We start from the raw sequence: 230,686 nt of genomic DNA, 5'->3' as shown, positions 1-230,686 counted from the left end.
GAGTGCTGGAAAAGATGGTCGGGCCCTTCGAACATCTGTTGCGCAACGCGGTTGTCCACGGCATTGAAGCGCGCGCTGAACGCAGCGCGGCAGGCAAAGCCGAGGTTGGCGAACTGCTGATCGATATTCGCCAGGAAGGCAATGAAGTCGTCATCCGCCTGTCCGACGACGGCCGTGGCCTCGATACCCGGCGCATCCTGCAGCGGGCGCGGCAGGCGGGTTTGTTGCACGACGGCGAGGAACTGTCTGATGCCGAGGTGCGCGAGCTGATCTTTCAACCCGGATTTTCCACCGCTGACGAAGTCACCGAGCTCGCCGGGCGCGGCGTAGGCATGGACGTGGTCCGTTCCGAAGCCGCATCGCTCGGCGGCCGCATCGATATCGAAACCGAAGCCGGCAAGGGCAGCTGCTTCATCGTGCGCCTGCCGCTGACGCTGGCGGTCACGCAGGTAGTGCTGCTTTCCACCGGTGGCAATGTCTACGCGCTGCCTTCGGTGCTGGTGGAGCAGGTCCAGCAGCTCAAGGCCGGCGCCCTGGCAACTGCCTATGCCGAGGGCGCGATCCAGTGGCAGGGCCAGCGTGTGCCGCTGTACTACCTGTCCGAGCTGCTCGGCATCGAGCATGCCGCGCCGCTGAGCCAGCAGTACTCGCCGGTGCTGATCCTGCGCCGCGGCGAGGAACGCCTGGCGGTGCATGTCGATGAAGTGCTCGGCAACCGCGAAGTCGTGGTCAAGAACATCGGGCCGCAACTGGCGCGCATGGCCGGCGTTGCCGGCGCCACCGTGCTCGGTTCGGGCGATATCGTGCTCATCATCGATCCCTTGCCTCTTGCCCAGCGTCTGGCCGGTGTGCAGCGGCGCATGCAGCTCCCGCCAGGCGCTGCTGATGCGCTGACGGCGCTGGCCGAAGCCGTGTCAGCCGAAGCAGCGCCGCGCAGCCAGCCGACTGTCATGGTCGTCGACGATTCGCTGACGGTGCGTCGCGTCACGCAACGCTTACTTGTCCGCGAAGGCTACCAGGTGCTGCTGGCCAAGGATGGCGTCGACGCGCTCGAGCAATTGCAGTCGGTGACGCCGGATGTGATGCTGGTCGATATCGAAATGCCGCGCATGGATGGTTTCGATCTGACCCGCAATGTGCGCAGCGATGCGCGTACCCGGCATGTTCCCATCATCATGATCACGTCGCGCACCGCGACCAAGCACCGCAGTCTGGCGATGGAGCTTGGCGTGAACGAGTATCTCGGCAAGCCGTATCAGGATCAGGAATTGCTGCGTCTTCTGTCGGGATTCGTCAGCGGCACGCGTTCCGTGACCTGAGTCCGGACACGAGGAAGTCGAACCGTCTTTCACCGGAAAGGGCACGGCCCGCGTTCAGAACCTATCGGTCTGAACGCGGGCCGTGCCCCTTATTCGCGCTGCACCGTCGCTAAGCGGAATTACGCTGTCTTTCTGATCACAAGATAACGCTGTTGCGTGCGCTCACGGGCTTCGTCATGCATGACGACCGGTTCCGGATAGTTTGCGCCCAGCACGATGCCCGCCTCACGCAGCCGCGTCTGCGGCGCCAGCCAGGGCGCGTGGATGTCCCTGGCCGACAGGCGCGACAGCTGCGGCAGCCAGCGGCGAATGAAGCTGCCGTCGGGGTCAAAGCGTTCCGACTGCGTCACCGGGTTGAAGATGCGGAAATAGGGTTGTGCATCGCAGCCGGACGACGCCGCCCACTGCCAGCCGCCATTGTTGGCCGCGAGGTCGAAATCGTTCAGGCGTTCGGCGAAATAACGCTCGCCCCAGCGGTAATCGATGCCCAGATCCTTGATCAGGAAACTCGCCGTCACCATGCGCAGGCGGTTGTGCATGAAGCCGGTTTCGTTCAGTTGCCGCATCGCTGCATCCACCAGCGGATAGCCGGTTGCGCCGCGGCACCATGCGTCGAACCTGTCCTCGGCCTGCTGGCCGCTTTCCCAGGCGATCCGGTCGTACTCCGGCTTGAAGGCGCGCTCGGCCACATGCGGATGGTGATGCAGGATCATGAAATAGAAATCGCGCCAGATGAGCTCGGACAGCCAGACCGCCGCGCCGCTGCCGCCGGTGCCGTTATGCATGGCCTCCAGCGCACGCCGCACCAGCGCGCGTACCGAGACCGTGCCGAAACGCAGGTGCACCGACATGTGCGAAGTGCCAGGGCGGCTGGGGAAGTTGCGTGCGACATCGTAATCGGCGATGCGGTCGAGAAAACCCTCGAGCAGCGCCTGCGCTCCCGACATGCCGGGCTCGATGCCGAGTTCGGTCAGCGGTGCCGGAACGAAGCCCATGTCCTCGAGGCTGGGCATGCCTTGCGGCGCCGGAGCGAGCCGCGCGTCGTCGACCGGGCTCAGATACGCCTGCAATGACGGATGTGCATTGACCGGATCCGCGACAGCCAGGATCGCCCGCATCCAGGCATTCTTGTAAGGCGTGAACACCGAGTAGGGTTTTCCTGCGCCGGTCAGCAACTCCGACTTCTCGAAAATTACCCCGTCCTTGAAGCTCAGCAGTTGCCTGCCATCGGCGGCGAGAGCGGCAGCGACGTCGGCATCACGGGAGGTGGCTGCCGGCTCGTAGTCGTGGTTAACGAATACCGTGTCGGCACCAAGCTCGGCGGCGAGCGCTGGAATTTCCGTTCTTGCATAGCCGTAGCGCACAATCAGGCCGCCGCCTCTTCTGCGCAATTCGGCATCGAGTTCCACCAGGCTGCGGTGAATGAAATGGACCCGACGGTCTGCGACGAGGCCGCGCTCCTGCAACGGATCCAGGATTTCACGGTCAAAAATGAATGCGCAATGCACGCGGCGTGCCCGTGTCAGCGCCTCGTACAGCGCAGCGTGGTCGTAAGAGCGCAGATCGCGCCGGAACCAGACGAGTGTGGTGTCGGTCATGTGAAAACGCGGCACGTGAGCGCGTGCCAGTCGCGGAAATTCAAAAAGTTGCCATGATGCCAGATCGGCATCTGGCTGGGACAAAACTGTTAGAATGCGCGGATTATGGCCAAGCAAAGCGACAAACCCGGCAGTTCCTCCCGAAGCAGCGCCCGTCGCGCTGCTTCCGGCGTGTCGGAACAAGGCGATAGCGGCCTGCATCTGGCGAACCACTTCCTGATTGCCATGCCATCGATGCTGGACCCGGTGTTCGGCGGCGCGGTGGTCTACATGTGCGAACACAATGCCGATGGCGCGCTAGGCGTGATCATCAACAAGCCCACCGACATGATGATGAACACGCTGTTCGAACGCATCGACCTCGATCTGGAAATCGATGCCGGACAGATGGCGAACCAGCCGGTGATGTTTGGCGGACCGGTGCAGGTTGAACGCGGATTCGTGCTGCATGCGCCCTACGGCGATTTTTCCTCGATGATGAAAGTGACCGAAGACATCGCGCTGACCACCTCGAAAGACGTGCTGGAAGCGGTGGCGGCGGGCGCCGGTCCGCGCCGCCTGCTGGTCACGCTGGGCTGCGCCGGCTGGAGCGCCGGGCAACTGGAAGAGGAAATCACCCACAACGGCTGGCTCACCGTGCAAGCCGATCCCGCGATCATTTTCGACATGCCGGTGGAAGAGCGCTTCGCCGCCGCCATCAAGCTGCTTGGCATCGATCCGATGATGCTGACGGGCGAAGCCGGTCACGCGTAGGAGGCCGGTCTCAGCGTGAGCACGATACTCGGCTTCGACTTCGGCCTGAAACGCATCGGAGTCGCGGTCGGCAACACGATACTGCGGCAGGCGCAGCCGCTGGCCATCCTCGGCGCAGAAAGCAATGACGCCAAATTCGCAGCGGTCGGCGAGCTGATCCGCGAATGGCAGCCGGCGCTGTGCGTGGTCGGGCTGCCGAGTCATCCGGACGGCGCGCCGCATGAAATGACGCAGCGCTGCCGGCGCTTCGCCAACCAGCTGCACGGCCGCTTTGGCGTGACCATCGCGCTGGTCGACGAACGCTATTCCTCGGCGGTGCTGGGAAAGCGGCAGGGCGAGCGCATCGACGACCGGGCCGCGGCCATCATTCTTCAACAATACTTCGACGAACATGCCCATTTCTGACCTGGATGCCGAGGCGCTGTACGCAGCGCTTGCCCGGCAAGTGAAAGATGCGCTGTCCGGTGCCGACCATGTGGCGCTGGTCGGCATCTATTCCGGCGGCGCCTGGCTGGCCGACCGGCTGGCGCAGGAATTGCCGGTGGAAGGACGCCTCGGCTACATCGACGTTTCCTTCTATCGCGACGACTATGCGGAAAAAGGCTTGCCGGCAGAAGTCAAGCCGAGCCAGATTCCGTTCGACGTCGAGGGTGCGACCATCCTGCTGGTGGACGACGTGCTCTACACCGGCCGCACCACGCGCGCCGCGATCAATGAATTGTTCGACTACGGCCGCCCGGCGCGCATCATGCTCGCTGCGCTGGTCGACCGCGGCGGACGCGAATTGCCAATCGCCGCCGATTTCGTCGCCGAAACCCTGACTTTGCCTCCCGGCGAGCGCCTCGTGCTGCAACGCGCCGAGGACGGCCGCCTTTCCTTCACCGTAGACCATGCATAATCCGCAACTCAACAAGAATGGCGAACTGCAGCACCTGCTGACCATCGAAGGTTTGCCCCGCGCCATCGTCACGCAGATTCTCGACACCGCATCCTCCTTCGTCGGCATCAGCGACCGCGAAGTGAAGAAAGTGCCGCTGATGCGCGGCAAGAGCGTCTTCAACCTGTTCTTCGAGAACTCCACGCGCACCCGCACCACCTTCGAGATCGCTTCCAAGCGCCTGTCTGCGGACGTGATCAACCTGAACATTTCCGCCTCCAGTACCAGCAAGGGCGAATCGCTGCTGGACACCATCGACAATCTCGCGGCCATGCATGCCGACATGTTCGTGGTGCGCCATGCGCAGTCCGGCGCGCCCTACCTGATCGCCAAGCATCTGATCGACACGCAGCGCTCGCATGTGCACGTGGTCAACGCTGGCGACGGTCGCCATGCGCATCCGACGCAGGGCCTCTTGGACATGTACACCATCCGGCACTACAAGCAGGACTTCAGCAACCTGACGGTGGCCATCGTCGGCGACATCCTGCACAGCCGCGTGGCGCGCTCGGACATCCATGCGCTGACCACGCTCGGCGTGCCCGAAGTGCGGGCGATCGGCCCGCGCACGCTGTTGCCGAGCGGCCTGGAGCAGATGGGCGTGCGCGTCTTCCACAACATGGAAGAGGGCCTGCGCGGCGTGGACGTGATCATCATGCTGCGCCTGCAGAACGAGCGCATGAGCGGCGCGCTGCTGCCTTCGGCGCAGGAATACTTCAAGAGCTATGGCCTGACCACCGAGCGCCTGGCGCTGGCCAAGCCGGATGCGATCGTCATGCACCCGGGTCCGATGAACCGCGGCGTGGAAATCGAATCCGCGGTCGCCGACGGCGCGCAAGCGGTGATCCTGCCGCAGGTGACTTTCGGCATCGCGGTGCGCATGGCGGTGATGAGCATCCTGGCAGGGAATTGATCGGCGACGAAGTCCCGGGAGGACGCTTAGCTGCCAACACATGGCACCGAGCTCGCATGCGCGTGAAGCGCACAGCGGATTCCCGGCATAAATCCAAGAAAACACCATGAACATCCACATTCAAAACGGTCGCGTGATCGACCCGGCCAAGGGCACGGACGCCAGGCAGGACTTGTACATCGTCGACGGCGCCATCGCCGCCATCGGCGCCGCGCCAGCCGGCTTTCGCGCCGACGAAACCATAGACGCGCAAGGCCTGGTGGTCGCGCCCGGACTGGTCGACCTGTCCGCGCGGCTGCGCGAGCCCGGCTATGAATACAAGGCCACGCTGGAATCGGAATTGCAGGCGGCGATCCAGGGCGGCGTCACCAGCCTCCTGTGTCCGCCGGACACCGACCCGGTGCTGGACGAGCCGGGCCTGGTGGAAATGCTGCGCCACCGCGCGCGCATGATGAACCAGGCGCATGTGTACCCGCTCGGCGCGCTGACCGTCGGCCTGAAAGGCCGTGCGCTGACCGAAATGGCCGAGCTGACCGATGCCGGCTGCGTCGGCTTCTCCCAGGCCGACGAACCGATCCTCGACACCACCGTGCTGCTGCGCGCGCTGCAGTATGCGCAAACTTTTGGCTACACCGTCTGGCTGCGGCCGCAGGATGCGCACCTGGGCCGCAGCGGCATTGCCCACAGCGGCCCGATCGCCTCGCGCCTGGGCCTGACCGGCGTGCCAGTGATGGCCGAGACCATCGCACTGCACACCATCTTCGAACTGATGCGCGCCACCGGCGCCCGGGTGCATCTGTGCCGGATGTCCTCGGGCGCCGGCATAGCCCTGGTGCGCGCGGCCAAGCGCGAAGGCTTGCAGGTTAGCTGCGATGTCAGCGCCAACCATGTGCACCTGACCGATGCCGACATCGGCTTCTTCGATCCCAACGCGCGCTTGACGCCGCCGCTGCGCTCGCAACGCGACCGCGACGCCATCCGCCAGGGCCTGCTGGACGGCACCATCGATGCAATCTGTTCGGACCACACCCCGGTCGACGACGATGAAAAGCTGCTGCCCTTCGGCGAAGCCTCGCCCGGCGCCACCGGACTGGAACTGCTGCTGTCGCTGGCCCTGCGCTGGATGGACGAGGGTGGACGCGATGTCGATCTCACGCGTGCGCTGGCCAAGATCACCGCCGAGCCGGCGCGCGTAGCCGGTGTGCCCGGTGGCAGCCTGGAAGTGGGCAGCCCGGCCGACATCTGTATCTTCGACCCCGATGCGCGCTGGACCGTCAACGCCCGAGCGCTGGCAAGCCAGGGCAAGCACACGCCTTTTCTCGGCTTTGATCTGCGCGGCCAGGTCAGGCATACCATCGTCGCCGGCAAGCCCGTCTACCGCCGCGCATGATGCCGTTGCACCTGGCGCGGGTGCTGCTGCATCTGCTGCGCGGCCTGGCTACCGCCGGCCTGCTGTTCCCGCTGGTGAGTGCGGCGCGGCGGGAACGGCTGATCCGGAACTGGTCGCGCGACCTGCTGGCGATCTGCGGCGTGCGGCTCGCGCTGCGCGGCACGATGCCGGACACGCCGGCGCTAATCGTCTGCAACCATGTGTCCTGGATGGACATCTTCGCCATCAATGCCTTCCGCCCATGCCGCTTCGTCGCCAAGTCCGATATCCGTGACTGGCCGGTGCTCGGCTGGCTGTGCGAGCGAGCCGGAACGATCTTCATCGCCCGCGGCCGGCAGCGTGACGTGCGGCGGATATTTCAGGGGCTGGTGGCGAGCATCCATGCCGGCGAGCGTGTCGCTTTCTTCCCCGAGGGCACGACCTCGGCGCAGGGCAAGGTGCTGCCCTTCCATGCCAATCTGTTCGAAGCCGCGATCGACGCCGGCGTGCCGGTGCAGCCGTATGCGCTGCAGTACCGAGACCGGGCAGGGCGGTTGCATCCGGCCGCGGATTTCATCGGCGAGACGACGTTCGTGGAAAGCATGCTAACGATCCTGCGGCATCGTGATCTGCGGGCGGAATTGATTGTGCTGCCGAAAATCGACAGTGCCGGCACGCACCGGCGCGAACTGGCGGCTGCCGCACGCGAGGCGATCGCGGCAGCGCTGGAGGTGCCGCTGGAAGCGGCTCAGCCGGACTAACGATACTGTGGGCAATAGGCCTGCAGCACCGCGCGGTCTTCCAGGCAGAAGCGGTGAATCCTCCGTCTCCAAAGCATCGGTTGTCGAGCGCGATCGGCTTGGGTCGCAGCGCGAGGCCGCATGATTACCCCTGACTGGAGAGGCTTTGGCGGCTCGCATGACGTTGCAAATTAACAGGAACCGAAGAGTAAGCGAACGCCGTAACTTTCCAATTGTGAGCAATGTTGTCGCTAAACCCGGCTAAAAAATCGGATCGCTGTCAACCTGGTTTGTGGGATGTGGTTTAAGCTATTGAAAAGTAACGACTTTTTTCTACTATTTGCGAAAGTGTACTGGTTGTCGGTCCTGAAAACAGGTTGACGGCGGAGCGGGACGTTAAGCGGGATAACCTCGGTTCTTATTAGGGTCCTATAAAAATTTTTCAAATAATCAAAAGGTTAGGATGAAATAGAGTGAAGGGGAAGATAGAATCAAGTTGTTGACGTTGACGAAGTCTTGTTGCACAAATATGCGAAAAATCTCAAATCCAGTTGTCGGTGCAGAAATGGACGTCTCGAGAATTTCCAAAAAACTTCTGTGAATTCATATGGTTAAAAGATGGCCAAACCAGGTCGACAAATGGCTTCCAGTTGTCGCTGGTTGTCGCTGACGTCAACTAAATGTGGGAAGCCGGAAAAAAGGTTGTCGATAGAAGCCCGGGTGTGTGTCCATCGCCAGTTCAGGAACACTGCAAAATGTCGGGCAGATGGGCTACTTGATTTATTGAGCAGGCTCGACATGCATGGCGACATAGGACTAGCTCGCCAATGCGCATATTTTGGACTTGATGATGCTTGTGCCGAGAGCGACCACATTCATCCGAGATTATTGGAAATTGCTACTGTATCCGCGCTGAGAAGCCGGTAGAACGATTTCGAGGGCTGCTGTTGCGCCCGCAATTCCCTGTTGCCGATTTTAGAATCGGAATTCTACTATCTCAGCTCGATAGCCACTTCCAGCTTTAGCCACTGGCGCCGATCGTTTCTGATTTCTGGTCTGATTTTCCATTCGCCTACGCTCATTATCTGGATGCCATAATCGTCGACGAGCAGGTGCCACCCTTTTCGGCTTATCCCATACCCGACTACCTCACGCAGCTGTTTCCGTCGACGGCTTACGGTGCTGAAGTCAGGCACGGCCCAGTTTAGGCCCATCCTGTAAAGCAGCTTCTCTGTCAGATCCATAGCTTGCCGTAGTGGAAGGTCAAACAGACCTTTGATAGCCAGACAGAACTGCACGGCTACATCGCTAAATGTCAGGGTGCGACCAGGTTTTCCATTAGCTCGACCGTACCAGTGCATATGCGGATCCAGCCAAATCAACAGTACCCCGTGCTTATTCAAGGCGCTGTCTGTTTGTTTCTCGATCCGCATACCGTTTTCTACAAGCCCTTTTTGAACAAGCCGTCAGCTTACTGCAGTATCCGCGCGTCGAGCGAACGAACACATTGAGAGCAATTTATAGAATTTTGGCTCTGCTCATCGCTCAGTCGAGCATCACTCGGTCGCTTGGGCTACACGCCTTGACCGACCAAGTGATGCTCGACCTTGTTCTAGTTCTACACTGTCGCTACGAGGTCCGCACGGAGCAGAGAAGCTCTATCGTACAAATAATCAACTGCTGCATTTTGGCAGTCGGCCCGGCCAGAATTTACCCTGGCCGCTGGAATTGCGGGCAGTCAACCTGAAGGACTTCGCGATTCTCTAAGCAGACCGCGGTAAGTTGGCCGCCCCAGACGCAGCCAGTGTCGAGCGCAATTAGGTTTGGCCGCATTACCAAGCCGAGTGTTGACCAGTGACCGCAAACAATGGTGGTATCGGCCGAGCGGCGGCCCGGCACGTCGAACCAAGGCATGAAGCCAGGCGGCGCATCTTCCAGTCCTTCTTTTGCTTTGAAGTCCATTGTTCCGTTGGCAGAGCAAAAGCGCAGGCGCGTCATCGCATTGACGATGCAGCGTAACCGCTCGGGTCCCGTGAGGCTATCGTCCCAGCGTGCGGGATCGTTGCCGTACATGCTGCGCAAAAAATCCCGCCAGTCGGGGCCGCGCAGCATGATCTCAACTTCATGCGCGAGCTCCATCGCTTGCTGTGCGGTCCACTGGGGTAGTAGGCCAGCATGGACCAGCAAGTGGCCTTGCTCCATCAAGGCAAGCGGCCGATGGCGCAGCCACGTCAGCAGCTCGTCGCAGTCGGGCGCTTCAAGAATGTCGGAAATGGTGTCGCCGCGGCCGGGCTTGCGGACCCCGATAGAAACTGCAAGAAGATGCAGGTCGTGGTTGCCGAGAACCATCTCGGCAGCGTCGCCAAGGTCGCGGATTTGGCGCAGCATTGTTAGCGATTCCGGGCCCCGATTGACGGCGTCGCCAGCGAAGAGCAGGCGGGGTTGCTGTGTGCGGGACCGAATATTGTTGAGCAGCTCACTGGCGCGGGCTTGGCAGCCTTGGATGTCGCCTATGGCGTAGGTCTTCGCGTCGGCGTCGAAAGAGGGAATGGGCATATTGGGGGATACGCTGAAGCATTCAAAAAGTGTCCGCTAAATAATATAAGGACCTTCTGGGTTGCAGTTTCGTTCAATAGCTTCACTAAGTTAAGAAAGGCGCGCTCTACTTCACATATGTTTCGCGCGAGCCCTGGCGAAAAACAAGGGCAATAGCTCGATTAGCAGCCATACTTGCTATTCCGCCTTTTCCGTGCACTGACCTGGTAAAACATATTAGCGATATATGCGTTACAGGGATTTTTTCGATAAAGTTCGGTCAGTTGTCGTGATTCATATTGTTCATATTTGACGGTAAAAGGTGAAAAGCGTTCGGGTGCCGTCAATACCATTGGGATCAAAAATTTCCTTCGAAAGACAAGGACTGTAATTGGAAGGAAAAATCACCAACAAAATACTTTTCATTCTCGTGATGTGCAGCGGATCCTCAGTCTTGAAATTGGGTTAATTGAATCTAAGTCGGCCCTATAGCATCAAGGGACGAGTTTTAGTGCATGAATTTATGCTCTGGGAAAAGTATGGATTCTGTTTTTATAAAGGAACATAAGTACTGTTCGGTGGAGTTTTTCTCAGTGTAGTAATAACTTCCACTCTACATGAGGTATTTCACCGCATATTGCTAGCCAGTTGGATAAGCTGGAATTATCGTTGATCTCTTCAAGCGTGCTTCGATTAAGTACCCCCGCGAGAACAGCGCCTCGAAAGAAGGGGTGCACTGTGAGCGGAAAAAAACAATGCCAACAGTACTCGTCGAGTAGAGATAACGCATCCTCCCAAGTGTACACGGGCTTGGAGCGATAGTGGACTCCTGGTTTGTCAATCAGTTCGGGTGTTTGATCGACAACGTCTTCGCTAAATATCCAACCTTTTTCATTATGCATGCCATAGAGCCTGATTGAGCCACCTTCTACTCCCGCCTCCAAAATGACTTCCCATCTTTCCATGCCATCCTCCTTTGTCTGCAACATTTGTTATTCAATACGGAAAAGCTCGATGCAAGCTACATCGCCTACTTTCGTTTTTAATACGCAGTCATATCTGGGCTCGAACAGCGGCTTTTCAGCGCTCGTGCGGCGTGAAGTGCTGCGGCTCGATTAGCTGTCGAGGTTGCGATCTTTGTGGATTCTTCCAGGTGTACTACTGTGGCCGGAGGAACATGTATTGGCATGCAATTACTACTGTTTTCGAGTGCTCGCTGGATTCTGTTTTTGAATGCTCCCATTGATTCTCCTGGTAGAGGCGCTATCCCGAGTTCGCTGCCTTTTGCAAGAACTGTGGCATCGTTCGTCCACCATTTGCATGGGCCTGCGGCCTTGTCGTCGTCAAGCGCGTGCTCGTTACGGCACCAGTTACGCCAAGTGGCTAACCAGTCTGTTTTGACCCCGCGCTGACCCGGTAATGCTGTCCAGTGATCCCGAAACTTGTCTGCCACAAAGTGGACATGCTCCGCTGTCCAGCTTGGTTGTTGCTGCAGAGCCCATTCTGCCCATGCTCTCGGAAGTTCCCAGGCGGGAGGCAAGCGCGTGCCGCGTAGCACTTGACGCTTACGGGATGAATCGTTTGACGGTTCATTGACGATTATGGGTGCGAGTTTTGCAGCAGTATCGCTGGGAATTTGCGGGGGCAAGGGCGCAGAAATCGTGCGAATGGAGCGAGCATCGTGCAGGACTGCAGGAGCTGCCGGGATGCAGAAATTGCGTGGCTCGACCTTGTATAACGTGCTGCGGCCGCTTCGGAAATGGCGGACCAGTATTCCCACCGCTTCAAGCTCGCCCAAATGCTGCTGAATTGTGCGCTGTCCCATGCTGCATTTGCGCGAAATCGCCTCAATCGAGGGATAGCACTGACCATGATTATTCGCATGGTCACAAAGCGCAAGCAGTACCAGTTTTCGTCCAGAAGGCAGGTCGGTCTTCCATGCCAGTGTCATCAGTTCAATGCTCATTATGGTGTCCGTGGATGTCGCTGGGTTTCGGGGAGCAGCTCGTAGTATTCAGAGATCAGCGCATCGACCGCTGCCAGATCGTTCGGGATGCGCTCCGAAGCAAAGAGCCCGATAGGCGTCTTCACCGTGTCACGGCCGTTGTTTCTTGTGCTGAAGAAGTAATCCTTGTCGGTGACGACGGTGCGCATGACAATGGTGAACAGTCCTTCTGGCGTGATTTTCTCGTCCAGTAGCTTGCCAATGGTTTTAATCCTGATGTCGCCCTGTTCGCTGGTTTGGGTATGGCTGAGCAGGTAGACCCGGACATCGTCCGCCAGGGTGTTAGCAGTGTTAAATAATTCCCAGGCATGCCTGGCGATTTCGGTGAATTTGTCGAAGCCGCGCTCGTCAGAACGGCGCATGAATTCATTGGCAAGTACGTACTGAAAGTCGTCTACGACAATTGCTTTACGCTTGGTCTTGCGCATGAGGGCGGCGATCGTATCCCAGGCGTCACTGACGAAGATGTTTCCCGTCGGGTTTTCTACATTGAAGTATGACCAGCCCCTAGACCGGAAGGGAAGAGGCTTCTTTACTACCTGAATCAGTAGCGTGTCGGCTGGATTCATGTTGCGTAGACTGGCTGTTTTGCCGCTGCCGGACTCGCCAAGGATGACTGTAGAAATGCTCATGCTCTTGGCCCTTCTGATTGTGTTGTTCGCTCCACTCGTGGTACTCCTGTTCTTCCAGTTCTTGTTGCTGCCTGAAATCCTGCTGTTCTTGAAAGAAATTTGCTACATCCCCCATGGCGTCCCCTATCGCTCGCCCTGATAAGGCGCGCGTGCGCCGACCAGGTGCTCGTCTGTTTGGTACATGACGTTTCTTCGTTTCATATTGCTATCCTTCCATGGTGAATACTTCCCATTTGGCGGAGTCCCGAAATTCGTCGATGACAGTCGGCGCGCTGAAAACCCGCTCGTCAGTGAGCTTTGATGCTTGAAACCTGTGCGGATACGTCGCCGCATCCGTGTTGTCCGAGCGGGCATGCGCCGACGTGTTCTGCGATCCAAAGTGGCTTTACCTCATAACAGAGTTCATGTGCACTGTGCCTTGCCGTAACCTCTGGCACCGCTTGTGGCTCGGTATGCGATGGTGCACAGAGCCATTAATTGGTGGGCTTGCAGTAGGTGTATTCATAATGGGCAAACCAGTATTCTCCTTTCCAGACCACTTCGGCAAAGTCGAATTCGGGCGGGCAGTCATGGACAGTCTTTCCCGACCGGACCGCTTCTTCAGCGGCTGCACGAATCCTTGCAATAGGGACAATCGGATTGCACATCTCACGTTGCCTAAAGGCTGAGATGGATCCAAACTGATCGGTGCGGCCAATGCCCAAGCTGCGAGTCGGAAGAAAAGGGACCGCTGCCTGCTGCAAAAAACGATGCTTGTTGGAATGACCCACTGCCACCATTGCCTGGTGTCTTGCCGCCGGCAGATTGATGATTAAAAGAGCGGACCGTATGAGGGCAGGCGCGCAAGCAATCGTACTTAGCGAGTAAAAATTTGGGTTCCCAGAAGGGTATAGCCGAAGAGATCTTCTCAGGTACAGGATGGTGTTGAAGATGATGCGAAATTTTCATAACTATATGTTTTTAAACGTTATTTATGAATCCTCACACTAAACGGTTTGCAGATTGATATCAATGCGAATATCGATAAATTTTTGCGGCAAGCGCCCCAGCGACCCTCAGCGTCGTTTGAATTTTCCCGAGCGAGCTTGCAGATTTCCGTGCAGCGCCTCTCCTCTGGTCTGCGCAATAATAGTGCGAAAGGCGATGCCACTGGTCTGGCAGATGCGCAAAGAATGGCTTTGCAAATCAACCGCCTGAACCAAGCAGTTCGTAGCGTCAATAATGACGTAAGAAGTGCAGTGCCTTTGCAAAGCAAGCGTTTCGTGTGCCATTTTTGAGATTAACTATTTACTTTAGGCAACTAAATGGACTAAGCTCTTTAACGTCCTGTTATGCAGTTTTGATTTGAACGTCCCCAATCAACGGGAAATGCGGACGGTGTTGCAGATTATTGTTTAAAAGAGGCAAAAATATGATTCTGGTAACAGGAGGTGCAGGCTTTATCGGCTCGAATTTTGTTCTGGATTGGTTAGATACCGAAGCTGAAGGCGTAGTCAATCTCGACAAACTGACTTATTCGGGAAACATGGCAAATCTCGCCTCGGTTGCCGATAATCCGCGGCACATATTCGTTCGCGGTGATATCTGCGACGGAGCTTTGGTGGCGGAACTGCTAAAGCAGCACAAGCCCCGCGCAATCGTCCACTTTGCAGCGGAAAGCCATGTCGACCGATCAATCCATGCGCCAGCGGCCTTTGTGCAAACCAATGTCAACGGCACTTTCACGCTGCTGGAAGCAGCCCGGGCGTATCAGTCCACGTTGACAGGAGCCGAACGCGACAATTTCCGTTTCCTTCACGTCTCCACGGACGAAGTCTATGGATCTCTTGGGCCAGGCGATCCTCCGTTTAGCGAAACTAAGGCTTATGAGCCAAATAGTCCGTATTCCGCGTCGAAAGCGGCATCCGACCACTTAGTGAGGGCGTATTTCCACACCTATGTATTGCCGACGTTGACGACGAATTGCTCGAACAATTACGGTCCTTTCCATTTTCCGGAAAAACTGATCCCGTTGATCATCGCCAATGCCCGTGCCGGCAAGCCATTGCCCATCTATGGCGACGGCCAGCAGATACGGGATTGGCTTTATGTCAGCGATCACTGTGCCGCGATACGAAGCGTGCTGGCGGCAGGCAGAGTGGGGGAGACCTATAACGTCGGTGGCTGGAATGAAAAGACCAATCTGGAAGTGGTGCACACCATCTGCGACCTGCTCGATGAAATCGATCCGCGCGCGCAAGGTGGAAGCTACCGCGAGCAGATTACCTATGTCACCGACCGCCCGGGCCATGATCGTCGCTATGCAATCGATGCTCGGAAGATCGAAAGGGAATTAGGTTGGCGCCCGAGGGAAACATTCCAGACCGGGCTGCGCAAAACGGTGCAATGGTATTTGGAAAACGAGGACTGGGTTCGCAATGTCCAGTCCGGCGAATATCAGAGCTGGATAGACAGAAATTATAACCAACGCAGCGTCTCGGAGGCCGTCGAATGAATTTGATATCGCAAACGCAGCGCAGGGGAATCATTCTGGCCGGCGGTTCTGGAACGCGCCTGTATCCGGTTACCACATCCGTTTCCAAGCAATTGCTGCCGGTTTACGACAAGCCGATGATTTACTATCCGCTGACCACGCTGATGCTCGCCGGAATCAGGGAAGTCCTCATCATTTCGACCCCTCAAGACTTGCCGCGATTCGCTGAGCTTCTTGGTGATGGCAGTCAGTGGGGAATCAATCTCCAGTATACGCAACAGCCATCGCCGGATGGTCTCGCGCAGGCTTTCATTATTGGTCGTGAATTCGTAGGCAATAATGCGTCGACCCTGATTCTTGGCGATAACATTTTTTATGGCCATGACTTGGAGCCGCAATTGCGCGAAGCCGATGCACGCGTGGATGGCTCGACCGTATTTGCCTATCATGTGCAAGACCCGGAACGATATGGCGTTGTCGGCTTCGACGACAAGAAGCGGGCCGTAAGCATTGAAGAAAAACCCGCACAGCCGAAATCCAATTATGCAGTGACAGGTTTGTATTTCTATGACAACCAGGTATGCGACGTTGCATCGGAAATTCGGCCATCTGCCCGCGGTGAACTTGAAATTACCGACGTCAATCGCTTCTATCTCGAGCACGGCACGCTGAACGTCGAACTGATGGGCCGAGGTATTGCATGGCTCGATACCGGCACGCATGAATCGCTGCTGGATGCATCGCATTTTATTGCAACGATAGAAAAAAGGCAGGGATTGAAGGTGGCATGTCCGGAGGAAATCGCTTATCGACGGCAGTATATCGATGCCGCGCAACTGGAACGCCTGGCACAGCCTTTGAAGAAAAACGGATATGGGCAATATCTGCTGCGTTTGTTGCACGAAAAAGTTTACTGATGTAAGGCGCACGGATTCGGATTAACCAAACTTATGCAAATTTTTTCTACAGCGATTCCCGAAGTGAAGATCATCGAGCCGACGGTCTTTGGCGATGACCGCGGGTTTTTTTTTGAAAGCTTCAATGAGCGGAAATTCCGGGAATTGACTGGAACTTCGGCATATTTTGTTCAGGACAACCATTCGCGCTCAGCGAAAAACGTATTGCGCGGACTGCATTACCAAGTTCAGCAGCCGCAGGGAAAACTCGTACGGGTCATCCTTGGCGAAGTTTACGACGTGGCGGTAGACATCAGAAAGGGCTCGCCGACTTTCGGCAAATGGGTTGGCGTCTACCTCTCTTCAGAAAACAAGCGCCAGTTGTGGATACCCGTCGGTTTTGCGCATGGATTTGTCGTCACCAGCGAATATGCGGAATTCCTGTACAAGACCACAGATTATTGGGCGCCTGAAAACGAGCGCTCGGTTGCCTGGAATGATCCGGAAATCGCCATCGAATGGCCATTTTCATCGCCGCCATTATTGTCCGCAAAGGACCAGAACGCGGTGTTGCTCCGCGATGCCGAGATTTATCAATGAAAATTTTATTGACGGGAAAAAACGGTCAAGTCGGATACGAGCTGGAGCGGAGTCTTCAACATCTCGGGACGATTGTCAGCCTTGATCGTGCGCAAATGGATCTGGCCAATCGTGACGAAATACGATCCGTGATTCGCGAGACACGGCCTGATATCATCATTAATCCGGCCGCATATACGACGGTGGACAAGGCGGAAAGCGAGCCCGATCTTGCCATGCTAATTAATGGGGTCGCTCCCGGAATCATGGCGGAGGAAGCGGAGAAAATCGGTGCAGCAATGATTCATTACTCGACCGATTATGTGTTTGACGGCACTAAGGACGGAGCTTACACCGAAAATGATGCGCCGAATCCGCTGAATGTGTATGGAAAGTCCAAATTGGCGGGGGAAGACGCGGTGAGGGTTGCTGGAAGTAATCACCTTATATTTCGTACTAGTTGGGTATACGGTGCAAGGGGAAAAAACTTTCTGCAAACTATCTTGCGTCTTGCGAAAGAGCGCGAGGAGATTCGTATTGTTAATGATCAATGCGGTGCACCTACTTGGAGTCGCTCAATTGCTGAGGCAACCGCCTATGTTGTTGCGCAGCATTTAAATAGAACTACTGGTAAAGTGGATTTTCGTGGAGCTGCGGGAGTTTATCATCTGACTGCACAGGGAGCCACTACTTGGTTCGGATTTGCAAAAACAATTTTCCAAAATTCTCAAGCTGAACAGCCACGTCTTCTGCCCATAACAACCGAGCAATATCCTGTCGCGGCACCAAGGCCAAAAAACTCGAAACTTTCCTGCGAATTGTTTATGAGAAAATTTTGTCACCTGCCTGATTGGGAGTCTGCTTTGCTGTTATGCCAGCAATAAGGAATGGAAGCTGTACGATTGCCTTAAACAATTCAGCAACGTGTACAGCCGGCGGCGGTATGCCTTTGGCAATGGTTGCTGTGCCTGCAAATTGAATCGACATGAAGTATTGCCTACAGGCGTACGATGCCCAAGAGCGGGTGGCTCATCTATTCATCACTGCGATGGACAAGCACGCTGCAATGAAAAAAGGTCCATATCTTGTTTAGGTGTTTAGTTATTTAGGTTAGGGATAACCGCCTACTTGTGGAAGCGGTTCTATACCATTAGGGGGCAGGCAGCCCGTGGCGCGATTTGCCGGAGCGGTTCGGCAATTTTCGCGTGATCCATAATATAAACTCGGTGGTGGCAAGTGGACAAACGGGAATTAAGCGACCTCCAGCCCACTAGTTTTTCTTTCTTCCGGCGGTGGCGGCGCCGGCATCGCTCTCGCCTTAAGTCGAAGTGCCGGTTTTTCCACAAAAATCCAAGGCAAATAGGCTACCGGGGTTGCAATTAATGCCGTGTAAATCGACAACGTTTTTGGATTTATGTGCGTACCGTATTTGGCTACCAATATCTGTTGGATCAAAAAGCTATAGATATAAATCCCGTAGGAAATATCGTATTTATTCAGAAACGCGAGTTTCGGCGTATTCTCCGCCGCAAAAATTAGGATAAAAGGGAAAAGAAGCTTTAGAGCCCATTCTTTTTCGTGCCAGTCTGGTGAATTCCCATATATGAAAAATGGCGCTATGGTGATAGCGCATGCGGCAGTCCATATAAGAATATTCCGGGGTAAAGTGATAAGTGCTAGGAATGCGCCGGACCAGAAAAAAAGGGACAAGCGTAAGAAATGGTGGGCTGTTATTCCTAAAAATTTCGCATCCGTGGCTATCATGTCATTCATGTGCATGACGTAAGAACCGGCCACAACCAGTAATAACGTGCGCCAATTCAAAGCGCCGGCCCAAGAGATGGCGAGGAGCAGTAAGTAGCACGTCGCCTCGTGCGCGAGCGTCCACAAGGAACCATTTACCACGGTAACTGGGTTTCCCTGAAAGACTCCTGGCAAGTAAGGCGACAGTAGGTAAAGCGAGAGGTTTTGGAAATACCACAGCGGGTCGTTGCTCCAGTATCCCTTAGGAGAGAGCTGGGGGCCCACAACGAAAATCGTAATGGCGAGAAGTACAAATAGTCCAGGGAATATGCGAAGTGCCCGGTTTCTCAAATACCCAATCGGGTTGGGGTTGCGCTGGAGCGCCTTGCAGATCAGATAGCCGCTTATAGAGAAAAATGCCGTGACACCCAAGTCGCTCCATTGAGGCAGCCCATGCTCGGCCAAATTGTCGGGGCCAGCGTGCAGTAACACGAAACTATGGGTAAGGATGACAAGGTATGCCGCCAGCAGACGAAGCGCTGTAAAACCGTTATTGTTCATTGATAGCACTTCCATGCGTCATCAATATTTTCCATTTTGGAAATGGTCTGGACATATAACAAGTATTCTATTTTTTCCGATCTAGAGCTGCTTTTTATTCTGGGTGGTGTATCTCGGCATTATGGTTGTTGGGAAGTTTTTTAATGATTTGTGGAGGCGGCTGGGAATCATTACCATTTTTTCTGTTGACCTCGGCCGTGCCTTTACTCAATCAAGTTCTTCTCCGCCCGCACTTTTTCATATAGCGTTGCATAACTTTCCGCCATCTTCTGCGCAGTGAAATATTCCCAATACCGTACCTCGCCGTTTTGGCCCATTGCCTGCGCATGTTGTGGGTCGTCCCACAGCTGCTTCATCGCCGCGCGCAACGCGGACGGGTCGCTGGGCGGAACCACGATGCCAGTTTGCCGATCGATATTTATATAGGTCGTTCCGGTGCCGATCTCACTTGAAATCAAAGGTTTGCCATACATTGCGCCTTCCAGCAGTGACACGCCGAACGCCTCAGAGCGAAGGTGAGATGGGAACACCAGCGCATAGCAAAGCTTGAGCAAGGCCACCTTGTCAGCTTCCGAGATCGTGCCGAGGAAATGCACGTTGGTCAGCCTAAGCTGACGCGCCTGCGCTTTAAGTTCATCTTCGACCGGCCCCGAGCCGACGATGACTACCGGAAAGGTCGTATCCCTCACCGCATCGAGCAAAATGTGCAAACCCTTGTAATAACGGATCATGCCGACGAATAGGAAGAAACGGTCGCCAACGCGTGCCCGCCATTGCTGGATCAGTTCGTCCGGCGGCGCAGGATAGGATCCTTTGTCTAAGCCAATGGGGATCACCGCGGTCTTGTCGCGGTAACGGTTCAACACATGGCTGGTTTCAAGGTAATTTGGTGAAGTTGCAACGATGCGGTCGACACTGGCGAGAAAGCGCTGCTTCAGCGGCTTGTAGATTTTGAACAGGTGCTTCTGCCGGATGATGTCCGAATGGTAGGTGACGACCGATGGCTTGCGTACCCTTGTTGCGAGATGGACCAAGTCCATGAACGGCCACGGGAAATGGTAGTGAACTACATCCACCTTGCGGGCCAGTTCAGAGAAGCGGGAAAAGGCAGAGATTGAAAAACCGGTAGAAGCGATCTGGAAATCCAGCTTGGCACTATGGGCAAGGTGGCCATCGATTTCGATCGTCTCTTGGTGGCGCTTACTGCTCAGCGACAGTACCTCGGTCTCAATGCCGAGGGCCGTAGTACCTCGAGCTAGTTGGTTGATGACTTGTTCGACGCCGCCAACAGTGTCGGGAAAGTAGGTACGGTAGAAGTGAAGAACGCGCATGGAGAGGTCTAGGAATTCAAACAGTGGCATGCAAGCGTAGGACCTACCTAGGCTAGACAAGCAACGCTGTTAAGAGCATGCCTTTGTAATTCTGTTCTGTATTTCTGTTAAGCTGAGCAAAACTAGTGACGTTTCCGTAGCAAAGCGTCCATTAACTGATTAGCACTTTGTTCCCATGTCAGCCAAGGCATCCTGCTAGAGTGAGGCGCTTTACCCTCTGCATTCAATCTTAGCCAGTCATCGACTGCGTGGGCGATGTCCTTAGGAGCAAACCCGGAAAAGTAAAATGCATGGTTGCCAGCAACCTCTTGAAATACCGGAATATCGCGCGCGATGATAGATAGCCCGTGCTGAGATGCTTCAATTAACGGCAATCCAAATCCCTCGTTTTCGCTCGCGGCAATCAAACAAGTACTTACTGCGTACACTTTTTCCAGATATTCATCGCTGATCCCTTCAAGCCAAAAAAGTCGTCGTCCCAGTTCTGAGTGTTTGCTAAGGTATTCAACTAATTTTTCCATCATCCAGCCATGCTTTCCAACGATAACCAAGTTGACATCAATACCTTTGTTCCACAGTTGTTCAAACCCTTCAATGACTTGGAGATGGCATTTACGAGGTTCAATTGTCCCTACCATTAGGAACGTTGGTCGACTGTTTAATTCCGATAAGACTTTATCTGCCTCTTTTGGCAAACCGAAGGATGGGCGCGATGCACCGATATCGGCGCCCAAGTGAAAGCAAGTGATTTCGCATGCTCGGCCTTCAGGTTGAATATGGGTCGTATACCAAGCCTTAAGCTCGTCAGCTACTGACTGAGAAATGCAGATTGCACTATCATTTTCCGTAACCACAGAAAGCCATTGGTGGTGTTGGACATCCGCGCCTTGAAAAAAGGCGTGAGGTAAGTTTATCGGCAGAAGATCATAGACTACAAAAGACGTTTTAACACCGTAGTTTCGCAGTTGCCTATAAAAATCCCGCTGCGATATTACGGTAGGCGGTTGCAAATCGAGGCCTAGGAAAATGTCGCCTTTATGAAACTCGATAACATCATCTTCTAAAAGCTGGTCCGTACATCCGAGGAACTGCATGGTGAATTTGCGAGCGTAGCGATAACCGTGTTCAGTAGTGGCGTAGACCGGTTCGATTCGATAATCAAGATGTTCGGAAGATAGTAGTTCATGCAGAATACTACGTACCACACGTTGTATGCCACTACGCGCATCTCGGTGCACCAGTTCTGAAATATCAACTAAAATCTGCGGTACAGTAACTCTACATGGAATAGATAGAGAGATCGCCCTTGCCGCAGCAATCCAATCATTGTCTTCAACCTGATTAGGCTCAATTTCCGCAATGGCGCGTGTGATTCCCGGTGTAGTGAGGTCGGCATATCGATAAGCGGCTTCGATTGCCTCGACATACTGGGCTGCGCAACGTCGTGGATTATGCTTATTGATAATAATGTCTTTGGCCTGTTGTCCCAGCTTTTCCCGAAATGATTGATTTTGCCAGAGGGTTTCAAGCGCGGTAATTAGTTCAGCATTTTCGAACTCATCTTGCATTTTCCACACGCCATCTTCTGACAAGTCTGCCATGCTGCCATTAGCATTGACGATAGTCGGCAACGCGTAATTCATGCAGTCAAGTACGGCGCCGGATGTTTCACCGCGGGACAGACTTCGCAACTGCACAGCAAGGTCGGCCGCTACCAAGTACTTTTTAAAAGTTTCCGAGTCGGTCCAGCCGGTGATGCGGATGCGATCGCCTTTCCCGCTTTTACGAATGGTGTTGACGAGGTCATTCCCGTAATCGTTATCCTGATTTGCGCCTACGAATACCAAAATGCACCGCGGGTCTTCGGCCAGTTTTGAACTAAGCCATGCATCAACCAGGCGCTTATTCAATTTCATGGGACCAAGCAGTCCGAAGCTGCATACGACGAAGTCGTGGTCGGTTAATCCGAGAGAATGCCGAGTTTCTGACCGAGCTAAACCATAATGGGGTACTCGCAGATGCGGAATAACGCACCAGTCTGAAGCACTCGACGGGCCGTACCACTTGCGCGCAAGCGTCCGTGACGCTTCGGAATGTACAATAACCCCTATTGCCGCACGTAGTACTCCAATGTTGCTAGGATAATGCCAGACGACATCTGCGCTATCGGCTGCAGTGAAACGATGTTGTACGGCAGGATAGCCGTGACTTTCATATAAGGAACGTCCCCAGAAGCCGGGCGCGTAGTCAGTCACATCCATATGCGCCACGACGCCCGACAAGAAAAAGTCATGCAGAACGACGATTCCAGAAATACGGTCCAGCAACCTGAACATATGCTGGTGAAATGCGGAATTTCCAAAGTGATAGATCACCCGCTCATATCGATCCGCATGGTTTTCCAGCCATTGCGTCGTATGGATTCCGCAGTTGGCCCTAATCCACGGGTCTGACACACTGTCCTGTTCGACGATCACATCAATATCGTAGTAGCGTGATAACTCGGGCAGGAGTTCCAAGCTGTAGTCGCTGATGCCGCTGCGTTGGGGGGGCAGGGGTGATACATATGCGAGCCTTGGCCTGCGGGCCGCGGTCACGAGTGACAGTTGATTTTGCGCCTTCTTTCGAATCAGCGTCTCAATGGCGTCAATGGCAAGGCGGGCACTGTTATGCCAGGAAAATTGCTTGGCCTGTTCGATCCCATGGCGTTCTAAATCTTTTCGGAAGTTCTCATCGGTGAGCACTTGGACAATCTTGTCTGTAATGGCTCGGGTGTCGAAAGGATCGAACAGTGCATCTGACCAGCCAATCACCTCGGGCAAGCTTGATTTGTTTGAGGCGATAACTGCTTTTCCGCACGACATGGCTTCAAGAGCAGGCAACCCAAATCCTTCATGCCACGAAGGAAAAACAAATGCCTTGCACAGGTTGTACAACGCAAGTAGGTCAGCCTCGGGTATAAAGCCTGTGAAGACGAGTTCATGCTTCTTTAGCCCGGCCTTACTGGCTAGCTTTTCCAGCACAGCCCGATCATTTGGCTGTACCGCGCAAACAATTGCCAGCTGATGTTGCTGTCGAATGTGTAGTGGAACTGAGGCATAGGCGGTTATCAGGCCTTCAATATTCTTTCGTAGGTCGATACCGCCGGTGTACATCAGAAAACCATTGCTAAGGCCGTAGCGATTACGCAATTCCCGTTTAGCGGCAGCGTCTAGCTGCAGAGGCCGGAACTGCGTGTCGGCAGCGGTGGAGATGTTAACGCACTCGTCGGCGTTGCACCCGAGGTATTGTATGCCTTCCTGCCGGGATGATTCAGAAATTGCCAACAGCAGGTCGGCACGGCGTAAATGACCGAGCATGCGTTCGTACCAACGTTCCATCAGCGGATTGTCGAGGTAGCGGTCACGCCAAATCAGTGGAATTAGGTCATACAGGATTGCGACCGTGGGTATTGCGCGACTCAAGGTGTGCACACTGAGCGCTGCGTCATCGACGAGTCCTTCGAATAGGCTGGTAATGAGCAACACATCTGGGCGCAGACTTGCGACAAAGCCTTCTCGTAACAATTCTGCAGATTTACGGCGCCAAGTATTAGCATCGTCCAAGCTGTTTATTGGGCCAGGGCATTGCCAAATTACGATGTTTTCTGGTGGCAGAAGCTCTTTGAATGCTAGGCGAATAGGCTCGATTGTTTCAGTAAATAAGCCATTCAAGGCGAGAATGACCTCATGCGAGCCGCGTTGCTCGACAATCGCTTTTGTCAGCGACAAGCTGTAACGCCCAATGCCGCGCTGACGATTGCTTGCCTGAACCCCCTGCATATCTATTACAATCCGCATTTTTAGCGCCTCACTTTATTGGCTTTTTGCAGATCGATAAGTATGCGATTGGCTCTTGCCGAAAGATCTTGCTGATGTGGTATTGAAATGGAAGACCGGTCTCCTTCATACTCTTGCATCATCGAGTGCGTGCCGGTGTAGATTTCCCCCCTTTGTTCGTTGATGAGACCTGCATAAACGGCGGATCGTCGCAACTTTTGCTTGAGTCTCGGCACCTTGTTGAGCGTCGTTAGAGCCTTTTTGGTCATGGCAGGATTGGCAAGTACTTTCCGTATGGCCATCAGCGCGACCGGCCTGACAACTGGCATGACAGCGCGAGCCGTAGAGCGCAGCAAATTTCCCGGCAGGGCTGGAACCGATTTGCCCAGTGTGGCAAGTCGGCGGAGTGGGGCTGTCACGCGCCAAGAGGAGCTGGCAAGCAACTGATCAAGCTCCTCAGAGCGGCTGCGTAAATCGAAAGTAAGATGGTGCATCTGAGCCTGTGATGCCTTCCATTCGTTTTCCAGCCATTGCGAGCGTTCTAACAAATCATCATTCTCGGCTTGCTTTTCTTGCAAGCGCTGCTCTGCTATGGCAAGGCTCTGCGTCAGCGTTTGCTTCTCTTGCAAGTGCTGTTCTGCCATGGCAAGGCTCTGCGTCAGTGAGTGTTGTTGTGTGGTCAATGCCCTCAGTTGCGCTTCGATTGCGTATAATTCGTCTTTCCCGGAACGTATTTCCGCGTCTTTGGCAATAAGTCGGCTTTCATACTGGTTTTTCACTAAATCGCATAGTTCCCCCGACAAGCCGCTTAGCTGGAAGTGATCGAACACATTGGGTGGGCATGAAAATGAATCCGCCAATTCAGCATGTTCTTTTGCTACATAGAAACGGTTCAGTCCGTCAAAGTAAACGAACTGGTAATTTGCATCCACCAAAATCCTATCCCAGCTCGAATAATTGAGTTCGATTGAATTGGGGATGGTGGCTTCGACTATCATGACCCAAGGACGCAGTAGCTCAGAGTCCCACCCCCGTAGAACTTTCTCTTCCAGTCCTTCCACATCTATCTTCAGCCAATGAATCTCTTTACCACAGTAGGCGCTGAACGCGCTTTTAAGGGTAAGGACAGGGACATGCAACTTTTCCGGCGTGAAACCGCGTTCCGACTTGTGACGTTCCGCATAATCATTGACCGCGGTGCTCAGGCCAGTTTCAGCAATCACATTTAGCTCGAGGATTCCTTCATTGTCGCCTAACGCAACCTGAAGCACTATTTCATCTGGGCGGTCTTTTCTCAGCAGATCGGCAAATTCTGGAACAGGTTCTACATGGATGCCGCGCCAGCCATGTTCATAGAAGGCCTTACTGACCGAGTCGATGACCGGATGCTGTGCTCCGATATCGATGTAAAAGCCATTTTTTATGTGGCCCAGCGCACGCCATAACATGACGTCCTCAAAATTCTGCGCATACGAGATGAAACTCATTCGGTACTTTCTTCAATTTTTCGGGAGATATTGAACTGGGCGTCAAGGTAATTGCTGCCGATAAAGTATTCCTTGCTTGCATTAATCACATCGAATACAAGTAGGTTGTCGACCCATTCATAGTTATCGGTCAGGTGGGTATCCGAACTGACTAAAGCAGGAGACACTGAATAGGAGCCCGGCCCGAGCGTGCATGTGAAAGGGAGCTCGAAAGTGACAATTTCTCCAGCCTTGATGTCTTGTTCAACCTGGCTGGTATGCCAAGTATTAGTGCCCCAGATAACATGGCCTTGTTTATCGCGAATCATGTAACCAAGAACCAACCTGTCAATATCCGCATGGATCGTTGCCTGCAGTTTTAACAGTACTCGCTGACCAACCTGCGCTACAGCTACATCGGTTCCTGTATTGGCGTCTAGCAGTTGGAGTGACTTTACGCGTGCTTCACCGCTACCGCTTCTGGTAAGCAGCCAGCCATTTTTTTCTCGGCGCTGTTCAACCGTAAGTTTAGTATTTTCCTTTTCTGCAATCAGCGCATTGTAGAAGTCCACTACTTCGTCCGGCGGGCCATCCTTTAGGGCGCGTCCGCCTTCGAGCAATATGACACGGTCGCAAAGGGTTCTGACATCATCCATGCCATGCGTGACGAACATGATGGAAACGCCCCTGTCACGGAACTGCCGTATCCGGTCGAAGCTTTTATGCTGAAAATAGCTGTCGCCTACAGACAAGGCTTCATCAATGATAAGCAAGTCCGGAAGAAAAGCTGTCGCTACACTGAACGCGACTCGCATCTGCATACCACTTGAATAGGTGCGAACGGGTTCATCAAAATATTTGCCAACTTCCGCAAACGTCTCGATTTCCGGCATCGCCTTTTCGATCTCAATCCGGCTGTATCCCATTAATCCGGCAGAGTGAAATGCATTTTCGCGGCCTGTCAGATCGGGATTAAATCCCATTCCCAGCTCTAGGATTGCCGCAACCCGTCCGGTTAGCTGAACTTCGCCGACAGTCGGTTGTGTGGTTCCAGTAATTATCTTGAGCAGAGTGCTTTTTCCAGCACCATTTTGCCCAATAATGCCGACTGCCTCGCCTGGGGATATTGAGAAACTAATACCTTTCAAAACCCAGTGTTCTTTCTGCGGTGAAATCGAAGGGAAAAACCATGAAGCAAACCGGCGTAATTCGCTACCCCAATGACGGTAGGATTTTCCTAGGTTGCTTACGTGCAATTTCCCGCTCATAATTGGTCTACCATTTCAGGATTGGCTTTCCGAAACAGAAATAGGGAAAATACCAATAGGAATAAAGCTAGGATAACAACCGGCCCGAGTGCAGTCCAATCAGGATGGCGGTTGTATAGAAGAATTTGCTGATATCCGGTAATAATGGGAATTAATGGATTAAGCGCCAGCCAACTCCGATATGCGACAGGAATGATATTAGCCATATAGACCACCGGCGTGAACCAATAAACAAACTGCAGTATGACCGGGACTACTTGGCCAATATCTCGCATGAAAACATTCAGAACCCCTAAGGTGAGTCCTAAGCCCAAGGCAAGCGCTATATTTACTATCATTAGCGCCGGTAGCCAGATCAGAGCTGTGCCGGGCGCGTGGCCGAGGAGGCTAAATATTGCCAAGATCGCTGCAAAAAGCAAAAGGTTATTGACTAGCGCACTGCCCGTCACAATGAGAGGCAAAGCAATTTTAGGGAACGCCAGTTTTTTAAGAATATTGCTGTTGTCAATAAAAATCGTTAGGCACCGGTTTATTATTTCGGAAAACAAAGACCATCCCAAGGTGCCTGACATCAAATAAATCGCATACGCATATCGATTGTCGATTCCCGGCAGTTTTGCGGACAAAACTGCGGAAAGGACGAAAGCGAATATAAGCACTTGAGAAAGCGGATTGAGGATCATCCACATTCCGCCCAACCGGCTGCGAACGAATTTCGTTCGTAATTCTGTCTTGACGGACGAAAAAATAAAGAAGCGATAACGCCAAGCACTCGATAACATTCCTAACATACAGTGTTCCTTGATAGTCCCAATACTTTTGATGCGTTTACAAGTGTGCTTTTATTTTCCACCGCGATGGGATTTCGAATGTTTTAGTTAAGTTCGTCTGCAAGAATTAAATGGTTATCTTATTCAGAGTAGAGGCAGGATGCGCGTCGATAGCTTGATAGTAGGATTGTATTGTGCGATCTATACATTTTTCCCAAGTAAAATCCCTACTTCGCTCCAGCGCTTTCAAAGCTAGTTTTTCTCTGAGATTGTCGTCATCTATAAGCGAACGCATTGCATCCGTGGCTGCTCCGACGTCCAGAGGGTCAATTAAAATACCAGTGTCGCCAACTACTTCCGGGATGGATGAAACATTGGATGCAATCACTGGTACCGCCGATGCCATTGCTTCCAGTGGTGGCAAGCCAAAGCCTTCATAGACGGAAGGGTAGACGAGAGAAGTAGCGCCCGCGATCACGTACGCAAGCTCTTCCCGAGTTAAGTATCCTAGTTGTTTGACTTCACCTGATTGCAGCATCGGCGCCAACTGTGTTTCAAGGCTGGAAGTAAGCCAGCCCTTCATTCCGACCAGTACTAGTGGAAAATGTTTTCTGACACGTTCTGGCAGGCGCGCGTACGATCGCAGCGCGAGAGATAAATTTTTGCGAGGTTCAAGAGTGCCGACCGCAAGAAGATATTTGCCATACGCAAGCCCGTTGCGCTCGAGAGTAGCGCGGATTTCGTGTGCTGACCTAGGACGAAACAGCGATTCGACACCGAGCGGAATGGGTTGAATACGCTCGGGGTCAATGCCGAACGTTTCGACCACTTCACGTTTGACGAATTCCGAGTCAGTCAACACCACAGTTGCACGATGAAGTCCGGGCTCGAAGTATTTATTCATTGCGCGAACCCGTTCCATCGGGTGCATTTCCGGAAAGCGTATCCAGGAAAGGTCATGAACCGTTACGACATTTGGGCCGTCGAACGGTAAAGGCAGAATATTCGGTTCGTGATAAACGTCGAATTTCTGAAGTCGTGTTCCTGCATCAAATCGGTGTTCCTGAATGAATCGACGCAGCGTATAGGATAGGGGAACGTGTTTCCTTATCCAGGGAAGCACTGTTGCCGCACCTGGCATCGCCTCGTTCCGTACTTCCTTTTGCCATGCCGCTCCATAGAAGAAACTGGCATCTATATCATTGCGGCGTTTCAGGCCCAGTGCGAGTTGTCTGCTGTATTGCCCTATGCCGGTGAGCGGCGACAATAGCGATGTAGCGTTGAAGGCAAGCCGCATCAGTGTTCAACGATCGTCGCTTGATCCAGCATCCAGGTCAACGTGTCGGCTAGGTCAGGTATCTCGATCGGTCCAGTCATGGCGAGTAGTCGTGAGGGATCTCCACACAGTCGATGAATTTCGTTTGCACGAACGAATGCAGGATTCACCTTCGTTTCGATTTTGTGGCCGCTAATGCTGCTCAAAAGGCTAATGACGGATGTGAGCGTGACAGGATTTCCTGAGCAGATATTGATTGTTTCGCCGACAATGTTCTTCTCCAATAGGCGTAGATACGATTCGCAAACGAACCGCACATCGTTGAATTCACGTTCAACATCCAGATTGCCGAGTTCGACAGTTGGTAAGCGTTGTGCGAAGTGCGAAACCAGCTTGGGAATAATGAAGGACAGGGATTGCCCAGGGCCTGTGTAGTTGAATGGGCGCGTAAAAAAGAGCGGCAGCCGGTCCAAGTAGGTATGGGCCATATATTCCATCGCAAGTTTACTCATTGCATAGTGATTCACCGGCGCTGGAGGCTGTGTTTCCGCAATAGGTGAGGCCGTGCAATTTCCGTAGATGTTTGCGCTGCTTGAAAGAAGCACGCTAACCGGCGGCTTATCGAGTCTAGTCAGTGCATCGAGTAAATTTAGCGTGCCGATTACATTGACTTCATAGAAAGCGTTGACATTGGCATGGCCCACAAAACTTATGGCGGCAAGGTGCGCGACCGCATCCGGTGCAGCTTGAAGGATTTCATCTTCAAGTTGCTTGCTTGCATTCAGATTGGCGCGTAGGGCAATTATTTCGTGGCCGGCGGCCTTCGCATGTTCAGCGAAATGTCTGCCGGTGAAACCATGGGCACCGGTAAGCAATATCTTCAAAATGAAAAACCCTTCTCATTACGCCGTAGGTCTGCTTCGACCATCATCTGGCACAACTGTTCCAAAGTCGTACGGGCTTCCCAATCCAGAATGGCTTTTGCTTTGGCTGGATTGCCGATCAGGAGGTCGACTTCCGCGGGACGGTAGAAGCGCGGGTTAATGCGCATGACGACATTGCCTGTTGCTATATCGGTGGCTATCTCGTTCTCGGCGCTGCCACTGAACTCGACTTGGATGCCGGCACCCTTGAACGCCATTTGCACAAAATCGCGAACGGTTTCAGTACGATTGGTCGCCAGCACAAATGTATCTGGCTCGCTAGCCTGCAGCATGCGCCACATGCCTTCAACGTATTCCTTGGCGAATCCCCAATCGCGTTTGGCGTCGATGTTCCCCAGTTCCAAGCAGTCGAGTTTCCCCAACTTAATCTTGGCAACGGAATCAGTAATTTTTCGTGTTACGAATTCGCGGCCACGAAGTGGACTTTCATGGTTGAATAAAATGCCGCTCGCGCCAAATATGCCATAGCTTTCGCGATAGTTGACTGTCATCCAGTGTGCATACAGCTTTGCGACTCCGTAGGGGCTACGGGGATAAAACGCTGTATCTTCGGTTTGCGGGATTGCTTGAACCTTACCGAACATTTCTGATGTCGATGCCTGATAAAACCGGATCCTAGGATTGAGCAGCCGAATAGCTTCGAGGATATGCAGTGCGCCGACGCCGGTAATTTGTGCTGTTGTGCTCGGTTGTTCAAAACTAACGCCGACAAAGCTTTGCGCGGCTAAGTTGTAAATCTCATCTGGCTCAACCTTCTGAACCAAAGCAATCGTTGAACCGAGATCAGTAAGGTCGTATTCTACAAGGTGAAGATTAGGGTGATCCTGCACCGCCTGTTCTTCTATTCGCCAGAAATTGACTGCACTCGTCCGGCGATACGTCCCATAAACTTCATAGCCCTTTTCCAGCAAAAGCTGGGCGAGATAAGCGCCATCTTGGCCAGTAATGCCGGTGACAATTGCTTTTTTCATACTCTGCTCACTCATGTACTTTTAGATAATCGCATTAATACGGTGAAATAGGGCCAATCCCGTCTATACCTCGCGGTCCTAGGAAAGCAGCAATAGCCGCTGGGATCAAGCCACAAGTCAGTTAACTGACCCGCCCATAAACATCCTCAAACCGCACGATATCGTCCTCTCCTAGATATTCACCGCTCTGCACCTCGATCATCACCAGATCCAGTACGCCCGGGTTCTCCAGTCGATGCTTGTGCGCCGCCGGAATAAACGTCGACTCGTTCGTATTAACGAACAACTCCTTATCGCCATTCACCACCTTGGCCATGCCACTGACCACAATCCAGTGCTCACTGCGGTGATGATGCATCTGCAGGCTCAGGCTCGCGCCCGGCTTGACCACGATACGCTTGATCTTGAAGCGCGGTCCGTCTTCCAGCACCGTATAGGTTCCCCATGGACGGTGCACCGTCCGGTGCAATTGGTGCGCTTCATGGCCGGAGGCTTTCAGCTTTGCATAGATGTGCTTGACGTCCTGCGCACGCAAGCGGTCAGCCACCAGCAACGCGTCCGGGGTGTCGATGATAACCAAGTTATCGACACCAACTGCGCCCACCAAGCGGTCACGGCTCTGGATATAGCAATTCGATACATCATGCAGCAGCACTTCGCCTTCGACTCGGTTGCCTTCGGCGTCGGCCTCGGTCAGATTGCCGATCGCGGTCCAGGAACCGATGTCGCTCCAGCCGATGCTGCAGGGAACGACCGCGACATTGGCGGCCTTTTCCATCACCGCGTAATCGATCGAGTCCTCGCGCACCTTTTCGAAATACTCCGCCGGCAATTCCATCTGCGTCAGGCACTTGCCTTCAGCGGTGCGCAGTTGACGCATGCAGGCCTGCGTGGCTTCAAGAATGTCCGGGCAGTGTTTCTCCATCGCGCGCAGAATCGCGCCTGCGGCAAAGCAGAACATACCGGAGTTCCAAAGGAAGCGGCCGGAATCCAGGTATTGCTGCGCCTTCTCGCGCGATGGCTTTTCGACGAAACGCAGCACGTCGTTGCCTTCGGCTTCGATGTAGCCGTAACCGGTTTCTGGTGCGTCCGGCCGGATACCGAAAGTCACCAGCTTTCCCCGTGCAGCGAGGGTTTTCGCCTCTTCCACCGCGTCGTTGAAGGCTCGCTGGTCGACAATCAGATGGTCTGCAGCCAGTACCAGCAGCAACGCATCTTCGTCATGCGAGGCGGCAACATGCAGTGCGGCAGACGCGATCGCCGCTGCGGTATTGCGGCCAAAGGGTTCAAGGATGTACGAGGTCGGCATCTTGTCCGCGTTGACTTCGCGGAAGTCGTCCTCAGTCTTGAAATACAGATCTCGGTTGGTGACGGTTAGGATCTCCTTCGCATCCGCAAGCGCCGCGCCGCGCAAGAACGCTTTTTGCAGCAGGCTCTGGCCATCCGCCAGACGAATGAAAGGCTTGGGATGCAATTCGCGGGAGACCGGCCAGAGCCGCGAGCCTGCGCCGCCGCAAAGGATGGTGGGGATGAGCGTCATGAAATTCCTTGTTCCGAACTGTAGTGATTTGTCACCGGAGAGAGCGAATACGGGAAGCATGGCGGCAAAGATAGCCGAAGAGGTATCCAACCCTGATGCCATGCCGCCGAGCCGCCGGCACTTTTAGGATTGCCTAGTGGTATTTTGTTCAGCGGCTGAAAAAGGCGGCATTATATCTCAACACTTTTGCAAGAGAGTGGTGGAATATCCGAGATTGGAGACGGGCATCTTACTTACCGGGCGGCAAGTAGGCGACAGAACCACGTGCCCAAGTCGCATGTTTTCTAGTTGGCACGGCCAACATTGTCGTCTTACTTTGCGTTTCCTTAGTAGCTCGTCGCTGCAGCCCATTATCAGGGCCGTTTTTAGGTAATCAGCCGGTTGACCGCAGCGGCAACAAGAATACCCACCAGCACGCCAGCCGCGATTTCAATACGGCTATGCCCCATGCGCTCGCGCAGCATGTCGTTTTTCGAGGACGCGGCATTGAGCCGGTTGATCGCGGCGGCATGCTTGCCAACCTGCCTGCGCAGGCTGTTCGCGTCGAGCATGACGATGAATGCCAGCGTCAGCGCCGCTCCGAAAGCGGGATCTCCAATGCCTTCGCGAAAGGCGATCAGGGCCGCCGTGCTGCTGACGATGGCACTGTGATTGCTCGGCAAACCGCCGTAGCCGACCAGACCGAAGGCCAGCTTGCCGGCCTTGATGCTGTTGATGATGAATTTCATGACGCCGGCCACGAACCAGGCGGCGAAGGGTGTGATGACATAGGCGAGCGTCATGCCGCACCCCGCGCCACCGGCCACAGCGCCCAGGCGCAGATTCCTATCCATAGCACGACCGTCATGAGCAACTGCCAGTCAGCGAGCAACGCATCGGTCGGCGATTCACCGCCTTGAAGTTTTTCAACGACATACCAATAGCGAAACAGGCCAAACAGCACGAGCGGCACGGTGATAATCAGTTGCGGCCGGGCCGACATGACGAACATGCTGTAGAAAAGCAGTGCGCCGGTGGCAGACATCTCGGCATAGCGATCCACCAGGGACAGGGAGTATTGCTCCAGAACCTTCCGCCCTTCCGTGCCGCTTTGATGCAATTCCTGGCGTCGCTTGACCGCCGCAAGGAACAATGCCAAGCACAAAGTCGTCACGAACATCCAGGAAGAGACGGGTACAGCAAGGGCGGTAGCGCCGGCGTAGACGCGCAGCACAAAGCCAATGGCGATCGTGAAGATGTCAATGACCGGTTGATGCTTCAACACGAAAGTATACGCAAGGTTCAGCGCCATGTAAGCCACGATGACCTGCACCGCCTTCGGTTCCAGGAACCAGCCCCAAACAAGTACGCCGTACAGCAGGGCAAGCAGCCCCATGGCCATTGGCACCGTGACAATGCCGGCTGCCAGCGGGCGCTTCTTGGACTTCGTCGGGTGTAACCGATCCCGCTCAATGTCGGCAGTGTCATTGATGATATAAGTTGCCGATGAGGCGGCGCAGAACAGCAGCGCGGTTACGATCGAGCGGCTGATCGAGTGTGAGTTGAGAAACTCGCCGGAGAAGATGAGTGGAGCTAAGACAAATCCATTTTTCACCCATTGTTTGGGCCGCATCAGCTTGATGAGGCCGGCAAGCTGAGCCAGGGAGGACCTCCGCGCTAAGGTATCATGCATGAAAAAAACCTATTGATTGATATGATTTCTGGAACATATTGCGTTTGCCAATGAAGCTAGCCATTACCTATGTGATTCTCGCATTAATCGCCACTATGGCAAACCTTGCAGCCCAAGACCTTGTGGTGCGTCTGTATTCCGGCGCTTTCAGCATATTTCTTTCCATCCTGTTCGGCACCGCCGTTGGCCTGGTCATGAAGTACGTGCTGGATAAACGTTATATTTTTTGTTTCCGTGCGCAAAATGCCGCGCATGACGGCCGCACTTTCATCCTCTACAGCGTGATGGGACTGGCGACGACCGTCATCTTCTGGGGCATGGAGTTCGCGTTCCAGCATGCGTTCGGCACCAAGGAAATGCGCTATCTCGGCGGCGTGATCGGGTTGGCGATCGGTTATCTGACCAAGTACCAGCTCGACAAGCGTTACGTCTTCAAGGTCGCGGCGTCATGAGGCCGGTGTCATCATGGGGCAGGCTGTCGGCCGATCCCCACCAGGTGGTCATGCTGCGCGAGCGCTCGGGCATCGCGGCTGCGCTGGCCGCGCATCGGCCGGGTCTGGCTCATGGCATGGGCCGCAGCTATGGCGATGCCTGCCTCAATCCCGGCGGCATTTTGTGGAACACCACGGCACTCGATCATCTCATCAGCTTCGATGAAGCTACAGGCATGCTGGTCTGCGAAGCGGGCGTGCTGTTGCGGGATATCCAGCGCCTGATGATTCCGCGCGGATGGACGCTGCCGGTTACTCCGGGCACGCAGCTGGTCACCGTGGGTGGCGCCATCGCCAATGATGTGCACGGCAAGAACCATCATGTGCACGGGTCTTTCGGTGACCATGTGTTGCGCCTGCGCTTGTTGCGTACCGACGGCGAAGTCATCGAGTGCGGCCCGGACCTGATGCCCGACTGGTTCGCGGCAACCGTGGGCGGGCTCGGGCTGACCGGGGTAGTTACCGAGGCGGCGATTCGCCTGCGCCGGATCAGCGGCCCGTGGCTGGATACCGAAACCCTGCCTTACGCCAACCTCGATGAATTCTTTCGTCTCGCCGACGATTCCGAAGCCGGCTGGGAACATACGGTCTCTTGGATCGATTGCATTGCCGGGGACGGCGGACGCGGCATATTCATGCGCGCCAACCCGGCAACCGGCGTCGATGCGCCCGCGCCGAAAGGCAAGGTGCGCACGATGCCCCTGGTGCCACCGATTTCCATGGTGAACCAGCTCACGCTGCGCCCATTCAACATGGCTTATTTCCACATGAAGAAATGGAAGGCGGGCCGGGGAGTCGCTCACTACGAGTCTTTCTTCTACCCGCTGGACAATCTGCTCGAATGGAACCGCATGTATGGTCCGCGCGGGTTCTTCCAGTATCAGAGCGTGGTGCCGCGCGAGAACGGCAGGGAAGCGACTGCGGCAATGCTGCGCGAGATTGCGCGCTCCGGCGATGGATCGTTCCTGGCGGTGCTCAAGACCTTTGGCGATCGACAGGCGCCGGGCATGCTGAGTTTTGCGCAACCGGGCGTGACGCTGGCGCTGGATTTCGCCAATCGCGGCGAACGCACCTTGAAGCTGTTCGAGCGCCTGGATGCGGTCGTGCGCGAGGCCGGCGGACGCCTTTATCCGGCCAAGGATGCGCGCATGCCGCGCGACCTCTTCGAAACAGGCTATCCGCGCCTGCATGAATTTTTGAATTACCGCGATCCCGGCATCAGCTCTGCCTTGTCGCGTCGTCTTATTGGAGTCTGAATTTGGCACTCAAGAAAATCGTGATCATCGGCGCGACGTCGGCCATCGCCGAACATTGCGCCCGGCTCTGGATAACAGCACAGGCCGTGGACCTGGTGCTGGTCGGTCGCAGCATCGCCCGCATGGACGCCATTGCCGCAGACCTGCGCGTCAGAAGCCCGCAGTCGACGGTGCGGCTGATGCAGGCCGACTTCCTCGATCCGGCAGCGATACAGGCGACGGTGGACCAGCTTCATGCCGACGGCGCCGTCGACGTGGCGCTGATTGCGCATGGATCCTTGCCGGAACAGCACGACTGCGAAGCCGACCTGTCACTGTGCCGTGAAGCGCTAGACATCAATGGCATATCGCCGGTGCTGTATGCCGAGGCATTCGCCATGCACATGGCGCAGCAGGGCAGGGGAACGCTCGCGCTGATCGGTTCGGTGGCGGGCGACCGTGGCCGCAAGTCCAACTATGTCTACGGCGCGGCCAAGGGCCTGGTCACGCGCTATGCCCAGGGCCTGCAGCATCGTTTCGCCGGCACCGGCGTGCGCATCGTGCTGATCAAGCCGGGTCCGACCGACACGCCGATGACGGCGCATCTGAAGGGCAAGGGAGCTAAGCTGGCCTCGGTGACGGATGTGGCCGCGAGCATCGTGCGCGGCGTGGACCAGGGGCGCACTGTGGTCTATGTGCCGGGCAAGTGGCGGCTGATCATGATGGTGATCATCCATATGCCGGGGTTTGTCTTCAACAAGTTGAATATCTAGGGCGAATACGCTGCGACTAATTCGCTGAACCTGACCTGATTCCCATCGCACGGCGGAACCGTGACGGGAACTGAGGCTTTTGCCACGGCGCCAGCATGTTTGTTGTTGCCCGGATGCAAATAGTACACCTGCCTCAGGCAGTATCCTGCTTTGTAATTGTGCTCGGTACCCGGTACAGTTCGCCTGGGCCGCAGTGCTGATATAGACTAGCCCGGCCAAGACCGAATCTCTTATCGCTTTCTGACAGGCACTCTTTCCTGAGGAGTCGCTCTAATGGAATGCTGATCTGGCTCGATCCCACAATGAACTGGCATGGCCGGGCTACCGGTAAGCGCGGGCGGAGTCCACGCTTCAGTGACGAAGCGATTCAGTGCTGCCTGAGCATCAAATGCCTGTTCAATTTGCCGTTGCGGCAGGCCATGGGGATGACGCAGAGCTTGCTGCAGCTGGCGGGCCTGGACTGGTCGGTTCCCGACTACAGCACCGTGAGCCGGCGGCAAAAGACATTACAAGTCACCATTGAAGTCGTCCCCACCACAACGGGCTTGCACCTGCTGGTCGACAGCACTGGTATCAAGATGCTCGGCGAAGGGGGAATGGAAGACCAAGAAGCTTGGTGCTGAATACCGGCGCCAATGGCGCAAGGTCCATCTGGGCATCGATGCCGCCACGCTGGAGATCCGGGCCATGAAAGTCACTGACAATAGCATTGGCTATGCGCCCGTACTGCCGGAGTTGCTGGACCGGATTCCTGTGCAAGAGCAGATTGCCAGTGTCGATGGCGCTTATGACACCAAGACCTGCCATGAGGCCATCGCGCTACGCCAGGCGCATGCCGTCATCCCTACGAGAAGAAACGCCAAGCCCTGGAAAACGAATCGCCCTAGTACACACAGGCGCGTAATGAGATTCTGCGAGCGACGCGCCGCCTGGGGCGCACGATTTGGAAAAACTGGAGCGGCTATCACCGACGTAGCTTGGTCGAGACCAAAATGCGCTGCTTCAAACTCCTCGGCGAGCGCATTCAAGCGCGTGACTTCGACCGTAAGGTCGCTGAACTACAGGTACGTGCTGCTTTGCTGAATCGCTTTACGCGCCTTGGCACGCCCATCACGGTCCCTACGCCATAAGTCCGCCTACACAAGGGAGAGACTCGTCCCTTAATCTATTTGCGCAACAAAGCCTCGCTGAATTACAAGTGCGCGCCGCCGGTGCCAAATCGCTCTACGCGTCTTGGCACGCCAATTACGGTCTTCATACCATAGATCTGCCTACAAAAGGGCAAACTCACCTTTTGGTCTATTTGCGCGACAAAGCCGACAACCGCGCTAGAGTCGAGCACGTCATTACGGTATGATGCAAAATTCTTGATCTTTGGCGCGACATTGAGCTCTCGCCTCAACAAAACTAACAGTTAATTTTGTTATTTTCGCTCTAATCGCGATTGTGGCAAGCTTCATCTCCAAGGATGTGCTCATCTGTACTTGCAGCGACACTTTCAATATTTTGCTCGCGTTGTTACGGCACCCTGCGTTAGGGGAGCGACGGTCAATAATGATGTTCGCATGCCATCTTCCTTCTTTCATTAGCAATAAAATAGACGTTCAATAATGAAGAAATACCCAATCTTAATAATTTTACTTATTTACAACTTCCTTGCTTTGGCGACATTCTTTTCATGGAATGCAAAAGGAATAAACACTGCCACTGGAGACGAGCCGCATTATCTGGTGATGTCCAGTGGAATTGTCAATTATGGGTCGCTAGAGCAGACGGCGCCATACAGAGACGAGTTCAGGTCAAGAGCAATATATAGGCATGGCCTCGCCGCCAAAGAAGCACAACCCTCGCCTGAAAATACCCACGCCGTTTTAGGCCCCCATGGATTATTCAATATTCACAATATTGGCCTTCCACTCTTATTGGCGCTGCCTTTTGTACTCGGTGGAGTTGTAGGTGCAAAATTGTTTATGGTGCTCTTTGGGGACATCATTGTAGTAATAGCTTGGGAGTTTTCATCACGATTTTCCAAAAACCAAACCCATAGACTCCTTGCTGTCATTGCTGCGGCGATCGCTTTCCCTATTATTCCGGCATCAAATTAAATATATCCAGAACTCGTCGCTGGCCTAATAACGCTTATTGGACTTTATTGGTTTTTCACTGCACATGAATGGAGAAGCAGAAGTTTAGAGATTACATTCGCCATCGCCATCTCTTTCTTGCCGTGGCTACAGATAAAGTTCGCAGCAACATGCGCAATACTAATAATTGCGATCTCAGCCAAAATTTATATTGACTCGAGGGATCGAAAAAGAGTTCTCCGAGTTTTGATTATTGCCGGCGCTTCATGTATTGCACTTATGCTTTATAATTATTATGCTTTCGGAAAGGTATCTGGGCCATACCAGTCAGGCGCGCTTGAAATAAGCAAAACAAGCTTAATGGTTTTTATGGGCCTTCACTTTGACCAGAACCAAGGGCTTTTAATTCTAAATCCAGTAAACCTAATTGGAGTGCTTGCTATTGGCTGGATTTGTAGAAAGCATCGCGCATTTTCTCTTATTTGGATTTTAACTTATCTATCATTAACCATTCCCAATGCTCTTCACCCAAACTGGTATGGAGGAGGGAGCTTTTCCGGCCGCTTCGGCTGGGCTGCTGCAATAACATTCGTTATTCCAACTATTTATGGATTGATCGAAATTGGTAAAAGTCGAGAGAGAGTATTTCAGGTGGTGACAGTAGGAGGGATGCTTCTCCAGATTTATTTCTTTTACCAATACACCGTTGTCGGCGCAAATCTTTACAATAAAGGCCCTGGAACGGAGGTTGATTCTTATTCGATATTTTATCAACCGATTCATTCATGGATGCCTATGCTGTATGACTCTAGTTGGGCGTATTCGTATGCGCCAAATTATGCATGGCTAATCTTTTTTTGTTCCCTCGTATTTATTGGATTTTTAAAAGCATTTAAGCTGGGATTTGTCCGCTTAGGCGACGTAACTGAGTGTGTCGGTCAAGCGTTCGAATAAAGTCCGCAGGATTTTTATTATCTCTGGTGCGCCATCTGACATCGATAAAGCTTGTTTAAACCAGAACCAACGACGTACCAAAGCGATCGTATCCGCTAATGTGGCTGCTCCCTTTGCATACCAGGCCGCATGTCGCAGGATGATCGGTTGTTTTTTGATGCGTTGCTTGGCCAGCGAGGCAACAATGGAATACAGCGCCAAGATCACCGGCGTTGCACGGGCAATGGCTCGCGCAGACCACTGGCGGTGTGTTTCCATGCCCAGTTGCGCTCGCGCTTCCTCAAAGGTCACTTTCACCTGCCAGCGCTTGCCGAACCAGTTCAGGATTTGTTCGGACTGAGTCGGCCCCGATTTTGCTGGACACGAATCTAGGGTAAAACCGTGTCAGAGAAACCTAGATGTTGGAGGTTTTGGGCTGCGTCAGCGCAGGGGCCTTTGTGCGTAAGGGCGCGTCGCCTCCCTATAATTCTCCAATGTTGTTCTTTTGGAACTAGTATGGTCCGCTGTCAGACGCGGGGCTCGGCTGGTCGTTTGGCACCGCAGCGTCCACTCGGTTTTTGTATGCCGCAAATGGTGACGATTCGCTACCGGATGTTCTTACGCTCAGAATCTTATTGGTGGGGGGCGGCGCCTCCACATCACTCTTAATTGTGTGCACATCTACAGCAGTAGAGCCGAGGGGCTGGAAACCGAATTGAGCATTCCCCTACCGCGAGGAAGCGACAAGCGAAAACATTCTCCATTTCGATACGCCCGATGCACGCGCACCCGCTAACGAGTTGCGCGTGCTGGCGCTAGCCTTCAAGTCGCTCGCACTGCACTGAACCGACTCGCCTTCCCCCGGCGCGGCTACAATGCCGTTCCCCGGAATAGATGGAAAGGCGGTGGCTTGAATTGGGCAAGGTGCTTGTTACTGGCGCGAACGGCTTTGTCGGATCGGCACTGTGCGCGGGCCTGGAGGCGCGCGGCATGCGCTATGTTGCGGCGGTGCGCAGGCGCATCGGCGCAGAGCAGTTCGAGGCAGGCGATATCGCCGGTCCGGTGGACTGGGCACCTGCGCTTGCGGGCTGCGACACCGTCATCCATCTCGCCGCGCGGGTGCACATGATGCGCGACGCATCGAGCGATCCGCTGGCTGCATACCGTGCCGTGAATGCCGATGCCACGCTCGCGCTGGCCCGGCAGGCGGCGCAGCAGGGCGTGCGCCGCTTTGTTTTTCTCAGCAGCGTCAAGGTCAATGGCGAGCGCAGTCCGGCGGGACGGCCGTTTTCAGCGCAGGACCGTCCGGCGCCGCAGGATCCGTACGGGATGTCGAAGCTGGAAGCCGAGCAGCGCCTGTCGGAATGGGCGCCGCGCGCCGGCCTGGAACTGGTTATCGTGCGCCCGCCGCTGGTCTACGGACCCGGCGTGCGCGCCAATTTCCTGCGACTCCTGGAACTGGTTCGCTCCGGAGTGCCGCTGCCCTTGGGGGCGGTGCGCAACCAACGCAGCATGGTCGGAATCGACAACCTGGTGGATTTCCTGCTGCTGTGCGCTGAACATCCGGATGCCGCGCATGCGACCTGGATGGTGTCGGACAATCACGATGTTAGCATCGCCGAGCTGATCGGCGCGATCGCCGCGGCCATGGGAAAACCGGCGCGGCTGTTGCGGGTGCCGCCGGCATTGCTGTCGGCGGCTGCTGCGCTCGTTGGAAAGCGCCCGGCAGCGGGCCGGCTGCTGGATACGCTGCAAGTCGATGTGACGCCGGCGCTGCAGCGGCTGGGCTGGCGGCCGCCGGTGGCATTCCAGGACGGCATCGCGAAGACCGTTGCCCATTTCCTGCAAGCGGGGGAAGCGCGATGAAACGCCTGTTCGATCTGTGCCTTGCAGCAGGCTTGGCCGTGTTTTTGTTGATTCCGAGTTTGGTGATCGCTCTGCTGGTGCGCCTTACCTCGCCGGGCCCGGCCCTGTACTGGTCTGATCGGGTGGGCCGCGACAATGCGATTTTCCGCATGCCGAAGTTCCGCACGATGCGCATCGACACGCCTGCGGTGGCGACGCACCTGCTCGGCGATCCGAAATCCTTCCTCACGCCGATCGGCTCCTTCCTGCGCAAGACCAGCCTGGACGAGCTGCCGCAGCTCTGGAGCATCCTGACAGGCGACATGAGCTTCGTCGGGCCGCGCCCGGCGCTATTCAATCAGCATGATCTGGTCGAGTTGCGCACGCGCTGCGGCGTGCACCGGTTGCCTCCGGGTTTAACCGGCTGGGCGCAGATCAATGGCCGGGACGAATTGCCAATCCCGGTGAAGGTGGAATTCGACCGGGAATACCTGGAGCGGCGCTCGTTTCTGTTCGATATCAGGATATTAAAATTGACCTTCATCAAGGTTGTGAGGCGAGAGGGTGTGACACATTGAACAATGCTTCCATGCGGGCGCAGGTAAAATACTGCTCCGCACAAAAAATGCTTCCGGCATGAAAGCCATCCTCGATCTTTCCCGTTTCAAGAAACAGCTGCTCGCAGCATGCATCGATTTCTGCATGCTGCCGCTGACCTTTTTCTTCTCGATCTGGCTGCGCTACGACCATGTCGACTTTTCGGTAGTCCAGCATTACTGGTGGCTGCTGCTGGCCGCGCCGCTGGTATCGATCCCGATCTTCATCCGCATCGGCCTGTACCGCGCGATGATCCGTTTCATCGACCAGAAAATCGTCTATGTCGTGGTGCTGGGCGTGTCGCTGTCTGTGCTGGTGCTGGTGACCCTGTCGGCCTTCTCGGTGCGCATGAGCGCGCTGTCGCGCAGCGTTTTCGCTATCTACTGGATCAGCGCGATCCTGTACATGGTCGCCGGGCGCTTCATCGCGCGCGGCTATTTCCTGCGCGCGATGGGCCCGGTCGGCGCGACTCGCGTGGCCATCTACGGCGCCGGTGACGCCGGCATACAGCTGGCCAGCGCGCTGCGCGTCACCCTGGACTATGCGCTGGTGGCCTTCATCGATGACAGCAGGGAAATGCGTGGCGCCACCATCGCCGGCACCAAGGTTTATCGCCCGGATGACCTGGAATGGCTGGTGGCGCGGCGCGGCATCAAGGAAGTGCTGCTGGCCATGCCGACGCTGACCCGCAGCCAGCAGAAACGCATCCTGAACCGGCTCGAGCCGCTGCAGGTGAAGACCCGGGTGACGCCGCCCATGGGCAGCCTCTTGAACGGCCAGCTGCGGCTGCAGGACGTGCGCGATATCGAGATCGAGGATCTGCTCGGCCGCGATCCGGTGGCGCCGGACATGAACCTGATTTCCAGTTGCATCACCGACAAGGCCGTGCTCATCAGCGGCGCCGGCGGCTCGATCGGATCGGAATTGTGCCGCCAGATCGTGCGCCTGAAGCCGGCGCGCATGCTGCTGCTGGAAAGCTCGGAATATGCGCTGTACGCCATCGAGCAGGAATTGCGCGCACTGTGCGCCGAAACCCGCGCCGAGGTCGAGCTGCTGCCCTTCCTGGGCTCGGTGCTCGACCAGGAGAAATGCCTGCGCATGCTGCAAACCTATGCGGTGGACACGGTGTATCACGCCGCCGCCTACAAGCATGTGCCGCTGGTCGAGCACAATCCGATCGAAGGCATACGCAACAATGTGTTCGGCACGCTGTCCCTGGCGCGCGCGGCGATGGACGCGAAGGTGCGCCGCTTCGTGCTGATCTCGACCGACAAGGCAGTGCGCCCGACCAATGTAATGGGTTGCACCAAGCGCCTGGCCGAGCTGATCCTGCAGGCTTTCGCACGCGAGCAGAAGCACACCCGCTTCTGCATGGTGCGCTTCGGCAATGTGCTCGGTTCTTCCGGTTCGGTGGTGCCGCTGTTTCGCAACCAGATCATGGCCGGCGGCCCGATCACCGTCACCCATCCCGAAATCACCCGGTATTTCATGACGATTTCCGAGGCGGCGCAGCTGGTGCTGCAGGCCGGCGCGATGGGCGAGGGCGGCGATGTGTTCGTGCTCGACATGGGCGAGCCGGTCCGGATCATGGACCTGGCCAAGCGCATGGTGCACCTGAGCGGCCTGGAGGTGAAGAGCGAAGCCACGCCGCACGGCACGATCGAGATCCGGCAGATCGGTCTGCGCCCCGGCGAGAAGTTGTACGAGGAATTGCTCATCGGCGCCAACGCCCAGGGCACCGAGCATCCGCTGATTCTGCGCGCGCAGGAAGCCGAGCTGCCGTGGTCGGCGCTGTCCGAGGCGCTGAATCGGCTCGCGCAGGCCAGCGAGCGTTTTGCCATGGACGAAGTGCGCGAACTGTTGCTGCAGACGGTGGTGGAATATGCGCCGCAGTGCGGCATCGAGGACTTCCTGTGGACCGCTGCCGGGCAGCATGTCGGCAGGACCGGCGCGGTGGTGCGGCCCTTGCGGCCGGATCATGCGGCACGAGGATAGGCGCCGGCCGGCATTGCAGCCGGCTTCGCGCAAAGCCTTCGTGCGCAATCGGAGGAACAATACGAGGTTGTTTCGCCGCGCGGTCACGCAAGCTTCACGTAGGGCCTGCTCCGCCCACCCTACGGCAATATTGCGGCCGCTTAGAGCAACGCGAACGCGAACCGGAACGAATCATTCAATCATGCAAACAGAAAGAAGACCATCATGCTGACTCTGTCCCCGACCATCTTCAAGGCTTATGACATCCGCGGCATCATCGGGAAGACGCTCGATGAATCGGTTGCCCGGCGCATCGGCCAGGCCTTTGGCACCGCGGTGCGCAACAAGGGCGAATCGCAGGTTGTCATCGGCCGCGACGGCAGGCTGTCCGGACCGGGCCTGTCCAAGGCACTGGCCGAGGGCTTGCAGGCCGCCGGCATCGACGTCATCGACATCGGCGTGGTGGTCACGCCGATGGTGTATTTCGCCACCAGCACGATGGATGCCAAGTCCGGCATCATGGTCACCGGCAGCCACAATCCGCCGGACTACAACGGCTTCAAGATGGTGCTTTCCGGCGAAGCGATCTATGGCGACGCCATCACCGGACTGTTGCGCATCATCGAGGGCAATGCCTATGCGCAAGGCCAGGGCAACTACCGCACCCATGACATCCGCAAGGAATACATGGACCGCATCGTCGGCGACGTGAAGCTGGCGCGGCCGATGAAGATCGTCGTTGACGCCGGCAACGGCGTGGCTGGCGCCTTCTGCGGCGAGCTGTACCGTGCCATGGGCGCGCAGGTGCAGGAGCTGTTCTGCGAAGTCGACGGCAATTTCCCGAATCACCACCCGGATCCGGCGCACCTGGAAAACCTGGAAGACCTGATCCATGCGCTGAAGACCACCGATGCCGAAATCGGCCTGGCCTTTGACGGCGACGGCGACCGCCTCGGCGTGGTCACCAAGGATGGCCAGGTGATCTTCCCCGATCGCCAGTTGATGCTGTTTGCGGAGGAAGTGCTGTCGCGCAACAAGGGCGAGAAGATTCTGTACGACGTGAAATGCACGCGCCACCTCGCCTCCTGGATCCGTGACGCCGGCGGCGAGCCGCTGATGTGGAAGACCGGCCACTCGCTGGTCAAGGCGAAGATGCGTGAAGTCGGCGCGCCGCTGGGCGGCGAGATGAGCGGCCACATCTTCTTCAAGGACCGCTGGTATGGCTTCGACGACGGCATGTATGCCGGCGCGCGCCTGCTGGAACTGCTGTCGAAGGAAGCCGATCCGTCGGCGGTGCTGAATGCGCTGCCGCAATCGATCAGCACGCCGGAGCTGCAACTGAAACTCAACGAAGGCGAGAACTTCGCGCTGATCGAGAAGCTGCAGAAGGAAGCGACATTCCCCGGCTCGGACGAGGTGATCACCATCGACGGCCTGCGCGTCGAGTATCCGGACGGTTTCGGCCTGGCGCGTTCGTCCAACACCACGCCGGTGGTGGTGATGCGTTTCGAAGCCGAATCGCAGGAAGCGCTGCAGCGCATCCAGGGCGAGTTCAAGCGCGTGATCCAGGCTGCCAAGCCGGACGCGGCGCTGCCTTACTGACGTGAGGCCCGGCATGGCGTCGCGGCGCAGTCTGCCCGGTGCGGAGGCGCGTTGAACATCCTGGTCGTTCGCGTTTCCTCGCTTGGCGACGTGGTGCACAACATGCCGATGGTGGCCGACCTGCGCCGCCATGTGCCTGGCGCGACCATCGACTGGGTGGTGGAGGAGTCCTATACCTCGCTGGTAAGGCTCAACGACAGCGTGCGCGACGTGATTCCGTTCGCATTGCGCCGCTGGCGCCGCAACATCGCCTCAGCCGCCACCCGCGCCGAAATGCGCGGCTTCTACCGTGCGCTGCGCGCGAAATCCTACGACCTGGTGCTTGATACCCAGGGCCTGTTCAAGACCGGCCTGGTCATGCGCATGGCGCGGCTGGCGCCGGGCGGGCGCCGCGTCGGTCTGGCCAACGCCACGGAAGGCTCGGGCTACGAAGCGATCTCGCGCATCTTCCACACGCAAAGCATTCCGGTGCCGCTGCGCGCGCATGCGGTGGAGCGCGCGCGGCTGGTCGCGGCCGGTGCGCTCGGCTATCGCATCGACAGCCCGGCCGACTTTCATCTCGCGCCGCCGCAGCTCGCGCCGGCCTGGTTGCCGCAAGAGCCGTACGCGGTGTTTTTCCATGGCACCGCGCGCGCGGCCAAGGGCTGGGCGCCGGCGCGCTGGATCGCACTGGGCCGGTCGCTGGCCGAGCGCGGCCTGATCGTGCTCCTGCCCTGGGGCAGCGCAGTGGAACGCGCGGCGGCCGAGGCGCTCGCCGTCGCCATTCCCGGCGCGCGGGTGCTGCCGTCGTTGCCGCTGATGGAAGCGGTGCTGCTGGCGCAGCGGGCCAGTCTCGCCGTCGGCGTGGACACCGGACTCACGCACATCGCCGCCGCCTACAACCGGCCGACGATCGAAATCTATTGCGATTCGCCGCGCTGGAAGACCGAAGGCAACTGGTCGAACGCCATCATCAATCTCGGCGAGATCGGCGCCCCGCCCGAGGTGCGCGAGGTGCAGGCCGCCGCGTTTTCGCTGCTTGACCGGCAACCGGCGTAATTTCCGGTTATCGACACGGGAGGGCATAATACGGCCGATGGAACAGCAAATCATCAACATCCCCCATCACGAGTGGCACATCGGGGCGCCCAACAACGCATGGATTTCCGCCCTGGAAGCGGGCAAGGTTCTGCATTTCCCGCAACTTCCGTTTGAATTCGAGGCACAGGAGCGCGCATTTCTTGCGCCCGAGGTGCGCGATCCCAAGGTGCGCAACATCAGTCTTGATGCCGCCGGCAAGCTCAAGGGCGCAGCGCTCGACGAGGCGCAGCAGGCGCGGCTCGCGGCCATGATCGGCCGTTTCCGCCAGCAGGCCACTACGCTCATCACGGGTTTGTTGCCGGCGTATGCGAGCGCTCTGCGCACCGCGCCGACCAGCTACCGTCCGAGCCGGGTCGAGACCCGCACGCAATCCTGGCGCGCCGACGACCGCCGGCTGCACGTGGATGCGTTTCCATCGCGGCCGAATTACGGCGAGCGCATCCTGCGCGTGTTTGCCAACGTCAATCCGCAAGACCAGCCGCGCGTCTGGCGTGTCGGCGAACCGTTCGACATGGTGGCCCAGCATTTCATGCCGCGCTTCAAGCACTATTCCCGCTTTCAGGCGCAGATGCTCAAGGCGCTGCATGTGACGAAGTCGCTGCGCAGCGAGTACGACCACATGATGCTGCAGCTGCACGACGCGATGAAAAAGGACATGGATTACCAGCAGGATGCGCAGCAGGTGACGATGCCCTTTGCGCCCGGCTCGGTCTGGGTCTGCTTTTCCGACCAGACCTCGCATGCGGTCATGTCCGGACAGTACATGATGGAGCAGACCTTCCATCTGCCGCCGGAAGCGCAATACGACCCGGGCGCCAGTCCGCTTGCCATCCTGACGCGGCTGTCCGGCCGCAAGTTGGTGTGACATGCGCTGGCTGTATTCCTTTCTGTGGTGGCTGTCGCTGCCTCTGGCGCTGCTGCGCTTGTGGTGGCGCGGTCGCAAGGAGCCGGGCTACCGGCAGCATATCGGCGAACGCCTCGGCTTTTACGACGGCATTGAGCCGGCATCCGGCGGCAAGCTGATCTGGCTGCATGCGGTCTCGGTCGGCGAGACGCGCGCGGCCGAACCGCTGATTGGCGCCTTGCTCGATGTCTACCCAGACCGCAGCCTGCTGTTGACGCACATGACGCCCACCGGCCGCGCGACCGGCGCCGAGCTGTACGCGAAATACGGCGATCGTCTGCGCCAGGTCTATCTGCCCTATGACATTCCGTGGATCGTGCGGCGTTTTCTGAAGCGCTTCCAGCCGCGGCTGTGCATCCTGATGGAAACCGAGGTGTGGCCGAATCTGATCGCCGGATGCAATCGCGAGGGTGTGCCGGTGGCGCTGGTGAATGCGCGCCTGTCCGAGCGCTCGCTGAAACGTTCGCGTCGCTTCGGCAACCTGCTGCGCGTAGCCGCAGAGGGCATTGCCTGCGTCGCTGCGCAAACCGAAGCGGATGCGGCGCGCCTGCGCGCTGCCGGCGGCAATGGTGTCGAGGTCACCGGCAATATCAAGTTCGACGTCAATCCGAAGCCGGCATTGCTGGATGCGGGCGCAGCGCTGAAGGCGCGCTTTGGCGGTCGCCCGGTGCTGCTCTGCGCAAGTACCCGTGAAGGCGAAGAGGCGCTGATCCTGGATGCGCTGGAGCGCGCGGTGCGGCAGGCGGAAGAAGAAACAGAGGCGCAGGCGGCTGCACAGCCGGCTGCGGTTGCCGAGCCTGTCGAGGCTGGCGAAATCGAGCAGGCGCAGCATTCGTCCGAGTCGCCCATTGCGAATCCGGAAGCGGAGCCGGGCGGGTCGCAGACGGAGGGGGTGGCGCTGCAAAGCGTGGTCGAGGCGTCGTCCTCCGCCCACGCGAGCGCACCGCGCCACCATCATCTGCCGGAAGATGCGCTGCTGGTAATCGTGCCGCGCCATCCGCAGCGCTTCAACGATGTCGCCGCGGCGCTGGAGGCGCGCGGCATCGGTTATTGCCGGCGTTCGACGCTGGTCGGCGATGTGCCGGCCGACATCCACGTCATGCTTGGCGATTCGATGGGCGAGATGTTCGCGTATTACGTCGCGTCCGATCTGGCTTTCATCGGCGGCAGCCTCATGCCGCTGGGCGGCCAGAACCTGATCGAAGCCTGCGCGGTCGGCACTCCGGTGCTGATTGGCCCGCACACCTTCAACTTCGCCGCGGTCAGCGACGACGCGGTGGCCGCTGGCGCGGCGCTGCGAGTGAAGGATGCGGACGACATGCTGCGCCAGGCGGCGCTGCTGTTGAACGATAAGGAGGCGCTGCGGCGCATGGCCCAGGAAGCGCAAGGCTATGCGTATCGCCATCGCGGCGCGACCGCGCGCACCGTATGGCTGTTGGCGCCGTTGCTGGGTTGAGGCTGATCTGTTCGCAATGAATCCTTCTTTTCCCACCGACCCCCGTCCCGAACCTCCCGAACGTCCGGACGACAGTGAATGCTGCCAGAGCGGCTGCGACCCTTGCATCTTCGATTGGTATTACCAGGAAATGGACCGGTATCGGGAAGAGCTGAAGGCCTGGGAGGAACGCCATCCGGAATTAATGGGCGGTTCCCGGTAACCCGACTGAGACGGTTTGCATTGCGCCAACCAAGTGACCATGAAAAAAGCCGCGCACCTCGCGGCACGCGGCTTGCACCTTGCTACATCCAAGCGCTTATTGCACCTTCAACCCACCGCCCAGCGAACGATAAACATCAATCGCATTCGTCAGCCGCAGCAGGCGCGTTTGCACCAGGGTCTGCTCGGCAGTGAACAGTTCGCGCTCCGCGTCCAGCACATCGAGCGAACTCGACACGCCGTTCTTGAAGCGCTGCTGCGCCAGGTTCAGGCGTTCGACTTCGGCCACCCGCACGCGGCGCTGCGCTTCGACCTGATCTTCGAGCGTGCCGCGCGCCACCAGCGCATCGGCGACTTCGCGGAATGCGGTCTGGATCGTCTTTTCGTAATCCGTCACCGTCAGGTCCCTGCGCACTTCGGCCAATTGCAGATTGCTGCGATTGCGGCCCCAGTCGAAGAGCGGCACCGTCAGCTGCGGCGTGAAATTCCAGGACGAGGAGCCGGCACTGAACAGATTGGACAGCTGGGTGCTGGCCGTGCCATAGCCGGCGGTCAGCGAAATGCGCGGGAAGAAGGCGGCGCGCGCGACGCCGATGTTCGCATAGCTGGCACGCAGCCTTTGCTCGGCGGCGCGGATGTCGGGACGATTGGTCAACAAGTCCGAAGGCAGACCGGCCGGGATATCGGTGATCAGCTGTTGCGACGACAGGTCATTGCCCGGCGCCAGTTCGCCGATCGGCGCGCCGACCAGAAGCACCAGCGCATTGTGCGCCTGCGCACGCTGGCGCTGCAGCTGCAGCACCGATACCCGCGCCGATTCCACCAGGGTCTCGGACAGCCGCAGATCAAGCGCCGAGGAGGCGCCGACATCGAAGCGCTGCTTGGCCAGCTCATAACCCTGTTGCCGGCCTGCGAGCGTGCGTTGTGCCAGCACCAGTTGTTCGGCCGCCGCCAGCTCGGCCAGGAAGGCCTTCGCGGTCTCGGACACCAGGCTGATCTGCGCCACGCGCTGTGCTTCCTCGGTGGCGAGATAGCTCGCCAGCGCGGCCTGGTTCAAGGCGCGCACCCGGCCGAAGAAGTCGAGCTCGAACGCGGAAATGCCGAGACCGACCTGGTAGACATCGGTCAACAGCGGCCTGCCGCTGGCGGACAGGGCGCCCGGCGTGCGGGCGCGGCTGGCGTTGGCAGTGCCATTGATCGTCGGCAGCACATCGGCGCGCTGCACGTTGTACAGCGCGCGCGCCTGCTCGATGTTCAGGGCGGCGGTGCGCAGGTCGCGGTTATTCGCCAGCGCGGTTTCGATCAGCTGCTGCAGGCGCGGATCGGTGAAGAATTCGCGCCAGCCGATATCGACCGCCGGGCGCTGCGACTGCGCCGCCGCATGCTGCGGGAATTGCTCAGCCACCGGCGGCTGCGGCTTGACGATTTCCGGCGTGAGCGAGCATCCGGCCAGCGCCGTGGCCGCCGCGGCTATGGCCAGCAAGCGGACAGGGGACTTCATCATATTTGTTCCTCTTGTTGATGGATGCGATTGGCGGCGTACATCTTGCGCTGGCGATCGCTGCCGCGGAACAGCTTGCGCACCACGACAAAGAACACCGGCACCAGGAAGACCGCGAGCACGGTGGCGGTGATCATGCCGCCCATGACGCCGGTGCCGATGGCGCGCTGGCTGGCAGCGCCGGCGCCGGAAGCGATCACCAGTGGCAGCACGCCCAGGATGAAGGCCAGCGAGGTCATGATGATCGGCCTGAAGCGCAGATGCACCGCTTCCAGCGTCGCATCGATCAGGCTCATGCCCTCGGCCTGCAAGTCCTTGGCGAACTCGATGATCAGAATCGCGTTCTTCGCCGACAGGCCGATGATCGCAATCAGGCCAACCTTGAAGTAGACGTCGTTCGGCATGCCGCGCAGCGAAGCGCCGAGCAGCGCGCCCAGGATGCCCAGCGGCACCACCAGGATCACCGCCAGCGGAATGCTGGTGCTTTCATACAGCGCCGCCAGCACCAGGAACACCGCCAGCAGCGACAGCGCGAACAGCGCCGGCGCCTGCGAGCCGGAAGTCTTTTCTTCCAGCGACTGGCCGGTCCATTCGTAGCCGAAGCCGGCCGGCAGCTGCGCGGCAAGCTTTTCCATCTCCTGCAGCGCTTCGCCAGTGCTCTTGCCCTTGGCCGCGTCGCCGGAGATGCGCATGGACGGATAACCGTTGTAGCGCACCAGCTGCACCGGGCCGGTGACCCAGCGCGGGCTGGAGAAGGCCGAGAAGGGCACCATGTCGCCGTTGGTATTGCGCGCATAGAGTTGCCCGATATCCGCAGGCTGCAGGCGATCGGCGCTGTCGGCCTGCACGATCACGCGCTGCATGCGGCCGGCGTTCGGGAAGTCGTTCACATAGGACGAACCGAAGGCGTTCGACAGCGTGCTGTTGATCTCGGTGAAGGTCACGCCCAGGGCCTGCGCCTTGTCGCGGTCCACGTCCAGCTGCAGCTGCGGCGTGTCTTCCAGGCCTTCCGGACGCACGCCGGCCAGCACCGGGCTCTTCGCCGCCATGCCCAGCAGCTGGTTGCGCGCCTGCAGCAGGGCCGCATGGCCGAGGCCGGCGCGGTCCTGCAGGCGGAAGGTGAAGCCGGTGGCATTGCCCAGCTCGCGGATCGGCGGCGGATTGACCGGGAAGATGATCGCATCCTTGATCTGCGACACCGCGCCGAAGGCCGCGCCGATCAATGCGGTCACGGACTGGTTGTCACCCTTGCGCTCCTTCCAGTCCTTCAGCGGCGTGAACACCAGGCCGGCGTTCTGGCCATTGCCGGAGAACGAGAAGCCGCGCACGGCCACCGTGTGCTCGATGTCCTTCTGCTTCAGGTAATAGCCTTCGACCTGGTGGATCACCTGTTCCGTGCGGGCCGCGGAAGCGCCCGGCGGCAACTGGATGTTGGTGATGAAGAAGCCCTGATCCTCATTCGGCAGGAACGACGTCGGCAGGCGCACGTACAGCAGCGCGACCACGCCGACGATCAGGCCGTAGATGATCATGTAGCGCCCGGCGCGGCTGATGATGCGCGCCACCAGGCTCTGGTAGTTGCCCGCGGTGCGCGAGAAGCCGCGGTTGAACCAGCCGAAGAAGCCGCGCTTCTCGTGATGGTGACCGGCCTCGACCGGTTTGAGCAGCGTGGCGCACAGCGCCGGCGTGAGCGTCAATGCCATCAGCGCCGAGAACAGCATGGATGCCACCATCGACAACGTGAACTGGCGGTAGATCGCGCCCACGGCGCCGCCGAAGAAGGCCATCGGAATGAACACCGCCACCAGCACCAGCGTGATGCCGACGATGGCGCCGGTGATCTGGCTCATGGCCTTGCGGGTCGCGTCGCGCGGCGACAGGCCTTCCTCGCTCATGATGCGTTCGACGTTTTCCACCACCACGATGGCGTCGTCGACCAGGATGCCGATGGCCAGCACCATGCCGAACATGGTCAGCACGTTGATCGAGTAACCGAAGGCCGCCATCGCGGCGAAGGTGCCCATCAGCGCCACCGGCACCACGATGGTCGGGATCAGCGTGTAGCGGATGTTCTGCAGGAACAGGTACATCACCAGGAACACCAGCACCACCGCTTCAAGCAGGGTCTTGACGACTTCCTCGATCGAGATCTGCACGAACAGCGAGGTGTCGTAGGGCACGTCGTACTTCACGCCCTGCGGGAAGTACTTCGACAGCTCGGCCATCTTGGCCTTGACCAGGTTGGCGGTCTGCAGCGCATTCGCGGTGGGGGAGAGCAGCACGCCGATGGCGGCGGTCGGCTTGCCGTCCAGGCGGGCCGCGGTGGAATAGGCCTGGCCGCCGATCTCGATCCTGGCCACGTCGCGCAGGCGCACGGTGGAGCCGTCCGGATTGGCGCGCAGGACGATGTTGCCGAACTGTTTGGGGTCGGTCAGCTGGCCATTGACCACGATCTGCGCGGCGATCTGCTGATTCGCCGGCTGCGGCAGATCGCCCAGGGTGCCCGAGGCCACCTGCGCGTTCTGCGCGCGGATGGCGTTCACGACATCGGTGGTCGACATCCTGTAGCCGACCAGTTTGGCCGGGTCGATCCAGATGCGCATCGCGCGCTCGGTGCCGAACAATTGCGCCTGGCCGACGCCGGGCACGCGCCGCACTTCATTCAGCACGTTGCGCGACAGATAGTCGCCGAGCGCGACCGGGTCGAGCCGGCCGTCGGTGGAGGACAGCGTGGTGAACAGCAGGAAGTTGCTGCGCGCCTTGTTCACCTGCAGGCCCTGCTGCGTCACCGCCTGCGGCAGGCGCGACTCCACCCGCTTCATGCGGTTCTGCACGTCCACTGCGGCGAGGTCCGGATTGGTGCCCGGCAGGAAGGTGGCGGTGATCTGCGTCTGGCCGCTGGCGTCGGACAGCGATTCGACGTATTGCAGGCCGTCGGCGCCGTTCAGCTCCTGTTCGATCAGGCTGGTCACGCTTTCGTCCAGGATTGCGGCCGAGGCGCCCGGATAGACGGCGGTGATCACGATGGACGGCGGCGCAATCGTCGGATACTGCGAAATCGGCAGTATCCGGATGCACAGCGCCCCGCCCAGCAGGATGAACAGCGCAATCACCCATGCGAAGACCGGTCGGTCAATGAAAAACTTTGCCATGAGAGGAATTCCTTATTTCTGCGGGTTCGCCTGGGCGACGCCGGCCGGCGCATTGCCGGCTGGCGCGTTGGCGTTCCACTGCGTGGTCTTCACCGGCGCGCCCGGCTTCACCTTTTGCAGTCCTTCGACGATGACGGTATCGCCGGCGTTCAGGCCGTCGGTGACGATCCAGTTGTTGCCCTGCGCGTCGCCGGTCTTGATGGGGCGCGGCGCGACCTTGCCATCGGCGCCGACCGTCATCACCGAGGCGCCGTTGTTGTCGCGCAGGACGGCCTGCTGCGGCACCATGATCGCGGACTGGTCCACCGCCTGCTCGAGCCGCGCGCGCACATACATGCCCGGCAGCAGCAGCCGCTTCGGATTCGGGAATTCGGCGCGCAAGGTGATCGCGCCCGAACTCGGGTCGACGGCCACGTCGGAGAACAGCAGCTTGCCAGTTTGCGCATAGACCTGGCCGTCGTCGGTGACGATGGAAATCTTCGCCTGGTTCGGGCCGACGCTCTGCAGCTTGCCGGCATCCATCGCGCGGCGCAGCGCCATCATCTCGGTGGCGGACTGGGTCAGGTTGACGTAGATCGGATCGATCTGCTGGATCATCGCCAGCGGCGTGGCTTCACCCTGGCCAACCAGCGCGCCCTCGGTCACCTGGGCGCGGCCGATGCGGCCCGAGATCGGCGCGGTCACCGTGGCATAGCCGAGGTTCAGGGTCGCGGTCTGGACGCTGGCCTTGGCCGACTGCAGATCGGCCTGGGTCTGCTTCTGCGCGGCCAGCGCGTCATCGTATTCCTGGCGGCTGATCGCATTGGTTTCCACCAGCGGCTTGTAGCGCTGCACTTTCAGGTTGGCCTGGGCCACGTTCGCCTCGGCGCGGGCGCGGGTCGCTTCTGCACTGGACAGCACCGCCTGCAGCGGCGCCGGGTCGATGCGGAACAGCACATCGCCGGCCTTGACTTCGGAGCCTTCGACGAAGACCCGCTTCTGCACGATGCCCGGCACCCGCGCCCGCACCTGGGCCACGCGCACTGCCTCGATGCGGCCCGGCAATTCGGAAGTGATGCCCACGCGCTGCGGCGCCACCTTCACCACCGCCACCTCCGGCGGCGGCGGCGCGGCCTGGGCCTGTGCGTCCGGTTTCTTGTCGCCGCATGCCGAAAGCGCCAACGCGGCCAGCACTGCGGCGAACAATGGAGTGGGATGGAATCTGCTCATGAATGGCTCGCAAAAAGAAGAGCCGTCCGCGCAGGCTACTGGACGCGGGCGGAGAGGTTGAATCGGTGGATCGACTTGGAAACTGTGCCGCGGAAAACGTTGCAAGAATTCGATTGCTTGAAACCGTATCGCGGCTTGCGAAAGTTCTGTAGTGTACATACATTCGTGAATGTATGTTTGCCGGCAATCCGTTTTCTGCCGTGACGTCCGGGATTTTGTTGCAAAAGAGAAAATATGGCACGAGCCACCAAGGAAGAAGCGCTGGAAACCCGCAACCGCATCCTCGATGCAGCCGAAGACATCTTTCACGCACAGGGCGTATCCCGCACTTCGCTGGCCGATGTGGCCGACCGCGCCAATGTCAGCCGCGGCGCGATCTACTGGCATTTCAAGAACAAGAGCGATCTGTTCGACGCGATGTGCGAGCGGGTGCGCCTGCCGATGGAGGAAATGGCGGCGCCGGCGCTGGACGAAAGGCAGGCCGATCCGCTTGGACAATTGCGCCGCACCTGCCTGTTCGTGCTGGAGCAGGTGATGCACAACTCGCATTCGCGCAAGGTGCTCGGCATCGTCTTTCACAAATGCGAATACGTGGAAGCCGCCGGGACGATCGTCGAGCGGCAGCAGGAAGTGTTCCTGCGCGGCCGCCGCCATATCGAGGGGAGCCTGCGCAACGCGGTGGCAAAGGGACAATTGCCATCCGACCTGGATACGGCGCTGGCCGCGCTGATGTTCCAGGCGCAATTGGACGGCCTGATCAACACCGCGCTCTTTACTCCCGATGGCGGCGGCGTGGAACGTCATGCCGAGCGCCTGATCGATGCCGCCATCGACACCTTGCGCAGTGCGCCATCGCTACGGTGCGAACGGCGCATACCGTAACTGAACCCTGCGCGCGGTTCGCCATCCCCGCTTGAGGCCTCACAAGGCAGGCCGGAAGGCCGCACCTTAAGGTCGCTCCACTTCTCACTTCTCACTGCGAACGGGAGCGAACATGCTGAGCGCGACAGCCTTTCTTGCCGATGGCCTGGACCTGGTGGTCGAATTCCTTGCGCGTGCCGAAGCCGACGCCGGCGCAATGCGCGCGCGCTATGCCAGCGTGGCAGCACTGGCGCAGGCCGCGCAGGAAATGACGCGCTGGGCGCAGGGCTCGACCCATGCCGGCACGCTGCGCGCCGATGCCGATGCGCTTGCCCTTGCCGTATCGCAGGACTTGTGGCAAGACCTGTATGCGCGCGTGCTCTTCGCCGGCAGGCCAGTTCCTCCCGATCGCATCGGTCTGAACGTGCGCGGCGCGGGCGGCATGCTGGCGGCGCTGGAGCTGGTGCTCGAATACGCCGGACATGCCTGTTCACATAGCGCGATGGCCTGGAAAGACCATCCTGCTCTGCGCGATGCGCAGGGCGCACCGATCGCCGTCGACCTGGCGCCGCAAGCCTTCGTCGCGGCGCCCTGGCAGCCGCTGCGCGAGCTGTTTTTGCGGCATGCGCAACTGCGTCTAACCATTCCCCAGGTGGCGTGCGCCGGCCGCGGCGCGCAAGCGCCCGATGCCTTCCTGTTCACGCCGCCCGGCGGCGCCGCGCTGCTGATCTGCCGGCCGTCATGGTACGAGCAGCAGTGGCAAACGCTGCGCCAGCATTTCCTCGAACATGCGCTACTGCTGTTTCGCCTGCTGTTCGCGGACGGGGCCGGAGGATGGGGACTGGATCCGGACTCCAGGCTGCTGTGGGGCTTCGCCAACCTGCTCGAGCACAGCGAAGGCATCGGATTCGTGGCGTTCGGCGACTTCGGCGATGCCTGCGCCGATATGGCCCGGTTGCAGGAAGCCCGTCCATCGCAGGAGCTGCGCGGCCATCTGCATGCCGCTGTGCGGGACCTGGCCCGCATCTGGCCGGCAAACTATCCCGCGCAATCCGCCACGCTGCGGGCGATGTATGCCGGCTGGATGGTGCGTGTGCATGCTCGTGCGCATGTCGGGGCCGGCGTTGTGCTGGAGCCGGGCGTGCGGCTTCTTGCCAACGCGGTGGTCGAGGCGGGCGCGGTGGTGCGCATCGGTGCCCGTATCGGCGCCGGGGTGCACGTGCCGCGCGGCGTGGTCATCGGCCGGCAGGCGCGCGTGATGCGTCTCGACGTGCATGGCGCCGCGCTGCCGGCGGGAACGGTGCTGCATGGCGATGTGCGCCTGCGCCCGCACGCCTGGATCCAGCGCCATGTCGAAATCGGCCACGATGTGGAAATCGGTCCCGGCGTAGTGATACGGGAAGGCATGCACATCGCCGACCATGCCCGGATCACCCATTGCCGCGTCGGCGACAAGGTAAGGCTGTGGCGCGGCACCATCGTCGAAGGCAACCTGGACATCGAGGACGGCGTGCGGATCGGCCCGGATGTGAGCTTTGCGAACGGTGTGCGCGTGCGCACCGGCGCCGTGCTCGGTCCCGGCATTCGCGTGCCAGAGCACACCATCGTCGTCGCCGGCGCGCGCATCGACTGCATCCGGCGCGGCGCAGCGTCGATATTCGAGCCGGACGTGGTCCTGCACGGCAATGTCGACATCGGCGCCGGCGCGGTCATCGGCGCCAATGCGGTGCTTGGCCCGGATGTGCGCATCGGCCCGGGCGTGCATCTGCCGCCGGGCATACAGGTGGAAGCGGGCGCATGCATCGACGTGCTGCGGCTGCATGGCAATGTGTTGCCGCGCAGTTGCAGCCTGGCGGGAAGCCTGGAGATCGGCGAGCGCTGCGGCATCCTGCGCGATATCCGCTTCGGCGCCGGCGTGGAGATTGCCGCGGGAATCAGCTTGCCGGCCGGCGTAATCATTGCCGATGGCGCACGCATCGACACGCTCGCCCTGCGCGGCGCGTCCCTGCCCGCCGGCACCACGCTGGAAGGCGATCTGCACTTCGAGCGCGGCGTGCGCGTCGGGCGCGCAGTGCGCTTTGGCGCCGGCGTGCGCATAGCCCGCAACGTCGTCGTGCCGGACGCGGTGAGCATTGCGCCGCTCGCCCGCATCAGCCGACTGCACATCGCGCGAGGCGCGCTGCCCTTTGGGGCGCGGCTGTATGGAAATCTGCACCTGGGCGAGGGCGTGGTCGTCGGACGCGATGTCGAATTCCATGCCGGCGTCGAGATCGGCTGCGCCTGCGCGATACCGGATGGCCTGGTGTTTGCGCCCGATGCGCAGATAACGCAGTTTTCGATCGCGCCGGATGTGACGCTGCCGCCGGGCAGCATCGTTGCCGGCAATCTGCGCCTGGAAGCCGGGGTGACGGTGGGTGCTGAGGTGCGCTTCGGCGCCCGGGTCCATGTTGGACGCGGCGTAGCGATTCCGAATGGAGCGGAACTGGCGCCGGATGCCTGCATCACGCAGCTGGAAATCGGCGCGGGGGTCGCGCTGCCGCAGCATTTCGTGCTCGCGGGCGACGTCAGCATCGGCGCCGACGCCTGCATCGGTGAAGGCGCCATTCTCGGCGCCGATTGTGTGATCGGCGCAGGCGTCGAGATACCGCCCGGGGCGGTGGTCGCGCCTGGCGCCCGCATCGAGCGCCTGCGCATCGCGCCGGATACGCTGCTGCCGCCGCAGACAGCGATCGGCGGCAATCTCGTCATTGGCCGCGAAGTTCAGGTCGGCGTAGGCATATCTTTCGGCGACGGCGTGCGCATCGCGCCGCATGTGAGGCTGCCGTCGGGCCTGGTGATCGTTTCCGGCGCGACCATCCGCCATCTGCACGTGCCGCCGGGCGTTCTGCGGCAGGGAACCATGGTGGACGGCGATCTCACTGTTGCCGCCGGCGCCGACATCGGCGACGACGTGTACTTCGGCGCAGGCGTCACCGTGGGAGCCGGGGCGCGCATTGCCGCAGGCGTGGCCGTGCCAGCAGGCAGCCGCGTGGGCGCGGGCGCGCGCATCGAGCTGCTGGATATCGGTGCGGACGTCGCTTGGCCCGCGCAGGCCACGATAGGCGGCGACCTCGTGGTCGGTGCGGCAGCCGTCATTGGGGAAAACGTGCGCCTGGGCGCGCGGGTCAGGATAGGCGCCGGCGCGGTGATCGGCGCTGGCGCTGCCATAGGCGACGATGCGGTGATCGCGCCGGGATCGATCGTGGAGCCAGGCTGCATGGTGCCGGCCGGTGCGCAATGGCAGATGCGGTCGCCGGCGCCGACTTGGCCGCCGCAGTTCGGCGCCGCGCTGTCGGCAGAGCCCGGAAATCCGGCCGGCAGCGATATTCCGGTACGGGACGTGCTGCTGGAAGCTTGGGCGGATGAACTGGGTCTGACGCCGGACCTTCTGCCCATCGGCGTGGAACCGCCAGCCGCGCCGCTGGAGGCAGGGACGGATTACCAGGGCGCGCCGGCGGCCCCAGTGCCGCTGGCCGGGGAGCCGCCTGTTGCACCCGAGCCCACCACGCCGCGCGCGATTCCGGCGCGCATGCCGCTGCCGTCGCCGTGGCGCCTGTGAGAACGGCGTTCGGCTGCTCAGCGTGAAAGGTTCTACATCGTCTGCAGCAGCGTATTGATCTTCTGCAGGTCCTGTTCCTGCAGCACCCCGGCCGCCGATTTCAGGCGCAGGCTGTTGACCAGGGTGTCGTAGCGCGCGCGGGCCAGATCGCGTCGGGTGGCGTAGAGCTGCTGCTGCGCATTGAGCACGTCGATGTTGATGCGCACGCCCACCTGGTAACCGAGCCGGTTCGAGTCCAGCGCCGACTGGCTCGACACCTCGGCCGCTTCGAGCGCCTTCACCTGGGCCAGTCCGCTGGCAAAGCCGAGAAAGGCCTGGCGCGCGCCCTGCGCCGCGGTGCGGCGCGCGTTTTCCAGGTCGGCGCGGGTGCGCTCTTCCTGCGCGATCGATTCCTTGACCTTGCTGGTGACCGCAAAACCCGAGAACAGCGGCATGCTCCACTGCACGCCGACATTGGTGTTGTTGGCCACATAGGGCTGGGTAAAGGTGATCGTCTGACCGTTCTGGTTGCTGTGAGTGCGGCTGGCCACCAGATCCACCGTCGGATAATGGCCCGCACGGTTCTTGCTGATTTCGCGCCGCGCCACCTCGAGCGCGAACTGCTGCGCTACCACGTTGTAATTTTGCCTTTCCGCGCTGTCTACCCACGGGTCCATGCGCTCCGGGTCGGGGCGCGGCAACAGCAGTCCCGGGCGCAAGCCGGCCAGGTCAGGCGCCGGATGGCCGATGATCTGCTGCAGGGCGGCGCGCTTGATGTCCAGGTCGCTGGTGGCGGCGAATTCCTGCGCCACCGCAAGGTCGTAGCGCGCCTGGGCTTCCTGGCTGTCGGTGACGGTGGCGGTGCCGACCTCGAAATTGCGCTTGGCGGCCGCGAGCTGTTCGGTGATGGCCATCTTCTGCGCCTGCACCGTTGCCAGCGCATCCTGCGCGGTGAGCACATCGAAATAGGCCTGGGCCACGCGCACGATCAGATCCTGCCGGGCCTGCTCGAATTGCGCCTCGCTGACCGCGACCGCCAGCCGTCCCTGCTGGAAGCCTTCCCAGTTGGCCCAGCGAAACAGCGGCTGCGCCAGCGATACCGTATAGGTATTGACGTTCGCGCCGATGCCGATGGTGCCCGGCGTGCTGGCCAGGTTGGCATCGGTTTCCTGCCGGGTGTAGCTGCCGTTGACCCCCACCGAAGGCAACAGTCCGGCGCGGCCTTGCGGCAGGCGCTCCTGCCCGGCCTGCAGCTGCGCGCGCGCGCTGGCATAGACCGGATCATTGGCCAGCGCCTCCTGGTACACCTGGAGCAGATTCATTGCCCCGGCATCGCAGGCGAACAGGGTGGCAACAAACGTCAGGGCCAGGCGGGTAGGGCGCATAGGGTCTCCGGGAGCGAGGTTGTCGTTGCGGCGACCCGTCGGGCCGCCGGTGGGGCGCGGTTGGCTTGCGATGACTTGAGATGACTCAGTAAGTCGGCATGTTCGGATCGACCTGCAGCGCCCAGGCATGGACGCCGCCGGTCAGGTTCGTCACATCGGAAAAGCCGTGATGCTCCAGAAAGGCAGCCACCTGCATGCTGCGCGCGCCGTGGTGGCAAATGCAGACTACCGGCGCATCCGCATCAAGCTCGTTCAGCCGGGCCGGCACTTCGCGCATCGGCATAGTCTGCGCGCCGTCGATGTGGCAGGTGGTGTATTCCCACGGCTCGCGCACATCGAGCAGCAGCGGCTGCGGCCGGCCGGCGTCGGCCAGCCATTGCGCCAGTTCCGGCGCCGACAGATGTCGCATGAGTTTTCCTTCAGAAGCGGAAATGGGAAGGCCGCGGCGCATCGCGCAGCTGCCGGATATCGGTTTCGAACAGGTTGCGGGTGTGGTAGCCGGTCTCGGAGGTGCGCTCGATCAGGCGCGCCTGCATGACCGGCGATTCACCGATCACCGCCAGGATGCGGCCGCCGACCTTTACCTGCTTCAGGAAATTCTCCGGCAGGAAGGGCAGCGCGCCGGAGATGATGATCACGTCGTAAGGCGCGCCGTTCTGGCCCGAGCCTTCCCAGCCGTTGGCGCCATTGCCCAGCACCACGTCGACATTGCCGATGCCGTAATCCTTCAGGTTTTTCTCGGCCATCGCCTTCAGCTCCGGCGAGATTTCCACCGTCGTCACATGCCGTGCGCGGTGCGCGAGCAGCGCTGCCATGTAGCCGGTGCCGGCGCCGATCTCGAGCACGTTCTCATGCTTTTGCACCTGCGCTTCCTGCAGGATGCGCGCCTCGAAGCGCGGCGGCAGCATCGATGCGCCGCCCGGCAGCGGGATCTCGGTATCCATGAAGGTGAGGCTCTTGTAGGCTTCCGGCACGAAGGCTTCGCGTCTGACCACATGAAGCAGGTCCAGGATGTCGGTGTCCAGCACATCCCACGGGCGGATCTGCTGTTCAATCATGTTGAAACGGGCTTGTTCGATGTTCATTGCGGTTAGGGTGTGAAATGCGGGAGAAAAAAGCAGGCTGCATTTTAGCAAAGCCCACTGTTCAGCCGGCCGGCCGCGCGATGGATGGCGCCAGAAGGCCGTGCGTGAGCAGATCGATCATGCTGTCGAGATAAGCCTGCGGCGACACCGGCTCGGGCCGGCAGGCATCGAAGGAATGCCGCCACAGCGTCAGCATCAGCACCGGCGCCACCACCACCATGTGCGCCTGATGGACGTCGATGGCGCGGAATTCGCCGCGCGCGATGCCGCGATCGAGCATGCGCATCACCAGCGCATTGCTGCGCGAGATGATTTCCTCGTGATAGAACTTGGCCACCTCCGGGAAATTGCCGGACTCCGCCAGCACCAGCTTGGTCAGCCCGGCCAGTGGGGTTTCGCCTATGCGCTGCCACCAGCCGAAAATGAACTCCCGGAACAGCGCGACGCTGGAACCGCTGTAGCCGTCGATCAGCGCCGCCGCCTCGTCCAGCACCGGCAGCAGGTTTTCCCGCACCAGCGCGAAGAACAATTCTTCCTTGCTCGGAAAGTACAGATACAGCGTGCCCTTGGAGACGCCGGCGCGGGCGGCCACGTCGTCCAGGCGCGTGGCGGCGTAGCCGCGCTCGACGAAGAGTTCCAGCGCAGCCGCGAGCAGCTCCTGTGGACGCGCCTGTTTGCGTCGCGTCCAGCGCGGTCGGTTGGAGAGGGGGCATGACATGGGGTGGGCGGAAATAACTGACTGTCGAGTCAGCAGGGTAAGGGGGTGCCAGATTGCAGTCAAGCAAAGCACGGCATCAATATTCCGCTTTCACGATCAGGGCGCTGTGCATCTGGAACAGGTCGGGTTGGCGGAAGCGGATTTGCAGGCGGACTTCCAGACGCACCTTGCGGGAAGATGCGGCATTTTTGCTCCTGGCGATCTCATCGCCTTTCTCCGTACTGTCTTCTGAGACAAGGCCGTCACGGCTGAAGTCATCGTCCACCGCACGAAAGTCGAGTACGTCCTCGTCCTGCTCGCGGCGCAACAGTACGGCAAGCTCGGGCTTGAAGGCAGCGTCGGGACGTAAGCCCAGCGCTTTGCCGTGTTTTCCACCGAGCAGGTATTGCCTTACATAGAGCAAGAGATTCGGGCCGGCTACATGCAGGATGACTGCGGGTAGTTCATCCGATGGCGAGGCGCTTAGCCGATCGGCCAGGCTAGCCGGAGTGTTCCATCGTTTGAATCTGCCGTCGGCTTCGAGGAAATGCCACAGGCCGCGAGACGGGAATTCCATGGACTTGCGGCCCCGACGATTCCAGGTGTCGATGAACAGTTCACGCTTCAGCGCTGCATGCTCCTTCGCTGCATCGGAATCGCCGTCCATGTCCTCTTGCGGCCAGTGGATCTCTACGAAACCCGGCGTGCCGGACAGCGTCGTGTAAGTACTGGCAATGAAGCGGGTCGCGGCCTCGCGTTCATTTTTTTCGATATTGCGGACGATCGCGGCCGCCACTCCCTGCGAGGTACCGTCCATGCCGAACACTGCCTTGACGTAAGTTGCCACATGGAACACGAAACTTGTCGCCATTCCTGAGTGTCCGCTGAGTAGGGAAGACAGAAAACCATTCTGGACCAGGATATTGCGCACTGCATCCTCGAACATTTTCCTGATTACATCTGCATTCCGCTCGCCAAGCCTGTCTCTTAACTCTTCCAGAGCTTCGGCCAGCATCGCCATTGCCAGCGGCGGCAACTGGAAGCCGGGCGGGTGCAATTCCGCAGCCACGGCTTTTCCGGTACGTTGAATTCTTGGTACACCGCGCTCCTGGTTTTCAACATCCGGCGTTTCCAGCTTCCCTTTTGTCAGTTCGTCAAGCAATCTGCCGCGAGCGCGGTACATCGCCGGAGCAAGCGCAGCCTGGAATTGTTTGGCCCAGACAGCCATGTCGCCTCTCAGGTCGCGGAAGGGCAGGGTGTCGAGTCCTTCCGCTTTCAGGCCCTTCAGATAGGCGCGTACCTGTTCCCGCCGCCGCTGCGGCGGCTCAAAGTCCAGCGGCGCTTGCAATCGCAGGTCCGCGGCGCTCAGCTTGAACGGCGGCGGCATGGCGGAAGCATCGCTTGTTGCAGGATGGGGCGCAGCGGGCGCGCTTGCGTTCGAGGAGGGGGGAAGCGGCTGACCTGCGCGGCGGGGCAGGGAACGCGGCGAAGCGGCGGGTGAGGTTTGCTCCTCACGCGAACCGAGCTTCGGCGGCGTGACGGCCTGGCTCCCGGCCTTGCCGGTTTTGCCAGCGCTTGGCCGCGATAGCGGCGCAAATGACACTTCTCCTTTTCGATACGACACCCCGTTTCCTGCCCTGTCGCCCATACCAACCCCATGAAATGTGACACGGCTGCCTTCGTAACCGGAAACGCAATCCAGTTTTCTGCTTCCACCATGAGTTTGCGTAAAATCACGGGATGCCCGAAAACCTCACCTGCCGTCCCGGCTGCGGCGCCTGCTGCATCGCCCCGTCGATTTCCTCGCCGATTCCCGGCATGCCGCATGGCAAGCCGGCCGGCGTGCGCTGCGTGCAGCTCGACGAGGACCATCGCTGCCGCATCTTCGGCCATCCGGAACGCCCGGCCGTGTGTGGCAGCCTGAAAGCCGAAGCCGAGATGTGTGGCGCAAACCGCGAAGCGGCGCTGACCTGGCTTGCCGACATGGAAAAGGCGACCGCCGCATGAAACGCTTCCTTCCGCTCTTCCTTGTCGCTGTCCTCGCCGCTTGCTCCAGCCTGATCGGTCCACGCGAAGTCGATGTGCCGCTGTCCCGTTTGCAGGAAGGCGTGGCGCGCCGCTTTCCGTTCGATCAGCGCTATATCGGCATTCTTGACGTACATGCGGACCACCCATCGCTGGCATTACGCCCCGAAAGCGGACGCATACAGCTGTCCCTGGATGTGTCCCTCACGCCGATCATCGGCAACGGCGGCTGGCGCGGCGGTGTCACGCTGTCCGGCACGCCGAGGGTGGATAGCGGCGCGCGGGCGCTGACGCTGTCCGAGCCGCGGGTGGAGGACATACGCGGCGACGGCATGGGCGATGGTCTCGGGCCGCAGGTCGCGCGGGTGGCCAGCTTTCTCGCCGCGCAGCTCGTCGGCGACGTGCCGGTGTACCGCTTCCGGGACGGCGATTTCCGCTATGCCGGCATCAGCTTCGTGCCGGTCAGAATCGATACCCGGGCCGACAAGCTCGTGGTAACCTTCGACCCGGTCAAATAAGCCGGACAGTTTCCGGTACAAAATCCAGGCACGCGTTGCACGGGTAACAACATGCATGCCAGCCGACGACGTGCCCGCAAGGCGATGCCTTGACATTGCCGCACCTCACCCCCATTCCAGTAACCATTCCCGATCATTCATGGATTCCCTGCTTATCATCAAGTCAATCATCATGGGCATCGTCGAGGGGCTCACCGAGTTCCTGCCGATTTCCTCGACCGGCCACCTGATCCTCGCCGGCAGCCTGTTGAACTTCGTCGGCGACAAGATGAAGGTATTCGAGATCGTGATCCAGGCCGGCGCGATCTTCGCCGTGATGTGGGAATACCGCGCGCCCATCGCGCGGGTGCTGGGCGGGCTGGGTTCGGATCCGAAGGCGCAGCGCTTCATGGTCAACCTGATCGTGGCCTTCATGCCGGCGGCCATCCTCGGCTTCCTGTTCAACAAGAAGATCAAGGCCGTGCTGTTCGCGCCGGTCCCGGTGGCGCTGGCCTTCATCATCGGCGGCTTTGTGATCATGTGGGTCGAGCGCCGCGCGCGCGCGCAGCAGGGCGCCGCGCGCATCGAGACCGTGGATGACATGACGATGGTCGACGCCTTCAAGATCGGCTGTGCCCAGGCCTTCGCGCTGATCCCCGGCACCAGCCGTTCCGGCGCCACCATCATGGGCGGCATGCTGTTCGGCCTGTCGCGCAAGGCCGCCACCGAATTCTCGTTCTTCCTGGCCATACCGACGCTGTTGGCCGCCACCGTATATTCGCTGTACAAGGAGCGCGCGCTGCTGTCCGCGGCCGACGTGCCGATGTTCGCTGCCGGCACCATCGCCGCCTTCCTCTCGGCCTTCCTGTGCGTGCGCTGGCTGCTGCGCTACATCAGCAGCCATACCTTCAATGCCTTTGCCTGGTACCGCATCGTATTTGGCCTGCTGATACTGCTCACCGCCTTCACCGGCTGGGTGACCTGGGCCGACTGAGCACCTCAGAACAACTGAACTTCAAGGAACATCCGCAAGACCATGTCAGACCTGTCCCAGCGCGCATTGCATCTGCTGCAGACCATCTTCGGCTATCCGGCGTTTCGCGGCCAGCAGGCCGACATCGTCGAGACCATCGCCTCCGGCGGCGATGCGCTGGTGCTCATGCCCACTGGCGGCGGCAAGTCGCTGTGCTACCAGATCCCGGCGCTGCTGCGCGACGGCGTGGGCGTGGTGGTGTCGCCGCTGATCGCGCTGATGCAGGACCAGGTCGATGCGCTGGACGAACTCGGCGTACGCGCCGCCTTCCTGAATTCCACGCAGAGCTGGCAGGAAGCCTCGCGCGTGGAGCGCCTGGTGCGCAATGGCGAACTGGACCTGCTGTATGTCGCGCCCGAGCGGCTGCTCACGCCGCGCTGCATGGAATTGCTGCAGGAGGCGAAGATCGCGCTGTTCGCCATCGACGAAGCGCATTGCGTGTCGCAATGGGGGCATGACTTCCGGCCCGAATACATCCGCCTGTCGGTGCTGCACGAGCAGTTTCCGGACGTGCCGCGCATTGCGCTCACCGCCACTGCCGACCAGCAGACGCGCGAGGAAATCGTGCGCCGCCTGGCGCTGGACGATGCGCGCGAGTTCATCTCCTCGTTCGACCGGCCGAACATCCGCTACCAGATCGTCGAGAAGAGCAATGGCCGCAAGCAATTGCTGGACTTCATCGGCAGCGAGCATCCGGGCGACGCCGGCGTGGTCTACTGCCTGTCGCGCAAGAAGGTGGAAGAGGTCGCGCAATTCCTGGTGGAGAGCGGCATCGAGGCGCTGCCGTATCACGCCGGCATGAACCTGGACACGCGCACCAGCAATCAGGCGCGCTTCCTGCGCGAGGAAGGCATCGTGATGGTCGCCACCATCGCTTTCGGCATGGGCATCGACAAGCCCGACGTGCGCTTCGTCGCCCACCTCGACCTGCCCAAGAGCATCGAGGGCTACTACCAGGAAACCGGCCGCGCCGGCCGTGACGGCGCGCCGGCCAATGCCTGGATGGCCTACGGCCTGCAGGACGTGGTGCAGCAGCGGCGCATGATCGATGAATCCGAGGCCGACGAAACCTACAAGCGCGTGCAGAGCCAGAAGCTCGACGCAATGCTCGGCCTGTGCGAGACCGTCGGCTGCCGGCGCGTGCGGCTCTTGTCGTATTTCGGCCAGCATTCCGAGCCCTGCGGCAATTGCGACACCTGCCTGAATCCGCCGGTCACCTATGACGCCACGGTGCCGGTGCAGAAACTGCTGTCGACCATCTACCGCTGCGGCCAGCGCTTCGGCGCCGGCCATGTGTTCGACGTGCTGCGCGGCATGGACACCGACAAGGTCAGGCAATGGAAGCATGAGCAGCTGTCGGTGTTCGGCATCGGCTCGGACATCGGCGACCAGGAATGGCGCGCGATTCTGCGCCAGGTGATTGCGATGGACCTGGTACATGTCGACCCGGACGCCTACAACTCGCTGCGCCTGACCGAGTCGGCGCGGCCGGTGCTGCGCGGCGAACGCGCGGTGCAGCTGCGCCGCTATGTGAAGCCGGTCAAGGCCAAGCGCAGCCAGACGAAAGCGAAGGGCTATGTCGAAGCCGACCTGTCGCCGGTGGAACAGCGCATCTTCGAAAAGCTGCGCTGGTGGCGCATGGAAACCGCGCGCCGCCACAATGTGCCGGCCTACGTGATCTTCCACGACGCCACGATGCGCGAAATCGCCAAGGCCATGCCGCAATCGCTGGAGGATTTGCGCGGCGTGAGTGGCGTGGGCGAGAAGAAGCTGCAGACCTATGGCAGCGAGCTGGTGGAGCTGATCGGCGAGCTGGTGTGACGGCGGTCCGCTAAAGCGCCTCGCGACCTCGTAGGGCCTGCTCCGCCCACGCGTCTGTTCGGTCACCGCGTGGGCGCAGCAGGCCCTACGAGCGGACGCAAGATCGCGCTTGTGCAACGCGTCCTTTTCCTCGCCTTCGCAGGCCCACCGGCCTTATCCTTGTTTCAAATTTTCAGTTGCGCCAAGAAACATTTCGCTGCAAACTTCCGGCGCAGTTTTCCTTCCTCGCCGTGTCCATGAGCTCTTCTGGCGGCGCGTCTCCCTGATTCGAATGCTTCAAGCGATACGCCATGATGCGCATCCCGTCATGGGCCGCGGCCATGCTGTTTGCCTGTGCCGTCGCGCCCGCATTCGCAGCAGAACCTGGCGCCGCCTGTGACCCGGGCGGCGCTGGTGCGCCCTGTGGCGGCGCGCAAGTCGCCGGCATGGACAACACCGGCGGACCCGGCCAGGGCGCCGGCAATCCGGTCAACCTCATTACCGGCAACAAATACCAGCGCGAGACCGACATGGCGCCGCTGCCCGGCGTGCTCGGTCTCGAAGTCGTGCGCCATTACAACAGCAGCCATGCGCTGGTCGGCGAACCGGATTTCGGACTCGGCCGCGGCTGGCAGCTTTCCTACGAAACCCGGCTGTTCCTGATGGGCGGCGCGCTGCACATCGTGCAGGCCGATGGCGCACGGCTGGTGTTTGCACGCAGCGTGGTCGGTGCCGGCCTGTACCGCCACGCCGACCCGGCGCGCGGCGCGGTGCGCATCGCGAGGATCGAGGGCGGCGATGAATACGACTGGCTCTGGCCGAACGGCCGCGAATTGCGCTTCGACCGCAACGGCCGCCTGATGCGCATCGCGCTGCCCGGCGGCGAAGCGCTTGACCTGCAGCGCACGCCCGAGGGCAGGCTCTTGCGGGTACGCGATCCGCAGGGCAGGGAATTGCGTATCCGCTATGCGAATGCGGCGTCGGGGAGCGAGCGCATCGTCGGCATCGACACACCGGTCGGCCGCATCGATTATGAGCATGGCGAAGCGAAGAACGCTTCGGCGCTTCGACTGGAAACGGCGCGGCTGCCCGTCGGGCGCGGCAAGACGATGCGGCGTATCTATCACCATGAGGACGAGCATCATCCGCTGCTGCTGACCGGCATCAGCGTCGAAGCGCAGGAAGAGGGGAAGAGCGCCGGCCTACGCGAGCGTTTGCGCGGCTGGACTTACGACGCCGCCGGCCGAGCGGTAGGCTCGTTGAGCGGCGAGTCGCTGCGGCTGGCGGCGGATGGAAAGCCGCTCCCTGGCCCGAGCGACGAACAACTCGTATTCCGCCGGCTTACGCCCGGACTGACGCTGCTGACCGACGGCGCCGGCCGCAGCACCGAGTACCGTCACACGATCATCAACGGCGAGTTCCGCCTGCTCGAAGCGCGCGGCGCCGGCTGCGCGAGCTGCGGCCCGGTGAATTTGCGCTACGGCTACGATCGGCTGGCCCGCCTGACCGAGGTCACCCGGCTTGACGCCGCCGGCAAGGCTATCGAAGGACGGGCGCTGGAGTTGGATGCGCTGGGAAGACTGCTGAGCCTGACCCGCATCGATTACGCGAACGGCAAGCCATCGCGCCGCACGCCGCTGCTGCGCCAGCAATACGCGCCCGAGATCGGTCCTTTCCTGTGGCCATGGCGCGGCAGGGCGCGGCCGCCGTTCGGCCCGATCCTGATCGCCTGGCCGAGCGTGGTGCCGGGCAGGGAACATCAATTACGCATCGAATACAACCGCCGCCAGCAGCCGGTGCTGCTGAGCGAATCCGGCTTCGATCCGCAAGACGGCTCGAAGATCGAGCGCAGCATGCGTTACCGCTATGAAGACCGGCGCGGGCGCAGCCTGCTGACCGAGGTGGAAGGTCCGTGGTCCCCCGGCGCGGGAGTCGTGCCGGACGTCATCCGCCATGTCTGGGATGCGCAAGGAAGCTTCGTCGCGCGCAGCATTCTTCCGGGGAACGTCGAACTGGCTTACGCCCGCGACGAAGGCAGCGGCCGGCTGACGGCGACGACGCTGCGCTGGGACGATGTGTTCCGCCGTCGCTCGTTCGAAACCGATGCCGCCGGCCGACTCCTCGGACAAAGCGATGCCGCCCTGGATGCCGCAGGTCGCGTTATCGCCCTGCGTCGCATCGACATTGACACCGATGCCCGCGGCCGACCGGCGCGTATCCGTTGGCCCGACGGCGGCGTGAGCACATTGACTCACGATGCTTCCGGGCTGCCCATGCCGGTGTCGCTGCCGGGCGGCGGGCTGGCGCTGTGGTCGCGTGCAGAGGATGAAGCAGCACCGCCTCCATCGGCGGTGTTCAAGGCCATGCGTGGCCCGCCTGGCAGCGCCTCCGAGAACATCGTGCTGCGCTATGACGCCAATGCGCGCAGCGCCGAGCGCAAGCTTGACGACTTCGGCCGTTTGGTCGCAATACGCCTGCCAGAACAAGGCTGGCAGACCGCCCGCTACGATGCCGCCGATCGCCTGGTCCATGTCACCGATGCGCGCGGCGCGACCACCGCGCTGGTTCACGACACCGCCGGCCGGCTGCGCGGCGTCGTGCGCGCACTGGCCGACGGCAGCATGGCCGAGCAATTGCGCTTTGCCTGGCGCGGGCCGTACCGCGTCGAAGAAACGGTGATCGAAGAGGGGCACGCGCGGCGCGTCTATCGCTATCGCCACGACCCGTTCGGCGAGGTGGAGTGCACCGAATTGGAAATCGACGACGGCGCGGGCGCGCCACTGCGTCTGGCGCTGGAAACCCGTTACGACGAAGTCGGCCGGCGCATCTCGCAGACGCTGCCCGGTGGCGAACGTCTCGTCTGGCGCTATTTCGCGGATGCGCCGTATCGCGGCCAGCGCGCCGCCGTCGAGCGCCTGCGCTGGCCGGCATGGCTGGACGGCGTGATGGTGAAACTACCGGAACGCTGGCTGGATGCGCTGCGCCTGAAGCTGCGCCTTGCCGAACTGGAGCCGGAAGACAGGCAATCCGAAGCGGCGCCATCGCTGATATTCGCCGCGTCGCCGCAGCCCGAACCCGGTCTTGCCGAGACCGCGCCCGGCAGCGAGCACGACGCCGCCGGCCTGCCGCAGCGCCTGCGCACGGAAAAGGGCGAGTTCCGCCTGGTCTGGAATGCCGCTGGCGCGCTGGCCGAAGTGCATCCCGTCGCGGCCAGCGGGGCTGCTCCCGTCGCACGCTACCGCTACGACGCCCGTGGCCGCCGCGTCGAAAAGCACACTGCCGCCGGCAGCGAGTATTACCTGTACGACGGCACGCAACTTGTTGCGGTCGCGTCGCATGTAGGCAAGCGACTGCGCGTGCGCGGCGAATACCTGTATGCCGGATACCGCCCGCTACTTTGGTTCCATGACGGCGAAACGCTGCGCCTGGAAACCGATCATCGAGGGGCTGTGCTGGCGACCAGCGAGCCTGCGGGCAGGGCAGGGAAAGCGACCCAACGATGGCAAAGCAACATCGACGCCTGGGGACGCGCGCACCCGACCGGCGCGGGCGACCCGCGGCTGCGGCTGGTGAACCAGTACGCCGACGAGGAAAACGGCCTGCATTACCACGTGGCGCGCTACTACGATCCAGCAACGGGCCGTTTTCTGAGTCCCGACCCGGCGGGCATCGCCGACAGCATTGACGCCGCCACACCGGACGCGCTCAAGCTCGACATCAGCGCCTACGTCTCCGGCCAGCCGAGCCTGTATTTCGACCCGGACGCAGCGGCCAAGCTGGTCTATTACGCGCTGACGACCGATGCAAAGGGCAAGCCGCTGCCGACGAAGCAGGGTTTCACCGGCGCGCGCTGGGCGTTCAGCATCGAAGACATACAGGCGGGCGCGACGACCGGCGATGAAGCGCTCGACAAGCTGATCGGCGACTACGCGCAAAAGCACACCGGCCTGCTGTATGACCTCGGCGGCGACTTTCTGACTAACCGGAAAAAGCCTTACGCGACCTGGGACGGCGCGGCGGATGAGACGGTCGATGCATTCAAGAGGCATTACCAGGGCAACATCGTGCAACTGCCGCAATTCAGTTTCGTGAATTTCAGTGACAAGAATGCGGCGTTGCTGATTGCCAGGATTACCGGAAATACGAAGGAATTGGGGAGTTGTCCGGCGGCGAGTGTTCTATTGCCGGCTATCGAGTTTGGGGAAGGGGAAGCGGGGATCAATGTAACTAAAAATTTAGGGAATCTCGCTGAGCGCAATGCCAATTTGCAGAGAATTTTAAATTGCGATGTAAATAAGCTAACGACTTTGAAAGTTTCTTATGAAAATGAGTTGGAGAAATTACGTGTTGAGAAAATAGAAGCGGCAGCGGAGTTAAATGAAACAGCAGGCTTGAATAAGGATTGTAGTCAGAATGGATGTCCTGGCATTGACATCGTTGGGCAGCAAGGCCCAAATGGGGAAGTGCCTCGCATCTACCATGCTTCTTATGGTAGGTCGCAATTTGTTGCGGTCACATTTATCGAAACCATTAAGACGTTGTCAAATGATGAAATGCAGCTTATTGGAATGACTCAAGATATTAAAGAGCGAATCGAAGCTGCTGATAAGCGCGCATTGAAACTTGGTCGGGAAGGAGGATGGTTCGATGTCGTGCGCAGGGTGCCGTGTAAAAATGCGGAAGATGCCTGGGATAATGCGATGAGTAGCACGGTCTGGACGGATCAGCAAAGAAAACGCTTCCAAGAGGATACCATGCTGGATAGACAGGCGTTTATTGATATTGCATGCTTTCAACCGGATGGAAAAGGGCGTCCAATTGGCGAGGGGAGGAATGCGTTTATGACTGAGACGATTTTTTCTGACCGATTACTTAAAGAATGGCTGATGCAACTTTATAAAGGTTTCGATAAATTTAACTACATATCACGAGTATTTATTAGGAATAATCTTCGAAAAGTCATTGGCGATAAAAATCTGAGAGATCAATTTGTGAATGATGAGGTGCAACAGGAGGGCGAGAAAAAAAGCGACAGATATTTATTTGAGCAAAGAAGAATTGAAGAGAATTTGGCAATGCGTACAGCTCGTCTCCATAACGGAGGTTTGGGCGCTTTTTCTAACGAGATTGGAAACTTAACTCGGGATTGTAAGAAAGGGGCGCCGTGTGATCTTGGTGGGTATGTAACCACGTTCATCGGAATCACTCCCGGAAGAGGTGATTGGCGTAGCTTGCGATGTTTTAGTGACGAGAAATCGCGAGGCCTCGAAATGATCCCTCTCAAAATTTGAGGATGCAAAATGCTCGCTAGGAATCCCTTGGTCATCATATTCATCAGCGTCTTGTGTTGCCTATATGACGCCACCTACGCAGGTGACATGCTTTCATTGAAACCATATGTTAAGTGCATGGTCCCTCCTCATCCGCCATCTCAGTTAATATTGGGAAAGCAATATCAGACCTACATTCCAGTGGGCAAGTGGCATGTATTTGATATCAACGGAGATGGCTGGTGTGACTGGGTAAGAAATGGTAGGCAAGGTTACCGTTCTGATGTTGATGTTGTTCCGATGATAGAAATGATTTACTTGGGGACGTCAACTGGTTGGCGCAATTTTGAAACGAAGAGAAAGTTTCAATCTGCGATAGATTCGCTTGATAGTATTGACAAAATTCACCTGTATGGTTTTGCGGAAGCATATGGATTCTTCCAGCCAATACCAATCTATAGAAAAGGCTCTATGAAACCGTTTATAGTTGCTGTGAGTCGAGTGGATGCACCAGCACCGCCTCCTGATATAGATAGCATTAATGTTCTGCAGTGGGACGACGATACCGACAATCTGCGGTATGTTTCGGGAAATGGCAAAGATGAGGTCGTTGAATTTCTGCGTACAAATTATTGTAATGCCTCTTCTATTCCGCAATACGATGGGGAAGAGTTGATAATGGCATTGGGTTCTCTTTGTAATGGAAAAGGAAAGTGAATTAATGCACTAGATGCACTACGGGTGCTTTTATTAGAGCTGTATTTTGGTGGATGTATCATGGCGGCGAAAATAGGCGCCTACCTAACGTTATGGCGGCGACTCTGATCATTGAGTCGCTTGGTTGCAATGGGGGACGCTGGATATTTCGCATCGTGGGCAACTGAAATGACAGAGGCTCAGCCAGCCACATCAACGCTCAAGCCGCCTCCAACCCCCCATCCCCAAACTCCATCCTCACCTGCTCCCTAACCTCCCACCTGCGCATTTCCCACAATTCCCGCAACCGATCCGAGCGCAACACCCGCTCATCCGCCTCGGAAAGAAATCCCACCTCGCCATTCCCCTCGGCCACTGTCCTCGAAAAGCTCCATTCCCTTGAAAACTCCGGCTTGATCGCTCCCGCATGCTTGGTCGGCATCGCGCAGATCAACTGCATGCCTAGGCTTTCGCGCAAGAACTTCAGCACGTCGCGCGCTCGCGTTTCATCCATCTTCGAAAACGATTCGTCATTCACCAGCAGCTTCAGGCTCGGCCCCTTCTCGAAATGCTTCAGCTTGTTCGTCACCACCGCCGCATGAATGATGTAGGCCGGCGTCTCGAGCTGGCCGCCCGAGCCGGTGCCCCATTCGGACAGGCGCAGGCGCGAGCCCGTGTCGGATTCCTTGTAAATCTCGTAGCGCCGGTAATTGCGGAAGTCCGCTACCCGCTGCAACTCGCGCAGCGCCGCTTCTTCGTCATCGGACAGCAGCAGCGCTACCAGCCGGTCGCGCACCACGCGTTGCGCCTGCGATAAGTCCTGCGCGCCGAACAGGTTGTCCTGCGCATCCGGCAGTTCGGCCGCGGCACAGAAAAAGTCGTAATAGGCTCGGTATTCCGGCACCCATTCCGACCAGTCGATGCGGAAGCGGTCGGTGCCGAAGCGCAGCCGTTCCAGTTCCATGTTCAGCGCCTTCAAGGTGCGCACACCGGCATCGACGCCGTTGCGAATCTCATAGCAGAACTGCCGGGTGAACACATCGTTGAACGAGCTTTCGGCCATGCGCAGCTGGTCCAGGTTCTTCACCAGGCCGATGTCGCGCTGCCGCAGCAATTGCTCGCGGGTGCGGTCACGCAGCGTGATCATGCGCGCATGCAGCGGGCCAAAGTCGCCGTCGCGGCTGTCGAGATCGGCGCCGCCGTCGAAGCGTTCTTCGCTGCGCGCTTGCGCATGGTAGGCGCCGAGCGCGTCGCGCACATTGCTGTAGACCTGCCAGCAACGTGAGCGCTGCCGGGCGATGTCGTCCTGGACCTCCTGCGCGCTGGCCTTGCCGGTTTCCGCGCGCGTCGCGATCGCCTCGGCGGCAGCGACAAAGGACAGGCTGGCATTGGTCGCGCACAAGGCCTTGAAACGCGCGGCGTCTGCGTCCACCGCTTCCTGCCGGGCCGGCAGCGCGGCGGCAATGCGTGCCAGCGCCGCTTCCTGGTTCTGCAGGCTGCGCTCAAAGCCGCCGATGGCCTTGTTGCAGGCAGCCTTGCGTTCCTCGATGCGCGCGATCTCTTCGCCGAGCGCATCGGCTTCCGCCTGCAGCTTGCCGGCCGCGGACAGATCGAGCCGGTTGAAGTCCGAGCGGGCGGCATCGAGTTCGCGCGTGGCGCGTTCCAGCGCGTCGCGCGTGGCAAAGGACGGGCAGGGCAGTTGCGCGATCAGCGCCAGCGCGCCTTGCAGTTCGCGTAGTTCCGCGCGCAGTGCCACCAGCTCTTCTTCGGCCGCCGCATGCTCGCTTTCCGCGCGCTCGCGCGCTTGCCTGCGCGACTCCTGGCCAAACACCAGTTGCTCGGCCTCGGCGGCGAACATGGTGCGCGAACCGCTACCCTTGCCGTCGCGGGTCAGGCCGCGCAGCGCATGACGCAAGGCTTCGGCGTCGGCCACCTTCACCACCTGGCCGTACTGCTCATGCAGATAGGCCAGCGCCACCGGATGTTCGGACGCGAGCTCATGCACGATCGACTCCGCCGGCGTGCGTTCCGGCTTCGCCTGCTTCATGCACAAGCTGCCCTGGATCACCGAGATGCGCAGCCGCTTCTGCCGCACCAGGGCAATGGCACGCGCTTCCCATTCGCTTGCTACCACCAGCGAAAAACGCGCGCCGCCGAGATAGCCCTCGATCGCCGCCTGCCATTCGCCGGACACCGGCTCGACCAGGTCGCACAGCACCTGCGCGCCGGCATCGGGCAATTCGGCGCGGAATTCCTTCAGCGCCTGGCGCACATGGCCGGGATAATCGGCGCCACCTTCGGCAAGATGGGCGCGGCGCGCCGCCGCGTCGCGTTCCCGCTTCTGCGCGCCGTCTTCCATGCCGCGCAGCCGGGCGATGCCGGCATGCAGCGCGGCGACCACGCTGTCGCTGCCGCCGGCCAGCGCCGCATGCAGCTGTGTCAGCGGCGCTTCGATGACATCGAGCTCGCGCACCAGCAGCAGCGATTGCAGCACATCCGTTTCCTTCAGCGCGGCCAGGCGTTCGATCGTGTCGAACTGCGCCAGCGCCGCATTGGCATCGAGCGCCGACAGGCTCGCGCCGACTGTCGCCGCCGCGCGAGTGAGTTCAAGCTGATGCGCGGGAAAGCGCATCGCCGCCACGTCGCGCGACGCGACGATCACGCGCTGCGCGATGCCGGCAGCTTGCCGTAACTGCGTCAGCGCGGCCCGGGCACGCGCTTCGCTATCCTCGAGCTGCTCTCGGATGCGCCGTTGCTGCTCCACGGCCGGGATGCCCATCATCTGCGCATGCACCTGCGTCAGGCTGCGGCCGCGCGCGTGGCGCTCTTCCTCGAGCCTGGCCATGGTGTCGTTCTCGGCGGCGATCGAGGCCTTGAGTTGTGCGATCGCTTCCGCGGCGCGGTCGGCCTGGCGCCGGTCTTCACGCAGCGCCAGTAGCGAGGCCAGCCATTGCGCCGACGCCGCCGCTTCATGCGCCTCGGCGGCTTCGCCCGCAGCACGGCCCAACCGCTCCAGCAGGCCGACATGGGCCGACATGCGCTCGCCTTCGCGGCGCAGCGCATTCACCTGCCGCATCAGCCGGCTGATCTGCGCAATGCGCTGCGACAGCGCGGTCGCATCGAGTTCCAGGATGTGCTTGCGCACCAGTTCGTCGACGCTGCCGATCGGACGATGCGCGATCGACAGACTCCACGCGCGCGCCGCGCTTTCGGCTTCGGCAAACGACACCGCCTTCAAACCACGGAAGCGGCCGTAAAGCTGGCACAGGTATTCGCGCTTGCTGTCGCGAAAGCCGGTCACTTCGCGATAGCGCGCCGACAGATGCGCTTCGATGCGTTCCACCGGCACCACCAGCAGCGATCCGTCCTCATCGGTCGCGGTCAGGTCGTCCAGCGTCAGCGCGGCGTTGTCGATCAGGTAGAGGCCGAGCCGCTCGCCGGTTGCCTGCCGGCGCGCGCCGGAGCTGTCCACGCGCGCGGAGGCCGCGATCAGCGCGGTGAATCCGCAACCTTCCTCGCCTTCGCTGGGCTGGAACACCGCGCCGATATAGCCATGCGCGCCATCGGGCCGCGCATACAGATTGTCTTCGGCGCCGACGATGTAGGACCACAGCGTGCGCTTGGTCTTGCCATTGCGCGCGCCCTGCGTGGTTTCATCCTGGCCGGGGTTGTAGTTGAAGATGTTCTGATATACCGCGGTCATCACGGTCTGCAGCGCATCCAGCATCGTCGACTTGCCCGAGCCGGTCGGGCCGGTCAGCAGCGTCATGCTGCCCATCGGGTATTCCTGGCTGCGCAGCGCGCCCCAGTTCACCAGGATCAGTTTGTCGAGTTTCATGCGAGGTCTTCGCGCGGGCTGTCGTCATCGTTGGCGGCAGCGTCGGCCGTGACCGCCGTGACCGCGTCAGTCGCATCATCGGCTTCCAGCGCACGCGCGAGCATGTCGTCGCTGATGATGCCCAGTATGGTCGGGCGCACCGCGATGAGCGCATCCTCGTCTTCCATCGAGAACAGCACGGGCAGGCGCACCAGCCGGTGCCGCTTCAATTCCGCCAGCAGGCGTTGACGCTCGACCGCGCCTGCCGGCAGCGCCCGGCGCAATTGGGTCTGCAGCGTGGCGGCCAGTTCCTCGAAGCGGATCAGCACTTCGCCGGCATCGGTAAGCCTGCCGCCGGCATCGGCCAAGCCCTGCTGGTACAGGAAGCGCAGCGCCAGCGCCGCGGCGACGAAATCCGCCGACAGCCGCGCGCGCAAGCCCGGCGTGGCATCGGCCTCATCGGCATCTGCGCCAGGTATCTCCGCGCCCGGCGCATACAGCCGGAAGAAACCGGCGGCGCTGTCATGCATGAGCGTAAAGCCGCCGAGGTGAAAATAGTCGAGGAGCAGCGGCTCGATGCGGCGCATGTCGTCATACAGCCGTTCTTCGGTGCCGTCTTCATCGCGCACCAAAATGCCAAACGCGTACATGCGCGCGACGATGTCGCGAAAGCGCGCCAATGAGAGACCAAGCGCATCGAGTTGCGCCTGCAGGGATTCGGTAAGAGTCATGCGTTGTATACGATCAGATAATCGGCGCCGCTGTAGCAGGCGTTTTCCAGGCGGGTAGGCAGGCGCGTGACGGTGATGTCGGTGCCGCGGCCACTGCGCAGCGCTTCCACCAGCTGCATGTTGCCCAGCACTTCGGTGGCGCTTGCGGCCGGCAGCTCGGACAGGCGCAGCGCGCCGCCGCAGGCCTGCAGTTGCGCGCGGATCCGTGCCACCAGGTCTTCGTTCGGCACCGCGAAAGCGCCGGCTTCGGCGCGTCCCATCGCCGCGGCCAGGCGCGCTTCGCGGCTGATCTTCGGTTGCGCGGTGATGTTCAAGGCGCGCCGCCGTGTCGAGGCATTACGCAGCCGGAACGCGGAAGGATCGAGCAGCCGCAGTTCCGCGCCGGCGATGGCAATGCCTATGCGCGCGAGCAGCGCATCCTGCGCATCGCCGGTGTCGCCGGCATCGGCCACGCGCGCAATTGCTTCGCTCCATGCATGGCGCTCGCGTGAGCCGGTCAGCACCAGCGCCTGCTGCACGATGCTGGTGGCACGCTGCATGTACACGCTCATGGCCTTGATCAGTTCCGGATGACGGCTGTTGCAGGCGGCTTCGACCATGTCCTCGATGCGAAACAGCATCCAGTCCAGCGTCGATGCGCCGCTGCGCTCCGCCCGCGCCCAGCGCGCGATGTCGTTGAGCTGCGCTTCCAGCCGCTCGCGCTCCTCGCCCTGCAGCGCATGCAGGCGCAGCACCAGATCACGTATCGCTTGGCGGTGGCGCTCGATATTGTCGGCGGTGAGCTGCTGCTTGAATTCCTTCTCGAAGCGGTCGAGGAATTCGATGAAGCCATCCCAGGGCGTATGCGCGGCTTCCTGCATCAATCGCCGCACCAGTTCCTGGAAATAATCGACGCCTTCGGCCAGGTCGCCGATCACCTTCTCCGCGTAATCCCAGGCATCGACCAGGTCATAGGCATCGAGGTTCTTCAATGCGGCGTCGAGCGCATTGCGGCAGCTGCGCACATTGCGCTGGCGCGTGCGCGCGCTGGGCCGGTCCATCGCCCAGAAGGCTTCGGCGAAAAGCTTGCCGGCGCGAGTCAGGCGAAACGCGGTGACGAGGCCGGAGCGGTCGCCAAAGCTTTCCAGCCAGCCGTCGCGCAAGAGCGCGCGCATCAGGGCCGCGGCGGCATTCGCATCATCGGCATGCTCGGGCAGGATGGCATCTGTCGCGTGGCCTTCCTCGGGCAGCGACGGCTGGCGGCGCGCATCGCGCACCACCGGTATCAGCAGCTCGCGCAATCCTTCGCGCGTGAGGTTGTGCGCATAGTCGGCGCTGGGCCCATGCAGCCGCTCGTACAGCGCGCGCAGCGCGGCGACGACAACGGCGCGGTGCCGGCCGGACAGCGGGCGGAAGAAATGGAGACGTTCGGAATCGAAAAACACGGGGAGGCGAAGCAATTGGCAGGCCGCAACTATACGGGTTGGCGCAGCGTGGGGCCAGTGTTTTCAGCGCGCAATAGGCAGCAGCGATCGCGATCAGTCCGCCGCTCAGCATGGCGCGACGCGACGCACGGTACACGGCGGAACCGGTGCACGGACTGGCTTACTTTTCTCAGAACCTATTGCAGGCGTTTAGTTACTTAGCCGCGGTCCAGCCTTTCGGTTCCCTTCATCGATGCGCTACGCCGGGCTGGCGAGCGGGCGCAGATATCAAGGAAGAATTGCCATGGACAAACTGGGCTACACCACGAATGCGAAGAAGCAGCTTGATACGAACCGAGCTGCCACGACTCCCACCAACTCAATATCTCCATCCAAGGGGAAGCCGCAAGTGCGAGCGATATTGGATTCAAAAGGGGATCTCATCAGGCAGGCTTTTCTGCAGCGTACCTTCGAGGCCAATGAAAATGACCTGACTGCACTCGATGCTATCGCTAACGGTAAGTGGGGGCCCTTGGCGATATCCATTGCTCGCGGCGCGCTCGATATCAACGGCGCGAGGTATTACGGGATGACTGCATTGACGCTGGCGGCCACGGAAAACCAGCAGGAAATGGTCAAGACGCTTCTCTCGCATGGCGCTGAAGTCGACAACGGCAATGTGCGTGGCCAAACGGCGCTGATATTGGCTGCACAAAACGGCAATGTCAGCATGATGAAGTGTTTGATCTCGCGTGGTGCCAACATCAACCACCGGGATGGTGAAGGCATGACTGCTCTGCACCGCGTAGTCGCAAGCGGGAATGTCGAAGCGGCTAGAGCGCTCATCCGCGCAGGCGCGGATATCGACATTGCTGATGGCAACGGCAATACGCCGCTGACGCTAGCGCTGCGCGCAGGGCGCGCCGACATGATTCGAGGGTTTCAGGCAGCGGGCGCCGACCTGAATCGTTTCGACAGCGAGGGCAACACGCCATTGATCGTCGCGGTAAAGAATGGATATGTGAATGGTGTGAAATGCCTCGTCGAACTCGGAGCGGATTTGAACCCCACTGACAACGAGGGCAATACCGCATTGATCTGGGCAAGCCGCAACAACAACGCTTCGCTCGTCGATGCATTGATGATGGATTCGGAACACCTCGATGCGAATCATCGGAATGCGCAAGGAGACACGGCGCTCACTATTGCGGTCAAGAGCGGCTGCACGGAGGCAGTCAAGGCCCTGCTCGAGCGGTCCGTGGACGTCAACATTACGGACGCGGCGGGCAACACGCCGCTGATGTGCGCGGCGCTTGATCAACGAGCTACTTCAATAGCCGAGATCCTTCTCAAGGGCAAGCAAAAGCCTGATCTCACCAAGCGGAACAATGAAGGCAAGATGGCTATCGAGATCGCGGCATCCGAATGGGATGGAGAAGACTTTGCGAGTTTGCTCAACCACTATCTTCCAGCGGACATCGTTCAGAACCTTCGGCGCACCGGCATGACGTGGGTCAACATCAAGATGGACATTGCTAAGTATGGCGTTGAAAAAATCATTGCGGCCATTGAAGAGAGGAAGAAATGGGGCGAGCTGAACCAAATGGAAGTGTTGTATGAAGGGATCATGAAATTGATATCGAGGGCCAAGCACGCATCCTGACGCACACGCTGATCCGGAGAAGGGCGCGGCCACACTCCTGGATAATCCCTATACTGAGTCCCCGCGCCGGTCCGCAAGCGACCGGCGTTTCGCATTTACAGGAGAATGTCATGGCGCTCACCCTGAGCCATTACTCGATACGCACCGCCAACCTCGCCGCCTGCCGCGCCTTTTATGTCGATGTGCTCGGACTATCCGTCGGCCCGCGTCCACCTTTCCCTTTCCCCGGCATCTGGTTGTACAGCGGCGAACAGGGCGACTACGCCAATGCGGTGGTGCATGTGATCGCCATCGATGAAGAGAACAGCGGCGGCTTGTCCGCCTACCTCGGCGACCGCGATGTCGAGCTGCCGCATGGCACCGGCAGCATCGATCACATCGCTTTCTTCGCCAGCGGTTTGTCGAACATGCTTGCGCATTTGAAAGGGCTGGGCATCACGCCGCGCGAGCGCACCGTGCCGGCGCTGGGTTTGCATCAAGTCTTCCTGAACGATCCGGATGGCGTGGTGATCGAGTTGAATTACCCGGCGGCGGAGCGCTCGGCAATGGCCGGGTAACCAGGACCTTGCGCTTGCCTGCGCAAGTCGTGGCTCTGTCCACCGCTATCCACCGCTATTGCGCGGGCTGCCCCGGTTGCTGCCCCTGGTCCGTCGCCTGACGTGCCTGCTCGATGATGCGCTCGAGCTCGTCGTCCTGCGGCGCTGGCGCGGGAGCGTCCTGCGAAGGAGCGGGCGTCGGCGCTGCCGGTATCGGCGCTTCCTCGGTCCTCGCCGGCGCCGGCTCGGGCAACTCACCGCCGCCAAAGCGCGCCCGCGCATCGATCATCCTGCCGTTCTGCGCCTGCCGGAAAAAATCGCCCACCAGATACAGCGCGTTATGCGCGCCCTGTCCCCAGTAGCTGCTGCGCATCGTGATGCGCGCATCGTTGAAGCCGACCCAGGCGCCGGCCACCAGTTGCGGATGCATCAGCATGAACCAGCCATCGGTATTGTTCTGCGTGGTGCCGGTCTTGCCGGCGATGTCGCCGCGGATGCCGAACTGCGCGCGGATGCCGGCGCCGGTGCCGCGATTGACCACGCCGCGCAGCATGTCGACCAGCTCCTTCGCAATGTTCTCAGGCAGCGCGCGCCTGCCATCGCCATCGAATTCGGCCAGCACATTGCCGTCGCGGTCCGCAATGCGGGTGACCATCAGCGGGGCGCGCGCGGTGCCGCCGTTGGCGATGGTGCCGTAGGCAGTCGCCATTTCCAGCATCGTCACCGGACTCGTGCCCAGCGCCAGCGCGGGCACCGCATCGAGCCGGCTCCCGTTCACGCCCATCGCCGCGGCGAGATCGGCAACCTTGTTCGGGCCGACCTGGGCCATCACCTGCGCGGTGATGGTGTTTTTCGAATACGCGAGGCCGTCGGCCAGCGTCATCGGCGCATTGCTCGGGGGCTCGAGGTCGGTGGGGCGCCATACCTGGCCGTGGCCCAGCGGTATCTCAACCGGGCCATCGACGAAGGTGGTGTCCGGCGTCATGCCCTTCAGCAGCGCCGCGCCGTAGACGAAGGGCTTGAAGGTCGAGCCCGGCTGGCGCTGCGCACGTGAGACATGGTCGTACTGGTCTTCATCGAAATCGCGGCTGCCGACCCAGGCGCGCACCGCGCCGCTGGCCGGGTCCAGCGCGATGAAGCCGGCCTGCAGCCGGGTCTTGCCGGCGAAGAGCTTGCTCATGAAGTCCTTGTCCGCTTCCAGTCTTGCCAGCGCGTCGTCCGGCTTCATGCCGCCATCCACCGCTGCGCGGTACTGCGCCGACTCGCGCACGAAGGCGTCCATGGTCTCCGCATGGCTGCTGCGGAAATACGCGAAGGGCTTGATGCGCCTGGCCATCGCGGCATAGGCGCCGGGGTTGGTCGACAGCAGGCGCGACGAGGGCAGAGCCCATTCCACGTCGGCCACGGCTTGCAGCCGGTCCATCTGGCGCTCGACGGCGGCATTGGCCGCGGCCTGCATGCGCGAGTCCAGCGTGGTGGTCACGACCAGGCCGTCGAGATAGATGTTGTAGTCGTTCTCATCGGCCCATTCGATGAGCCACTTGCGCACCTGGCGCGCGAAGTGCGGCGCCGGGCCCTGGTCTTCATCCTGGCGCTCGAAGTCCAGGCGGATCGGCCGCGCGGCCAGCGCCTGCCTGCGCGATGCATTCAGATGGCCATTCTTTTCCATCTGCGCCAGCACCACGTTGCGCCGCGCCTTCGCGCGTTCGGGGTTGGTCACCGGGTTGTAATAGCTGGTGCCCTTGAGCATGCCGATCAGCGTGGCGGATTCGAGCACATCGAGCTTGGCCGCCGGCTTGTCGAAATAGGTGCGCGCGGCCATCTCGATGCCCCAGGCGTTGTACAGGAAGGGCACGGTGTTCAGATAGGTTTCGAGAATCTCGCGCTTGCTGTACGCATGCTCGATCTTGAATGCCGTGATCAATTCCTTCAGCTTGCGCGTCAGCGAACGGCTGCGGCCGATCTCTTCCGGATACAGGTTGCGCGCGAGCTGCTGAGTGATGGTGGAGCCGCCTTGCAGATTGCCGGAGAGGCTGTGCGCGGCGCTGCCGAGCACGCGCTTGAAGTCCACGCCATGGTGGTCAAAGAAGCGCCGGTCTTCGGTGGAAATCAGCGCATTCACCACGTTCGGCGAGATGCGCTCCAGCGGCACCCATTCGCGATTGCTGCGGCGAAAGCTGGCGATGCGCTTGCCGTCGATGGACATCAGCACGCTCGGTTGATCGACCTTGGCCTTCTTCAAATCCCTGATGCTTGGCGTGAACGGGATCAGCAGCAGCGTGTAGAGGGTAAGCAGCGTCAGCAGCAGGCCGCCGGTGGCGGCAAGCGCCTTTGCGCCGGAGCCTATGCGCGCCTTGCGCGGAGCGTCCTTGTCGAGAGCGCCGGCATAGTCATCGACGATGTGGCGTATCAGCGCGGCGCCGCGGGTGATGGTGACGCGGCCGATGCGACTGCCCAGCCGCCGTGCGCGCTCGGTGCGCGTGACGGGCGGTTTGAAATCTTCCAAGCTTGCTCCCTGCGATGATGCGAGGCCGTCCCGCTGGTGTGCTGCCGGGGACGGCGCAAAAAGCGCGATGATACCGCAGCGCAATTGGCCTTCCGCCGGAACCATCGTTGGCGGCGTGCGATCCAAATGGGCTTTGCTAGCTATCTGGAGAACGCGATGAACATACTCATGGTCCTGACTTCGCACGATCAACTCGGCAATACCGGCAAGAAAACCGGTTTCTGGCTGGAAGAATTTGCCGCGCCCTACTATGTGTTCCGCGATGCCGGCGCCAGCATCACCCTGGCTTCGCCCAAGGGCGGGCAACCGCCGCTGGATCCGAAGAGCGATGCGCCCGATGCGCAAACCGACGCCACGCGCCGCTTCAAGGAAGACCGCGACGCGCAGGCCGCATTGGCGGCCACGGTGCCCTTGTCGGGCGTCGATGTGCAAAAGTTCGATGCGATCTTCTATCCCGGCGGCCACGGCCCGCTGTGGGATTTGGCGCAGGATGCGGATTCGATCCGCGCCATCGAAACCATGCATCGCGCCGGCAAGGGCGTGGCGCTGGTATGCCATGCGCCGGGCGCGCTGAAAAATACTCGCGCGCCGGACGGATCGCCGCTGGTGCGCGGCAAGCGCGTGACCGGCTTCACCGACAGCGAAGAAGCCGCGGCTGGCCTGACCGATGTCGTGCCTTTCCTTGTCGAGGATGCGCTGAAGGAAGCGGGCGGCCAGTACAGCAAGGCCGGCGACTGGCAGCCGTATGTGCAGACCGATGGCAATCTCATCACCGGCCAGAATCCTGCTTCATCCGAACCGGCAGCGCGCGCGCTGCTGGGGCTGTTGAAGAAGTAAGGTTTTCACACTCAAGCGAAAGGAATCACCATGCTTTCCTCCCTGGGCTACGGCGCCACCGACGCAAACAGCCCGCTCGCGCGCATGTCGTTCGACCGGCGCGATCCCGGACCACACGATGTGCAGATCGAGATCCTGTACTGCGGCGTCTGCCATTCCGATCTGCACACGGTGCGCAATGAATGGGGCAATACCGTGTACCCGGTGGTGCCCGGCCATGAAATCATCGGCCGGGTGACCAAGGTTGGCGAGCATGTCAGCCGCTTCAAGCCGGGCGACATGGCTGGCGTGGGCTGCATGGTCGATTCCTGCCAGCACTGCGATGCCTGCGCCGAGGGCCTGGAGCAGTATTGCGAGAACGGCTTCGTCGGTACCTACAACGGCGAGGAAATGCATACCGGCGGCATGACCTATGGCGGCTATGCCAGCAATATCGTAGTGAAGGAGGGTTTTGTGCTGCGCGTGCCGAATGCGCTCGATCCGGCTGCGTGTGCGCCACTGCTATGTGCGGGCATCACGACCTATTCGCCGCTGCGGCACTGGAAGGCGGGGCCGGGCAAGAAGGTGGGTATCGTCGGACTCGGCGGCTTGGGCCATATGGGCGTGAAGCTGGCGCATGCGATGGGTGCGCATACGGTGTTGTTCACCACGTCGCCGAACAAGCGCGAGGATGGCCTGCGCCTGGGCGCGGACGAAGTGGTGGTGTCGAAGAACGCCGAGGAGATGGCGAAGCATGAGAACAGCTTCGACTTCATTCTCAACACCGTGGCCGCGCCGCATGATCTCGATGCTTTTCTCGTGCTCCTGAAACGCGAAGGCACGATGACCCTGGTCGGCGCTCCAGCCACGCCGCATCCTTCGCCGCAGGTGTTCAACCTGATCATGAAGCGCCGCCACCTGGCGGGCTCATTGATCGGCGGCATCCGCGAGACGCAGGAAATGCTCGACTTTTGCGCCGAGCATGGAATCGTCTCGGATATCGAGATGATTCCGATACATGGGATCAATGAGGCTTATGAGCGGATGCTGAAGAGCGATGTGAAGTATCGCTTTGTGATCGATATGGGGAGCTTGAAATAGGGAAGCGTAGGTTGGGCTGACAAGCCCAACATAGAACGCCCGCAGCCCGCGAGCAAGGATACGTAGGTTGGGCTGATAAGCCCAACATCGAACTCCCGCGGCCCGCGACCAAGTTGGGCTTGCAGCCCAACCTACGGGCCAACATCGAACTCCCACGGCCCGCGAACATGTTGGGCTTCCTTCGTCAGCCCAACCTACGCGATACCGCGCCATTCATCCCGCCCGCGCCAGCAGCCCCGCCGCCAGGTCCCCCGGCGCGGCGGCGGCATCGAATTGCAGCGCGGCTTCCACATGATCCAGGTGCGCCATCATCAGCCGCACCGCTTCATCCGCATCGCCGGCCTTTGCCGCCTTCAGGAATTCCACATGCTCGTCCGATGAGCAGGCCGCGTCGCGCACCGACTGGTACAGCATCGTGATCAGCGAGCTGCGCGCCACCAGTTCCTGCAGGATCTCCGCCAGCACGCCATTGCCAACGACTTCGGCCAGCAGCACATGGAAGTCGCCGAGCAATTGCGAGCGCGCCTTCGTGTCCTTGCCCGATACCGCATTGCGCTCGTTGCGGATGTGCTTTTCCAGGCGGGCATAGTCGGCTGCCTTGGCCCTGGCCACGAATTCCCTGGCCAGTGCGGCTTCGATGATGCGCCGGGTCGCGAACACATCGCGCGCTTCGGCCTCGGTCGGCTGGCTGACGAATGCGCCCTTGTCGGGGACGATGTTGATCAGTTTGTCCTTGGACAGGATCAGCAGCGCCGCGCGGATCTTGGTGCGGCTGACTTCATACACCCGCGACAACGCTTCCTCGCGCAGGCGCGTGCCAGGCGGCAGCTTGCGCGCCGCAATCGCGGCCGCGATATCCTCGGCAATCCATTTCGAGCTGCGGTTGCCGGCGTCGGCTTGGTCTTCGGCTTTGGGCATGGTGGTTTGCGGGTAGGGCAGGCGGATTCTTGCGATGCCTCGGTACCGTAGGGCCTGCTGCGCCCACGCGGTTCAAAAGCAAGCACCGCGTGGGCTGCGCCCACCCTACGCAGAGTCGCGCTCCGACAGGAAGTGAGCGGTCTTCACCACACTTGCCGGCGCGGAACGCCATGAAGCGCAACTATACCAGCCCCTGTAATAGCATGCTAAAAATGTACACTTATTTTGTATACAAAGTTTGGATACGATAATATACTGCGACCATCATCAAGGAGCGGCCATGAGCGCGGAACAGGCAACAGCGGAAATCGGCGACATCATCATGACTATGGCGGACGAGCTTGCCGTGCATAGCGAAGCGGCGGGCATGTTGACCCGCACCTATCTGACCGAAGCGCATCACGGCGCCGCGGCGCTGCTGACGCAATGGATGAAGGATGCCGGCATGACAGTGCGGCGCGATGCCGCCGGCAATGTGATCGGCCGCTATGAAGGCGCAGCGCCGGATGCGCCGGCGCTGCTGACCGGCTCGCATTTCGACACGGTCAGGAATGCCGGCAAATACGACGGCAATCTCGGCGTGATCCTGCCGATTGCCTGCATTGCACGCTGGCATCGGCAAGGCAAGCGCTTTCCCTTTGCCATCGAAGTCATCGGCTTCGCCGAGGAAGAGGGCGTGCGCTTCAAGGCCACGCTGCTGGGCAGCCGCGCCATCGCCGGCACGTTCGATGTCGCGGTGCTGGAGCGGGCCGATGACAGCGGCGCGACGATGCGCGCGGTGATGGCCGCGGCCGGTTTCGATGCGCAGGCATTGCCGCAGGCGACGCATCCGCGCGATGCGGTGCTCGGCTTCGTCGAGGTGCATATCGAGCAGGGTCCGGTATTGCTGGATGAAGGCCTGCCGGTCGGTATCGTTACCGCGATCTCGGGGGCGACGCGCTTCATGGTGGAAGTCACCGGCCTTGCCGGCCATGCTGGCACCGTGCCGATGGGCCTGCGCCGCGATGCGGCGATGGCAGCGGCCGAGATCGGCCTGTTCATCGAGCGGCGCTGTTCGGCAGCCAAGGGACTGGTTGGCACCGTGGGCATGCTGCAGGTGCCCAACGGCGCGACCAACGTCGTGCCGGGCCGCGCGCAGTTTTCCATCGACATCCGCGCCGAAGAGGATGCGGTGCGCGAAGCCGCGGTGCGCGATGTGCTGGCCGAGATGGAAGCGATTGCCAAACGCCGCAACGTGACGCTGACGATCAACCGCACCCATGACGCCGCCAGCGTGCCTTGCGCGCCGTGGCTGCAGCAGGGGCTGGAAGCGGCAATCTCCTCGTTGAACCTGCCGGTGCGCCACCTGCCTTCCGGCGCCGGCCACGATGCGATGGCCCTCGCCGCGCTCACCGATGTGGCCATGCTCTTCGTTCGCTGCGGTAATGGCGGCATCAGCCATCACCCGGATGAAATCATGACTTCCGAAGACGCGGCCGTTGCCGCGGACGTGTTCTCCCGCTTCGTCGAGCGCTTCGCGCCCGGCAGGTAATCGAGCAATCAAGCAAACAACCATCAGGACTGGAACGAGCATGAAAGAACTACTGATCGATGGCTTCACCCTGACCGCGGAGCAGGTGCTGGCGGTGGCGCGCAATCCCGCGCTGAAGGTCGGCCTGGCCGATTCCTCGCGCGCGGCACTGAAGGAAAGCCGCGATTACATCGAGGCCAACTGGATGCATGACGAAGCGCCGATGATGTACAGCTTCAACACCGGCGTCGGCCTGTTGAAGGACACACGCATCCTGGTGGAAAACATCGGCCTGTTCCAGACCCAGATGATCCGTGCGCATGCGGCCGGCATGGGTGAACCGTTCTCCGAGGAAGTGAGCCGCGCGACCATGCTGCTGCGCGCGAACGCCTTCGCCAGCAACTATTCCGCGCCGCGCGTGGAAGTGGTCGACCGCCTGCTGGCTTTCGTCAATGCGGGTATCCATCCGCTGATGCCGCAGAAGGGCTCGGTCGGCGCTTCGGGCGACCTCGCGCCGCTGGCGTATCTGGCAGCAGCGATCGCTGGCTTCGAGGAAGCGCAGGTCATGTATCGCGGCGAAAAGATGAGCGCGCCGCAGGCCATCGAGGCGGCCGGCATCGGCCCGGTGCAGTTTGAGCTGAAGGCCAAGGATGCGTCGGCGCTGATCAATGGCTGCACCGTGTCGCTGGCCGTGGCAGTGCTGGCGGCCGCGGATGCGCGCAACCTGCTGTCGGATGCCTGCATCTCGCTCGGCCTGACGCTGGAAGCGATGCGCGCCGAAATGTCAGGCTTCGACGAGCGCATTCACAAGGCGCGTCCGCATCCGGGGCAGATCAAGACCGCGGCCATTGTGCGCAAGCTGCTTGCCGGTTCGACCCGTGCCACGCATGAAGCGCGCGCGGTGCAATTGCCGGAAGAACTGCGCCGCACCGACATCGCCTACACGCCGCGCATCCAGGATGTGTATTCGCTGCGCTGCGCGCCGCAGGTGTATGGCCCGGTATTCGATGCGCTCGATTACATCGACGGCATCGTCGACAAGGAAATCAATTCCGCCACCGACAATCCGCTGATCTTCGGCAAGGATGGCGGCGGCTTCGAAATCATCTCGGGCGGCAACTTCCATGGCCAGTACCTGGCGCAGGCAATGGATCTGCTGGCCATGGCGGTGACGGACCTGGGCAGCATCTGCGAGCGCCGCATCGCGCGCCTGATCGACCCGACCTTGTCCTGGGGCTTGCCGCGCAACCTGATGACCGGCATCCGCGGCGTCAATACCGGCTATCCGGTGGTGCAGTGCTCGATGAGTGCGCTGGTGATGGAGAACCGCACGCTATGCATGCCGGGCAGCGTGGACAGCATTCCGTCCAAGGGCAACAGCGAAGACCACATCTCGAATTCGACCTGGTGCGCGCGCAAGGCCGCCACCGTGGTGGCCAATACCCGCTACATCGTTGGCGTGGAAATGCTGCTGGCGGCGCAGGGGCTGACCATGACCGAGCCTTTGCTGAAGGACTTCAAGCTCGGCGCGGGCACGCAGGCGGCGTATGACGCGATCCGGCAGCGCATCCCGGCCTGCCTGGAAGGCGATCGCTGGTTCCATGACGATATCGCGACCGCGCATCAATTCGTGGTGGAAGGCTCGGTGCGCGCTGCGGTGGAGCAAAAGCTGGGCGAGCTTTTCTGAACGATGTTCGAGGGAGCATGAAACACGGCTTGTCCCGGGGGACTTCCGGGGCTTGCCGGAATAGCGATCCTTGTCCGACAGCGCAGGACTATTTCTTCCACGAAGGAAAACGAGGCCGTCCGCCAGCAGCGTGAAACGCTGTTGGCCATGCGCGGAGGTCAGCCCGCCTGGAGTGATCTCGCCTCGTGCTTTCCTTGCGGAGCAGTCATGCGGGCAGCGAACGAGCGATCCGATCGGGTCGCTTTCGTGAAAGCCGCGGCGGAAGAAGGGACAGAGGCTTGTAGCAGCGTCCATGCCAGCATGCCGAGGATCAGCAGCACAAATAGGATGGTCGTGGCGGTAAGGATGCCGTTGGTCGCCAGTTTGATGCTAGTCAGCCGGCGTTGGCGAGTCCGGTCGTGGAACCGGGAGGAAACGCGCATCGGCTGTTCTGCAGGCGCCGTATGCGCAGGCGCGTTGCCCGCTCTCTGCGTCGCATGCGGTTCGCTCGTACCCGGCGCTCGCGCCAGCGGCGCGGCGTCCAGGGTTTCCAGCAACGAAGAAAAATCGCGCCGCCGTCGTGACGGCTTGTGCCTGTAGGTGAAGTCGGTCGCATCGCCTTCATCCTTGCCGCTGCGCCCGCCTTCCGGGTGTGCATCATCGGAGTGCATGGCTTGCCCGCGCCCGGCCAATGCACTGGCGTCGGGAACCTTCTCGTGCAGCGGAAGAATGGGCAGCGTCGGTTCGCCGTGCGCAGATGCTCTCGATTCAGGTGCGGCGCTGGTCGATGCGCTTGCCGCGGCAGCCAGCGATTTGTCCACATCAGGCAGCGAGCTCTCTTGCCCAGCCGCCACTTGCCGGGGTGCTATCCCCGGCAGTTCGGGCATGCGCAAAAAATCCTGCCCCAGGTCAGGCAGGAACGGCCGCAGCCGGCCCAGCATCGGCGCGGCCTCCTCCTCGATGCACAGCAGGATGTGCAACTCCAGCATCGGATCACTGGCCAGGCGTATCAGCGCGCGGTCAAACTCGGCGACGTCCGATGCCTCGGCATTGCGGGCAAGATGCCGTTCAAAGCCGTAGAGAATCACGAAAAAGCGCAAACCCTGCTCATGCTGCCAATGTGCCAGCGCGCCAGGCAGGTCGCCGAAATAGGGTGTGGCGCCGGGGTCTGCGGCATGGACCGCTTCGTCGAGGCGTTGCTGCAGCATGGCCAGCGGCGCGCCATCCCATTCATCGAAGAGCACAGCGATCTCGTTCCCGCCGCGCTGCCTGGCTGCCTGCAGCAACAGGCGGCTGCCTGCCTGTGCCTCATCGCGGCGGTAATGAAGAAGATTCAGGCGCGACATGCGCGCTAAGCCAATCAACGCGGCGAACGCGTCGACGTGGCCGGAGGTCGAATTCTCGGCAGGATGGTTGTCGGTTTCAGCAAATGTCATTCGTTAGGGTGCATCAGCGGAGCATTCAACAGGCGCGGGATGGCTTGGTAGAAAGCCCCAGGTAAAACGGTGTATGTCTCTATTGACAACTTTGGCTTGCCACCGGTTCAACACGCTTCGCATCAGGCGGCAAGACACCTGTTCAAGCTGTTCCGGCCGCGAGTTTTTATTAACTTCCGCAGTAACCGGTACGCATTCTTGGGCTAGAATGCGCTTTGCTGCGCAGCAGCATACCTCGCTTATCAATGATTTCTTTCACATGAGGAATTCATGTTTTTAATTCAGGAAACATTCAGACAGGATGCGCTTGCCAAGCTGAGTTCCAGCATGCTGAATGCGCAGAAATTTGCAGAAAACATGTTGGAAATGGCCCGCGAAATCGGTGATCTGAATTTGCGTACCGGTAAGGCCGGCACAGACGCCATGTCCAGCGCTGCACGCAAAATGCTCAGCGCAAGCAATCCGGCGGAATTTCTTGCTGTCGCTGCTACCGTGGCACGGCCCGACTTCAGCGTCATGCACACGTATGCCGAGCAGCTCGGCGGCATTGCTACCCGACGGCTGTCGGCCCTGCCTGGTCTGCCGGCATTGAATGCCGAGTCGCGTGCCGCCGCGGTTCCTGCCGAGGTAGCCCAGACCGCTGAACTATCGCCGGAATCGCTTGCCGCAGTGGTGGCTGAAGCGTCGGCCAACATGCCAGCGGTTGCGCGGGCAGTTGCAGCACCGGCGGATTCCGCGCTCACTGAATCCATTGCGTTGGGGGACGCTGCGGTGATGTCGCTCACCCCCGATGCCGCAGGACCAACCGTTGCACAATCCGCTCCCGAAGCGGCGAGCACGTCAGCACCTCAGCCTTCCGCAGGGGCAGCCAAGGTGAACGAGGAGGCGGTGGCCGAGGCTGCGCTGCCCGCGGACAACGCGGCAGCCGGAGCGAAAATCGCAAACAAGGCGGCGGCCAGTCCGTCAGTGCTCAAGGCCGGCGTGGCGGAAGCCAAATCGCGCGACGGAAAAAAAGCGTCGAAATCGCCGGTGCAGATTAAAGGCAATCCTGGTTTGCATGCATCGAAAACGAGAAAGCCGGGAATGTAATTTCCGAGGGAAATGATTTCCGAAATGAATAATTTCTGTTTTTCATTTCCCTTAATTAATCTGTGATTTTTCATCCGAATTTCCATACGCTGGGTTTAATTGTCACGAAATTCGGGTAGAATTCGCTATGTTGCGCTGCAACATAAAGAGCGTTAATCAAGCCTACCAATACTTCTGGAGAAATCATGTTTCCGAACTTCGAGCAATACTCCGCTTCCGGCCGGGCGCTGCTGGATACGCAAACCACCGCAGTCAACGCGCTGGCCAGTAACATGCTGCAGGGCGTGGAACGTATCGCCAATCTCAATCTGGCCGCTGCCAAAGCGTCTTCGGAAGAGTTTTCCGCCAACATGACCAAGCTGCTTTCGGCAACGAATCCGCAGGAATTCTTCGGCATTTCCGCTGCGCAGTTTCAGCCGAACCTGGAAAAAGTCAGTTCCTACGCGCGCTATCTGAGCGAAATCTATTCGGAAAGCCAGCTTGCACTGGCCAAGGCCATCGAAACCCAGGTCTCCGAGGCAAGCCGCGCTGCTGCCGCAGTGGTCGACCAGTTGTCCAAGAATGCGCCGGCCGGCTCCGAAGATGCCATGGCGCTGATGAAGTCGATGATGGGCAACGGCAATGCCTTCTACGAGCAGATCACCAAGGTGGTCAAGCAAACCACCGATACGATGCAGTCGCAGGCGCGCAATTTCGCAGGCAGCTATGTCCAACCGGCGCAGCAGCAGGCTGAGAAGGTGGTTTCCATCGTGACCCAGAGCGCATAACGCGTTCTCGTCCTTTGTCAGGTTGTCGCGGCAGGCCTTGGGCCTGCCATTTTTTTGTGCGTTTGCGAACGCAAACCATGCGTCGAATCATTGGCCAAACGTGTGGCACTTTTAAGATAGTTCGCATCCCCGCGCGACGGTGCTAAAGCGTTTGCCAAAGGCAAGATGATCAGGACCGCATTCAGAACCATGTCGGCGGACTTGCGTGAAAAGCTGCATTTCCTGCGCGGCGTCTACGGTGTCTTCGTCGCCTGGCTGATGTGCGCAATCCTCGTGGGCATGATTGGCTGGGCGGTGCTGTTCACCAACCTGGATGCATCGCGCCGCGCCACCGAGGAGCGCAGCCTCCTGGAAACGGCCACATTGGCGCGCGATCATGCGGCTGATCTGAAGCGTTTGCTGGATTCGATAGACCAGATCGTGCGCCATGTGCGGCTGGAGTGGCAGCTCTCGAATGGCCATCTCGATTTGCACAGCCTGGCTCGCGACGGCAGCCTGGCGATTCCGGAACGGTATTACGTGAGCATCATCGATCGCGATGGTCGCGCAGTCAGCAATAGTTTCAACGCCGACAGTGACGCTCTCTCCGCTGACCAGGACTATTTCCTCTTTCAAAAATTCGCTCAGTCCGACACCCTGTTCATCAGCGCGCCCAGGCTGGGGCAGGTGCCCGGCACCCATGTGATCTACTTTTCCCGCCGCATCCAGGATGGCGCCGGCGCCTTCGCCGGCACGGTGCTGGTATCGGTGGAACTGACGGTGTTTTCCGACGCCTACGATGCCGCGATCATGGGCAAGCATGGGCTGATCGGCATGATCAGCGACGACGGCGTCACCCGCTTGATCCGCAGCGATGATCACGTTTCCCCGCCCGGGCATCCGGTGCTGGCGCAGACGCCGCCGATAGCGGGGAAGAGCGGTACCAGCCTGTTGCACGAAGAGGGATGGTTCGCTGATGCCCGCAGCCGCTTTCTCGGCTGGCAACGACTCGCCGACTATCCGCTTACCGCGATCGCGGCGCTGGATTACGCCGATACCATGGCGCCCTATGAAGAAAGGCGCGCAACGGCGGTCTGGTATGCCGCCTGGGCCACCATCGTGCTGGGCGTGGTGACGGCGCTGGCCGTGGTGCTGTCCCTGGAAATCGCCTGGCGCAAGCAGAAGCTCCTCATTGCGCAGGCCAGCTATCGGCTGGCGACCGAGGAGGGTAGCGAAGGCTTCTACATCATCGAGCCGCTGCGCGATGAGGATGGCGCGGTGCTGGATTTCCGCGCGGTGGACTGCAATCAGCGCGGCGCGGAGTTCTTCGGCATGCGCCGCGCGCAGTTGATGGGCCGCACGCTGACTTCCTTCCGCAGCGATTTCGACATGGGCAATTTCTCCACCATGCTCACGCAAGCCTTTGAGAGCGGCGCGCATGACACCGAGCTCGATGTGCCGATGGGCAGTCCGCTGCGACTGCGCTCGGTGCATATCAAGATCGTGCGTTCCGACGACCATCTCGCCGTGCGTCTGCGCGACCTGTCGGATCAGAAAGCGCATGTGGAAGAGCTGCAGCGCCGCGGCGACCAGGATGCCCTGACCGGCCTGCCGAATCGTGCCTGGGTGCAGCGCTATCTGCCGGAGGCCATCGCCGGCGCCGAGCGCGAAAGCCGTATGCTGGCCATGCTGTTCATCGACCTGGATGGCTTCAAGAAGGTCAACGATACCGCCGGTCATGCCGCCGGCGATGAATTGCTGCAGCATGCCGCCGACAGGCTCAAGGTGGCAGTGCGGCCCCAGGACCGGGTGGTGCGCTTCGGCGGCGATGAATTCGTGGTGCTGCTCGAGCATGTGCAGCACCATTCCGACGCCGCGCATGTCGCCGAGCGGGTGCGGCAGGCCTTCAGCCAGGCATTCCGCTTGCACCAGGGTGTGCATGCGGTGGGCACCTCGATCGGCATTGCCATGTATCCGAACGACGGCACGGACGCCGCCGCGCTGCTGCAGAACGCCGACATCGCCATGTACTCGGTCAAGACCAATGGCAAGGGCGGCTATCAATTCTTTGAAGCGGGCTTCCATGCGACGCTGCGGGCCCGGCTCGAGCTCGAAGCGGAATTGCGCGCCGCCGTAGCGCACGATGAATTCACGATGGTCTACCAGCCGCGCATCGATGTGATTACCGGCGCAACGCTGAGCCTGGAAGCGCTAGTGCGCTGGCAGCATCCGTCGCGCGGCTTGCTCGAGCCGCGGGAATTCATAGCCCTGGCCGAAGAGACGGGACTCATCGTGGGCATCGGCGAACTCGTCATCGACAAGGTGTGCGCGCAGCTTGCCGCGTGGACTTCTCCGGGCGGCGAGCTGGTGCCGGTGTCGGTGAATGTCTCGCCGCGGCAGTTCAGTCATGCGAACGTCGCCGACCTGGTCACTGCGGCATTGGACCGGCATGGCGTGCCGGCGCGGCTGTTTGAAGTCGAAATCACCGAATCGTCGATGATGGAGTCAGGCTCGCAAGCGCCGCGCATGCTCGAAGCCTTGCATGCGCAGGGCGTGAAGATACTGGTCGACGATTTTGGCACTGGATATTCCTCGCTGTCGCAGTTGCAGAAGCTGGATTTCGATGTGCTGAAGGTGGACCAGGCTTTCACCGCGGAGATTGCGCATACCAATGAAAGCCGGGTGTTCTTCACCGCCATCGTCACCATGGCGCATGCGCTGGGCATGCGCGTGGTCGCGGAAGGGGTGGAAAGTCTGGAGCAGGTGCGCATTCTGAAATCCCTGGACTGCGACGAGATCCAGGGCTACTACATTTCGCCGCCGCTGCCGCCGGGCGACGCACAGCCGGTAGCGCCACGCGCCGCGCTGGCGGCAATGTCCTGAGCGGTGCTTCTGGTATCGGTTTTCGGTTGGCAACCGTCAGCCACTGGCTTCCTCGACGCAGCGGATCGGATGTGACTTATGATCACGGCTCCTTGTAACCGCGACCGGAGACCGTATGACAGGAGCATCTCGCCCGCAGTGTTTGGGACTCGCCTTGTGTTGCGCATTAATGATGGCCAGCGCCAGCGCGCATCCGGTGATCAGCGTTGCCGATGGCGATACCTTGACGCTGGCAGTGGACGGTCGGCGCCTGAAAATCCGCCTTGCCAATATCGATGCGCCCGAGCGTGGACAGGCATACGGCCGCGAATCGCGGCGCTCGCTTGTTGAGCTTTGCATGCACAAAGAGGCGCAATACCGCACGCAGGATATCGATCAGTACGGAAGGACCGTAGCCGTCGTGACCTGCGACGGCGTCGATGCCAGCCGCGCCCAGGTCGAACGCGGCATGGCTTGGGTGCTCACGCATTACAACCGCGATGCTGCGCTGGCAACGCTGCAGCAACAGGCCAGATGGCGTCGCATGGGCTTGTGGGCGGACAGCAATCCGCAACCGCCGTGGGAATTCCGGCATGGCAAGGACGGCAGCGCGCAGACGCTGAGCCCGGTGAGCCGTCTCGGTGAAGGAGACGACATCTGCTATACCGGGCCGCGCGGCGGCAGATTCCGTTGGGTAAATGGGCACAAGCGCTACGGATGCTGAACGGCGACCGGCCAGCGCTTATGGGTTCGGCGTTTTGCCTTGGAGTTGCAAGCGAAATGGCGCGGTTTGCTGCACCAATCTTCAAGGCATGGAAGCCATACCGTTTCGGTCATCGAGAGGAATGGAACTGCACCGCTGTATTTGCCGGGGAAGCGGCGTTGCGTTCGGAAGAGGGGTTCCTGCGTTTGGCGTCAATCCAAAAAGCCGGTGCCGGAATTCCGTAATGCACAAATGAATTGGCGAGCAGCTTTTCGATCACGCATTCCCTCTCACTCCGCCACCCAATCTCCCGACTTGCCCCCGTGCTTCTCCAGCACCTTCACATCGGTCATCACCATGCCGCGGTCCACCGCCTTGCACATGTCGTAGATCGTCAAGAGGCCGACCTGCACCGCCGTCAGCGCCTCCATCTCCACGCCGGTCTTGCCGCTGGTTTCCACCCGCGCGGTGCAATGCACCTGCGGCGCGGCCGGGTCGATCTCGAAATCCACCGCCACGCGCGTGAGCGCCAGCGGGTGGCACAGCGGGATCAGGTCGCTGGTGCGCTTGGCCGCCATGATGGCGGCGATGCGGGCGATGCCGAGCACGTCGCCTTTCTTGGCGCTGCCGCTGCGGACCAGTTCCAGGGTTTCCGGCTTCATGCGGATGGTGCCAGCGGCGATGGCGATGCGATGGGTGTCGGCCTTGGCGCCGACATCCACCATGTGCGCCTGGCCGGCGGCGTCGAAATGGGTCAGGCCGGAAGGGGAAGTCTGGTCGTTGCTCATCGTGAAAAGGGAAGCGTGGCGGTTTGCGGTTGTGCCGCGGCGGGCGGCGGGTATCATAGCACCGTCTTTTAACATTCCGCATTTCGCGGTCTTTCCATGCCGATCCGATCCCGCATCCGCGCCGCCTTGGCGACGCTGCTGATTTCCGGTCCGATGCTGGTCCAGCCGCTGGCCGCGCAAAGCCTGCCCAATGTCGGCGCCGGCTTGCCGAATCTCGGCGGCACCGAGCGCGAGGAATTGTCGCCGGCCATGGAGCGCCGGCTCGGCGAGCAGATCATGCGCGACCTGCGCCAGGACCCGGACTACCTGGACGACGCGCCCACGCTCGAATACCTGAACAATTTCGGTAATACCCTGGTGTCGGCACGTCCCGAGGTGCGCGGCGATGCCAGCTTCGATTTCTTCTTCTTCGCAGTGCGCGACGGCTCGCTGAATGCGTTCGCGCTGCCGGGCGGCTTCATCGGCGTGCATTCCGGTTTGCTGCTGGCAGCGCAGAACGAGTCCGAGCTGGCATCCGTGCTGGCGCACGAGATCGGTCACGTAGCGCAGCGCCACATCGCGCGCATGCTCGGCGCGCAGCGTCAGGACATGCTGGTGCCGCTGGCTTCGCTGCTGCTCGGCGCGCTGGCGGCGCGCTCGAGCCCGGACGTGGCGATGGCTTCGGTGATGGGCGGGCAGGGACTGGCGATTCAGCGGCAGCTCAATTTCAGCCGCGACGCCGAGCGCGAAGCCGACCGCGTCGGCCTGCAGATTCTGGATGCCGGCGCCTATGACACTTCGGGTATGGTCGCCTTCTTCGGCCGCCTGCAGACCGCGACCCGCAATTATGGCGAAGGCATTCCCGCCTATCTGCAGTCGCACCCGCTGACCACCGAGCGTATTGCCGACATCCAGGCCCGCATTCGGCAGCAGCGCTATCACCAGCATGCGGACAACATCGACTTCTACCTGATCCGCGCGCGGGTGCGGGTGCTGCAGAACGATAACCCGCAAGGCTGGCGCGACGCTGCCAAGATTTTCGAGACCGAACTCGCACCGAAGACACGGGTTCAAACCGCGGCCGCGAAATACGGCCTTGCGCTGATTGCGCTGCGCCAGGGCGACGCCGCGCGCGCGCAGTCCCTGCTGGATGAAGCGCGCGCCGCGGCGCTCAAGGATGCTGAACCGCTGGCCAGCCTGGGCGTGGAAATCCGTCTGGCGGCCAACCAGACCGATGCGGCGCTGAAGCAATCGGCGGCCGCGCGCGAGGCTTTTCCGCTGTCGCGCGATATCGCGTCGCAGTATGCGGATGCGCTGATCGCCGCCGGGAAAATCGACGAGGCGGTGCGCTATCTGCGTGACCAGTCGCAGTTGTACCGCGAGGATGCGCGGGTGCAGCAGCGGCTGGCGAAGGCTTATGCGACGCAGGGCAAGCAGGCTCTGCAGCATCTGGCGCTGGCCGAGTCCTATGCGATCAAGGGCAGCCTACCGGCGGCGCTGGACCAGCTGCAGATCGCGCGGCGCGCGCCGGATGCGTCGTTCTACGACCAGTCCATCATCGATGCGCGCGAGCGCGAGTTGAAGGCGCAGCGGTTGGAAGAGATGAAGCAGAACAAGGAAGGGAAGAACAAGCCGTAGGTTGGGCTGACGAAGGAAGCCCAACGGAAGTTCGCACGGGATCGGGGTGCATGTTGGGCTTTTCAGCCCAACCTACGAGCCTTCCCGCGGCCGGCTCACGAAACCGAAGCGTGCATCCAGGCCGGTATCCGGAATGCGCTCCACCGCCAAGCGGCGCTCGCCGATCTGCCATTCCAGCGGCCGCGGCGCCTGATCCGCCAACCATTCCAGCAATTGCTCATCCCCCAGCGCTGCGCCATCGAGTTGAAAGTCCGGTGTGATTGCCGCCAGGTCACGATCGTCCAGCGCGGCAAGCTTGTCCTGCGCGCGCAGCAGCAGCCGGCCGGATAGGGTCAGCCAGGCAGCGTCTGGCGAACTCAGCGCCTGACCGGTATGCAGCACGAAGCCCTGGGTCGGATCGGTGCGCGCCACATAGGGCGCAACCTCGAGATCGATGTAGACCCGCTGCGGACCGTTCTGGAAATACCAGCGCCCGGCGTCGTCATGGGTGTAATTGCGATGGATGAAGCTCTGCAGCGTGGTATTGGCGATGCGTTCGCCGGGCGCGTTCTGCCGCTGCGCCGCTTCGTCGCGCATGCGCCAGTTGCCGCGCGCATCGAGCGCTAGCCAGCCGTAGCAGTGCGGTACATTCGGCCACTTGGCCATGGCTTGCCGAACGATATCGTCCATGCTCATGCTCCCGGAAACAATGGATGAAAAAACGTGGATGCATGGTAATCGAAGCCGTATATGGCCGTTTGCGCGCCGTCACCGGGCGCTTTCGTCCTCACCTTCGAGAAAGGCGACGATGCGCCGCGGCAGCCAGGTATTGACGCCCGGCGCGGCGCCGGTGGCGAAGCCGACATGGCCGCCTTCACGCGGATACTCGAGCGTGACGCAGGAAGAAGCGTGCCGCGGCAGATGCCGCGCCGGCAGAAAAGGATCGTTCTGCGCATTCAGCACCAGCGTGCGCACCCGGATCGCGTCCAGCACATGGCGCGCGCTGGCGCGGTCCCAGTAGTCGTCGGCGTCGCGAAAGCCGTGCAGCGGCGCGGTCACCACGTCGTCGAAATCATGCAAGTTGCGCGCGGCCAGCAGCCGCTCGCGGTCGAACAGGCCCGGAAACTGGTCCAGCTTCTTCAGGCACTTCGGGATCATCGTTTTCAGGAAGACCCGGGTGTAGATCATGTTGAAGCCCGAGGACAGCGCCTCGCCGCCGCCGGCCAGATCCAGCGGCGCCGAAATCGCGCAGGCCGCATCAATGAAACCGGCGGCCTCGCCCGATTCGCCCAGCCAGCGCAGCAGCGCATTGCCGCCCAGGGAGACGCCCGCTGCGTGGAAATGCCCGATTTGCCGGCGCATTTCGCTGCCTTGCAGCCGGCGCAGTATCCAGTCGAGTTCCTCGACGTCGCCGGAATGATAGAAGCGCGGCCCGGCATTAAGTTCGCCCGAGCAGCCGCGGAAATGCGGTATCGCGCCCCACCAGCCGAGTTCGCGCAGATGCGCCATCAGTTCGCGCGCATAGTGGCTGCCTGACGAGCCTTCGAGGCCGTGAAACAGCACGACCAGCGGCTTGCCCGGCTGGCCGTCGAGGAAATCGATGTCGACGAAGTCGCCGTCGGGCGCGGCCCAGCGCTCGCGCCGGAACGCGACCTCGGGGCGGCGGATGAAGGTGGCGGGATAGATGGTCTGCAGATGACCGCCGGGCAGCCAGCGCGGCGCACGGTAGCTGAAATCCCTCATGACGATCAGTGCAGTACGGTGCCCGAAGGCGCCGACGCCGGCGCCTGACCGGGCGCTACCGACGCATGGTGCATCACGATGCGCCAGCCGACCGGCGTCTTCAGATAGACATTGGTGGCGACGATGTGCAGATCCTGCGGCTCCTGGCCAGGCGTGCGCACTTCCTCGAGCACGCTGTGCACCGCGCTCATCATGTTCTGGTTCACATGCAGCAGCGTCGGCGCCAGGCGTACGCCGCCGCGCTCGAAGACTTCGACCCAGGAAGCGCGGATCGCCGCGTGGCCGATCAGGCGCGTGGCGCCCGGATGCACGCAGACGATGTCGTCGTCATCGGCCCACAGTGCCATCAGCGCATCGACATCATTGCTGGCGATGGCTTCGTAATAGGCGGCTTCGACGTCTTCTGCGCTGCCGGGAATCTTGCCGGGTTTGGCCATGAAATGCTTCTTGTGCTGGAAGCCGCCGCGGTGCTCGCGGCGGCAGGGGGAGGGGGCTCAGTGCCCGTGTACGACCGCGCCGGGCTTCAACCGGTACACGGTGCCGCAGTACGGGCATTTGCCGACGCCTTCGTTGCCGAGGTCGAGGTAGACCTTCGGATGGTTCGACCAGATCGGCATCGACGGATTCGGGCAAAAGGCCGGAAGGTCGTGGCCGTCGAGTTCGACATGACTCATCTGCTGGTTGGTGCCGCTCATCTTTTCTCCAGGATTAAACAAGTGTCAGCCAGTGCTTGTACTGTGGCGCCTTGCCGGCAACCACGTCGAAGAACAGGCTTTGCAGTTTTTCAGTGATCGGACCGCGGCGGCCCGGGCCAATTTCGCGGTTGTCCAGCTCGCGGATCGGCGTGATCTCGGCCGCGGTGCCGGTGAAGAAGGCTTCGTCGCAGCAATACATCTCGTCGCGGGTGATGCGCTTTTCGATGACTTCGATGCCGAGGTCGCGCGCCATGGTCAGCACCGCGTCGCGGGTGATGCCGTCCAGGCAGGAAGCCAGGTCCGGCGTGTAGATCTTGCCGTTCTTGACGATGAACACGTTCTCGCCAGAGCCTTCGGACACATAGCCGTCGGTGTCCAGCAGCAGCGCCTCGTCGTAGCCGTCGGCGGTGGCTTCCTGGTTCGCCAGGATCGAGTTGATGTAGTAGCCGCAGGCCTTGGCGCGCACCAGCGACACGTTCACATGGTGGCGCGAGAACGACGAGGTCTTCACGCGGATGCCCTTGGCAATGCCTTCCTCGCCGAGGTAGGCGCCCCAGGGCCAGGCAGCGATGGACAGGTGGATGGTGTTGCCGCGGGCCGAGACGCCCATCTTTTCCGAGCCGATCCAGGCCAGCGGGCGCAGGTAACAGGATTCCAGATTGTTCGCGCGCACCACTTCGCGCTGCGCCGCCATCACCGTTTCCAGGTCATAGGGGATGGTCATCTGGAAGATCTTGGCGGAATTGAACAGGCGCTGGGTATGTTCGCGCAGGCGGAAGATCGCGGTGCCTTCGTCGGTCTTGTAGGCGCGCACGCCTTCGAACACTCCCATGCCGTAATGCAGCGTATGGGTCAGGACGTGGACCGTGGCGTCGCGCCAGTCGATCAGAGCGCCGTCCTTCCAGATCTTCCCGTCGCGGTCAGCCATGGACATAGTCATTCTCCGGATTAATTGTTGCAAAGGCTGGATTTTAGCGGATTAAGCTTGGTGTCGACGAGGGTACGCACTGCATCGATGCAAGCAAATGCAAATTAAGGGGTTTCGCATCTCCGGCCCGAGTAGAATGGCGGCCCGGAAAGTTTGCTGCAGTGCGGCAAATCAGCTTTCTCACCCGTCTTTCCAGATAGTCATTCTTGCCCGATGCCGCCCGATTCAACAGGCCTATCCGCCGTAGTCTTTCCCGATCCTGAAAAGCAGGCTTTCCGCCAGGCCACCCGCGACTGCGCCCAGGCCATGCCCGGCATCTTCGCCTGGGCGGTCGTGACCGGCATGGCGATGATGCAATCCGGGCTCACGCTGTGGCAGGCGCTGGGCATGAACTTCATCGTCTTCGCCGGATCGGCGCAACTGGCCGCGCTGCCGCTGATCGCGGCCGGCGCATCGCCGCTGCTGGTGCTGCTGACCGCGCTGGCGGTGAACCTGCGCTTCGTGATCTTCGGCGCCAGCCTCGGGCCGCATTTCGCGCACCTGCCATGGAAAAAGCGCCTGTGGTACGGCTACCTGAACGGCGACATCGTCATGGGCTATTTTCCGCAGCGCTACGCCGAGGGTGGAAGGCCCGCGGGCAAGGCTGGCTATTACATGGGCATCTGCGCGCTGAACTGGATCGTGTGGCAGGCCGGATCGGTTGCCGGCATCCTGATGGCCTCGCGCATTCCGGCGAGCTGGGGCATCAGCTTCGCCGGCACGCTGGCGCTGCTGGCGCTGCTGATCCCGCTGGTAAAGAATGCGGCGGCGCTGTCCGGGGTGAGCGTGGCCGGCACCGTGGCCGTGGCCGGCGCGGCGCTGCCTTACCGCCTGGGCCTGCTCGGCGGCGTGGTCGCCGGCATGGCCACCGCGCTGGCAGTGGATGCGTTGCAGGGCGGCGAGGAGAAATGATGGATGCGCACGAAATCTGGATCACGATTGCGCTGATGACGGCGGCTACCGTCATCACCCGCGCTTCCTTCTTCCTGTTCGCGCGCGTCCGGCTGCCGGCCGGCGTGCGCCATGCGCTGCGCTATGCGCCGCCGGTGGCTTTCGCCGCGATCGTGATGCCCGACATCCTGCTGGCCAATGGCGCGCTGATGTCGGACTGGCGCAATCCGCGCATCATCGGCGCCATCGCCGCAACGCTGTTCTTCCTCGCCAGCCGGCATCTGCTCGGCACCATCATCGTCGGCATGCTGGCCTATACAGCGGCGCGCCTCTGGCTATAAAGTCGCCCGGCAAAAAAGTTCCCGGCACGCGCGCAGCCTTTGCCGAAAACGGTATTTCCCCGAAATGCGGTCGGGTAGAATACGCGTCTTTCCAATTCAACATGACTCGCGACCATGCAATTCAATCGCTTCGCCGACCTGGTTTCCGGCGGCAAACTCCAGGGCAAGCGCGTGTTCATCCGCGCCGATCTCAATGTGCCGCAGGATGACGCCGGCAACATCACCGAAGACACGCGCATCCGCGCCTCGGTGCCGGCGATTTCCCAGGCGCTGGATGCCGGCGCCGCGGTGATGGTCACTTCCCACCTCGGTCGTCCGACCGAAGGCGAATTGAAGCCCGAAGACAGCCTGGCGCCGATCGCCAAACGCCTGTCCGAGCTGCTGGGCAAGCCGGTGGAACTGAAGCAGAACTGGGTCGATGGCGTCGATGTCGCGCCGGGCCAGGTGGTGCTGCTGGAAAACTGCCGGGTGAATAAGGGCGAGAAGAAGAACAGCGACGAGCTGGCGCAGAAGATGGCCAGGCTCTGCGACGTGTATGTGAACGACGCCTTCGGCACCGCGCACCGCGCCGAAGCCACGACCCACGGTATTGCCAAATACGCGCCGGTTGCCTGCGCCGGCCCGCTGCTGACCGCGGAACTCGATGCGCTGGGCCGCGCGCTGCACGAGCCGAAGCGTCCGCTGGTGGCCATCGTCGCCGGCTCCAAGGTCTCCACCAAGCTGACCATCCTGAAAACCCTGGCCGACAAGGTCGACAACCTGATCGTCGGCGGCGGCATCGCCAACACCTTCATGCTGGCCTCGGGCCTGAAGATCGGCAAGTCGCTGGCCGAGCCGGACCTGCTGAACGAAGCGAAAGCCATCATCGACATGATGGCCAAGCGCGGCGCATCGGTGCCGATTCCCGAAGACGTGGTGTGCGCGAAGGAATTCGCCGCCACCGCGCAGGCCACGGTCAAGGACGTGAAGGACGTGGCAGACGACGACATGATCCTCGACATCGGCCCGAAAACCGCAGCCAGGCTGGCCGAAGGCATCAAGGCCGCCGGCACCATCGTCTGGAACGGCCCGGTCGGCGTGTTCGAGTTCGACCAGTTCGGCGAGGGCACGAAGACGCTGGCGATGGCCATCGCCAATTCCGGCGCCTTCTCGATCGCCGGCGGCGGCGACACCTTGGCGGCGATCGCCAAATACGATATCGCCGATCGCATCGGCTACATTTCCACGGGCGGCGGCGCTTTCCTGGAATTCCTGGAAGGCAAGACCCTGCCGGCGGTGGAAGTGCTCGAGCAGCGCGCATCTTGAGCACCGCGCCCGCATTCGGCCGGAGCCGTCCGCGCCCTCCAGCGTCCCGACCGAAGGAGAACCATGTGATCCAGGAAGGCATGATGCACAGAGCCACGAAGATCGTCGCCACCATCGGTCCGGCATGCAGCGATGTCGAAACACTGACGCGCATGATCCATGCGGGCGTGGATGTGATGCGCCTGAACTTCTCGCATGGCAAGGCGCAGGATCATATCGAGCGCGCGGCGATGATTCGCAAGATCGCCGCCGAATGCGGCCGCGAAGTCGCGATCATGGCCGATCTGCAGGGACCGAAGATCCGCATCGGCAAGTTCGACGGCGGCAAGGTACACCTGGAGCGCGGCGCGAAATTCGTGCTGGATGCGAACCGCGAGCTCGGCGGGCCGGACGGCGTCGGCCTCGATTACAAGGACCTGCCGCGTGACGTGCATGCCGGCGACACGCTGCTGCTGAACGATGGCCTGATCGTGCTGGTGGTCGAGCGTGTGGCCGGTTCGCAGGTGCATACCGTGGTGCGCATCGGCGGCGACCTGTCCAACAACAAGGGCATCAACCGCATGGGCGGCGGGCTGACCGCGGCGCCGCTGACTTCCAAGGACATGGAAGACATCAAGACTGCGATGCGCTTCCAGGCCGATTACGTGGCGGTGTCCTTCCCGAAGAGCGCGACCGACATGCTCATGGCGCGCCAGCTGGCCAATATCGCTGGCGAGGAATATGGCCACAAGCCGCAGATGATCGCCAAGATCGAGCGCGCCGAGGCGATCCCGGCGCTGCAGGAAATCCTGGACGCGTCCGACGGCATCATGGTCGCGCGCGGCGACCTGGCGGTGGAAGTCGGCAATGCCGCGGTGCCGGCGCTGCAAAAGCGCATGATCCGCATGGCGCGCGTATCCAACAAGCTCGCCATCACCGCCACGCAGATGATGGAGTCGATGATCCACAACCCGGTGCCGACCCGCGCCGAGGTCTCGGACGTGGCCAACGCGGTATTGGACGGCACCGACGCGGTGATGACTTCGGCCGAGACCGCATCGGGCCATTATCCGGTGGAGACGGTCGAGGCCATGGCCGCGATCTGCATCGAAGCCGAGCATTCCGAAGACTTCCGTCTCGACGCGGATTTCCTCAACATGACCTTTTCCCGCATCGACCAGTCGATCGCCTATGGCGCGCTGTTCACTGCCTACCATCTGCGGGTCAAGGCCATCGTCGCGCTGACCGAAACCGGCTCCACGCCCTTGTGGATGAGCCGGCACAACATCGATGTGCCGATCTACGCGATGACGCCGAGCCAGACCACGCAGCGCAAGGCCGCGCTGTACCGCAATGTCACCACGATGGAGCTTCCCCATTCCACCGACAGGGAAGCGACCCTGAAACTGGCGCAGGACTTGTTGCTGGCCAAGGGGCTGGTCCAGCGCGATGACATGATCGTCATTACCTGGGGGGAACCGATGGGCCAGGCTGGCGGCACCAATGCACTCAATATCGTCAAAGTTGGCGAACATTAATTTCTGACAGGAGAGAATCACTATGCCACTCGTATCCATGCGTCAACTCCTGGACCACGCCGCTGAAAACGGTTACGGTCTGCCCGCCTTCAACGTCAACAATCTCGAGCAGGTCAGCGCGATCATGCAGGCCGCCGATGAAGTCGGCGCACCGGTGATCATGCAAGCCTCGGCAGGCGCGCGCAAATACGCGGGCGAAGCCTTCCTGCGCCACCTGATCTCGGCGGCAGTGGAAGCCTATCCGCACATCCCGGTCGTCATGCACCAGGACCACGGCCAGTCGCCGGCGGTGTGCATGGCCGCCATCAAGTCCGGCTTCACCTCGGTGATGATGGACGGCTCGCTGATGGAAGACGGCAAGTCCGTCGCCAGCTATGAGTACAACGTCGAGGTCTCGAGGAAGGTGGTCGAGTTCTCGCACGCCATCGGCGTGACCGTCGAGGCCGAACTCGGCGTGCTCGGCTCGCTGGAAACCATGAAGGGCGACAAGGAAGACGGTCACGGCGCCGAAGGCACGATGACCCGCGAGCAGCTGCTCACCGACGTGAACCAGGCTGCCGACTTCGTGCGCCAGACGCAATGCGACGCGCTGGCGATCGCCATCGGCACGTCCCACGGCGCCTACAAGTTCTCGCGCAAGCCGACCGGCGACATCCTGGCCATCGAGCGCATCAAGGAAATCCATACACGCATCCCGAACACCCACCTGGTGATGCACGGCTCGTCCTCGGTGCCGCAGGAACTGCTGGCCGAGATCCGCGAATTCGGCGGCGACATGAAGGAAACCTATGGCGTGCCGGTGGAAGAGATCCAGGAAGGCATCAAGCACGGCGTGCGCAAGATCAATATCGACACCGACATCCGCCTGGCAATGACGGCCGCGATCCGCCGCTACCTGTTCCAGAACCCGTCGAAGTTCGATCCGCGCGACTACCTGAAGCCGGCGCGCGAAGCCGCCAAGGAAATCTGCAAGGCGCGTTACCAGGCTTTCGGCTGCGAAGGCCAGGCGGCGAAGATCAAGCCGCTGAGCCTGGAAAAGATGGCCGAGAAATACAAAAAGGGCGAACTGTCGCAAATCGTGCAGTAAAATTCGGGCCTCACGCGGGGCCGGCTTCCCGGTCCCGGAATCTACGTAGGGTGGGCGCAGCCCACGCGGTCTCTGGTTGATGAGCAACGGACCGCGTGGGCTGCGCCCACCCTACGAGCCTTCAGAGACGCCCATGACTCCTCTCTACCAATCCTCCATCGCCTCGCTGCCGCTGCTCGGCCGCGGCAAGGTGCGCGACAACTACGCCGTCGGCGACGACAAGATCCTGATCGTCACCACCGACCGCCTCTCGGCCTTCGACGTGGTCATGCAGGAACCGATACCCGGCAAGGGCCGGGTGCTGAACCAGATGTCGGACTTCTGGTTCGAGAAGCTCGGCGACATCGTGCCGAATCACCTGACCGGCATCGCGCCCGAGTCGGTGGTGGCGCCGTCCGAAGTCGAGCAGGTGCGCGGTCGCGCGGTGGTGGCGAAGAAGTTGCAGCCCATCCTCGTGGAAGCCGTGGTGCGCGGCTACATCATCGGCTCGGGCTGGAAGGATTATCAGAGCACCGGCGCGGTTTGCGGCATTCAGTTGCCGGCAGGCCTGCAGCAGGCCGACAAGCTGCCGCAGCCGATCTTCACCCCGGCAGCCAAGGCCGAGATGGGCGAGCATGACGAGAACATCAGCTACGCCGAGATGGAAGAGCGCATCGGCGCCGAACTCGCGGCCAAGATCCGCGACATCAGCATCCGCCTGTACCAGGCCGCCGCCGACTACGCCGCCACGCGCGGCATCATCATCGCCGACACCAAATTCGAATTCGGTCTGGACGACCATGGCGTACTGCACCTGATGGATGAAGTGCTGACCGCCGATTCTTCACGTTTCTGGCCGGCCGACTCCTACCGTCCCGGCATCTCGCCGCCGTCCTTCGACAAGCAGTTCGTGCGCGACTATCTGGAAACCGTGACGAGCTGGGGCAAGACCGCGCCCGCGCCGGCGCTGCCTGCCGAAGTCGTTGACAAGACTGCCGCCAAATACCGCGAAGCGCTGGAGCGCCTGACCGGCGCAACCCTGAAGGACTGACATGAGCCAGGATGCAGCCAAGTCCGCGCCCCGCGTCGGCGTGGTGATGGGATCTTCTTCCGACTGGGAAGTGATGCAGCACGCGGTGGCGGTGCTGAAGGAATTCGGCATTCCGCATGAAGCGAAGGTCGTGTCTGCGCATCGCATGCCGGACGAGATGTTCGCCTATGCCGAGACCGCGCGCGAGCGCGGCCTGGTGGCAATCATCGCCGGCGCCGGCGGCGCGGCGCACTTGCCGGGCATGCTGGCGGCCAAGACCATCGTGCCGGTGCTGGGCGTGCCGGTGCCGTCGAAATACCTGCGCGGCGAGGATTCGCTGCTGTCCATCGTGCAGATGCCCAAGGGCGTGCCGGTGTCGACCTTTGCCATCGGCGAAGCGGGCGCGGCGAATGCGGCGCTGACCGCGGTGGCGATGATGGCGGTGTCCGATGCAGCGCTGGCCGAGCAGCTGATGGCATTCCGCGCGCGCCAGACTGCGGCCGCGCAGGCGATGGCGCTGCCGGCATGAAAACGCTTCCTCCCGCCAATCCCGGTGCATCGCCGGCGGTCTGGCTCGGCGTGATGGGCGGCGGCCAGCTCGGCCGCATGTTCGTGCATGCCGCGCAGGCCATGGGCTACAAGGTCGCAGTGCTGGAGCCGGCGCAGGATTGTCCCGCCGGCCATGCCGCTGACCATCTGCTGAGCGCCGGCTACACCGATGCTGCGGGGCTCGATGAGCTCGCCGCGCAGTGCAGCGCCGTCACCACCGAATTCGAAAACGTGCCGGCCGACAGCCTGGCGCGCCTGGCGACGAAGACCTTCGTTGCGCCCGGCGCGGCAGCGGTCTCGGTGGCGCAGGATCGCATCGTCGAGAAGCGCTTCTTCACCGAGTGCGCGCAGGATTCCGGCGTGCTGCCGGCGCCGCATCAATTGATCGCGCAGGATGCGGATATCGACGCGCTGCCCGAGCAACTCTTTCCCGGCATCCTGAAAACGGTGCGCATGGGTTATGACGGCAAGGGCCAGGTGCGGGTGAAGAGCCGCGACGAAGCGCGTGCCGCCTTTGCCGCGATGGGCGGCGTTGCCTGCGTGCTGGAAAAGATGCTGCCGCTGGCTTACGAGATTTCGGTGCTGGCAGTGCGCGGCCACGACGGCGCATCGCAGGTGTATCCGATCGCCGAGAACGTGCATCGCGACGGCATCCTGTTCACCACCACGGTGCCGGGGCCGAACGTGGCCGCGGACACCGCAGCGCGCGCGCAGGCGGCGGCTCTGGTCATCATCGAGCGACTGCAGTATGTCGGCGTGCTGTGCATCGAATTCTTCGTGCTGCAGGACGGCGCGCTGGTGGTCAACGAAATGGCGCCGCGTCCGCACAACAGCGGGCATTACACCATCGACGCCTGCGTCACCAGCCAGTTCGCGCAGCAGGCGCGGGCCATGGCGCGACTGCCGCTGGGCGACGTGCGCCAGCATTCGCCGGCGGTAATGCTGAACATCCTCGGCGATGTCTGGTTCGATGGCGACACCATGATCGAGCCGGCCTGGGACCAGGTGCTGGCCCTGCCGGGTGCGAACCTGCATCTGTACGGCAAGGAAGAAGCCCGGCCCGGACGCAAGATGGGCCACATCACCTTCGTCGCGCCGACCCTGGCCGAAGCGCAGCAGCACATGCGCGCGGCCTGCGCGATCCTGCGCATACCGGCATGACCGAGGCTAGCCATACGCCGGACGCGGCGGCAATCAGCGCCGCGGCGCGCCTGCTCGAGGCGGGCGAGTTGGTCGCGTTTCCGACCGAGACGGTGTACGGCCTTGGTGCCGATGCCGAGAGCCCCGAGGCGGTTGCGCGCATCTTCGCGGCCAAGGGACGGCCGTCGAATCATCCCGTGATCGTGCATCTCGCGCCGGGCGCCGATATCGGCCGCTGGGCGATCGATGTTCCGCCCGAGGCGCATCGCTTGATTGCGGCCTTTTGGCCCGGTCCGCTGACGCTGATTCTCAAGCGCGCGCCTGCAATTCCCGCCGCGGTGTCGGGCGGGCAGGACAGCATTGGTCTGCGCTGTCCTTCGCATCCGGTGGCGCAGGCATTGCTTGCGGAGTTCAAAGGCGGACAGGGCGGCGTAGCGGCGCCTTCGGCGAACCGCTTCGGCCATGTCAGCCCGACCACCGCGGCGCATGTGCGCGGCGAATTCGGCGACGGACCGGATTCGCCGCTAGCGATGGTGCTGGATGGCGGTCAGAGCGAGGTTGGCATTGAATCGACCATCGTCGATCTGTCGCGCATGGCGAATCATGGCCCGGCGCTGCTGCGCCCAGGACACATCAGCGCCGAGCAGATCGCTGCGGTGATCGGGCAATGGCCGGGTCTGGGCGGAGCGGATGCGCCGCGGGTGTCGGGCGCGCTGGATTCGCACTATGCGCCGGCGACGCCGGTGGTGCTGGTCGATGGTGCGGAACTGGCATCGGTGCTGGACAGTTTGCGGCAGAAGGGCCGGCGCGTGGCGCTGATCGCTTGTGGCAGCGATGCGCCGGCCCCGGTCGGAACCGTGCTGCCGCGCGAACCGGCTGGCTATGCGCATGGCTTGTATGCGGCACTGCGAGACATGGATGCGGCTGGCGCGGAAGTGATTCTCGTCGAGCGGCCGCCACAGGACGACGCCTGGCTGGGTATCAATGATCGCTTGCGTCGCTCGGCCTTCGGGTCAGAGGGTGTGCTGGGGCGCTTGCTCGGATAAGGCGGCGCGCCGCGCACGGGTTGCATGCCGCGTCGTTCGATTTGCTGTTGTGGGACGCTGCTTCAGCTGAACGCTACGTCCGTCGAGAACGAAGCCGGCCTGGCACCGCGTGGGCTGTGCCCACCCTACAAAATACCCACGGTGTGCAGGCTGTTGCGCGAACATGGCGCGGTTCCGTCTCGCTACATGGGCTGCTCGGCTACCACCCGCCATCCACTTCAGGAGCGCCTGCGACCCGAAGCTTCTGCGCTGAAAGCCGGGAAGAAGTCGTCGTCCATGATCTCTTCCAGGGTGAACGGACTTTCCTTCGGCAATTCGCCGATCAGTTTCATCTCTTCCCCAAGCTTCAATGTGGCAATCCGCCTCGCCCTTTTCCACTCCTTTGGCACCAGGCCGTGCAGGTGCCGGCGCAGGCTCGGGCTGCCGTCGAGGCGGTCGTCCAGTGCAATGCGAAAGTTGGCGATTTCGCCAGCCCAATGTGCACGCGGATCCGTCGCAGGAGAAAAGCGCAACAAGCTTAAATGCACGAGTACGTTTCGCATGGCCGAGGCCAGTGCGCGTATTTGTTCATTGCCCAAGTCTTCGATCTCCTCGGCAATATGGGCGATGTCGGCCTCGCTGAATCTGCCTTGCCGTAACAATTGCGCCTGTGCCATGGCCCAGGCATGGAAGTCCGCGTCGTAAAGCGATTGCACCGGATCGGTACTGGCAGTGAATGGCGACATGGTTCCCCCGGTCGAGAAATGCGATGCAGGACGGGCATTATAGGTCTGGCATCGGGCAGCCTGTGCGAGGCTGGTTGAAGAGCTGCGAATGATTATGAACCGCTATTGTTCAATCGTGCGCTGTTCAAATGGGACCAGCATCTGTATCGAACAGCCGTCCACCGTGAAACACCAGCCCTGGCTGCGGATATGCCTCACATTCCTCGACTTCGCCGACGAAGATTACATGGTCGCCTTCCGGATAACGGCTGCGGTTGTGGCATTCGAACCAGGCGGAAACGCCCTTGAGGATGGGTAGGCCGGTGCGCGACAGCGTGTATTCGACGCCGGCGAAGCGGTCGATGCCGCGCCGCGCGAACTGCTCGGCCAGCGCATTCTGCCCGGCGGACAGCACATTGATCACGTAATGGGAGTTGTCGGTGAACACTGGCAGGCTGCTCGCGGCATTCGACAGGCTCCATAGCACCAGCGGAGGTTGCAGCGACAGCGAGTTGAACGAACTTGCGGTCAGCCCGACGAAGCTGCCGTCTTCCAGGCGGGTCGTGATCACGGTGACGCCGGTGGCGAACTGGGAAAGCGCGCGGCGGAAGTGGGCATTGTCAAATTGCGGCGCCATCGCGCGGGAAGAATCTGGGGGCATCGAAAGCCTGGAAGCAAAAACGAGGCTCAATTATGCCGAAAATCGCGCAGCCATGATGGCAGCAAGAGTTTTTCCGTAGAATCACCGGGTTTTTTACTTGCCTGACGACATGACTTCCTACCCCACGATCTCCCGCGACGCTTACCAGGCCCTGTGCCGCCATGCGCGCAGCCAGCCGGACGCGATCGCCTATACCTCGCGCTTTCGCATCGCGACCTATCGCAAACTGCGCAACCGCATCGAACGCGCTGCGGCGCGACTCCACGGCGAATGGGGTGTGCGGCCGGGCGACCTGGTTGCCTATGTCGGCTGCGGTCATCCCGATGCGCTGGTGCTGTACTTCGGCCTGGTTTGCTGCGGCGCGCGGCTGTTGCCGCTGGAGGACGCCTCCCTGCAGTTCGACAGCGCGCGCATTCTTGCCGAACTGGGCGTGCGCCTGGCTCTCATCGATGACGATGGCGTGGCGCCTGAAGGTGTTGCGTCATACACGCTATCCACGCTGATCGGCTCGGTGACGACGCATCCAGCGCTCCAGGTTTCGCCGGATCCATGCGTGCCCAGCCTGGCGCGGATGGCGGCGCCGTCTGATGCGGTTCCACTGCTGCAGGAGTCCTCGCTAGCCGACGAAACCGGCTTGGCGACCATGCAGCAATGCGAAGTCCGGGGCGCGCTGTTCGATGCGGCGATGTTCCCGCAGGTGTTGGCGACGCTGGCTGGCGGCGGCGTCATCGGCTTTCTTGGCTGAGGCTTGCCGCTCAGCTACCCACCGCGCTGGCCGCGATATTTACCGACAAGCCCAGAATCGCGGCATTGAAGAAAAAGGCCAGCACCGATTGCGCCAGTACGGCCTTGCGCGCCGGCCGCGACAGTACCGAGATATCGGAAGTCTGCGCGGCCACCGCAATGGTGAATGAGAAGTACAGGAAGTCCCAGTAATTCGGCTCCGGTTCGTGGTCCGGAAAACCGAGCGCGCGCGCCTCGCAGGGCGACTTGTAGAACAGCACCGCGTAATGGAAGGTAAAGATCGTCGCCACCATGCCCCAGGAACCGAGCACAGTGCATCCGGTCAGCAGGTAATGGAACAAGCGCTGGCTGAACGACAGCTTGCCCGCTGAAGCCAGCTCGAACACGATGGCGACAACGCTCGCCACCGCGGCCAGCGACATCAGCGCCAGCACCGCCAGCGCGGTTTGGTCTTCCTGCAGAGCGACGGCGCGCACCCGGTGGTGATCCGAGCGTCCCATCAGCCATCCGACCAGCAGCAGGTACGTCCACACCACCACGTTCCAGCCGACCAATCCGCGCGCCACGCCGCCGAGGTGCGCAGGCAGCAGGCAGGTGACGACGATGCCGGTGGCGAGCGCAAACGACAGCCGCGGGCGCGAACGAATCAAGTGGCGGGCAAGAATCATGTGGGTGTGGCGATCGGAGAAGGTGAGCGATGATAGCGCGGCTCGCCGGCTCGGTCGGTCTGGCAGCGCACTCCTGGCGGCGCAGGCATTCCCGCACTTGCCAAAGGCGCGGATTTGCTGCACTATTGCCCGAGTTTTTCCGCACACACGCCCGAATCCATGTCCCACGCACTGTTCTTCTTTTACTTTAGCTTTAGCCATTCCAGTCCCAGGGCGGTGGAATAGCGCTAAGTTCACGTAAAAGCAAGACGAGCGAGACTAGCCAGAATTCTGAAGAAACCGCCGACCAGGCGGTTTTTTCATTTCCGGACCCGCCAATTACCTCCAGGAGAAAACATGCCGCGCACCGATGATCTACGGATACAAGAACTGAAAGAGCTGATGCCCCCGTCCCACCTGATCCGCGAGTTCGCCTGCTCGGAGAAGGCGTCAACCACCGCGGCGGGCGCGCGCACCGCGCTGCATCGCATCCTGCACGGCCAGGATGACAGGCTGATGGTCGTCATCGGTCCTTGCTCGATCCACGATCCCGCCGCCGCGATGGAATATGCGCGCCGCCTGGTTGAGGAGCGCGAGCGCCACAAGGCGGACCTGGAAATCGTGATGCGGGTGTATTTCGAAAAGCCGCGCACCACGGTGGGCTGGAAGGGCATGATCAACGATCCGTACATGGACAACAGCTTCCGCATCAACGACGGCCTGCGCATGGCGCGCGAGCTGCTCCTGAACATCAATGAGCTGGGCCTGCCGGCGGGCACCGAATTCCTGGACGTGATCAGCCCGCAATACGTGGCCGACCTGATTTCCTGGGGCGCGATCGGCGCGCGCACTACCGAGTCGCAGGTGCACCGCGAGCTGGCTTCCGGACTGTCCTGCCCGGTCGGTTTCAAGAACGGCACCGACGGCAACATCAAGATCGCGGCCGATGCGATCAAGGCGGCATCGCAGCCGCACCATTTCCTGTCGGTGACCAAGGGCGGGCACTCGGCGATCGTCTCCACCGCCGGCAACGAGGATTGCCACATCATCCTGCGCGGCGGCAAGGCGCCGAACTATGATGCGGCCAGCGTCGACGAAGCCTGCAAGGCGCTCGCGGCCAACGGCCTGTCGCAGAAGCTGATGATCGATGCGTCGCATGCGAACAGCTCGAAGAAGCCGGAAAACCAGGTGCCGGTGTGCGCCAACATCGGCGAGCAGATCGCCGGCGGCGAAGACCGCATCATCGGCGTGATGATCGAGTCGCACCTGGTCGGCGGCCGCCAGGACCTGGTGCCGGGCAAGGAATTGACCTATGGCCAGTCGGTCACCGATGGCTGCATCGACTGGGACAGCAGCGTGAAGGTGCTGGAAGGCCTGGCGGCGGCGGTGCAGCAGCGTCGTCTGCGCAGCGAGAAGGAGTAAAAGACAAAGGGCCGGCGAACCGGCCCTTTTTACATTGCGGCCGCAGTCGCGGCCCCAATGACGGTCTCAATCGCGGAAATTGTTGAATTCCAGCGGCAGGTCCTTCACTTCCTTCTTCAGCAACGCGATCGTCGCCTGCAGGTCGTCGCGCTTGGCGCCGGAAACGCGCAGCGCTTCGCCCTGGATGCTTGCCTGCACCTTGATCTTGCTGTCCTTGATCATGCGCTGGATCTTCTTCGCGGCTTCGGACTCGATGCCGTTCTTCACCTTGATCACCTGCTTGACTTTGTCGCCGCCGATCTTCTCGACCTTGCCGATGTCGAGGAAACGCACGTCGACGTTGCGCTTGCTCATCTTGTTGGTCAGCACGTCGCGCACCTGGCTGAGCTGGAAGTCGCTGTCGGCGTAGGCCGTCAGTTCGCGTTCCTTCTGTTCAATGCGGGCATCGCTGCCCTTGAAGTCGAAGCGGGTGGTGATTTCCTTGTTTGCCTGGTCGACCGCATTCTTCACTTCGACCTGATTGGCTTCCGAGACGACGTCAAATGATGGCATGGCTGATCCTTTCGCTTTTTCGAGCCGGTCATTCTAGCGAAGAAAAAATGGGGTTGCCAGAAAGCCCATGTTGGGCGTCGCAGCACGACGGTGCCGCTATAATCGCCCGGCCATGAATGCTCCCGCCCATCTGCAGTACGACGTTTCGCTTCGTCCCTTCAACACCTTCGGCATCGATGCCCGCGCCCGCGCTTTTCTTCCGGTGGAGACGGCGGACGAGTTACGCGCGGTGCGTGACAGCGACGAACTTGCGGCATTGCCGCGCCTGGTGCTCGGCGGCGGCAGCAACATCCTGCTGACCGGCGATGCCGTCGATGCGCTGGTGCTGCAGATGCGCGGCCGCGGCATCGCCATCGTTGGCGAAACTGCAGACGCAACGCTGGTGCGCGCCGCCGCTGGCGAGAACTGGCATGGTTTCGTGTTGCACACGCTTGCGCATGGCTTGCCCGGTCTGGAAAACCTGTCGCTGATACCGGGCAGCGTCGGCGCCGCGCCGATCCAGAACATCGGCGCCTACGGCAGCGAGATCGGCGATGTCTTTCATTCCCTGACCGCCTTTGATTTCGACAGCGGCGAGCTGCTGTCGCTGGACCGTGCCGCCTGCCGCTTCGGCTACCGTGACAGCGTGTTCAAGCACGCGTTGAAGGACAGGGCGGTGATCCTCGATGTGACCTTTGCCTTGCCCAAGCGATGGCAGCCCAATCTCGCCTATGCAGAACTGGCGCGCGAGATCCAGGCGCGCGGCATCGCCGCGCCCGATGCGCAAGCCGTCAGCGACGCGGTAATCGCCATCCGCCAGCGCAAGCTGCCCGACCCGGCGCAGATCGGCAATGCCGGCAGCTTCTTCAAGAACCCGGTGGTATCGAAAGAACAGCGCGATGCGCTGCTGGCCGCGCATCCGCAACTGGTGAGCCATCTTCAGGCCGATGGCAGCTACAAGCTGGCCGCCGGCTGGCTGATCGATCAATGCGGATGGAAGGGCAGGAGCCTTGGCGCGGCCGGCGTGTATGAGAAGCAGGCGCTGGTGCTGGTGAATCGCGGCGGCGCAAGGGGCGGGGAGATTGCTGCACTGGCGCGCGCGATCCAGGACGATGTGGCACGCGCCTATGGTGTGATGCTGGAGCCGGAGCCGGTGTTCATCTGAACCGGACCGCATCATGACGTAGGTTGGGCTGACGAAGGAAGCCCAACGGGAGTCCGCACGGGATCGAGCTTCCGTTGGGCTTGTCAGCCCAACCTACGAAGCAGGATCCTCTCAACCGAAATGGCAAACGTAATCCAGCGTCTCGATGGTCTCGATATCGAAGCTGGAATTGCCCGGCACATTGAAGCTCTGGCCGCCTTCGTAGTTCTTCCACTCGGTCTCGCCCTTCAGGCGGATGCGGCACTTGCCGGCATTGAGTTCCATGATCTCCGGCGCGCCAGTGTTGAACACCAGCTGCGACGGGAAGATCACGCCAACGGATTTCTTCGTGCCGTCGGGCAGGATGACGGTGTGGGACACGCACTTGCCGTCGAAGTAGACATTGGCTTTCTTGACGACGGAGACGTTGTCGAATTGGGTCGTGCTCATGGATTTCCTCTGGAGATGCGTAGGGTGGGCGAAGCCCACGCGGACTCCGCGAACAACGCGTGGGCTTCGCCCACCCTACATGTCATAAATGAAAGGGGCCCTGAATGGGCCCCCGTGCCTTGCGGCGTATCGAATTACTGGCCGCGCTTGTTGCGCGCGTTCGCCGCGATGCGCATGCGCAGCGCGTTGAGCTTGATGAAGCCGCCGGCATCGGCCTGGTTGTAGGCGCCGCCGTCTTCGTCGAAGGTCGCAATGGTCTGGTCGAACAGCGAGTCGGTCTTCGAGTCGCGCGCCACGACGATCACATTGCCCTTGTACAGCTTCACGCGCACCCAGCCGTTCACGCTTTGCTGCGTATGGTCGATCAGGGTCTGCAGCGCGATGCGCTCCGGGCTCCACCAATAGCCGTTGTAGATCAGCGAAGCGTAGCGCGGCATCAGGTCGTCCTTCAGGTGCGCGACTTCGCGGTCCAGCGTGATCGATTCGATCGCGCGGTGCGCCTTCAGGATGATGGTGCCGCCCGGGGTTTCATAGCAGCCGCGCGACTTCATGCCGACATAGCGGTTTTCCACCAGGTCCAGGCGGCCGATGCCGTGCTTGCCGCCGAGGCGGTTCAGCTCGGTCAGCACTTCGGCCGCGCTCATGCGCTTGCCGTTCAGGCCGACGATGTCGCCCTTCTCGAATTCGACGTCGAGGTATTCGGCTGCATCCGGCGCCGCTTCCGGGCTCACGGTCCAGCGCCACATCGATTCCTCGGCTTCCGCGCCCGGGTTTTCCAGGTGACGGCCTTCGAAGCTGATGTGCAAGAGGTTCGCGTCCATCGAGTAGGGCGCGCCACCGTTCTTGTGCTTCATGTCGATTTCGATGCCGGCGTCTTCCGCGTACTTCAGCAGCTTCTCGCGCGAGAGCAGGTCCCATTCGCGCCACGGCGCAATGATCTTCACGTTCGGCATCAGCGCATAGGCGCCGAGCTCGAAGCGCACCTGGTCGTTGCCCTTGCCGGTGGCGCCGTGGGAAATGGCGTCGGCGCCGGTTTCCCTGGCGATCTCGATCAGGCGCTTGGCAATCAGCGGACGCGCGATCGAGGTGCCGAGCAGGTATTCGCCTTCATACACGGTATTGGCGCGGAACATCGGGAACACGAAGTCGCGCACGAATTCCTCGCGCACGTCGTCGATGTAGATGTTCTCCGGCTTGATGCCGAACTTCAGCGCCTTCTGGCGCGCCGGCTCGAGCTCTTCGCCCTGGCCGAGGTCGGCGGTGAAGGTCACGATTTCGCAGTGGTAATGGTCCTGCAGCCATTTCAGGATGACCGAGGTATCCAGGCCGCCGGAGTAGGCCAGGACGACTTTCTTGATGTCACTCATGCTCGTCTTTCAATACAGATAAGAGGGTTGTTCAGTTCGCGCCGACGCGGCCCACGACCAGATATTCCAGCAGCGCCTTTTGCACATGCAGCCGGTTTTCCGCTTCGTCCCAGACCACCGATTGCGGACCATCGATGACTTCAGCCGCCACTTCCTCGCCGCGGTGCGCCGGCAGGCAATGCATGAACAGCGCGTCGGGACGAGCCCGCGCCATCTTCGCGCCGTCGACGATCCAGCCATCGAAGGCCTTCAGCCGCGCCGCGTTTTCTTCCTCGAAGCCCATGCTGGTCCAGACGTCGGTGGTGACCAGGTCGGCATCCTGGCAGGCGTCGGCGGGATTCGGGAAGAGGGTGTAGCGCTGGTTGCTGGGTTCGACCAGCGCCGGGTCGATATCGTAGCCGGCCGGGGTCGATACATTCACATGGAAGCCGAACACCTGCGCCGCCTGCAGCCAGGAATACAGCATGTTGTTGGCGTCGCCGATCCAGGCCACGGTCTTGCCAGCGATGCTGCCGCGATGCTCGATGTAGGTGAAGACATCAGCCAGCACCTGGCAGGGATGGTGTTCATTGGTCAGGCCGTTGATCACCGGCACGCGCGAATTCGCGGCAAAGCGCTCGATGATGTCCTGGCCGAAGGTGCGGATCATGATGATGTCGCACATGCGGGAAATCACCTGGGCCGCGTCTTCCACCGGCTCGCCGCGGCCGAGCTGGCTGTCGCGGGTATTGAGGTAGATCGCCGCGCCGCCGAGCTGGTGCATGCCGGCTTCGAAGGACAGGCGGGTGCGGGTGGAATTCTTTTCGAACACCATCACCAGCGTGCGGTCTTCCAGCGGGTGATGCGGCTCGTAGTTCTTGAACTTGCGCTTGATGAGGCGAGCGCGTTCGATCACGTACTCGAATTCATCCAGCGTGAAGTCGGAAAACTGCAGGAAGTGTTTGATTGCCATAAAAGGAAACGGCGGCAAGGCACATCGGGTGAGGCCTGCCGCCGGAATCTGCGACCCGGCAGATTATAGGGGAGTTTGTGGGGAATTGGCACGTTGCGGTCTTTGGGCGGGCCCGTCTTCGACGATGCGACGCAATAGGATCGGCGCGGTGAACTTGCCTTGCCGTTGTAATCCATCGCGAACGGATAGTGCGTCCTGGTTACAAAGGTACGCTTATCGCAATTCTTGATTCGCTTTTGTTAACTAACCTTTCACCTGGAGGCAACATGGACCGCATCGCTGGATCCCCTAAGCTTACCCCGTCTGCGCAAGCCGCCACGTCTGAGCTCTCCCCGGACCAGCAACGCAACAGCAGCGAGCGCGCGTTTTCGGTCGACCAGTTGCACGGCATGCCTGTGCCGCCTCAAGATCACCCGCATTTCGAGATGCCAGCTAAGAGCGATGCGGATGATGCGCAAAGCAGTTTGGAAAAGGAGGTAGACCTTTATCGTGCAGCGCATCCGATGTACGAAGACGAAGGTTTCGATGCAGCGGGGAGACTGCATGAAGAAGCCCTGAAGGTCAGCAGGGAAACGGTACAGAAATTCTTTGCGGGAGAAGTGCCGCCGCACGACGATCCAAGAGACCTGCGGCCCCTCGTCCTGTTTCTGGTGAAGAACAATATGCCAAATGCCATCTCCTGGCTGGCGGTCCATGCAGATATCGGCAAGCTGGACTTGACGAGCTGTTCACTGGGCGACGCCGACATGCAGACTCTTGCTGATTGGCTCAGGACCTGCCCGAAGCCGATGGAATTGGATCTGCATCACAACAACATCGGACCGGACGGCGTCATGGCGCTGGCCGTGGCTTTGCGAGAAAGCGGCTTGACTTCCCTGGACCTTGGCAACAACAGGATTGGAAACGACGGCGTGCGCGCCCTTTGCCAGAATCTGCCGAGCGCGCCGCGACTGCAGGAACTGCGACTGCAGGATGTCGGCATGGACAATGACGGCGTCGCAGCATTGGCCGATGCGCTGCCTGTGTCTGAATTGCAAAAGCTCAGCATCAGCGATACCGATGCGCGGATCGATAATGCCGGGGCAGGACAGTTGGCCAAGGCCCTGGGCAACAACCCCGCGTTGAAACAGATCCGCCTTGTATTTTCCGGAGTCACGGATGAAGGGTGGACGCAAATCGCACGGAGCCTGAAGTCCAATACGCAACTGCAAGGGCTCAACATCAACGCAACGATGCAACCTGAATCCGCACGTGACGACCAGTTCTCATTGATGCTGGCCGATGCGCTGCGGAGCAACCGTACCCTGCAAAACCTGAAGGTTGTCGGAATCGATCTTTCCAGGAGCGGCGCGGCGGCCCTTGCCGCAAGCATTCGATCTAGCGCATCCCTCGTCAACGTGTCTTGGCCGCGATCGCCTCTTGCCGAGGACGTTGCGGTAAGAGGCGATCGCGGCATCGATAGCTAGGAGGCCGATCCATCCTGCATGGCTTCACGATGCCTGCCTTATCGCCGCCGGCAATCGGCGGGCATCGCAGGGCTGTTCCCGGCGGAACGCTCCGAACGCGTGGTGAACCGGGTGGCGCAGCAGGAGGCGACCCGTCGCCATGCACAGGCAAACAGAGCGGTGAGATCACCCGCGCGCGAACCCGCGTTCCCGCCGAGCTGCTTCAGTATCCGATCTTCTGCATCGCCTCATGCCGCAACTGCAGATACAGCGCATGCCGCATCGCCGCGATCTTTTCTTCCTTGACTGCATCCAGCACCGCGCAACCCGGCTCCGCCACATGATGACAGTTGTAGAAGCGGCAGCCGCCGAGGAAAGGCTTGAACTCCGGAAACGCGCGCTCGAGCATGCCCTCGGTCAGATGATGCAGGCCGAATTCCTGGAAGCCCGGCGAATCGATGACCGACGTGGATTCATCGATGCGGTACATCCGCGTGAAGGTGGTGGTGTGCTTGCCGGTATCGAGCGCCACCGAGATTTCGCGCACCGCGATGTCGGCATCCGGCACCAGCAGCTGTATCAGCGACGACTTGCCCATGCCGGACTGGCCGATCAGGATCGACGACTGGCCCTGCATCAGCGGCGTGAGCAACGCCACCGCTTCCTCGGGCCGCGTGCGCGCCGACATCTCGTGCACCGGGTAGCCCAAACCCGCATACAGCGCCAGCCGCTCACGCGCGCGCGGCAGCGCATCCGTCATATCGATCTTGTTGAGCAGGATGTGCGCCTCGACGCCGGCCGATTCGGCTGCCACCAGCGAGCGCGAAACCAGGTCGTCGGCAAAGCTCGGCTCGGTCGCCACGACGATGAACAGCCGCGTCACATTCGCGGCCAGCAGCTTGGACTTGTACTGGTCGGAGCGGTAGAGCAGGGTCTTGCGCTCTTCGATGCCCTCGATCACCGCCTGGTCCGACGACGTGGTCTTCAGCCGCACGATATCGCCGACAGCCACATCGCTCTTCTTGCCGCGGGTTACGCACTGCAGCCTTTGCCCGTTCGCATCGGCCATGTAGTGACGGCCGTGCGCGGCAATGATCACACCCTTGAATTCAGCCATGCGCGCGCCCGCCACGCTTGACCACGCGGCTCAATGCGCGCTCCCCGCCGCCATCAGGCGATTGATGCGTAGCGTCGCCGGCGGATGCGAATCATAGAAGGCTGAATGCAACGGGTCCGGCGTGAGCGTCGATGCATTGTCTTCATACAGCTTCACCAGCGCCGACACCAGGTCCTGCGCATTGCTGTGCTGCGCGGCGAAGGCATCAGCTTCGAACTCATGCTTGCGCGAGCTGATCGATGCCAGCGGCGAAAACAGGAAGGTGAACACCGGCAGCACCAGCGCGAACAGCAGCAGCGCCATCGCATCGTTCGGCACGCCGGGCAAAGGATCGACGCCAAGGCCGGCATAGAACCAGACCTGGTTCTTCAGATAACCAAGCAAGGCCAGCAGTGCCAGCGACAGCCCGAACATCACCGCGATGCGCTTGATGATGTGCCTGAGCTTGAAATGGCCGAGCTCATGCGCGAGCACCGCTTCGATTTCCTCAGGCGCCAGGCGCGACAGCAGCGTGTCGAAGAACACGATGCGCTTGGCTGCGCCGAAGCCGGAGAAATAGGCATTGCCATGCGCGCTGCGCTTGCTGCCATCCATCACGAACAGGCCCTTGGAAGCGAAGCCGACGCGGCGCATCAGGTTCTCGATGCGCGCGCGCAGCGTGTCATCTTCGAGCGGCGTGAACTTGTTGAACAGCGGCGCGATCACGGTCGGAAACAGCACCAGCATCAGCAATTGAAAGCCGCTCCATACCACCCAGGCATACAGCCACCACAGCGCGCCGGCCTTTTCCATCAGCACGAGGATCACCCATGCCAGCGGGAACCCGATGACCGCGCCCACTGTCACCGTCTTGATCAGATCGGAGATGAACAGCTTCGGCGTCATCTTGTTGAATCCGAATTGGGCTTCCAGCACGAATTGCCGGTAGTAATCGAAGGGCAGGTCGAGAAGAATGCCGGAGATGACGGCGAAGGCGGCCAGCAGCGCCAGCTGATAAGTCGTGCCGGGACCAGTGATATTCAGGATGTGCACCGACAGCCATTGCAATCCGCCGAAGAGCGTAAAGCCGAGCAGCACCACGGTCTGGAAGAACAGCGAGATCATGCCGAGACGGCTTTTCGCCACGGTGTAGTCGGCGGCTTTCTGGTGCGCGGCCAGCGGGATGCGCTGCGCGAACTGCTGCGGCACCGCGTCGCGATGGCTCAATACGTGACGCACATTGCGCGTCGTCAGCCAGCAGCGCACGGTAAATGTGGCCAGCAGAAATACGAGAAACAAAAGGGTGAAGGCTTGCGTGGACATGCTGTGCCTGTGAGAAAATGCCGGGTCTTGGAAGGGAAAACATTATGTCACAAGCGATAGCAGCCGATGGCGGCGCCCAGACGCCGGCGCGTCCGAACGAATTCAACCTGGTGTGGGTCGACATGGAAATGACCGGGCTGGACCCGGATACCGACCGCATCATCGAAGTGGCGGTGGTGGTTACCGACGCGCAGCTCAATGTCCTCGCCGAAGGTCCGGTCTTCGCGATTCATCAGTCCGACGAAGTGCTGGACGGCATGGACAACTGGAACAAGAGCACCCACGGCCGCTCCGGCCTGATCGACCGGGTCAAGGCATCGAAGGTGAGCGAAGCCGATGCCGAGCTTGCATTGATCGACTTTCTGAAGCATTTCGTGCCGGCCGGCAAATCGCCGATGTGCGGCAATACCATCTGCCAGGACCGCCGCTTCATGGCGCGCGGCATGCCCAAGCTGGAAGCCTTCTTCCACTATCGCAACCTGGATGTGTCCACGCTGAAGGAACTATGCCGGCGCTGGAGGCCTGAACTCATCGCCGGGTTCAAGAAGCACCAGAAGCACACCGCGCTGGCCGACATCATCGAGTCGATCGAAGAGCTGCGCTACTACCGCGAGCATTTCATCAAGGCTTGAGCGCCGCGGGCTGCAGTACCCGGCAGGCGCGCCGGCGCCGCAGGAAAGAATGACGAGTCGCCTCTTGTGAAGGAGCATCATGATCATTCCCGCCTACATCTGCGATGCGATACGCACGCCTTTCGGCCGCTACGGCGGCATGCTGTCTTCACTGCGCACCGATGACCTGGCCGCGGTGCCGATCTCGGCGCTGATGGTGCGCAATCCCGATGTCGACTGGGCCGCCGTCGACGAAGTGCTGATGGGTTGCGTCAATCAGGCCGGCGAAGACAACCGCAATGTCGCGCGCATGGCCGCGCTTCTGGCCGGTTTGCCGCAGGACGTGCCGGGCGCCACCATCAACCGGCTATGCGGTTCGGGCATGGATGCCGTGGGCAGCGCGGCACGCGCGATACGCTGCGGCGAAGCGAGCCTGGCCATTGCCGGCGGCGTCGAATCGATGAGCCGCACGCCCTTCGTGATGGGCAAGGCCGAGACCGCGTTTTCGCGTAATGCGCAAATCCATGACACGACCATAGGCTGGCGCTTCGTCAACCGTCTGCTGCAGGCCGAGTACGGCACCGATTCGATGCCGCAGACCGCCGAGAACGTTGCCGAGGAATTCGGCATCGATCGTGACGCGCAGGATCGCTTCGCGCTCGCTTCACAGCAAAAGGCGCTGGCCGCGCAGGGAAGCGGCGTGTTCACCGAAGAGATCACGCCAGTGACGCTGACGCAGAAAAAGGGCGATCCTTCCATCCTGATTGAAGACGAGCATCCGCGCGCGACTTCGCTCGAAGCGCTGGCCGCATTGAAACCCGTGGTGCGGGCTGGCGGCAGCGTCACCGCGGGCAATGCCTCGGGCGTGAATGACGGCGCCTGCGCGCTGCTCCTGGCCTGCGACAAGAGCGCGCATCGCCACCGGCTCACGCCACGCGCGCGTATCCTCGGCATGGCAGTGGCCGGTGTCGAGCCACGCATCATGGGCATGGGACCGGCGCCCGCGGCGCGCAAGGTCCTGGTGCAGACGCGACTCACGCTCGAGCAGATGGATGTGATCGAGTTGAACGAAGCTTTTGCGGCGCAGGCGCTGGCGGTGCTGCGCGACTGGGGGCTGCAGGACGACGATCCGCGCGTGAATCCGAACGGCGGCGCGATCGCGCTGGGTCATCCGCTCGGCGCTTCGGGCGCACGGCTGATTGCGACCGCGGTCAATCAATTGCACCGCATCCGCGGCCGCTATGCGCTGTGCGCGATGTGCATCGGCGTGGGGCAGGGCATTGCGGTGGTGATCGAGCGGGTGTGAGCGCGGGCCAACACATTGCGTAGGTTGGGCTGAAAGCCCAACATCAAACGCCCGCAAGCCGCGAGCATGTTGGGCTTCTTCGTAGGTTGGGCTGAAAGCCCAACATCAAACGCCCGCAGCCCGCGAGCATGTTGGGCTTCCTTCGTCAGCCCAACCTACGCATCTCCTTGCTCCGCCCCACAGCACTTCTTGTACTTCTTTCCGCTACCGCAAGGACAGGGATCATTGCGGCCCAGCTTAGGCGCATCGCGCTGCACGGTTTCCACGGCGGACTTGCGCAGCGGCGCCCAGAAGCGCCGGATCATCGGAATCGCCGCTTCAATCTCGATGGCCAGCTTGTCGCACTTGACCGGATTGTCGACCAGCGGCAATTCCTCTTCCTCGATTTCTTCCGCGCCGAGCAGATAGATCGGGCGCAGCAGCTCGGCCTGATCCGAGTCCCACAGCGGCTGCCAGGCGTCGGCCTTCAATTCCATGCCTTCGCAGAAGCCCCAGGCCCAGGATTCTGCATCGAGCAGCTTGCGCCCCTGGTAATCGAGTTCGAGGAACAGCGGTTCATATTCGTTCGGCGCGACTTCGAAGGTAGTGATGATGTCGTTCATCACGCGCGCGATCAGGCCGGTAATGCGCTTGTGCTCCGCGTCGGACTTGAACTCGGGCGCATCTTCGGGCGATGGGCCCCATACCCGCGGCAGCCATTCGGCGAAAGGCACTTCCTGCGGACCGATCGCCAGCGCGGTCAGATAGCCGTGCAGCGCGTCCATGGTCATGCATTCATCGCTGCAGCGCTCGGACATCAGGAATTTGTCGAGCTCGTTGAATTCCTTGTCGGAAAGCGGTTCATCCAGGTGCATCGGGGAATTCCAGGGGAAGAGATTGAAGGGCGATAGTGTAACCGCGTATGCCCGTACAATGGCGCGATGACTACCCCAGCCACCACCTATGCCGAGCTGAGCCCAGACCTGGTGCTCGATGCGATGGCCAGCGTCGGCCTGCATGCAGACGGCCGCCTGCTTGCGCTCAACAGCTACGAAAACCGCGTCTACCAGGTCGGTATCGACGATGCGCCACCCGTGGTCGCGAAGTTCTACCGGCCGCTGCGCTGGAGCGATGCGCAGATCCTCGAAGAACATGCGTTCGTCGCCGAACTGGCCGACAGCGAGATCCCGGTGGTGCCGGCCATGACGCTGGATGGCGCGACGCTGAGGACTTTCGGCGGCTACCGCTTTGCCGTCTTCCCGCGCCGCGGCGGCCGCGCCCCCGAGCTGGATCGTGCCGACACCCTCGAATGGCTGGGCCGCTTTCTCGGTCGCATCCATGCGGTCGGCGCGGCGCGGCCGTATGCCGAGCGTCCGGCTCTGGATATCGACACGTTTGGCATCGAGTCACGCGACTATCTGCTGTCGCATGACTTCCTGCCGCCGGAATTGCGCTCGCCGTGGCAAAGCGTGGTCGAGCAGGCGCTCGATGGCGTGCGCGGCTGCTATGCGCGCGCCGGGCAGGTGGCGATGATCCGACTGCACGGCGACTGCCATGTCGGCAATGTGCTGTGGACCGATGCCGGTCCGCATTTCGTCGACTTCGACGACAGCCGCATGGGCCCGGCAATCCAGGACCTGTGGATGCTGCTTTCAGGCGAGCGCGCGGACATGGTGCGGCAACTGTCGGACATCCTCGCCGGCTATGAAGACTTCCGCGAATTCGATACGCGCGAGCTGCACCTGATCGAAGGCTTGCGCACGCTGCGGCTGCTGCATTATTCGGCGTGGCTGGCGCGGCGCTGGGACGATCCTGCCTTTCCCGCTGCCTTCCCCGAGTTCAACACGCAACGCTACTGGCAGGACCGCATTCTTGAATTGCGCGAGCAGGTGGCATTGATGGCCGAGCCGCCGCTATGGCCGGCCTGAACGCATTTCCTCTTCCAACAAGAACGACATGGACAAGATACGCATAGGCATCATCGGCGGCAGCGGGCTGTACCGCATGGAAGGACTGGAGAACATCCGCGAAGTCGAGATCGACACGCCCTTCGGCAAGCCTTCGGATGCGATCGCGACAGGCACCATCGAAGGCGTGCCGGTGGCCTTCCTCGCGCGGCATGGCCGCAGCCACTCGGTGCTGCCGGGCGGCATACCGTATCGGGCCAACATCTGGGCGCTGAAGTCGCTGGGCGTGGATTACCTGGTGTCGGTGTCGGCGGTCGGCTCGTTCCGAGAAGAACTCGCGCCGCGCCACATGGTGCTGCCGGACCAGTTCATCGACCTGACTCGGCACCGCGTCGGCACCTTCTTCGGCGAGGGTGCGGTTGCGCATGTGGGACTGTCGCATCCAGTGTGCGCGGCGCTGTCCGAGGTGCTGGGCGCGGCCTTTGCCGATTGCGCATTCAGCGACACCGTGCTGCATCGCGGCGGCACCTATGTCTGCATCGAAGGGCCGCAATTCTCAACATATGCTGAATCGCAGCTGTACCGTTCCTGGGGCGCGTCGGTAGTGGGCATGACCAACATGCCCGAGGCGCGGCTGGCGCGCGAAGCGGAAATTGCCTATGCCACGCTGGCGCTGGTGACTGACTACGATTGCTGGCATCCCGGCCATGAAGCGGTGACCGCCGAGATTGCGCTCGGCAACCTGGCTCACAATGCCGCGAACGCGCAGAACCTGCTGCGCGCGGCGATCCGCAGGCTGGGCGCCGAGGCGCCGCTATCGAAGGCGCACAGCGCACTGGCGGCGGGACTGGTAACGCGGCCAGCGGCGATGCCGGCAGCCACGCGCGAGAAGCTGATGCCGCTGATTGCGAAGTATTGTTGATAGGCAGTAGCCCGTAGGGTGGGCGCAGCCCACGCTTTGTTCGACCGATTCGTGGGCTGCGCCCACCCTACGTAGTGCACCGGCCGCGAGCAAGCGTCCGATCCCCGCCGCACAAATCGCTTATCCTTGCGACTCGTTTCCCACCAGGACCATCATCATGCGCGCCACCTTCCCGCTGCTCGCCGCCACCGACTTCCCCGCGCTCGCGCGGCGCCGGACCGACACGCTGCAGGTCAATCTCGGCTACACCTGCAACCTGAGCTGCGTGCACTGCCATGTGAATGCCGGCCCGAACCGCACCGAGCAGATGGACGGCGCCACCGTCGACCTGGTGCTCGAGGTATTGCGGCAGGCCCGCATGAAGACGCTGGACCTCACCGGCGGCGCGCCCGAGATGAATCCGCATTTCCGCCGGCTGGTGACAGGCGCGCGCGAACTGGGCGTGAAGGTGATGGACCGCTGCAACCTCACCATTCTCGAGCAGCCGGGCTATGAGGACATGGCCGATTTCCTCGCCGCGCACGAGGTCGAGATCGTCGCCTCGCTGCCGTGCTACCAGGAAGACAATGTCGACCGCCAGCGCGGCAAGGGAACTTTCGATGCCAGCATCCGCGTGCTGCAGCGGCTCAATGCCCTCGGCTACGGTGGCAATAGTGCATTGAAGCTGCATCTGGTGTTCAATCCGCAAGGCCCGTCGCTGCCGCCGCCGCAGGCCAAGCTCAAGACCGATTACGACCGCTTCCTCGGCGAGCGCTTCGGCATTCGCTTCAACGACCTCTACACCATTACCAACATGCCGATACAGCGTTTCGGCAGCATGCTGGTGTCGAAAGGCCAGTTCGACGATTACCTGCAGCTGCTGCGCGGCGCGCACCAGGATGCGAACCTGGCCGGCGTGATGTGCCGCTCACTGGTGTCCGTCGATTACCAGGGCTACCTGTACGACTGCGACTTCAACCAGATGCTCGGCATGCCGATGCGGCGCGCCAGCGAGCGCATGCATCTGTCCGCGCTGCTGCACACCCATGTCGAGGGCGAGCGCATTGCCGTTGCCGAGCATTGCTGGGGCTGCACCGCGGGCGCGGGCAGCAGCTGCGGCGGCGCGCTGGCGTGAAGCCGGCGACCCTGCGACGCATCGCACTGCTGTTGCTCGCGGCGGCGATGGTTGCCGCCTTTTTCGCGCTCGACCTCAACCGCTATCTCGGCCTCGATCTGCTGAAGGAAAAGCAGCTGGCGCTGCGCGCCTGGGATGCGCAGCATCCATGGAGCGCTGCCGTCATCTACTTCGCCATCTATGCGCTCGTCACCGCGCTGTCGCTGCCGGGCGCGACCATCCTGACGCTGGCCGGCGGTGCCGTATTCGGCCTGTGGCGCGGGCTCTTGATCGTGTCCTTCGCTTCCAGCATCGGCGCGACCCTGGCCTTTCTCGCCGCGCGCTTCCTGGTGCGCGACGCGGTGCTGCGCCGCTTCGGTACACGCATGCGCGCCATCGACGAGGGCATCGCGCGCGATGGCGCCTTTTATTTGTTCACGCTGCGCCTTGTGCCGCTGTTTCCCTTCTTTTTGATCAACCTGCTGATGGGCGCGACCGCGATGCCGACGATGACCTATTACTGGGTCAGCCAGCTCGGCATGCTGCCGGCAACCATCGTCTACGTGCTGGCCGGCACCCAGCTCGGCGAGCTGACATCGGCACGCGACCTGTTCTCGCCAGGCCTCTTGGCTGCGTTCACCCTGCTGGGCGTATTCCCGCTGCTGGCGCGGCGCGCGCTGGCTGCGTGGACGGCGCGCCGCCGCTACGCGCGATGGCCAAAGCCGAAGCGCTTCGACTTCAACATGGTCGTCATCGGCGCCGGCGCGGCCGGGCTGGTATCGGCTTATATCGCAGCGGCGGTGAAGGCGAAGGTGGCGCTGGTCGAGAAGCATCGTATGGGCGGCGATTGCCTGTACACCGGTTGCGTGCCGTCGAAGACGCTGATCCGTAGCGCCCGCCTGATGGCGCAGATTCGCCGCGCCGACGAGTTCGGTCTCGCGGATGCCCATGCCCGCGTGGACTTCGCCGCGGTGATGGAGCGGGTGCGGCGCGTGATCGCGGACATCGAGCCGCATGATTCGGTCGCGCGCTACCAGGGCCTGGGCGTCGATTGCGTGCAGGGCACGGCGCGCATCGTGTCGCCGTATCTGGTTGAAGTGCGCGATGGAGCAGGCGCCGTGCGCATGCTGTCCACGCGCAGCATCGTGATCGCCGCTGGCGCGCGGCCGCGGGTGCCGGCCATACCCGGCATCGAGGCGGTCGGTTACCTGACTTCGGACACCCTGTGGGAATTGCGCGCATTGCCGCGCCGCCTGCTGATCCTGGGCGGCGGGCCGATCGGCTGCGAGATGGCGCAGGCCTTCGCGCGGCTCGGTGCGCAGGTCACCTTGGTGGAGGCGGGCGAACGGCTGCTGGCGCGCGAGGACGAGGAGGTATCGGCGCTGGTGGCGCGGCGCTTCACCGATGAAGGCATACGGCTTCGCACTGGTCATGCCGCGCAACGCTTCATGATGGAAAACGGCGAGAAGCGGCTCGTGGCCGCTGGCCCCGAAGGCGAAGCGCATATCGTCTTCGATGCGTTGCTGGTCGCAGTCGGCCGCATCGCCAACACCACCGGATACGGGCTCGAGGAGCTGGGCATTGCAACGACGCCCTCCGGCACCATCGAGACCGATGCCTATCTGCAGACGCTGTATCCGAACATCCTCGCTGCCGGTGACGTCGCCGGCCCGTGGCAATACACCCATGCCGGCGCGCACCAGGCCTGGTATGCCGCGGTCAATGGCTTGTTCGGCCGCTTCCGCAAGTTCGCTGTCGATGGCTCGGTGATGCCGCAGGCGACCTTCATCGAGCCCGAAGTCGCGCGCGTCGGCCTGAACGAGCGCGAAGCCAGAGAGCAGGGCATTGCGCATGAAGTCACGCGCTACGGCATCGATGATCTCGACCGCGCCATCGCCGACGGCGCCACTGACGGCTGGGTTAAGGTGCTGACCGTGCCGGGCAAGGACACGATCCTCGGCGCGACCGTGGTCGGCGAACATGCGGCCGACGTGATCGCCGAATTCGTGCTGGCGATGCGGCATGGCCTGGGGCTGAACAAGCTGCTGGGCACCATCCATATCTATCCGACGCTGGCCGAGGCCAACAAATACGCGGCCGGCGCCTGGAAGCGCGCGCATGCGCCGCAGAAGCTTCTGGGCTGGCTAGCGCGCTACCACGCGTGGGAGCGTGGCTGATGCGGCTTTCCATCATCATCCCGGTGCGCAATGAAGCGGCGGGCATCGTTGCGATGCTGGCGCGGCTTGCGCCCTTGCGCGAACGCGGCGCGGAAATCATCGTGGTCGATGGCGGCAGCAGTGACGGCAGCGCCGCGCTGGCCACACCGCTTGCGGACCGGGTACTCAGCACCAAACCCGGCCGCGCGCGGCAAATGCATGCTGGCGCGATCGCCGCATCGGGCGAGGCGCTGCTGTTTCTGCATGCGGACACCGTTCTGCCGCCCGATGCCGACGCGCTGATCGCTGCGGCGTTGCGCCGCCATGTCTGGGGTCGCTTCGATGTGAAGATCGATGGCCAGCATCCGATGTTCCGCATCGTTGAGACCATGATGAACCTGCGCTCGCGCGCCACCGGTATCGCCACCGGTGACCAGGCGATCTTCATCCGGCGCGCGGACTATGAAGCGCTCGGCGGCTATGCGCAGCAGCCGCTGATGGAAGACATCGAGTTCAGCGCCCGCGCGCGCCGGCTCGCTCCGCCAGCCTGCCTCCACGCGCGGGTGTGCACTTCGGCGCGGCGCTGGCAGACGCATGGCATCGCGCGCACGATCCTGCTGATGTGGCGATTGCGGCTGGCTTATTTCCTCGGCGCCGATCCGCGCCGGCTGGCGCTGGCTTACGGCTATCGGGTCGAGGATTGACGATGCGCGCGGGGATCGCCGTATTCACGAAGGCGCCGGTGCCGGGCCAGGCCAAGACGCGCCTGATGCCGCTGCTCGGCGCCGAGGGCGCGGCCGAAGCGCAGCGCGCAATGACGTGGAAGACGCTGGAGACGGCTTGCTCGGTAGCGCATGCGCAGGTGTCGCTGTGGTGCGCCGGGGATATCGATCATCCGTTCCTGCTGGAATGCGGGGCGCATTTCGGCGTGCCGCTGCTGCCGCAATGCGAGGGCGATCTCGGTGCGCGGATGGCGCATTGTCTGTCGCACCTGCTGCGAGAGCATGAGCGCGCGCTGCTGATCGGCAGCGATTGCCCGGCCTTCACCGCGGATCATCTGATGCGGGCTATCGCGGCGCTTGACGATGCGCACATGGTTTTCACGCCGGCCGAGGACGGCGGCTATGTGCTGGTCGGCGCGCGGCGCGGCGGACTGGCGACGGCGTGTTTCGAGAACATGATGTGGAGCGTGCCGGAGGTGATGAATGTGACGCGTAAGTGTTTGCTGGCGCTCGAATGGCGGCGTGACAAAGACTGGCGCGAGCTGGAGGCGCTGTGGGATGTGGATACGCCGGAAGATTATTCACGGGCAGAGACGCTGATACGTTCATAAGTTGGAGCTTGTCAGCCAGCCCTTTCAAGGTGACGTCAAGTTGTCTTTCAGGCCGTGGGTAGTCTGAGATAAGGTTGGCTGGGCGAGGCAAGGGTATGGTGCAGTTGCAGTTGCAGTTGCCGTGTCTTTGCCGTTGCCGTTGCAGTTGCCGTGTCTTTGCCGTTGCCGTTGCAGTTGCAGTTGCTTTTAAACCCCCGTTGATTGCGCCGTGTCGCCGAACCCTGAAGCGGGGCGCGGCTAAACTCGCTACGCTGCGCTTCGCTCAGACAGACGCCGCACCTTATCCGCTTCAGGGCCCGGCGCCACGGCGCGATCAACGGGATTAAAAGCAACTGCAACGACAAAAGCCAAAACCAACTGCAACTGCAACTGCAACTGCAACTGAAAGGGCCGGCTCCGCTCGAGTGGAACGGTGATAACTGCGTGGGCGGAGCAGGCCCTACGAACCGTGGAAAGGCCCACGAATTCGAATCGCGCACCTCAGCCAAACACCAGCGCCCACAGCATCTCCACCGCCGCGCGCTCATCCTTCACCCGTTCCGGCGCGACCCTCGCACGTTCCTCGCCTTGCAGCCGGATGCCATGCTGCAGCTTGCGAAAGCTCCGGTAGGCATCGGCAACCCGCTGCGCCAGCGGCGCATCGATCAGCCCGAGCTGTCCGCACAGCTTCAGCAGCGCGATGTTGCCGATGTCGGCGGTCAGCTCCGCGTGCACCTGCGCATGTCGCAGCACCAGGAATTGCACGATGAATTCGATGTCGATCATGCCGCCGCTGTCATGCTTCAAGTCGAACAGCGGCGAGCGGTTCGGATGCGCTTCGTGCATCTTTGCGCGCATCGTCAGGATTTCGGTCTTTAGCTTGGCCGGATCGCGCGGCAGCCGCAGTACCCGCTCCCGCAGCGCCTCGAAGCGCTCGCCGATCGGCGCATGGCCGGCGCAGAAGCGCGCGCGCGTCAGCGCCTGGTGTTCCCAGACCCAGGCCGAGGACAGCTGGTATTTCTCGAAGGCGGCGATCGACGTCACCATCAGCCCGGAGGCGCCGTCGGGCCGCAGCGCGATATCGATGTCGAACAGGATGCCGGCCGGAGTGTGCATCGTCATCCAGGTGATGAAGCGCTGCGCCAGCTTGGCATAGTTGCCCGGCGCTTCCTGGTCGTCATCGTCGTAGACGAAGACCACGTCCAGGTCCGACGCATAGCCGAGCTCCTTGCCGCCGAGCTTGCCATAGGCGATCACCGCGAACTGCGGCGTGTCGCGGTGCCGGGTGCGCACCGTCTGCCAGGCCGCTTCCAACGTCGCGCCGACCAGCACATCGGCCAGGCTGGACAAGTGGTCCGCCAGCCGCTCCACGGTCAGCTCACCTTCGAGGTCCTGGGCCAGCAGGCGCAGCAATTGCGCATGGTGCAGCTCGCGCAGCACATCCATCTGGCGCTCGGTGTCGCCGGGCACGGCCTCCAGTTCGCGCCGGCATTCGGCGGCGAAGGCGACCCAGTCCGGCGCAGTGCGCAGGCTGCGGTCGTCGAGCAATTCATCGAGCAGCAGCGGATGCTGCGTCAGGTAGCTCGCGGCCCAGCCGCTGGCGGCCATCATGCGGATCACCCGTTCCAGCGCCTGTGGATATTCGGTCAGCAGCGCCAGGTAGGACGCGCGACGCGCAATCGCCTCGAAGAAATCCAGCAGGCGCGCCAGCGTGGCGAGAGAGTCCTGCGCGTTGGCGGCGATGATGCCGACCGACTTGGCCATCAGCGCGGCCAGCAGATTGCGGCTGTTCTCGGGCATGGATGCCAGTCGCGGCGACGTCCAGGTGCCGACGATGCGGCGCGCTGCGGCGGCTGCCTCGGTAAATCCGAGCGAGCCCAGGTGCGCAGCGATGGCCGCCTCGTTTTCCGGGTCGGACAGCACGGCGGCGATATTGGCAGCTTCCTCGCTGGCGCCGTCGGGCGCTTCCTCGCTCTTGTCGCTGAACATGGCGTCGAACTGCGCCGCGACGATGCCGCGCTGCCGGTCGAGTTCGGCCAGCAGCGCCGGCGTGTCGGGGAAGCCAGCCATGCGCGCGATGATCAATCGGTCGTCTTCATTGGCCGGCAGGATGTGGGTCTGCGCATCGTCCAGGTACTGCAAGCGGTGCTCGAGATTGCGCAGGAAGACATAGGCCGCCTGCAACTCCGCGACCTCGTCCGCGCCGAGCAGATCCTTCTGCGCCAGGATGGTCAGCGTGCGGCGGGTGGAGCGCTCGCGCAGCTCCGCGTCGCGCCCGCCCCGGATCAATTGAAACACCTGCGCCAGGAATTCGATTTCGCGGATGCCGCCGCGGCCCAGCTTCACATTCTGGTTGCGCTCCGGGTGCCGCGCTTCCTGGCGCCGCACCTCGGCACGGATCTGCGCATGCATGTTGCGCAGCGCATCGATGGCGCTGTAATCGAGATAGCGGCGATAGACGAAGGGCCGCACGATCGCGTCCAGCGCGGCGATGTCCTCGGCTTCCCCGGTCAGCGCGCGCGCTTTCACCCACGCATAGCGTTCCCATTCGCGGCCCTGGACCACCAGGTATTCCTCGACCATGCCCAGGCTGGCCACCAGCGGCCCCGAAGCGCCGTTCGGCCGCAGCGCCATGTCGACCCGGAACACATAGCCATCTTCGGCGACCTCGGAGATCGCGCCGATCAGGCGCTTGCCGAGGCGGGTGAAGTATTCGACGTTGGACAATTGCCGCTGTCCTGCGCCGGCCGCGGTTTCGCCGTTTTCCGGATAGACGAAGATCAGGTCGATGTCCGAGGACACATTCAGCTCGAAGCCGCCGAGCTTGCCCATGCCGAGCACGATCATGCGCTGCGGCCGGCCGGATTCCTCGCCGATCGGTTCGCCATGCTGGGCGCGCATTTCCTCGTCGAGTGCGGTGAGCAGGGTTTGCACCGAGAAATCGGCGAAGCGGGAAATCGTGGTCACCACTTCGTCGAGATCGGCGCGACCATCGAGATCGCGCGTGATCAGCGCACAGACCACCAGGTTGCGTACCCGGCGCATCGCGCGCGGCAGCGGCATGCCGGCATCGCGCTCGGCGCGCAGCATCTCGGCAAAGTCGATGTAGGACAAGGAGGATTGCGACCAGGCATCGAGCTGTTCGACGCGGCGCTCGTCGCCTTGCAGCCAGCGGGTCAGGAAGCGCGAAGGAGAAATGTTGTTCAAGAGTAACTCTGTCTGATGACCGAACGGCTATTTTAGAGCGCTTTTGTGCTTTCTCTGCGACGACCAGGCTCATCCATGCGAACATGCCGGCTTTTCCGAAATCCATCCTCACGCTTCCCGGTCTGATGTCGAAATCACCCACGCCGCTTCGCCGCCTGCACGCTCATGCGCTGCAGGGGTGGCGGCGCCTGCGCCTCGCCTACCGAGTAGCCAATCGACTGTCGCACCATGCGCTGGGCATGCTGCTGACCGGCATGGTGGTGCTGTATTTCATTTTCTGCGGCCTCGTGCTCGGCCTGCGCTTCCTGGTTCTGCCGAACATCGATCATTACAAGCAGAATATTGAACAGATTGCCAGCAGCAAGCTGCAGCGCCAGGTCAGCGTGCAAACCATCCATGCGTCCTGGCATGGCCTGAATCCGCAACTGCAGCTCCATGAAGTGGTAGTGCGCAACCGGCGCGGCGAGACCGCGCTGCGGCTGCCGCGGGTGTCGGCCACGCTGTCCTGGACTTCGTTGCTGGTGGCTGATCTGCGGCTGGAGTCGCTGGTCATCGACAGGCCGGATTTGGAAATCGAACGCGATGTCGACGGCCGGCTGTATGTGGCCGGCGTGGCCATCGAGCCCGGCGGCGACGATGGCCGCGGCCTGGACTGGCTGCTGTCGCAACGGGAAATCCGGGTGCGCGACGGCTGGGTGCGCTGGCATGATGGCGCGCGCAATGCGCCGCCGCTGACGCTGGAGAAGGTGCAATTCCTGCTGCGCAACCACTGGCGTCGTCACCGTTTCGCGCTCAAGGCGACGCCGCCGCAGGAGCTTGGCGCGCCGCTGGATATCCGCGCCGACTTCCGCCACCCGTCGTTTGCCCAGCGCATCGCCGACGTCAGCCGCTGGAGCGGCACCGTCTATGCCGACTGGCGCCAAGCCGACCTGGAAAAGTGGCGCGCCTGGGTCGATTACCCGTTCGAGGTGAAGAGCGGCAGCGGCGCGCTGCGCGCCTGGCTGGACTTCGACAGCGCCCGCGTGGCCGGCATCACCGCCGATCTCGGCCTGTCAGGGCTGTGGCTGCGGCTGCGGCCGGACCTGGAGCCTCTCGATATGCGCCGCATCAGCGGCCGCATCGCCGCGAAGCTCGCGCCGGATGCGGAAAACGATGCCGGGACCGATGCTGGACCGATGACCGCGCAATCGGTATCGCTCACCGATCTGACACTGGAAACTGCCGATGGACAAACGTTGCCATCGACCACGATTGCCGCCAGCCGTGTTCCGGGCGTTGGCAGCGGCACGGTCAACGGCGCAGCCCGCACCGAGATCCGCGCGACTTACCTGGATCTGGCGCCGATCGCCGGCTTTCTCGGCAAGCTGCCGCTGGATGAAGAGTTACGCACTGCAATCGCCGATCTGGCGCCGCGCGGCGTGCTGCGCGACTTTTCCGCCGCCTGGCAGGGCGATTATCCGCAGCTGTCGCAGTGGCATGTGAAGGGCCGCTTCGACGGCTTGTCCTTGCGCTCGCGCGCGGCAAGGCAGGGCGAAGCCGCAACGCCAGGCTTCGAGAATCTGGCCGGCGCCATCGATGCCGGCGAGCGCGGCGGCAGCATCAATTTGTCGGCGCCGGGCACGGTGCTGCATTTGCCGGGTTACCTGGTCGATCCCGAGTTGCCCTTCGACGAGCTGCAACTGCGCGCGAACTGGACGCGGCCGAATGCGAAGGCGCTGTCGGTGCAGATCGGCGGGCTTTCCTTTGTGCAGGACGGCGTGGCCGGCGAGGCGCACGGCAGCTGGCAGGGTGAGCTGTCGGACTCCGGCCATCCGACGCCGGGCGTGATCAATCTGTCGGCCAGCGTGCCGCATTTCGATCTGCGTCGCATCGGCCGCTTCCTGCCGATGGCCTTGCCGGCGTCCACGCGCGAATGGCTGGTCGGTGCGCTGCAGGCCGGGCAGGCCAGCGGGGTGGCGCTGGTGCTCAAGGGCGACATGGCGCATTTCCCGTTCCAGGACGCGCAGTCCCGGCGCCATGGCCAGTTTGCCGTGACCGGTCTCATCGAGGGTGGTCGGCTCAATTACACGCCGGGCAAGTTCGCCGAAAACAGCACTGCCGCGCCGATGTGGCCGCTGCTGGAGAACATCCATGGCAGTTTCAGCTTCGAGCGCGCGCGCATGGAAATTCGCGGTGAATCGGCCAAGACCGGCGGCGTGAGCCTGTCGAAGGTCGAGGCGGTGATTCCGGATCTGCTGACCCACGATCCGCAGCTCGCCATCCGCGGCCAGGCGCAGGGCGCGCTGCAGGACTATCTGCGCTATGTCGACAACAGCCCGGTAGCCGAATGGATAGGCAATTTCACCGATGAGGCGCGCGGTACCGGCGAGGCGCGCCTGAACCTGAAACTGGATCTGCCGCTGGCGCATATCCGCGATGCGAAGGTCGATGGCGCGCTGCAGTTTCTCGGCAACGATGTCGATCTGCTCGCCGATCTGCCGACCCTGTCGCGCGCCACCGGCGAACTGAAGTTCAACGAACATGGTTTTCGCCTCAACGGCATGCGCGCGGGCTTTCTCGGCGGCATGAGCCAGATCAGCGGCGGTAGCTCCAAGGACAGTCCGGTCGCGGTGCGGGCCGAAGGCGCCATTACCGCCGAAGGCTTGCGTGCAGCCTATCCGCAGCCGGCGCTGCGGCGGCTGCTGGAGCGGCTGTCCGGCGGCAGCCGTTACAGCGTGCAGATCAATGTGAAGGGCAAACAGCCGGAAATCATCGCCGAATCGACGCTGCAGGGCATCGCTCTGGACCTGCCGGCGCCGTTGAAGAAAGGCGCGGCGGAAGCGATGCCGCTGCGTTTCGCGCAAACGCTTGCGCCGGGGGGCGCCGGAGACATGCGCCAGGATTGGCTGCTAACGCTGGGCAAGACGCTGGAAGCGCGCTATCAGCGTCGCCGCGCCGAGGCGCCGCATGCGCCATGGCAGCTGGTGCGCGGCGGCATCGGCGTGAATGCGCCGCCGGCAATGCCGGATACCGGGGTCGCGGTGAACCTCGGCGCCGACCGGCTCGATCTGGATGCCTGGCGCGCGCTGGCTGACAGCAGCGGCGCCGAGCCGGCAACTGGCGCGGCGGGAAAGGCCGCAGGCAAGCCCGCGGGCAATGTGGCGGGTGGTGCCGCGGTTGGTGCTGCGGTTGGTGCGGCAGGCGTCGACAGCCTGCAGTCCTATGTCGAACCGCGCCTGATCGCAGCGCGCGCCGCCGAGCTGATCGTCATGGGCAAGCGGCTGGACGGCGTGGTGCTGGGCGCCTCGCGCAGCGGCAGCGACTGGCAGGCGAACATCGAGTCGACGCAGGCCAGCGGCCATCTTTCCTGGAGCGGCACGCCGCGCGGACCAGGCAAGGTCACCGCGCGCCTGGCGGCGCTGATCGTGCCGGAAGCGGCGACCACGGAAGTGTCGGACCTGCTGCAGGGCAAGGACACGACCACGCAACTGCCGGCGCTGGATATCGTCGCCGAGCGCTTCGAGCTGAGCGGCCGGCAGCTCGGTCGGCTCGAGCTCGCCGCCGACAACCTCGAGCTGCGCGCCGGCCGCGAATGGCGCATCGGCAAGCTGCAGCTGACCAATCCGGACGGCACCTTCGCCGCCACCGGTAAATGGACCATCAGGAATGGCGCGAATCTGTCCAGCCTGGATTACCGGCTCGATGTTGCCGACGCCGGCAAACTGCTCGAGCGCTTCGGCTATGCGCACGTCCTGAAGGGCGGCCGTGGCCGGATATCCGGGCTGCTCAACTGGGACGGCCTGCCGTTCAAGATGGACATGCGCAGCCTGTCCGGGCAGATGCAGCTCGACATCGCATCCGGCCAGTTCCTGAAGGTCGATCCGGGCGCGGCCAAGCTGCTCGGCGTGCTGTCGCTGCAGTCCCTGCCGCGCCGCCTGTCGCTGGATTTCCGCGATGTGTTTTCCGAGGGCTTCGCCTTCGACGGTGTGGTGGCCAGCGCCGGCATTGATCACGGTGTGATGAAGACCGACAGTTTCAAGATGCGCGGCGTCTCGGCGGTGGTGCTGCTCGACGGCTCGGTCGATATCGCCAATGAGACCCAGGACCTCGCCGTAGTGGTGTTGCCGGAAATCAATGCCGGCGCGGCTTCGGTCGCTTACGGCTTGATGGTCAATCCGGTGGTCGGGCTCGGCACTTTTCTGGCACAGCTGTTCCTGCGCGATCCGCTGATGCATGCCTTCACGATGGAATACCATATCGCCGGCTCGTGGAAGGATCCCGAGATCAGCAAGGTCAACCGCCGGACCGGCAAGAGCGGCGCGGTCGCCGCGAATCCGTCCGCTCAGGAAGGAACCCAACGATGAATTCGATGAACCCGATGGACCGCATCGCCGCCGTGCAGATGGTGTCCACGCCGGACGTGAGTGAAAACATCGCCAGCGCGAAGCGCCTGGTGGCGCAGGCAGCGTCCGAGGGCGCGACCCTGGTATCGCTGCCGGAGTACTGGCCGATCTTCGGCATGCATGAGCGCGACAAGCTCGCCCATGCCGAACAGCCGGGCACCGGGCCGATACAGGAAGCCATGGCCGGGATGGCGCGCGCGCACCGGATCTGGCTGGTCGGCGGCACGATGCCGCTGGCGGCCGACGAGCCGGGCAAGGTGCGCAACACGCTGATGGTCTACGACCCGCAGGGGCGCGTTTGCGGCCGCTACGACAAGATCCACCTGTTCGGCTTTTCCCGCGGCGAGGAGTCCTATGATGAATCGCGCACCATCGTCTCCGGCGGCGAGGTGCAGTCGGTGCAAACGGATCTGGGGCGCGTCGGCCTGTCGGTGTGCTATGACCTGCGCTTTCCCGAGCTGTACCGCGCGATGGGATTGGTCGATCTGATCGTCGTGCCTTCGGCCTTTACCTACACCACCGGCCAGGCGCACTGGGAAATTCTGCTGCGCGCCCGTGCCATCGAAAACCAGTGCTATGTGCTGGCCGCAGCGCAGGGCGGCAGGCACCGCAACGGCCGCCGCACCTGGGGCCACAGCATGCTGATCGATCCGTGGGGCGAAGTGAGCGCGGTGCTGCCGGAAGGCGAGGGGATTGCAATCGGAGAATTCGATCGCTGCCTGCTGGAAACTACCCGCATCAATCTGCCGGCGCTGAAGCACCGGGTGCTGTAGCGCCGGTGCTTGAAAAAGCTGCACGCGTGCCGATCTTGAAGTCTGCGGCGCTCGACGCCGACGCGTGTGTCCTGCGCACAAACTTGTCATCGATCGGTTAATCTGTCGTACCAACCCGCATCTATCCGCTAATCGCACAGGCCATGAAAGCATTCGAACCCAATCTCCAGACGCTCGCCGTCGCCCGCGATGTGCTGCTGACGCCTTTCGGCCTCGACGAAGCCAAGCTGCTCAAGGCGCTGGGCAGCATGTTCACCCACAAGGTCGACTATGCCGACCTGTATTTCCAGTTCACGAAGAGCGAGGGCTGGAGCCTGGAAGAAGGCATCGTCAAGACCGGCAGCTTCTCGATCGACCAGGGCGTTGGGGTGCGTGCGGTCTCGGGCGAGCGCACCGCGTTTTCCTATTCCGACCAGATTTCCGAGGCGGCGCTGCTCGAAGCGGCGGCTGCCACGCGCACCATCGCGCGCCAGGGCGCGGGCCGCATCAAGGTTGCCAGCGCGGTGCAGCCCAGCGGCGGCCGCTCGCTGTATCTGCCGCATGATCCGATCGCCTCGCTGGAAGCCACCGGCAAGGTCGGTCTGCTCGAGCGCATCGAGCGCATCGCCCGGGCCAAGGATCCGCGCGTGGTGCAGGTGATGGCGGGACTGGCCGGCGAATACGACGTGGTGCTGGTGGTGCGCAGCGATGGCGTGCTGGCCGCGGATATCCGGCCGCTGGTGCGCATCTCGGTGACCGTGATCGCCGAGCAGAACGGCCGGCGCGAAGTCGGATCTTCCGGCGGCGGCGGTCGCTACGACTATTCCTATTTCAGCGACGAGCTGCTCGATCGCTACGCCAGCGAAGCGGTGGCTTCGGCGCTGACCAACCTGGAATCGCGTCCGGCGCCGGCAGGCCCGATGACCGTGGTGCTCGGCCCGGGCTGGCCCGGCGTGCTGCTGCACGAGGCGATCGGTCACGGCCTGGAAGGCGACTTCAATCGCAAGGGCTCGTCGGCCTTCTCGGGCCGCATCGGCGAACGCGTGGCCGCGCCCGGCGTGACCGTGGTCGACGACGGCACCCTGGCGGATCGGCGCGGCTCGCTGAACATCGATGACGAAGGCAATCCGACCCAGTGCACCACGCTGATCGAGGACGGCATCCTGAAGGGCTATATCCAGGACACGATGAACGCGCGATTGATGAAGATGGATGTAACCGGCAATGCGCGGCGCGAATCCTTCGCCCATCTGCCGATGCCGCGCATGACCAATACCTACATGCTCGGCGGCGATCGCGATCCGCAGGAAATCATCGCCTCGGTGAAGAATGGTTTGTACGCGGTGAACTTTGGCGGCGGCCAGGTGGACATCACCAACGGCAAGTTCGTGTTCTCGGCGTCCGAGGCGTACATGATCGAGGATGGCAAGGTCACTTATCCGGTCAAGGGCGCCACGCTGATCGGTAACGGGCCGGATGTGCTGAACCGCGTCTCGATGATCGGCAACGACATGCGCCTCGATTCGGGCATCGGCGTATGCGGCAAGGAAGGACAGAGCGTGCCCGTGGGCGTGGGCCAGCCGACGCTGCGCATCGATGGCGTGACGGTGGGCGGCACCGGCGGCTGAATGCCAGCGCGGCGTGATTCTTGATTTGGACGGAGACAGACCATGGCAACGGAAACGGCAACATTGGGCGGCGGATGCTTCTGGTGTCTGGAAGCGGTGTACCAGGAACTGAAGGGGGTAGTGAGCGTGGAATCCGGCTATGCCGGCGGCGCAGTGCCGAGCCCGCGCTACGAGGACGTGTGCGAAGGCACGACAGGGCATGCCGAGGTGGTGCGCGTGGTGTTCGATACTGACAAGATCAGCTATCGCGACATCCTGGAAGTCTTCTTCACGATCCACGACCCGACCACGCTGAACCGTCAGGGCAATGACATCGGCACCCAGTACCGCTCGGTGATCTACTACCACGACGAGACGCAGCGTGATACGGCGCAGCATGTGATCGCTGAAATGGCCAATGTGTGGGACGCGCCCATCGTCACCGAGCTGGCTCCGGCGCCGGAATTCTTCAAGGCCGAGGCCTATCACCAGAACTACTTCCGGCAGAACCCGATGCAGGGTTATTGCGCGTACATCATTGCGCCCAAGGTGGCGAAGTTCAGGAAGATGCACGCGGACCGGCTGGCGGGTTAGGGCGGTGCGTAGGTTGGGCTGATAAGCCCAACGGAAGCCCGATCCCGTGCGGACTCCCGTTGGGCTTCCTTCGTCAGCCCAAGCTACGATTCAATGCAATTCAATACCGCTCACCGATACATGTACCGCCGCGACCACGGCAGCCGCGACGCGTCCCTTCCCGACTTGCCGCACACCACCTGGTTCAGCGAGATCCAGTCGTGCTCGAACGCATACGAGCAACCCGCCAGGTACACCCGCCAGATGCGGAAGCGCTTGTCGTCCACAGCCTTGCGGATTTTGTCGGCATTGGCTTCGAAGTTCTCAGCCCAGATGCCGCAGGTCTTCGCATAGTGGCGCCGCAGGTTTTCCACGTCGAACGGCTCCAGGCCGCCCATCTGCATTGTCTTCAGCACCTGGCTGATATGCGGCAGCTCGCCCTGCGGGAAGACATAGGTATCGATGAACTCGCCGCCGCCGTAGGCGGTTTCGCCGCTGTTGACGTCGGTGCTGGTGATGCCGTGGTTCATCGCCAGGCCGTCATCCTTGAGCAATGAACTGATCTTGGCGAAGTACAGCGGCAGGTTCTTCAGGCCGACATGTTCGAACATGCCGACGCTGGTGACGCGGTCAAAGGTGCCCTGGACATCGCGGTAATCCTGCAGCCGGATCTCGATCTGGCCCGAGAGGCCGGCGGCCTTGACCCGCTCGGTGGCCAGCGCATGCTGGTTCTTCGACAGCGTCACGCCGACGCAGCGCGCGCCGAACTTCTGCGCCGCGCGCAGCACCAGCGCGCCCCAGCCGCAGCCGATGTCGAGCAGCGTGTCGCCGGGCCGCACCTGGATCTTGGTCAGGATGTGGTCGATCTTTTTCTGCTGCGCGGTGGCCAAGTCCTCGTCGCCATTCTCGAAATACGCGCAGGAGTAGACCATCGCCGGGTCCAGGAACATCTGGTAGAACTCGTTGGAGACGTCGTAGTGATACTGGATCGCCTCGGCGTCCTTCTTCTTGGTGTGATGGAAGGGATTGTGGAACCAGGGCGCGCGGCGCTCGGCGGTCATGCTGTTGGCGGCCAGCGCGTTGGCGATTTCGATGATGGCGTTCAGCCGGCCTTCGACCTCGAGCTTGCCTTCGACATACGCGCGGCCAAGGTTGGCCAGCGAAGGCTTGAGCAGGAAGGGCAGGGATGACACATTCGGCACCTTCACCGTCACCTGCGGCGACTGCTTGCCGAAATCGAATTGCTGCCCGTTCCACAGCTGCAGCCGCAGCGGCAGCGCCGCCTGGTGGCGGATGCCGTCAACCCAGTGCTCCAACTTCTTTTCCCAGTACATGACTTCCTCCAAACCGTGAAAAACCATGTCGGGCAAGGTCGGCGGCGGGGTTCCGGCGCCGGCGTCCCATGTCAGGGCTGCAGCCGTTCGCGCCTCCAGGTGCCATCGGCTTGCAGCAAATACCGTATGCGATCGTGCAGGCGCGACGGGCGCCCCTGCCAGAATTCGATGCTGTCCGGAATCAACCGGTATCCACCCCAGTGCGCTGGTCGCGTCGGGGCATCGCCATACTCGCTTTCCACGCGGGCGAAGCGATCTTCCAGCGCGGCGCGGTTTTCGATGGTCTCGCTCTGGCTGGATGCGATCGCGCCGAGCCGGCTCTTCAATGGCCGCACCGCGAAATAGGCATCGCTTTCCTCGGCCGGCACCTGCTCGACCCGACCCTCGATGCGCACCTGGCGCTCCAGCGGTATCCAGTGGAACAGCAGCGCGGCATAAGGATGGGCGGCGAGTTCGCGGCCCTTGCGGCTGGCGTAGTTGGTGTACCAGGTGAAGCCGCGGGCGTCGAAATCCTTGATCAGCAGGATGCGCGACGACGGCCGGCCATCCGCGCCGACGGTAGCGACGCTCATCGCATTGGCTTCGGGCACCTCGGCCTTCAGCGCTTCATCGAACCAGGTCGCGAATTGCGCGAAGGGGTTGGGATCGACATCGGCCTCCGACAGGCTGGCCTGGCTGTAATCCTTGCGCAGATGGGCGATCGAGGAGCTCATGCCGCGTCCCCATCGATGCCGCGCCGGCGCCGCATCGCATTGCCCAGGCGCGTCATCTGCTCGTCGGAGAACAGGCGCTTGGCCATCGGTGCGATATTGCCTTCCTCGATTTCCATGTGCGATAGGTAAAGCCGGCTGAACTCGGCCACGGCGGCGGCATCCAGCTGCGCGGTTTCCCCGGCGGCGATGCGGCGCAGCGGCGCTTCCAGCGCCGCCCACAGCGGCTCCATCTTGCGATGCTCATCCAGGATGTTCGGCGCGAGACGCTCCAGCAGCGCGGCATCGTCGCCACGCGCGGTGGCGCGCAGCATCGGCAGCAGATCGTCTTCTTCGTCGGCGTGGTGATTCGGCGCGGCCTTCTCGAAATAGCGCAATACGGCCGATGCGGCCTGCGCGCGTTCCTGAATGCTGGCGGCCTGGCCCTCGGGGCCGGCAAGCCCCTGCAGCGTGCGCAATTGCTTGCGGATACGGTCATGGCAATGACGCAGCACGGCTATCGGCTGGTCAAAGTCCGGCGCGGTGTCGAACAGGGATGCGGTCATGTTCTTGTCGGGAAGGGCATCATGCAATTCGCGGCCTGGCTTTCGGCACTCCGAAATGGCCGACGATGCATGATGAAGTGGACAATAGATTAAGTTTGGACAATTGTAGTCGAAAGAACAAACATTCGTTGCGCTGCGACAAAGATCGCACACGAATCTAACAATCGCCTTGCTCTCCGTTAAAATCGCGGGATGGAACCGTATGCACCCCAACCCGCCATTGCCGCCATCGCCGATATTGACTTCGATCGCCGTTTCGGCGGCATCGCGCGCCTGTATGGCGCCGCCGCGCTCGACCGCTTCCGCCATGCCCGTGTCTGTGTGATCGGGGTCGGCGGCGTCGGTTCCTGGGTCGCGGAAGCGCTGGCCCGAAGCGCGATCGGGCACATTACCATGATCGATCTGGATAATGTCGCCGAGTCCAACATCAACCGCCAGCTCCATGCGCTGACCGATACGCTGGGTCAGGCCAAGGTCAGCGCGCTGGCCGATCGCATCGCACAAATCAATCCGTATTGCCAGGTCACGCAGATCGAGGATTTCATCACCGCGGACAATCTCGATGCGATGATCGGCGCCGGCCATTACGACTATGTCATCGATGCCATCGACGACGTGCGCGCGAAGACCGCGCTGATCGTGTATTGCCGCGCAGGGCGGATTCCGCTGGTGACCGTGGGCGGCGCCGGTGGACAGATCGATCCGACCCGAATCGAAGTGCGCGACCTGGCCCGCACCGAGCAGGAGCCGCTGTTGGCCAAGGTGCGCAAGCGCCTGCGCGCGCAGCACGGCTTTCCGCGCGGCGCCAAGAGCAAATTCGGCATCGACGCCGTGTTTTCCACCGAACCGCTGCGCTATCCGCAGACCGATGCCTGCGATCTTGCCGACCGCGCGGTCACCGGCCTCAATTGCGCCGGTTTCGGTTCCGCGATGGTGGTGACTGCCAGCTTCGGCCTGACCGCCGCCGCGCTGGTGCTGCGCCGGCTGGCGGAAACGGCGTCTCAGTCGGCTGCCGCGCCGGCATCGTCCGCAGTGTCGGCAGATCCGATCACCGCATAACGCACGCCCTCCGGCCGGGTTTCCGACCGTACCAGCACGAGTTGCGGCCGCATCCATGCAAGCGGCTCAACCGGTCCTGCCTCCACCGGCGCCGCATTGCGCGCCAGCGTCACATGCGGCGTGAAGCCGGGTTTTTTATCAAACAGGATGCCGCCGTCAGCCAGCCGGCTGACGAGTTCGGCCTGCCAGTCACGCAGCGCCTGCGGCGCTTCGCGCATGCCGGCCCAGGCTATGCGCGCCCGGGCGAAATAGCCAAGTTCATCGATGACGAGGGCGATGTCGGGCCGCTGCAGTTCGGCCAGAATCCCCCGCAAAACCGGCAGCGTCGCGGCCGGCTGCGCGCCGAGAAAGGCCATCGTCAGATGCAGGTTTTCCTTTGCCGTAGCGCGGCCACGCAGCCCGCGCTGCAGGCCGGCCAGCGCGGCGCGGGTCGCGTCGTCCGGCCAGAGCGCAAAGAACAGCCGCAGCGCGGACTCGCGGTCCATGGCTTCAGGACTTGCCGAAGACTTCGTTCAACTGCTGGGTGACGCGTACGAAGGTAGTGCGCTTGGTCAGTTCCTTCAGCTTGTGCGCGCCGACATAGGTGCAGGCTGAACGCACGCCGCCGAGGATGTCCTGCAGCGTGTCTTCGACCGGTCCGCGATAGGGCACCAGCACCTCCTTGCCTTCGCTGGCGCGGTAGCGGGCCACGCCGCCGGCATATCTTTCCATCGCGGCGCGGCTGCTCATGCCGTAGAACAGCTTGTATTGCCTGCCGTCGCGCTCGACCAGTTCGCCCGCGGTTTCGTCATGCCCGGCCAGCATGCCGCCGAGCATGATGAAGTCGGCGCCGCCGCCATAAGCCTTGGCCAGATCGCCGGGCACCACGCAACCGCCGTCGGCGCAGATCTGGCCGCCCAGGCCGTGCGCGGCATCGGCGCATTCGATCACTGCCGACAATTGCGGATAGCCCACGCCGGTCATCTTGCGCGTGGTGCAGACCGAGCCCGGGCCGATGCCGACCTTGACGATGTCGGCGCCGGCCAGGATCAATTCCTCGGTCATGTCGCCGGTGACGACATTGCCGGCCATGATGGTCAGGTGCGGATAATTGCCGCGCACCTTCTTGACGAAATTGATGAAGCCTTCGGTATAGCCATTGGCCACGTCGATGCAGACGTATTCGATCGCGCTGCCGCTCTTCGTCATCACCGATTCGAACTTGTCATAGTCGCTCTTGCCGATGCCCATCGAGTAGAAAGCGCAGGAGGCAGGCAGGCCGTCGGCGGCCAGCGACTGGAAGAACGCGACCAGTTCCTCTTCCGGGTAATGCTTGTGCAGCGCGGCCGACAAACCATGGCGGCCGAGCGCGCGCGCCATTTCCATGGTGCCGGTGGTGTCCATGTTCGCGGCGATGATCGGGATGCCGTGATACTGGCGCTTCGAATGGTGGAAGCTGAATTCCCGGTGGATGTCGACCTCGGAACGCGAGGTCAGGGTGGAACGTTTCGGACGGATCAGCACGTCCTTGAAGTCGAGCTTGATGGATTCTTCGATATGCATGTTGTGGTTTCCGATTATTTCGCCGCGCTCCTGGCGTGGCAGCGCGCGGCGCCCTTGTCCTGGAAGTTGCCGGCGACGCCCAGGAATTCCCATTCATAGCCATCGTCGCGCAGCGCCAGACGCAATACGCCGTGGGTCGAATTATCGCGCCGTTCGCTGTTCGCCGAGGTAAACAGGAAAGGCGTCAGCTGCGCACCGCCGGTGCCGACGACGAATTGGCGCAGGCCGTGCGCGTCGTCGCGGCGGCCGGCGCTGTCCTGCGGTGCGAGGCGCTCGTAATCATGGTCGTGGCCGCTGAGCGCCAGGTCCGCGCCGGCTTCGGCCAGCAGCGTCCAGATCGGCGCGAGCCTGGCATTGTCGCCATGCCCGCCCGAACTGAAGCGCGGATGATGCCAGAATGCCAGTGTGCAACGCGAGCGGTGTTCGCTCAATTCCGCGCGCAGCCATTCCAATTGCGCCTCCGCGGCAGGCCCGCTGATCGCACTGTTGATCGCAATCACCCGCCATGACCCGAGTTGGACGGCGTAATGGCCAGAGCGTTCCGGCGCCGCCGCCGCGCCGAAGTAACCGTAGTAGCCGGGCGCGAGCGGCGTGTAGTACTCATGGTTGCCTGGAACCGGCAGCGTGCGTTCCCGAAAGCGTCCCCAGGTCGGCGCATAGCAATCGGTGAATTCGGCCGGCAGGCCGACCGGGTAGGTCAGATCGCCCAGCGCCAGCACCCGGGCTTCGGGATCGGCGGCTAGAAGCGGGGTCAGCAGCGCGGCGGTGGCGGCCGCGCCGGACAGGCTGGGCAGGCGCCAGCGGCAGTCGGCAATATCGCCGGCGGCATAGATCGTGATGGCCGGGCCGCTGAGCGCCGGCGCCGGCACTTGCATGGCGCAGCCGCCGAGCAGGGCGGCAAGGGAGACAAGCGTCAGTGTGAGGTGGCGTCGAAAAGCGAAGGAGAGATGCGGCATGGCGGGTTCCGGTGAGCCGCAAGATTAATCAGCGCACGCCGTGCCGGCAAGTGCCCAGTTGCGCGCCGCATTTCCTCGGCTGCCGCTTCGTGCTAGCCTTGCCGGTCGCTTTTGATCCTTCCCATGTATACCGACTTTTTCCAGTTGCGCTTCGCGCCGTTCTCGATTGCGCCGGATCCGCAGTACCTGTTCATGAGTGAACGCCACCGCGAGGCGCTGGCGCATCTGCTGTTCGGCGTGGACGCCGGCGGCGGCATCGTGCTGCTGACCGGCGAAATCGGCGCCGGCAAGACTACCATTTGCCGCTGCTTCCTCGAGCAGGCGCCGGCGCATTGCCAGGTCGGCTACATCTTCAATCCGAAACTCACCGCGCAGGAACTGCTGTTGACGGTGTGCGAAGAATTCCGCATTCCGCTGGGCGAGGCGCCGCAATCGCAGAAGGAGCTGGTCGATGCGCTGAACCGGCATCTGCTCGCCTCGCATGCGGGCGGGCGCAATAACGTGCTGATCATCGACGAGGCGCAGAACCTGTCGCCGAGCGTGCTGGAGCAGCTGCGCCTCCTGACCAACCTGGAAACCAATGAGCGCAAGCTGCTGCAGATCATCCTGATCGGCCAGCCCGAGCTGCGCACGATGCTGGCCGCGCCCGAGATGGAGCAACTGGCGCAGCGGGTGATTGCGCGCTATCACCTCGATGCGCTGAATGCGGTGGAAACCACCGGCTATGTGCTGCACCGGCTGGCGATTGCGGGCCTGAAGGGGCCATCGCCGATTCCGCCGCAGCTTGGCGAACTGATCTTCCGGCTCAGTCGCGGTGTTCCGCGGCGCATCAACCTGCTGTGCGACCGCGCCTTGCTGGGCGCGTATGCGCTGGGCGCGCGCCAGGTGAATCGCCGCATTCTGCTGCAGGCGGCCAGGGAAGTCTTTGGCACGGTTGCGCTGCCGCGCCGCACGCGGGATCGCCTGCTGACCGGCGCGTTTGCGCTGGGCTGTTGCGCGCTGCTGGTGGCGGGAGCGGTGCATATGGGGTATCTGCCGCTGCCCCACGGGGGCGGTGCACCAAGCGGCTCACCAACGACGGCTGGCCGCGCCGCGACTGGAAACGCCGCGTCGCCGCCAGCCGCGCCGGCCGCGGCTGAAGCCAAAGCCGCACTGCACGAGCAGGACAAGCCGCAAACGGTGACGCCGCCTGCCGCGCCCGGCATGGACCAGCCCATCGCCGCAGCCGAGACGCAGCACCCCGATGCCGTCGCGCCGGAACTGCTCAGGCCGGAGGCGCTTTCCGCTGCGCTCGCCGCCGCGCCGGCGCAGGAAACGCAACTGCTCGGAGCGCTGGCCGCGCTCTGGAGCGGGCAGGCGGAAGGGAAAACTTCCTGCGATGTCCTCCTTCAATCAAACCTGCATTGCTTTCACGGCGCCGGCGGTTTGGCCGAGCTGCGCCAGCTCGGACGCCCGGCGATCCTGACATTGAATGACGACAACGGCGCCCAGCGCTATGCACTGCTGCTGGCGCTGGACGCCTCCGGCGCGGAACTGCAGTTGGGCGGCAGCACCGCGCGCATCAGTCTGCCCGCGCTGGAACGGCGCCTGCCGGGGCGATATCTGACGCTGTGGCGCGGCAGTCCGGAATTCCGGTCGCTGCTCAAAGCCGGCGACCGCGGCTCGGATGTCGACTGGATTGCCGCGCATCTGGCCACGGTCAACGGCGATGCGGCGCCGGCGCCAGGACGCGCCTACGATGCGGCGCTGGCAAAAGCGGTGCGCGCGTTCCAGTCGGCGCAGGGATTGCGCCCGGATGGCGTGGTCGGGCCCATGACCGTCATGCTGATCAACAGCGCCAGTGGGGAAACGGAGCCGCGGCTGCGTAATCTCGCGGCCCGCAAGGATGGGAAGGAATAGAGCCGGATGTCCTACATACTCGAAGCCCTGAAAAAGGCCCAGGCGGAACGCTCGCGCGGATCCGTTCCGGACCTCGGCACGCAGCCGCTGGTGCCGACGCTGCCGGATACGGCGACAAGGCGTTCACCGCTGCTGCTCGGCGGCGTGGCGGTGGCCGTGCTTGGCGCGGCGATTTTCGCGGGATGGTTTGCGTTGTCGCAGCATGAGCAGCCTGCAGGCGTGAAGCTGACCGCAAATGCGGCGAAGCAGGCGGGGGCATCCGCCGCTTCCTCGCCACCGGCTTTTGCTCCTGGCGGCGCGGCGCCATTGACACAGTCAGCGAAGTCGACTCCATCGCAAACGGCCGCCGCTGCCTCGACCGTCGCGCCGCGTCCATCGCCAACCGTGACGGCATCGCGGCCAAGCGCTGCCTCTACGCCGCAGGCGCAGCGGCCGGCCGCACCACCGGCTTCAACCGCTCGTCCGACCTCCGCCGTCGCAGCCAAACCATCGCCTGAAGCGCACACCGAGCCGGTTTCCCTGCTGCAGGACTTGCCGCCACAGATCCAGCGCGAGATCCCGACGCTGGCCATCAATGGCTACATCTATGCGAGCAATCCGGCAGATCGCTCGGTGCTGATCAACAACCGCTTGCGGCGCGAAGGCGAACAGGTTGCACCAGGCCTGACGCTGGAAAAACTGCTGCCCAGGGAAATGGTGCTGAACTATCGCGGCTACCGTTACCGGATCGCCTACTGAAATCCGTTCTCGAAAGGTCGGGCGAGGGCGGGCCACTGCCGAGTTGTGTTCGTTGCCGAACCGACCCGCCGGAACATCGTCGGCATGATGCAGTCTGAACAAAGTGCTCGCTCAGCGAGAGAACATCGGACCACATCTCTCGAAAGGAAAGACGATGGCAGAAAATACGGCAGGAAAACTCGACACGGCGGCAATCCGCGCCGCGGCCACCAGGGCCACCGACGAGGGCGCAGTGAGCCCCGGCTACCGCGGCAATCGCCAGGAAATCATCGCCATGCTCAACGACGCGCTGGCTACCGAGCTGGTGTGCGTGCTGCGTTACAAGCGCCATTACTTCACCGCTACCGGCATGGAAAACACCGCGGTGCGCGCGGAATTTCTCGAGCATGCGAACGAGGAGCAGGGCCATGCGGACCGCATCGCCGAACGCATCATGCAGCTCAATGGCGAGCCGGACTTCAATCCGTCCACGCTGATGGAGCGCAGCCATGCGCAATACGATGCCTCGGACGACATCCGCGCCATGATCCGGGCCAACCTGATCGAGGAACGCGTGGCGATCGAGTCCTATCGCCAGATGATCGACCGCATCGGCGATACCGATCCGACCACGCGGTTGATGCTGACCGAGATCATGGCCGACGAGGAAGAGCATGCCGACGACATGAAGGATCTGCTCGACTGATCGAAACAGCTTGGCTCATGCCGAGTGATCGCAAGGCATTGCGCAGCAGGCGCCTGAAAATCAGGCGCTGAAAAGCAAACATCCCGCACGCATGCGGGATGTTTGCTTTTGGGTAATCGCTTATCGCAATCAGGGCAGCAATACAGACAATTCCTGCGCGCCGCGCAACAGCACCGGCAGGAATTCCTCTTCCATTTGCCGCGTCGACACCCGGGTTGCCTGCGCGCCGACATTCAACGCTGCATGCACCGTGCCCGACGCGCCGCGCACCGGCACCGCGATCGAGCGCAGGCCGACTTCCAGCTCTTCTTCGACGATCGCATAACCCGCCACCCGCACCTCGGACAGAATTTCGCGCAGCCGCGCGGTCGATACCACGGTGCGCTCGGTGTAGGCACGCAGCTTGACCCGGTCGAGATAGGCCTGCAGCTGGTCTTCGGGCAGGTTGGCCAGCATCACTCGCCCGAGCGACGTGCAGTAGGCCGGCAGGCGGCTGCCGGTATTGAGCGCGATCGACATCACGCGCGAGGTTGCCGAGCGGGCAACGTACAGGATTTCATCGTTGTCCAGCACGGCGAGCGAGCAGGATTCGTTCAGCGCGCGGCTGATGCTGTTCAGGCAGGGCTGGGCTGAGACGGTCAGCGGCGTGGAGGACAGATAGGAATAGCCAAGGGATAGGATCTTTGGTTTCAGCGAGAAATTGTTCGCTTCGGAATCCGCATAGCCGAGCCGCTTCAGGGTGTACAGGCAGCGGCGCACGGCAGCGCGCGGAATGCCGGTCTTGTGGCTGATCTGGGCGATGGTGAGGCTACGGCGCTGGTCGCTGAACGCCCGTACCACGGCGAGGCCGCGTGCGAGCGAAGTCATGAAGCTTGGATCGGTCATCGCCTCGATTTCCTGGGCGATAGTCATGGCCTTGTCATGGGACGATTCCAATGATTCCGATGTGTTCGACTCCTGATATGCCTGCATGTGGTCCTCGCATGAATGTTTGAAAATTACGTTCGAAAGTCGCACACATTTCCAATTTGCTGCCTTGACGTCCGCCATTGTCGTATGAAAAACTCGGCAACTGTTCTATAAACAGACAAATGTTCGTTTAACGAACAACCTTGGCGAATTATAGAGCCTGCTGAGTAATTGGCACGGCCCGCGGGTGACTTTCCTTGCGAGCAGCGCTGAACTTTTTCGTATGACAAAAGACGAGACGTTCAGGAAGGAAAAGTGGCAAACGAGCAACGGCCGGATGTTACGTTTCGAAAAATGCCGCTGCGATATTTGTTAAGAGAGTTGGCAGATGTTGTTGTCAATGATCCAAGGTGATTAACATCCTTGCCGTTCCGGTTCCCCTCAACGTCTGAAAGACCGACACGTGATCAATAAAATCTATCCCTCGCTCGAAGCGGCGGTGGCCGATGTGCATGACGGCGCCACGGTCATGATCGGCGGCTTCGGCAATGCCGGCATGCCGGCCGAGCTCATCGATGCGCTTATCGCCCAAGGCGCGAAAGAGCTCACCATCGTCAACAACAATGCCGGCAACGGCGACACCGGCCTGGCTGCGCTGCTCAAGGCGCGGCGCGTAAAAAAGATCATCTGCTCCTTCCCGCGCCAGACCGATTCCTGGGTGTTCGACGGCCTGTACCGCAGCGGCGACATCGAGCTGGAATTGACACCGCAGGGCAACCTTGCCGAGCGCATCCGCGCCGCCGGCGCCGGCATCGGCGGCTTTTTCACGCCCACCGGCTACGGCACGCTCCTGGCTGAAGGCAAGGAAACCCGCCTGATCAATGGCCGCCACTATGTGCTGGAGTCGCCGATTCACGCCGACTTCGCTCTCATCAAGGCGCACCGCGGCGATCGCTGGGGCAACCTGGTCTATCGCAAGACCGCGCGCAATTTCGGCCCGATCATGGCTTCAGCGGCGAAGGTCACCATCGCCCAGGTATCGGAAGTGGTGGAGCTCGGCGAGCTCGATCCGGAAAACATCGTCACGCCGGGCATCTTCGTCAAGCGCATCGTCAAGGAGGCCGCATGAAACGTCTGACACGCGACCAGATGGCGCAACGCGTCGCTCAGGATATCGCTGAGGGCGCATACGTAAACCTGGGGATCGGCCTGCCGACCATGGTGGCCAATCACCTGCCGCAGGACCGCGAAATCTTCCTGCACAGCGAAAACGGCGTGCTTGGCATGGGGCCGGCGCCATTGCAGGGCGAGGAAGATCCCGACCTGATCAACGCCGGTAAGCAGCCGGTCACGCTGCTCAAAGGCGGCGCCTATTTTCACCATGCCGATTCCTTCGCGATGATGCGCGGCGGCCATCTCGACATCTGCGTGCTCGGCGCCTTCCAGGTGTCCGTCAAGGGCGACCTGGCGAACTGGCACACCGGCGCGCCGGATGCGATTCCCGCCGTCGGCGGCGCGATGGACCTGGCGCTGGGCGCCAAGGACGTGTACGTGATGATGGAGCACCTGACCAAGAGTGGCGAAAGCAAGGTCGTGGCCGAGTGCAGCTATCCGCTGACCGCGATCGGCTGCGTCTCGCGCATCTATACCGACCTGGCGGTGCTGGACGTCACGCCCGAAGGCCTCGTCGTGCGCGAGATCGTCTCCGACATCTCTTTCGACGAACTGCAGAAACTGACCGGCGTGCCGCTCGCGCGCGCCGCATAACCGACATACAAGGAGACATCATGATCGAAGCCTTTATCTGCGACGCCATCCGCACTCCCATCGGCCGCTACGGCGGCGCACTGAAGGATGTGCGCGCCGACGACCTCGGCGCCATCCCGCTGCGCGCGCTGATGGCGCGCAATCCCGAAGTCGACTGGAGCATGGTCGGCGACGTGATCTACGGCTGCGCCAACCAGGCCGGCGAAGACAACCGCAACGTCGCGCGCATGTCGCTGCTGCTGGCTGGCCTGCCGCACGAAGTGCCGGGCGCCACCATCAACCGCCTGTGCGGCTCGGGCATGGATGCGGTCGGCACCGCCGCGCGCGCCATCAAGTCCGGCGAAGCCGGCCTGATGATCGCCGGCGGCGTCGAGTCGATGACCCGCGCACCCTTCGTGATGGGCAAGGCCGACAGCGCTTTCTCGCGCAATGCCAACATCTTCGACACCACCATCGGCTGGCGCTTCGTCAATCCGCTGATGAAGGCGCAATACGGCGTCGATTCGATGCCCGAGACTGCCGAGAACGTCGCGGTCGACTACAACATCAGCCGCGCCGACCAGGATGCCTTCGCGATGGCGAGCCAGAACAAGGCAGCCGCCGCGCAGAAGGCCGGCATCCTGGCGCAGGAAATCACGCCGGTGATCATTCCGCAGAAGAAGGGCGACGCGATCACGGTGGAGCATGACGAGCATCCGCGCGCAACCAATATCGAAGCGCTGGCCAAGCTGCGCGGCGTGGTGCGCCCGGACGGCAGCGTCACCGCCGGCAATGCCTCGGGCGTGAACGACGGCGCCTGCGCGCTGCTGCTGGCCAACGAGGAAGCGGCGCAACGCCACGGCCTGACGCCGCGCGCGCGCATCGTCGGCATGGCCACCGCCGGCGTCGCGCCGCGGGTGATGGGCATCGGCCCAGGACCGGCATCGCAAAAGCTGTTGCAGCGACTGGGCATGACCATCGATCAGATGGACGTGATCGAGCTGAACGAAGCCTTCGCTTCGCAGGGTCTGGCGGTGCTGCGCATGCTGGGCGTTGCCGACAACGATCCGCGCGTGAACCCGAACGGCGGCGCCATTGCGCTCGGCCATCCGCTGGGCATGAGCGGCGCGCGCCTGGTCACCACCGCGATGTACCAGCTGCATCGCACCGGCGGCCGCTTCGCGCTGTGCACGATGTGCATCGGCGTGGGCCAGGGCATTGCAATGGTGATCGAGCGCGTCTGATGACTGCGGCGTTCGAGCGGGGCTTTACGCTGACGCGGCCGCTGTCCGGCGGCGCGGCCATGCTGGCGGTGTTTTCCGACACCGCCGCAGTGCAGCGCATGCTGGACTTCGAGGCGGCGCTGGCCCGCGCCGAAGCCGCGCACGGCGTCATTCCGCAAAGCGCGGTGGCGGCAATCGTTGCCGCCTGCAATGCTGAACAGATCGATCTTCCCGCGCTGGCCGAGGCAGCCGCTTCGGCCGGCAATCTTGCCATTCCGCTGGTGAAGCAGTTGACCGCGGCGGTATCGCGGCGCGATGCCGAGGCCGGCAAATATGTGCATTGGGGCGCGACCAGCCAGGACGCGATCGACACCGGCCTGATGCTGCAATTGCGCGAGGCGCTGCAACTCTTTCACACGGAAGTGGACGGCATCATCGATGCGCTCGCGCAGCTCGCGCGCGCGCATCGCGACACGCCCATGATCGGCCGTACCTGGATGCAGCATGCATTGCCGATCAGCTTCGGTCTCAAGGCTGCGGGCTGGCTGGATGCGATGCTGAATCATCGCAATCGCATCATTGCCTTGCAGGCCGATGCGCTCGCGCTCCAGTTCGGCGGCGCGGCCGGCACGCTGGCCAGCCTGCGCGACCAGGGGCTCGCGGTGGCGCAAAGCCTGGCGCAGGACCTGGACTTGCCATTGCCCGCCATGCCCTGGCATACGCAGCGCGACCGCATTGCCGACATCGCCACCGCGCTCGGCATGCTGACCGGCAGCCTGGGCAAGATGGCGCGCGATGTGTCGCTGCTGATGCAGACCGATGTCGCCGAAGCCGCCGAACCCGCGGCGCCCGGCAAAGGCGGCTCGTCGACGATGCCGCACAAGCGCAATCCGGTGGCCTGCGCTGCTGCACTGACTGCCGCTGTGCGAGTTCCGGGGCTGGTTGCCACCGTACTTGCAGGCATGGTGCAGGAACATGAGCGCGCGCTCGGCGGCTGGCAGGCGGAATGGGATGCGCTGCCCGAGATTGCCGTGGCCAGCTTCGGCGCGCTGCGGCAGATGCGCGAAGTCGCAGCCGGGCTGTCGGTCGACGCGGATCGCATGCGCGCCAATCTCGATATCACCCATGGCCTGATCATGGGCGAAGCGGTGATGCTGGCGCTGGGCGGCAGGATCGGCCGGCTCAACGCCCATCACCTGGTGGAAGCCGCGAGCCGGCAAGCCGCGGCGAACGGCCGGCATCTGCGTGAGGTGCTCGGCGAAGACCAGCAAGTGACGCAGCACCTGTCGCCGCAGGAACTCGATGCGCTGTTTGCGCCCGTCAATTATCTCGGCGCGACCGGCCTCTTCGTGGACCGGGTGCTGGCGCGTCATCAACAGGAGCAATCTTCATGAGCACGATACAAGTCAACGGCCTCTTGCTGCGTTATGAACTCGAGGGCAGGGAAGATGCGCCGGTGGTGGTGTTATCGAATTCACTCGGCACCGACCTCGGCATGTGGAATCCGCAGATGCCGGCGCTCTTGGAGCGCTTCCGCGTGCTGCGCTACGACACTCGTGGCCACGGCGAATCCGAAGTCGCGCCCGGCGAGTACACCGTGGCCCAGCTCGGCGACGACGTGATTGCGCTGATGGATGGCCTGAACATCGCGCGCGCGCATTTCTGCGGCCTGTCCATGGGCGGCATGACCGGCATGTGGCTGGGCGTGCACCATGGCGCGCGCTTTGGCAAGCTGGCGCTGTGCAATACCTCGGCCAAGATCGGCACGGCCGACGCCTGGAACAGCCGCATCGCCACGGTGCAGAAGGAAGGCATGGCAGCCGTGGTGCCGGCGGTGCTGGACCGCTGGTTCACGCCGGACTTTCAGCAGCGTGCGCCGGGCCAGGTCGAGGTGGTGAAGGCCATGCTGCTGCGCACATCAACGCAGGGCTATGCCGCAAATTGCGCCGCAGTGCGCGACATGGATCAGCGCGCCGACATCGCCGCGATTCAGAATCCCACGCTGGTCATCGCCGGCACCCATGACGGTTCGACGCCGCCGCAGGATGGCCGCGCGGTCGCCGACGCGATTCCCGGCGCGCGCTATGTCGAGCTGGATGCCGCGCATCTGTCGAACTGGGAACGGCCGACCGAATTCACGCGAGAGCTGATCAGCTTTCTCGCCGACTAGGAGAACACGATGGACGAGCAGGAACGCCATGCCGCCGGCATGTCGGTGCGGCGCGCGGTGCTGGGCGATGCCCACGTCGACCGCGCGCAAGCCAAGCGCACCGAATTGACGAATGAATTCCAGGACCTGATCACCCGCTATGCCTGGGGCGAGATCTGGACCCGGCCCGGCCTGCCGCGCCATACCCGCAGCCTGATGACGATCTGCATGATGGTGGCGCTGAACCGGGAAGAGGAATTGAAGCTGCATCTGCGCGCTGCCGCCAACAATGGCGTGAGCCGCGACGAGATCAAGGAAGCGCTGCTGCAGACCGCGATCTATTGCGGCGTGCCGGCGGCGAATTCGGCTTTCGCGCTGGCGCAGCAGGTGTTTGCGCAGGTGGATGCCGGAAAAGCTTGAGGTTATGTGGGTTGGGCTGACGCAGGAAGCCCAACATGCTTGCGGCCCGCGGAAGCTCGATGTTGGGCTTGGCAGCCCAACCTACGAAGGAAGCCCAACATGCGCGCGGACCGCGGGCGTCTGATGTTGGCTCGTAGGTTGGGCTGTAAGCCCAACGTGCTTGCGGCCCGCGGAAGCCCGATGTTGGGCTTTGCAGCCCAACCTACGAGCCGGTAAAGAACAACGAACAATAAGGGAGACATCACCATGAACATGGCGAGCAACGCGCGGCATGGCGGCCGGGGAGGGCAGCCATGCTGAATTTCATAGGCGTGCTCTTCGACGGCGTCGCTTACGGCAGTCTGCTGTTTCTGATCAGCGTCGGGCTGTCGGTGACGATGGGCCTGATGAACTTCATCAACCTCGCGCACGGGGCATTCGCGATGCTCGGCGGCTTTGTCTGCGTATCGCTGGGCTTGCGTTTCGGCGTGCCGTTTCTGCTGGCGCTGCCGCTGGCCTTTCTCGCTTCCGCCGCCGTCGGCTTCGTGCTGGAACGCACGCTGTACCGGCGGCTGTATCGCGCCAGTCCTCTGGACCAGGTGCTGTTCTCGATCGGCCTGACCTTCATGTCGGTGGCCGCCGCGACCTTCCTGTACGGCCCGTCGCAGCAGCCGGTGAGCCTGCCGGAATGGCTGCGCGGCCAGGTGCATGTCGGACCGCTCGATCTCGGCGTGTACCGGCTGTTCCTGATCGCGGTGGTGGTCGTGGTCACCCTGGCGCTCGGCGCATTGATCGAGCGCACCCGCTTCGGCGCGCAGATCCGCGCTTCGGTCGACAACCAGCAGGCCTCGGCCGGACTGGGCATCAATGTCAGCCGCGTGTTCTCGCTGACCTTCGCGCTCGGCTCGGGTCTTGCAGGGCTGGGCGGCGGGCTGGGCATCGATGTGCTCGGCCTGGATCCGAATTTCCCGATCAAGTACATGGTGTACTTCCTGCTCGTGGTCGCCGTGGGCGGCGCCGGCAGCATCAAGGGACCGCTGGTCGCGGCCCTGGTGCTGGGCGTCTTCGACGTGGCCGGCAAATACTATGTGCCCGAGATCGGCGCCTTCGTGATCTATGCGCTGATGGTCGTGCTGTTGCTGCTGTTTCCTGCCGGCCTGCTTGGGAGGCGTTCATGAACATGCCGAAAACCCTCAGCCACCGGCTGCCGAACGGCCGCTGGAAGCCGCTGGAAATGCTGTTCTGGCTGATCCCGGTCGCTGCCTATTTCCTGTTCCCGGCTTACCTGGTGCTGATCTCGCAGATCATGATCGCCGGCCTGTTCGCGCTGTCGCTGGACCTGGTGCTCGGCTATGCCGGCATCGTCTCGCTTGGCCACGCGGCCTTCTTCGGATTGGGCGCCTACACCGCCGGCCTGCTGTCCGTGCATGGCTGGGGCGAACCGATCTCGGGTCTGTTCGCCGCTGCCCTGGTTGCCGGTATCGCCGGCTTCCTGTGCAGCTTCCTCGTGGTGCGCGGCAGCGACCTGACCCGGCTGATGGTCACGCTGGGCATCGGCCTGATGCTGTTCGAGGCCGCCAACAAGGCCGCCCCGATCACCGGCGGCGTCGATGGCTTGTCCGGCATGATGGTCGGGAAGATCTTTGGCGTGTTCGAGTTCGACCTCGCCGGCAAGGTCGCCTACATCTACAGCTTCGTCGTGCTGTTCCTGCTGTTCATCGGCTTGCGGCGCCTGGTGGATTCACCGTTCGGTCTGTCGCTGCGCGGCATACGGGAAGGCGTGCGTCGCATGCCGGCCATCGGCGTTGACGTGCGGCAGCGCTTGTCCGCGGCCTTCACCGTCGGTGCGGCGCTGGCCGGCGTGGCTGGCGCGCTGCTGGCGCAGACGACGCAATTTGTTGGCCTGGAGTCGCTGTCGTTCTCGCGTTCGGCGGAGCTGGTCATCATGCTGGTGCTGGGCGGCGCGGGGCGGCTCTACGGCGCGCTGATCGGCGCGGCGATCTTCATGGTCGCGCAGGACAAGGTCGCCAGCCTGAATCCCACCTATTGGCAATTCTGGATCGGTTTGCTGCTGGTAGTGATTGTGCTGTTCGCGCGCGGCGGCATCCTCGGCGGGTTGGAACGGCTGCTGCCGAAACGGGGAGACGCGAAATGAGCGGCATCGCATTGCGCACGCAGGGTTTGTCCAAGAGCTGGGGCGCCTTCAAGGCCAACAGCGATGTCACGCTGAACTTCGCTTCCGGTTCGCGCCACGCGCTGATCGGGCCGAACGGCGCGGGCAAGACCACGTTCATCAATCTGTTGACCGGCGTCTTCGCGCCGACCGCGGGCCAGGTTTTCCTCGGCGATGAAGACATCACCGGCTTGCCGCAGCATCTGCGCGTCAAGCGCGGCATGACCCGCACCTTCCAGATCAACACGCTGTTTCCGGGCTTGACGGTGCTGGAGTCGGTGATGCTGGCGCTGTGCGAGCGCGAAGGCAAGAGCAGCACCTGGTTTCGCACCGTCGCGCAGCAGCGGCGCGAAGCGGATGAAGCGATGGCGCTGCTGGCTTCGCTGAAGCTGGACCGCGACGCCGACAGCGAAACCCGCAATCTCGCCTATGGCCGGCAGCGACTGGTGGAAATCGCGCTGGCGCTGGCCACGCGGCCGAAGGTGCTGCTGCTGGACGAGCCGGCGGCCGGCATTCCTTCGGCTGAGAGCGCGGAATTGTTCGAAGTCATCGCCGGCTTGCCGCGTGACGTGACCATCCTGTTCATCGAGCATGACATGGGGCTGGTGTTCAAATTTGCCGAGCGCATTACTGTGCTGGTGGGCGGGCGCGTGCTGTGTGAAGGCACGCCGGCCGAGATCGCCGCCGATCCGCGGGTAAAGGAAGTCTATCTGGGGGAGGCCGAGCATGGCTGAGCTGCTGGCGCTGGAGAAGGTCACTGCCGGATATGGCGAATCGGTGGTGCTGGAAGAGATCAGCCTGGCCATGGCCGAGGGCGACAGCCTGGCGCTATTGGGCCGCAACGGTGTCGGCAAGACCACGCTGTTGACTACGCTGATGGGATTGACGCGCATGCATCGCGGCGACATCCGCTGGCGCGGCGGCCGCATCAACGGCTTGTCCACGCATCGCCGCGCCCAGGCCGGGCTGGGCTGGGTGCCGCAGGAGCGGCACATGTTTCCTTCGCTGACGGTGGAGGAGCATCTGACCGTGGTCGCGCGTCCGGGGCCGTGGAATCTGAAGCGCATCTATGACATCTTTCCGCGCTTGCAGGAGCGGCGCGCGAACATGGGCAACCAGCTCTCGGGCGGCGAGCAGCAAATGCTGGCGATCGCGCGGGCGCTGATGACCAATCCGCATCTGCTGCTGCTGGACGAACCGATGGAAGGCCTGGCGCCGATCATCGTGCAGGAACTGATGCGCGTGATGCGCAAGCTGATCGCCGACGAGGGCCTGGCGGTGATTGTGGTCGAGCAGCATGCGCGGCTGGCGCTGTCGTTGACGAAACATGCGATCGTGCTTGATCGCGGGCGCATCGTGCATCAGGGCGATAGCGAGAGCCTGATGGCGGACGGGGAAAGGCTGGATCGGTTGGTGGCGGTGGCTTGACGGATCGGCGGCCGGAAGCGGGGTCGGGCTTGTTTATCCATCGATGCGTAAGGACTGCCGCTCCCGCGTATTTGCTCGTATAACCGGAACGCGCAGACGGAGCACGCCTTGACAGGCTGTTGAAGAGCTCGTGCAGACTCACATCTTTGTACACGGCCGCTTGCCGCAAGTGGCTCAGCCGGCCGCTTCCGCCTGCATGCCTTCAAGCTGGTTGATCACTCCTTCCAGCGCTGGCAATTCAAAGGAAGAGGCCGGCAGGCGCATGGTCATGATCAGCATATCGTCACGGATTGCTGCCTGCGCGGGCCATGCAAGTCCCTGTCTGCCATTCATCATCCTTAGCGCGCGCTCGATCTGCGGGCCCGGATCGAAATTCAGCCGTCTTCCCCAATACACCAGCAGTTCATCGCCGGGCGCATTGCTCAGGCGCTGGATGCCAAGGCATTCGCCACCGTCCATTTCCAGTTCGATACCCCCGTCCGCGTCCAGCATCAGGTTTTCAATGCCGATGTTGAGACCGTAGGCGCGCACGGTTTCAGCGATCCAGTCGTGCATGATGATGGCCTCAGGCGACAGGCGCGGCCTGCTGCTCTTCTTCGCGCAGGATGGCGGCGTCGAGTACCTGCTGTGCGGTTTTCAGCAGCGTCGGCAAGGTGTTCGCATCGCGGAAGATGCGATCCGGCATTTCGCGCAGGATCGCCATCATTCCCTGTAGGGCGACGATGGTTTCCTGATTGCCGCTGATGCCCAAAGTCTTCAACAGGCCCTCGAAATGCCTGGTCTGCACCATGGGCGTGTCGACGACATCGATGAGTTCGCGCATCAGCATGCCGCTGTCGATGGGTTTGGCCGCATAGCCGCCGGCAAGCGCGGCGCCGGCGCAGTTTTCCCGAAACTGCTCCACCATCATCAATAGCGAAGTGGACAGATGCATGTGCGAGATGTCCTGCAGGATGACGCGCAGCCTGTCGCTATCGCGCAGGGAATTGGCCATCGCAAGTTCGTCGCCGAGCGCTTTCTTCATGTTGGACAGCTCAGCGCCGAGTTTGTCGGCCGGATAGTGCCGCAGCAGCGCGCGTAACACATTGGAAAAGCCAGCCTGCTCCGCAGCCACGTCATGGAAGGCTTCGAGAAAGCGGGCCGGCTCCTCGCTTTCCGATGCGGTTTCAGCGGCCTGATAACTGCGGCGAATCGTGTCGCCTTCCTGCAGTTCGAGCTCGTGCAATGCGCTATTCACGTTCTCGAGTAGGCTCTCGCGCTCTTCATTGACGCTGCCGGCTCCGCCCACGAGGCGACGGAGGCGTTCGCTGAGCTTGCGCGCATCGCCGCGCAGCGCCGTCAGCTCGGCGGCGAGCTGCCGCGGATTGCCGCCGGCGCCCTCCAGGCCGCTGACCAGAGCGATGACCAGCTCGGGATTGTCGCCGGCTTCGATGATGTCGCGTGCCAGCTTTTCCGGGTCGGCATTGCGGCGCGCGAATTCCGGCAGGCGATTCAGGCCGAGCGCCTCGCGCAGCACCGCCGCCATTTGTCGCGGCTTGCGCTTGGCGGCCTGCATCAGCTTGCGCACGTTCTCCGGATCTTCGCCGCTTTCGAGCACCTCCGAGAACAGTGCGCTGAAGGCTTCCGGATCCTCGGCAGCGTCTTCGAGCCGCTTGGTCAATTCCCTGCGGCTGGTCGGCATCTTGCCCTTGACGAGCGATGCGGCGACCAGCCATTCGATTTCATCGGGATTGTCGCCCAGCATCGCGGCGGCGAGCTGCAACGCCAGGTGTTGCTGCAGCGCTTCCTGCCGGGAGAGTGGCGGGCCAGGCAGCTTGCGGTTGCGCAGGATGTCTAGCGCCATTCCCGCCACGGCCGCGCTGCCCGCCGCCCGCAGTGATTTGGCGACCTTTTCCGGCACCATGGGCTGGGCCGCGGCTTCGAGCTGCAACTCACGCTGTGCGATGGATTTCGCCGTGACTTCAGCGGAAGCGATCTGTGCATGGATCGCCTGCAGCCGGATTTGCCGGGCGGCGATCACACGCCGGCCGTTGATCTTGCTCTGATTTTGCTGGGAAGCGACTTGGTGTGAGGCAGAGGTGTTGTCGAGGCTGTAATCGAATCCTGCGGTGGAAGGTCTGTTGATGATGCCGGCCATGTCGTAGTCCGTCGGTGTGAGGTGTAGGCCACTTCTGTGACTTCATCGGGTGCTTTGTTCCGAGCGTAATTTTTGCAGCCTTGGAACCTGAATTTATTAAATGTCACAAACGGTGGAGTTTAATAATTCACATAGTGTCCAGCTAGCGAATCTGTCGGAACGAGGTCAGCATGAAGCAAGGTCATGAAGCGCAGGGCGATTCTTTCTCTTCCCCCCAGAACCCGAACTTCGGCGACTCGCCGCAAGCAGCGCAATTTCTCGAAGAAGCGATCCGCTCGCTGGAGGCGATCGGCGGATTGATGGAGAAAGTGCAGCGCATTGCATCTCAGAGCGGTGCAAACGATGCGGCGATGCTGGAGCAACTGAAACAGGCCGCCAGCCCAGGCCCCGAACAAAAGATTCTCGATGCAGTGCTTGAACTGGCCGCCATGCTGCGAAGCGAGGATATTGCCGCAGGCACAGCGGCCACCGAGATACCACAGCAGGGTGCGGCGAAAAGCGCAGGGCGCTTCCGCGATCTGATCTGAATCCAAGGCTTTATCAGGGAGAATGCAATATGTCGGTCAGCGATACATTCGGTTCGGCGCGCACATCAAACCCACCCGCCGGCGCGGGAGCGATATACGAAGGCGCGCCGGTCGTTTCTGTGACCGATACGGCTTCGGAAAACAAGGACGACTCCGTGGGAATGGTCACCATCTTCGAACCATTCACCGATCCCTTGCTCAGCCGCATAGATAGTCTTTCTTCAGCTCTGAATGGGGCATACAACGATCTGGACAGGATTGAGAAAAGTATTGCATGGACGAAGAAGGTTTATGACGAGCTAGGGCAGCCGATTAATGCGCAGACGTTGATGTGGGAAGGGCCGGAAAAGATCACTGGCTGGCCGACGGATATTCAGAAGCAAGTCGACATGACCAAGCAGATCGAGCAGGAACTGGCGAAGCAGGGAAAGAAGCTGGATGCAGCATCGAAGGATGCTTACTATTACGTGGCCTATTCTGGCCAATTGGCTTCCGTAACAAAATCTGAGTTTGGTAGCAAGGTACTCGACTTTAACCCCGGGGCTTACGGCCAATTTTCGGGCTGGAATGCGGCTCAAAAGGCATGGTATGCCATTAAAACGAAGCACGATTTTCCTGATACGGATTGGGTACGAATTGATGGACATCTTTACCATCTGGAAGCCGGGGGCAACAGTAAGAGCCCCGGTTATTTCTCTGAGTTTAAGTCAGAATTCATACAGAATTCTCAGCAATTGAGCTTGCAGCTATTCGGCGACAGGTTCTTTGCCGAAACCCAGAGATTGAAAGCTGCGGGGCTGCCGATCAGCGGCTATGACGCTTATAAGTATTCCTTTAACGGGAATACTGGATATACCACTGAGAACCAGATATTGACTCGTGACACGACGAATTTCAGCGGCGTGGCGGACCGTACCATCGTGCAAGTCGACGATCAGTATTACTTGGTGAATGGAGGAAAAGGACAAAAGCTGGATGGTCCTCCCGAAGGTGTTTTAATGGGTCTGCCGAGCGACCTTAAACCGCAAGCCGACAAGCGTTTAAGAGACGCAATCGCTGCCACGACCGATCTGGTCCAAAACGGTCTCAGCTTTACGGCTGGCGACTATGACATGGCTATGTATTCCTTTGGCGGCGGGCAAATTGGCTATGCAAAGATGCCGCCAGTCGTGGTCAGCGCGAATCCGCAGAATCTCAACCTCACATCCTACCCACCAGGCACGCTGCTGCAGTACACCGACGAGCAGAACAAGGTCAGCTACTACCGTGTAACCGGCACTGGCGTTATCAAGGTCGAAGACCCGTCCGCCATCGCAAAGGCCGTCAGCGGCAATCCGCCGGATCTCTCATCCATCGATCCCGGCACCCTGATCAAGCTCGACGACGGCAAGCTCTACTGGGTCACCTCGGACCAGAAAACCATGCCGGCTGATGGCGCACCGCTGCTGCGCTTCATGTCACCGGAACGGTCAGCCAACTTGCATGGCGTGCAGGTGACGGCATTGCTGGAAGAGGCTGGGTACGTGCCCACCGACAAGGAAGCGGACACCATTCAGTACAAGGACAAGAACGACAACACGATATTCGCGAAAATGCCACCCAAGGTATTCAATGGGCCGAGAAGTGAGCCGAATGGCAAGGACTATGCGCCCGGGGATGTCATCGAAACCGCGGATCGTAAGAAGGCCTGGTACATCGATGAGCAGGGAAAGGTGCAGGAGGCACGATCCTGTGTCGAAGTGAAGGTCTCGGGTGTGAAGGAGAAAGACTTCGATCCAGCGAAATACAATCCCGGCGACGTGGTTGGCCTTGATAATGGCATCTACTACCGCATCACCACGGATCACGATAAGAAGCAAATCTCCTATCCGCTGGAGAGACTGATCTGCAATCCAAGCGATGCGCAGATCAGTCTGATCAAGGGTCAGCTGATTGACTTGCAAAATTCAAAGACCGCCAACATGACCACCCTGGCGTTGAGGTTGCAGAACATACTTGGCCAGAGTAACAACCTTGCCACCATGATGGCCAGTATCGTCAAGACAATCATGGACACGGTGTCAGCATTCTTTCGCAATATGGCGTGATGCACTGAGAACCGAATTCACATTCAGCAACCGTTGAGCGGAGTCGATGCGTCTTGTCGCTCAACATGAACGCCGGGGTGCAGCGGGTTTTTGCAAAAGCACAGCAGTTCCATCGCAGAATCGTCTACGCCATTTATAGCCAATAGTTCATCGCCGAACGCATCCACCACACGCTGGATGCCTAGGCACACGCCCTCGTCCATTTCGGTTCAATACCCTCGTCCGCGTCCAGCATCAAATCTTCAATGACGATCTTGACTCCATAGGTGCGCACGGTTTCTGCGAATCCGTAGCTCTACCTTGTGCAAGATGGAGGCGTCGACCACTCGCTGTGCGGCTTTCAGCTGCGTTGGCAAAACGTTGGCATCGCAGAAGATGCGGCCCGGCGTTTCGCGCAGGATGGCCATCCTCTGCCGCCATGCGAGCACGGTTTCCAGATTTCTGTTAATGCCAAGAGTCTTCCGCAGGCAGTCGAAATGCTTGTGCTGGACCCCAGGATATCGATGACATATGCGTTATTCCGGACGCAATCGGCGCCCGTTTGGAACTCTGGAATTCTGGGCGTTACGAAACCCTGCATCAAGCTAGTTGCAGACGATCGGCTAGCGAACCTGTCGGAATGAGGTCAGCATGAAGCAAAGTGATGAAGCGCAAGGCGATTCTTTCTCCTCCCCCCAGAACCTGAACTTCGGCGACTCGCCGCAAGCAGCGCAATTTCTCGAAGAAGCGATCCGCTCGCTGGAGGCGATCGGCGGATTGATGGAGAAAGTGCAGCGCATTGCATCTCAGAGCGGTGCAAACGATGCGGCGATGCTGGAGCAACTGAAACAGGCCGCCAGCCCAGGCCCCGAACAAAAGATTCTCGATGCAGTGCTTGAACTGGCCGCCATGCTGCGAAGCGAGGATATTGCCGCAGGCACAGCGGTCACCGAGATACCACAGCAGGGTGCGGGGAAAAGCGCAGGGCGCTTCCGCGATCTGATCTGAATCAAGGCTTTATCAGGGAGAATGCAACATGTCAGTCAGCGATACATCCGGTTCGTCGCGCGTATCAAAGCCACTCGCAGGCGCGGGAGCGCCGTCCGAACCCGCGCGGGCCACGACTCCCGCCAATACGCCGTCGGGAAACAAGAACGGCTCCGTGGGAATGGTCACCATCTTCGAACCATTCACCGATCCCTTGCAGCGTGCGATAGACAATCTTGCTCCAGGTCTAAACGGGGCATACAACGATCTGGACAAGGTCGAGAAGACTATTGCATGGATAAAGGAGGTTTCTGACAAGCTCGGGCAGCCACTCAATTCGAATACCTTGATGTGGGAAGGGCCATTGAAGATTGCTGGCTGGCCGACGGATGTGGACGGAGCCATCGTCGCTACTAGCAAGTTGATAGGGCAACTAATTGCTAAGTCTGTTTTGCTAGACGCGTCGGCGTTCGATGCGTCCTGGTATGTAAACAGCTCCGGGCAAAGGGTAATAATCAATAATGCTGAGCTGTCTGGCGAAGTATTTGAGTACGATCCGAGCCAATGGGCGGGAGTTGTAGGGGCGAATGAAGGTCAACGCGCGTGGGAAGCGATCAGACATCTTAAGAGAAGCGATGCGGAATGGGTAAGGTTTCCAAATGGTCAGATCTACCATTTGGAGGCAGGTTCTGACTTGCCTCCAGGTTATCTCGGTGGGTTAGTTAGTTTTATAAAGGATCCTTCGCTAGTAAGCCTGGCGTTGTTTGGTAAACAGTTCCTATCCGAAACCAAGCGTTTGCAAGCTGCGGGACTGCCGATCGATTCCTATGACGCTTACCAGTATTCGTATAATGGAAAGACCGGATATACCACCGCGAATCAGATTCTGGATCGAGCGTCAAACGATTTCAGCGGCATTCCAAACCGCACGATTGTCGCTGTCAAAGGCGAAAGCGGGGTCGATTATTACATCGTGGATTTTGGGAAAGGACTAAAGCTGGATAGTCCGCCCGAGGGTATTTTGATGGGCTTGCCGAGCGACCTTGACCCGCAAGCCGCCAAGCTTTTAAGAGATGCAATTGCTGCCACGACCGATCTGGTCCAAAACGGTTTCAGCTTCACGCCCGGCGACTATGACATGGTCATGTATTCCTATGGCGGCGGGCAAGTCGGCTATGCAAAGATGCCACCAGTCGTGGTCACATCCAATCCGCAGACTGTCAACGTGGCGACAACCCCGACAGGCACGCTGCTGCAGTACACCGACGAGAAGAACAAGGTCAGCTACTATCGTGTAACCGGCACCGGCGTTATCAAGGTCGAAGACCCGTCCGCCATTGCAAAGGCCGTCAGCGGCAATCCGCCGGATCTCTCATCCATCGATCCCGGCACCCTGGTCAAGCTCGACGACGGCAAGCTCTACTGGGTCACCTCGGACCAGAAAACCATGTCGGCTGATGGCGCACCGCTGCTGCGCTACATGTCATCGCAACGTTCAGCCGATTGGCATGGCGTGCAAGTGACGGCATTGCTGGAACAGGCTGGGTACGTGCCCACCGACAAGGAAGCGGACACCATTCGGTACAGGGACAAGAACGACAACACGATATTCGCGAAAATGCCACCCAAGGTATTCAATGGGCCGGGAAGCGAGCCGAATGGCAAGGATTATGCGTCCGGGGATGTCATCGAAAGCGTGGATCATACCGGGGTTGGTAAGAAGGCCTGGTACATCGATGAGCAGGGAAAGGTGCAGGAGGCACGATCCTGTGTCGAAGTGAAGGTCTCGGGTGTGAAGGAGAAAGACTTCGATCCAGCGAAATACAATCCCGGCGACGTGGTTGGCCTTGATAACGGCATCTACTACCGCATCACCATGGATCAAGACAAGAAGCAAATCTCCTATCCGCTGGAGAGACTGATCTGCGATCCGAGCGATGCGCAGATCAAGTTAATCAAGGGCCAGCTGATTGACTTGCAAAGTTCAAAGTCCGCCAACATGACCACCCTGGCGTTGAGGTTGCAGAGCATATTTGGCCAGAGTAACAACCTTGCTACCATGATGGCCAGTATCGTCAAGACAATCATGCAAATGTTGGAGACCTTCACACGCAATTCGATGGTCTGAGGCGCCGAAAGCCGATTGACAGTGATACACGCAGCTGCTGGTGCAACCTGGTTCGTCAGCTGGAAGAGGCCGCGAATTAATGTCAGAGCATGTGAAGCTCTTTTAAGGACGGGAGAACACCATGAGTTCGGAAGATAACACTTCGGGCGGCAAACCCGGCGAATTCGGGCATGTCCAGCAGCGCTTGCAAGAAAACGCCAGGCTGATCGATCGTGCGGAGCGGGCGCTGCAGGCAATTGCTCGAACCATCGACGAAACCTCTTCCATGATGCCGAATGGAGCTACTGGCCGTAGCAGTCCATGGAAGTTGGCCAAGGAATCAGAAACCGAATTCGAATCAAGAGTGGATGCGCTGCTGCAGCGGATGGTCGTCGACCTGATCGGTACATTTGGGCTGGAGCCCGGATCGTCACCGCATCCGATGCCAGACGAGCAGGGCGGCAAACCCACACGCCGTCCTGGCCAATACCGTGAACTTATCTGAAAGCCGATATGACCGGGTAGCCGCCATATCCATGTGCTTTTCGTAGGCGTCTGTGTCGTCCGAAGGCGCAACGTTATTGCCTTGTAGCGTCCTTCTGCCGATGTAGAACGGAGCACGTAACGAAATTAACCAACCAGATCAGGAATTCCCATGCCCACCCCGATAGCGCCTCATCTCGGCATCATGGAGCTGTTCTCCACAATGCAGACGGCAGCGATGTCGCAGGCATCCGTTGCCGCTGACCAGATTGCTGCCGCGGTCGAGCGGTGCAGTAACCTGCGCGAAGCGATTGATCGGCTGCGCGGACGCAATGATGCGGTCGGCCTGCCGGTCGATGCGAAGGGCATTCGTGATGCTCTCGCGCATCGGCAATCCCTGGACGCGGTATTCGGTGCCGATCCGTCCAGTCTGGCTGGGAATCTCGCCGATGCGCAGCTGCTCGCCGAGTCCCTGAAGCGCGGCGGGCTTGATGTCCAAACCGCGCTCTGCTATCCGGTCCTTGTTCGTACTACGGTGGATGGCAAGAGCTCGGAACGCCTAACCTGGATGAGCAATGCCGAGCGTGCGCAGCTCGATCAGTTAGCCTTACCCGACAGCGCTGAGCTCCCTGGCTGCCCAACACGCCAACGAAGCGACAAGGATGGCAGGCTTACGGTCTATTGCTGTCTTGATGCCTATGCGACCGTACGCCTTGTCGGCACTTCTGTGCCGCAAGTCTTGCAGCAGGCTGCGACTTCACTGCAGGCGGCTGGTGGAGAAGTGCGGCGCATGGTGTCGGAATTGGCTCGTGCGAACTCGAAGAATGTGACCGCATCGGAGGACATATTGGCTTTGCTGAAAACGCTTGCCAAGAAATTCGAACAGCGCATCGAGAAGCTGCACGAGGAGCGCAGCGAGATGACTTTGGAAAATCCGCCATGGCAGAACTACCGGCAGCGCTTGCAGATCATTCGGGAGCACGAACAAAGGCGCGCCATAGAAAAGCAGATCGAACAACGGAGGGAGCGCCGTGAAGGCCGCTGAACACTATCTTGCGCATATACTACCGATGCTGGAAAAGGCGATCAGCCAGCCGGCGATGTGCGACATTCGCGGCAAGGTAATTCAGGTTACCGGCACGATCGTGAAAGCGGTCGTGCCTGCGGTGAAGGTCGGCGAAATTTGCCTGCTGCGCAACCCCGGTACCACGGTCGAAATGAAGGCAGAGGTCGTCGGCTTTGCCAAGGGCACAGCGTTGCTCATGCCCACCGGTGATACCCAGGGCATCTCCGCTGAGACGGAAGTCGTACCGACCGGGAAGGTGCATATGGTGCCGGTTGGTATTGGCTTGCTGGGGCGGGTGCTCGACGGTCTTGGAAATCCACTCGATGTGGCCACGCACGGTCCGCTGCAGTTCAGTCGTTACTATCCGGTATTCAATGAAGCGCCAGATCCACTGCGCCGGCAGATCATTTCGAAACCCGTCTCGCTCGGTGTCCGCGCGCTGGACGGATTGCTGACCTGTGGCGAGGGTCAACGCATGGGGATCTTCGCAGCGGCGGGCGGGGGCAAATCGACCTTGCTTGCTATGCTGGTCAAGAATGCCGATGTGGACGTCACCGTAATTGCGCTGATCGGCGAGCGCGGGCGTGAAGTGCGTGAGTTCCTCGAGCACGACCTCGGCATGGAAGGGCGAAGCAAGGCGGTTATCGTCTGCGCCACATCGGACCGCTCATCGATGGAGCGCTCCAACGCCGCTTATACCGCAACCGCTATCGCGGAATATTTTCGTGATCAGGGCAAGCGGGTGCTGTTCCTGATGGATTCGGTGACGCGCTTTGCTCGAGCGCAGCGCGAGATCGGACTGGCCGCCGGTGAACCGCCGACACGGCGCGGCTTCCCGCCGAGCGTATTTGCGACGCTGCCGCGGCTGATGGAGCGAGCGGGCATGAATGACAAAGGCTCAATCACGGCTCTTTATACGGTGCTGGTCGAAGGTGATGACATGACCGAGCCGGTTGCCGATGAAACCCGATCCATCCTTGATGGGCACATCATTCTGTCGCGCAAGCTCGCTGCGGCAAACCACTACCCGGCAATCGACATCCTGGCATCGATCTCGCGCGTGATGAATGCCATTGTTGTGCCCGAACATCGCGCAGCCGCAGGGCGCGTGCGCGAACTGTTGGCCAAGTACCAGGACATCGAACTGCTGCTGAAGGTTGGCGAATACCAGCCAGGAAGCGACCCGATCGCGGACGAGGCAATCGAAAAGATGGATAGCATCAACGCATTTCTGCGGCAAGGTCTTGATGAGCACGTCGCGTTCGAAGACGCGGTCTACGATATCGAGATGCTGGCTGACTGAATTTGCACGTTTTCAGAGTTGGTAATGCCGAGTTGAAATTTGTAAGGAACCCGTTCAAAGCTCACGTTACTAAAAAGTTGCCTTTCAACCAAAACTGCCAACCGGTTTGCATTTCTGTTTTACGAACGTGAAGCGGCCGGTCAAAGCCTTCCTGGCGAGGATGTAATGACTCTGAATGTGAATGCCAGATACAGCGATTTGTTAAGCATTAAAAAGTCTCGCGAATCGGCTGCAGAAGTCAAATTAATGCAGGCTCATCGTAAACTGAAGGATGCGGTCTCGGAAGAATCATCCGCAAACAGTCAGTTGCAAGATTGGTCCAATAAGTGTGATGTCCGGGAACAGGAGCTTTACGCCAAGCTGTTGTCTGGAGGTGCTGTCAAGCTTGGCGACATCGACAAGGTGAAGTTTGAAATTGAAGGCATGCGCAATGACTTGAAGCGCAAGCAGGAAGAATTGAAATCTGCAGAAAGCCGCCGTGAGCAGGCGGAACAGGCGCGCGACGAGGCCAAGAAATCCTATCAGCATGCCGCGCGCTCGCGTGAAAAGACCGATCTCGTCCTCAACACGCAAAAGCAGGAGCAGGACAGGCAGCAGAGCAAGCTTGCCGATGATGAAATCGATGAATTCGCCGAGCAGGCTTCCGTAAAGCATGGCGGTGCATTCATCGACGCATCGCATGGGGATGGTGTCTGATGGGGCGCGGTCCCAAGTATGTCGATTACGGGCCTATGGCGCTTCCGGTTGGCGACATAGCACCTTCTGCTCATGCGCATCCAGGGAATACGAAGTTTCAGGAGGACGCATTACGTCTGCGCTCCATCCTTTCTATCGATACCGGCCGCGCCCAATCGCTTCATGATGACGCTACACGTTCCGCAAATACGTCGGAAGAGACACCTCGCGAGTGGGCGCAGAGTGCGGAAGAATGGCTGGGCCACGAGATTGAGCGACTCTGGGTGAATGACGGTGCCCATGGCGCGCGCGAAGTGCGTATGAAATTGAGCGAGCTTGTAATTCCAGGCACTTGGGTGCGGATATCAACACATGCCGGCGATCTGATCGTGGAACTGAGCTGTGCGAATGCGGGCACATGTCAATGGCTTTGCAAAGCCGCTTCGCGTTTGGCTGCCGACGTGTGTAAGACGCTCCGCCGATCGGTTCGTGTCGTGGTTCTCGATAGAGATGCACGCCAGGCTGCCGCGGCGCGTTCCTGCTTTGACAGTGGCGAGACACCATGAGCAATCCGCTGGCCTTGCCGCGTCTTACTTCCGAGTATGTGGCGCAGCGCAATGCTGTATTCCGCCGGCGGATCGCTGTGAATGTGCACTGGTTGGACCAGGAGTGGGTATGGACCTTGCAACCGCTATCCGCAACCTCGTGGAAAGGAGCCTGGATTAAAGCGGAATGGGGCACGGCAGATGCCTATGTGACGCTGCCCGATAGCCTCCTTCTGGATCTTGCCAACGCGATGTTGCGCAGCGGGCAGCTGCTCGATCTTCCGCCTGCCTTGCGTCTGGCCGTGGCGGAAACCGCATTTTCAGCATTATCAGAGCGTGTCGAAGCAGCGTCGCGTCGGCGCTTGCGCATGTTGTCCCTGAGTACAGATACACCGGAAATTGACGGATTGCTGGGGCTCGCCTGGGAAATGTCTTCAGCTCGGGAAACGCACACTGGAGAGCTATGGCTAAGTCAGTCCGGCATGGGCCAATTGGCGTCGGGCTTCACGCGTCCCGTGCATTTTGAAACGATCAAGAACGATCTTTCTGGGTTGCCTATCCCGATTCGCTTTTGTGCAGGCCGCACGGTCGCAAGAATGAGCGTGCTGTCCAGACTCGCTGCGCGTGATCTCATTCTGTTCGACGAAACGTGGATCACCGAGGACGGCACTCTCACAATTGCGCTGGGCAGAAATGCGGCATACCGCGGCATCGTGCGCGGCACGAAAATTGAAATCACCGAAGGACCCATTTCCATCATGGAAGACGACGACTACGACGACAACCAGCAATCGGACGCCCCACTGGACGACCTCCCGGTTCGCATCTGTTTCGACCTCGGAGAGCGCACTCTGCCTCTCCATGAACTGCAGTCACTCTCTCCAGGCTTTATCTTCGATCTTGGTCGAGACTTGCGGCGCGCAGTCCAGGTGCGGGCGAACGGCATGTTGATCGGCGAAGGCCAACTGGTGGATATCGAGGGCCGCATCGGCGTGGTCGTCACGTCACTGGGACCTAGCGCAGAGCGGCTGAATTGAGCAGGCAGGCGATGAACACTCGAAACAGGGGCGCAAGGTATGGATAAGTTTGATCCGATATCGCTGGCCGTCGCCTTCGCCGTCTTCTCACTGGTTCCGCTGACAGTGGTTGTGACAACTTCATTCCTCAAGATATCGATTGTGCTTTCCCTCGTCCGTAATGCGCTCGGTGTGCAGCAGGCACCGCCGAATCTCGCGATCTACGCGCTTTCCCTGCTTCTCACTGCCTATGTAATGGCTCCGGTGGGCGCAGAGGCTTCAAAGATCCTGAGCGCTGCGGCCGGCACTGAAAAAGGGCTATCAATCCTGGTCATTGTTGAAAGTGTCAAGAAGGGCAGCGAGCCGATGCGCAACTTCATGGTTGCGAATAGTACGCGAGAGCAGCGCAACTTTTTTCTCGACAGGGCGAGGCAACTCTGGCCTGCCGACTTTTCTGCCGGGGCCACGCAGGACGATTTCCTCATTGTGATGCCGGCTTTCGTTGTCTCCGAGCTAACGGCTGCGTTCCAGATCGGCTTTCTGCTGTACATGCCTTTCGTTGTCATCGACCTGGTGATTTCCAACATCCTGATGGCCATGGGCATGATGATGGTATCGCCGGTCACCATCTCGCTTCCGTTGAAGCTCTTCCTCTTCGTAATGGTGGATGGCTGGTCGCGGCTGATACACGGCCTGGTGCAAACCTATCACTTAGGCTGATATGGACGTCGTCGACCTGACCTCGGTAATGATCAAGGCGCTGTTGCTGACACTCTGGCTGTCGATGCCGACCATCCTGGTCGCATCCATCGTTGGCGTGCTGTTCAGCCTGGTACAGGCGCTGACGCAGATACAGGAACAGACGCTGTCTTTCGCGGTGAAGCTCATTGCCGTGGGCATCACGCTGTATGTCACTGCACGCTGGATGGGCGGTGAGATCTATAACTATGCCGCCATGCTGTTCGAGAACTTTTCGATGATGGTGCGTTGACATGGATCTCTTCGGTGTCCATCTGCCATTTGATCAGTTGATGGCCCTATTCCTCGCCTTTCCACGGATGCTCGCATTCTTCTCCATCCTGCCGATACTGAACCGACAGGCGCTCCCGGGTATTTTGCGCATTGGAGTTGCGGGTGCATTCGCGATCTTCCTTGTTCCAGGTCTTATTGACCCAGCGACCGCCATGCAACTGGATGCGGCGCGTGTCCTGATCATCTGCGTGAAGGAGGCCATACTTGGATTTGCCCTCGGATTCGTGACGGCTGTGCCTATCTGGGCTTTCGAGGCAATGGGAAATTACATCGACAACCAGCGCGGTGCCAGCATTGCGGAAACCATCAATCCGCTTACTGGTCATGAAGCGTCGCCGCTGGGCGATATATTCAGTCAGATGATTGTGGTGCTGCTCTTCATCAGCGGTGGATTTAGCGCCATGGTGGCAAGCGTCCAGGACAGTTACCGATTGTGGTCCGTTCTGGGCATGGGCCCCGATTTTGATGCGGCTACACCGCAGTTCTTCTTATCGCAATTGGATCGGATGACCCGCATAGCCTTACTGATGGGAGCTCCAGTGATCTTTACGATGTTTATTGCCGAAATGGGATTGGCTCTGGTCAGCCGTTTCGTGCCGCAGCTACAGGTCTTCTTTCTTGCCATGCCGATCAAGAGCGCTCTTGCAATGCTTATTTTTGCGGCTTATGCCGTGCTGCTTGTCGACTATGCCTCCGGCGAGATCAAGGATATGAGCGCTACTGCATTGAGCAACCTCGCAAGAATTTTCAGGTAGAACGGTATGAGCGAAGAAAAGACCGAGGAACCGACACCGCACAAGCTTCGTAAAGCTCGTGAAGAAGGGCAGGTTCCCAAAAGTAAGGACTTCACGCAAACGCTGCTTTTGGGGTCGCTATTCGTGTACACGATTGCTGACTCCTCACGCCTGATTCGTCATATGGCGCAGATCATTGTGATGCCTTCCTATTTGCATGGCGTGGAATTTCGCAATGCTTATGGCCAAGCGCTTACGTCCATGGTCACGGATGCATTGCTGCTGCTGTTGCCCTATCTGATTCTGGTACTTCTCATTGGCATCTTCGCGGAGGCGGTGCAAACCGGCCTGGTATTCAGTTTCAAGCCAATCATGCCCAAGGGAGAAAAACTGAACCCGGTGAGCAACCTGAAGCAGATGTTCGCGATGAAAAACATCATTGAGTTCATCAAGTCAAACTTGAAGGTCATCGCTTTATCGGCAGTCGTATATATGGTGTTGCGCAATTCCCTGGACCTGCTAGTCCATGTGCCGCCCGCAGGCATCGTCGCCGCAGGAGTCGCGCTCGGGGCAATCATGGAAAAGCTGGTGATATTCACCTTCCTGCTCTTCGGTGTGATTGCATTGGCGGACTTGGTGTACCAGCGTTACGAGTACCGGAAGGGACTGCGAATGTCTCTAGACGAAGTCAAAAAGGAATACAAGGAACTCGAAGGCGACCCGCATATGAAAGGGCATCGCAAGCAGGTCGGTCGTGAGATCGCCATGGGAGAAGGCGTGCAGAAGACCAAAAAGGCTTCAGTGGTCGTCACCAATCCCACCCATTTGGCCGTCTCTTTGTACTACAAGGACGGCGAAACACCTCTACCCATTGTTCTCAACAAGGGCAGCGGGGCGGTTGCGCATGCGATTGTGAAGGTGGCCCGAGATGCCGGGATCCCCGTCATGCAAAACGTGCCTCTTGCGCGTGGCTTGATGGCGGAGGCGATGGTCGGGCAGTACATCCCATCCGAACTTGTTGAGCCGGTAGCCGAAGTGCTGCTCGCATTGCGGCGCCTGGCGCAGGAACATGGGGAATGGTCGTGAAGCTGGTGCATCCGGGCCTGACCGCATACCTGCTCAAACGCCAGTCCGGGAGCCCGCGTTGCGAGAGAGACGGTACGGTGGTGTTGATCATTGACCGTCGATTCCGGGTGCAATGTCGCCCATTGCCGGGTGGAGCATTGTTGCTGGAATCTCGGCTTGGAGAAATGCCTATGCTGGAGCGCGAACGTACGGCGCTAACGCTGCGCTTATTGGAAGCGCTGGGTAGGGCAGTGTTGGAACGTCCGGAGACAATCGCATTGTCCAGCAATGGCAATACGCTGGTGCAGCAGCGACAGATTGCAAGTCAGGCGGATGGGAACGCTTTTGAGGCCGTCCTCGAGTGTCATGTCAATGCGCTCGGTTTTTGGCGCAGCCTGATTGGAGTGTTGTAGGCGAACCGTATGTCAATAATCCGACTCAAAATTCTTTTCTTGCATAGCGTATTACTTGCCCTGATGCTGACGTGGAGCACCGCGCGCGCTGCAACACCTTGGCCGGAAGCGAGCTTTACCTACATTGCTGACAACCAGCCCCTGCCGGAAGTATTGCGCCGTTTCGCGCGCAGTTTTGGGTTGGAGACGCAACTTTCCTTGGCGGTAGCCACGTCGAATGCCGTGGTGAGCGGGAAGATCACCACGGCCAGTCCGACCGAATTCATCAACCAGCTCGGTGCCGCGCATGGGCTTGCCTGGTTCGCGCAAAACGGAGTGCTCTATGTAAGCCGCAGCAGCGAACGCAGTACACGCGCGGTTACGCCTCCAGGCATCTCCGCGTCCGGTTTAAAAAAAGCGCTGAGCGAGCTCGGTGTCCTGGAAAACAAGTTCGGATGGGGCGAAGTCCCGGAACGTGGCATTGTGCTGGTTTCCGGCCCCCCAGCCTATGTCGATCTGGTGCAACGTGCTGTGGCTGAATTACCGCCGATGCCGCCAGGTCAGGAACTTGCGGTCTTCCGATTGCGGTATGCGTCAGTGGATGACCGGACCATTTTTTATCGCGACAAGCAAATCATTACAGCTGGGGTCGCGTCCATTTTGCGCGATCTCATCTCTGGCGATAGCACCAGGGGTGGCACGCACATTTTGCTTTCGGATATTGCAGCGCCGCTGCGTACGCCAATCGCGCCGATGACGCCGCTTGACCCGGAGGCGCAGTCACCTGCGCCTAAGCCGGATGGACCATCGGTCACTGTGCCGCCTTCGCAGGTCGGGGGCGGAGGCAGATCCGTCATTCAGGCCGATTCGCGTCTGAATGCGGTAATTATCAAAGACAAGCCGGAAAACATGCAGATTTACCGGCAGCTGATCAGCATGCTCGATGTGCCGTCGCAGTTAGTCGAGATCGAGGCAATGATCATCGATGTAAGCGTCGACAAGCTGTCGCAGCTTGGCGTCGACTGGGCTGCAAGTTCGGGCAAGCTGTCTCTGAAATTTGGTAATCCCGCCGCGGCCTCGGAAAATCCATCGGCAGTGCTGGCGCTTGGCAGTGCAAACGCAGCTACCGTGGTCGCCAACGCCGGAAGCTATCTGCTTGCGCGTATCAATGCAATGGAGCGAGACGGCGATGCTCGTGTCGTTTCGCGGCCATCGATTCTCACGGTTGACAATCTTGGTGCGCTGATCGATCTATCGGACACGATGTATGTGCAATCGATAGGCGAGCGAGTTGCCAACGTAGTGCCCGTTACCGTCGGAGTTACGTTGCGTGTCACGCCACACATCGTAGTGGAAGGCGTGCGCCAATCGATACAACTAGTAGTGGATATCGAAGACGGCTCGTTCCAGGATTCCAGCCAGGGTGGGTTGCCACGTGCGAAGCGCAGCACGATTGGTACCCAAGCAATCATGGGCGAGCGCGAGAGTTTGCTGATTGGTGGTTTCAACTCCGAGCAGAACGTGCGCCAGCGCAATGCAATCCCGGTACTTGGCAGTCTTCCTCTGATCGGTGGATTGTTCAGCACTTCCTCGAATACCGTTTCGCGTACTGAAAGATTATTTCTCCTGACGCCGCGGGTAGTCCAACGCAATACAAATATTGGCGCTTCGATGCCCGATGAGGTCCCGCTGCCGAAAGTGGATAGCTCCGTGCCTGCGAACAGCGGGCAGACGATGTTTGTGCCGGCGCAGCGGCCTGTCGTCAAGAACAATGTGGGCACTAATGTCACCAACTCTTCGAATCTGTCGAACCAGACAGACCAGACAGAGCAGACAGCGAAAAGTACTCAGACCCCCAAAATCGCTCAGACAGCCCCAGGCACTTCAGATAGGGCAAGCGATCCATCGTCCGCCCTGCGCATGGAAGACCAGTTGCGTTCCGTATGGAAGACTAAGACTAATATCAAATGACAATGCGAACTTGCCAGCCGCTCCCTCCACCAAGCCGCCCGGCTCCCGCGTATGTGATCGCAGATGCCAAGGCGAACTCCAGAACCAAAGGACAAGTTTCCGGCGGAAATGAATCGTCCTTAAAGCGTTCAAGACTCGCTCCGCTTACGGCAGCGGCATGGGCTGATGCGATTGTCAATTTCTGGCGCAGTGCTGATGCAAGCAGCATGATCGATCGGTCACAAACGCTGGACATCTTCGACCTTTGGCCTGGATGCGGTGAAACAGCCTGGCTTCTAATGAATGCTTTGCATCGAAGATTGCAGGTATTCCCCGAGCTTGCGCAGCGCTTGCGCTATCTCGTTGTTGCGCCGAACAGGGACACGCTGAACGCAATTCGGGCGCAGAAAGAATTCCAGTTATGGATCGCGAATGAGTCGCTTGTGCCGGTATTGTGGGACCCTGACCGTGGCGAGCCATGTCTGCTGACTCCGCGCAAGCGCTTTGCGTGGGAGGCTACCAACCCAGTGGTTGTATTGGCCAATGACGTCTGGGCACGGCTCGATCAGCGCTTGCTCGCCGTTCACTATGGCGCGTTGCTGGAGGCGGATATCGGTGCGCTTGCCAATAAGCAGAGCGATGAGGAGGAGGCAAAGCTGTGGTTTCCAGCAAGGGAACAAGGTTTGCCCGCAGGCTTGTCCCCGCTGTTGCGCGAATGTCTGCTCCGTTTCAACAGTGTGCCGCTGCCGCTGCCGATTGGTGCAATAGAAATGGCTACGCGCGTCACGGGCCTGAGCAAACGCGGCTATCTGATGTTGGCTTCTGCGGATGGTACTTTCACAGAACAACAAATGCGCCTGCAAACGTTCCCAAGCCTGGTCGAACGGCATAGAAAGGGCGAAGCCATGCCCGTCAATTTCTATTTGCTCGCGAAGTACTTTGAGCGTCTTGGCGCGGCAGCATGGCAGTCTGAGGCGGCGCCGGGGAAGGTGATTCAGGCGGTAGTGGGCACATTGCCACGGCCACACCGCATACTCGATCCAGTACAAGCATCGCTTTCGAACAAGAACTGCGGCGACGCCGCCGCATTGCTCAAGTTGGCGCGCACAGCTACAGGTTGGTCGCGCCCCCCAAGCGAGTCGATCCTTGCCCTGCTGCGTAGTACGGATTTCGATCCGGAAGTCTTCGTTGAGTGCACCGGCGCCATCATGGAAATACTGAAGCCTGATACAACGGTCGACCGCGCGCCATGGCGCGAAGCCTTGCAGCAGATATGGCAGCGTCATCTTCCCTTACCCGGTACCAGGCCACTGCATCGCATGCTGGCGCCGGCGCTTATGCGTGCGGGTTCCTGGGGCTACGCGCGATCGGTGCTGCAGCGTGGCCTGCAGATACACGGTAATGACGCGCTGGATTTCGCTCATTTGGCTTGGTGCGAGTTTCGTACCGGTCGCCTGGTTGAAGCAAGAAAGTGGATCCATCGCGCGCTTTCGATGCCAGAAAAGCATGCAACTGTGACGGAAGTCGCTGAAAAAATCGAAGACAAATTGCAGCGCTTGCATGGCGGTTGGTTGCAGACTGTTCCCAGCTCGCGCATGCCTGTGATTTGCCTGGAGCCTCTGGATATGCTTCACGCGGAGGCGCTGCATCAGCAGTATCGCGACCCGCAGATCGCGATCATGACCGGGTTGCCCGCACTTACGACACTGGACGCGACGCGCGAATGGGTAAACGGCCATAGCACCGATTCAGGTCGACGTGCCTATGCGGTCATGCATGTCGATCACGGTTTCCTTGGTTATGCATGCATGGCGGTATCCGGCACGATTGCTTATTTCTGTTTCTGGATCGGCGCTGATTATCAGGGGCTCGGATTTGCCGCAGAGATTGCACGACTGACTTGCGAGCTTGGTATACGCCAGGGCATGACGCATATCTATACCTCTGCCTATGCCGACAATGCGCGCTCGCTACGCTCGCTCGAGCGCAGCGGCTTTACTCGCCTGCCGATACGAGCTCTTCCACCCGACCACGATCGCATCTTCCTGTTCCTGCAGGGTGCTGGTGCGCCCGTCCTCGATCCAGAAGCCGATCTTATTGCGTACTACCGCGATGAAAAGCTTCCACTCAAATTTCCCGATCGCATAGCTGTCGTAGGTCGTGCTCATAGCGGTTGTCACGAGCACGCGCAGCAAAATGATGCTGCAAGAGCTTAACGACGCAAAGCGGAGAACAACATGTCCACTTTGATTTCCTCTTACACCCCCACATCTTCACGCAACGACGACGTGGAAGCCGACGAGCAACGTCGCCGGGAACGAGAATTGCGCATGCGGAAGAAGGCGGATCGCCAGACCATGGAAAGCTATCTGGAGCTGCGCAAGCAGGAACTGGCATCGCCATTGCATGAAAGTGTGGAGACTTCCCAGGGTCTGTTGCTTGCGCTGCTGCGTAATGAGGCTGACGAGGAGCAGGAAGATGCAGTGCGGTACGGCGCATCATTGCTCCCACGGCAGACGCCGGTGACGAAGGGCGATGTTCGTGCTACGCCGCCTGCATCCGAAAAGCAGAGTGCAGCTTTGCGTGAGAGGACGTATGCCCCATTAAGCCGTCCAGCGACGATTAGCGTTCCGAGCGATGCTACCCGCCGTGCACCAATGCTCCCTGCCACGTCGACGAACGACGCCAGCTCCAAAGAGCAAGCGGCGCCATCGCAAGCTGTGCCTCACGCTGCAGGGATACCTTCGGTAGAGCGCTTTGCCTCCTTAGCCGATGGGTGGGACCGCATGCTTGATGACCTTCAGCTAGATGTAGCGGGAGGCTTGGTAAGTCCCGAAAAAATGCTTGGGATGCTAAGAAGTCTCCAACCACTAGCCAAGAGCATCGGTAGTAGCGCGATCGACCCGACTGATGCGAGAAGAATCGCTGGTGCATGCCATTTCCTTTCCGCATTCGTCGATAGTATGAGTTGCGATACATCCGAGCGTATTGGCTTGATGCGGGCATTGAACGACAGTCGGCAGTTGATTGATGGTCCGCACCAGCGCACCGCCTCCGACATGGGCGGTTTTGACAGGTTGCACCCGGAAACCGGAACGGAAGCAGAATCCGCAAACGATAGAAAGACCTTGTACGCCTATCTCGAAATATTGAAATCTATGGCAAGTCCCGTGAACAGCGATGCCAATGTGAGCAAGCTTGTTGCGCGACTCGCCGATATGCAGACATCAAAACCGTCAGCCGCAATGAGGCGGCTTGCCGAACAGGGCGATTCATCGATATCGCTCTATGCTGATCAGATATTCCGCCAGTTGCAAGAGCTTGATGCAAAAGGAAAAAGTGTCCGTTCACCCCGTTTGCGTATGGTTCTGGGGACATGGCTGGAAGACGAGCGCAAGAATATGCTTGCGGCGATACGGCATGCCGAAGATATCGGCGCCTATATCAGCGCGAGACGCTCGCGTGATGAAGCCCACGAATTGGAGCGGCGTGCCGAGACAATGCCGCTGACCATCCTGCAGAAGGCTTAAGACCTTCAGTGCGGCTGCGGGAACCGTTTCCGTTGACATGGCACTTATGACCACTGTCGTTACCAACCTATGCCAAAACTACATCCAGCGAGGAATATACCGTGACGCAGTCCTATCACTGGCGACGCAAATTTATCGAAGTCGTGGAAGAGGTATTCCGCGACCTTGGCTTCGAACCACCGCCGATGACCCACGATCCGGATACGCCGCTGGTCATGGATCTTGAGTTAGAAGGCATCACCTTCGAGGTGTTGCATCATCCGAAACAGCATGCTGACCACTGCCTGGTCGAGGTTAATTATGGCGAGCTTACGGAAGATATTGCACCGGACGTACTAATGCGCCTGCTCTCAGAAAACCTGGGGATGGCACGCAGCTTCGGTGATCGCTATGCAGCCAACGTGAAGTCCAACAGCATTTTGTATTGCTACGCCGTCCCTCTGGAAGGCGCTCACGGCTCAGAGCTGCTTGCCAGCATGCGTACCGCGGCCGCCCGCTCCAAGGAGTGGCAAAGCGAGTTGGCTTCGATAGTGCCGCGAATGTCGACTTCTGCGGCTTCCGGTCTCCATTCAACACTGGCATGAGGGTTCATTCGGATGAACAGTGGAACGAAGGTGGCGTCGAACTCCTACAGGAAAGCCTTCCTGCAATTAGTTGTGGATATCTGTACCGAGCTGGAAGTGCCTAAGTGCGACAGCGATCTGAAGAACGATGAAACGCTGATCATGGAAATGGGCCTCGAGGGCATAGGCTTCTCGGTCATCCATTCATTGACCAACCGGCCGGACTATATTTTGATCGAAGCAAATCTCGGCGGTTTGCCGCAGGAGCGACGTACCGCCGTTTTGTATCGAATGTTGCATCTGAACCGCGAGCTTGCGGAGGCAGGGAATGCGGCATTCACGCTCGATACAGGAAGCGGCAACGTGATTTATACCCATGCTGCAAAGCTGGCAGAGAGCACTGGCAAGGAGCTGCTCGGAGCGATGACCGACATTACTTGGCGCGGTGAGCACTGGAAGAAAACTTGGTTCTTGGACGATTCAAAAGCTGATGGCGGCACGCTGTCGGACCAGCGGTGGATATCGCTTGCGTAATGAAATGGTATAGGAATCGCAATTATGGACATGAGTCCAAGTAGCACTTTAACGAGTACAAATTCTCGTACCGGTACCGTAACAAATACGCATCGCAAGGAAGCCAAGAAGCAAAGTAGTACCAAAGAAAAGGAAATCTAAAGCTAAGAGAATCGGAACGTTAAGAAACAACTCATGGCTTCAGGTAACTAACGGAAGCAGCTTAGATCGCACATTAGAGCCTACACAAAGACCATCAATTCATTCAGGAACGCCGGTAGTATTCATGATTCAGATGAAGAAGTAGAGATGTCCAACGAACGCAAGCTCGGTAAATAGGATTGCACAAACTGTACACATTGATTGAGCTTGTTGAATTCAACGCTGAGTAAGCATAGGTGTTGCGGGCAAACTGTCTTTATGCCCTCAATCTGCTTCGATCAAATTCACCACTTCCAGCTATGCGCTGCTGAGTAGTTTTATTCAGCAGGGCACAACGTGTGCTCATGCATGTTGAATCCAGGATGTGGCGCACGCCAGAATTTAGAGAAGATTTCTTGACTGCTCCCCCGCGTAAGTAGATCTGCTGAGGTCGTAAAACGCTTCAAAACTAATCAGCGCATTTGTTAGTGCAACCTAATTTTTCTGTGGCTGTAACTAACAGTAGTTAATGATTCGTGAAAGTCAATCCCATTAATTGGGGAGTTTTCAAGATCATGAACGTTGCGCGCTTCCTGCTTTCTTGCCTCTCTCGCATCCTGCTTCTCTTCCGGCGCGACATGGATGTATTTAGACGTGCTTCCTGTTATGCGCGCCGTCCGCACAGCTTACATCACTCATTCGACAAACAAGGCGGTGCATTAATTATCGCCTGGCAGCAAAGTCGGTCTCCCAATCGCCCACTTTCACGGGCTGCACGCCGCGCAGCGTATCCCGGTATCGCATCACTCCGCCATAGACACCGAGTGGCTACGGGTTGACTCGTATTACACCCACTACGCGGAAATTCATGAGGCGTCGCGTCCTCGCTCAAAAACGATTCGATCAAGCTTCCAAGGAGCTTCCCATGGCCGTAACCGCTGAAACTCTACCCGCCTTGGCAGATGCTGATGTCGGCTGTTCTGTTGCGCAATCCGAACTTCATTCCCAAGGTCTGCCGGATCTCGCTGATCGCGAGCGACTTTTTCGACAATTGGTGTCGCAGCACCACGCAAGGTTATATCGTTTCGTCACCAAGTACATTGACCATCCGGATGACGCGGCCGATATTGCGCAACAGGCATTCGCCGAAGCGTCGCGCACCATTGCAACTTTCCGTGGCGAATCAAAGCTATCCACTTGGCTGTTCGGGATTGCGATGAATATGGTCCGCAATTACCTCAGTCGGGCTCCTCACCGCATTTATAAATTCGAGACTGAGGATAGCCTCACCACCTTGGTATCACCAGGTATTGAGCCGAGCGAACACTTGAATCAAAGAGAAATGCTCAAACTTGTTTTCGACGCGCTATCTGAACTGCCTGATGAAATGAGCGAAGTACTCAGCATGGTTGCCGTGGATGAGATTTCCTATCAAGAAGTAGCGAATCGCCTTGGTATACCGCTCGGCACTGTTAGGAGCAGGGTCTCACGTGCCCGTGCCGGCCTGCGTTCTCAGCTCGCGAAAGCGGGTGTTGGCTTAGCTTTTTGAAGTGGGTTATAGCATGGCCTGCGGGCGCCGGCTCTCGCAGGCGAAGCAAAGCGGCGAGTAATCCCATAAGACCGCTTTGACGCGCTCCTTCATCGTGGCGCCCTCCTGGCACTTATAATTTTCCACTGGCCTCTGCGTTGAGGTTGGCTGTCCATATTGTTGTGATCGACCTAAACGAGTTCTGTATCTTCTTTACCTTCGTCGCCGGACCCGATTCGGCCAAAAATGCTGGTGAGAGATTGATGCAAAGCGCGTAGTTGCGAGGTAATACTAGCCTGTACGACCCCAATTTCGGTTTCGACGATGCACGAGTCCGTAGCGAGATCACCTTGGGGAACGACTTCAATATGTGCCACCATTGGGTAGAGCTCTTGTATGCGAATAAGCTCGTCCTGCAATTGCGAGACGACTTCCGGGTTCACCTTTAGCAATATCTGCTTCTGATTGCGAACCTCAGCCACCGCGAGCCTCACTACGGCCAACACCTTATCCTTATCGCTGAAGTCGTTAATGATTCTACATATCGCGCTCATGACGATTCCTGAGAGCTGCCGTTCGACGCTGTTCAGATAGGCTACTTTCTGATGAATCGATGTCATCATCTCGCGTGATTGTTCAGCCCGCGCGGCTTCAAGTCCAGCTTCGTATCCCCGCTCCCGGGCACGGACATAGGCCGCTTCCCCTTCGCGTATCAAATCTTCCTGTTTACATAGACTTTCTTCCAGAATTTCTGATGCGTGTCGGTATGCCCAGAAGTCTTCAGCCTTAATGATTTTGTCCCTTATCTCGGGGAGGGGGCTGTCCTGAATGCTGCGAAAGAGGAATGCCATCTTGGCTCCAGTACGTGAAGTAATGCGAATATCAGTTGCTGAGCCAGCTTTTTGTCGACCGACGATTGAGGAATACCTGCAGGAAGCTTCAGTCGGCCGCGGGCCAACATGGGCGCAGGGGCTGGCGACAATGCTGTATCGAACCACGAATAAGCATGGGTTAGCGCTTCATCTGCCTCTACATCCGTCTCGGCTAGATTGAAGTCGGGAAGGAGCCGTGTACCGTGCAGTGCGAACTTGTAGCCTTCCGATCCCAAAAGCCGTTTCCACAGACTAAGCTTGTTTTGTGCAATGCAGCGCGTGATCTGCGAACTGTATAGCGTTGCCGCGACATGACGTACGAGGCGAATGAGTTGAGCCGTATCCAGTAACAGCAGCGCCCATTCTTCGTGTGCGAGATCGAAGCAAGCGTCGCCTTGTTGCCCAAGAGTCGCAAGAATATGTACGGATAGCGCTGGCCGTGCGCGTCTCTTGTTCCAAACATCATCGCTTGCCAAAATACCGGTGAATTGCTCGCGCTTGGTTGGATGAAGATATTCAGCCGGTTGGTAGTTGAAATGGTGTAGGCGTGCGGCCCATACACTTGATTTGCGCAGAAGTGCTGCGAAATCCGTTCCTACCTCTTCCATTAGCCTTCACCGCTAGTGTGTCGCCTCTTTCGAGAGGGTAACAGTGGCCAATTCAATTTCATACCCGAACCCCATAGCTTCCAAGCAAGGAGACCAACCACCCCAATGGCAGACAGCAGGAGTACCAGCATCCCGGTTAGTAAGCCTCTCAATGAAGCAGCGCTCGCTGAGGAAAGCTCAATGCCCCAAACAGTAGCGGCTGTGCCCGAAGCGTGTCCGAGTTCAGCGTTGCGCTTGATTGGCGTAGCTGGAACCATGACCACGCTGACCTTTTCCGCAGTTAGGCCTGGAATACTATTCGACACTAAGCGCTTAATTTGCGGAATGATTTCATCGAGTGCAAGCTGGCGCCGGTGTTTAATGAACACTGCTGCTGACGAAGGCATCGCTGGATCGCTGCCTGTGCTGCGTTCGGGGAGCACGACATGCACACGTGCCTTGAGCACGCCGTCGATCTGGGAAATCGTTGAGGACAATTCCTGCGAAAGTGCCCATAGATAGCGCGCTCTTTCTTCCAATGGCGAAGATATCAGGCCTTCCTTGCGGAAAACCTCGCCCATCTTCGCAAAGCGCTCTCTCGGCAGGCCTTCGAAGTGCAACAGGGAGATTGCCTTACTAATTTGCGCCTGGTCGATATTAACGCTGACCATGCCTTCCTTACCTGGAGCCTTACGCGCATCAATACCAGCGTCCACGAGTACCCCGACCACATCATTGGCTTCGTCTTCGGTGATATCGGTCAGCAGCTCCACCGATCCACCGCATGCCGAGAGGACCAGTAGGAGTGTCGGCGCAAACCGCCTGAGCCGGCTGGCCCATTGTTGCGATGTCCGGGAAGTCATTGGGTTCGCGTTATCTGGTCCACTTGCTGGGGTGCCTTGGTAATCGCCTTTGTTGTCACATCAGCCTGAATCGACACTTGTGTCAGCTCGATTTGAAAACGGATGGCGTTCGCGAGGTTCATTGAATCGCTTGCACCTACATTCAACGCATCAATTGCTTCCTTCGTTTTTGCCTTGTACGCTTCGCCAAGCGATTGAAGACCGTTCAAGATTCGATCTCCCATCGTGTTGCCGTTCGCTTTTGCTATGGATGGCATTTCTTCGGATGAGACTGCCTGGCTCTCTGGTTGCGATAAGGATTCGGTCAGCCAACCGGCGGCGCGTGCGCCGTCACCGTCCAATGTTGCGGGTTCGTGTACCCCAATATCTTGGCTAATCGAAGTTAATCGAACTTCAGTTTGATTGATGGGCATAGTCTTCCTCTTCAAGTAAATTCGAGGGCGATACCGTGAACGCTTTGCAGGGCGGTGCCGGAGCACAGCGCAAGTAATGAAGCATGATTCTTTAATAAGCCTTGCGCTATGCGAAATTCCGGAGAATCGTCTTGCTTCTCCAGATTTTCCGTTCTTGAGACTAACTGACTTAGCAAACGCGCTGCCTCATAGTTCCTGTTTGCTGCAAAGAGGGCCATACCAAGTATTGCATGAAGATCGGGCCGGCCTTCAAATCCATTTGCGATGGCCTTCTGCAGTATCGCCACCGCCTCTGAAGCCTTGCCCGCTTCGATGTAATACATAGCGAGACCAATCAATGGTGCAGACAGGTCTGGCCGCAGCGTGTGCATTTCGGAGAATATGCGTGGCGCTTGCAGATGGCGATATGCTGCAGCCAGAAATCCCACCTCGACCAGGAGCCGCATTTCTTCAGGACTCAAAATCGTTGCATCATTTTTCTTGTCCTGCATCCTGACCTCCTCCTTGCGCAAATTGCAGCCAGGCTTGAGCTCGCGCCAAAGAACGATCATCAAGATCGGGCCTGGCATCACGAATCAGCCCCTGCAAGAGATAAGCCGCCTCGGCCGTTCGGTGCAGTCGCAACAGACACTCCGTAGCATGCAGAATGGGTTTGACGTACCGTTGCGAAAGCGTGCCGGCAAACATTAGGACTGCAAAAGCTGCTTCATATTTCGCTGCCATTTTGAGGGACATGCCCAAGGCAAATACATATTCCTCATGCGTGGGCCTGAGCGCACAGGCGAAATAAAAAAGCGTTTCAGCTTGCTCGTAAAGCGCTCGCTGGTATGCTCTTACGCCTGCAGCGTAGATTATCCGAATGTCCTCGTCCTGAAAGTCCAAATCAGCGTGCTTGCTCTTTGTTAAACGGGTGCTTGGCCCCGTCGGATCTGCGATGCGATCGCACGAAGGCGGATTCATTTTCATATCTTCCGACATTCGATTTGTCCTCAAGCTGTGTTACGAGCCGCGAATTTCTGTGATTCGGCTTGGTTGGAAAAGACCTGTTGGGTATTGTTCAAAACAGCACTGAACAACTGGCTCCACGATTCCGATCGCGAGCTATCGAGCGATCGATACTGCGTCTCCCATTGCTGCTCAGTTTCAATTCTCTCTTTCTCCTTCCCGTATGTTTGCGCGTCCTTAGTAAGCGGTGCAGCCGCAAGGGCACCCGCTGACTGCCCGATTGCATTCAGAACACCGCACATCGAGATCAAGTGGTTATTAGATTTCATTGTGTGTTCTATATCCCTGAGCTCTTCCGAAATGCTTTTCTCAGCTTCATTCTTGATGCCTGTAGTGGCTTTTCTTGCGGTGCTCAGATCGTCAGCAACGGTTTTTACCTCCTCAGACATTTGCTGTCGCTGAGTTGCCGCAGAGGTGTTCGTATTCGCGCGCGAGAGATCTTGATCTACGAATTTCTGCAGGTCTTTAGTAACCTGTTCGCCTTTCTCGAGTTTGGAAGAAAGCTGGTCCGTACTCTTTCCCAGTTGTTCTGATTCCTTCATCAGCTTATTTTGCTTGACTGCGAGCTTAGAGCCTCTAAGGAGGAAAATTGCTTGAAGAAAAACTTGGACAAAAGCCGCGCATATTGCAATACCATTTTGAGTGTCCGTTGCACCCTTCTGGGCATTTATTTGATCTTCGATCTTTTTCAGCATCTTCTCGAGTTTCTCCGCAGAGCGATCGAGGCTTTGAAGGAGGCTGTCCAGATTGCCTTTCTTCTCAATCGCGAATAGGTCAAGAAACAGCATCATGAGCGTCGATAGGGCGGCCATGTAATTGCCCTGGTCGACTTGCTGCATTGCAGAGTCGATGCCGGACTCAAACTTTTTTCCTATCGATGTATCTTCCGCTGTAACAACAGGGCCACCTTGGGCTTTCGGTGCACCTACAACGCCGTCCGTCGTTTCGAATGACGTCTTGGTTTCGGTGGTCTCACCGCTTTGATCGGTTGTGGACTCGTTCTCTGTAGCGCTACGGTTTTCGCTGCATAAGGCGCTGAGCTTTTGAAGACACGTCTGTAATGCAACGGTGTCCACTTTCGGATCATCCACCACCAGATCGTTCCAATCACTGCTTGGCGTTGCCTTGTCGTTGTACAACGGTGGAATGTAAACCGTATCCACGGTGATTTCTTTTTTTCCGTTTTTGGCGACAATCGAGTTAGCTTGTGATGTGTTCAATGATGTGCTGGTATCTTGAATCTGCGGCGTTTTGGCAAGTGTAGTCATCGTTTCCTCCGTTATTCAAATCATGGTGGGTGAATTCAGGCAGTTGCGGCCAAGTTCGTTGCCGCTGTCTTCGCGGATGCATTTTGCTGTGTAGCGATGTCGGCAACGGTCTTCGCAAGCTTCGACATTGTGTCACTCAATTGTTGGATGTTAGAAGAGTCGACAGGATTGCGGCTATTGAGGATATCCATGCTTCCTTGGGTCTCTTGCATATTCTTTTGATCGACGCCGAGCGCATATTGCAATGTACCGAGGTCTAGCGTCATTCCGGCTTGATTCCCATTGATGATGCCTTCGCTTATCTTGTTAATGCTTTCTGCCGCATGTGCCACGCTCTCTGCATTTGCCACCCAGCGCTCGGTGCCGAGCGGCACGAGGCGGCTTTCGATTGCAGTCACGATGCGTTGCCCCGTACCCTTAACACCCAACTCCGCCACTGTGCTAACGGCGGATTTTCCTGCAGATGTAATCTTGGAAAACAAGCCGCTCAGCTTTTCTGGCAGGGTTTTCAGCATCGCAATTCCACCGGCCGCCTGGAAGGCGGCGACAACGCCGAGGACCAAAGGAAGGACCGTCATCACCCAGTTGAGAACTTTAGCGCCATCCTTCTTTGCATTATCGAAGTCATGGCGTGACATCTTTATCGCTCCGGGCTTGGGTTCCCCTCGTCCAGGCTCGTCTGTAATTACGATCGAACCATTTCTCACTTCGGCGTCAAAGCACATCTCGACGAGGATATCGATACTCATGCCCTCCAGCGCGACTTCTTCACCCTTTTCATTGAGGCGTTTGGGACAGCCGCCCTTTTTGATTTCCTCTTTTATCGCTAAGTCCGCAGCGCTTAAACCAGTAGAGGCTAGCCCAAAAAGAAGTCCTGTACCCAGAGCTAGACCTTGCAAAAGGCCAACCGCTGGCCCAAGGATCGGGCAGATGATCGAAATAAGGATCCCCAAGCCACCGCAAACTACCATCGCGATTTGTCCCGGTGTCATTTTTTCTTGTTGCTCCTCGATTTTCCGTTGATCCTCCGCTATCTTGTTGGTCTGCGTCACCCGCTTATCTTGCAAGGCAGTTAGCTCTTTCTTTCTTTGATCGAGAGAGTCGATCAAGGAAGCGTCGCTAAGAGTGTTCGACACTTGCAACAACACGACAATTGATGTGGTGACAATGGCTGCTGTATCTGCGCTTGGTTTAAAAATGACGGTATTCCGCGTTGGCAGCTCCGGCAAGGAAAACGTCATGCCGTTTGTCATCAGCGCGCTTCCCGAGCCTGCACTGGCAGCCGGTAGTGGAATGTTGTTATCGACCGTAAGCAATATAGCGGGGGAGTCCGATGAGCTTTTCGGGGTCCGCACGCTTTGTGCTGTTCTGTCTGGGTGCGCATTCGAAGTCGAATACTCTGCCAAGCGCAATTCATCCGCTGGTGAAGTAAAAGTGTGATCGTGAATGGATCGGCGGTCAGTCGTGGTGTGCATGCGGTATCTCCTTTATCGGATACGATTTGGTACTTTATTCTTTCAAGTCACAGGTATTTGTGGCGCTCACAATCAAATCGATCAATCCCCTTGCCCGCGTCGCCCATGCGGGTTGCTCGGATAAGGTATCGGCGAGCCCAACTGCATTGCGATAATTTTCCAGAGCTTCTTCGCGATTACCCAATTGCATTTGGCAATCGCCGAGATGTAGGGCTGGCAGCGGGTTCGCGGGTTCCAGCGAGCTGCACATCGCATATGCGTGGCACGCCGCTTCGAAAGCCGACTGTGCCTGCAGGCAGGCGCCCAGCGCAAACGCATAGCCCGCATTGAACATGTCTTGCATTGCCAGAGCAATAAAGATGCAGGTTGCCTCTGCGAACTTCCGCTGCTGATAGAGTTTCAGGCCAACGTCATAGAGCGATTCCAGCTGTTCCTTCGTTGTGCTAACTTCGCTAGGCCAATCCGGCTTTTCAGCGGAAACGTCTGGGTGAGCATCTTGGGGCGGCAACTGTTGGACTTGCGTAGCTGTCGGTTCGGAATGCATGTCTGCCTCTGATTTTGAGTGGGGACCTCAGCGTTCGGGAAGCGAGAACGACTTCTACATGCGGGATGCAAAACCGCCTGCGGTTTCTTTCATAGTTTTGATAATTGCCGATGCGTTGTCTGTCGGAACAGTTTCATTCTGTTTCGCTGTAGTGGCTCGAGAACTCAACTTGCTAACTTCGCTATTCACGAGTTGCTTCTTGTTTTCAATCATTCCCGACCAACTTTCGAGAAAATCCTTTGTCAGGCTATTCCCGACCAGCATTTCTACTTTCTCGTTGACCAATCGCTTCATCAATCCGTAGATATCCTTCAGTTCCTGCATCTTTTTGGGATCTTTACTTAAATCGATCTTGGTATTGTCCCCAAAACCGTTCTTCAGGTTGCCGACACGGGCCGCCAAGTCGTTAATGTCCTGAAGTTGCTCGTTCGATTCTTCGATGAGAATGGCGATCGGGCCACTCACTGCGAAAGCAATGGTCCTTGATATCTTCATCAGGAGTTCCGCGATGTCGTCGCCCGTTACGTTCCTGGATTTTTCATTCGACTGCGACGCATTGGCTTTTGTTATTGGTGGCAGTGTGTTGGATGAAACATTATTCATGGCTTACCTCTGGAAGAGTCGGTTCAAGACAAATGACCAGCCTAGATAACCGTTCGGCTGCGATGAAGTGAGGTCTCGTGCAGCAGTGGTATCTACGAGGGATTGTGTAACGACCTTCTCACTACAGTTCAGGAAGCGTCCAAAAAAACAGTTGAGAGTGCGTCCAGCTACCTGGGAACCGAGTTTTTTCCGGCGTTACCAAGCCCGGTAATCACAATATTGGCAATAGACAAATCTTGGCGTTATGCGAGGCGAGAGCTGAAGGACTCGCAGCGTGAGGTGAGCTAACTAAGAGAGGCTGTCGCAATCAACAGGCGGCAGTCCTGACCAAGGCGAAACTCGCTGATCGAACCGGCATTACGAACACTTTCCACGGCGGGAGCAAATGGCGATAGCAAAAGTTGGCGATAGCGTCTTCTTTCCGGGCATCGATCAGATCGTCAATGATTTTCACGCGGAGCAAGTCATACCAGCGCAGGCTGAGATCAATCCCGCGCAGGTGCCGGCATGCTCACTTCTTGATGAGCTATTCGCGCTCGATGACTTGCATGCCTCCATACTCAAATCGCTCCAACCCCAGGTGTTCGATCCGGTAATGCTCCTGCCTGCAGAATTTTCAGCCATCCTGCTTGCCATGCCCAGACGTCTGCAGGAGCTTGCTCAGGCATGGCCACACACAGCGCGCATCTGCGGTCAGGCGGCTTACATGCTGAACGAGGAGCTCCACCGGCGCGGGCAGGCCTGGGAATGCAATGCGGCACTCAGGCAAGTATGAGCTTCCTGCGCCATCCATCCGAAGCATTTTCCCGGCGGCAAAAGGATGTCCTGAAGCTGCTGGCTCACACCTATCTTCAGCATGGAAAACCTGATCGCGCGCTTGTCCTTCTTCATGCGCTGCACTCGCTTTCCCCGAATGACGCGCTCAATGAAAAATTACTTGCCTATGCTTATGTGCGCAGCCGCCGCCCGTATGAAGCAATGCTGCTGCTTGATTCTCTCATCGAGCGTGGTGATGCAAGTGCGGAGGTGCACCTGATGCGCGGCCAGGCTTATGCGCAGATGGGGCGGATGTCCGATGCCGCATGGGCAATGCGGCATTATGTCGAGGCACGCGGCGGTATTCAGCGGGCAGGGGAGGCGTAAGCATGGAAGCTGCGCTCGGAATGGTGCAGGGTATGCTGCTGCGGGTCACGAAGCGGAATGATCTCGTACTGGCCACGCTGATCGTCTGCATCATTTTCATGATGATCTTGCCGCTGCCGACATGGCTGATCGATGCGCTGATCGCGGTGAACATGTGCCTGGCGGCGATCTTGCTCATGGTCGCAATGTATCTGCCAAGTCCATTGGCATTTTCCTCGTTCCCGTCGGTGCTGCTGGTGACTACGCTTTTTCGTCTGGCAATCAGTATCGCCACCACGCGTTTGATACTTCTGCACGGCGATGCCGGGCACATCATCTATACCTTCGGCAATTTCGTCGTTGGCGGTAACCTGGTTGTCGGATTGGTGGTTTTTCTGATTCTCACCATCGTGCAATTCATCGTGATCACCAAGGGCGCTGAGCGGGTTGCCGAGGTTGGCGCGCGGTTCTCTCTCGATGCGATGCCTGGCAAGCAGATGTCTATTGATGGAGACATGCGCGCTGGCGTGATCGATATGGATGAAGCCCGGCGCCGTCGTGGGCTGATCGAAAAGGAAAGTCAGCTCTATGGCGCGATGGACGGCGCGATGAAGTTTGTGAAGGGTGACGCAATTGCTGGACTCATCATCGTTGCGGTCAATCTTTTGGGCGGTATCCTGATCGGCGTGGTTCAACGCGGCTTCACAGCGGCGCAAGCGACCAAGGTGTATTCAATCCTCACCATTGGCGACGGCTTGATCGCGCAGATACCGGCCCTGTTCATTTCCATCTGCGCCGGCATGATCGTGACGCGTGTTACCACCTCAGACGGCGGAAACTCCAACATCGGCTCAGACATTGGCACGCAATTACTTTCGCAGCCGAAGGCGTTTCTGATCGGTGCCGTCGTCATGATCGGCTTTGCGCTGATTCCTGGCATGCCGTCCGGGACGTTCATGCTGCTCGGATCAGTGGTAGGGCTTGTGGGCTATACCTTCTTCAAGGGCGAGCGCAAGGTGGTGGATGCCAAAACCGGGAAGGTAACAACAGTGTCTGCAGTCAGCGATGCAGCGCAAGCCAAGGGCGAAGGCAAGGAGGCGCAGGGCGACGGGTTCAAGCCTACGGTGCCGCTGATGGTTGATGTACATCCCGATCTGGAAAGAACGTTCTCCTATGACCGGTTAAACGATGAGCTGGTGAAGATACGACGGGCACTGTACTTCGATATGGGGGTCATTTTTCCAGGTATACAGCTGCGATTCAATGAGCAGATGCCGCCGCAAAATTACGCGTTGCTGGTCTCCGAGATCCCGGTCTCGCAAGGCAGGCTTCGTCCTGGTTATCTGCTTGTACGAGAGAGTCAGGACAATCTCACAGCCTTGTCCATTCCGTTCGAAGCGGATAAAAAGTTTTTGCCGAATCTGCCTACTATCTGGGTGTCCGCGGAGTTGAAGGAGCCCTTGGCGCGTGCCGGCATCGCCTTTCTGGAGCCAACCCAGGTATTGAGCTATCACATCGCGCTGGTGCTGAAGAAATATGCCGCCGAATTCCTGGGCATACAGGAAGCAAGGGTCATCGTCAGCGGTATGGAACAACAGTTTCCGGAGCTTGCCAAGGAAGTGCAACGTGTGCTGCCAATACACAAGATCGCCGAGATCCTGCAGCGTTTGGTCAGCGAGGAGATATCGGTACGCAATGTGCGTGCCGTGATGGAAGCGCTGATCGAGTGGGGGCAGAAGGAAAAGGATTCGGTGCTCCTGACCGAGTACGTCCGCGTGGCGCTGAAGCGGCATATTAGCCATAAGTACTCGAGCGGGCAAAACATGCTGGCCGCCTATCTGCTATCGCCGTCCGTGGAAGATCTGGTTCGTGGTGCGATTCGTCAGACTTCCGGCGGATCCTATCTGGCACTGGATCCTGGCATGTCGCGCAAGCTGCTTGACAAGATCAAGGCGACTGTCGGTGACCTCAGTCTGATACCGCATCGCCCGGTATTGCTAACGTCGATGGATATCAGGCGCTATCTGCGCAAGATGATCGAGCAGGAATTGTACGAGCTGCCGGTATTGTCGTATCAGGAGTTGATCCCTGAAATCAATATTCAACCGTTGGCACGTATAGAGCTATGAGCCGCTTCGAATCACTCATCATCGAAGATAGGATCCTCTTCGTCCTCGTCCTCGTCTTCGTCTTCGTCGTCAGCCGAAGTGGTTGGGTAATGCGGACGCAGGCCGTGGGCGTAGCTCTCAGCTTCGGCAGCGGTATCAAACTGAAGCAGAATGCGGCCGAGGCCGGAAGCCTCCATGATTTCCTGCGATTGTCCATGCAAGCTGGCAAGCAGCAGATGTCCATCGGAGTTCTTCATCATCGTGGCGATATCAAGGATGGCTTTGAGTCCCGCTGCAGCGATGTATGGTGCGTTGTGAAGATCGAGGATGATATCCCGGCAACCGTCGTCAAGTGCCAGACGTACCTGTTCAATCAAGTCGATTGCGCTGGCGCCGTCGATAGAGGTATCCGGGGTCAGAAACAGAAACTGATGTCTTATTTCGCTTTGCATGGCATGTCCAATTGAAGGTCACCGGGCAAGCATTGTAACTACTGGTATACGTTTTTGGAGTTTGAATTGTCCGCATTGTTCGAAGCCGAAGCCCTCGAGTCTGATCATGTCGATTCAGTCGAATTGCGTGTGCTCGCCGGGGAGCAGGCTGGCGCACGAGTGGTCCTTGCACCAGGCGAGTATTTCCTGGGAAGCGGGGATGAGTGCAGCCTGGTGTTGCGTGGCCGCGGGATCGTCGAAACGCATGGACTGCTGCGCTTTGACGGCAGTAACGCAGACATCGAACCGCTCAACGGCGTGATATGTAACGTGCAAGGCGATGAAATAACCGGCGCTCATACGATGGGGCGCGGCGTTCCATTTGAAATTGGTGACGTGTGGATTGCGGTGGATAGTGAAGATGCGCCTTGGCCTGATACGGCTTCGGATTTTCGTCAGTCGACCGCTGCTGCGGAGGTAGGCGAAACATTGGGCGCCGCGACCTCGGATATTGGCGACGCTCTAGCGGCACCTGAAGCGAGTGGAACAAGCGATGCAAGCGATAACGCGATTTACAGTCAGGCATCGTCGTCAAAGCGCTTGGCAGCGGCATTTACTGGCGTTGTTTTCCTGATGCTGTTAGCCATAGCGGTTTGGACATGGTGGTCCACGCATGGCGAGCCCAGTCGTGAAGCGCAGCGAATCGAACCAGCGGTCGAGCAGCCGCAACAGGCGCCCGACGAATTGCAGCGCATTGTCGCTAACCTGCGACAAACAGCTGATCTCAAGCTGAAGCGCGTGGGGAAACAATGGGTGGTAAGCGGTTACCTGTCGGATGCTGAGAGCAAGCGAACGCTGCTGGAGCAGTTGGCAAACCTTGGGAATGAGAACGTCAAAGCAGAAGTTTGGGCAGACGCGGAGCTGCTCGAAGCAGCGAAGCATGTAATCGCTGCGAAAGCCGTGCCTGGCGAAGCGGGTCTTCGGGTCGATAAAGTTGTCGCTGGCGTGGCTACGCTTACCGGTGCCGTAGCAAGCGAAGCGAGTTTGGAAGAAGCGAAGAAAGCCGTAATCGATGGCGTACCAGGTGTCGTAAGCGTCGTTTCGAACGCGCTGCGGCCTGGCGAGTTGCTGCAGAAGTTGAAGGAGCGTATCGCCACGGCTGGACTTGCAAGCAGACTCGTGATCATGAGCGATGCGCCGGAAGTCAAACTGACTGGACGACTGTACCCGGAAGAAATCGCCAAATGGGAAAGCCTTTTCGTGGAATTCAGTCGCGACTATGGCGATGTATTGCCGATACGGGCCACGGTGACTCGCGTGATTCCGAAGCCGCCGGTCGGCGTGCAGACCATCATTGGGGGCTCGGTGCCTTACATCGTCACCGACAGCGGCCAGTTCGTGAATCAGGGCGGTGATGTGCAAGGGCATACCCTGACCTCGATTCGCGATGGCGAAGTGGTATTCGAAGGCAGCAAGCGGGTAAGACTGGCGAGGTGATGATGGCGAACGAAGAAATACAGATGGATCTGCTAGATGCCTTGCGCGCGGACGCCGACGGTGAACTCGTGCGCAAGCTGCTCATTCAATTGCGGGAGATCGAGCAGCGCCTGCAACGCAGGTCGCGGCAGTTGAATGATCGTGACACCTATTTGAAGCTGAAGGCCGCCAGTCAGGCGGTCGCTTCAGCACTGAATGTACTGGAGCCTCTTGCCGATCCGCGTCGGCGCGATGTCTCCGGATCATTACTTTGATAAATTTCATCATGAACGGAGGACAACATGGCTGATCTCAATCTTGGATACTTGGGAGATTTCGCAGCTAAGGCGCTTGGGAATGCACAAACTACCCTGACGGAGCAGCTCGAAAAGCTTTCCTCAAGTGGCAGCGGCAGCGGCCTGGATATCTTGGCAATGTCAAAGGTCCAGATCCAAATCTCTGCTTTCTCGCTGATCGGGCAGCTTATCAGCGCGGTGACGAAGGATGTGTCAGATACGATGAAGGGTGCAGTGCGCAATATCAACTGAGCATCGTATCCGCTGTCGGATTCAGGCTTGTTGTCTTTCCGACAGCGCTCGCAGCACATCAATGACCACAGAGGTCCAATCAGCGCGCGCCTTCTGCCGAAACAGCCGCATGCTTTGATACCAGGGGCTGTACGCGATGTCGTGCATCCAGCGCCATTCAGCCACCCAGTCGAGCAGGAGCCAGGTCTCCTTGCCGAGGCTTGCGGACAAATGCGCGATCGATGTATCGACGCTGATCACCAGATCCATGTTTTGCACCAGCCCTGCGGTGTCGGCAAAACTGCCGGCATTGATGTGCGGTCGCTGGATTTCCTCCGGATGCAGCTGCTGAAATTTCTCATCCTCAGGACCAAGCGCCGGCTGCAGCAGGAACAAGTCTGCGTATTTGGCCATCGGCAGAAAATGGCGCAAGGGTATTGAGCGGATCGAGTTGCGGGAATGGCCGACAAAGCCGGAACATGCAATGCCAACGCGCAGTGCATGCCGCGCCGGTGGAAGCTTTGCCAACCAACGCTGCACTGCTTCAGCCGGAGCATGCAGATAACCGGCAGCATGAGGAACCGTATCGCAGTCTATAGCGATAGCGATAGCCTGCGGCAGGCTGGCTACCGATATCTGGAAATCGCAAGGCGGTAAAGGGGCGTTCAGTGCAATCACCTGGCAGCCCGGCATGCTGGCGCAAAGCTCGACCAGAGGCGACTTCACTTCCAGGACAACTTCCGCGCCCAGTGCGAGCACGTCGAGCGCGAAACGGCAGTACTGGATGACATCGCCATGTCCCTGTTCGCTCCAGACCACAATGCGCTTGCCGGCCAGGCTTTGGTCGCCGGTCCAGCGCGGGAGATGCTGATGGCGTCGCAGCAGCGGCAGCATGTTCACAAGCCGGCGCTCAATCTCGCGCCAACCTTCCCGATAGTTCCCAAAGCTGGTCATCAGCCAGCCGCGCTTGACGGCGGCATCATGGCATTCCGGGTCCAATCGAAGCGCTTCCTCATAGCACTGCCGCGCTTCATCGAAACGTTTCAGCTCGTACAGCGCATCCCCCTGGCTGCACAAGCTTTGCGTGTCAGGCGGCGCCAGCTCATGTGCGCGCGCAATGGACAACAGCGCTTCCTCGGGTCGGTTGCAGCGGGTCAGCGTTATCCCGCGGTTCAGCCAGAGCGGCGCGGAAAGCGGCTCCAGCGCCAGGGCAAGCCCATGCTCATGCATCGCTTCGCCGTAACGCGCGAGGTCGGTAAGAACCGATGCGCGGCCGCTGCGGTAGACAGCGTTGTGAGGGGCGAGAAGAATGGCGCGGTCATGGCAGAGCAGCGCATCTTCCAGGGCACGGTAGCGCTGCATTAAAGTGGCTTTCCCGGCCCAACCGATAGCAGCATCCGGATCCGCTTCGATCGCGAGGTTGAAAAAGGCCAGAGCTTCGGCATGCTGTCCTATTCGCAGCAGCAGTATGCCGCAGTCGCAGAAACGCTCGGTACTGCGGTGTCCGGCGCATAGGAGGCGGTCGTTCAGCAGCAGCGCTTCCCGACAATGCCCGGCACGGCCCAAGGCTCTGGCCAGATTGCTGGCGATTTCGATATCTTCAGGGCGCAACTGGTGTGCTTCTTCGAGCAGCGGCAAGGCCTCATCAATGCGCTCGACAACTCCCAGGGCCAAGCCACGAATGTGCAAGGCATCGGCATAACCGGGATCCTCAGGCGCAAACAGGCACAGGAGAGATTCCACGTCTTCCGGCGCACCGGATAACAGCATCTGCCGGGCTTCGGCGAGGAGATCATCTGCGGCTACGCGTGCGCTCATATGGTCTTTTCCTTGGAAGAAGCTTCGGCACGCTGCGCGGCCGAAGAGTGAAGTGAAGGGGCATTGCTCTGTGACAAAGGTTGCAACGCAGTTCCAGCAAACTGCGTTGTTATCCGCACAAAAGAAAAACGCCGCCCAAGGCGGCGTTTTTCACGACGAGCAAGCGCGCTTACTTCCCCGGATCCTTCACATTCTCGAACTTGTCGAACTCGATGTTATAAAGCTCGCCGTTCTTTTTCTCCACCTTGCGGATATAGACGTTCTCCACCGCGTCGCGCGTCTGCGGATCGATCATCAGCGGACCGCGCGGGCTGTTGATCTTCATGCCCTTCAGGATCGCCATCGAAGCATCGCCATCGATCTTGCCGTTCTGCTTCTTCGCCATTTCATAGATCGCGGCCATGCCGTCATAGGCAGCTACAGCCATGAAGTTCGGCCGGCCGGCGCCTGGGTTGGCATCGGCGAAGGCCTTCAGGAAAGCCTTGTTTTCCGGCGAATCGTGGGCGGCGGAATAGTGGAACGAGGTGATCACGCCCAGCGTCGCATCACCCATGGCTGGCAGCACATGGTCGTCGGTCAGGTCGCCGGTGGCGATGACCTTGATGCCGGCTTCGGCCAGGCCGCGCTCGCGGTAGCCCTTCATGAAGGCCACGCCCTGTTCGCCGGCCGGCACGAAGATGAATACTCCTTCCGGTTTCGCATCCTTGATGCGCTGGATGAAAGGAGCAAACTCCGGATTGCGCAGCGGCACCCGCACCGATTCCAGCACCTGGCCGCCGGCATCGGTAAAACTCTTTTTGAACGCTGTTTCAGCATCGATGCCCGGACCGTAGTCGGCCACCAGGGTGACGGCGCGCTTGATGCCATTCTTCGCGGCCCAGGTGCCCATCGGGGCGGATACCTGCGGCAGCGTCATCGAAACGCGCGCGATGTAATTCGATTTCGTGGTGATGATGGAAGTGGCCGCATTCATGATGATCATCGGCTTCTTCGCCTGCTCGGCGATTGGCGCCACCGCCAGCGCTTCCGGCGTCAGACCGAAGCCGGCGAGCACATCGACCTTGTCGCGCACCACCAGTTCCTGCGCCAGGCGCTTGGCGATCTCGGGCGAAGGGCCGGTGGTGTCCTTGGTGATGATCTCGATCTTCTTGCCGGCGACGGTGTCGCCATGCTCCTTCATGTAGGCCTTGATGCCGCCTTCCATCATCTTGCCGTAGTCGGCGAAGGGGCCCGAGAACGCGGCGATCAAGCCGACCTTGATGGTTTCCTGCGCCTGCGCGCCGAGCGCGGACAAACACAGGCCGACGGCGGCCAGCGACCGCAGCATGCTGCTGAACTTCATTGGGAAGGTCTCCTGTTGGTTATGGAATTTGTTACGAAAGCGGGGGCTCAAGCATAGCCCAAAGACAACCCTTCCGGAAGCGCGACGAGCGCTCTGCGCTCACGCCCGCTCGCGTCCATCCCGTCGGGTTCAGTCGATCCGCTCGTAGGGCAGGCCGACATAGTTCTCGGCGATCGTGGTGCGGCCGGCGACCGAGCCGGTGTAGTAGTCGAGCTCGGCCAGTTGCATGCGCTGGTTGAACGCATCGTCGGAAAACTTGTGCAGCATCGAGGTCATCCACCAGGAAAAGCGCTCGGCCTTCCAGATGCGGCGCAGGCAGATTTCCGAGTACTTCGCCACCAGGTCTGTGCGGCCGTCTTTCAGCGTCCTGGTCAGGATGTGGTATAGCGTGTAGACATCGCTGGCGGCGAGGTTCAGCCCCTTGGCGCCAGTCGGCGGCACGATGTGGGCGGCGTCGCCGACCAGGAACATGCGGCCGAACTGCATCGGCTCGGCCACGAAGCTGCGCAGCGGCGCGATGCTTTTCTCAATCGACGGCCCGGTCTCGAGCGCGGCCGCGGTATGCGCTGGCAGGCGCGACTTCAGCTCGTTCCAGAAGCGTTCATCCGACCAGTCCTCGACGCGGTCATCCAGGCTGCATTGCACGTAATAGCGCGACAGCGTGGCCGAACGCATGCTGCACAGCGCAAAGCCGCGCTCATGGTTTGCATAAATGAGCTCGTCGGACACCGGTTTCGTGCGCGACAGGATGCCGAGCCAGCCGAAGGGATAGACGCGCTCGAAGGTCTTGATCGCGTCAGCCGGCACCGATTTGCGCGACACGCCATGGAAGCCGTCGCAGCCGGCGATGTAGTCGCATTCGAGTTCGATGCGCTTGCCATCCTTGATGAAGGACACGCGCGGCCGGTCGCCATAGAAGTCGATCGGCGTGACTTCCTGCGCTTCGTAGATCGTGATGCCGCCGGTCGCTTCGCGCTGCGCCATCAGGTCGCGGGTCACTTCGGTCTGGCCGTAGACCATGACGGTCTTGCCGCCAGAAAGCGTCTTCAAGTCGATGCGTTCCTCGCGGCCGGCGAAGGACAGCGCGAAGCCGTCATGCACCTGGCCCTCGCGGTCCATGCGCTCGGCCGCCTTCGCTTCGCGCAGCAGGTCGACCATGCCCTGTTCCAGCACGCCGGCGCGGATGCGCGAGAGCACATACTCCGGAGATTTTGCTTCGAGGATGACGGTATCGATGCCCTGCAGATGCAGCAATTGGCCGAGCAGAAGGCCGGACGGACCGGCGCCGATGATGGCTACCTGGGTTTTCATGGAGGTCTCCTGAAGAATATGTTCTATATGCCGCGCACGCGGCTTTTCATCGCGCCATCTTGCTCCTCTGCTGCACGCGACGGAATGCAAAATTCTCATTAAAATTTGCACTTTTCGATAATTCCTTCCGCAGCATGCCGGCGCTCGTCCGGCGCATCAGGGCCGTTCCATGACAGACAACGCATCCGTTCCGGTCTATAAGCTCTACGGTGAGCATCAGCAGTGGGCCACCCCGGACATGATCCATTGCGAAACCATCGCGGCGCGCAGCAAATTGCATAATTGGGAGATCAAGCCGCATCAGCATCATGGCCTGTTCCAGATTCTCTACCTGCGTGAAGGCAATGCGCGTCTGCGCATCGAGGAACGCGATCATCCGATGGCCGCCGGCCAGTTGCTGCTGGTGCCGCAGATGTGCGTGCATGGTTTCCAGTTCGCGCCCAATGCACAAGGGCATGTGATCACGCTGGCCTATCCGCTGGTGCGCCGCGCCGCCGGCGCTGCCGGCGAAGCGCTGCTGACGCTGCGCTCGCCGTATCTGCATCTGCTGGCCGCTGATGACGCCAGTGCATGGTTGCGGGGCCACTTCGCCGCGCTCGATCGCGAATACCGCGGCAATGCGTTGCACCGCGAGATCGTGCTTGAGTCGCTGCTGGGAGCGGCGCTGGCCTGGCTGGCGCGACACGCGATTCCGGTCGCGCCGAGCGCCACCCATGACAGCCGCGGCATGCGCCACTTTGCCGCGTTCTGCACGATGATCGAAGCGGAATACGCCAGCCACCATCCGATATCCGACTATGCCCGTCGCCTCGGCATTACCGCGGCGCATCTGAACGCGCTGTGCCGGCAGGCATCCGGCCAGTCGGCGCTGGATCTGATCCACGAGCGCATGCTGCTGGAAGCCAAGCGTCAGCTGGTCTATACCTCGATGACCGTCAGCACGGTTTCCTATTCGCTTGGCTTTGCCGATCCGGCGTATTTCACCCGCTTCTTCAAGCAGCGCATCGGCATGTCGCCCAAGCAGTTTCGCAATGGAGCGCAGCAAGCCTTCGGCGCGCGCACCGGGTGAAGCGTCGCCGAGATGCAACAGCCGTGTTGTCGTTTTTTATAGATTCCATCCAGCAATCAGCACGATGTTCACACAGCGACCGGCATGCGGTCGCCCACGCCTGGCGCCATTGACCCCTTCAGCGCGCTTGTCCAGACTCCCGAAGCGTATTCGTTCCAGCAACAGCAGCGACGACAAGGCCGACCGGAGGGAACGTGCGACATGGGCAAGCGGTTTTCATCACCGGCATCGGCATTGTTTCGCCGATTGGCAATGACGTGGCCAAGGTAGCGCAGTCATTGTTGACGCTGCGCTCCGGAATCCAACGCATCGATGCGCCACCGCTGGCGCGCAGCTATCCGGCCGGCGTGGTCGATATCGACGCTGATGCGCACTTCGATGCGCTCGAACTGCCTTATCTCGACCGTTGCCAGCAACTGGCGGTGCTCGCGGCACAGCAGGCAGTGACACAAGCCGGCATCACCGATTTCTCAGCCTGTGACGAACGCGCTGCGCTCTACTACGGCAATGTGGCCGGCGGCAGCGCCACGCGCGAACGATGCCACCAGCAGCTGCTGTGCGAAGGGCGTCAGTCGGCGGCGCCGTTCGCGGCAATGGCGATCATGGGCAATGCGGCGGCGGCCCAGCTATCGATACGGCATCGCATCCGCGGCCCGGTGCATACCTTCGGCAGCGCCTGCGCCGCATCGGCGGCGGCCATTGGTGAAGCGGCACGCGCCATCGCCGACGGGCATATCGATATTGCGCTTGCCGGCGGCGCCGAAGCGCCGCTGTGCGCCGGGACGTTTTTCGTTTTCGAAGGCGCCCGCGCGCTGGCTGCCTGTGATCGAAACGCTCCCGAGCGCAGCTGCCGTCCGTTCGCGGCCGACCGCAACGGGCTGGTGTTAGGCGAGGGCGCCGCTTTCCTGGTCCTGGAATCGTCCTCGCATGCAAACAAACGCGGCGCGTGGGAGCTGGCGCGCCTTGCCGGCTACGGCATCGCCGCCGATGCCTTCCATGTCGCCGCGCCCAGCGCCGAGGGCCAGGCGCGGGCGATGCGCGCGGCGCTACAGGACGCGGATTACTTAGCCGAAAGCATCGACTACCTCAATGCGCACGCCACCGGCACACCGGCCGGCGACGCGGTCGAAGCCGCGGCCATACGCAGCGTCTTCGGCGATGCGGTGCCGGTCAGTTCGACCAAGGCACTGCATGGACATCTGCTGGGCGCGGCCGGTGCGCTGGAATGCGCGATCACCGTTATCGCGCTACGGCATGCCATGTTGCCCGCTACTGCATTCCTGGCGCAGCCGGATCCGCGCTGCGCGCTGCGGCATCTGACCGGCGCGACGCAGACCGGACAACGGTTGCGGCGCGCGCTTAGCCTTTCCTGCGGCTTCGGCGGCACGAATGTCGCGCTTGCTGTTTGCATGGAGGACCCGCAACCATGAAGCCATCGATTCCGGAATCTCAACGAGAGAACGACATGAACGTACTGGACTTTGGAATGCCGCCACCGACGCGCACGGCATACGAGCACCTTGGGCTGCATTTCAGCGACACTCCGGCGGATACCTTGTGGATCACGATGAAGGAAGTCGCGGCGTCGCCGCAAGGTTTTACGCTGTCGCTGTTGCGCGAATTGCTGGAGCTGACGCACACGCTGAAGGCCGGGCAGGCGCACTGGCTGCATCCGGGAGGCATACGCCCGGTACGCTATGCGGTGCTGCGCTCGGCGCATCCTGACATATTCAGCCTGGGCGGCGACCTGGCGCGATTTCGCGACTGCATACGCCGCCGCGACCGAGTCGCTTTGCTGGAGTATTCCGATGCTTGCCTGCAGCTCACGCGCGAGTGGATGCCGGCTTCGCATCCGGATCTCGTCACCATCGCGCTGGTGCAGGGCAGGGCGCTCGGCGGCGGCTTCGAAACCGCGCTGGCGGCCGATTACCTGGTAGCCGAAGCGCACAGCAGCTTCGGCTTTCCGGAAATCCTGTTTGGCCTGTTTCCCTGTTCCGGCGCACTGCCGCTGCTCGCGCGCAGGCTGCCATTGCGCCAGGCCGAACGCATGCTGACCTCCGGACGCCTTTACACTGCAGCCGAACTGTTCGACATGGGTGTGATCGATGCCGTTTGCGAACGCGGCGCCGGCGTCGAGACGGTGCGCGCGCATATCGCCAACCACGCTCGGCGCCGCACCGCGCACTGCCTAGTGCATGACGAGCTCGAGCGCATGCAGCCTATCGATTTCGCGGACATGGCGCGGCTGGCGCAGAAATGGGTTGAGCTTGCGCTTGCGCTGTCGCCGGAAGACTTGCATGTCATGGATTTTCTCATCGCACTACAACGCGGCAAGTCCGGATGCTCCGCCCTGCCTGCCATATGAAGAAGCGCAGCATTCATGCAAGCCATGCAGCGTTTGCTGTACCAGCGCATCAAGCTCGCCGCAGAATGGCGCGGCATGGCGGTCCAGGTCTTGCGTATCCATCGCCAGCAGCCGCGCGCTGAGGCTGGCAAGTTCCGTTGCGCCGATGCTGGTGCAAATGCCCGAGAGAGCATGCGCATTGCTTTGCACCGCCGACGCATCGGCATGCTGCAAGCCGTGCCGAAGCGTCGCAGCCAGTCGTTCGATATCCGCCGCTGCCGTTGACAGCAGCGTCTGGAGGAAGCCTGGGTCGTCGGAAACGCTGCGCAGCTCGCGCAGCACCTCCGCATCGAGACAGGCTTGCGGCGCAAGCGTCATCACCGGCACCGCACCTGGCCGGCCCACGGGCACGGGCGCTGTGGCCACGGCCTGGCGCAGCGCCGCGGCGCTGATCGGCTTATGCAGGATGCCAGCCGCACCGCAGCCGGCCAGCCGCTCGGCGGCGGTGGCATCCGCGGTCAGGATATACACCGGCGCCGTATCCACGCGGCCGAAGCGGTAAAGCCGTTGCACCGTGACGCCGTCGATGTCTGCCATGTTCAGGTCGAGAATCACGACATCGAAATCCGACGCGGCCAGCGCATGCAACGCGTCATGGCCATTGCCCACCGTGTGCACAGCGTGGCCGTCGCGCTCCAGCGTTTCCTTGAGCAACAGCAGATTGGTCGCGTTATCGTCCGCCACCAGCACGCGCTTCGGCGTGACTGGCTCGACCCGGGGCGCCGGCACGGCTTTCTCCGCATCGGCGTCCTTGGGTGCATCCGACGCCACCGGCATCGATAGCGTGAATTCGAACAGGCTGCCCTGTCCGGGCGTGCTGGTCACATGCAGCACGCCGCCCATCAATCCGATGATGTTGCGCGCAATGCTCATGCCCAGCCCGGTGCCTCCGTATTTGCGCGTGATGCCGCAGGACGCCTGGAAAAACGGCTCGAAGATGCGCTGCTGCAGCTCCGGCGCGATGCCGATGCCGGTGTCGCGGCAGCTGAAATGCACCGGGCAGAGCGCGGCATCCGGCGCGACCCCGGACGCGGCGAGCGCAATGCGCATGCGCACTTCTCCGGTCTCGGTGAACTTGACCGCATTGCCGCCGATGTTGAGCAGCGCCCGTTTCAGGTAATGCGCATCGCCGATCAAGCGCGCCGGCAGGCGCGCATCCACATCGATGCACAGGGCGATGCCCTTGGTCAGCGCGTTCGGTCCGAGCGCGCAGCGCAGGTCCTCGGCCAGTTCGGTCAGCGGGAACGGCGTTGGCGACAACCTCAGCGCGCCGGCTTCCTGCCGGGCCGAATCGAGCAGTTCATCAATCTGCAGCATCAGGTCGCGCGACAGCGCCAGGATCGCATCGCAGCGTCGCCGCACATCGGCCTCGGCATGCTCCTCTTGCAGCAACTGCGCCGAAGCCATGATGCCGGTCAGCGGCGTGCGCAATTCATGGCTGACATTGGCCAGCAACTGGCTCTTGGCATGGCTTTCCGATTCGGCCAGGGCCTGTGCCGCGCGCAGCCGACCGATCAGCACGCGCGCATACAGCGGCACCACCGCCAGCAGCACCAGCACTGACAGGGGCGTCACCGGATGCAGATGCCAGGCCGGCGAAAACAGCGCCACGGCGCAGAATCCCGCCAGCGCTGTCAGCTGGCACAGGCGCATGGCTTCCGGGCCGATGCGAAAGCCGTAGCCGAGTATCGTGAACAGGTAAAAGCCGATGAAGACCCGGCCAGGCTCGCCGGTCAGCGCCAATCCGGCGGAAAGTATTAAGGGATCGATCACCGCGCCCAGGCGCACCAGCGTGGCGGCCGGCCAGCGCGCTCGGCGCGCCAGGCACAACATGGCGAAGTTGCAGGCGATGCTGGCGACAAACACTGTGGCGATGACCCAGGGCGGTATCGCCGGCGACGCCGGTCCCCACACCAGGATGCAGATCAGCATCAACAGCCATACCGGAATGCCGAGCTTGATGCGCAGCATCGCCTGGGCAAGCACGGCCGCCTGCAGCGCATCCTGCGCGTTTTCTGTGTCGGGCGCTCGCGCGGACATCGCATGCGGATCAGCTTGCAGTTCGAGTGGCATGGAATAGGTCAGGCATGTCGGCGGGCGCGGGCAGACAGCGGCCGCTTGTGCGAAGTGTGCATAGCCCGCATCATTGTTAATTGCTTCTAATTCTTGAAGCGATCCGCGCGGCCTTTCCTAAGATGCCCCTTTCCACGTCGGACCGCGATTGCACAGCGCTTTCCCGTTTGCTGCAGCCGAGTCTTCCCCATACCCGTATCGGCCCGACATGCATCGATTCCATGCGCATCCCGGAGGCGTCCTTGTCAGACTCTGAAACCATCATCGCCGTATTGAAGACGCTGCTGCGCGAGCGTTATTGCATCGATGCCGCGCTCGAGTCCAGCTCCCGGCTCGAAAGCCTGGGCATCGATTCACTGCACATACTTGATCTGCTCCTCGATGTCGAAGCCGAACTGGGCATCGAGCTTGGCGGCCTGGCTTTGCCGCCGCATGCGACGCTGGGCCAGCTTGCCGATGCGATTGCCGGCGTGCACGACCGGTCCACCTGACCGAGCGCGCATGCCGCCATGTCGCGGCTCAGCGCGCAATGCGCAGTGCGCATCTTCCCAGCATCGCGCAGCAAAACTTTGCGCAGGCTCAGGCCTGGGCTTGCGATGTATCGAGGACCCTGGCTGTGGCGTGCGGCGCGTTCGTAAATCGCATGCTAATCTCGCTCACCGACCGCCGGCATGGACAAGCGCTATGCCGTCAAGCATCGCCAGCAACTTCCCACTTCACCCCACAGGAGCATTCATGAGTCAGACCTATGACATTGCCGTACTGGTCGGCAGCCTGCGCAAGGCATCGTTCAATCGCAAGGTGGCGCACGCGCTGATGGAGATGGCGCCGCCGTCGCTCAAGCTCGACATCGTCGAGATCGGCGATCTGCCGATCTACAACCAGGACCCCGACGACGAAGGCACGCCGCCGGCCGCATGGACCGCCTTCCGCGAGCGCGTCGGCCGCGCCGATGGCCTGATGTTCATCACGCCGGAATACAACCGCTCGGTGCCCTCGGTGCTGAAGAATGCGATCGACGTCGGCTCGCGGCCTTATGGCAAAAGCGCGTACGCCGGTGGTAAGCCTGGTGCGGTGATCAGCGTGTCGCCGGGCGCGATCGGCGGCTTCGGCGCGAATCACCACCTGCGCCAGTCGCTGGTGTTCCTCGATGTGCTGACGATGCAGCAGCCCGAGGCTTATCTCGGCGGTGTGGCGAAATGGTTCGACGACGCCGGCAAGCTGCAGGATGAATCGGCGCGCAAGTTCCTCCAGACGATCATCGACGCCTATGCCGCCTGGGTCGAACGCATTGCCGGCAGCCGCAAGCAGCAGGCCTGACCGCACCGCGCCTGCGCCTTCCCGAGAGCGCCGGCGCGGCGAGATTGTCGACATTCATCGCCATCTCGACGCGCGCCGAGGAACCTTGACGACACAGCCGGCACACAAACGCCGGTTTGTTAATTGTCAAGGAGAGAGGGAAATGGATGTTACACAAACGCCGCTCAGCGCGACCTACACGCTGGATGCGCAAGCCACACCGGCAGGCCTGTATCAATTTTTGAAATTGCAGCCCGGGACCGGCCACGTGACGATGGAATTCAGGCTGCCGCAAGGCATGGGCGGCCAGAAGATCCCGGTGGTGCGGGTCGTGTATGTCGGCGAGCGCGAAGTGCTCACCGATGATTCGCGCGCTGCGCTCGTAGGCAAGTTGCGCGAATGGAATGATGAGCTGATCGATAAACCGGGCGGTTCCGACGCAGCGAGGATTCTCAACAACCTCGTGGGCACCGGCAACGATCTGTCGCTGGACGTGCAGGAGCTCGCGCCCGCGCTCGCGCCGATGCGGGATGCCCACCATGCGGCGCATCCCAATTCCTACGTGAAGGCATGGCGCGAAAACGAGCAGAAGGTAATGGAAGTCGTAGTGCCGAATGAGAAAGGCCGGGCCGCCGAGAAAATAGAGAAAGACCAGCTCGCCCTGCGTTTCACACTGAAGGTATTGTCCCGTTTTGCGGATGTCGACAGCATGGAAAACGATGGCTACGCCGTCCAGGAACAGGCATGGACGATCGGCCATGATCTCAGTCCGAGTGAGCACGTTCTGCTGCAGATCGCCCAGACATGCCTGACGAAGCCCAACGCATCGCTGGTAGGGATCATCAGTGGCGAATTGCTGTTGCTGCTCACGCTGTGTCGGCAGGCGCAAGGCAAAACACTGACGCAGTTCAAGAGCGACAACCAAATCAAGCAGACGGTCGCGCAACTCATGGATGCGATGAAGAAAGCGGGCAGTGCTCGCCCCGAGTTGCCGGATTCGCCTTATGCGCGATCGCTCCACGCGCGCTCGGGAGCAACCAGCCAGCCAATGATGGCGAACAGTGGCCCGCACAAGGGAAGCAAAACGCATCAGCGCCGCGGCAGCATGCCCTTGGTCCTTCTCACCAAAGACCCGAAGCTGACCGGTTCAACGAGGTCGGAAGCGAAAAATCCGGCGGACGACCGGGCAAGTACGGTCGTGCCCAAGAGCCCGCGCTCGTCCGGTTTGCCAGCATCCGCCGGTAGCCAGACCGTGAAGGGAAAGGCAAAGAACGACCGACCCAAGTTGCGCCGGATACGCACCGACACCGAGGATGGGCAGCCGGGCGGCGCGGCAGCCGCTGCGCCGTCCTCGTCGGTGCTCGTGATGCCGCGGCAGCCGTCGGATGCAACGACCATTTCGACCTCCAATACCGCCGAAAAAACCGAAAGGAGAAAACGCCGCCTCGACCGCAGCGACACCGCTTCCCAGGCGCGCCGCGACAAGGATGAGGACGACGCACCGCAGCCGCTCGGACGCGATTCGCACGAAAAAAAGTCTTCGGCAAAGAGCAGCCGCAGCGGCAAGGCCAGCAAGAGCGGCAAGAGCAGCAAGGCGTCGTCAAAGGAATCGTCGCCGGAGGACAGGGATAAACCCGCCAGGTCGAAGCCGCGCAAGACCCGGCGCGAGCATTCCGGCGACAGCGTACTGGTCACGCACCAGGCGGCGTCGTCGATGGCGTCGGTATTGACGACTTCGAGCACGAAATCCGCGAAGGTCGAAGCGGGTGAACGCGTGCCCAGATCCCGGCGCGCGCCCCGCATTTCGCAGCCCGAGCACATGGAGTTGCAGCAATTGTTCGCCAGCGACAAGTTCCGGCGGGCGCGCGAGGAGCTGGAGCAGCTGCCGAGCTACAAGCCTGTCCAGTCGGTGGTGTATGCCGCAAGGGAAGACGGTCCGCATTACACCGAATGGGGTGCATTCGCGAGCGACAACCAGGATAAGGTGACCGACGAGGTTTTCAATGCCACCTCCACGCTGCTTTCCTACCTCCACGAGCCGCCCGCCGACGTCAATGCGCTGAAGGACATGGTCAGGGGCGTTCTCAGGACCCTCAGGTTCGAGCGTGCAAAAATGCTGTTGGTTCTGAAGGCGCGGAACCTGCTGGATGCAGACGAGGCCGCGCTGGAAAAGTATGAAACGCTGCGCCAGACCCGCGACCTGCTTTCGCTTGTTCTGGAGATGGATAACACGCGGCGCATCCGCAATGGCCGGGAACCGCTTTTCGAGCGAAAGACGCAATAGGCCACAGCCTGGCGCGCCGCGCATGCGCCGCGCCATCCGCTGCTTATTTCCCCCAGCTGTCCTTCAGCGTGGCAATCCGGTTGAACACCGGCTTGCCCGGCTTGGAATCCACGCGGTCCGCGACGAAATAGCCATGGCGCTCGAACTGGAAACGGTCTTCCGGCAGCGCCGCTGCCAATCCCGGTTCCAGGTAGGCGCTCACCACGGTCTTCGCATCCGGATTCAGCGCCGCCTTGAAGTCGCGGCCGCCGGCATCCGGTTGCGGATCGGTGAACAGCCGGTCGTACAGCCGCACCTCGGCCTGCAGCGCATGCGCGGTGCTGACCCAGTGGATATTGCCCTTCACCTTGTAATTGGCCGAGCCCTCGGTGCCGCTCTTGCTGTCGGCGAAGTAGTTGCAGTGCACCGCGACCACGTTGCCGTTCGCATCCTTGTCGCAGCCGGTGCATTCGACCACGTAGCCGTAGCGCAGTCTGACCTTATTGCCGGGGAACAGCCGGAAGTAGCCCTTGCTCGGCGTCTCCATGAAGTCCTCGGCTTCGATCCACAACTCGCGGCTGATCGGGAAGTTGCGGTTGCCGCGCTCCGGATGATGCGGATGCACCGGCGCGCTGCATTCCACGGTCTCGCCTTCCGGGAAGTTGTCGATGATGAGCTTCAGCGGATTGAGCACCGCGGTCGCGCGCGGCGCCTTCGCATCCAGGTCGTCGCGCAGCGCGCCTTCGAGGATGCTCATGTCGATCCAGCTGTCGGCCTTGGAGACGCCGATGCGTTCGCAGAACAGTTGCAGCGATTCCGGCGTATAGCCGCGACGGCGGATGCCAACGATGGTCGGCATGCGCGGATCGTCCCAGCCGTCGACGATGCCTTCCTCGACCAGTTGCAGCAGCTTGCGCTTGCTGGTGATCGCATAGGTCAGGTTCAGCCGCGCGAATTCGTATTGATGCGGCAGCGGCCGCTGCAGGTAGCCGCCCTCGGCCAGGCGTTCCAGCACCCAGTCGTAGAACGGCCGGTGGTCCTGGAATTCCAGCGTGCACAGCGAATGGCTGATGTTTTCCAGCGCATCCGAGATCGGATGGGTGTAGTCGTACATCGGGTAGATGCACCATTCGTCGCCGGTGCGATGGTGATGCGCATGGCGGATGCGGTAGATCGCCGGGTCGCGCAGGTTCATGTTCGGCGACGCCATGTCGATCTTGGCGCGCAGGATGTGCTGGCCGTCGCGGAATTCTCCGGCCTTCATGCGCGAGAACAGGTCCAGCGACTCCTCGGCCGGCCGGTCGCGGTAGGGCGAGTTTTTGCCCGGCTCGGCGAAGCTGCCGCGATTGGCCGCCATTTCCTCGGCCGTCTGGCTGTCGACATAGGCGTGGCCGGCGCGGATCAGGTATTGCGCCATTTCGTAGAGCTTGGGGAAGTAGTCGCTGGCGTAGTACAGGTGCTCGCGGCCGTCGGACTGCCAGTCGAAGCCGAGCCAGCGCACGCTGTCGATGATGGTGTCGACGTATTCCTGTTCTTCCTTCTCGGGATTGGTGTCGTCGAAGCGCAGATGGCAGCGGCCGGCGAAGTCGCGCGCCAGGCCGAAGTTCAGGCAGATCGATTTGGCGTGGCCGATGTGCAGATAGCCGTTCGGCTCCGGCGGAAAGCGGGTGATGACCTGAGGCAGCGGCTGGCCCTGGGCATCGTGGCGGCCGGCGTAATGGCCGGAAGCCAGGTCGGACTCGATGATGCCGCGCACGAAATTCGATGCGGCGGGGTTGGCGTCGGTGCTCTTGGGTACGTTGCTCATGGGCGTGGGAAGGCATGCATGCTGGACAAGGGCAGCATTCTACCGTAGCGACCGGGGCGCGACGTTCAGCTCCCGAAACGCGCGCGTACGTCTTCCAGTCGCTTGCGATTCACGCCGAAATCCTTGCGGCCCAGGCGCGAAGCCGAGCGCATGTGAATGACATGGTCGCGTTCGTCGAGCAGGAATTCGGCATCGTCGACGAAGCGCAGCCAGGGCGTGCGGAATTCCGCGTACAGATAGCCTGGCGTGGCGTTAATGACAGTCGCGCCCGGCATGGCGCGCACGATGCCGGTGAGCCGGGCGAAGGCGGCCTTGCCATCGCCCTGGTAGGCGAGCGGCGCAATCACGTGGTAGTCGGTATGCGCATGCAGCCTGGCCTGACTCGACACCGAATTCCAGGAACGCGCCGCGGGTGGCTTCAACAGGCCGTCGCGCGCGCCGAGGTCGTCGGGGCGGCGGCCGGCGAGCAGGTCGAGGCGACCGGCCAGCAGGAGTAGCGCGGGCAGACCGATGGCGAGGGCGAGAAGGGTGGCTGGCAGGGGTTTCATGTTGGGTTGTCGTAATGGGTTGTCGAACCGGACGGCAGGGCCGTAGCTTGGACTGCAAGTCCAACGTCAAACGCTCGCGGTCCGCGCACGTTGGGGCTTCCTTCGTAGGTTGGGCTGACAAGCCCAACATCAAACGTCCACGGACCGCGGGCATGTTGGGCATCCTTCGTCAGCCCAACCTACATCTGCCGGAACAGGTGCGCATACACCCGGCTCACCGGCAGCGTTTCCCGGCGTCCTTTCAAGGCCAGGCGCAGCTTACCGGCTTCATCGCGCAGCGCCGTCGTCACCTGCGTGATATTGACTACCGTGCCGCGATGAATCTGCCAGAACCGTTGCGCATCGAGCCCGGGCAGCAAATCCTTCAAGGGCGTTCTGATCAGCGCCTCGCCCTCGGCGGTGACCACGTTCACATACTTGTCCGTCGCTTCGAAATACAGCACCTCGTCGACCGGGATCAGGCGCACTGTATTGCCGACCGCTGCGCGTATCATCGTCAGCCGCTCGGCCGGCGCGTTGCCCGCGGCAGGTGCTGCCAGTGCGCGCAATTGCGTCAGCACCGCGTCCAGCTCGCCGCCGCGCGGTTTTTCCAGCCGCTCGCGCAGCCGCGTCACGGTCTTGACCAGGCGCGCCTCGGACACCGGCTTTTGCACATAATCGACCGCAGCCTGCTCGAAAGCGGCAATCGCATATTCGTCATAGGCGGTCACGAATACCAGCAAGGGAAATGCCACGCCGTCCGGCCATTCCTCGGCCAGTTCCTGGGCTGCTTCCAGCCCGGTCTTGCCCGGCATGCGGATGTCGAGAAACAGCACGTCGGGCCGCAGCGCCAGCGCGTCGTCGACCGCCGCCACGCCGTTCGATGCGGTGGCCACGATCTGCAGCTCGGGCCAGACACGCTGCAAGGCCGCAGCCAGCATCGCGGCCAGCACCGGTTCATCTTCGGCAATCAAGGCACGGAAAGTGTTCATGGCGTCCTTATCCTGATTTCAGCGATGGCGCCGCAAGGCGCGTTGGGCAGAAGCGTGAAGTGGGCATGGTCGCCATACAGCGCGCGCAGCCGTTCGTTGATATTGGCCAGCGCCATGCCGCTGCCGTGCTGGGCCGGTGCATCCAGGCCCAGGCCGGTATCGACCACCGCCAAAACCAGCTCACTATGCTCGCGCGCGGCGCGGATATCGATGCGACCTCCCTCGATCTTCGGCTCGAGCCCATGGCGGATCGCGTTTTCCACCAGCGGCTGCAGCAGCATCGGCGCGATCGCCACGCCGCGCAACTCCGGCGGCAGATCGAGCGCGTAGGACAGACGGCTGCCCATGCGCACCGACATCAGCTCGAGGTAGGCGCGCAGCAGCGTGAATTCCTTCTCCAGCGTGGTCTGCGCCGCGCGGGCCGCATCGAGCGCGGCGCGCAGATACACGATCAATTGCTCCAGCAGATGCTGGGCGCGCGGCGGATCGATCGCAATCAGGCCCTGCAGATTGGCCAGCGTGTTGAACAGCATGTGCGGCTCGATCTGCGCCTGCAGCATTTGCAGCTGCGCCTGTGCCGCCAATCTTTCCTGGGCTGCGGCGCGTGCCTTTTCGGCCTCGGCTTCGGCTGCCAGCGTTGCCATGCGGCCGCGGCTGTAGAAGAACCAGGTAGTGGCGATGCCGGCCATCATTGTAAAAATCAGCAATTGCACCGGGTAGCCGTCGGAACCGGGCAAGGCATGGCGGTGTGGAATGCCAAGCAACGCGCTTGCCACGAGGCTGCCGAGAATTTGCGCGGCCGGCAGCGAAGCCAGGGTCAGCAGCATGAAGCCGGGCAATCTGGCGCGGCCAGTGTTCCAAAGCAGCAGCCGGCCGCCATCGATGAAGACCAGCGCCAGCGTGCCGATGCACAGCGAATACACCAGGTTCTCGCGGAAGTCGCCTCCCATCTTCAGGCCCCAGGTGATCAGTGCCGCGCACAGCACGTTGAACACCGTAACGACCACGAAATGCACGCTGAATTGACGCAGCGGCGGCTTGTCGTGTGCGCTTGGAAGCGGCGTATTCACGTCGTCAAACCAGATGCAGCGCATGCCACAGCAGGTAGCCGAGACGGCGGCTGGGCAGAAGCGTAAACACGGCCGCGAGTGCCAGACCGGTGTAGGAGCCGATCATCATGCGCTGATGCCGGACGATGTTGCGCCGGCGAATGTTGACGATGGCCATCGTCAACATGTAGAGCACCAGCAGCGACAGCAGATGGATCACGGTGAAATGCCCATGCGTGCGGATGAAGAAGGACGAGATCGCCGTGATGACCATCAGCGCGACCCAGACGCGGCCGGCAAGGCGATGCGGCGGCGTGCCGCGCCGCATGAACAGCACCACGCCGCCAAGCAGGAGGGCGCTCGACGCGGCGGCAAGGTGTATCAGCATGACAGGCGTGAAAACCATGATGTCGCTCCCGTGGTGTATGGCAGTGCGGCCATTCTCGGGAAGGACATCGGCGCGCTCCAGCGGGATGCGACGGAATGCAGGGACGGTGGAGTGAATCGCCAGTTTGGCGGATGAACGCGAGGGCGCAGACAACCCCGGTTCGTAGGGTGGGCGCAAGCCCAGGCGTTCCCGACAGCCGAGCAGACGCGTGGGCTCGCGCCCACCATACGAAGAATTGCCTCACACCAGCCCCCGCGCACGCAGCGCATCGATTTCCCCCTCTCCCATCCCGAGCAACTCGCCCAGCACTTCCACCGTATGCTGCCCCAGCGTCGGCGGCGGCATGTCATGGCGCGGCGGCGTGACCGACATCTTCATCGGGCTGGCCGGCAGATGCACTTCGCCGCCGCTCGGATGCGGCAGCACGACTTCCATGCCGCGCGCCTGCACCTGTTCATTGGCGAAGACTTCATCGAGCCGGTTGATCGGCCCGCACGGCACGCCGGCCGCTTCCAGCGCGTCGATCCATTCCTGCTTGCTGCGCGCAGCGACCATGTCGGCGAGGAGGGGAACGAGGATGTCGCGGTTGCGCACCCGCTCCGGGTTGGTCGAAAAGCGCGGATCATCGGCCAGCTCGGGCCGCCCGCCAGCGACGACGAACTTGCGGTACTGGCCGTCGTTGCCGACCGCAACGATGATGTGGCCGTCGGCCGCGGCAAATGTCTGGTAGGGCACGATGTTCGGATGCGCATTGCCCCAGCGCACCGGCGGCTTGCCGCTGGCAAGAAAATTGGTCGCCATATTGGCCATCATCGCCACCTGCACATCGAGCAGCGCCATGTCGATACGCTGGCCTTCGCCGCTGCGCTCGCGGTGGTTCAGCGCGGCGAGGATGGCGATGGTGGCGTACATGCCGGTCATCAGGTCCGAGATCGCCACGCCGGCCTTCTGCGGACCGCCGCCGGGCACGCCGTCGCGCTCGCCCGTCACCGACATGAAGCCGCCCATGCCCTGGACGATGAAATCGTAACCGGCGCGATGGGAATAGGGACCGTCCTGGCCGAAACCGGTCACGGAGCAATAGATCAGATCCGGCCGGATTGCGCGCAGCGAGTCGTAATCCAGGCCGTATTTCTTCAATTGCCCGACCTTGTAGTTCTCCAGCACCACGTCGCAGTGCGGCAGCAGGCGGCGGATGATGTCCTGGCCTTCGGGGCTGGCGATGTCCAGCGTGATCGAGCGCTTGTTGCGGTTGGCGGCGAGGTAGTAGGCGGCCTCAAGGGTATCCGCGCCGGCGGCGTCCTTCAGGTAGGGCGGTCCCCAGGAGCGGGTATCGTCGCCGGTGCCGGGCCGTTCGACCTTGATCACATCGGCGCCGAGGTCGGCCAGGTTCTGCGCGCACCAGGGGCCGGCGAGCACCCGGCTCAGGTCGAGCACCCGGATATGGCCGAGCGCGGTCTTGGCGGGGGAGGGCGTCATCGGGTTGGTCTCCTGTGGAATTGTTGAATGGGCAGCAGTGTAGGCGAACCGGGGCGGAGATGGGGCGATTAAATCGGAGGAACCGGGAGGATTAAGGACGGCATTAAAGAGGGTCTTTACGGCAACGGTTCAGTGGCGAATTCCGTGCATTCATTCCCGTGCATTCATTCCCGTATAATCGACCGTTTGCAAAATCCGCCGCCATTACGACCCCGATCATGAAATCGTCCGAGATACGCGCCAAGTTCCTGAAGTTCTTCGAATCCAAGGGCCATACCGTCGTCCGTTCCTCCAGCCTGGTGCCGGGCAATGACCCGACACTGTTGTTCACCAATTCCGGCATGGTGCAGTTCAAGGATGTATTCCTCGGCACCGACAAGCGCAATTACGTGCGCGCTGCTTCGGTGCAACGCTGCCTGCGCGCAGGCGGCAAGCACAACGACCTGGAAAACGTCGGCTACACCGCGCGCCACCACACCTTCTTCGAAATGCTGGGCAACTGGTCCTTCGGCGACTATTTCAAGCGCGATGCGCTGGTCTGGGCCTGGGAACTGCTGACCAATGTCTACCAGCTGCCGCCGGAAAAGCTCTGGGCCACCGTGTACCAGACCGACGACGAAGCCTATGACATCTGGGTCAATGTGATCGGCCTGCCGCCCGAGCGCGTGGTGCGCATCGGCGACAACAAGGGCGCGCCGTATGCCTCCGACAATTTCTGGCAGATGGCCGACACCGGCCCCTGCGGCCCGTGCTCGGAAATCTTCTACGACCACGGCCCCGACGTCTGGGGCGGCCCTCCGGGCAGCCCGGAGCAGGACGGCGACCGCTACATCGAGATCTGGAACAACGTGTTCATGCAGTTCGACCGCCAGATCGATGCCACCACCGGCGAAGCGACATTGACGCCGCTGCCCGCGCCCTGCGTCGACACCGGCATGGGCCTGGAGCGCCTGGCCGCAGTGCTGCAGCACGTGCACAGCAATTACGAGATCGACCTGTTCCAGCGCCTGATCGCCGCCGCCGCGCGCGAGACCGGCGAGAAGGACATCGAGAACAGCTCGCTGCGCGTGATCGCCGACCATATCCGCGCCTGCGCATTCCTGATCGTCGACGGCGTGATCCCGGGCAGCGAAGGCCGCAGCTATGTCCTGCGCCGCATCATCCGCCGCGCGCTGCGCCACGGCTACAAGCTGGGCCAGACCCAGCCGTTCTTCTACAAGCTGGTGCCGGACCTGGTGGCCGAGATGGGTGCAGCCTATCCGGAGCTGCCGGCTGCGGCCGAGCGCGTGCAGCAGGTCCTGAAGCATGAGGAAGAGCGCTTCGGCGAAACCCTGGAAAAGGGCATGAAGATCCTCGACGCCGCTTTGGCGAAGGACCCGGCGCGCCTGGATGGCAAGACCGCATTCACGCTGTACGACACCTATGGCTTCCCGCTGGATTTGACCGCCGACATCTGCCGCGAGCGCGATGTGATTCTCGACGAGGAAGGCTTCCAGGCGGCGATGGAACGCCAGAAGTCCACTGCGCGCGCTGCAGGCAAGTTTGAGATGACTGCCACCGTCGAATACAGCGGCGCGAAAACCAGGTTCATGGGCTATGACGCGCTGGAGCTGCAGGCCGAAGTGCTGGCGCTGTATGTGAACGGCCTGCCGGTGGACAAGATCAACGCCGGCGACGACGCGATCGTGGTGCTGGATGCCACGCCCTTCTACGCCGAGTCCGGCGGCCAGGTCGGTGACATCGGCGTGCTGGAAGCCGAAGGCATCGAGTTCGAAGTGAAAGACACGCGCAAGCTGCAGCCCGATGTGCATGGCCATCACGGCGTTCTGAAATCCGGAACGATCGCGGTCGGCGATGTCCTGGAAGCGAAGGTGGATGCGCGCCATCGCGCCGACACCATGCGCAACCACTCGGCCACGCACCTGATGCACAAGGCGCTGCGCATGGTGCTGGGCGGCCATGTCGCGCAGAAGGGCTCGCTGGTCGATGCCGAAAAGACCCGCTTCGACTTCAGCCACAATGCGCCGCTGACCGCGGACGAGATCCGCCGCGTCGAAGCCATCGTCAACCACGAGATTCTGCTGAACGCCGCGACCGAAGCCGAGCATCTGCCGTATGACGAGGCGATCAATCGCGGCGCGATGGCGCTGTTTGGCGAGAAGTATGGCGACGAAGTGCGCGTGCTGGGCATCGGCTCCTCGCGCGAGCTGTGCGGCGGCACCCACGTCACCCGCACCGGCGACATCGGTCTGTTCAAGATCGTCTCGGAGGGCGGCGTGGCCGCAGGCATCCGCCGCGTCGAAGCTGTCACCGGCGAGAACGCGCTGGCGCTGGTGCAGAAGCTGGCCGGCACCGTCAACGAAGCGGCGTCGGCATTGAAGGCGCAGCCCGAAGAGCTGACCAGCCGCATCCACCAGGTGCAGGACCAGGTGCGCCAGCTCGAGCGCGAACTGAACAGCCTGAAGGCAAAGATGGCCGCGAGCCAGGGCGATGAACTGGTGAACCAGGCGGTGGACATCAACGGCATCAAGGTGCTGGCCGCAACGCTCAATGGCGCTGATGTCGCCGCGCTGCGCAGCACCGTCGACAAGCTCAAGGACAAGTTGAAGAGCGCCGCCATCGTGCTGGCCGCTGTCAACGACGGCAAGGTCAGCCTGATCGCCGGCGTGACCGCGGATGCGACCGCGAAGGTGAAGGCCGGCGAGCTGGTCAACTTTGTCGCGCAGCAGGTCGGCGGCAAGGGCGGCGGACGGCCCGACATGGCGCAGGCCGGCGGTACCGATGCATCGGGCTTGCCGAAGGCGCTGCAGGGCGTGGCGGACTGGGTGCGCGAGCGGGCGTAAGCCGTTCACATATCGATGCAGTGAAGACGGGCGACGCAAGTCGCCCGTTTTTTTTCGTCCATGCGGCCTCCACACGCTGTGATAAGGCGGACCGTTTAGCCGAGACATAAGCCGACGTCGATTGCCTTCGCCGCAGTTTGGAACGGTGTAGCACGAACCGCCACCAACGAGGCTTGCCAATAGCGACCGATCCCTGGTTCACCTCGTTCCGGATACGTCATCAATATTGGTTGAAAAACAGGCCTGTCACCGTGCGTGTTCTTCACGGTGACAGGCAGCGTCGCAACGTATCTTTGCGTCTTCTCTCCATTCCTATCCACAGATACCCATGGATATTTCTTTTCTCGTTCACGATAAACCTCCACGATCCGTCAAGCCATCGCCCGGTACGCAAGTCACCATTCCTGCGAACAAGGGCTCAGGTTCATTCGATGTTGCTGCCGATGTCGGCACTGGGAGCGTCAAGCGTTCGCATGCGCAGATGACTGGCGAAACCGTGCCAACGGATGAAGATAGAGACCCGAAGAAGCCGAGATTGTCCGAGCGGAGCAGCCCCACGCATGACGACACATTCAATCGGCGTGCCGGCAATGCCAGCCCGCCGCTGCCCGCGGCAAATTTTAAAAAGATCGTGATGCCGGCCCTTGCTCCGTACATCCTGGCTGAAACAAAAGCTGCAACGCAGCCCACTCCTTCCTACGCTGAAGCCGGCAACATGCCTGCGCAGCATTGGCAACAGCTGGAACCGACACATACAGCTTCTTATGTTGTGTCCGATTCCCATTTCAGTGCGCCGATGCTGCCGACGTTCTTGCCATCACACATGTTGTTCCCAGGCTTGAACGGTATGCCGTCGTGGCTATTGGTTGCCGGCGCTGCTGAAGCTTCAGATCCCATACCTACCATATCGACGCAGGGAGGTGCCGAAGCCATGTTGAATATGTCAACGGCTTCCTTGTCTGGCGCGGACGACGGCAGCGTGGATCCGCATGCATCGCTCAAGTTCGAAAAGCTCTACGAGCATGTGAAAAGCCGAAGCGGAGGGAGTCAAGTGCAGGCGTCGAAAGAGAAGTCCATTGTATTTGAGCCTATGTGGAAGGTAAGCGAAGAGCGGAAGGTAAAGGATTCAGCCAAACGATCCGATCCACGAAGCGCTCTCCCCCGCAATACCAATGCCGCATTGCCATTGCTGGATCAGCTTCAAGCTGCGGAAACGGGTTCGTCCGTCGTTGCGCATCGCTGGAAGCAGCTGCAGCCTGCGCTCGACAAATTCCTGATGTCATGCGCCATGTTTACCAAACCGGAAGAATTCGCGGACTATCTTGCCGTTGTCCAGATTGCGGTGTTGTATCTGGATGCTCCACTCGGAAATGGCACGAGTTGGCAAGCCGAGGTGGTTATTGCTGACGCTCTCGTTCTGCTCGGCAGATGGGCGAAGACAATTCGCTCAAGGAAAGCGAAATCCGAGCAGGAAAAAAACGCAACCGCAGAGCGGTGCAAAACTGCGATGAGAGAATCCTTGTTTGGCGTGGATCGAGATGAGAAGCGAGTTGATCACGCTTTGTCCGCTCGCTTCATACACTTGCTCATCAAGGTATATCACTTTCAGTTCACAGAGCAGCGGCTAAGCAAGCTCTATGAGAGGCCGCTCAGCAATGGCCGCAACCAGTTGCCACTGGTCAGCGCCGCCAAAGCTGCGCGGTCATTTCTTGAAAATGGCGAATACAAAGAACTGAGTTGCAAGGACCTGGCACAGGCCTATTTCGACAAGGACAGTAAATCCGAGTTGGTGCAACTCATCTGGAATGATTCGGGATTGCACGTGTCGAACTTCGTTCCAGTCGTCCCACTGATTACATTGGACTGGAACACCGGCCGGGCAGCGCAAGCTATCACGACCTCGTCGTCCCCATCCTTCACGACCTCGTCGTCCCCATCCTTCACGACCTCGTCGTCCCCATCCTTCACGACCACCGGCACCACAGCGCTCCCTGGCGGCAGCCATGGTCGTGCGCATGAAAAGTCCGGGCTCGGCGCACTCGATATCGGTAACACGCCGGGGTATCAGCCAGACAGGATTTGAAGCAGTGAAGCAGGCTGCAATCGCATGTGCGCCGTGGTGGTGAAGGATGCAAGGGAATGCGCCAATCAGGGCAAAGATCGTTTGACGAGAATGGCAGTTCGCGCAGTGCCATTTCTGTCCACAGGAACAAGGATGGGTCACGTGATACTGAATGCCACTTGCTGACAGTGAGGCGATACAGAAGTTTGCATCGCATTGCTCCAGTTCCGCGTGTCGGTGGCGCTGCATGATGCGTGAAATGCGCTGTGCGCTTTGAGCATGTCGCCGTGCGCTGCTGGAATGCCTGTCCGGCCCATCCTCTTTCTTCCTTCTGATTTTCCAATGAATGCTGACCGTCTCCCCGATCATGAACCCTTGCATCTGGATTACGGCTCAACGCCCGTAAGCCGATTACTTCCTCCGCATACCTCAGTGACGCCTTCCAGCCAGGCTTTGCAGGCCAATGCCGGCCACGGCAAGCGCACGCACAGTGCGGTAGCGTCGAACGCATCGTTTGCGCAGCACCCTGATGGCAAAGCAGGCGATGAACAAAGCCGGCCCGCGAAACGGCCCTGGATATCGCATCGGGAAACTGCCAACTCTTACGCCGCTTGCGATTCGTATCCCGACGGGTGCAGTCCGTCGACGTCAGCGTCAAAGTTCGAATCGATACTTGAGACAGTGTTGATCGAGAGCATGCGGATTCCAGGCGCGGGGGAGCGATACGAGTTGGCCAACCTCGTGCGGCAGGAATTGGCGGCGCTGGAAGCAGCGCCACCGTTGCAGCCACCACTGCCATCACTCCCGGATAACTCTGCTTCGTCCGAGCTCGACCGAAATGCGATGGCGCGTGGTGCGCTTGCACCCGTTAGCTATGCCGTACCCATCATCCCTTCGCTGGCGATACCGGCCATGATGCGCGGCTGGAAGGCCAGCGCCCCGAGGCTGGTATTTGGCCCGGTGTATCCGCAACCTGCTGGCCCGATGGCGGGGCGCGACATGGTTGTGCCTGACTCGGCAACGCTTCCTGTCGTACCGCCGAAGAGGAGCTTGGGCAAGCCGGTGAGCAAGGGGAGTCAACCAATGCTCTGGCAGATTACAACTCGTCTGGAAACAGAATTCAGAGAGCGGCAGAGGAAAGCGTCTTCCATACTGGAGCAGACATTGGCTCACGCTTCGGCTGCGGATGCCGCCATCGCACAATGGAATCGGCTGCAACCCCGTCTCAGTGAATTTCTAGTCTCCTATCCCAAATTCACCGAACTGGCAGAGTTCAAGGACTATATTGCCGTCGTCCAGATCGCAGCCTTGCATATGGATGGTTTATTCAAAAATGCCAAAGGAACGTATGCAAAGTGGCTGATTGCTGAAGCAATCAACGGGCTCTGGGCTTGCCTTGAAAAAGCGAGGAGACAGCCGGATGGAACGCCCGGATGTGGAGAGGCAGAGCGTCGGCAATGGCTAGCTGAGATCCAAGCTGCATTGTATGGCTATGTGCATGGCCAGTTACAGAACGCTGATGCCTTGCCTGCTCGTTTTATTGGCTTGCTTACCGAGATGTTTGATGGCGATCTGGGCAGTAAAGAAATGAGAGAGGTATACGGCCAAAGGTTCGCGACGAGAATAAGTGAGGTGTTGGGGAATAAAAATATGCGCAAAGTATCGACATGGCATGCAGCTGGCAAATACAGGGAACCGAGTTGCAGTGATTTGGTGCAAGCTCATTTCGATAAGGGCGGAAGATCCGCAGTGGTAAGCATGATTCGGGACGCGCTGGCATTGGAAGCATCGGCGCTCGCGACGGGCATTCCGCCAACGTCATCGGACCAGAGCAGCCGCCAGGCGATGCAACTATCCACGACCACGAGCACCACCGTGACCACCAATGCCGAAGCTGTTCGCGCACATGAGCATTCCGCATCTGACGCGCAAGCTGCCGACAAAGCGCGGGATCATCAAGCGAACTCGGTCTGAAACCACGCAATCGTCAGCACTGACACGGAGCCATGAAGCGCACTGCGCGCATGCGCTTCATGCTCCCTGCAACCGATACCCGCAACGCTCGCGCCGCTTGCGTATCACACCCAGCATCGCCATCCCCGCTTCGAAGCTCGTCACCACCGACACCCGCCCGCCGCCCTGGCCGTTGCGGGTGCTGCCCCAGCTGCGGGTGACGCTCCATTGACCGAAGAGATCGCGGTCCAGCGCGGCGGTGTAGAAGCGGGTGGTGGAGGTGAACAGCAGGCGGGTGGAAGAAAGCGCGCACGGCGGCTCGATGGCGGCGCTGGGCATCGTATCGGGTGTGTCGGTCATCCGCCTGTTCCTTTCTTCGTCGGGTGCATGAAATCGCGACCCCGATTGGAACAGAGCGCCGTGATGATGTCCAGCACGGCGCAATGAGAAGCGCAGCCAAGCACAGCGTCGAATGAAATCGGCAGCCGATCCGCGCTGAAGCAATGCGTCGTTTACAGCGCCGCGATCAGGCCTTCGAGCTTCACCGCATCGGCGCAGAACTGGCGTATGCCTTCGGCCAGCTTCTCGGTCGCCATCGCGTCTTCATTGAGCAGGAAGCGGAATGCCTTCTCATCCAGTTCCATGCGCTGCAGATCGCTTTGCGCGGCGCTCTCGGGGCTGAGCTTGCGCTTGACCGCGCCTTCGCCCTGCGCCAGCTTCTGCAGCAGCTCCGGGCTGATGGTCAGCAGATCGCAGCCGGCCAGCTCGAGTATCTGCGAGGTGTTGCGAAAACTTGCGCCCATGACTTCGGTGTCATGGCCGAACTTGCGGTAGTAGTTGTAGATGCGCTGGACCGATTGCACGCCGGGGTCGTCCGCGCCCATGTACTCCTGACCGCTCTGCTTCTTGTACCAGTCATAGATGCGACCGACAAAGGGCGAGATCAGTTGCGCGCCGGCGTCGGCGCAGGCCACCGCCTGCGGCAGCGAAAACAGCAGCGTCATGTTGCAGCGTATGCCTTCGCGCTCCAGGACTTCGGCAGCGCGTATGCCTTCCCAGGTAGAGGCGATCTTGATCAGCACCCGCTCGCGCGATACGCCCGCGGCTTCATACAGCGCAATCAGTTCACGGCCCTTGGCGATGGTGCCGGCAGTGTCGAAGGACAGGCGCGCATCGGTCTCGGTGGAGACGCGGCCAGGGATGATATCGAGGATGCGCCGGCCGAAGGACACCAGCAATTGGTCGATGATGTGCGCCACGCCGTGACTGCGATGGTCACGCGCCGCCTGCTCCAGCAGCGGCCGGTATTCCGCCTTCTGCACCGCCTTGAGGATCAGCGATGGATTCGTGGTCGCATCCTGCGGCGCATAGGCTTCGATCGATTGAAAGTCGCCGGTGTCGGCAACGATGGTGGTGTATTGCTTGAGCTGGTCGAGTTGGTTCATGGTCTTGGCTGCGGTTGGATGGCAGGGGAGGCTACGTTATAAGAGGCGGCGGCGCTTTGCGCGGATCCGGTTCGTAGGGTGGGCGAAGCCCACGCGCAGGATCGCTCGACCGTTGGCCGCGTGGGCTTCGCCCACCCTACGTGAAGAATGCGCTTCGCAGCCGTGCATTCTACGCCCTGGACTTCAATCCGCCGCCTTGCGCGCCGGCGCCGGGGCCAGCTCGGTATACGGATCGAACTGGATATCGATGCGCTGCAGCGCGCGCTGCGCCGATTGCATCTGGCGCCGGAAGTCCGGGCCGCGTCGCAACGCCAGGCCGACGGCGAGGATGTCGATCACCGTCAGGTGCGCAAGGCGCGCCGAGATCGGCCGGTACGGGTCGGTGTCCACCGGCAAGTCCACTGGCAGCAGCACCGTTGCCAGCGCGGCCAAGGGCGTGCCGGAAGGCGCAATGGCGATGATGTCCGCGCCCGCATCCCGCGCCAGGCGCACGCTGTGCAGCAGGGCAACGCTGCCGCCGCGCTGCGAGATCGCAACCACTGCATCGCCTTTCTGCAGCAGCGCCGCTGAGATTGCATGGATGTGCGGATCCGAATACGCGACCGTGGGCACGCCCGAGCGAAAGAACTTGTGCTGCGCATCGGCTGCCACCAGGCCCGAGCTGCCCTGGCCGTAGAACTCGATCTTCTTCGCCGAAGCCAGCAGGTCGATGGCAGCCTGCACCGCCTGCGCATCGAGGTTGTTGCGCAGATCGAGCAGCACATTGACCGAGCGGCCGCAGATCTTGCCGATCAGGTCCGAGGCCAGGTCGTCCGGCAATGGCGCTTCATCCAGAGCGCGCGGCGCCAGCGCCAGACCCTGCGCCAGCTTG

204 protein-coding genes and 4 pseudogenes (2 of these 208 cut by a window edge) are annotated in these 230,686 nt (G+C 60.9%); 122 read left to right on the top strand and 86 right to left on the bottom strand.

The window, feature by feature from the left end:
• On the top strand, nt 1-1,319 hold the end of the coding sequence (locus JJB74_RS02050) for a hybrid sensor histidine kinase/response regulator (RefSeq protein WP_200590163.1). Its footprint begins 4,756 nt before the window's first position; 1,319 of the gene's 6,075 nt are visible here — the last part of the coding sequence; its start codon lies beyond the left edge, outside the window; the stop codon is at nt 1,317-1,319.
• 119 nt (nt 1,320-1,438) lie between these two features.
• Here the strand turns inward: JJB74_RS02050 and JJB74_RS02045 are convergent, their stop codons facing one another.
• On the bottom strand, nt 1,439-2,917 hold the full coding sequence (locus JJB74_RS02045) for a cryptochrome/photolyase family protein (protein WP_200590162.1): 1,479 nt from the start codon (nt 2,915-2,917) through the stop codon (nt 1,439-1,441).
• Between the two features lie 105 nt (nt 2,918-3,022).
• Between JJB74_RS02045 and JJB74_RS02040 the strand changes: the two genes are divergently transcribed.
• From JJB74_RS02040 to JJB74_RS02015, 6 genes are all read left to right on the top strand, one after another.
• Nucleotides 3,023-3,670: a YqgE/AlgH family protein gene (locus JJB74_RS02040; RefSeq protein ID WP_200590161.1), complete on the top strand. Its 648-nt coding sequence runs from the start codon at nt 3,023-3,025 to the stop codon at nt 3,668-3,670.
• A gap of 15 nt (nt 3,671-3,685) precedes the next feature.
• Nucleotides 3,686-4,075: a Holliday junction resolvase RuvX gene (gene ruvX / locus JJB74_RS02035; protein WP_200590160.1), complete on the top strand. Its 390-nt coding sequence runs from the start codon at nt 3,686-3,688 to the stop codon at nt 4,073-4,075.
• Nucleotides 4,062-4,568, top strand: coding sequence for a bifunctional pyr operon transcriptional regulator/uracil phosphoribosyltransferase PyrR (pyrR, locus tag JJB74_RS02030; protein WP_200590159.1), 507 nt, complete (start codon nt 4,062-4,064; stop codon nt 4,566-4,568). The genes ruvX and pyrR overlap by 14 nt, the downstream gene beginning before the upstream one ends.
• Nucleotides 4,561-5,520, top strand: coding sequence for an aspartate carbamoyltransferase catalytic subunit (locus JJB74_RS02025; RefSeq protein WP_200590158.1), 960 nt, complete (start codon nt 4,561-4,563; stop codon nt 5,518-5,520). The genes pyrR and JJB74_RS02025 overlap by 8 nt, the downstream gene beginning before the upstream one ends.
• A gap of 106 nt (nt 5,521-5,626) precedes the next feature.
• Entirely contained in the window at nt 5,627-6,910 is a 1,284-nt protein-coding gene (locus JJB74_RS02020) for a dihydroorotase (RefSeq protein ID WP_200590157.1), read from the top strand.
• Entirely contained in the window at nt 6,907-7,650 is a 744-nt protein-coding gene (locus JJB74_RS02015) for a lysophospholipid acyltransferase family protein (protein ID WP_200590156.1), read from the top strand. Before JJB74_RS02020 ends, JJB74_RS02015 begins: the two co-directional genes overlap by 4 nt.
• Before the next feature lie 971 nt (nt 7,651-8,621).
• On the opposite strand, the gene JJB74_RS02010 is transcribed toward JJB74_RS02015, so the two are convergent.
• The 6 genes from JJB74_RS02010 to JJB74_RS01985 all read right to left on the bottom strand — a co-directional run bounded on the left by JJB74_RS02010 (nt 8,622) and on the right by JJB74_RS01985 (nt 13,571).
• A complete protein-coding gene (locus tag JJB74_RS02010; protein ID WP_200590154.1) occupies nt 8,622-9,062 on the bottom strand; it encodes a transposase in 441 nt (146 codons plus the stop codon).
• Nucleotides 9,063-9,339: 277 nt separating this feature from the next.
• A complete protein-coding gene (locus tag JJB74_RS02005) occupies nt 9,340-10,185 on the bottom strand; it encodes a symmetrical bis(5'-nucleosyl)-tetraphosphatase (protein WP_200590152.1) in 846 nt (281 codons plus the stop codon).
• A 569-nt stretch (nt 10,186-10,754) separates the two neighbouring features.
• On the bottom strand, nt 10,755-11,129 hold the full coding sequence (locus JJB74_RS02000) for a hypothetical protein (RefSeq protein ID WP_200590150.1): 375 nt from the start codon (nt 11,127-11,129) through the stop codon (nt 10,755-10,757).
• Nucleotides 11,130-11,206: 77 nt separating this feature from the next.
• Nucleotides 11,207-12,130: a helix-turn-helix domain-containing protein gene (locus tag JJB74_RS01995; RefSeq protein WP_200590148.1), complete on the bottom strand. Its 924-nt coding sequence runs from the start codon at nt 12,128-12,130 to the stop codon at nt 11,207-11,209.
• Nucleotides 12,130-12,801, bottom strand: coding sequence for an ATP-binding protein (locus JJB74_RS01990; RefSeq protein WP_200590146.1), 672 nt, complete (start codon nt 12,799-12,801; stop codon nt 12,130-12,132). Before JJB74_RS01990 ends, JJB74_RS01995 begins: the two co-directional genes overlap by 1 nt.
• Nucleotides 12,802-13,274: 473 nt before the next feature.
• Nucleotides 13,275-13,571: a hypothetical protein gene (locus JJB74_RS01985; protein ID WP_200590144.1), complete on the bottom strand. Its 297-nt coding sequence runs from the start codon at nt 13,569-13,571 to the stop codon at nt 13,275-13,277.
• Nucleotides 13,572-13,886: 315 nt separating this feature from the next.
• Here JJB74_RS01985 and JJB74_RS01980 point away from each other — a divergent pair, with 315 nt between their 5' ends.
• From JJB74_RS01980 to JJB74_RS01955, 6 genes and pseudogenes are all read left to right on the top strand, one after another.
• Nucleotides 13,887-14,078, top strand: coding sequence for a flagellin N-terminal helical domain-containing protein (locus tag JJB74_RS01980; protein WP_234483513.1), 192 nt, complete (start codon nt 13,887-13,889; stop codon nt 14,076-14,078).
• A gap of 134 nt (nt 14,079-14,212) precedes the next feature.
• Nucleotides 14,213-15,295 (top strand): dTDP-glucose 4,6-dehydratase, encoded by a 1,083-nt coding sequence (gene rfbB / locus JJB74_RS01975; protein WP_200590142.1) that lies wholly within the window; start codon nt 14,213-14,215, stop codon nt 15,293-15,295.
• Nucleotides 15,292-16,191: a glucose-1-phosphate thymidylyltransferase RfbA gene (gene rfbA / locus JJB74_RS01970; RefSeq protein ID WP_200590140.1), complete on the top strand. Its 900-nt coding sequence runs from the start codon at nt 15,292-15,294 to the stop codon at nt 16,189-16,191. The genes rfbB and rfbA overlap by 4 nt, the downstream gene beginning before the upstream one ends.
• A 33-nt stretch (nt 16,192-16,224) precedes the next feature.
• Complete coding sequence (rfbC, locus tag JJB74_RS01965) at nt 16,225-16,770, top strand: dTDP-4-dehydrorhamnose 3,5-epimerase (protein WP_200590139.1); 546 nt, start codon at nt 16,225-16,227, stop codon at nt 16,768-16,770.
• Nucleotides 16,767-17,633 (top strand): dTDP-4-dehydrorhamnose reductase, encoded by an 867-nt coding sequence (rfbD, locus tag JJB74_RS01960; RefSeq protein ID WP_200590723.1) that lies wholly within the window; start codon nt 16,767-16,769, stop codon nt 17,631-17,633. Before rfbC ends, rfbD begins: the two co-directional genes overlap by 4 nt.
• A 228-nt stretch (nt 17,634-17,861) precedes the next feature.
• Nucleotides 17,862-17,963: pseudogene (locus JJB74_RS01955) on the top strand (transposase); the annotation flags it as partial.
• A 37-nt stretch (nt 17,964-18,000) separates the two neighbouring features.
• On the opposite strand, the gene JJB74_RS01950 reads toward JJB74_RS01955, so the two are convergent.
• The 12 genes from JJB74_RS01950 to JJB74_RS01895 form a co-directional block, all read right to left on the bottom strand.
• Complete coding sequence (locus tag JJB74_RS01950) at nt 18,001-19,053, bottom strand: acyltransferase family protein (protein WP_200590722.1); 1,053 nt, start codon at nt 19,051-19,053, stop codon at nt 18,001-18,003.
• 203 nt (nt 19,054-19,256) lie between these two features.
• Entirely contained in the window at nt 19,257-20,384 is a 1,128-nt protein-coding gene (locus JJB74_RS01945; protein WP_200590721.1) for a glycosyltransferase family 4 protein, read from the bottom strand.
• A 122-nt stretch (nt 20,385-20,506) separates the two neighbouring features.
• Nucleotides 20,507-24,223 (bottom strand): glycosyltransferase, encoded by a 3,717-nt coding sequence (locus tag JJB74_RS01940; RefSeq protein ID WP_200590137.1) that lies wholly within the window; start codon nt 24,221-24,223, stop codon nt 20,507-20,509.
• A gap of 2 nt (nt 24,224-24,225) precedes the next feature.
• Entirely contained in the window at nt 24,226-25,689 is a 1,464-nt protein-coding gene (locus tag JJB74_RS01935; RefSeq protein WP_200590135.1) for an FkbM family methyltransferase, read from the bottom strand.
• Nucleotides 25,686-26,936 carry an ABC transporter ATP-binding protein gene (locus tag JJB74_RS01930; protein ID WP_200590133.1) on the bottom strand — a complete coding sequence of 417 codons (1,251 nt, stop codon included), beginning with the start codon at nt 26,934-26,936 and terminating at the stop codon, nt 25,686-25,688. Before JJB74_RS01930 ends, JJB74_RS01935 begins: the two co-directional genes overlap by 4 nt.
• Nucleotides 26,933-27,727: an ABC transporter permease gene (locus tag JJB74_RS01925; RefSeq protein WP_200590132.1), complete on the bottom strand. Its 795-nt coding sequence runs from the start codon at nt 27,725-27,727 to the stop codon at nt 26,933-26,935. Before JJB74_RS01925 ends, JJB74_RS01930 begins: the two co-directional genes overlap by 4 nt.
• A 106-nt stretch (nt 27,728-27,833) precedes the next feature.
• On the bottom strand, nt 27,834-29,003 hold the full coding sequence (locus JJB74_RS01920; RefSeq protein ID WP_234483511.1) for a glycosyltransferase family 4 protein: 1,170 nt from the start codon (nt 29,001-29,003) through the stop codon (nt 27,834-27,836).
• On the bottom strand, nt 29,003-29,866 hold the full coding sequence (locus JJB74_RS01915; protein WP_200590130.1) for an NAD-dependent epimerase/dehydratase family protein: 864 nt from the start codon (nt 29,864-29,866) through the stop codon (nt 29,003-29,005). Before JJB74_RS01915 ends, JJB74_RS01920 begins: the two co-directional genes overlap by 1 nt.
• Nucleotides 29,863-30,897, bottom strand: a complete 1,035-nt coding sequence (gmd, locus tag JJB74_RS01910) for a GDP-mannose 4,6-dehydratase (RefSeq protein WP_200590128.1) — start codon at nt 30,895-30,897, stop codon at nt 29,863-29,865. The genes JJB74_RS01915 and gmd overlap by 4 nt, the downstream gene beginning before the upstream one ends.
• 121 nt (nt 30,898-31,018) lie before the next feature.
• Nucleotides 31,019-32,437 carry a mannose-1-phosphate guanylyltransferase/mannose-6-phosphate isomerase gene (locus tag JJB74_RS01905; protein WP_200590127.1) on the bottom strand — a complete coding sequence of 473 codons (1,419 nt, stop codon included), beginning with the start codon at nt 32,435-32,437 and terminating at the stop codon, nt 31,019-31,021.
• 365 nt (nt 32,438-32,802) lie between these two features.
• Entirely contained in the window at nt 32,803-33,219 is a 417-nt protein-coding gene (locus tag JJB74_RS01900; RefSeq protein ID WP_200590125.1) for a divergent PAP2 family protein, read from the bottom strand.
• Nucleotides 33,216-34,109, bottom strand: a complete 894-nt coding sequence (locus JJB74_RS01895; RefSeq protein ID WP_200590123.1) for a decaprenyl-phosphate phosphoribosyltransferase — start codon at nt 34,107-34,109, stop codon at nt 33,216-33,218. The genes JJB74_RS01900 and JJB74_RS01895 overlap by 4 nt, the downstream gene beginning before the upstream one ends.
• Before the next feature lie 38 nt (nt 34,110-34,147).
• Between JJB74_RS01895 and JJB74_RS01890 the strand changes: the two genes are divergently transcribed.
• From JJB74_RS01890 to JJB74_RS01865, 6 genes and pseudogenes are all read left to right on the top strand, one after another.
• Nucleotides 34,148-34,561 carry a GtrA family protein gene (locus tag JJB74_RS01890; RefSeq protein WP_234483509.1) on the top strand — a complete coding sequence of 138 codons (414 nt, stop codon included), beginning with the start codon at nt 34,148-34,150 and terminating at the stop codon, nt 34,559-34,561.
• A complete protein-coding gene (locus JJB74_RS01885; RefSeq protein WP_200590121.1) occupies nt 34,558-35,856 on the top strand; it encodes an FAD-binding oxidoreductase in 1,299 nt (432 codons plus the stop codon). Before JJB74_RS01890 ends, JJB74_RS01885 begins: the two co-directional genes overlap by 4 nt.
• Before the next feature lie 2 nt (nt 35,857-35,858).
• The gene (locus tag JJB74_RS01880) at nt 35,859-36,608 is read left to right on the top strand and encodes an SDR family NAD(P)-dependent oxidoreductase (protein ID WP_234483506.1); all 750 of its coding nucleotides are present in this window, start codon (nt 35,859-35,861) and stop codon (nt 36,606-36,608) included.
• A 257-nt stretch (nt 36,609-36,865) separates the two neighbouring features.
• Nucleotides 36,866-37,738: pseudogene (locus tag JJB74_RS01875) on the top strand (IS5 family transposase).
• A gap of 480 nt (nt 37,739-38,218) precedes the next feature.
• Nucleotides 38,219-38,713, top strand: coding sequence for a hypothetical protein (locus tag JJB74_RS01870; protein WP_200590120.1), 495 nt, complete (start codon nt 38,219-38,221; stop codon nt 38,711-38,713).
• 225 nt (nt 38,714-38,938) lie between these two features.
• Nucleotides 38,939-39,646, top strand: a complete 708-nt coding sequence (locus tag JJB74_RS01865) for a hypothetical protein (RefSeq protein WP_200590119.1) — start codon at nt 38,939-38,941, stop codon at nt 39,644-39,646.
• Here JJB74_RS01865 and JJB74_RS01860 read toward each other — a convergent pair.
• On the bottom strand, nt 39,605-39,943 hold the full coding sequence (locus JJB74_RS01860) for a hypothetical protein (protein ID WP_200590118.1): 339 nt from the start codon (nt 39,941-39,943) through the stop codon (nt 39,605-39,607). The two genes, JJB74_RS01865 and JJB74_RS01860, sit on opposite strands and share 42 nt — an antisense overlap.
• Before the next feature lie 576 nt (nt 39,944-40,519).
• Between JJB74_RS01860 and JJB74_RS01855 the strand changes: the two genes are divergently transcribed.
• The 8 genes from JJB74_RS01855 (at nt 40,520) to JJB74_RS01820 (ending at nt 49,285) form a co-directional block, all read left to right on the top strand.
• The gene (locus JJB74_RS01855; protein WP_200590117.1) at nt 40,520-41,491 is read left to right on the top strand and encodes a UDP-glucose 4-epimerase family protein; all 972 of its coding nucleotides are present in this window, start codon (nt 40,520-40,522) and stop codon (nt 41,489-41,491) included.
• On the top strand, nt 41,488-42,048 hold the full coding sequence (locus JJB74_RS01850; protein ID WP_200590116.1) for a sugar transferase: 561 nt from the start codon (nt 41,488-41,490) through the stop codon (nt 42,046-42,048). The genes JJB74_RS01855 and JJB74_RS01850 overlap by 4 nt, the downstream gene beginning before the upstream one ends.
• Nucleotides 42,049-42,106: 58 nt before the next feature.
• The gene (locus tag JJB74_RS01845) at nt 42,107-44,062 is read left to right on the top strand and encodes a polysaccharide biosynthesis protein (RefSeq protein ID WP_200590115.1); all 1,956 of its coding nucleotides are present in this window, start codon (nt 42,107-42,109) and stop codon (nt 44,060-44,062) included.
• Between the two features lie 204 nt (nt 44,063-44,266).
• On the top strand, nt 44,267-45,643 hold the full coding sequence (locus JJB74_RS01840) for a phosphomannomutase/phosphoglucomutase (RefSeq protein WP_200590114.1): 1,377 nt from the start codon (nt 44,267-44,269) through the stop codon (nt 45,641-45,643).
• A gap of 51 nt (nt 45,644-45,694) precedes the next feature.
• On the top strand, nt 45,695-46,681 hold the full coding sequence (waaC, locus tag JJB74_RS01835) for a lipopolysaccharide heptosyltransferase I (RefSeq protein ID WP_200590112.1): 987 nt from the start codon (nt 45,695-45,697) through the stop codon (nt 46,679-46,681).
• A 37-nt stretch (nt 46,682-46,718) separates the two neighbouring features.
• On the top strand, nt 46,719-47,588 hold the full coding sequence (locus tag JJB74_RS01830) for a Kdo hydroxylase family protein (protein ID WP_200590110.1): 870 nt from the start codon (nt 46,719-46,721) through the stop codon (nt 47,586-47,588).
• A 1-nt stretch (nt 47,589) separates the two neighbouring features.
• The gene (locus tag JJB74_RS33020) at nt 47,590-49,083 is read left to right on the top strand and encodes a 3-deoxy-D-manno-octulosonic acid transferase (protein ID WP_234483504.1); all 1,494 of its coding nucleotides are present in this window, start codon (nt 47,590-47,592) and stop codon (nt 49,081-49,083) included.
• A complete protein-coding gene (locus JJB74_RS01820; protein ID WP_407672252.1) occupies nt 49,019-49,285 on the top strand; it encodes an oxidoreductase-like domain-containing protein in 267 nt (88 codons plus the stop codon). The genes JJB74_RS33020 and JJB74_RS01820 overlap by 65 nt, the downstream gene beginning before the upstream one ends.
• A gap of 96 nt (nt 49,286-49,381) precedes the next feature.
• Here JJB74_RS01820 and JJB74_RS01815 read toward each other — a convergent pair whose 3' ends face one another.
• From JJB74_RS01815 to JJB74_RS01805, 3 genes are read right to left on the bottom strand one after another with little or no spacing between them, the layout of a single operon-like run.
• Entirely contained in the window at nt 49,382-50,788 is a 1,407-nt protein-coding gene (locus tag JJB74_RS01815; protein WP_200590106.1) for an efflux transporter outer membrane subunit, read from the bottom strand.
• A complete protein-coding gene (locus JJB74_RS01810; RefSeq protein WP_200590103.1) occupies nt 50,785-53,937 on the bottom strand; it encodes an efflux RND transporter permease subunit in 3,153 nt (1,050 codons plus the stop codon). The genes JJB74_RS01815 and JJB74_RS01810 overlap by 4 nt, the downstream gene beginning before the upstream one ends.
• A 12-nt stretch (nt 53,938-53,949) precedes the next feature.
• Complete coding sequence (locus JJB74_RS01805; protein ID WP_200590101.1) at nt 53,950-55,146, bottom strand: efflux RND transporter periplasmic adaptor subunit; 1,197 nt, start codon at nt 55,144-55,146, stop codon at nt 53,950-53,952.
• Nucleotides 55,147-55,380: 234 nt separating this feature from the next.
• Here JJB74_RS01805 and JJB74_RS01800 point away from each other — a divergent pair, with 234 nt between their 5' ends.
• Nucleotides 55,381-56,028 carry a TetR family transcriptional regulator gene (locus tag JJB74_RS01800; RefSeq protein WP_200590099.1) on the top strand — a complete coding sequence of 216 codons (648 nt, stop codon included), beginning with the start codon at nt 55,381-55,383 and terminating at the stop codon, nt 56,026-56,028.
• Between the two features lie 112 nt (nt 56,029-56,140).
• Entirely contained in the window at nt 56,141-59,605 is a 3,465-nt protein-coding gene (locus JJB74_RS01795) for a DapH/DapD/GlmU-related protein (RefSeq protein WP_200590098.1), read from the top strand.
• 32 nt (nt 59,606-59,637) lie between these two features.
• On the opposite strand, the gene JJB74_RS01790 is transcribed toward JJB74_RS01795, so the two are convergent.
• From JJB74_RS01790 to JJB74_RS01770, 5 genes are all read right to left on the bottom strand, one after another.
• A complete protein-coding gene (locus tag JJB74_RS01790) occupies nt 59,638-60,969 on the bottom strand; it encodes a TolC family outer membrane protein (protein ID WP_200590096.1) in 1,332 nt (443 codons plus the stop codon).
• 85 nt (nt 60,970-61,054) lie between these two features.
• The gene (locus JJB74_RS01785; protein WP_200590094.1) at nt 61,055-61,378 is read right to left on the bottom strand and encodes a rhodanese-like domain-containing protein; all 324 of its coding nucleotides are present in this window, start codon (nt 61,376-61,378) and stop codon (nt 61,055-61,057) included.
• Between the two features lie 10 nt (nt 61,379-61,388).
• Nucleotides 61,389-62,054 (bottom strand): protein-L-isoaspartate O-methyltransferase family protein, encoded by a 666-nt coding sequence (locus JJB74_RS01780; protein WP_200590092.1) that lies wholly within the window; start codon nt 62,052-62,054, stop codon nt 61,389-61,391.
• Between the two features lie 61 nt (nt 62,055-62,115).
• Nucleotides 62,116-62,772, bottom strand: coding sequence for a TetR/AcrR family transcriptional regulator (locus tag JJB74_RS01775; protein WP_200590090.1), 657 nt, complete (start codon nt 62,770-62,772; stop codon nt 62,116-62,118).
• Nucleotides 62,773-62,848: 76 nt separating this feature from the next.
• Nucleotides 62,849-64,099: a hypothetical protein gene (locus JJB74_RS01770; protein WP_234483494.1), complete on the bottom strand. Its 1,251-nt coding sequence runs from the start codon at nt 64,097-64,099 to the stop codon at nt 62,849-62,851.
• Between the two features lie 392 nt (nt 64,100-64,491).
• On the opposite strand from JJB74_RS01770, the gene JJB74_RS01765 reads away from it, so the two are divergent.
• From JJB74_RS01765 to recQ, 4 genes are all read left to right on the top strand, one after another.
• Complete coding sequence (locus JJB74_RS01765) at nt 64,492-64,758, top strand: YkgJ family cysteine cluster protein (RefSeq protein ID WP_200590086.1); 267 nt, start codon at nt 64,492-64,494, stop codon at nt 64,756-64,758.
• The gene (locus JJB74_RS01760) at nt 64,755-65,294 is read left to right on the top strand and encodes a DUF1439 domain-containing protein (protein ID WP_200590084.1); all 540 of its coding nucleotides are present in this window, start codon (nt 64,755-64,757) and stop codon (nt 65,292-65,294) included. Before JJB74_RS01765 ends, JJB74_RS01760 begins: the two co-directional genes overlap by 4 nt.
• A 139-nt stretch (nt 65,295-65,433) precedes the next feature.
• Nucleotides 65,434-66,267, top strand: coding sequence for an undecaprenyl-diphosphate phosphatase (locus tag JJB74_RS01755; RefSeq protein ID WP_200590082.1), 834 nt, complete (start codon nt 65,434-65,436; stop codon nt 66,265-66,267).
• Nucleotides 66,268-66,309: 42 nt separating this feature from the next.
• Nucleotides 66,310-68,127, top strand: a complete 1,818-nt coding sequence (recQ, locus tag JJB74_RS01750; RefSeq protein WP_200590080.1) for a DNA helicase RecQ — start codon at nt 66,310-66,312, stop codon at nt 68,125-68,127.
• A gap of 305 nt (nt 68,128-68,432) precedes the next feature.
• Here recQ and JJB74_RS01745 read toward each other — a convergent pair whose 3' ends face one another.
• Nucleotides 68,433-68,696 (bottom strand): hypothetical protein, encoded by a 264-nt coding sequence (locus JJB74_RS01745; protein WP_200590078.1) that lies wholly within the window; start codon nt 68,694-68,696, stop codon nt 68,433-68,435.
• On the opposite strand from JJB74_RS01745, the pseudogene JJB74_RS34145 reads away from it, so the two are divergent.
• The 3 genes and pseudogenes from JJB74_RS34145 to JJB74_RS01735 form a co-directional block, all read left to right on the top strand.
• Nucleotides 68,637-68,759: pseudogene (locus JJB74_RS34145) on the top strand (DUF6531 domain-containing protein); the annotation flags it as partial. The gene JJB74_RS01745 and the pseudogene JJB74_RS34145 sit on opposite strands and share 60 nt — an antisense overlap.
• Nucleotides 68,760-68,768: 9 nt before the next feature.
• Nucleotides 68,769-73,397 carry an RHS repeat domain-containing protein gene (locus JJB74_RS01740; protein WP_200590076.1) on the top strand — a complete coding sequence of 1,543 codons (4,629 nt, stop codon included), beginning with the start codon at nt 68,769-68,771 and terminating at the stop codon, nt 73,395-73,397.
• An 87-nt stretch (nt 73,398-73,484) separates the two neighbouring features.
• On the top strand, nt 73,485-74,093 hold the full coding sequence (locus JJB74_RS01735; protein ID WP_200590074.1) for a hypothetical protein: 609 nt from the start codon (nt 73,485-73,487) through the stop codon (nt 74,091-74,093).
• 462 nt (nt 74,094-74,555) lie between these two features.
• On the opposite strand, the gene JJB74_RS34140 is transcribed toward JJB74_RS01735, so the two are convergent.
• From JJB74_RS34140 to JJB74_RS01720, 4 genes and pseudogenes are all read right to left on the bottom strand, one after another.
• Entirely contained in the window at nt 74,556-74,606 is a 51-nt protein-coding gene (locus JJB74_RS34140; protein WP_407672270.1) for a hypothetical protein, read from the bottom strand.
• Nucleotides 74,605-77,910, bottom strand: a pseudogene (locus tag JJB74_RS01730) (ATP-binding protein); the annotation flags it as partial. The gene JJB74_RS34140 and the pseudogene JJB74_RS01730, both read right to left, overlap by 2 nt.
• Nucleotides 77,907-78,620 (bottom strand): DUF4194 domain-containing protein, encoded by a 714-nt coding sequence (locus JJB74_RS01725; RefSeq protein ID WP_200590070.1) that lies wholly within the window; start codon nt 78,618-78,620, stop codon nt 77,907-77,909. The gene JJB74_RS01725 and the pseudogene JJB74_RS01730, both read right to left, overlap by 4 nt.
• Nucleotides 78,617-80,044 (bottom strand): Wadjet anti-phage system protein JetA family protein, encoded by a 1,428-nt coding sequence (locus tag JJB74_RS01720; protein WP_200590068.1) that lies wholly within the window; start codon nt 80,042-80,044, stop codon nt 78,617-78,619. The genes JJB74_RS01725 and JJB74_RS01720 overlap by 4 nt, the downstream gene beginning before the upstream one ends.
• Before the next feature lie 283 nt (nt 80,045-80,327).
• Between JJB74_RS01720 and JJB74_RS01715 the strand changes: the two genes are divergently transcribed.
• Together JJB74_RS01715 and JJB74_RS01710 are read left to right on the top strand one after the other, a co-directional pair.
• The gene (locus JJB74_RS01715; protein WP_200590066.1) at nt 80,328-81,686 is read left to right on the top strand and encodes an ankyrin repeat domain-containing protein; all 1,359 of its coding nucleotides are present in this window, start codon (nt 80,328-80,330) and stop codon (nt 81,684-81,686) included.
• 110 nt (nt 81,687-81,796) lie between these two features.
• Nucleotides 81,797-82,243 carry a VOC family protein gene (locus tag JJB74_RS01710; protein ID WP_200590064.1) on the top strand — a complete coding sequence of 149 codons (447 nt, stop codon included), beginning with the start codon at nt 81,797-81,799 and terminating at the stop codon, nt 82,241-82,243.
• Nucleotides 82,244-82,298: 55 nt separating this feature from the next.
• Here JJB74_RS01710 and JJB74_RS01705 read toward each other — a convergent pair whose 3' ends face one another.
• Nucleotides 82,299-84,728, bottom strand: coding sequence for a penicillin-binding protein 1A (locus tag JJB74_RS01705; RefSeq protein WP_407672251.1), 2,430 nt, complete (start codon nt 84,726-84,728; stop codon nt 82,299-82,301).
• A gap of 156 nt (nt 84,729-84,884) precedes the next feature.
• On the opposite strand from JJB74_RS01705, the gene JJB74_RS01700 reads away from it, so the two are divergent.
• Together JJB74_RS01700 and JJB74_RS01695 are read left to right on the top strand one after the other, a co-directional pair.
• Entirely contained in the window at nt 84,885-85,565 is a 681-nt protein-coding gene (locus JJB74_RS01700; protein WP_200590062.1) for a type 1 glutamine amidotransferase domain-containing protein, read from the top strand.
• 30 nt (nt 85,566-85,595) lie between these two features.
• Nucleotides 85,596-86,645 (top strand): NAD(P)-dependent alcohol dehydrogenase, encoded by a 1,050-nt coding sequence (locus JJB74_RS01695; RefSeq protein ID WP_200590060.1) that lies wholly within the window; start codon nt 85,596-85,598, stop codon nt 86,643-86,645.
• Nucleotides 86,646-86,858: 213 nt separating this feature from the next.
• Here the strand turns inward: JJB74_RS01695 and JJB74_RS01690 are convergent, their stop codons facing one another.
• Nucleotides 86,859-87,563 (bottom strand): GntR family transcriptional regulator, encoded by a 705-nt coding sequence (locus JJB74_RS01690; protein ID WP_200590058.1) that lies wholly within the window; start codon nt 87,561-87,563, stop codon nt 86,859-86,861.
• A gap of 280 nt (nt 87,564-87,843) precedes the next feature.
• On the opposite strand from JJB74_RS01690, the gene JJB74_RS01685 reads away from it, so the two are divergent.
• On the top strand, nt 87,844-89,094 hold the full coding sequence (locus tag JJB74_RS01685) for an allantoate amidohydrolase (RefSeq protein WP_200590056.1): 1,251 nt from the start codon (nt 87,844-87,846) through the stop codon (nt 89,092-89,094).
• 40 nt (nt 89,095-89,134) lie between these two features.
• Nucleotides 89,135-90,760 (top strand): HAL/PAL/TAL family ammonia-lyase, encoded by a 1,626-nt coding sequence (locus JJB74_RS01680; RefSeq protein WP_200590055.1) that lies wholly within the window; start codon nt 89,135-89,137, stop codon nt 90,758-90,760.
• A 158-nt stretch (nt 90,761-90,918) separates the two neighbouring features.
• Here JJB74_RS01680 and JJB74_RS01675 read toward each other — a convergent pair whose 3' ends face one another.
• Entirely contained in the window at nt 90,919-92,175 is a 1,257-nt protein-coding gene (locus tag JJB74_RS01675; protein WP_234483493.1) for a hypothetical protein, read from the bottom strand.
• Nucleotides 92,176-92,502: 327 nt separating this feature from the next.
• Here JJB74_RS01675 and JJB74_RS01665 point away from each other — a divergent pair, with 327 nt between their 5' ends.
• The 5 genes from JJB74_RS01665 (at nt 92,503) to JJB74_RS01645 (ending at nt 97,820) form a co-directional block, all read left to right on the top strand.
• A complete protein-coding gene (locus tag JJB74_RS01665; RefSeq protein ID WP_200590051.1) occupies nt 92,503-93,264 on the top strand; it encodes a phasin family protein in 762 nt (253 codons plus the stop codon).
• A gap of 185 nt (nt 93,265-93,449) precedes the next feature.
• Nucleotides 93,450-94,031 carry a TIGR01841 family phasin gene (gene phaP / locus JJB74_RS01660; RefSeq protein ID WP_200590050.1) on the top strand — a complete coding sequence of 194 codons (582 nt, stop codon included), beginning with the start codon at nt 93,450-93,452 and terminating at the stop codon, nt 94,029-94,031.
• A gap of 165 nt (nt 94,032-94,196) precedes the next feature.
• Nucleotides 94,197-96,893 carry a bifunctional diguanylate cyclase/phosphodiesterase gene (locus JJB74_RS01655; protein ID WP_234483476.1) on the top strand — a complete coding sequence of 899 codons (2,697 nt, stop codon included), beginning with the start codon at nt 94,197-94,199 and terminating at the stop codon, nt 96,891-96,893.
• 115 nt (nt 96,894-97,008) lie between these two features.
• Nucleotides 97,009-97,596, top strand: a complete 588-nt coding sequence (locus JJB74_RS01650; RefSeq protein ID WP_234483466.1) for a thermonuclease family protein — start codon at nt 97,009-97,011, stop codon at nt 97,594-97,596.
• Complete coding sequence (locus JJB74_RS01645; protein WP_200590048.1) at nt 97,590-97,820, top strand: hypothetical protein; 231 nt, start codon at nt 97,590-97,592, stop codon at nt 97,818-97,820. The genes JJB74_RS01650 and JJB74_RS01645 overlap by 7 nt, the downstream gene beginning before the upstream one ends.
• A gap of 45 nt (nt 97,821-97,865) precedes the next feature.
• On the opposite strand, the gene moaC is transcribed toward JJB74_RS01645, so the two are convergent.
• Complete coding sequence (gene moaC, locus JJB74_RS01640; RefSeq protein WP_200590047.1) at nt 97,866-98,363, bottom strand: cyclic pyranopterin monophosphate synthase MoaC; 498 nt, start codon at nt 98,361-98,363, stop codon at nt 97,866-97,868.
• 96 nt (nt 98,364-98,459) lie between these two features.
• On the opposite strand from moaC, the gene JJB74_RS01635 reads away from it, so the two are divergent.
• Nucleotides 98,460-99,980: a M48 family metalloprotease gene (locus JJB74_RS01635; protein WP_200590046.1), complete on the top strand. Its 1,521-nt coding sequence runs from the start codon at nt 98,460-98,462 to the stop codon at nt 99,978-99,980.
• A gap of 72 nt (nt 99,981-100,052) precedes the next feature.
• Here JJB74_RS01635 and JJB74_RS01630 read toward each other — a convergent pair whose 3' ends face one another.
• The 5 genes from JJB74_RS01630 to JJB74_RS01610 form a co-directional block, all read right to left on the bottom strand.
• A complete protein-coding gene (locus tag JJB74_RS01630; protein ID WP_200590045.1) occupies nt 100,053-100,649 on the bottom strand; it encodes a DUF2946 family protein in 597 nt (198 codons plus the stop codon).
• 78 nt (nt 100,650-100,727) lie between these two features.
• A complete protein-coding gene (locus JJB74_RS01625; protein ID WP_200590043.1) occupies nt 100,728-101,702 on the bottom strand; it encodes a YheT family hydrolase in 975 nt (324 codons plus the stop codon).
• Nucleotides 101,703-101,707: 5 nt separating this feature from the next.
• Complete coding sequence (locus tag JJB74_RS01620; protein ID WP_200590042.1) at nt 101,708-102,139, bottom strand: YybH family protein; 432 nt, start codon at nt 102,137-102,139, stop codon at nt 101,708-101,710.
• Nucleotides 102,140-102,196: 57 nt separating this feature from the next.
• A complete protein-coding gene (locus tag JJB74_RS01615; RefSeq protein ID WP_234483464.1) occupies nt 102,197-102,397 on the bottom strand; it encodes a zinc-finger domain-containing protein in 201 nt (66 codons plus the stop codon).
• Between the two features lie 13 nt (nt 102,398-102,410).
• A complete protein-coding gene (locus JJB74_RS01610; protein WP_200590040.1) occupies nt 102,411-103,331 on the bottom strand; it encodes a branched-chain amino acid transaminase in 921 nt (306 codons plus the stop codon).
• A gap of 207 nt (nt 103,332-103,538) precedes the next feature.
• On the opposite strand from JJB74_RS01610, the gene JJB74_RS01605 reads away from it, so the two are divergent.
• From JJB74_RS01605 to JJB74_RS01565, 9 genes are all read left to right on the top strand, one after another.
• Entirely contained in the window at nt 103,539-104,276 is a 738-nt protein-coding gene (locus JJB74_RS01605; RefSeq protein WP_200590038.1) for an AzlC family ABC transporter permease, read from the top strand.
• Complete coding sequence (locus JJB74_RS01600; protein WP_234483462.1) at nt 104,273-104,596, top strand: AzlD domain-containing protein; 324 nt, start codon at nt 104,273-104,275, stop codon at nt 104,594-104,596. The genes JJB74_RS01605 and JJB74_RS01600 overlap by 4 nt, the downstream gene beginning before the upstream one ends.
• A gap of 114 nt (nt 104,597-104,710) precedes the next feature.
• Complete coding sequence (locus tag JJB74_RS01595) at nt 104,711-105,901, top strand: phosphoglycerate kinase (protein ID WP_200590034.1); 1,191 nt, start codon at nt 104,711-104,713, stop codon at nt 105,899-105,901.
• 83 nt (nt 105,902-105,984) lie between these two features.
• On the top strand, nt 105,985-107,418 hold the full coding sequence (gene pyk, locus JJB74_RS01590; protein ID WP_200590714.1) for a pyruvate kinase: 1,434 nt from the start codon (nt 105,985-105,987) through the stop codon (nt 107,416-107,418).
• Between the two features lie 22 nt (nt 107,419-107,440).
• Complete coding sequence (fba, locus tag JJB74_RS01585) at nt 107,441-108,505, top strand: class II fructose-bisphosphate aldolase (RefSeq protein WP_200590032.1); 1,065 nt, start codon at nt 107,441-107,443, stop codon at nt 108,503-108,505.
• 133 nt (nt 108,506-108,638) lie between these two features.
• Nucleotides 108,639-109,535 carry a phosphoribosylaminoimidazolesuccinocarboxamide synthase gene (locus JJB74_RS01580; protein ID WP_200590031.1) on the top strand — a complete coding sequence of 299 codons (897 nt, stop codon included), beginning with the start codon at nt 108,639-108,641 and terminating at the stop codon, nt 109,533-109,535.
• A 1-nt stretch (nt 109,536) separates the two neighbouring features.
• The gene (gene purE / locus JJB74_RS01575; RefSeq protein WP_200590029.1) at nt 109,537-110,043 is read left to right on the top strand and encodes a 5-(carboxyamino)imidazole ribonucleotide mutase; all 507 of its coding nucleotides are present in this window, start codon (nt 109,537-109,539) and stop codon (nt 110,041-110,043) included.
• The gene (locus tag JJB74_RS01570) at nt 110,040-111,224 is read left to right on the top strand and encodes a 5-(carboxyamino)imidazole ribonucleotide synthase (protein ID WP_200590027.1); all 1,185 of its coding nucleotides are present in this window, start codon (nt 110,040-110,042) and stop codon (nt 111,222-111,224) included. Before purE ends, JJB74_RS01570 begins: the two co-directional genes overlap by 4 nt.
• Nucleotides 111,221-112,249 (top strand): L-threonylcarbamoyladenylate synthase, encoded by a 1,029-nt coding sequence (locus tag JJB74_RS01565; RefSeq protein ID WP_200590026.1) that lies wholly within the window; start codon nt 111,221-111,223, stop codon nt 112,247-112,249. Before JJB74_RS01570 ends, JJB74_RS01565 begins: the two co-directional genes overlap by 4 nt.
• Before the next feature lie 218 nt (nt 112,250-112,467).
• Here JJB74_RS01565 and JJB74_RS01560 read toward each other — a convergent pair whose 3' ends face one another.
• Complete coding sequence (locus JJB74_RS01560; protein WP_267913120.1) at nt 112,468-112,974, bottom strand: DUF29 domain-containing protein; 507 nt, start codon at nt 112,972-112,974, stop codon at nt 112,468-112,470.
• Between the two features lie 124 nt (nt 112,975-113,098).
• Nucleotides 113,099-113,614 carry a flavin reductase family protein gene (locus JJB74_RS01555; protein WP_200590022.1) on the bottom strand — a complete coding sequence of 172 codons (516 nt, stop codon included), beginning with the start codon at nt 113,612-113,614 and terminating at the stop codon, nt 113,099-113,101.
• A gap of 109 nt (nt 113,615-113,723) precedes the next feature.
• Between JJB74_RS01555 and JJB74_RS01550 the strand changes: the two genes are divergently transcribed.
• Nucleotides 113,724-114,359, top strand: coding sequence for an AMP-binding protein (locus JJB74_RS01550; protein ID WP_200590020.1), 636 nt, complete (start codon nt 113,724-113,726; stop codon nt 114,357-114,359).
• A gap of 10 nt (nt 114,360-114,369) precedes the next feature.
• On the opposite strand, the gene JJB74_RS01545 is transcribed toward JJB74_RS01550, so the two are convergent.
• Nucleotides 114,370-115,026, bottom strand: a complete 657-nt coding sequence (locus JJB74_RS01545) for a DUF1345 domain-containing protein (protein ID WP_200590018.1) — start codon at nt 115,024-115,026, stop codon at nt 114,370-114,372.
• Nucleotides 115,027-115,362: 336 nt separating this feature from the next.
• Between JJB74_RS01545 and aroG the strand changes: the two genes are divergently transcribed.
• On the top strand, nt 115,363-116,427 hold the full coding sequence (gene aroG / locus JJB74_RS01540) for a 3-deoxy-7-phosphoheptulonate synthase AroG (protein WP_200590015.1): 1,065 nt from the start codon (nt 115,363-115,365) through the stop codon (nt 116,425-116,427).
• 66 nt (nt 116,428-116,493) lie between these two features.
• Here the strand turns inward: aroG and JJB74_RS01535 are convergent, their stop codons facing one another.
• Nucleotides 116,494-116,979: a YajQ family cyclic di-GMP-binding protein gene (locus JJB74_RS01535; protein ID WP_200590013.1), complete on the bottom strand. Its 486-nt coding sequence runs from the start codon at nt 116,977-116,979 to the stop codon at nt 116,494-116,496.
• A 112-nt stretch (nt 116,980-117,091) separates the two neighbouring features.
• Here JJB74_RS01535 and murB point away from each other — a divergent pair, with 112 nt between their 5' ends.
• Complete coding sequence (murB, locus tag JJB74_RS01530; protein ID WP_200590011.1) at nt 117,092-118,123, top strand: UDP-N-acetylmuramate dehydrogenase; 1,032 nt, start codon at nt 117,092-117,094, stop codon at nt 118,121-118,123.
• A gap of 111 nt (nt 118,124-118,234) precedes the next feature.
• Here the strand turns inward: murB and ppnP are convergent, their stop codons facing one another.
• From ppnP to argF, 3 genes are all read right to left on the bottom strand, one after another.
• Entirely contained in the window at nt 118,235-118,552 is a 318-nt protein-coding gene (ppnP, locus tag JJB74_RS01525) for a pyrimidine/purine nucleoside phosphorylase (RefSeq protein ID WP_200590009.1), read from the bottom strand.
• Nucleotides 118,553-118,686: 134 nt separating this feature from the next.
• The gene (locus JJB74_RS01520) at nt 118,687-119,919 is read right to left on the bottom strand and encodes an argininosuccinate synthase (protein ID WP_200590007.1); all 1,233 of its coding nucleotides are present in this window, start codon (nt 119,917-119,919) and stop codon (nt 118,687-118,689) included.
• A gap of 31 nt (nt 119,920-119,950) precedes the next feature.
• Nucleotides 119,951-120,871, bottom strand: a complete 921-nt coding sequence (gene argF / locus JJB74_RS01515; RefSeq protein WP_200590005.1) for an ornithine carbamoyltransferase — start codon at nt 120,869-120,871, stop codon at nt 119,951-119,953.
• Between the two features lie 266 nt (nt 120,872-121,137).
• Here argF and JJB74_RS01510 point away from each other — a divergent pair, with 266 nt between their 5' ends.
• Nucleotides 121,138-122,337 (top strand): leucine-rich repeat domain-containing protein, encoded by a 1,200-nt coding sequence (locus JJB74_RS01510; protein WP_200590003.1) that lies wholly within the window; start codon nt 121,138-121,140, stop codon nt 122,335-122,337.
• Between the two features lie 202 nt (nt 122,338-122,539).
• Here JJB74_RS01510 and rsgA read toward each other — a convergent pair whose 3' ends face one another.
• On the bottom strand, nt 122,540-123,433 hold the full coding sequence (rsgA, locus tag JJB74_RS01505; protein ID WP_200590001.1) for a ribosome small subunit-dependent GTPase A: 894 nt from the start codon (nt 123,431-123,433) through the stop codon (nt 122,540-122,542).
• A 30-nt stretch (nt 123,434-123,463) separates the two neighbouring features.
• Nucleotides 123,464-124,735, bottom strand: coding sequence for a M48 family metallopeptidase (locus JJB74_RS01500; protein ID WP_200589999.1), 1,272 nt, complete (start codon nt 124,733-124,735; stop codon nt 123,464-123,466).
• A 44-nt stretch (nt 124,736-124,779) separates the two neighbouring features.
• Here JJB74_RS01500 and orn point away from each other — a divergent pair, with 44 nt between their 5' ends.
• Nucleotides 124,780-125,367 (top strand): oligoribonuclease, encoded by a 588-nt coding sequence (orn, locus tag JJB74_RS01495; protein ID WP_200589997.1) that lies wholly within the window; start codon nt 124,780-124,782, stop codon nt 125,365-125,367.
• A gap of 79 nt (nt 125,368-125,446) precedes the next feature.
• Nucleotides 125,447-126,652: a 3-oxoadipyl-CoA thiolase gene (gene pcaF / locus JJB74_RS01490; RefSeq protein ID WP_200589996.1), complete on the top strand. Its 1,206-nt coding sequence runs from the start codon at nt 125,447-125,449 to the stop codon at nt 126,650-126,652.
• 155 nt (nt 126,653-126,807) lie between these two features.
• Here the strand turns inward: pcaF (JJB74_RS01490) and JJB74_RS01485 are convergent, their stop codons facing one another.
• Nucleotides 126,808-127,506: a UPF0149 family protein gene (locus JJB74_RS01485; RefSeq protein WP_200589994.1), complete on the bottom strand. Its 699-nt coding sequence runs from the start codon at nt 127,504-127,506 to the stop codon at nt 126,808-126,810.
• 66 nt (nt 127,507-127,572) lie between these two features.
• Here JJB74_RS01485 and JJB74_RS01480 point away from each other — a divergent pair, with 66 nt between their 5' ends.
• From JJB74_RS01480 to JJB74_RS01455, 6 genes are all read left to right on the top strand, one after another.
• A complete protein-coding gene (locus JJB74_RS01480; protein ID WP_200589992.1) occupies nt 127,573-128,559 on the top strand; it encodes a serine/threonine protein kinase in 987 nt (328 codons plus the stop codon).
• A gap of 28 nt (nt 128,560-128,587) precedes the next feature.
• Complete coding sequence (gene mtnP, locus JJB74_RS01475) at nt 128,588-129,460, top strand: S-methyl-5'-thioadenosine phosphorylase (protein WP_200589991.1); 873 nt, start codon at nt 128,588-128,590, stop codon at nt 129,458-129,460.
• Between the two features lie 157 nt (nt 129,461-129,617).
• The gene (arsS, locus tag JJB74_RS01470) at nt 129,618-130,574 is read left to right on the top strand and encodes an arsenosugar biosynthesis radical SAM (seleno)protein ArsS (RefSeq protein ID WP_200589990.1); all 957 of its coding nucleotides are present in this window, start codon (nt 129,618-129,620) and stop codon (nt 130,572-130,574) included.
• A gap of 47 nt (nt 130,575-130,621) precedes the next feature.
• The gene (locus tag JJB74_RS01465) at nt 130,622-132,730 is read left to right on the top strand and encodes an FAD-dependent oxidoreductase (protein ID WP_200590713.1); all 2,109 of its coding nucleotides are present in this window, start codon (nt 130,622-130,624) and stop codon (nt 132,728-132,730) included.
• Nucleotides 132,730-133,413 (top strand): TIGR04283 family arsenosugar biosynthesis glycosyltransferase, encoded by a 684-nt coding sequence (locus tag JJB74_RS01460; RefSeq protein ID WP_200589989.1) that lies wholly within the window; start codon nt 132,730-132,732, stop codon nt 133,411-133,413. Before JJB74_RS01465 ends, JJB74_RS01460 begins: the two co-directional genes overlap by 1 nt.
• A 2-nt stretch (nt 133,414-133,415) precedes the next feature.
• On the top strand, nt 133,416-134,042 hold the full coding sequence (locus tag JJB74_RS01455; RefSeq protein WP_200589988.1) for a TIGR04282 family arsenosugar biosynthesis glycosyltransferase: 627 nt from the start codon (nt 133,416-133,418) through the stop codon (nt 134,040-134,042).
• A gap of 480 nt (nt 134,043-134,522) precedes the next feature.
• Here JJB74_RS01455 and glnE read toward each other — a convergent pair whose 3' ends face one another.
• Nucleotides 134,523-137,228: a bifunctional [glutamate--ammonia ligase]-adenylyl-L-tyrosine phosphorylase/[glutamate--ammonia-ligase] adenylyltransferase gene (glnE, locus tag JJB74_RS01450; RefSeq protein ID WP_200589987.1), complete on the bottom strand. Its 2,706-nt coding sequence runs from the start codon at nt 137,226-137,228 to the stop codon at nt 134,523-134,525.
• Nucleotides 137,229-137,311: 83 nt separating this feature from the next.
• On the opposite strand from glnE, the gene JJB74_RS01445 reads away from it, so the two are divergent.
• From JJB74_RS01445 to msrA, 4 genes are all read left to right on the top strand, one after another.
• The gene (locus tag JJB74_RS01445; RefSeq protein ID WP_200589986.1) at nt 137,312-141,571 is read left to right on the top strand and encodes a YhdP family protein; all 4,260 of its coding nucleotides are present in this window, start codon (nt 137,312-137,314) and stop codon (nt 141,569-141,571) included.
• Nucleotides 141,568-142,383 carry a carbon-nitrogen hydrolase family protein gene (locus JJB74_RS01440; protein ID WP_407672247.1) on the top strand — a complete coding sequence of 272 codons (816 nt, stop codon included), beginning with the start codon at nt 141,568-141,570 and terminating at the stop codon, nt 142,381-142,383. Before JJB74_RS01445 ends, JJB74_RS01440 begins: the two co-directional genes overlap by 4 nt.
• Nucleotides 142,384-142,526: 143 nt before the next feature.
• Nucleotides 142,527-143,990, top strand: coding sequence for a metalloprotease TldD (tldD, locus tag JJB74_RS01435; protein WP_200589985.1), 1,464 nt, complete (start codon nt 142,527-142,529; stop codon nt 143,988-143,990).
• Between the two features lie 42 nt (nt 143,991-144,032).
• On the top strand, nt 144,033-144,563 hold the full coding sequence (msrA, locus tag JJB74_RS01430) for a peptide-methionine (S)-S-oxide reductase MsrA (protein WP_200589983.1): 531 nt from the start codon (nt 144,033-144,035) through the stop codon (nt 144,561-144,563).
• A 110-nt stretch (nt 144,564-144,673) separates the two neighbouring features.
• Here msrA and JJB74_RS01425 read toward each other — a convergent pair whose 3' ends face one another.
• From JJB74_RS01425 to JJB74_RS01415, 3 genes are all read right to left on the bottom strand, one after another.
• Nucleotides 144,674-145,876 carry an SAM-dependent methyltransferase gene (locus JJB74_RS01425; protein WP_200589981.1) on the bottom strand — a complete coding sequence of 401 codons (1,203 nt, stop codon included), beginning with the start codon at nt 145,874-145,876 and terminating at the stop codon, nt 144,674-144,676.
• 71 nt (nt 145,877-145,947) lie between these two features.
• Nucleotides 145,948-146,589, bottom strand: a complete 642-nt coding sequence (pdxH, locus tag JJB74_RS01420) for a pyridoxamine 5'-phosphate oxidase (RefSeq protein WP_200589979.1) — start codon at nt 146,587-146,589, stop codon at nt 145,948-145,950.
• Nucleotides 146,586-147,131, bottom strand: a complete 546-nt coding sequence (locus JJB74_RS01415) for a hemerythrin domain-containing protein (RefSeq protein WP_200589977.1) — start codon at nt 147,129-147,131, stop codon at nt 146,586-146,588. Before JJB74_RS01415 ends, pdxH begins: the two co-directional genes overlap by 4 nt.
• 192 nt (nt 147,132-147,323) lie before the next feature.
• Between JJB74_RS01415 and tcdA the strand changes: the two genes are divergently transcribed.
• On the top strand, nt 147,324-148,190 hold the full coding sequence (tcdA, locus tag JJB74_RS01410; RefSeq protein WP_200589975.1) for a tRNA cyclic N6-threonylcarbamoyladenosine(37) synthase TcdA: 867 nt from the start codon (nt 147,324-147,326) through the stop codon (nt 148,188-148,190).
• Here tcdA and thpR read toward each other — a convergent pair.
• Genes thpR through JJB74_RS01395 form a run of 3 tightly spaced genes read right to left on the bottom strand, consistent with a single transcriptional unit; the run spans nt 148,133 to nt 150,688 of the window.
• Complete coding sequence (gene thpR, locus JJB74_RS01405) at nt 148,133-148,675, bottom strand: RNA 2',3'-cyclic phosphodiesterase (protein ID WP_200589974.1); 543 nt, start codon at nt 148,673-148,675, stop codon at nt 148,133-148,135. The genes tcdA and thpR overlap by 58 nt on opposite strands.
• 4 nt (nt 148,676-148,679) lie before the next feature.
• A complete protein-coding gene (locus tag JJB74_RS01400) occupies nt 148,680-149,732 on the bottom strand; it encodes a GMP reductase (protein ID WP_200589972.1) in 1,053 nt (350 codons plus the stop codon).
• A gap of 14 nt (nt 149,733-149,746) precedes the next feature.
• Nucleotides 149,747-150,688, bottom strand: coding sequence for a metallophosphoesterase family protein (locus tag JJB74_RS01395; protein WP_200589970.1), 942 nt, complete (start codon nt 150,686-150,688; stop codon nt 149,747-149,749).
• Between the two features lie 123 nt (nt 150,689-150,811).
• Between JJB74_RS01395 and JJB74_RS01390 the strand changes: the two genes are divergently transcribed.
• From JJB74_RS01390 to JJB74_RS01380, 3 genes are all read left to right on the top strand, one after another.
• Nucleotides 150,812-152,587: an ExeA family protein gene (locus tag JJB74_RS01390; protein ID WP_200589968.1), complete on the top strand. Its 1,776-nt coding sequence runs from the start codon at nt 150,812-150,814 to the stop codon at nt 152,585-152,587.
• 6 nt (nt 152,588-152,593) lie between these two features.
• Nucleotides 152,594-153,325, top strand: coding sequence for a general secretion pathway protein GspB (locus tag JJB74_RS01385; RefSeq protein ID WP_200589966.1), 732 nt, complete (start codon nt 152,594-152,596; stop codon nt 153,323-153,325).
• 154 nt (nt 153,326-153,479) lie between these two features.
• Nucleotides 153,480-154,010 (top strand): ferritin-like domain-containing protein, encoded by a 531-nt coding sequence (locus tag JJB74_RS01380; protein ID WP_200589964.1) that lies wholly within the window; start codon nt 153,480-153,482, stop codon nt 154,008-154,010.
• A gap of 129 nt (nt 154,011-154,139) precedes the next feature.
• Here JJB74_RS01380 and JJB74_RS01375 read toward each other — a convergent pair whose 3' ends face one another.
• Nucleotides 154,140-154,922: an IclR family transcriptional regulator domain-containing protein gene (locus JJB74_RS01375; RefSeq protein ID WP_234483459.1), complete on the bottom strand. Its 783-nt coding sequence runs from the start codon at nt 154,920-154,922 to the stop codon at nt 154,140-154,142.
• Nucleotides 154,923-155,382: 460 nt separating this feature from the next.
• Here JJB74_RS01375 and JJB74_RS01370 point away from each other — a divergent pair, with 460 nt between their 5' ends.
• The 10 genes from JJB74_RS01370 (at nt 155,383) to JJB74_RS01325 (ending at nt 164,037) form a co-directional block, all read left to right on the top strand.
• Complete coding sequence (locus JJB74_RS01370) at nt 155,383-156,048, top strand: 3-oxoacid CoA-transferase subunit A (protein ID WP_200589960.1); 666 nt, start codon at nt 155,383-155,385, stop codon at nt 156,046-156,048.
• Entirely contained in the window at nt 156,045-156,686 is a 642-nt protein-coding gene (locus tag JJB74_RS01365; protein ID WP_200589958.1) for a CoA transferase subunit B, read from the top strand. Before JJB74_RS01370 ends, JJB74_RS01365 begins: the two co-directional genes overlap by 4 nt.
• A 20-nt stretch (nt 156,687-156,706) precedes the next feature.
• Entirely contained in the window at nt 156,707-157,909 is a 1,203-nt protein-coding gene (pcaF, locus tag JJB74_RS01360) for a 3-oxoadipyl-CoA thiolase (RefSeq protein ID WP_200589956.1), read from the top strand.
• On the top strand, nt 157,909-159,282 hold the full coding sequence (locus JJB74_RS01355) for a 3-carboxy-cis,cis-muconate cycloisomerase (RefSeq protein ID WP_200589954.1): 1,374 nt from the start codon (nt 157,909-157,911) through the stop codon (nt 159,280-159,282). Before pcaF (JJB74_RS01360) ends, JJB74_RS01355 begins: the two co-directional genes overlap by 1 nt.
• Nucleotides 159,279-160,058: a 3-oxoadipate enol-lactonase gene (gene pcaD, locus JJB74_RS01350; RefSeq protein ID WP_200589952.1), complete on the top strand. Its 780-nt coding sequence runs from the start codon at nt 159,279-159,281 to the stop codon at nt 160,056-160,058. Before JJB74_RS01355 ends, pcaD begins: the two co-directional genes overlap by 4 nt.
• A gap of 9 nt (nt 160,059-160,067) precedes the next feature.
• Nucleotides 160,068-160,457 (top strand): 4-carboxymuconolactone decarboxylase, encoded by a 390-nt coding sequence (pcaC, locus tag JJB74_RS01345; RefSeq protein ID WP_200589951.1) that lies wholly within the window; start codon nt 160,068-160,070, stop codon nt 160,455-160,457.
• Between the two features lie 293 nt (nt 160,458-160,750).
• Nucleotides 160,751-161,614 (top strand): branched-chain amino acid ABC transporter permease, encoded by an 864-nt coding sequence (locus JJB74_RS01340; RefSeq protein ID WP_200589949.1) that lies wholly within the window; start codon nt 160,751-160,753, stop codon nt 161,612-161,614.
• The gene (locus JJB74_RS01335; protein ID WP_200589947.1) at nt 161,611-162,591 is read left to right on the top strand and encodes a branched-chain amino acid ABC transporter permease; all 981 of its coding nucleotides are present in this window, start codon (nt 161,611-161,613) and stop codon (nt 162,589-162,591) included. Before JJB74_RS01340 ends, JJB74_RS01335 begins: the two co-directional genes overlap by 4 nt.
• The gene (locus JJB74_RS01330) at nt 162,588-163,343 is read left to right on the top strand and encodes an ABC transporter ATP-binding protein (RefSeq protein ID WP_200589945.1); all 756 of its coding nucleotides are present in this window, start codon (nt 162,588-162,590) and stop codon (nt 163,341-163,343) included. Before JJB74_RS01335 ends, JJB74_RS01330 begins: the two co-directional genes overlap by 4 nt.
• A complete protein-coding gene (locus JJB74_RS01325; RefSeq protein ID WP_200589943.1) occupies nt 163,336-164,037 on the top strand; it encodes an ABC transporter ATP-binding protein in 702 nt (233 codons plus the stop codon). The genes JJB74_RS01330 and JJB74_RS01325 overlap by 8 nt, the downstream gene beginning before the upstream one ends.
• Before the next feature lie 174 nt (nt 164,038-164,211).
• Here JJB74_RS01325 and JJB74_RS01320 read toward each other — a convergent pair whose 3' ends face one another.
• Together JJB74_RS01320 and JJB74_RS01315 are read right to left on the bottom strand one after the other, a co-directional pair.
• A complete protein-coding gene (locus tag JJB74_RS01320; protein ID WP_200589940.1) occupies nt 164,212-164,592 on the bottom strand; it encodes a type III secretion system chaperone family protein in 381 nt (126 codons plus the stop codon).
• A gap of 10 nt (nt 164,593-164,602) precedes the next feature.
• Complete coding sequence (locus JJB74_RS01315) at nt 164,603-166,174, bottom strand: TyeA family type III secretion system gatekeeper subunit (protein WP_200589937.1); 1,572 nt, start codon at nt 166,172-166,174, stop codon at nt 164,603-164,605.
• A 170-nt stretch (nt 166,175-166,344) separates the two neighbouring features.
• On the opposite strand from JJB74_RS01315, the gene JJB74_RS01310 reads away from it, so the two are divergent.
• From JJB74_RS01310 to JJB74_RS01215, 20 genes are all read left to right on the top strand, one after another.
• Nucleotides 166,345-166,701 carry a hypothetical protein gene (locus JJB74_RS01310; RefSeq protein WP_200589934.1) on the top strand — a complete coding sequence of 119 codons (357 nt, stop codon included), beginning with the start codon at nt 166,345-166,347 and terminating at the stop codon, nt 166,699-166,701.
• 29 nt (nt 166,702-166,730) lie between these two features.
• Nucleotides 166,731-168,788 (top strand): hypothetical protein, encoded by a 2,058-nt coding sequence (locus JJB74_RS01305; RefSeq protein WP_200589932.1) that lies wholly within the window; start codon nt 166,731-166,733, stop codon nt 168,786-168,788.
• 630 nt (nt 168,789-169,418) lie between these two features.
• Entirely contained in the window at nt 169,419-169,775 is a 357-nt protein-coding gene (locus JJB74_RS01300) for a hypothetical protein (RefSeq protein WP_200589929.1), read from the top strand.
• Between the two features lie 28 nt (nt 169,776-169,803).
• Nucleotides 169,804-171,882, top strand: a complete 2,079-nt coding sequence (locus JJB74_RS01295) for a hypothetical protein (RefSeq protein WP_200589927.1) — start codon at nt 169,804-169,806, stop codon at nt 171,880-171,882.
• Nucleotides 171,883-172,003: 121 nt separating this feature from the next.
• A complete protein-coding gene (locus JJB74_RS01290; RefSeq protein ID WP_200589924.1) occupies nt 172,004-172,366 on the top strand; it encodes a hypothetical protein in 363 nt (120 codons plus the stop codon).
• 183 nt (nt 172,367-172,549) lie between these two features.
• Nucleotides 172,550-173,389, top strand: a complete 840-nt coding sequence (locus JJB74_RS01285) for a hypothetical protein (protein ID WP_200589922.1) — start codon at nt 172,550-172,552, stop codon at nt 173,387-173,389.
• Between the two features lie 16 nt (nt 173,390-173,405).
• Nucleotides 173,406-174,713, top strand: coding sequence for a type III secretion system ATPase SctN (gene sctN, locus JJB74_RS01280; RefSeq protein WP_325170087.1), 1,308 nt, complete (start codon nt 173,406-173,408; stop codon nt 174,711-174,713).
• A 165-nt stretch (nt 174,714-174,878) separates the two neighbouring features.
• Complete coding sequence (gene sctO, locus JJB74_RS01275) at nt 174,879-175,409, top strand: type III secretion system stalk subunit SctO (RefSeq protein ID WP_200589920.1); 531 nt, start codon at nt 174,879-174,881, stop codon at nt 175,407-175,409.
• Nucleotides 175,410-175,950: 541 nt separating this feature from the next.
• Nucleotides 175,951-176,970: a type III secretion system cytoplasmic ring protein SctQ gene (sctQ, locus tag JJB74_RS01270; RefSeq protein ID WP_200589918.1), complete on the top strand. Its 1,020-nt coding sequence runs from the start codon at nt 175,951-175,953 to the stop codon at nt 176,968-176,970.
• A gap of 39 nt (nt 176,971-177,009) precedes the next feature.
• On the top strand, nt 177,010-177,669 hold the full coding sequence (gene sctR, locus JJB74_RS01265; protein ID WP_200589915.1) for a type III secretion system export apparatus subunit SctR: 660 nt from the start codon (nt 177,010-177,012) through the stop codon (nt 177,667-177,669).
• A gap of 1 nt (nt 177,670) precedes the next feature.
• Nucleotides 177,671-177,940: a type III secretion system export apparatus subunit SctS gene (gene sctS, locus JJB74_RS01260; RefSeq protein ID WP_200589912.1), complete on the top strand. Its 270-nt coding sequence runs from the start codon at nt 177,671-177,673 to the stop codon at nt 177,938-177,940.
• 1 nt (nt 177,941) lies between these two features.
• Entirely contained in the window at nt 177,942-178,736 is a 795-nt protein-coding gene (gene sctT / locus JJB74_RS01255; RefSeq protein ID WP_200589909.1) for a type III secretion system export apparatus subunit SctT, read from the top strand.
• A 6-nt stretch (nt 178,737-178,742) separates the two neighbouring features.
• Complete coding sequence (gene sctU / locus JJB74_RS01250) at nt 178,743-179,801, top strand: type III secretion system export apparatus subunit SctU (RefSeq protein WP_200589905.1); 1,059 nt, start codon at nt 178,743-178,745, stop codon at nt 179,799-179,801.
• Nucleotides 179,792-180,193: a CesT family type III secretion system chaperone gene (locus JJB74_RS01245; protein WP_200589902.1), complete on the top strand. Its 402-nt coding sequence runs from the start codon at nt 179,792-179,794 to the stop codon at nt 180,191-180,193. The genes sctU and JJB74_RS01245 overlap by 10 nt, the downstream gene beginning before the upstream one ends.
• Nucleotides 180,194-180,202: 9 nt before the next feature.
• On the top strand, nt 180,203-182,143 hold the full coding sequence (sctC, locus tag JJB74_RS01240; RefSeq protein ID WP_200589899.1) for a type III secretion system outer membrane ring subunit SctC: 1,941 nt from the start codon (nt 180,203-180,205) through the stop codon (nt 182,141-182,143).
• A 53-nt stretch (nt 182,144-182,196) separates the two neighbouring features.
• Nucleotides 182,197-184,338: a GNAT family N-acetyltransferase gene (locus JJB74_RS33865; RefSeq protein ID WP_200589896.1), complete on the top strand. Its 2,142-nt coding sequence runs from the start codon at nt 182,197-182,199 to the stop codon at nt 184,336-184,338.
• 21 nt (nt 184,339-184,359) lie between these two features.
• Nucleotides 184,360-185,652, top strand: a complete 1,293-nt coding sequence (locus tag JJB74_RS01230; protein ID WP_200589893.1) for a hypothetical protein — start codon at nt 184,360-184,362, stop codon at nt 185,650-185,652.
• Nucleotides 185,653-185,753: 101 nt separating this feature from the next.
• A complete protein-coding gene (locus JJB74_RS01225; RefSeq protein ID WP_200589890.1) occupies nt 185,754-186,236 on the top strand; it encodes a type III secretion system chaperone family protein in 483 nt (160 codons plus the stop codon).
• 12 nt (nt 186,237-186,248) lie between these two features.
• Complete coding sequence (locus tag JJB74_RS01220) at nt 186,249-186,749, top strand: CesT family type III secretion system chaperone (RefSeq protein WP_200589887.1); 501 nt, start codon at nt 186,249-186,251, stop codon at nt 186,747-186,749.
• Between the two features lie 1,045 nt (nt 186,750-187,794).
• Nucleotides 187,795-188,418: an RNA polymerase sigma factor gene (locus JJB74_RS01215; protein WP_200589884.1), complete on the top strand. Its 624-nt coding sequence runs from the start codon at nt 187,795-187,797 to the stop codon at nt 188,416-188,418.
• A gap of 170 nt (nt 188,419-188,588) precedes the next feature.
• Here the strand turns inward: JJB74_RS01215 and JJB74_RS01210 are convergent, their stop codons facing one another.
• The 10 genes from JJB74_RS01210 to JJB74_RS01165 are packed head-to-tail and all read right to left on the bottom strand — an operon-like array spanning nt 188,589 to nt 196,027.
• Nucleotides 188,589-189,248: an HrpE/YscL family type III secretion apparatus protein gene (locus tag JJB74_RS01210; protein ID WP_200589881.1), complete on the bottom strand. Its 660-nt coding sequence runs from the start codon at nt 189,246-189,248 to the stop codon at nt 188,589-188,591.
• Nucleotides 189,200-189,877, bottom strand: a complete 678-nt coding sequence (locus JJB74_RS01205) for a SctK family type III secretion system sorting platform protein (protein WP_200589877.1) — start codon at nt 189,875-189,877, stop codon at nt 189,200-189,202. The genes JJB74_RS01210 and JJB74_RS01205 overlap by 49 nt, the downstream gene beginning before the upstream one ends.
• Nucleotides 189,877-190,719 (bottom strand): type III secretion system inner membrane ring lipoprotein SctJ, encoded by an 843-nt coding sequence (gene sctJ / locus JJB74_RS01200; protein ID WP_267913119.1) that lies wholly within the window; start codon nt 190,717-190,719, stop codon nt 189,877-189,879. Before sctJ ends, JJB74_RS01205 begins: the two co-directional genes overlap by 1 nt.
• A complete protein-coding gene (locus JJB74_RS01195; protein WP_200589871.1) occupies nt 190,716-191,132 on the bottom strand; it encodes an EscI/YscI/HrpB family type III secretion system inner rod protein in 417 nt (138 codons plus the stop codon). Before JJB74_RS01195 ends, sctJ begins: the two co-directional genes overlap by 4 nt.
• Before the next feature lie 11 nt (nt 191,133-191,143).
• Nucleotides 191,144-191,623 carry a hypothetical protein gene (locus JJB74_RS01190; RefSeq protein WP_200589868.1) on the bottom strand — a complete coding sequence of 160 codons (480 nt, stop codon included), beginning with the start codon at nt 191,621-191,623 and terminating at the stop codon, nt 191,144-191,146.
• The gene (locus tag JJB74_RS01185) at nt 191,604-192,110 is read right to left on the bottom strand and encodes a hypothetical protein (RefSeq protein WP_200589865.1); all 507 of its coding nucleotides are present in this window, start codon (nt 192,108-192,110) and stop codon (nt 191,604-191,606) included. Before JJB74_RS01185 ends, JJB74_RS01190 begins: the two co-directional genes overlap by 20 nt.
• An 11-nt stretch (nt 192,111-192,121) precedes the next feature.
• The gene (locus JJB74_RS01180) at nt 192,122-193,405 is read right to left on the bottom strand and encodes a hypothetical protein (protein WP_200589862.1); all 1,284 of its coding nucleotides are present in this window, start codon (nt 193,403-193,405) and stop codon (nt 192,122-192,124) included.
• Between the two features lie 35 nt (nt 193,406-193,440).
• The gene (gene sctE, locus JJB74_RS01175; protein ID WP_200589860.1) at nt 193,441-194,880 is read right to left on the bottom strand and encodes a type III secretion system translocon subunit SctE; all 1,440 of its coding nucleotides are present in this window, start codon (nt 194,878-194,880) and stop codon (nt 193,441-193,443) included.
• A gap of 34 nt (nt 194,881-194,914) precedes the next feature.
• Entirely contained in the window at nt 194,915-195,424 is a 510-nt protein-coding gene (locus JJB74_RS01170) for a hypothetical protein (RefSeq protein ID WP_200589857.1), read from the bottom strand.
• A 54-nt stretch (nt 195,425-195,478) separates the two neighbouring features.
• Nucleotides 195,479-196,027, bottom strand: coding sequence for a hypothetical protein (locus JJB74_RS01165; protein ID WP_200589854.1), 549 nt, complete (start codon nt 196,025-196,027; stop codon nt 195,479-195,481).
• Nucleotides 196,028-196,412: 385 nt separating this feature from the next.
• Between JJB74_RS01165 and sctX the strand changes: the two genes are divergently transcribed.
• Genes sctX through sctV form a run of 3 tightly spaced genes read left to right on the top strand, consistent with a single transcriptional unit; the run spans nt 196,413 to nt 199,278 of the window.
• A complete protein-coding gene (sctX, locus tag JJB74_RS01160; RefSeq protein ID WP_200589852.1) occupies nt 196,413-196,802 on the top strand; it encodes a type III secretion apparatus assembly protein SctX in 390 nt (129 codons plus the stop codon).
• Nucleotides 196,799-197,170, top strand: coding sequence for a type III secretion apparatus assembly chaperone SctY (gene sctY / locus JJB74_RS01155; protein ID WP_200589849.1), 372 nt, complete (start codon nt 196,799-196,801; stop codon nt 197,168-197,170). The genes sctX and sctY overlap by 4 nt, the downstream gene beginning before the upstream one ends.
• A gap of 2 nt (nt 197,171-197,172) precedes the next feature.
• Entirely contained in the window at nt 197,173-199,278 is a 2,106-nt protein-coding gene (gene sctV, locus JJB74_RS01150) for a type III secretion system export apparatus subunit SctV (RefSeq protein WP_200589846.1), read from the top strand.
• A gap of 11 nt (nt 199,279-199,289) precedes the next feature.
• Here the strand turns inward: sctV and JJB74_RS01145 are convergent, their stop codons facing one another.
• Entirely contained in the window at nt 199,290-199,709 is a 420-nt protein-coding gene (locus JJB74_RS01145) for an STAS domain-containing protein (protein WP_200589844.1), read from the bottom strand.
• Nucleotides 199,710-199,775: 66 nt separating this feature from the next.
• Here JJB74_RS01145 and sctD point away from each other — a divergent pair, with 66 nt between their 5' ends.
• The 3 genes from sctD to JJB74_RS01130 are packed head-to-tail and all read left to right on the top strand — an operon-like array spanning nt 199,776 to nt 201,712.
• Nucleotides 199,776-201,185 carry a type III secretion system inner membrane ring subunit SctD gene (gene sctD, locus JJB74_RS01140; RefSeq protein WP_200589842.1) on the top strand — a complete coding sequence of 470 codons (1,410 nt, stop codon included), beginning with the start codon at nt 199,776-199,778 and terminating at the stop codon, nt 201,183-201,185.
• A complete protein-coding gene (locus JJB74_RS01135) occupies nt 201,185-201,439 on the top strand; it encodes a hypothetical protein (protein WP_200589839.1) in 255 nt (84 codons plus the stop codon). Before sctD ends, JJB74_RS01135 begins: the two co-directional genes overlap by 1 nt.
• Nucleotides 201,440-201,466: 27 nt before the next feature.
• Nucleotides 201,467-201,712, top strand: a complete 246-nt coding sequence (locus JJB74_RS01130; protein WP_200589837.1) for a hypothetical protein — start codon at nt 201,467-201,469, stop codon at nt 201,710-201,712.
• 21 nt (nt 201,713-201,733) lie between these two features.
• Here JJB74_RS01130 and JJB74_RS01125 read toward each other — a convergent pair whose 3' ends face one another.
• The 3 genes from JJB74_RS01125 to pobA form a co-directional block, all read right to left on the bottom strand.
• Nucleotides 201,734-203,509, bottom strand: coding sequence for a tetratricopeptide repeat protein (locus JJB74_RS01125; protein WP_200589835.1), 1,776 nt, complete (start codon nt 203,507-203,509; stop codon nt 201,734-201,736).
• 169 nt (nt 203,510-203,678) lie between these two features.
• On the bottom strand, nt 203,679-204,836 hold the full coding sequence (locus JJB74_RS01120) for an ABC transporter substrate-binding protein (protein ID WP_234483803.1): 1,158 nt from the start codon (nt 204,834-204,836) through the stop codon (nt 203,679-203,681).
• 144 nt (nt 204,837-204,980) lie between these two features.
• On the bottom strand, nt 204,981-206,162 hold the full coding sequence (gene pobA, locus JJB74_RS01115) for a 4-hydroxybenzoate 3-monooxygenase (RefSeq protein ID WP_200589830.1): 1,182 nt from the start codon (nt 206,160-206,162) through the stop codon (nt 204,981-204,983).
• 169 nt (nt 206,163-206,331) lie between these two features.
• On the opposite strand from pobA, the gene JJB74_RS01110 reads away from it, so the two are divergent.
• From JJB74_RS01110 to JJB74_RS01100, 3 genes are all read left to right on the top strand, one after another.
• Nucleotides 206,332-207,231 (top strand): helix-turn-helix domain-containing protein, encoded by a 900-nt coding sequence (locus JJB74_RS01110; protein ID WP_200589828.1) that lies wholly within the window; start codon nt 206,332-206,334, stop codon nt 207,229-207,231.
• A 194-nt stretch (nt 207,232-207,425) separates the two neighbouring features.
• Complete coding sequence (locus tag JJB74_RS33860; protein ID WP_200589827.1) at nt 207,426-208,661, top strand: beta-ketoacyl-[acyl-carrier-protein] synthase family protein; 1,236 nt, start codon at nt 207,426-207,428, stop codon at nt 208,659-208,661.
• Nucleotides 208,662-208,696: 35 nt separating this feature from the next.
• Complete coding sequence (locus tag JJB74_RS01100; protein WP_200589825.1) at nt 208,697-209,596, top strand: crotonase/enoyl-CoA hydratase family protein; 900 nt, start codon at nt 208,697-208,699, stop codon at nt 209,594-209,596.
• On the opposite strand, the gene JJB74_RS01095 is transcribed toward JJB74_RS01100, so the two are convergent.
• Nucleotides 209,552-211,708 (bottom strand): ATP-binding protein, encoded by a 2,157-nt coding sequence (locus JJB74_RS01095; protein WP_200589823.1) that lies wholly within the window; start codon nt 211,706-211,708, stop codon nt 209,552-209,554. The two genes, JJB74_RS01100 and JJB74_RS01095, sit on opposite strands and share 45 nt — an antisense overlap.
• Nucleotides 211,709-211,950: 242 nt before the next feature.
• Here JJB74_RS01095 and JJB74_RS01090 point away from each other — a divergent pair, with 242 nt between their 5' ends.
• The 3 genes from JJB74_RS01090 to JJB74_RS01080 all read left to right on the top strand — a co-directional run bounded on the left by JJB74_RS01090 (nt 211,951) and on the right by JJB74_RS01080 (nt 215,291).
• On the top strand, nt 211,951-212,199 hold the full coding sequence (locus tag JJB74_RS01090; protein ID WP_200589821.1) for an acyl carrier protein: 249 nt from the start codon (nt 211,951-211,953) through the stop codon (nt 212,197-212,199).
• 244 nt (nt 212,200-212,443) lie between these two features.
• Complete coding sequence (locus tag JJB74_RS01085) at nt 212,444-213,028, top strand: NADPH-dependent FMN reductase (RefSeq protein WP_200589819.1); 585 nt, start codon at nt 212,444-212,446, stop codon at nt 213,026-213,028.
• Nucleotides 213,029-213,170: 142 nt separating this feature from the next.
• On the top strand, nt 213,171-215,291 hold the full coding sequence (locus tag JJB74_RS01080) for a hypothetical protein (RefSeq protein ID WP_200589817.1): 2,121 nt from the start codon (nt 213,171-213,173) through the stop codon (nt 215,289-215,291).
• A gap of 43 nt (nt 215,292-215,334) precedes the next feature.
• Here the strand turns inward: JJB74_RS01080 and JJB74_RS01075 are convergent, their stop codons facing one another.
• From JJB74_RS01075 to JJB74_RS01050, 6 genes are all read right to left on the bottom strand, one after another.
• Complete coding sequence (locus tag JJB74_RS01075; RefSeq protein WP_200589815.1) at nt 215,335-217,077, bottom strand: glutamine--tRNA ligase/YqeY domain fusion protein; 1,743 nt, start codon at nt 217,075-217,077, stop codon at nt 215,335-215,337.
• Nucleotides 217,078-217,142: 65 nt separating this feature from the next.
• On the bottom strand, nt 217,143-217,625 hold the full coding sequence (locus JJB74_RS01070) for a DUF1499 domain-containing protein (protein WP_200589813.1): 483 nt from the start codon (nt 217,623-217,625) through the stop codon (nt 217,143-217,145).
• Nucleotides 217,626-217,804: 179 nt separating this feature from the next.
• Nucleotides 217,805-218,596 (bottom strand): LytR/AlgR family response regulator transcription factor, encoded by a 792-nt coding sequence (locus tag JJB74_RS01065; RefSeq protein WP_200589812.1) that lies wholly within the window; start codon nt 218,594-218,596, stop codon nt 217,805-217,807.
• Complete coding sequence (locus JJB74_RS01060) at nt 218,593-219,666, bottom strand: sensor histidine kinase (protein ID WP_325170071.1); 1,074 nt, start codon at nt 219,664-219,666, stop codon at nt 218,593-218,595. The genes JJB74_RS01065 and JJB74_RS01060 overlap by 4 nt, the downstream gene beginning before the upstream one ends.
• Before the next feature lie 4 nt (nt 219,667-219,670).
• The gene (locus JJB74_RS01055; protein ID WP_200589808.1) at nt 219,671-220,051 is read right to left on the bottom strand and encodes a DUF2306 domain-containing protein; all 381 of its coding nucleotides are present in this window, start codon (nt 220,049-220,051) and stop codon (nt 219,671-219,673) included.
• Nucleotides 220,052-220,273: 222 nt separating this feature from the next.
• Nucleotides 220,274-221,512: a CaiB/BaiF CoA transferase family protein gene (locus JJB74_RS01050; RefSeq protein WP_200589807.1), complete on the bottom strand. Its 1,239-nt coding sequence runs from the start codon at nt 221,510-221,512 to the stop codon at nt 220,274-220,276.
• Nucleotides 221,513-221,730: 218 nt separating this feature from the next.
• On the opposite strand from JJB74_RS01050, the gene alaS reads away from it, so the two are divergent.
• The 3 genes from alaS (at nt 221,731) to JJB74_RS01035 (ending at nt 228,391) form a co-directional block, all read left to right on the top strand.
• A complete protein-coding gene (gene alaS, locus JJB74_RS01045; protein WP_200589804.1) occupies nt 221,731-224,355 on the top strand; it encodes an alanine--tRNA ligase in 2,625 nt (874 codons plus the stop codon).
• 328 nt (nt 224,356-224,683) lie between these two features.
• Complete coding sequence (locus JJB74_RS01040; RefSeq protein WP_200589802.1) at nt 224,684-226,438, top strand: hypothetical protein; 1,755 nt, start codon at nt 224,684-224,686, stop codon at nt 226,436-226,438.
• A gap of 708 nt (nt 226,439-227,146) precedes the next feature.
• The gene (locus tag JJB74_RS01035; protein WP_200589800.1) at nt 227,147-228,391 is read left to right on the top strand and encodes a hypothetical protein; all 1,245 of its coding nucleotides are present in this window, start codon (nt 227,147-227,149) and stop codon (nt 228,389-228,391) included.
• A 57-nt stretch (nt 228,392-228,448) separates the two neighbouring features.
• Here JJB74_RS01035 and JJB74_RS01030 read toward each other — a convergent pair whose 3' ends face one another.
• The 3 genes from JJB74_RS01030 to JJB74_RS01020 all read right to left on the bottom strand — a co-directional run.
• A complete protein-coding gene (locus JJB74_RS01030) occupies nt 228,449-228,730 on the bottom strand; it encodes a WGR domain-containing protein (protein ID WP_200589798.1) in 282 nt (93 codons plus the stop codon).
• Between the two features lie 152 nt (nt 228,731-228,882).
• The gene (gene tal / locus JJB74_RS01025) at nt 228,883-229,815 is read right to left on the bottom strand and encodes a transaldolase (RefSeq protein WP_200589796.1); all 933 of its coding nucleotides are present in this window, start codon (nt 229,813-229,815) and stop codon (nt 228,883-228,885) included.
• Nucleotides 229,816-229,998: 183 nt separating this feature from the next.
• A protein-coding gene (locus tag JJB74_RS01020; protein WP_200589794.1) for an SIS domain-containing protein crosses the window boundary here: on the bottom strand, nt 229,999-230,686 show its 3' portion. 200 nt of this gene lie beyond the right edge of the window; only the last 688 of its 888 coding nucleotides appear in the window; its start codon lies off the right edge, out of view — the gene reads right to left on this strand; its stop codon occupies nt 229,999-230,001.

Source organism: Noviherbaspirillum pedocola (assembly GCF_016632335.1).
In the GTDB taxonomy this organism is placed as follows: Bacteria; Pseudomonadota; Gammaproteobacteria; order Burkholderiales; family Burkholderiaceae_D; genus Noviherbaspirillum_A; species Noviherbaspirillum_A pedocola.
Note: the sequence above shows the minus strand (reverse complement) of the source record. Positions and strands in the feature narration are given on the sequence as shown.

Excerpts from the sequence above, each read along its gene's own strand:
- JJB74_RS01100 (WP_200589825.1), top strand. The coding sequence starts at position 208,697 with ATGAACGTACTGGACTTTGGAATGCCGCCACCGACGCGCACGGCATAC.
- JJB74_RS01605 (WP_200590038.1), top strand. The coding sequence starts at position 103,539 with ATGCCGCCCGATTCAACAGGCCTATCCGCCGTAGTCTTTCCCGATCCT.
- JJB74_RS01340 (WP_200589949.1), top strand. The coding sequence starts at position 160,751 with ATGCTGAATTTCATAGGCGTGCTCTTCGACGGCGTCGCTTACGGCAGT.
- JJB74_RS01300 (WP_200589929.1), top strand. The coding sequence starts at position 169,419 with ATGAAGCAAAGTGATGAAGCGCAAGGCGATTCTTTCTCCTCCCCCCAG.
- JJB74_RS33020 (WP_234483504.1), top strand. The coding sequence starts at position 47,590 with ATGCGCTGGCTGTATTCCTTTCTGTGGTGGCTGTCGCTGCCTCTGGCG.
- JJB74_RS01600 (WP_234483462.1), top strand. The coding sequence starts at position 104,273 with ATGATGGATGCGCACGAAATCTGGATCACGATTGCGCTGATGACGGCG.
- tldD (WP_200589985.1), top strand. The coding sequence starts at position 142,527 with ATGAAAGCATTCGAACCCAATCTCCAGACGCTCGCCGTCGCCCGCGAT.
- JJB74_RS02015 (WP_200590156.1), top strand. The coding sequence starts at position 6,907 with ATGATGCCGTTGCACCTGGCGCGGGTGCTGCTGCATCTGCTGCGCGGC.
- JJB74_RS01425 (WP_200589981.1), bottom strand. The coding sequence starts at position 145,876 with ATGTACTGGGAAAAGAAGTTGGAGCACTGGGTTGACGGCATCCGCCAC.
- JJB74_RS01805 (WP_200590101.1), bottom strand. The coding sequence starts at position 55,146 with ATGAGCAGATTCCATCCCACTCCATTGTTCGCCGCAGTGCTGGCCGCG.
- JJB74_RS01120 (WP_234483803.1), bottom strand. The coding sequence starts at position 204,836 with ATGCTGCGGTCGCTGGCCGCCGTCGGCCTGTGTTTGTCCGCGCTCGGC.
- sctS (WP_200589912.1), top strand. The coding sequence starts at position 177,671 with ATGGACGTCGTCGACCTGACCTCGGTAATGATCAAGGCGCTGTTGCTG.
- JJB74_RS01935 (WP_200590135.1), bottom strand. The coding sequence starts at position 25,689 with ATGAGTTTCATCTCGTATGCGCAGAATTTTGAGGACGTCATGTTATGG.
- arsS (WP_200589990.1), top strand. The coding sequence starts at position 129,618 with ATGCGCGCCACCTTCCCGCTGCTCGCCGCCACCGACTTCCCCGCGCTC.
- JJB74_RS01125 (WP_200589835.1), bottom strand. The coding sequence starts at position 203,509 with ATGAGCGCACGCGTAGCCGCAGATGATCTCCTCGCCGAAGCCCGGCAG.
- JJB74_RS01760 (WP_200590084.1), top strand. The coding sequence starts at position 64,755 with ATGAAACGCTTCCTTCCGCTCTTCCTTGTCGCTGTCCTCGCCGCTTGC.
- rfbC (WP_200590139.1), top strand. The coding sequence starts at position 16,225 with ATGCAAATTTTTTCTACAGCGATTCCCGAAGTGAAGATCATCGAGCCG.
- JJB74_RS01285 (WP_200589922.1), top strand. The coding sequence starts at position 172,550 with ATGGAGCTGTTCTCCACAATGCAGACGGCAGCGATGTCGCAGGCATCC.
- JJB74_RS01385 (WP_200589966.1), top strand. The coding sequence starts at position 152,594 with ATGTCCTACATACTCGAAGCCCTGAAAAAGGCCCAGGCGGAACGCTCG.
- JJB74_RS01580 (WP_200590031.1), top strand. The coding sequence starts at position 108,639 with ATGACTCCTCTCTACCAATCCTCCATCGCCTCGCTGCCGCTGCTCGGC.
- JJB74_RS01665 (WP_200590051.1), top strand. The coding sequence starts at position 92,503 with ATGCTGAATGCGCAGAAATTTGCAGAAAACATGTTGGAAATGGCCCGC.
- JJB74_RS01545 (WP_200590018.1), bottom strand. The coding sequence starts at position 115,026 with ATGATTCTTGCCCGCCACTTGATTCGTTCGCGCCCGCGGCTGTCGTTT.
- JJB74_RS01740 (WP_200590076.1), top strand. The coding sequence starts at position 68,769 with ATGGGCGGCGCGCTGCACATCGTGCAGGCCGATGGCGCACGGCTGGTG.
- JJB74_RS01645 (WP_200590048.1), top strand. The coding sequence starts at position 97,590 with ATGCTGAACGGCGACCGGCCAGCGCTTATGGGTTCGGCGTTTTGCCTT.
- murB (WP_200590011.1), top strand. The coding sequence starts at position 117,092 with ATGAATGCTCCCGCCCATCTGCAGTACGACGTTTCGCTTCGTCCCTTC.
- moaC (WP_200590047.1), bottom strand. The coding sequence starts at position 98,363 with ATGAGCAACGACCAGACTTCCCCTTCCGGCCTGACCCATTTCGACGCC.
- JJB74_RS01080 (WP_200589817.1), top strand. The coding sequence starts at position 213,171 with ATGGATGTTACACAAACGCCGCTCAGCGCGACCTACACGCTGGATGCG.
- alaS (WP_200589804.1), top strand. The coding sequence starts at position 221,731 with ATGAAATCGTCCGAGATACGCGCCAAGTTCCTGAAGTTCTTCGAATCC.
- JJB74_RS01215 (WP_200589884.1), top strand. The coding sequence starts at position 187,795 with ATGGCCGTAACCGCTGAAACTCTACCCGCCTTGGCAGATGCTGATGTC.
- pcaC (WP_200589951.1), top strand. The coding sequence starts at position 160,068 with ATGGACGAGCAGGAACGCCATGCCGCCGGCATGTCGGTGCGGCGCGCG.
- JJB74_RS01065 (WP_200589812.1), bottom strand. The coding sequence starts at position 218,596 with ATGAACACTTTCCGTGCCTTGATTGCCGAAGATGAACCGGTGCTGGCC.
- sctR (WP_200589915.1), top strand. The coding sequence starts at position 177,010 with ATGGATAAGTTTGATCCGATATCGCTGGCCGTCGCCTTCGCCGTCTTC.
- JJB74_RS02000 (WP_200590150.1), bottom strand. The coding sequence starts at position 11,129 with ATGGAAAGATGGGAAGTCATTTTGGAGGCGGGAGTAGAAGGTGGCTCA.
- JJB74_RS01810 (WP_200590103.1), bottom strand. The coding sequence starts at position 53,937 with ATGGCAAAGTTTTTCATTGACCGACCGGTCTTCGCATGGGTGATTGCG.
- JJB74_RS01190 (WP_200589868.1), bottom strand. The coding sequence starts at position 191,623 with ATGCAGGACAAGAAAAATGATGCAACGATTTTGAGTCCTGAAGAAATG.
- pdxH (WP_200589979.1), bottom strand. The coding sequence starts at position 146,589 with ATGAGCTCCTCGATCGCCCATCTGCGCAAGGATTACAGCCAGGCCAGC.
- sctY (WP_200589849.1), top strand. The coding sequence starts at position 196,799 with ATGAGCTTCCTGCGCCATCCATCCGAAGCATTTTCCCGGCGGCAAAAG.
- JJB74_RS01715 (WP_200590066.1), top strand. The coding sequence starts at position 80,328 with ATGGACAAACTGGGCTACACCACGAATGCGAAGAAGCAGCTTGATACG.
- JJB74_RS01170 (WP_200589857.1), bottom strand. The coding sequence starts at position 195,424 with ATGCATTCCGAACCGACAGCTACGCAAGTCCAACAGTTGCCGCCCCAA.
- JJB74_RS01780 (WP_200590092.1), bottom strand. The coding sequence starts at position 62,054 with ATGAACATCGAACAAGCCCGTTTCAACATGATTGAACAGCAGATCCGC.
- JJB74_RS01210 (WP_200589881.1), bottom strand. The coding sequence starts at position 189,248 with ATGGCATTCCTCTTTCGCAGCATTCAGGACAGCCCCCTCCCCGAGATA.
- aroG (WP_200590015.1), top strand. The coding sequence starts at position 115,363 with ATGCCGCGCACCGATGATCTACGGATACAAGAACTGAAAGAGCTGATG.
- rfbA (WP_200590140.1), top strand. The coding sequence starts at position 15,292 with ATGAATTTGATATCGCAAACGCAGCGCAGGGGAATCATTCTGGCCGGC.
- mtnP (WP_200589991.1), top strand. The coding sequence starts at position 128,588 with ATGGACAAGATACGCATAGGCATCATCGGCGGCAGCGGGCTGTACCGC.
- JJB74_RS01610 (WP_200590040.1), bottom strand. The coding sequence starts at position 103,331 with ATGTCCATGGCTGACCGCGACGGGAAGATCTGGAAGGACGGCGCTCTG.
- JJB74_RS01130 (WP_200589837.1), top strand. The coding sequence starts at position 201,467 with ATGGCTGATCTCAATCTTGGATACTTGGGAGATTTCGCAGCTAAGGCG.
- JJB74_RS01365 (WP_200589958.1), top strand. The coding sequence starts at position 156,045 with ATGAAACGTCTGACACGCGACCAGATGGCGCAACGCGTCGCTCAGGAT.
- recQ (WP_200590080.1), top strand. The coding sequence starts at position 66,310 with ATGTCAGACCTGTCCCAGCGCGCATTGCATCTGCTGCAGACCATCTTC.
- JJB74_RS01850 (WP_200590116.1), top strand. The coding sequence starts at position 41,488 with ATGAAACGCCTGTTCGATCTGTGCCTTGCAGCAGGCTTGGCCGTGTTT.
- JJB74_RS01050 (WP_200589807.1), bottom strand. The coding sequence starts at position 221,512 with ATGACGCCCTCCCCCGCCAAGACCGCGCTCGGCCATATCCGGGTGCTC.
- JJB74_RS01685 (WP_200590056.1), top strand. The coding sequence starts at position 87,844 with ATGAGCGCGGAACAGGCAACAGCGGAAATCGGCGACATCATCATGACT.
- JJB74_RS01380 (WP_200589964.1), top strand. The coding sequence starts at position 153,480 with ATGGCAGAAAATACGGCAGGAAAACTCGACACGGCGGCAATCCGCGCC.
- JJB74_RS01680 (WP_200590055.1), top strand. The coding sequence starts at position 89,135 with ATGAAAGAACTACTGATCGATGGCTTCACCCTGACCGCGGAGCAGGTG.
- JJB74_RS01445 (WP_200589986.1), top strand. The coding sequence starts at position 137,312 with ATGCCGGCTTTTCCGAAATCCATCCTCACGCTTCCCGGTCTGATGTCG.
- JJB74_RS01775 (WP_200590090.1), bottom strand. The coding sequence starts at position 62,772 with ATGTCATGCCCCCTCTCCAACCGACCGCGCTGGACGCGACGCAAACAG.
- JJB74_RS01485 (WP_200589994.1), bottom strand. The coding sequence starts at position 127,506 with ATGCACCTGGATGAACCGCTTTCCGACAAGGAATTCAACGAGCTCGAC.
- JJB74_RS01895 (WP_200590123.1), bottom strand. The coding sequence starts at position 34,109 with ATGCATGATACCTTAGCGCGGAGGTCCTCCCTGGCTCAGCTTGCCGGC.
- JJB74_RS01315 (WP_200589937.1), bottom strand. The coding sequence starts at position 166,174 with ATGGCCGGCATCATCAACAGACCTTCCACCGCAGGATTCGATTACAGC.
- JJB74_RS01785 (WP_200590094.1), bottom strand. The coding sequence starts at position 61,378 with ATGCGACATCTGTCGGCGCCGGAACTGGCGCAATGGCTGGCCGACGCC.
- JJB74_RS01620 (WP_200590042.1), bottom strand. The coding sequence starts at position 102,139 with ATGGCCAAACCCGGCAAGATTCCCGGCAGCGCAGAAGACGTCGAAGCC.
- JJB74_RS02010 (WP_200590154.1), bottom strand. The coding sequence starts at position 9,062 with ATGCGGATCGAGAAACAAACAGACAGCGCCTTGAATAAGCACGGGGTA.
- JJB74_RS01440 (WP_407672247.1), top strand. The coding sequence starts at position 141,568 with ATGAATTCGATGAACCCGATGGACCGCATCGCCGCCGTGCAGATGGTG.
- pyrR (WP_200590159.1), top strand. The coding sequence starts at position 4,062 with ATGCCCATTTCTGACCTGGATGCCGAGGCGCTGTACGCAGCGCTTGCC.
- JJB74_RS01335 (WP_200589947.1), top strand. The coding sequence starts at position 161,611 with ATGAACATGCCGAAAACCCTCAGCCACCGGCTGCCGAACGGCCGCTGG.
- JJB74_RS01920 (WP_234483511.1), bottom strand. The coding sequence starts at position 29,003 with ATGCGGCTTGCCTTCAACGCTACATCGCTATTGTCGCCGCTCACCGGC.
- JJB74_RS01095 (WP_200589823.1), bottom strand. The coding sequence starts at position 211,708 with ATGCCACTCGAACTGCAAGCTGATCCGCATGCGATGTCCGCGCGAGCG.
- JJB74_RS01615 (WP_234483464.1), bottom strand. The coding sequence starts at position 102,397 with ATGAGCGGCACCAACCAGCAGATGAGTCATGTCGAACTCGACGGCCAC.
- sctE (WP_200589860.1), bottom strand. The coding sequence starts at position 194,880 with ATGCACACCACGACTGACCGCCGATCCATTCACGATCACACTTTTACT.
- JJB74_RS01110 (WP_200589828.1), top strand. The coding sequence starts at position 206,332 with ATGACAGACAACGCATCCGTTCCGGTCTATAAGCTCTACGGTGAGCAT.
- JJB74_RS01230 (WP_200589893.1), top strand. The coding sequence starts at position 184,360 with ATGTCCACTTTGATTTCCTCTTACACCCCCACATCTTCACGCAACGAC.
- JJB74_RS01630 (WP_200590045.1), bottom strand. The coding sequence starts at position 100,649 with ATGGACGATATCGTTCGGCAAGCCATGGCCAAGTGGCCGAATGTACCG.
- JJB74_RS01830 (WP_200590110.1), top strand. The coding sequence starts at position 46,719 with ATGGAACAGCAAATCATCAACATCCCCCATCACGAGTGGCACATCGGG.
- JJB74_RS01040 (WP_200589802.1), top strand. The coding sequence starts at position 224,684 with ATGGATATTTCTTTTCTCGTTCACGATAAACCTCCACGATCCGTCAAG.
- sctT (WP_200589909.1), top strand. The coding sequence starts at position 177,942 with ATGGATCTCTTCGGTGTCCATCTGCCATTTGATCAGTTGATGGCCCTA.
- JJB74_RS02020 (WP_200590157.1), top strand. The coding sequence starts at position 5,627 with ATGAACATCCACATTCAAAACGGTCGCGTGATCGACCCGGCCAAGGGC.
- pobA (WP_200589830.1), bottom strand. The coding sequence starts at position 206,162 with ATGAAAACCCAGGTAGCCATCATCGGCGCCGGTCCGTCCGGCCTTCTG.
- JJB74_RS01950 (WP_200590722.1), bottom strand. The coding sequence starts at position 19,053 with ATGAACAATAACGGTTTTACAGCGCTTCGTCTGCTGGCGGCATACCTT.
- JJB74_RS02005 (WP_200590152.1), bottom strand. The coding sequence starts at position 10,185 with ATGCCCATTCCCTCTTTCGACGCCGACGCGAAGACCTACGCCATAGGC.
- JJB74_RS01755 (WP_200590082.1), top strand. The coding sequence starts at position 65,434 with ATGGATTCCCTGCTTATCATCAAGTCAATCATCATGGGCATCGTCGAG.
- rfbD (WP_200590723.1), top strand. The coding sequence starts at position 16,767 with ATGAAAATTTTATTGACGGGAAAAAACGGTCAAGTCGGATACGAGCTG.
- JJB74_RS01940 (WP_200590137.1), bottom strand. The coding sequence starts at position 24,223 with ATGCGGATTGTAATAGATATGCAGGGGGTTCAGGCAAGCAATCGTCAG.
- sctV (WP_200589846.1), top strand. The coding sequence starts at position 197,173 with ATGGAAGCTGCGCTCGGAATGGTGCAGGGTATGCTGCTGCGGGTCACG.
- JJB74_RS01145 (WP_200589844.1), bottom strand. The coding sequence starts at position 199,709 with ATGCAAAGCGAAATAAGACATCAGTTTCTGTTTCTGACCCCGGATACC.
- JJB74_RS01310 (WP_200589934.1), top strand. The coding sequence starts at position 166,345 with ATGAAGCAAGGTCATGAAGCGCAGGGCGATTCTTTCTCTTCCCCCCAG.
- JJB74_RS01695 (WP_200590060.1), top strand. The coding sequence starts at position 85,596 with ATGCTTTCCTCCCTGGGCTACGGCGCCACCGACGCAAACAGCCCGCTC.
- JJB74_RS01905 (WP_200590127.1), bottom strand. The coding sequence starts at position 32,437 with ATGACGCTCATCCCCACCATCCTTTGCGGCGGCGCAGGCTCGCGGCTC.
- JJB74_RS01510 (WP_200590003.1), top strand. The coding sequence starts at position 121,138 with ATGGACCGCATCGCTGGATCCCCTAAGCTTACCCCGTCTGCGCAAGCC.
- JJB74_RS01520 (WP_200590007.1), bottom strand. The coding sequence starts at position 119,919 with ATGAGTGACATCAAGAAAGTCGTCCTGGCCTACTCCGGCGGCCTGGAT.
- JJB74_RS01635 (WP_200590046.1), top strand. The coding sequence starts at position 98,460 with ATGCCGATCCGATCCCGCATCCGCGCCGCCTTGGCGACGCTGCTGATT.
- JJB74_RS01480 (WP_200589992.1), top strand. The coding sequence starts at position 127,573 with ATGACTACCCCAGCCACCACCTATGCCGAGCTGAGCCCAGACCTGGTG.
- JJB74_RS01055 (WP_200589808.1), bottom strand. The coding sequence starts at position 220,051 with ATGGTTTTCACGCCTGTCATGCTGATACACCTTGCCGCCGCGTCGAGC.
- JJB74_RS01570 (WP_200590027.1), top strand. The coding sequence starts at position 110,040 with ATGAAAACGCTTCCTCCCGCCAATCCCGGTGCATCGCCGGCGGTCTGG.
- tcdA (WP_200589975.1), top strand. The coding sequence starts at position 147,324 with ATGGAACCGTATGCACCCCAACCCGCCATTGCCGCCATCGCCGATATT.
- pcaD (WP_200589952.1), top strand. The coding sequence starts at position 159,279 with ATGAGCACGATACAAGTCAACGGCCTCTTGCTGCGTTATGAACTCGAG.
- JJB74_RS01560 (WP_267913120.1), bottom strand. The coding sequence starts at position 112,974 with ATGTCGCCATTCACTGCCAGTACCGATCCGGTGCAATCGCTTTACGAC.
- JJB74_RS01885 (WP_200590121.1), top strand. The coding sequence starts at position 34,558 with ATGAGGCCGGTGTCATCATGGGGCAGGCTGTCGGCCGATCCCCACCAG.
- JJB74_RS01710 (WP_200590064.1), top strand. The coding sequence starts at position 81,797 with ATGGCGCTCACCCTGAGCCATTACTCGATACGCACCGCCAACCTCGCC.
- JJB74_RS01855 (WP_200590117.1), top strand. The coding sequence starts at position 40,520 with ATGGAAAGGCGGTGGCTTGAATTGGGCAAGGTGCTTGTTACTGGCGCG.
- JJB74_RS01355 (WP_200589954.1), top strand. The coding sequence starts at position 157,909 with ATGACTGCGGCGTTCGAGCGGGGCTTTACGCTGACGCGGCCGCTGTCC.
- JJB74_RS01790 (WP_200590096.1), bottom strand. The coding sequence starts at position 60,969 with ATGCGCCCTACCCGCCTGGCCCTGACGTTTGTTGCCACCCTGTTCGCC.
- JJB74_RS01900 (WP_200590125.1), bottom strand. The coding sequence starts at position 33,219 with ATGACGCTCGCCTATGTCATCACACCCTTCGCCGCCTGGTTCGTGGCC.
- JJB74_RS01625 (WP_200590043.1), bottom strand. The coding sequence starts at position 101,702 with ATGAGGGATTTCAGCTACCGTGCGCCGCGCTGGCTGCCCGGCGGTCAT.
- JJB74_RS01375 (WP_234483459.1), bottom strand. The coding sequence starts at position 154,922 with ATGACTATCGCCCAGGAAATCGAGGCGATGACCGATCCAAGCTTCATG.
- pyk (WP_200590714.1), top strand. The coding sequence starts at position 105,985 with ATGCACAGAGCCACGAAGATCGTCGCCACCATCGGTCCGGCATGCAGC.
- JJB74_RS01030 (WP_200589798.1), bottom strand. The coding sequence starts at position 228,730 with ATGACCGACACACCCGATACGATGCCCAGCGCCGCCATCGAGCCGCCG.
- sctX (WP_200589852.1), top strand. The coding sequence starts at position 196,413 with ATGGCGATAGCAAAAGTTGGCGATAGCGTCTTCTTTCCGGGCATCGAT.
- JJB74_RS01400 (WP_200589972.1), bottom strand. The coding sequence starts at position 149,732 with ATGCATATCGAAGAATCCATCAAGCTCGACTTCAAGGACGTGCTGATC.
- JJB74_RS01820 (WP_407672252.1), top strand. The coding sequence starts at position 49,019 with ATGCGTATCGCCATCGCGGCGCGACCGCGCGCACCGTATGGCTGTTGG.
- JJB74_RS01650 (WP_234483466.1), top strand. The coding sequence starts at position 97,009 with ATGACAGGAGCATCTCGCCCGCAGTGTTTGGGACTCGCCTTGTGTTGC.
- JJB74_RS01735 (WP_200590074.1), top strand. The coding sequence starts at position 73,485 with ATGCTTTCATTGAAACCATATGTTAAGTGCATGGTCCCTCCTCATCCG.
- JJB74_RS01415 (WP_200589977.1), bottom strand. The coding sequence starts at position 147,131 with ATGACCGCATCCCTGTTCGACACCGCGCCGGACTTTGACCAGCCGATA.
- JJB74_RS01565 (WP_200590026.1), top strand. The coding sequence starts at position 111,221 with ATGACCGAGGCTAGCCATACGCCGGACGCGGCGGCAATCAGCGCCGCG.
- JJB74_RS01765 (WP_200590086.1), top strand. The coding sequence starts at position 64,492 with ATGCCCGAAAACCTCACCTGCCGTCCCGGCTGCGGCGCCTGCTGCATC.
- JJB74_RS01870 (WP_200590120.1), top strand. The coding sequence starts at position 38,219 with ATGAAGAAATACCCAATCTTAATAATTTTACTTATTTACAACTTCCTT.
- pcaF (WP_200589996.1), top strand. The coding sequence starts at position 125,447 with ATGATCATTCCCGCCTACATCTGCGATGCGATACGCACGCCTTTCGGC.
- JJB74_RS01320 (WP_200589940.1), bottom strand. The coding sequence starts at position 164,592 with ATGCACGACTGGATCGCTGAAACCGTGCGCGCCTACGGTCTCAACATC.
- JJB74_RS01990 (WP_200590146.1), bottom strand. The coding sequence starts at position 12,801 with ATGAGCATTTCTACAGTCATCCTTGGCGAGTCCGGCAGCGGCAAAACA.
- thpR (WP_200589974.1), bottom strand. The coding sequence starts at position 148,675 with ATGGACCGCGAGTCCGCGCTGCGGCTGTTCTTTGCGCTCTGGCCGGAC.
- JJB74_RS01395 (WP_200589970.1), bottom strand. The coding sequence starts at position 150,688 with ATGCCGCATCTCTCCTTCGCTTTTCGACGCCACCTCACACTGACGCTT.
- pcaF (WP_200589956.1), top strand. The coding sequence starts at position 156,707 with ATGATCGAAGCCTTTATCTGCGACGCCATCCGCACTCCCATCGGCCGC.
- JJB74_RS01325 (WP_200589943.1), top strand. The coding sequence starts at position 163,336 with ATGGCTGAGCTGCTGGCGCTGGAGAAGGTCACTGCCGGATATGGCGAA.
- JJB74_RS01795 (WP_200590098.1), top strand. The coding sequence starts at position 56,141 with ATGCTGAGCGCGACAGCCTTTCTTGCCGATGGCCTGGACCTGGTGGTC.
- JJB74_RS01135 (WP_200589839.1), top strand. The coding sequence starts at position 201,185 with ATGATGGCGAACGAAGAAATACAGATGGATCTGCTAGATGCCTTGCGC.
- JJB74_RS01220 (WP_200589887.1), top strand. The coding sequence starts at position 186,249 with ATGAACAGTGGAACGAAGGTGGCGTCGAACTCCTACAGGAAAGCCTTC.
- fba (WP_200590032.1), top strand. The coding sequence starts at position 107,441 with ATGCCACTCGTATCCATGCGTCAACTCCTGGACCACGCCGCTGAAAAC.
- JJB74_RS01500 (WP_200589999.1), bottom strand. The coding sequence starts at position 124,735 with ATGTCCACGCAAGCCTTCACCCTTTTGTTTCTCGTATTTCTGCTGGCC.
- JJB74_RS01945 (WP_200590721.1), bottom strand. The coding sequence starts at position 20,384 with ATGCGCGTTCTTCACTTCTACCGTACCTACTTTCCCGACACTGTTGGC.
- JJB74_RS01550 (WP_200590020.1), top strand. The coding sequence starts at position 113,724 with ATGACTTCCTACCCCACGATCTCCCGCGACGCTTACCAGGCCCTGTGC.
- orn (WP_200589997.1), top strand. The coding sequence starts at position 124,780 with ATGTCACAAGCGATAGCAGCCGATGGCGGCGCCCAGACGCCGGCGCGT.
- JJB74_RS01165 (WP_200589854.1), bottom strand. The coding sequence starts at position 196,027 with ATGAATAATGTTTCATCCAACACACTGCCACCAATAACAAAAGCCAAT.
- JJB74_RS01205 (WP_200589877.1), bottom strand. The coding sequence starts at position 189,877 with ATGGAAGAGGTAGGAACGGATTTCGCAGCACTTCTGCGCAAATCAAGT.
- tal (WP_200589796.1), bottom strand. The coding sequence starts at position 229,815 with ATGAACCAACTCGACCAGCTCAAGCAATACACCACCATCGTTGCCGAC.
- JJB74_RS01595 (WP_200590034.1), top strand. The coding sequence starts at position 104,711 with ATGCAATTCAATCGCTTCGCCGACCTGGTTTCCGGCGGCAAACTCCAG.
- purE (WP_200590029.1), top strand. The coding sequence starts at position 109,537 with ATGAGCCAGGATGCAGCCAAGTCCGCGCCCCGCGTCGGCGTGGTGATG.
- argF (WP_200590005.1), bottom strand. The coding sequence starts at position 120,871 with ATGGCAATCAAACACTTCCTGCAGTTTTCCGACTTCACGCTGGATGAA.
- ppnP (WP_200590009.1), bottom strand. The coding sequence starts at position 118,552 with ATGAGCACGACCCAATTCGACAACGTCTCCGTCGTCAAGAAAGCCAAT.
- JJB74_RS01655 (WP_234483476.1), top strand. The coding sequence starts at position 94,197 with ATGATCAGGACCGCATTCAGAACCATGTCGGCGGACTTGCGTGAAAAG.
- JJB74_RS01815 (WP_200590106.1), bottom strand. The coding sequence starts at position 50,788 with ATGATGAAGTCCCCTGTCCGCTTGCTGGCCATAGCCGCGGCGGCCACG.
- JJB74_RS01925 (WP_200590132.1), bottom strand. The coding sequence starts at position 27,727 with ATGTTAGGAATGTTATCGAGTGCTTGGCGTTATCGCTTCTTTATTTTT.
- JJB74_RS01460 (WP_200589989.1), top strand. The coding sequence starts at position 132,730 with ATGCGGCTTTCCATCATCATCCCGGTGCGCAATGAAGCGGCGGGCATC.
- sctO (WP_200589920.1), top strand. The coding sequence starts at position 174,879 with ATGACTCTGAATGTGAATGCCAGATACAGCGATTTGTTAAGCATTAAA.
- JJB74_RS01800 (WP_200590099.1), top strand. The coding sequence starts at position 55,381 with ATGGCACGAGCCACCAAGGAAGAAGCGCTGGAAACCCGCAACCGCATC.
- phaP (WP_200590050.1), top strand. The coding sequence starts at position 93,450 with ATGTTTCCGAACTTCGAGCAATACTCCGCTTCCGGCCGGGCGCTGCTG.
- JJB74_RS01465 (WP_200590713.1), top strand. The coding sequence starts at position 130,622 with ATGGTTGCCGCCTTTTTCGCGCTCGACCTCAACCGCTATCTCGGCCTC.
- msrA (WP_200589983.1), top strand. The coding sequence starts at position 144,033 with ATGGCAACGGAAACGGCAACATTGGGCGGCGGATGCTTCTGGTGTCTG.
- JJB74_RS01195 (WP_200589871.1), bottom strand. The coding sequence starts at position 191,132 with ATGCCCATCAATCAAACTGAAGTTCGATTAACTTCGATTAGCCAAGAT.
- JJB74_RS01555 (WP_200590022.1), bottom strand. The coding sequence starts at position 113,614 with ATGCCCCCAGATTCTTCCCGCGCGATGGCGCCGCAATTTGACAATGCC.
- JJB74_RS02025 (WP_200590158.1), top strand. The coding sequence starts at position 4,561 with ATGCATAATCCGCAACTCAACAAGAATGGCGAACTGCAGCACCTGCTG.
- gmd (WP_200590128.1), bottom strand. The coding sequence starts at position 30,897 with ATGAAAAAAGCAATTGTCACCGGCATTACTGGCCAAGATGGCGCTTAT.
- JJB74_RS01535 (WP_200590013.1), bottom strand. The coding sequence starts at position 116,979 with ATGCCATCATTTGACGTCGTCTCGGAAGCCAATCAGGTCGAAGTGAAG.
- rsgA (WP_200590001.1), bottom strand. The coding sequence starts at position 123,433 with ATGGCTGAATTCAAGGGTGTGATCATTGCCGCGCACGGCCGTCACTAC.
- JJB74_RS01390 (WP_200589968.1), top strand. The coding sequence starts at position 150,812 with ATGTATACCGACTTTTTCCAGTTGCGCTTCGCGCCGTTCTCGATTGCG.
- JJB74_RS01725 (WP_200590070.1), bottom strand. The coding sequence starts at position 78,620 with ATGACTCTTACCGAATCCCTGCAGGCGCAACTCGATGCGCTTGGTCTC.
- sctC (WP_200589899.1), top strand. The coding sequence starts at position 180,203 with ATGTCAATAATCCGACTCAAAATTCTTTTCTTGCATAGCGTATTACTT.
- sctJ (WP_267913119.1), bottom strand. The coding sequence starts at position 190,719 with ATGACTTCCCGGACATCGCAACAATGGGCCAGCCGGCTCAGGCGGTTT.
- JJB74_RS01180 (WP_200589862.1), bottom strand. The coding sequence starts at position 193,405 with ATGACTACACTTGCCAAAACGCCGCAGATTCAAGATACCAGCACATCA.
- JJB74_RS01995 (WP_200590148.1), bottom strand. The coding sequence starts at position 12,130 with ATGAGCATTGAACTGATGACACTGGCATGGAAGACCGACCTGCCTTCT.
- JJB74_RS02040 (WP_200590161.1), top strand. The coding sequence starts at position 3,023 with ATGGCCAAGCAAAGCGACAAACCCGGCAGTTCCTCCCGAAGCAGCGCC.
- JJB74_RS01845 (WP_200590115.1), top strand. The coding sequence starts at position 42,107 with ATGAAAGCCATCCTCGATCTTTCCCGTTTCAAGAAACAGCTGCTCGCA.
- JJB74_RS01690 (WP_200590058.1), bottom strand. The coding sequence starts at position 87,563 with ATGCCCAAAGCCGAAGACCAAGCCGACGCCGGCAACCGCAGCTCGAAA.
- JJB74_RS01295 (WP_200589927.1), top strand. The coding sequence starts at position 169,804 with ATGTCAGTCAGCGATACATCCGGTTCGTCGCGCGTATCAAAGCCACTC.
- JJB74_RS01840 (WP_200590114.1), top strand. The coding sequence starts at position 44,267 with ATGCTGACTCTGTCCCCGACCATCTTCAAGGCTTATGACATCCGCGGC.
- JJB74_RS01455 (WP_200589988.1), top strand. The coding sequence starts at position 133,416 with ATGCGCGCGGGGATCGCCGTATTCACGAAGGCGCCGGTGCCGGGCCAG.
- JJB74_RS01330 (WP_200589945.1), top strand. The coding sequence starts at position 162,588 with ATGAGCGGCATCGCATTGCGCACGCAGGGTTTGTCCAAGAGCTGGGGC.
- JJB74_RS01075 (WP_200589815.1), bottom strand. The coding sequence starts at position 217,077 with ATGAGCAACGTACCCAAGAGCACCGACGCCAACCCCGCCGCATCGAAT.
- JJB74_RS01085 (WP_200589819.1), top strand. The coding sequence starts at position 212,444 with ATGAGTCAGACCTATGACATTGCCGTACTGGTCGGCAGCCTGCGCAAG.
- JJB74_RS01700 (WP_200590062.1), top strand. The coding sequence starts at position 84,885 with ATGAACATACTCATGGTCCTGACTTCGCACGATCAACTCGGCAATACC.
- JJB74_RS01245 (WP_200589902.1), top strand. The coding sequence starts at position 179,792 with ATGGTCGTGAAGCTGGTGCATCCGGGCCTGACCGCATACCTGCTCAAA.
- JJB74_RS01930 (WP_200590133.1), bottom strand. The coding sequence starts at position 26,936 with ATGAGCGGGAAATTGCACGTAAGCAACCTAGGAAAATCCTACCGTCAT.
- JJB74_RS01745 (WP_200590078.1), bottom strand. The coding sequence starts at position 68,696 with ATGGCTGCTGTTGTAATGGCGCACGACTTCGAGACCGAGCACGCCGGG.
- JJB74_RS01185 (WP_200589865.1), bottom strand. The coding sequence starts at position 192,110 with ATGTCGGAAGATATGAAAATGAATCCGCCTTCGTGCGATCGCATCGCA.
- JJB74_RS01290 (WP_200589924.1), top strand. The coding sequence starts at position 172,004 with ATGAGTTCGGAAGATAACACTTCGGGCGGCAAACCCGGCGAATTCGGG.
- JJB74_RS01305 (WP_200589932.1), top strand. The coding sequence starts at position 166,731 with ATGTCGGTCAGCGATACATTCGGTTCGGCGCGCACATCAAACCCACCC.
- sctQ (WP_200589918.1), top strand. The coding sequence starts at position 175,951 with ATGAGCAATCCGCTGGCCTTGCCGCGTCTTACTTCCGAGTATGTGGCG.
- sctU (WP_200589905.1), top strand. The coding sequence starts at position 178,743 with ATGAGCGAAGAAAAGACCGAGGAACCGACACCGCACAAGCTTCGTAAA.
- JJB74_RS01070 (WP_200589813.1), bottom strand. The coding sequence starts at position 217,625 with ATGAAACCCCTGCCAGCCACCCTTCTCGCCCTCGCCATCGGTCTGCCC.
- JJB74_RS01675 (WP_234483493.1), bottom strand. The coding sequence starts at position 92,175 with ATGACATTTGCTGAAACCGACAACCATCCTGCCGAGAATTCGACCTCC.
- rfbB (WP_200590142.1), top strand. The coding sequence starts at position 14,213 with ATGATTCTGGTAACAGGAGGTGCAGGCTTTATCGGCTCGAATTTTGTT.
- JJB74_RS02045 (WP_200590162.1), bottom strand. The coding sequence starts at position 2,917 with ATGACCGACACCACACTCGTCTGGTTCCGGCGCGATCTGCGCTCTTAC.